This is a genomic window from Streptomyces sp. 3330 (assembly GCF_031456635.1).
GTDB lineage: Bacteria > Actinomycetota > Actinomycetes > Streptomycetales > Streptomycetaceae > Streptomyces.
Genome location: NZ_JAVDVA010000010.1, coordinates 57551 through 283946 on the forward strand (window position 1 = coordinate 57551; position 226396 = coordinate 283946).

General features: G+C 71.9%; 189 protein-coding genes, 15 tRNA genes, 1 other RNA gene, 2 pseudogenes and 2 riboswitches (1 of these 209 only partly in view). Of the genes and pseudogenes, 105 read left to right on the forward strand and 102 right to left on the reverse strand.

All coding sequences use genetic code 11. The features are described 5' to 3' along the window. Positions 1-426: the start of a murein biosynthesis integral membrane protein MurJ gene (murJ, locus tag J2X68_RS18415; RefSeq protein ID WP_310433631.1), read on the reverse strand. Its footprint begins 1848 nt before the window's first position; the window shows 426 of its 2274 coding nt (coding positions 1-426); its start codon is at positions 424-426; its stop codon lies beyond the left edge, outside the window. Positions 427-470: 44 nt separating this feature from the next. Then, positions 471-2903 (reverse strand): DUF6049 family protein, encoded by a 2433-nt coding sequence (locus J2X68_RS18420; RefSeq protein WP_310433632.1) that lies wholly within the window; start codon positions 2901-2903, stop codon positions 471-473. 257 nt (positions 2904-3160) lie between these two features. Between J2X68_RS18420 and J2X68_RS18425 the strand changes: the two genes are divergently transcribed. After that, the gene (locus J2X68_RS18425) at positions 3161-4627 is read left to right on the forward strand and encodes a CCA tRNA nucleotidyltransferase (protein WP_310433633.1); all 1467 of its coding nucleotides are present in this window, start codon (positions 3161-3163) and stop codon (positions 4625-4627) included. A 110-nt stretch (positions 4628-4737) separates the two neighbouring features. Here J2X68_RS18425 and J2X68_RS18430 read toward each other — a convergent pair whose 3' ends face one another. The 4 genes from J2X68_RS18430 to J2X68_RS18445 all read right to left on the reverse strand — a co-directional run bounded on the left by J2X68_RS18430 (position 4738) and on the right by J2X68_RS18445 (position 8557). Continuing rightward, a complete protein-coding gene (locus J2X68_RS18430) occupies positions 4738-5247 on the reverse strand; it encodes a hypothetical protein (protein WP_310433634.1) in 510 nt (169 codons plus the stop codon). A gap of 115 nt (positions 5248-5362) precedes the next feature. Then, positions 5363-6640 carry an MFS transporter gene (locus J2X68_RS18435; RefSeq protein WP_310433635.1) on the reverse strand — a complete coding sequence of 426 codons (1278 nt, stop codon included), beginning with the start codon at positions 6638-6640 and terminating at the stop codon, positions 5363-5365. Positions 6641-6746: 106 nt separating this feature from the next. Next, the gene (locus J2X68_RS18440; RefSeq protein ID WP_310433636.1) at positions 6747-7829 is read right to left on the reverse strand and encodes an inositol-3-phosphate synthase; all 1083 of its coding nucleotides are present in this window, start codon (positions 7827-7829) and stop codon (positions 6747-6749) included. Between the two features lie 44 nt (positions 7830-7873). Then, complete coding sequence (locus J2X68_RS18445) at positions 7874-8557, reverse strand: helix-turn-helix transcriptional regulator (RefSeq protein WP_310433637.1); 684 nt, start codon at positions 8555-8557, stop codon at positions 7874-7876. A gap of 352 nt (positions 8558-8909) precedes the next feature. Between J2X68_RS18445 and J2X68_RS18450 the strand changes: the two genes are divergently transcribed. Both J2X68_RS18450 and J2X68_RS18455 read left to right on the forward strand, forming a co-directional pair. After that, positions 8910-11588 carry a transglycosylase domain-containing protein gene (locus J2X68_RS18450; protein ID WP_310433638.1) on the forward strand — a complete coding sequence of 893 codons (2679 nt, stop codon included), beginning with the start codon at positions 8910-8912 and terminating at the stop codon, positions 11586-11588. Between the two features lie 131 nt (positions 11589-11719). After that, positions 11720-13219 carry a glycosyltransferase 87 family protein gene (locus J2X68_RS18455; protein ID WP_310433639.1) on the forward strand — a complete coding sequence of 500 codons (1500 nt, stop codon included), beginning with the start codon at positions 11720-11722 and terminating at the stop codon, positions 13217-13219. 123 nt (positions 13220-13342) lie between these two features. Here J2X68_RS18455 and J2X68_RS18460 read toward each other — a convergent pair whose 3' ends face one another. From J2X68_RS18460 to J2X68_RS18470, 3 genes are all read right to left on the reverse strand, one after another. Further along, positions 13343-14374: an alanine racemase gene (locus J2X68_RS18460; protein WP_057606322.1), complete on the reverse strand. Its 1032-nt coding sequence runs from the start codon at positions 14372-14374 to the stop codon at positions 13343-13345. Between the two features lie 93 nt (positions 14375-14467). Further along, positions 14468-15589, reverse strand: coding sequence for a peptidoglycan bridge formation glycyltransferase FemX (femX, locus tag J2X68_RS18465; protein ID WP_310433640.1), 1122 nt, complete (start codon positions 15587-15589; stop codon positions 14468-14470). A gap of 213 nt (positions 15590-15802) precedes the next feature. After that, positions 15803-16114, reverse strand: a complete 312-nt coding sequence (locus J2X68_RS18470; RefSeq protein ID WP_310433641.1) for a hypothetical protein — start codon at positions 16112-16114, stop codon at positions 15803-15805. Between the two features lie 287 nt (positions 16115-16401). On the opposite strand from J2X68_RS18470, the gene rpsF reads away from it, so the two are divergent. From rpsF to rplI, 4 genes are all read left to right on the forward strand, one after another. Beyond that, complete coding sequence (gene rpsF, locus J2X68_RS18475; protein WP_006604399.1) at positions 16402-16692, forward strand: 30S ribosomal protein S6; 291 nt, start codon at positions 16402-16404, stop codon at positions 16690-16692. 78 nt (positions 16693-16770) lie between these two features. Then, the gene (locus tag J2X68_RS18480) at positions 16771-17379 is read left to right on the forward strand and encodes a single-stranded DNA-binding protein (RefSeq protein ID WP_310433642.1); all 609 of its coding nucleotides are present in this window, start codon (positions 16771-16773) and stop codon (positions 17377-17379) included. A gap of 82 nt (positions 17380-17461) precedes the next feature. Next, a complete protein-coding gene (gene rpsR, locus J2X68_RS18485; RefSeq protein WP_020130672.1) occupies positions 17462-17698 on the forward strand; it encodes a 30S ribosomal protein S18 in 237 nt (78 codons plus the stop codon). Positions 17699-17716: 18 nt separating this feature from the next. Beyond that, on the forward strand, positions 17717-18163 hold the full coding sequence (gene rplI, locus J2X68_RS18490) for a 50S ribosomal protein L9 (RefSeq protein ID WP_020130673.1): 447 nt from the start codon (positions 17717-17719) through the stop codon (positions 18161-18163). A 181-nt stretch (positions 18164-18344) separates the two neighbouring features. Here rplI and J2X68_RS18495 read toward each other — a convergent pair whose 3' ends face one another. Continuing rightward, on the reverse strand, positions 18345-19682 hold the full coding sequence (locus J2X68_RS18495) for an MATE family efflux transporter (protein WP_310433643.1): 1338 nt from the start codon (positions 19680-19682) through the stop codon (positions 18345-18347). 458 nt (positions 19683-20140) lie between these two features. On the opposite strand from J2X68_RS18495, the gene dnaB reads away from it, so the two are divergent. Next, on the forward strand, positions 20141-21619 hold the full coding sequence (gene dnaB, locus J2X68_RS18500) for a replicative DNA helicase (protein WP_310433644.1): 1479 nt from the start codon (positions 20141-20143) through the stop codon (positions 21617-21619). Positions 21620-21677: 58 nt separating this feature from the next. Then, complete coding sequence (locus J2X68_RS18505) at positions 21678-23063, forward strand: serine hydrolase domain-containing protein (RefSeq protein WP_310433645.1); 1386 nt, start codon at positions 21678-21680, stop codon at positions 23061-23063. A 63-nt stretch (positions 23064-23126) separates the two neighbouring features. Here the strand turns inward: J2X68_RS18505 and J2X68_RS18510 are convergent, their stop codons facing one another. Both J2X68_RS18510 and J2X68_RS18515 read right to left on the reverse strand, forming a co-directional pair. After that, a complete protein-coding gene (locus J2X68_RS18510; protein ID WP_310433646.1) occupies positions 23127-23579 on the reverse strand; it encodes a GNAT family N-acetyltransferase in 453 nt (150 codons plus the stop codon). A gap of 9 nt (positions 23580-23588) precedes the next feature. After that, complete coding sequence (locus J2X68_RS18515) at positions 23589-24080, reverse strand: MarR family transcriptional regulator (protein WP_310433647.1); 492 nt, start codon at positions 24078-24080, stop codon at positions 23589-23591. Between the two features lie 143 nt (positions 24081-24223). On the opposite strand from J2X68_RS18515, the gene J2X68_RS18520 reads away from it, so the two are divergent. Further along, positions 24224-25438: an MFS transporter gene (locus J2X68_RS18520; RefSeq protein WP_310433648.1), complete on the forward strand. Its 1215-nt coding sequence runs from the start codon at positions 24224-24226 to the stop codon at positions 25436-25438. Between the two features lie 188 nt (positions 25439-25626). Beyond that, a complete protein-coding gene (locus tag J2X68_RS18525) occupies positions 25627-26046 on the forward strand; it encodes a heme-binding protein (RefSeq protein ID WP_310433649.1) in 420 nt (139 codons plus the stop codon). Positions 26047-26116: 70 nt separating this feature from the next. On the opposite strand, the gene J2X68_RS18530 is transcribed toward J2X68_RS18525, so the two are convergent. Then, entirely contained in the window at positions 26117-26983 is an 867-nt protein-coding gene (locus J2X68_RS18530; protein ID WP_310433650.1) for a GNAT family N-acetyltransferase, read from the reverse strand. Between the two features lie 233 nt (positions 26984-27216). Between J2X68_RS18530 and J2X68_RS18535 the strand changes: the two genes are divergently transcribed. Beyond that, the gene (locus J2X68_RS18535; protein WP_310433651.1) at positions 27217-27849 is read left to right on the forward strand and encodes an HAD-IB family phosphatase; all 633 of its coding nucleotides are present in this window, start codon (positions 27217-27219) and stop codon (positions 27847-27849) included. Positions 27850-28254: 405 nt separating this feature from the next. Beyond that, positions 28255-30009, forward strand: coding sequence for a globin domain-containing protein (locus J2X68_RS18540; RefSeq protein WP_310433652.1), 1755 nt, complete (start codon positions 28255-28257; stop codon positions 30007-30009). Between the two features lie 42 nt (positions 30010-30051). On the opposite strand, the gene J2X68_RS18545 is transcribed toward J2X68_RS18540, so the two are convergent. The 5 genes from J2X68_RS18545 to J2X68_RS18565 all read right to left on the reverse strand — a co-directional run bounded on the left by J2X68_RS18545 (position 30052) and on the right by J2X68_RS18565 (position 33786). Then, positions 30052-30534: an NUDIX domain-containing protein gene (locus J2X68_RS18545; protein WP_057606335.1), complete on the reverse strand. Its 483-nt coding sequence runs from the start codon at positions 30532-30534 to the stop codon at positions 30052-30054. 87 nt (positions 30535-30621) lie between these two features. Beyond that, a complete protein-coding gene (locus J2X68_RS18550) occupies positions 30622-31527 on the reverse strand; it encodes a LysR family transcriptional regulator (protein ID WP_310433653.1) in 906 nt (301 codons plus the stop codon). Between the two features lie 228 nt (positions 31528-31755). Then, a complete protein-coding gene (locus tag J2X68_RS18555; RefSeq protein ID WP_310433654.1) occupies positions 31756-32913 on the reverse strand; it encodes a cystathionine gamma-lyase in 1158 nt (385 codons plus the stop codon). Beyond that, entirely contained in the window at positions 32910-33401 is a 492-nt protein-coding gene (locus tag J2X68_RS18560) for a low molecular weight protein-tyrosine-phosphatase (protein ID WP_310433655.1), read from the reverse strand. The genes J2X68_RS18555 and J2X68_RS18560 overlap by 4 nt, the downstream gene beginning before the upstream one ends. Positions 33402-33408: 7 nt before the next feature. Further along, positions 33409-33786, reverse strand: coding sequence for a phage holin family protein (locus J2X68_RS18565; RefSeq protein WP_310433656.1), 378 nt, complete (start codon positions 33784-33786; stop codon positions 33409-33411). 57 nt (positions 33787-33843) lie between these two features. Here J2X68_RS18565 and J2X68_RS18570 point away from each other — a divergent pair, with 57 nt between their 5' ends. The 4 genes from J2X68_RS18570 (at position 33844) to J2X68_RS18585 (ending at position 36296) form a co-directional block, all read left to right on the forward strand. Next, complete coding sequence (locus J2X68_RS18570; RefSeq protein WP_310433657.1) at positions 33844-34161, forward strand: cupin domain-containing protein; 318 nt, start codon at positions 33844-33846, stop codon at positions 34159-34161. 310 nt (positions 34162-34471) lie between these two features. Next, the gene (locus J2X68_RS18575; protein ID WP_020130691.1) at positions 34472-34684 is read left to right on the forward strand and encodes a DUF5326 family protein; all 213 of its coding nucleotides are present in this window, start codon (positions 34472-34474) and stop codon (positions 34682-34684) included. 201 nt (positions 34685-34885) lie between these two features. After that, positions 34886-35749, forward strand: coding sequence for an IclR family transcriptional regulator C-terminal domain-containing protein (locus J2X68_RS18580; RefSeq protein ID WP_310433658.1), 864 nt, complete (start codon positions 34886-34888; stop codon positions 35747-35749). A gap of 100 nt (positions 35750-35849) precedes the next feature. Continuing rightward, a complete protein-coding gene (locus tag J2X68_RS18585) occupies positions 35850-36296 on the forward strand; it encodes an SsgA family sporulation/cell division regulator (protein WP_310433659.1) in 447 nt (148 codons plus the stop codon). 174 nt (positions 36297-36470) lie between these two features. On the opposite strand, the gene J2X68_RS18590 is transcribed toward J2X68_RS18585, so the two are convergent. Then, complete coding sequence (locus tag J2X68_RS18590) at positions 36471-37772, reverse strand: YibE/F family protein (RefSeq protein WP_399040263.1); 1302 nt, start codon at positions 37770-37772, stop codon at positions 36471-36473. Between the two features lie 870 nt (positions 37773-38642). Beyond that, positions 38643-38832: riboswitch (TPP riboswitch) on the forward strand. On the opposite strand from J2X68_RS18590, the gene thiC reads away from it, so the two are divergent. Both thiC and J2X68_RS18600 read left to right on the forward strand, forming a co-directional pair. Beyond that, positions 38825-40651, forward strand: coding sequence for a phosphomethylpyrimidine synthase ThiC (thiC, locus tag J2X68_RS18595; RefSeq protein ID WP_310433661.1), 1827 nt, complete (start codon positions 38825-38827; stop codon positions 40649-40651). It overlaps the preceding riboswitch by 8 nt. Before the next feature lie 265 nt (positions 40652-40916). Then, positions 40917-42452, forward strand: a complete 1536-nt coding sequence (locus J2X68_RS18600) for a VWA domain-containing protein (protein ID WP_310433662.1) — start codon at positions 40917-40919, stop codon at positions 42450-42452. Between the two features lie 288 nt (positions 42453-42740). Here the strand turns inward: J2X68_RS18600 and J2X68_RS18605 are convergent, their stop codons facing one another. The 3 genes from J2X68_RS18605 to J2X68_RS18615 all read right to left on the reverse strand — a co-directional run bounded on the left by J2X68_RS18605 (position 42741) and on the right by J2X68_RS18615 (position 46738). Further along, positions 42741-43616 (reverse strand): hypothetical protein, encoded by an 876-nt coding sequence (locus J2X68_RS18605; protein WP_310433663.1) that lies wholly within the window; start codon positions 43614-43616, stop codon positions 42741-42743. A gap of 215 nt (positions 43617-43831) precedes the next feature. Further along, entirely contained in the window at positions 43832-44917 is a 1086-nt protein-coding gene (locus J2X68_RS18610; RefSeq protein WP_310433664.1) for a metallophosphoesterase, read from the reverse strand. Between the two features lie 708 nt (positions 44918-45625). Then, positions 45626-46738 carry a LacI family DNA-binding transcriptional regulator gene (locus tag J2X68_RS18615; RefSeq protein ID WP_267019436.1) on the reverse strand — a complete coding sequence of 371 codons (1113 nt, stop codon included), beginning with the start codon at positions 46736-46738 and terminating at the stop codon, positions 45626-45628. Positions 46739-47151: 413 nt separating this feature from the next. Between J2X68_RS18615 and hisC the strand changes: the two genes are divergently transcribed. From hisC to J2X68_RS18650, 7 genes are all read left to right on the forward strand, one after another. Continuing rightward, a complete protein-coding gene (hisC, locus tag J2X68_RS18620) occupies positions 47152-48231 on the forward strand; it encodes a histidinol-phosphate transaminase (RefSeq protein ID WP_310433665.1) in 1080 nt (359 codons plus the stop codon). 236 nt (positions 48232-48467) lie between these two features. Continuing rightward, positions 48468-49976 (forward strand): cytochrome ubiquinol oxidase subunit I, encoded by a 1509-nt coding sequence (locus J2X68_RS18625; RefSeq protein WP_310433666.1) that lies wholly within the window; start codon positions 48468-48470, stop codon positions 49974-49976. Between the two features lie 20 nt (positions 49977-49996). Then, a complete protein-coding gene (gene cydB / locus J2X68_RS18630) occupies positions 49997-51001 on the forward strand; it encodes a cytochrome d ubiquinol oxidase subunit II (RefSeq protein WP_310433667.1) in 1005 nt (334 codons plus the stop codon). Positions 51002-51094: 93 nt separating this feature from the next. Continuing rightward, complete coding sequence (gene cydD, locus J2X68_RS18635) at positions 51095-54583, forward strand: thiol reductant ABC exporter subunit CydD (RefSeq protein ID WP_310433668.1); 3489 nt, start codon at positions 51095-51097, stop codon at positions 54581-54583. A 54-nt stretch (positions 54584-54637) separates the two neighbouring features. Further along, positions 54638-56170 (forward strand): GAF domain-containing protein, encoded by a 1533-nt coding sequence (locus tag J2X68_RS18640; protein WP_310433669.1) that lies wholly within the window; start codon positions 54638-54640, stop codon positions 56168-56170. A gap of 78 nt (positions 56171-56248) precedes the next feature. After that, positions 56249-57304 carry a M23 family metallopeptidase gene (locus J2X68_RS18645; RefSeq protein ID WP_310433670.1) on the forward strand — a complete coding sequence of 352 codons (1056 nt, stop codon included), beginning with the start codon at positions 56249-56251 and terminating at the stop codon, positions 57302-57304. Between the two features lie 97 nt (positions 57305-57401). Next, positions 57402-58268, forward strand: a complete 867-nt coding sequence (locus J2X68_RS18650; protein ID WP_310433671.1) for a helix-turn-helix domain-containing protein — start codon at positions 57402-57404, stop codon at positions 58266-58268. A 16-nt stretch (positions 58269-58284) separates the two neighbouring features. Here the strand turns inward: J2X68_RS18650 and J2X68_RS18655 are convergent, their stop codons facing one another. From J2X68_RS18655 to J2X68_RS18685, 7 genes are all read right to left on the reverse strand, one after another. Further along, positions 58285-59172 (reverse strand): HAD hydrolase family protein, encoded by an 888-nt coding sequence (locus J2X68_RS18655; RefSeq protein WP_310433672.1) that lies wholly within the window; start codon positions 59170-59172, stop codon positions 58285-58287. A gap of 72 nt (positions 59173-59244) precedes the next feature. Continuing rightward, the gene (locus J2X68_RS18660; RefSeq protein ID WP_310433673.1) at positions 59245-60147 is read right to left on the reverse strand and encodes an LLM class flavin-dependent oxidoreductase; all 903 of its coding nucleotides are present in this window, start codon (positions 60145-60147) and stop codon (positions 59245-59247) included. Positions 60148-60189: 42 nt separating this feature from the next. Further along, entirely contained in the window at positions 60190-60645 is a 456-nt protein-coding gene (locus J2X68_RS18665; protein WP_310433674.1) for a hypothetical protein, read from the reverse strand. 50 nt (positions 60646-60695) lie between these two features. Further along, complete coding sequence (locus J2X68_RS18670) at positions 60696-61259, reverse strand: RNA 2'-phosphotransferase (RefSeq protein WP_310433675.1); 564 nt, start codon at positions 61257-61259, stop codon at positions 60696-60698. 122 nt (positions 61260-61381) lie between these two features. Continuing rightward, on the reverse strand, positions 61382-62332 hold the full coding sequence (locus tag J2X68_RS18675) for a MerR family transcriptional regulator (protein ID WP_310433676.1): 951 nt from the start codon (positions 62330-62332) through the stop codon (positions 61382-61384). Between the two features lie 76 nt (positions 62333-62408). Further along, positions 62409-64220 carry an SDR family oxidoreductase gene (locus J2X68_RS18680; RefSeq protein ID WP_310433677.1) on the reverse strand — a complete coding sequence of 604 codons (1812 nt, stop codon included), beginning with the start codon at positions 64218-64220 and terminating at the stop codon, positions 62409-62411. After that, a complete protein-coding gene (locus tag J2X68_RS18685) occupies positions 64217-65104 on the reverse strand; it encodes a M24 family metallopeptidase (RefSeq protein ID WP_310433678.1) in 888 nt (295 codons plus the stop codon). Before J2X68_RS18685 ends, J2X68_RS18680 begins: the two co-directional genes overlap by 4 nt. 248 nt (positions 65105-65352) lie before the next feature. Between J2X68_RS18685 and J2X68_RS18690 the strand changes: the two genes are divergently transcribed. From J2X68_RS18690 to J2X68_RS18715, 6 genes are all read left to right on the forward strand, one after another. Next, complete coding sequence (locus tag J2X68_RS18690) at positions 65353-66330, forward strand: ABC transporter ATP-binding protein (protein ID WP_310433801.1); 978 nt, start codon at positions 65353-65355, stop codon at positions 66328-66330. Next, positions 66320-67228: an ABC transporter permease subunit gene (locus tag J2X68_RS18695; protein ID WP_310433679.1), complete on the forward strand. Its 909-nt coding sequence runs from the start codon at positions 66320-66322 to the stop codon at positions 67226-67228. The genes J2X68_RS18690 and J2X68_RS18695 overlap by 11 nt, the downstream gene beginning before the upstream one ends. Further along, a complete protein-coding gene (locus tag J2X68_RS18700) occupies positions 67225-68136 on the forward strand; it encodes an ABC transporter ATP-binding protein (protein ID WP_310433680.1) in 912 nt (303 codons plus the stop codon). Before J2X68_RS18695 ends, J2X68_RS18700 begins: the two co-directional genes overlap by 4 nt. 9 nt (positions 68137-68145) lie before the next feature. Continuing rightward, complete coding sequence (locus J2X68_RS18705; protein WP_307164253.1) at positions 68146-68865, forward strand: ABC transporter permease; 720 nt, start codon at positions 68146-68148, stop codon at positions 68863-68865. Between the two features lie 90 nt (positions 68866-68955). Beyond that, positions 68956-69198 (forward strand): hypothetical protein, encoded by a 243-nt coding sequence (locus tag J2X68_RS18710; protein ID WP_310433681.1) that lies wholly within the window; start codon positions 68956-68958, stop codon positions 69196-69198. Positions 69199-69481: 283 nt separating this feature from the next. Then, positions 69482-69566, forward strand: a tRNA-Ser gene (locus J2X68_RS18715). A 783-nt stretch (positions 69567-70349) separates the two neighbouring features. Here J2X68_RS18715 and J2X68_RS18720 read toward each other — a convergent pair. The 9 genes from J2X68_RS18720 to J2X68_RS18760 form a co-directional block, all read right to left on the reverse strand. Continuing rightward, positions 70350-71156, reverse strand: a complete 807-nt coding sequence (locus J2X68_RS18720) for an HAD family hydrolase (RefSeq protein WP_310433682.1) — start codon at positions 71154-71156, stop codon at positions 70350-70352. Continuing rightward, on the reverse strand, positions 71153-72430 hold the full coding sequence (gene serS / locus J2X68_RS18725) for a serine--tRNA ligase (protein WP_310433683.1): 1278 nt from the start codon (positions 72428-72430) through the stop codon (positions 71153-71155). Before serS ends, J2X68_RS18720 begins: the two co-directional genes overlap by 4 nt. A 681-nt stretch (positions 72431-73111) precedes the next feature. After that, entirely contained in the window at positions 73112-74044 is a 933-nt protein-coding gene (pheA, locus tag J2X68_RS18730; protein ID WP_310433684.1) for a prephenate dehydratase, read from the reverse strand. A gap of 254 nt (positions 74045-74298) precedes the next feature. Further along, positions 74299-75618 carry an iron uptake transporter deferrochelatase/peroxidase subunit gene (gene efeB, locus J2X68_RS18735; protein WP_310433685.1) on the reverse strand — a complete coding sequence of 440 codons (1320 nt, stop codon included), beginning with the start codon at positions 75616-75618 and terminating at the stop codon, positions 74299-74301. 8 nt (positions 75619-75626) lie between these two features. Then, entirely contained in the window at positions 75627-77588 is a 1962-nt protein-coding gene (locus tag J2X68_RS18740; RefSeq protein ID WP_310433686.1) for a copper resistance protein CopC, read from the reverse strand. A 13-nt stretch (positions 77589-77601) separates the two neighbouring features. Beyond that, positions 77602-78069, reverse strand: coding sequence for a copper chaperone PCu(A)C (locus J2X68_RS18745; protein ID WP_310433802.1), 468 nt, complete (start codon positions 78067-78069; stop codon positions 77602-77604). Between the two features lie 8 nt (positions 78070-78077). After that, positions 78078-78728, reverse strand: coding sequence for an SCO family protein (locus tag J2X68_RS18750; RefSeq protein ID WP_310433687.1), 651 nt, complete (start codon positions 78726-78728; stop codon positions 78078-78080). 139 nt (positions 78729-78867) lie between these two features. Next, positions 78868-79632: a YcnI family protein gene (locus J2X68_RS18755; protein ID WP_310433688.1), complete on the reverse strand. Its 765-nt coding sequence runs from the start codon at positions 79630-79632 to the stop codon at positions 78868-78870. A 133-nt stretch (positions 79633-79765) separates the two neighbouring features. Further along, positions 79766-80662, reverse strand: coding sequence for a hypothetical protein (locus J2X68_RS18760; protein WP_310433689.1), 897 nt, complete (start codon positions 80660-80662; stop codon positions 79766-79768). A gap of 242 nt (positions 80663-80904) precedes the next feature. On the opposite strand from J2X68_RS18760, the gene J2X68_RS18765 reads away from it, so the two are divergent. From J2X68_RS18765 to J2X68_RS18775, 3 genes are all read left to right on the forward strand, one after another. Then, complete coding sequence (locus tag J2X68_RS18765) at positions 80905-81366, forward strand: ATP-binding protein (protein ID WP_310433690.1); 462 nt, start codon at positions 80905-80907, stop codon at positions 81364-81366. Positions 81367-81514: 148 nt separating this feature from the next. Continuing rightward, positions 81515-82459 (forward strand): intradiol ring-cleavage dioxygenase, encoded by a 945-nt coding sequence (locus tag J2X68_RS18770; protein WP_310433691.1) that lies wholly within the window; start codon positions 81515-81517, stop codon positions 82457-82459. Between the two features lie 9 nt (positions 82460-82468). Beyond that, the gene (locus tag J2X68_RS18775) at positions 82469-83302 is read left to right on the forward strand and encodes a triphosphoribosyl-dephospho-CoA synthase (protein WP_310433692.1); all 834 of its coding nucleotides are present in this window, start codon (positions 82469-82471) and stop codon (positions 83300-83302) included. A gap of 415 nt (positions 83303-83717) precedes the next feature. Here J2X68_RS18775 and J2X68_RS18780 read toward each other — a convergent pair whose 3' ends face one another. The 4 genes from J2X68_RS18780 to J2X68_RS18795 form a co-directional block, all read right to left on the reverse strand. Further along, positions 83718-84935 (reverse strand): MFS transporter, encoded by a 1218-nt coding sequence (locus J2X68_RS18780; protein ID WP_310433693.1) that lies wholly within the window; start codon positions 84933-84935, stop codon positions 83718-83720. A gap of 187 nt (positions 84936-85122) precedes the next feature. After that, positions 85123-86490 (reverse strand): PLP-dependent aminotransferase family protein, encoded by a 1368-nt coding sequence (locus J2X68_RS18785; protein WP_310433694.1) that lies wholly within the window; start codon positions 86488-86490, stop codon positions 85123-85125. Positions 86491-86586: 96 nt separating this feature from the next. After that, positions 86587-88080 (reverse strand): aminopeptidase P family protein, encoded by a 1494-nt coding sequence (locus J2X68_RS18790; RefSeq protein WP_310433695.1) that lies wholly within the window; start codon positions 88078-88080, stop codon positions 86587-86589. A gap of 92 nt (positions 88081-88172) precedes the next feature. Continuing rightward, complete coding sequence (locus J2X68_RS18795) at positions 88173-89708, reverse strand: PP2C family protein-serine/threonine phosphatase (protein WP_310433803.1); 1536 nt, start codon at positions 89706-89708, stop codon at positions 88173-88175. A 524-nt stretch (positions 89709-90232) separates the two neighbouring features. On the opposite strand from J2X68_RS18795, the gene J2X68_RS18800 reads away from it, so the two are divergent. Next, complete coding sequence (locus J2X68_RS18800) at positions 90233-90898, forward strand: bifunctional DNA primase/polymerase (RefSeq protein WP_310433696.1); 666 nt, start codon at positions 90233-90235, stop codon at positions 90896-90898. 56 nt (positions 90899-90954) lie between these two features. Beyond that, the gene (locus J2X68_RS18805) at positions 90955-91509 is read left to right on the forward strand and encodes a hypothetical protein (RefSeq protein WP_310433697.1); all 555 of its coding nucleotides are present in this window, start codon (positions 90955-90957) and stop codon (positions 91507-91509) included. Positions 91510-91786: 277 nt separating this feature from the next. On the opposite strand, the gene J2X68_RS18810 is transcribed toward J2X68_RS18805, so the two are convergent. The 3 genes from J2X68_RS18810 to J2X68_RS18820 form a co-directional block, all read right to left on the reverse strand. Beyond that, entirely contained in the window at positions 91787-92752 is a 966-nt protein-coding gene (locus tag J2X68_RS18810) for a DUF5926 family protein (protein WP_310433698.1), read from the reverse strand. A 125-nt stretch (positions 92753-92877) separates the two neighbouring features. Beyond that, positions 92878-93516 (reverse strand): ATP-binding protein, encoded by a 639-nt coding sequence (locus tag J2X68_RS18815; RefSeq protein ID WP_310433699.1) that lies wholly within the window; start codon positions 93514-93516, stop codon positions 92878-92880. A 184-nt stretch (positions 93517-93700) separates the two neighbouring features. Continuing rightward, a complete protein-coding gene (locus J2X68_RS18820; RefSeq protein ID WP_310433700.1) occupies positions 93701-94537 on the reverse strand; it encodes a glycerophosphodiester phosphodiesterase in 837 nt (278 codons plus the stop codon). 281 nt (positions 94538-94818) lie between these two features. Here J2X68_RS18820 and J2X68_RS18825 point away from each other — a divergent pair, with 281 nt between their 5' ends. Next, positions 94819-96426, forward strand: a complete 1608-nt coding sequence (locus J2X68_RS18825) for a trypsin-like peptidase domain-containing protein (RefSeq protein ID WP_310433701.1) — start codon at positions 94819-94821, stop codon at positions 96424-96426. 203 nt (positions 96427-96629) lie between these two features. Continuing rightward, the gene (locus tag J2X68_RS18830; RefSeq protein ID WP_310433702.1) at positions 96630-97148 is read left to right on the forward strand and encodes a hypothetical protein; all 519 of its coding nucleotides are present in this window, start codon (positions 96630-96632) and stop codon (positions 97146-97148) included. Between the two features lie 309 nt (positions 97149-97457). On the opposite strand, the gene J2X68_RS18835 is transcribed toward J2X68_RS18830, so the two are convergent. Continuing rightward, a complete protein-coding gene (locus J2X68_RS18835) occupies positions 97458-98054 on the reverse strand; it encodes a hypothetical protein (RefSeq protein ID WP_310433703.1) in 597 nt (198 codons plus the stop codon). Positions 98055-98273: 219 nt separating this feature from the next. Between J2X68_RS18835 and J2X68_RS18840 the strand changes: the two genes are divergently transcribed. Together J2X68_RS18840 and J2X68_RS18845 are read left to right on the forward strand one after the other, a co-directional pair. After that, on the forward strand, positions 98274-98474 hold the full coding sequence (locus J2X68_RS18840; protein WP_310433704.1) for a hypothetical protein: 201 nt from the start codon (positions 98274-98276) through the stop codon (positions 98472-98474). Positions 98475-98721: 247 nt separating this feature from the next. After that, positions 98722-98808 (forward strand) — tRNA-Ser (locus J2X68_RS18845). Positions 98809-98906: 98 nt separating this feature from the next. Here the strand turns inward: J2X68_RS18845 and J2X68_RS18850 are convergent. Then, positions 98907-99809 carry a bifunctional DNA primase/polymerase gene (locus J2X68_RS18850; protein WP_310433705.1) on the reverse strand — a complete coding sequence of 301 codons (903 nt, stop codon included), beginning with the start codon at positions 99807-99809 and terminating at the stop codon, positions 98907-98909. 362 nt (positions 99810-100171) lie between these two features. Here J2X68_RS18850 and J2X68_RS18855 point away from each other — a divergent pair, with 362 nt between their 5' ends. The 6 genes from J2X68_RS18855 (at position 100172) to J2X68_RS18880 (ending at position 105880) form a co-directional block, all read left to right on the forward strand. Then, complete coding sequence (locus J2X68_RS18855) at positions 100172-100486, forward strand: hypothetical protein (protein WP_310433706.1); 315 nt, start codon at positions 100172-100174, stop codon at positions 100484-100486. A gap of 391 nt (positions 100487-100877) precedes the next feature. Beyond that, complete coding sequence (locus J2X68_RS18860) at positions 100878-101801, forward strand: bifunctional MaoC family dehydratase N-terminal/OB-fold nucleic acid binding domain-containing protein (RefSeq protein ID WP_310433707.1); 924 nt, start codon at positions 100878-100880, stop codon at positions 101799-101801. Continuing rightward, positions 101798-102211, forward strand: coding sequence for a MaoC family dehydratase (locus J2X68_RS18865; protein WP_310433708.1), 414 nt, complete (start codon positions 101798-101800; stop codon positions 102209-102211). The genes J2X68_RS18860 and J2X68_RS18865 overlap by 4 nt, the downstream gene beginning before the upstream one ends. Next, a complete protein-coding gene (locus J2X68_RS18870; protein WP_310433709.1) occupies positions 102208-103377 on the forward strand; it encodes a lipid-transfer protein in 1170 nt (389 codons plus the stop codon). The genes J2X68_RS18865 and J2X68_RS18870 overlap by 4 nt, the downstream gene beginning before the upstream one ends. Before the next feature lie 147 nt (positions 103378-103524). Further along, positions 103525-104073, forward strand: coding sequence for a SigE family RNA polymerase sigma factor (locus tag J2X68_RS18875; protein ID WP_310433710.1), 549 nt, complete (start codon positions 103525-103527; stop codon positions 104071-104073). A 127-nt stretch (positions 104074-104200) separates the two neighbouring features. Next, positions 104201-105880, forward strand: coding sequence for a long-chain fatty acid--CoA ligase (locus tag J2X68_RS18880; RefSeq protein ID WP_310433711.1), 1680 nt, complete (start codon positions 104201-104203; stop codon positions 105878-105880). Positions 105881-106024: 144 nt separating this feature from the next. Here the strand turns inward: J2X68_RS18880 and J2X68_RS18885 are convergent, their stop codons facing one another. After that, a complete protein-coding gene (locus J2X68_RS18885) occupies positions 106025-107179 on the reverse strand; it encodes an MFS transporter (protein ID WP_310433712.1) in 1155 nt (384 codons plus the stop codon). Positions 107180-107555: 376 nt separating this feature from the next. On the opposite strand from J2X68_RS18885, the gene J2X68_RS18890 reads away from it, so the two are divergent. After that, positions 107556-108140, forward strand: coding sequence for a TetR family transcriptional regulator (locus J2X68_RS18890; protein WP_310433713.1), 585 nt, complete (start codon positions 107556-107558; stop codon positions 108138-108140). Between the two features lie 51 nt (positions 108141-108191). On the opposite strand, the gene J2X68_RS18895 is transcribed toward J2X68_RS18890, so the two are convergent. Next, complete coding sequence (locus J2X68_RS18895; protein ID WP_310433714.1) at positions 108192-112685, reverse strand: PAS domain-containing protein; 4494 nt, start codon at positions 112683-112685, stop codon at positions 108192-108194. A gap of 332 nt (positions 112686-113017) precedes the next feature. Beyond that, complete coding sequence (locus J2X68_RS18900) at positions 113018-113566, reverse strand: SSI family serine proteinase inhibitor (RefSeq protein ID WP_310433715.1); 549 nt, start codon at positions 113564-113566, stop codon at positions 113018-113020. 156 nt (positions 113567-113722) lie between these two features. On the opposite strand from J2X68_RS18900, the gene J2X68_RS18905 reads away from it, so the two are divergent. From J2X68_RS18905 to J2X68_RS18915, 3 genes are all read left to right on the forward strand, one after another. After that, positions 113723-113813, forward strand: a tRNA-Ser gene (locus J2X68_RS18905). A gap of 194 nt (positions 113814-114007) precedes the next feature. Next, positions 114008-114080: transfer RNA gene (locus J2X68_RS18910), tRNA-Arg, on the forward strand. Between the two features lie 203 nt (positions 114081-114283). Next, positions 114284-114655 carry a VOC family protein gene (locus J2X68_RS18915; RefSeq protein ID WP_310433716.1) on the forward strand — a complete coding sequence of 124 codons (372 nt, stop codon included), beginning with the start codon at positions 114284-114286 and terminating at the stop codon, positions 114653-114655. A gap of 77 nt (positions 114656-114732) precedes the next feature. Here the strand turns inward: J2X68_RS18915 and J2X68_RS18920 are convergent, their stop codons facing one another. Then, positions 114733-115230 (reverse strand): MarR family transcriptional regulator, encoded by a 498-nt coding sequence (locus tag J2X68_RS18920; protein WP_310433717.1) that lies wholly within the window; start codon positions 115228-115230, stop codon positions 114733-114735. Between the two features lie 237 nt (positions 115231-115467). On the opposite strand from J2X68_RS18920, the gene J2X68_RS18925 reads away from it, so the two are divergent. From J2X68_RS18925 to J2X68_RS18965, 9 genes are all read left to right on the forward strand, one after another. Then, positions 115468-115893, forward strand: a complete 426-nt coding sequence (locus J2X68_RS18925) for an HGxxPAAW family protein (protein ID WP_310433718.1) — start codon at positions 115468-115470, stop codon at positions 115891-115893. Beyond that, positions 115814-116689 carry a DUF2797 domain-containing protein gene (locus tag J2X68_RS18930; protein ID WP_310433719.1) on the forward strand — a complete coding sequence of 292 codons (876 nt, stop codon included), beginning with the start codon at positions 115814-115816 and terminating at the stop codon, positions 116687-116689. Before J2X68_RS18925 ends, J2X68_RS18930 begins: the two co-directional genes overlap by 80 nt. 181 nt (positions 116690-116870) lie before the next feature. After that, on the forward strand, positions 116871-117245 hold the full coding sequence (locus J2X68_RS18935) for an antibiotic biosynthesis monooxygenase (RefSeq protein WP_310433720.1): 375 nt from the start codon (positions 116871-116873) through the stop codon (positions 117243-117245). Positions 117246-117401: 156 nt separating this feature from the next. Then, complete coding sequence (locus J2X68_RS18940) at positions 117402-118142, forward strand: response regulator transcription factor (RefSeq protein ID WP_020131327.1); 741 nt, start codon at positions 117402-117404, stop codon at positions 118140-118142. Continuing rightward, entirely contained in the window at positions 118139-119767 is a 1629-nt protein-coding gene (locus tag J2X68_RS18945) for a HAMP domain-containing sensor histidine kinase (RefSeq protein WP_310433721.1), read from the forward strand. The genes J2X68_RS18940 and J2X68_RS18945 overlap by 4 nt, the downstream gene beginning before the upstream one ends. A gap of 14 nt (positions 119768-119781) precedes the next feature. After that, positions 119782-121350 (forward strand): bifunctional glycosyltransferase family 2/GtrA family protein, encoded by a 1569-nt coding sequence (locus tag J2X68_RS18950; RefSeq protein ID WP_310433722.1) that lies wholly within the window; start codon positions 119782-119784, stop codon positions 121348-121350. Further along, on the forward strand, positions 121347-123593 hold the full coding sequence (locus J2X68_RS18955) for a glycosyltransferase family 39 protein (RefSeq protein ID WP_310433723.1): 2247 nt from the start codon (positions 121347-121349) through the stop codon (positions 123591-123593). The genes J2X68_RS18950 and J2X68_RS18955 overlap by 4 nt, the downstream gene beginning before the upstream one ends. Positions 123594-123713: 120 nt before the next feature. After that, entirely contained in the window at positions 123714-125267 is a 1554-nt protein-coding gene (locus J2X68_RS18960) for an MFS transporter (protein ID WP_310433724.1), read from the forward strand. A gap of 163 nt (positions 125268-125430) precedes the next feature. Then, positions 125431-126195: a TetR/AcrR family transcriptional regulator gene (locus J2X68_RS18965; RefSeq protein ID WP_310433725.1), complete on the forward strand. Its 765-nt coding sequence runs from the start codon at positions 125431-125433 to the stop codon at positions 126193-126195. A 161-nt stretch (positions 126196-126356) separates the two neighbouring features. On the opposite strand, the gene J2X68_RS18970 is transcribed toward J2X68_RS18965, so the two are convergent. The 4 genes from J2X68_RS18970 to J2X68_RS18985 form a co-directional block, all read right to left on the reverse strand. Further along, a complete protein-coding gene (locus J2X68_RS18970) occupies positions 126357-126827 on the reverse strand; it encodes a PPOX class F420-dependent oxidoreductase (protein ID WP_310433726.1) in 471 nt (156 codons plus the stop codon). 49 nt (positions 126828-126876) lie between these two features. Continuing rightward, positions 126877-127698: a YceI family protein gene (locus J2X68_RS18975; RefSeq protein ID WP_310433727.1), complete on the reverse strand. Its 822-nt coding sequence runs from the start codon at positions 127696-127698 to the stop codon at positions 126877-126879. Between the two features lie 80 nt (positions 127699-127778). Beyond that, positions 127779-130334: an MFS transporter gene (locus J2X68_RS18980; RefSeq protein WP_310433728.1), complete on the reverse strand. Its 2556-nt coding sequence runs from the start codon at positions 130332-130334 to the stop codon at positions 127779-127781. 13 nt (positions 130335-130347) lie between these two features. Further along, the gene (locus tag J2X68_RS18985) at positions 130348-130875 is read right to left on the reverse strand and encodes a MarR family transcriptional regulator (RefSeq protein ID WP_310433729.1); all 528 of its coding nucleotides are present in this window, start codon (positions 130873-130875) and stop codon (positions 130348-130350) included. 376 nt (positions 130876-131251) lie between these two features. Here J2X68_RS18985 and J2X68_RS18990 point away from each other — a divergent pair, with 376 nt between their 5' ends. Beyond that, entirely contained in the window at positions 131252-131449 is a 198-nt protein-coding gene (locus tag J2X68_RS18990; protein WP_054242212.1) for a hypothetical protein, read from the forward strand. A 135-nt stretch (positions 131450-131584) separates the two neighbouring features. On the opposite strand, the gene J2X68_RS18995 is transcribed toward J2X68_RS18990, so the two are convergent. The 5 genes from J2X68_RS18995 to J2X68_RS19015 all read right to left on the reverse strand — a co-directional run bounded on the left by J2X68_RS18995 (position 131585) and on the right by J2X68_RS19015 (position 135284). After that, complete coding sequence (locus J2X68_RS18995; protein ID WP_310433730.1) at positions 131585-132418, reverse strand: hypothetical protein; 834 nt, start codon at positions 132416-132418, stop codon at positions 131585-131587. 54 nt (positions 132419-132472) lie between these two features. Continuing rightward, positions 132473-133384, reverse strand: a complete 912-nt coding sequence (locus J2X68_RS19000) for an RNA polymerase sigma factor SigF (protein ID WP_310433731.1) — start codon at positions 133382-133384, stop codon at positions 132473-132475. A gap of 304 nt (positions 133385-133688) precedes the next feature. Beyond that, complete coding sequence (locus tag J2X68_RS19005) at positions 133689-134579, reverse strand: RNA polymerase sigma factor SigF (RefSeq protein WP_310433732.1); 891 nt, start codon at positions 134577-134579, stop codon at positions 133689-133691. Between the two features lie 216 nt (positions 134580-134795). After that, positions 134796-135089 (reverse strand): Dabb family protein, encoded by a 294-nt coding sequence (locus J2X68_RS19010; RefSeq protein WP_310433733.1) that lies wholly within the window; start codon positions 135087-135089, stop codon positions 134796-134798. Positions 135090-135107: 18 nt separating this feature from the next. After that, positions 135108-135284, reverse strand: coding sequence for a hypothetical protein (locus J2X68_RS19015; protein WP_199876160.1), 177 nt, complete (start codon positions 135282-135284; stop codon positions 135108-135110). A 185-nt stretch (positions 135285-135469) separates the two neighbouring features. Here J2X68_RS19015 and J2X68_RS19020 point away from each other — a divergent pair, with 185 nt between their 5' ends. Continuing rightward, complete coding sequence (locus tag J2X68_RS19020) at positions 135470-135766, forward strand: PLD nuclease N-terminal domain-containing protein (RefSeq protein ID WP_310433734.1); 297 nt, start codon at positions 135470-135472, stop codon at positions 135764-135766. Here J2X68_RS19020 and J2X68_RS19025 read toward each other — a convergent pair. The 4 genes from J2X68_RS19025 to J2X68_RS19040 all read right to left on the reverse strand — a co-directional run bounded on the left by J2X68_RS19025 (position 135748) and on the right by J2X68_RS19040 (position 137468). Continuing rightward, positions 135748-135832, reverse strand: a tRNA-Ser gene (locus J2X68_RS19025). The genes J2X68_RS19020 and J2X68_RS19025 overlap by 19 nt on opposite strands. Before the next feature lie 56 nt (positions 135833-135888). Then, positions 135889-136320 carry a tRNA adenosine(34) deaminase TadA gene (gene tadA / locus J2X68_RS19030; protein ID WP_310433735.1) on the reverse strand — a complete coding sequence of 144 codons (432 nt, stop codon included), beginning with the start codon at positions 136318-136320 and terminating at the stop codon, positions 135889-135891. 50 nt (positions 136321-136370) lie between these two features. Continuing rightward, positions 136371-136919 carry a hypothetical protein gene (locus tag J2X68_RS19035; RefSeq protein WP_310433736.1) on the reverse strand — a complete coding sequence of 183 codons (549 nt, stop codon included), beginning with the start codon at positions 136917-136919 and terminating at the stop codon, positions 136371-136373. Positions 136920-137264: 345 nt separating this feature from the next. Continuing rightward, positions 137265-137468 carry a hypothetical protein gene (locus J2X68_RS19040; RefSeq protein WP_310433737.1) on the reverse strand — a complete coding sequence of 68 codons (204 nt, stop codon included), beginning with the start codon at positions 137466-137468 and terminating at the stop codon, positions 137265-137267. A gap of 168 nt (positions 137469-137636) precedes the next feature. Between J2X68_RS19040 and upp the strand changes: the two genes are divergently transcribed. Beyond that, positions 137637-138272, forward strand: coding sequence for a uracil phosphoribosyltransferase (upp, locus tag J2X68_RS19045; RefSeq protein WP_310433738.1), 636 nt, complete (start codon positions 137637-137639; stop codon positions 138270-138272). A 211-nt stretch (positions 138273-138483) separates the two neighbouring features. Here upp and J2X68_RS19050 read toward each other — a convergent pair whose 3' ends face one another. Next, complete coding sequence (locus J2X68_RS19050) at positions 138484-139119, reverse strand: LytR C-terminal domain-containing protein (protein WP_310433804.1); 636 nt, start codon at positions 139117-139119, stop codon at positions 138484-138486. Positions 139120-139287: 168 nt separating this feature from the next. Further along, the gene (locus J2X68_RS19055) at positions 139288-139584 is read right to left on the reverse strand and encodes a type II toxin-antitoxin system VapB family antitoxin (protein ID WP_004943146.1); all 297 of its coding nucleotides are present in this window, start codon (positions 139582-139584) and stop codon (positions 139288-139290) included. A 105-nt stretch (positions 139585-139689) separates the two neighbouring features. Here J2X68_RS19055 and J2X68_RS19060 point away from each other — a divergent pair. Then, positions 139690-139996, forward strand: a pseudogene (locus tag J2X68_RS19060) (helicase HerA-like domain-containing protein); the annotation flags it as partial. Between the two features lie 604 nt (positions 139997-140600). Here the strand turns inward: J2X68_RS19060 and J2X68_RS19065 are convergent. The 5 genes from J2X68_RS19065 to J2X68_RS19085 form a co-directional block, all read right to left on the reverse strand. Continuing rightward, positions 140601-140723 carry a hypothetical protein gene (locus tag J2X68_RS19065; protein WP_310433740.1) on the reverse strand — a complete coding sequence of 41 codons (123 nt, stop codon included), beginning with the start codon at positions 140721-140723 and terminating at the stop codon, positions 140601-140603. Between the two features lie 69 nt (positions 140724-140792). Continuing rightward, the gene (locus J2X68_RS19070; protein ID WP_310433741.1) at positions 140793-141104 is read right to left on the reverse strand and encodes a hypothetical protein; all 312 of its coding nucleotides are present in this window, start codon (positions 141102-141104) and stop codon (positions 140793-140795) included. Positions 141105-141181: 77 nt separating this feature from the next. Further along, positions 141182-141856 carry an HdeD family acid-resistance protein gene (locus J2X68_RS19075; RefSeq protein ID WP_310433742.1) on the reverse strand — a complete coding sequence of 225 codons (675 nt, stop codon included), beginning with the start codon at positions 141854-141856 and terminating at the stop codon, positions 141182-141184. A gap of 93 nt (positions 141857-141949) precedes the next feature. Then, positions 141950-142570, reverse strand: coding sequence for an HhH-GPD-type base excision DNA repair protein (locus tag J2X68_RS19080; RefSeq protein WP_310433743.1), 621 nt, complete (start codon positions 142568-142570; stop codon positions 141950-141952). A 24-nt stretch (positions 142571-142594) separates the two neighbouring features. Further along, the gene (locus J2X68_RS19085; RefSeq protein ID WP_310433744.1) at positions 142595-143338 is read right to left on the reverse strand and encodes a siderophore-interacting protein; all 744 of its coding nucleotides are present in this window, start codon (positions 143336-143338) and stop codon (positions 142595-142597) included. A gap of 78 nt (positions 143339-143416) precedes the next feature. Between J2X68_RS19085 and J2X68_RS19090 the strand changes: the two genes are divergently transcribed. The 5 genes from J2X68_RS19090 (at position 143417) to J2X68_RS19110 (ending at position 149408) form a co-directional block, all read left to right on the forward strand. After that, positions 143417-145483 (forward strand): penicillin acylase family protein, encoded by a 2067-nt coding sequence (locus tag J2X68_RS19090; RefSeq protein ID WP_310433745.1) that lies wholly within the window; start codon positions 143417-143419, stop codon positions 145481-145483. Next, positions 145476-146096 carry a GNAT family N-acetyltransferase gene (locus tag J2X68_RS19095; RefSeq protein WP_310433746.1) on the forward strand — a complete coding sequence of 207 codons (621 nt, stop codon included), beginning with the start codon at positions 145476-145478 and terminating at the stop codon, positions 146094-146096. The genes J2X68_RS19090 and J2X68_RS19095 overlap by 8 nt, the downstream gene beginning before the upstream one ends. Further along, positions 146093-146578, forward strand: a complete 486-nt coding sequence (locus J2X68_RS19100; protein ID WP_310433747.1) for a cupin domain-containing protein — start codon at positions 146093-146095, stop codon at positions 146576-146578. The genes J2X68_RS19095 and J2X68_RS19100 overlap by 4 nt, the downstream gene beginning before the upstream one ends. Further along, positions 146575-147339, forward strand: a complete 765-nt coding sequence (locus J2X68_RS19105) for an SDR family oxidoreductase (RefSeq protein WP_310433748.1) — start codon at positions 146575-146577, stop codon at positions 147337-147339. Before J2X68_RS19100 ends, J2X68_RS19105 begins: the two co-directional genes overlap by 4 nt. Positions 147340-147503: 164 nt before the next feature. Then, positions 147504-149408: a copper resistance protein CopC gene (locus tag J2X68_RS19110; RefSeq protein ID WP_310433749.1), complete on the forward strand. Its 1905-nt coding sequence runs from the start codon at positions 147504-147506 to the stop codon at positions 149406-149408. Positions 149409-149448: 40 nt separating this feature from the next. Here the strand turns inward: J2X68_RS19110 and J2X68_RS19115 are convergent, their stop codons facing one another. Both J2X68_RS19115 and J2X68_RS19120 read right to left on the reverse strand, forming a co-directional pair. Beyond that, positions 149449-149940 carry a thioesterase family protein gene (locus tag J2X68_RS19115; RefSeq protein ID WP_310433750.1) on the reverse strand — a complete coding sequence of 164 codons (492 nt, stop codon included), beginning with the start codon at positions 149938-149940 and terminating at the stop codon, positions 149449-149451. Positions 149941-150031: 91 nt separating this feature from the next. Further along, positions 150032-151192 carry a macrolide family glycosyltransferase gene (locus tag J2X68_RS19120; protein ID WP_310433751.1) on the reverse strand — a complete coding sequence of 387 codons (1161 nt, stop codon included), beginning with the start codon at positions 151190-151192 and terminating at the stop codon, positions 150032-150034. Between the two features lie 326 nt (positions 151193-151518). Between J2X68_RS19120 and J2X68_RS19125 the strand changes: the two genes are divergently transcribed. Next, positions 151519-152838, forward strand: coding sequence for a wax ester/triacylglycerol synthase domain-containing protein (locus J2X68_RS19125; protein WP_310433752.1), 1320 nt, complete (start codon positions 151519-151521; stop codon positions 152836-152838). 364 nt (positions 152839-153202) lie between these two features. Here the strand turns inward: J2X68_RS19125 and J2X68_RS19130 are convergent, their stop codons facing one another. Together J2X68_RS19130 and J2X68_RS19135 are read right to left on the reverse strand one after the other, a co-directional pair. After that, positions 153203-153424 (reverse strand): hypothetical protein, encoded by a 222-nt coding sequence (locus J2X68_RS19130; protein ID WP_028807083.1) that lies wholly within the window; start codon positions 153422-153424, stop codon positions 153203-153205. A 336-nt stretch (positions 153425-153760) separates the two neighbouring features. Continuing rightward, positions 153761-153848 (reverse strand) — tRNA-Ser (locus J2X68_RS19135). A 71-nt stretch (positions 153849-153919) separates the two neighbouring features. Between J2X68_RS19135 and ffs the strand changes: the two genes are divergently transcribed. The 6 genes from ffs (at position 153920) to J2X68_RS19165 (ending at position 163223) form a co-directional block, all read left to right on the forward strand. Next, an RNA gene (gene ffs / locus J2X68_RS19140) (signal recognition particle sRNA small type) lies at positions 153920-154018 on the forward strand. A 70-nt stretch (positions 154019-154088) separates the two neighbouring features. Continuing rightward, positions 154089-156437 carry a DNA polymerase III subunit gamma and tau gene (locus J2X68_RS19145; RefSeq protein ID WP_310433753.1) on the forward strand — a complete coding sequence of 783 codons (2349 nt, stop codon included), beginning with the start codon at positions 154089-154091 and terminating at the stop codon, positions 156435-156437. Positions 156438-156578: 141 nt separating this feature from the next. Continuing rightward, positions 156579-157841: a phosphoribosylamine--glycine ligase gene (gene purD, locus J2X68_RS19150; RefSeq protein WP_310433754.1), complete on the forward strand. Its 1263-nt coding sequence runs from the start codon at positions 156579-156581 to the stop codon at positions 157839-157841. A gap of 364 nt (positions 157842-158205) precedes the next feature. Then, entirely contained in the window at positions 158206-160347 is a 2142-nt protein-coding gene (locus J2X68_RS19155) for a hypothetical protein (RefSeq protein WP_399040311.1), read from the forward strand. Between the two features lie 358 nt (positions 160348-160705). Next, positions 160706-162217, forward strand: a complete 1512-nt coding sequence (locus J2X68_RS19160) for a N,N-dimethylformamidase beta subunit family domain-containing protein (RefSeq protein ID WP_310433756.1) — start codon at positions 160706-160708, stop codon at positions 162215-162217. 106 nt (positions 162218-162323) lie between these two features. Next, positions 162324-163223 carry a phosphoribosylaminoimidazolesuccinocarboxamide synthase gene (locus J2X68_RS19165; RefSeq protein WP_310433757.1) on the forward strand — a complete coding sequence of 300 codons (900 nt, stop codon included), beginning with the start codon at positions 162324-162326 and terminating at the stop codon, positions 163221-163223. A 37-nt stretch (positions 163224-163260) separates the two neighbouring features. Here J2X68_RS19165 and J2X68_RS19170 read toward each other — a convergent pair. From J2X68_RS19170 to J2X68_RS19205, 8 genes and pseudogenes are all read right to left on the reverse strand, one after another. Continuing rightward, a tRNA-Gly gene (locus J2X68_RS19170) sits at positions 163261-163336 on the reverse strand. A gap of 23 nt (positions 163337-163359) precedes the next feature. Next, positions 163360-163968: a response regulator transcription factor gene (locus J2X68_RS19175; protein ID WP_310433758.1), complete on the reverse strand. Its 609-nt coding sequence runs from the start codon at positions 163966-163968 to the stop codon at positions 163360-163362. Beyond that, entirely contained in the window at positions 163965-165218 is a 1254-nt protein-coding gene (locus J2X68_RS19180) for a histidine kinase (protein WP_310433759.1), read from the reverse strand. The genes J2X68_RS19175 and J2X68_RS19180 overlap by 4 nt, the downstream gene beginning before the upstream one ends. Positions 165219-165283: 65 nt before the next feature. Further along, complete coding sequence (locus tag J2X68_RS19185; protein WP_310433760.1) at positions 165284-166099, reverse strand: ABC transporter permease; 816 nt, start codon at positions 166097-166099, stop codon at positions 165284-165286. Then, positions 166096-166927: pseudogene (locus J2X68_RS19190) on the reverse strand (ABC transporter ATP-binding protein). The gene J2X68_RS19185 and the pseudogene J2X68_RS19190 overlap by 4 nt, the downstream one beginning before the upstream one ends. Positions 166928-167084: 157 nt before the next feature. After that, positions 167085-167157: transfer RNA gene (locus J2X68_RS19195), tRNA-Gly, on the reverse strand. An 80-nt stretch (positions 167158-167237) separates the two neighbouring features. Continuing rightward, positions 167238-167309 (reverse strand) — tRNA-Gly (locus J2X68_RS19200). Between the two features lie 151 nt (positions 167310-167460). Further along, positions 167461-167778: an Lsr2 family protein gene (locus J2X68_RS19205; protein ID WP_310433761.1), complete on the reverse strand. Its 318-nt coding sequence runs from the start codon at positions 167776-167778 to the stop codon at positions 167461-167463. A gap of 363 nt (positions 167779-168141) precedes the next feature. Between J2X68_RS19205 and purS the strand changes: the two genes are divergently transcribed. The 7 genes from purS (at position 168142) to purM (ending at position 175779) form a co-directional block, all read left to right on the forward strand. Then, positions 168142-168414: a phosphoribosylformylglycinamidine synthase subunit PurS gene (gene purS / locus J2X68_RS19210; protein WP_020131278.1), complete on the forward strand. Its 273-nt coding sequence runs from the start codon at positions 168142-168144 to the stop codon at positions 168412-168414. Further along, entirely contained in the window at positions 168411-169091 is a 681-nt protein-coding gene (gene purQ / locus J2X68_RS19215) for a phosphoribosylformylglycinamidine synthase subunit PurQ (protein WP_310433762.1), read from the forward strand. Before purS ends, purQ begins: the two co-directional genes overlap by 4 nt. Next, the gene (gene purL / locus J2X68_RS19220) at positions 169088-171346 is read left to right on the forward strand and encodes a phosphoribosylformylglycinamidine synthase subunit PurL (RefSeq protein ID WP_310433763.1); all 2259 of its coding nucleotides are present in this window, start codon (positions 169088-169090) and stop codon (positions 171344-171346) included. The genes purQ and purL overlap by 4 nt, the downstream gene beginning before the upstream one ends. Before the next feature lie 167 nt (positions 171347-171513). Then, entirely contained in the window at positions 171514-172311 is a 798-nt protein-coding gene (locus tag J2X68_RS19225) for a sterol carrier family protein (protein ID WP_310433764.1), read from the forward strand. 49 nt (positions 172312-172360) lie between these two features. Further along, a complete protein-coding gene (locus J2X68_RS19230; RefSeq protein ID WP_310433765.1) occupies positions 172361-172855 on the forward strand; it encodes an META domain-containing protein in 495 nt (164 codons plus the stop codon). A 254-nt stretch (positions 172856-173109) separates the two neighbouring features. Further along, entirely contained in the window at positions 173110-174636 is a 1527-nt protein-coding gene (gene purF, locus J2X68_RS19235; protein ID WP_310433766.1) for an amidophosphoribosyltransferase, read from the forward strand. Positions 174637-174687: 51 nt separating this feature from the next. Then, positions 174688-175779, forward strand: coding sequence for a phosphoribosylformylglycinamidine cyclo-ligase (gene purM / locus J2X68_RS19240; protein ID WP_399040300.1), 1092 nt, complete (start codon positions 174688-174690; stop codon positions 175777-175779). A gap of 102 nt (positions 175780-175881) precedes the next feature. On the opposite strand, the gene J2X68_RS19245 is transcribed toward purM, so the two are convergent. Beyond that, positions 175882-176142 carry a DUF3073 domain-containing protein gene (locus J2X68_RS19245; protein WP_020131270.1) on the reverse strand — a complete coding sequence of 87 codons (261 nt, stop codon included), beginning with the start codon at positions 176140-176142 and terminating at the stop codon, positions 175882-175884. A gap of 310 nt (positions 176143-176452) precedes the next feature. After that, positions 176453-177553 carry a Glu/Leu/Phe/Val dehydrogenase dimerization domain-containing protein gene (locus J2X68_RS19250; protein WP_310433768.1) on the reverse strand — a complete coding sequence of 367 codons (1101 nt, stop codon included), beginning with the start codon at positions 177551-177553 and terminating at the stop codon, positions 176453-176455. 189 nt (positions 177554-177742) lie between these two features. On the opposite strand from J2X68_RS19250, the gene J2X68_RS19255 reads away from it, so the two are divergent. Together J2X68_RS19255 and bldC are read left to right on the forward strand one after the other, a co-directional pair. Beyond that, positions 177743-178585, forward strand: coding sequence for a hypothetical protein (locus J2X68_RS19255; protein WP_310433769.1), 843 nt, complete (start codon positions 177743-177745; stop codon positions 178583-178585). Positions 178586-179188: 603 nt separating this feature from the next. After that, a complete protein-coding gene (bldC, locus tag J2X68_RS19260) occupies positions 179189-179395 on the forward strand; it encodes a developmental transcriptional regulator BldC (RefSeq protein WP_003949541.1) in 207 nt (68 codons plus the stop codon). 489 nt (positions 179396-179884) lie between these two features. Here the strand turns inward: bldC and J2X68_RS19265 are convergent, their stop codons facing one another. The 7 genes from J2X68_RS19265 to J2X68_RS19295 all read right to left on the reverse strand — a co-directional run bounded on the left by J2X68_RS19265 (position 179885) and on the right by J2X68_RS19295 (position 186571). Further along, complete coding sequence (locus J2X68_RS19265; protein ID WP_310433770.1) at positions 179885-180076, reverse strand: DUF6274 family protein; 192 nt, start codon at positions 180074-180076, stop codon at positions 179885-179887. A 279-nt stretch (positions 180077-180355) separates the two neighbouring features. Beyond that, positions 180356-180430, reverse strand: a tRNA-Asp gene (locus J2X68_RS19270). Between the two features lie 94 nt (positions 180431-180524). Then, on the reverse strand, positions 180525-184493 hold the full coding sequence (gene hrpA, locus J2X68_RS19275; RefSeq protein WP_310433771.1) for an ATP-dependent RNA helicase HrpA: 3969 nt from the start codon (positions 184491-184493) through the stop codon (positions 180525-180527). A gap of 115 nt (positions 184494-184608) precedes the next feature. Beyond that, positions 184609-184682, reverse strand: a tRNA-Phe gene (locus J2X68_RS19280). Between the two features lie 24 nt (positions 184683-184706). Beyond that, positions 184707-184781 (reverse strand) — tRNA-Asp (locus tag J2X68_RS19285). Positions 184782-184819: 38 nt separating this feature from the next. Continuing rightward, positions 184820-184892 (reverse strand) — tRNA-Glu (locus tag J2X68_RS19290). Positions 184893-184972: 80 nt separating this feature from the next. Next, positions 184973-186571, reverse strand: a complete 1599-nt coding sequence (locus J2X68_RS19295) for a metallophosphoesterase (protein ID WP_310433772.1) — start codon at positions 186569-186571, stop codon at positions 184973-184975. Positions 186572-186655: 84 nt separating this feature from the next. On the opposite strand from J2X68_RS19295, the gene J2X68_RS19300 reads away from it, so the two are divergent. The 7 genes from J2X68_RS19300 (at position 186656) to J2X68_RS19330 (ending at position 195700) form a co-directional block, all read left to right on the forward strand. Then, positions 186656-187006: a metallopeptidase family protein gene (locus tag J2X68_RS19300; RefSeq protein ID WP_310433773.1), complete on the forward strand. Its 351-nt coding sequence runs from the start codon at positions 186656-186658 to the stop codon at positions 187004-187006. 97 nt (positions 187007-187103) lie between these two features. After that, on the forward strand, positions 187104-187640 hold the full coding sequence (locus J2X68_RS19305) for a hypothetical protein (RefSeq protein ID WP_310433774.1): 537 nt from the start codon (positions 187104-187106) through the stop codon (positions 187638-187640). A 77-nt stretch (positions 187641-187717) separates the two neighbouring features. Next, complete coding sequence (locus tag J2X68_RS19310) at positions 187718-188113, forward strand: hypothetical protein (RefSeq protein WP_310433775.1); 396 nt, start codon at positions 187718-187720, stop codon at positions 188111-188113. A 204-nt stretch (positions 188114-188317) separates the two neighbouring features. Then, positions 188318-190624, forward strand: coding sequence for a DEAD/DEAH box helicase (locus J2X68_RS19315; protein ID WP_310433776.1), 2307 nt, complete (start codon positions 188318-188320; stop codon positions 190622-190624). 214 nt (positions 190625-190838) lie between these two features. Then, complete coding sequence (locus J2X68_RS19320; protein WP_310433777.1) at positions 190839-193925, forward strand: VCBS repeat-containing protein; 3087 nt, start codon at positions 190839-190841, stop codon at positions 193923-193925. 48 nt (positions 193926-193973) lie between these two features. Beyond that, a complete protein-coding gene (locus J2X68_RS19325) occupies positions 193974-195527 on the forward strand; it encodes an amino acid permease (RefSeq protein ID WP_310433778.1) in 1554 nt (517 codons plus the stop codon). Between the two features lie 100 nt (positions 195528-195627). Continuing rightward, positions 195628-195700, forward strand: a tRNA-Lys gene (locus tag J2X68_RS19330). Between the two features lie 149 nt (positions 195701-195849). Here J2X68_RS19330 and J2X68_RS19335 read toward each other — a convergent pair. Next, entirely contained in the window at positions 195850-196209 is a 360-nt protein-coding gene (locus J2X68_RS19335; protein WP_310433779.1) for a hypothetical protein, read from the reverse strand. 267 nt (positions 196210-196476) lie between these two features. On the opposite strand from J2X68_RS19335, the gene J2X68_RS19340 reads away from it, so the two are divergent. Genes J2X68_RS19340 through J2X68_RS19355 form a run of 4 tightly spaced genes read left to right on the forward strand, consistent with a single transcriptional unit; the run spans position 196477 to position 199660 of the window. Further along, positions 196477-197649, forward strand: a complete 1173-nt coding sequence (locus tag J2X68_RS19340; RefSeq protein WP_310433780.1) for a N(5)-(carboxyethyl)ornithine synthase — start codon at positions 196477-196479, stop codon at positions 197647-197649. A 49-nt stretch (positions 197650-197698) separates the two neighbouring features. Then, entirely contained in the window at positions 197699-198508 is an 810-nt protein-coding gene (locus J2X68_RS19345; protein WP_310433781.1) for a DeoR/GlpR family DNA-binding transcription regulator, read from the forward strand. Between the two features lie 31 nt (positions 198509-198539). Next, entirely contained in the window at positions 198540-198917 is a 378-nt protein-coding gene (locus J2X68_RS19350) for a DUF4406 domain-containing protein (protein ID WP_310433805.1), read from the forward strand. After that, on the forward strand, positions 198914-199660 hold the full coding sequence (locus J2X68_RS19355; RefSeq protein WP_310433782.1) for an NUDIX domain-containing protein: 747 nt from the start codon (positions 198914-198916) through the stop codon (positions 199658-199660). Before J2X68_RS19350 ends, J2X68_RS19355 begins: the two co-directional genes overlap by 4 nt. Here the strand turns inward: J2X68_RS19355 and ribA are convergent. Both ribA and J2X68_RS19365 read right to left on the reverse strand, forming a co-directional pair. Continuing rightward, positions 199647-200288: a GTP cyclohydrolase II gene (gene ribA, locus J2X68_RS19360; RefSeq protein ID WP_310433783.1), complete on the reverse strand. Its 642-nt coding sequence runs from the start codon at positions 200286-200288 to the stop codon at positions 199647-199649. The two genes, J2X68_RS19355 and ribA, sit on opposite strands and share 14 nt — an antisense overlap. A gap of 265 nt (positions 200289-200553) precedes the next feature. Next, positions 200554-201078, reverse strand: coding sequence for a MarR family transcriptional regulator (locus tag J2X68_RS19365; RefSeq protein WP_310433784.1), 525 nt, complete (start codon positions 201076-201078; stop codon positions 200554-200556). Between the two features lie 114 nt (positions 201079-201192). Between J2X68_RS19365 and J2X68_RS19370 the strand changes: the two genes are divergently transcribed. The 4 genes from J2X68_RS19370 (at position 201193) to J2X68_RS19385 (ending at position 205194) form a co-directional block, all read left to right on the forward strand. Continuing rightward, on the forward strand, positions 201193-202320 hold the full coding sequence (locus J2X68_RS19370) for a dihydrofolate reductase family protein (RefSeq protein WP_310433785.1): 1128 nt from the start codon (positions 201193-201195) through the stop codon (positions 202318-202320). 71 nt (positions 202321-202391) lie between these two features. Beyond that, positions 202392-202465 (forward strand) — tRNA-Met (locus J2X68_RS19375). 326 nt (positions 202466-202791) lie between these two features. Beyond that, positions 202792-202960, forward strand: a riboswitch (cyclic di-AMP (ydaO/yuaA leader). Between the two features lie 7 nt (positions 202961-202967). Beyond that, positions 202968-203990 (forward strand): M23 family metallopeptidase, encoded by a 1023-nt coding sequence (locus tag J2X68_RS19380; RefSeq protein ID WP_310433786.1) that lies wholly within the window; start codon positions 202968-202970, stop codon positions 203988-203990. Between the two features lie 265 nt (positions 203991-204255). Further along, complete coding sequence (locus J2X68_RS19385) at positions 204256-205194, forward strand: aldo/keto reductase (protein ID WP_310433787.1); 939 nt, start codon at positions 204256-204258, stop codon at positions 205192-205194. 242 nt (positions 205195-205436) lie between these two features. On the opposite strand, the gene J2X68_RS19390 is transcribed toward J2X68_RS19385, so the two are convergent. The 4 genes from J2X68_RS19390 to J2X68_RS19405 form a co-directional block, all read right to left on the reverse strand. Beyond that, positions 205437-206972, reverse strand: coding sequence for a PrsW family intramembrane metalloprotease (locus tag J2X68_RS19390; RefSeq protein ID WP_310433788.1), 1536 nt, complete (start codon positions 206970-206972; stop codon positions 205437-205439). A 198-nt stretch (positions 206973-207170) separates the two neighbouring features. Next, positions 207171-208013: a tRNA (guanosine(46)-N7)-methyltransferase TrmB gene (gene trmB / locus J2X68_RS19395; RefSeq protein ID WP_310433789.1), complete on the reverse strand. Its 843-nt coding sequence runs from the start codon at positions 208011-208013 to the stop codon at positions 207171-207173. Between the two features lie 94 nt (positions 208014-208107). Further along, positions 208108-209325 (reverse strand): L-2-hydroxyglutarate oxidase, encoded by a 1218-nt coding sequence (lhgO, locus tag J2X68_RS19400; RefSeq protein ID WP_310433806.1) that lies wholly within the window; start codon positions 209323-209325, stop codon positions 208108-208110. Between the two features lie 70 nt (positions 209326-209395). Further along, positions 209396-210820 (reverse strand): MFS transporter, encoded by a 1425-nt coding sequence (locus J2X68_RS19405; protein ID WP_310433790.1) that lies wholly within the window; start codon positions 210818-210820, stop codon positions 209396-209398. Between the two features lie 706 nt (positions 210821-211526). Here J2X68_RS19405 and J2X68_RS19410 point away from each other — a divergent pair. Then, on the forward strand, positions 211527-213644 hold the full coding sequence (locus J2X68_RS19410; RefSeq protein WP_310433791.1) for an asparagine synthase-related protein: 2118 nt from the start codon (positions 211527-211529) through the stop codon (positions 213642-213644). Positions 213645-213702: 58 nt separating this feature from the next. Further along, complete coding sequence (locus J2X68_RS19415) at positions 213703-217092, forward strand: BTAD domain-containing putative transcriptional regulator (RefSeq protein WP_310433792.1); 3390 nt, start codon at positions 213703-213705, stop codon at positions 217090-217092. Here J2X68_RS19415 and J2X68_RS19420 read toward each other — a convergent pair. Together J2X68_RS19420 and J2X68_RS19425 are read right to left on the reverse strand one after the other, a co-directional pair. Then, positions 217079-219070, reverse strand: a complete 1992-nt coding sequence (locus tag J2X68_RS19420) for a sigma-70 family RNA polymerase sigma factor (protein ID WP_310433793.1) — start codon at positions 219068-219070, stop codon at positions 217079-217081. The genes J2X68_RS19415 and J2X68_RS19420 overlap by 14 nt on opposite strands. 310 nt (positions 219071-219380) lie before the next feature. Beyond that, positions 219381-220148, reverse strand: a complete 768-nt coding sequence (locus J2X68_RS19425; RefSeq protein ID WP_310433794.1) for a helix-turn-helix domain-containing protein — start codon at positions 220146-220148, stop codon at positions 219381-219383. A gap of 381 nt (positions 220149-220529) precedes the next feature. Between J2X68_RS19425 and J2X68_RS19430 the strand changes: the two genes are divergently transcribed. Both J2X68_RS19430 and J2X68_RS19435 read left to right on the forward strand, forming a co-directional pair. Continuing rightward, on the forward strand, positions 220530-221909 hold the full coding sequence (locus tag J2X68_RS19430; protein WP_310433795.1) for an NAD(P)/FAD-dependent oxidoreductase: 1380 nt from the start codon (positions 220530-220532) through the stop codon (positions 221907-221909). 260 nt (positions 221910-222169) lie between these two features. Then, the gene (locus J2X68_RS19435) at positions 222170-223834 is read left to right on the forward strand and encodes a SpoIIE family protein phosphatase (protein WP_310433796.1); all 1665 of its coding nucleotides are present in this window, start codon (positions 222170-222172) and stop codon (positions 223832-223834) included. A gap of 93 nt (positions 223835-223927) precedes the next feature. On the opposite strand, the gene J2X68_RS19440 is transcribed toward J2X68_RS19435, so the two are convergent. Continuing rightward, the gene (locus J2X68_RS19440) at positions 223928-225199 is read right to left on the reverse strand and encodes an MFS transporter (RefSeq protein WP_310433807.1); all 1272 of its coding nucleotides are present in this window, start codon (positions 225197-225199) and stop codon (positions 223928-223930) included. 178 nt (positions 225200-225377) lie between these two features. Between J2X68_RS19440 and J2X68_RS19445 the strand changes: the two genes are divergently transcribed. Further along, positions 225378-225944, forward strand: a complete 567-nt coding sequence (locus J2X68_RS19445) for a MarR family winged helix-turn-helix transcriptional regulator (RefSeq protein ID WP_020665696.1) — start codon at positions 225378-225380, stop codon at positions 225942-225944. Positions 225945-226396 lie beyond the last annotated feature (452 nt).

Below are 226396 nucleotides of genomic sequence, written 5' to 3' on the forward strand. Positions count from 1 at the left end.
GGGCTGGTGCTGCTCCTCGCTGGAGTGCGTCACCAGGTCGTCCACGCCCACGAACTGCGTCGTGCGCGGGTCGTCGCCGTACGGCAGGTACTGGGTGGGACCCTCCGGCTCGGGCGCCGGGGTCTGGGCCCACACGCGCGGGTCGGGGGCGTACGGGGACTGCTGGGGCCGGCCGTACAGCGGCTGCTGCGGCTGCTGCATGCCCGGCGGCGGCGGGGGGTGCGCGGCACGGTCGTAGAGCGCCTCGGCGACCGGGTCCTGCGCGGTGAGGTCCTGGGACCGGTAGGGGTCCTGGTCGTAGGCGTCCTGGAGGTACATGTCCGCCGGGTGCTGCGGCGGCACCTGGCCGTGCTCGGGCGGCGGGCCCTCGGGGTGGCCCGAGCCGCCCGCGGCCTGGCCGCGGTCACCGTCGTACGGCGCGTTCATGGTTACCCCACCTCATCGTCCCGGGCCCACCGGCCACGACATCCTCAACGGTCCACTCTCTCACCCGTGCCGGACGGGTCGGCGCTTTCCACTGCGGTGTCCGGGGTCTCGTCACTCGGCTGCTCCGGGTCGGCTGTCCCTGCTCGGCCGCCGGACTCCTTCTCGGGACGATTCTCGCTGTCCCCGGCGTTCTCCGGGCCGTCGGCGGGCCCGCCCGCCTCCTCGGCATCGTTCTCGCCGTCGGAACCGTCGTCGCCGGTCTCCTCGGTCGCGTCGGTCTCATCCGCTTCGCGGGCCGCGGCGCGCTTGCGCTGCGTGTACATGCGGAAGCCGGCCAGCACGAGGAGCAGGACGCCGCCACCGATGACCAGCATCACCGTGGCGGTGATCTCGGTGACCCGCACGTCGAAGGCGACCTCTTCGCCGTACTTCTGGCCGTCCTCGGTGTACAGCTGGGCGACCACCGTCGTCTGGCCGTTGACCTTGGCCGACGTGGTGAACTTCACCGTCGTGGTGTGCCCGCCGGAGACCGTCACCCGCTGCTCGGCGTAAGCCTCGTCGGAGATCTCGAGGCGCGTCGGGTTCTTCGAGGTGAGGCGCAGGACCAGGTGGTCGACGCCCTGCACCAGGTTGTTCTGCACGGTCACCGGGATCGTGGCGCTTCGCCCGGAGAGCTTGGTCTCCGATTTGTCGATCAGCTTGACCTGGCCGGTCAGGGTGTCGAGATAGGCCTGCACACCCTGGCGGAACGAGCTCGCGGCGGTGCTGCGGCCCCGCCAGGACGTGGACATCTCACGGTTCATGGCCCGGCCGAAGGGAGTCACCACCCGGGCCTCGTTGGCGAGGATCACCTTGAAGTTGTCGAGCTTGTCCTGCGTGTACGCGATCTGCTCGAAGGCCGACCGGGGCAGCTCCTGCTTGCGCAGCGAGGAGGGGTACGACGACCTCGACGGCACCTTCGTCGTGGCGCCCGGGTCGGGCTTGGCCTTGGCGGCCGCCGCGAGTTGCTGGGACTGCGACCAGGTGCCGCCCTGGAGTGTGCCGACGGCCTTCGCCAGCGACCGGGCCTGGCTCGCGGTCGGCATGCGCTGCGGGGCGACGACGACGCTGCGCTGCTTGCCGGTCTGCAGGGTCAGGGCCAGGCTCTGCGCGAGGAACTCCTGCACCGCGGACGTGGACGTCGAGGCCTTGGCCAGATCGCCCTTGAACGCCGTCGACAGCCGTGCGTCCGCGACCACCGCCGTGGTGCCGCCGCCGATGGGCCGGGCCGCCGAGGGCGTGTAGGTGAGATCGCCGTCCTCCGCGAGGCTGTCGCTGCGCGCGATCACCTTGTCTGCGCCTGCCGAGGTGGCGACCTTCACGATCGACGGGTCGACGGCGCCGTCGACCGGCCAGGCGAAGTCGGTGTTCGGGGTCACGTGGAGGACGGTCTCCACGGTGGTGGCCGCCACGTCGCTCGCCGCCTTGAGCTGGCTCAGCGAGCCGGCGACGCCGGTGCCGTTGTGGGCGAGCGAGGCCAGGTCGGGGTCGGCGAAGGGCAGCGCCACGACCTCCTTGCCGAGCACCGCGTCCTGGAGTTGGGCGAGCCACTGCTTGGCGACCGCCTGGTGGGTGCCGGCCGTGGTGGTGTCGCCTTCGCCCCGGACCCGGTAGCTGCCGGTCATGGCGTCGACGGAGGCCAGCAGATCCGGGTCGATCACCCAGGTGACGTCGAGTTCCTTGCCCAGGCTCAGGAGCTGCTCCAGGCGGCCGCCGGGCGCGAGTTCCTTGGCCAGGTCGTCGTTGAGGAAGACCGGCGTCTGCTGCGCGTTCGAACCGGTCTCCGCCGACATGTGGACGGTGGAGACCAGCGGCCACAGCACCGTCGTCCCGGTCGGGGTGTCCGCCTCCTCGGGCTGCCACGGCAGGAAGGTCCGCTGGATGCCCAGGACCTGCTCCCAGGGCTGCGCGGACGTCTCGCCCTCGAGGGAGACGCCGAGCGGGTAGACGCCGTCGGCGTCCAGGTCGAGCTTGCCGACCGGTACGGAGATGCTGAAGTGCTCGGCCACACCCGGTGTGAGCTTCGCGAACTCGGCGACGTACTTGCCGCCCACCTCGGAGCCGTCGGCGCCGGAGAGGTCGTCCGCGCGCTTGGCGACACTGTCGATCGCCGAGCGGGTGGTGAGCGCGGAACCCACCTGCAGGCCCACGTGGGCGTCGGTGACGGCCTGCTTGCCCTTGTTGGTGACCGTGCCGGAGATCGTCAGGGTGTCCCCGTCGGTGGGAGCGGCGGGGCTGAGCGAGTCGACGGTGACAGCGACCGAGCCGGAGTCGGAGGCCTCCTTGGCGGAGGTCTGTCCGGCGGCCTGCGCGGGGGCGGCGGGCAGCTGGAGGAGACCGGCCAGCAGGGGCGCCCCGGCGAGCAGTGCGCCGGTGCGCCGCAGCCACCGGCGGGCAGGTGAGGGAGTCATCCCCGGAAAGTCTGCCGCCTCGGCCACGCGTTCGCCGTCCCTCGTCGTCGTCAGTGGTCGTCGGAATGTGCGTCCACGCATGGTAACGATGCGCGCTGAGGGGAAGTGCCGCGGACTGCTCCACAAGATCGTGGACGCCGGTCGGATCGTCCCCTATCTCTGCGTATGGGAGACAGTGGACCTGTAGAGGCCAAGAGACCGTCTTGCCCTGCTATCGCGGGTCATGTCCGCTCACCCCTGATCGGGGCGCCCCCGGGCGGCCGGGCCACGTACCCTCTTCTGTTGTGCCGAACGCCAACGAAGACAATCTCAGCGTCCTGAGCCAGGTGCAGCACCGAGCGGTCACCGAACTGCTGCGGGTCGCCCCTGTCGCCGACGACCTCGCCCGCCGCTTCCAGGAGGCCGGGTTCTCTCTCGCCCTGGTCGGCGGATCGGTCCGGGACGCGCTGCTCGGCCGCCTCGGAAATGATCTGGACTTCACGACGGACGCCCGCCCCGAGGACGTACTGAAGATCGTCCGGCCATGGGCGGACGCCGTGTGGGAGGTCGGGATCGCGTTCGGCACCGTCGGGGTACAGAAGGACGCCCGCGTCGAAGGCGTCGATCGCTGCTTCCAGATCGAGGTCACCACCTACCGCTCGGAGGCCTACGACCGCACCTCGCGCAAGCCCGAGGTGTCGTACGGCGACTCCATCGAGCAGGACCTCGTCCGGCGCGACTTCACCGTGAACGCCATGGCCGTGGCGCTCCCCGAGAAGGAGTTCATCGACCCGCACGGTGGCCTCGAGGACCTCGCGGCACGCGTCCTGCGCACCCCGGGCACGCCGGAGGAGTCGTTCTCCGACGACCCGCTGCGCATGATGCGCGCCGCCCGCTTCGCCGCCCAGCTCGACTTCGAGGTCGACCCCGAGGTCGTCACGGCGATGAAGGAGATGGCCGGCCGCATCGAGATCGTCTCGGCCGAGCGGGTACGGGACGAGCTGAACAAGCTGATCCTGTCCGCGCACCCGCGCAAGGGGCTGTCGCTGCTGGTCGACACGGGCATCGCCGACCATGTGCTGCCCGAGCTGCCGGCCCTGCGGCTGGAGAGCGACGAGCACCACCGGCACAAGGACGTCTACGAGCACACCCTGATCGTCCTCGAGCAGGCGATCGCGCTGGAGGAGAACGGCCCCGACATCACTCTGCGGCTGGCGGCGCTGCTGCACGACATCGGCAAGCCGCGCACCCGCCGCTTCGAGAACGACGGCCGCGTCTCGTTCCACCACCACGAGGTGGTCGGAATGAAGATGACGAAGAAGCGCATGACGGCTCTGAAGTACTCCAACGAGCTGGTGAAGGACGTCTCCCGGCTGGTGGAGCTCCACCTGCGCTTCCACGGCTACGGCACCGGCGAGTGGACGGACTCCGCGGTGCGTCGCTATGTGCGGGACGCGGGACCGCTTCTCGACCGCCTGCACAAGCTGACCCGCTCGGACTGCACGACGCGGAACAAGCGCAGGGCGGGCGCGCTCTCGCGGGCCTACGACGGGCTGGAGGAGCGCATCTCCCAGCTGAAGGAGCGGGAGGAGCTGGACGCGATCCGCCCCGACCTCGACGGCAACCAGATCATGGAGATCCTGGGCGTCGGCCCCGGCCCCGCCATCGGCAAGGCCTACAAGCACCTGCTGGAACTGCGCCTGGAGAACGGCCCGATGGAGCACGACGCAGCGGTGACGGCCCTCAAGGAGTGGTGGGCCGAGCAGGACTGAGGCGTGAAACGGGGTCATGTTTCACGTGAAACATGACCCCGGTGGGGCGACGGGCGGACATGCAGAGGGGCGGTGTTTCACGTGAAACACCGCCCCTCACCGCAACTGCCTTACTTCGTGTAGTCCTTCAGGCAGAGCAGGAAGTTACTGCCGTCGCCGGTCTCGGTGTACGAGTACTGGAAGTCCTTGGCCTTCTCCTCGCACTTGCTGTCGGCCGTGAGCGCGGTGTACGTGCCCTCGACCTTCGCCAGCACGATGTACTGCGCCTGCGAGGAGTCGCACTTGACGACCTCGAGGTCGGGGTTGTCGTCGCTGCTGCTGCCTCGGTGCATGCAGTCGCCGACCGCCGCCGTGTTGGCGTCGTCCCGGCTCGATATGTAGGCGCCGATGCCCACACCGATGACAGCGAGAACGATGACCACGTTCTTGATCAGCTTGAAGCTGACCTTGCGGCGGGGCTGCTCCGGCGGGACCGCGCCGTAGGGAGCGGCACCCGGCTGCGGGTAACCGGGCTGCGGCGGGTACGGCGCCTGGCCCTGGGGGGCCTGGGGCGGCTGGCCGTAGGGCTGCTGGCCCTGCTGCGCGAACGGGTTCTGGCCGTGGGGCGGCGGAGTCGACACTTGGAGGTCCCCCTAGAAAACTTCTGGACGTGTGGCGCGAAATCACTCGCGACGTAAGACTCACGTAAGTTACCGGCCCCCACTGACAACCCTGTAGCCGGAGCCGGAGTCTGTGTCATTGATGTGACACTTGGCGGCGCTCAAAGCGGGCCATAGTGGCAGCAACTGTTCCGTAGATAACGGCGACCGTGACCACCAGTGCGCGGGATCGTCCGTCCGGAGGCAGCATCAGCGCGGCGACGGCCGCAGCGCCGACGAAAGCGACGTTGAACAGGACGTCGTAGAGGGAGAAGATCCGGCCGCGGAAGCCGTCCTCGACGGACGACTGGACGATGGTGTCGGTGGCGATCTTCGCGCCCTGGGTGACCAGCCCCAGCACGAAGGCCGCGACGAACGTGGTGACCTGTGTGAACGGCAGCATGAGGGCGAGCACCAGGACCGCGGCGGCCGCGGCGCAGACGGCGATCCAGCGGGCCGGGCCCAGTCGTCCCGCGGCCGACGGGGTGACCACCGCGGCGACGAAGAAGCCGACGCCGGAGACCCCCACCGCCAGCCCCAGCAGGGCCAGTCCGTCGTCCGGGTCGGTTGACCAGGCGTACCGGCACAGCATCAGCACCATGACGGTCAGGGCGCCGTAGGAGAACCGCATCAGGGAGATCGCGCCGAGCGCCCAGGCGGCCCCTCGGCGCTTCGGGTCGGCCAGGTGGCGTAGGCCTGCTGCAAGGCCGCGGGCGGTGCCCTTGAGCGCGCTCATCATCCGGGGCTGGACCAGATCGCGGTCGGGTCCGAGCAGATCCGCGGCCATGGCCAGCGAGGCGAGCGCGGCGGACAGGTACAGCACACAGCCCAGCAGCACCACCGCGGCGTCGGAGTCGGCCCCCACCAGCCGGACGACGAAGGCGAGACCGCCGCCCGCGACCGCGGCCAGCGTTCCGGCGGTCGGGGAGAGGGAGTTGGCCATCACCAGGCGCTCGCCGTCGACGACGCGCGGCAGGGCCGCCGAGAGACCGGCGAGGACGAAGCGGTTGACGGCGGTGACGCACAGCGCGGAGGCGTAGAAGAGCCAGTCGGGTACATGGCTGACCATCAGGACGGCCGTCACCGAGGCCAGCAGGGCGCGCAGCAGGTTGCCGTAGAGGAAGACCTGTCGGCGGCGCCAGCGGTCCAGCAGGACACCGGCGAAGGGGCCGACGAGGGAGTAGGGCAGCAGCAGGACCGCCATGGCGGAGGCGATCGCGCCGGCGGAGGTCTGTTTCTCCGGCGAGAAGACGACATAGGTGGCGAGCGCGACCTGGTAGACGCCGTCCGCGCACTGGGAGAGCAGCCGCACCGCGAGCAGCCGCCGGAAGTTCCCGAAGCGCAGGAGGACGCGCAGATCACGGACGACGGCCATGGGGCCCAGCCTCACATACGGGGAGGGTCCCCGGGTCATGCGACCCGGGGACCCTTCTCAGCCCTGGCAGGAGCGATTTTCCGTGCGTGCCGAGTGAGCGACCGGTTTAGCGCTCGACCTCGCCGCGGATGAACTTCTCGACGTTGGCGTAGGCCTCGTCGTCGAAGTACTGGACCGGCGGGGACTTCATGAAGTACGACGATGCCGACAGGATCGGGCCGCCGATGCCGCGGTCCTTGGCGATCTTCGCGGCGCGCAGGGCGTCGATGATGACACCCGCGGAGTTCGGGGAGTCCCAGACCTCGAGCTTGTACTCCAGGTTCAGCGGGACGTCGCCGAAGGCGCGGCCCTCGAGGCGGACGTACGCCCACTTGCGGTCGTCGAGCCAGGCCACGTAGTCCGAGGGACCGATGTGGACGTTCTTCTCGCCCAGGTCGCGGTCGGGGATCTGCGAGGTGACGGCCTGCGTCTTCGAGATCTTCTTGGACTCGAGGCGGTCGCGCTCCAGCATGTTCTTGAAGTCCATGTTGCCGCCGACGTTGAGCTGCATGGTGCGCTCGAGACGGACACCGCGGTCCTCGAACAGCTTCGCCATCACACGGTGCGTGATGGTCGCGCCGACCTGCGACTTGATGTCGTCACCGACGATCGGGACGCCGGCCTCGGTGAACTTGTCCGCCCACTCCTTGGTGCCGGCGATGAAGACCGGGAGGGCGTTGACGAAGGCGACCTTGGCGTCGATGGCGCACTGCGCGTAGAACTTCGCCGCGTCCTCGGAACCGACGGGCAGGTAGCAGACGAGGACGTCGACCTGGCGGTCCTTGAGGATCTGGACGACGTCGACCGGGGCCTCGGCGGACTCCTCGATGGTCTCGCGGTAGTACTTGCCGAGCCCGTCCAGGGTGTGGCCGCGCTGGACCGTGACGCCCTTGTTCGGGACGTCGCAGATCTTGATGGTGTTGTTCTCGCTCGCACCGATGGCGTCCGAGAGGTCGAGGCCGACCTTCTTCGCGTCGACGTCGAAGGCGGCGACGAACTCGACGTCACCGACGTGGTAGTCGCCGAACTGCACGTGCATCAGACCCGGGACCTTGGACGCCGGGTCGGCGTCCTTGTAGTACTCGACGCCCTGCACCAGCGAGGCGGCGCAGTTGCCCACGCCGACGATGGCTACGCGAACCGAACCCATTCCGGTTGCTCCCTGTGTGTACGAGTGAGGCCCTGAATGAGCTCTCACGTGGCGGTGTCGTCGGGCAGATCCGCCCCGGGGGTGTCCCCGGGGCGGGGCAGGCCGCCCGTCGATCCAGATGTGGTGTTCTGCTGAGCGGACCCCCCGGAAGCGGGACCTGTCAGGTCCCGTCCGGCCCGCTCGCTCTCGATGAGCTCGTTCAGCCAGCGCACTTCGCGCTCCACGGACTCCATACCGTGGCGCTGGAGCTCAAGCGTGTAGTCGTCGAGGCGCTCCCGGGTGCGCGCCAGTGAGGCGCGCATCTTCTCGAGACGCTCCTCCAGCCGGCTGCGACGGCCCTCGAGCACGCGCATGCGCACGTCGCGCGACGTCTGCCCGAAGAAGGCGAAGCGAGCGGCGAAGTGTTCGTCCTCGTACGCGTCGGGACCCGTCTGCGAGAGCAGTTCCTCGAAGTGTTCCTTACCCTCCGCCGTCAACCGGTAGACGATCTTGGCGCGGCGCCCCGCGAGGGGGGCGGCGAGGGCGTCTTCGTGGGTGTTCCCCGGTTCCTCGATCAACCAGCCGTTGGTGACCAGCGTCTTGAGGCAGGGGTAGAGCGTGCCGTAGCTGAACGCACGGAACACACCCAGTGACGTATTGAGTCGTTTGCGCAGCTCATAGCCGTGCATCGGAGACTCGCGGAGAAGGCCGAGGACGGCGAACTCGAGGATCCCGGCACGCCGGCTCATCGTCGCCTCCTTTCGGCCTTAGTCGCTCTGATGTATCGACTCGATACATCATGACGATAGAACGGCCTTCCGGATGCGACAAGAGGGGAGAAGGTGAACGGGATCACATCACCGATTCATTGAGGGCAAGTTGCCTGGTTTGGTATGAACTTCGGGGCTAGGCAGCTTTTGACGGTGCGTAGTCTGTGCGCCATGCACACCACCGGGACCCATGAGACGCCGGGGGGCGTCGAGGTCCTCGGTGCAGTACGGGTGAATGCGCGACCGACCGCATCCGTACTTCGGGGGGACAGGAAACCAGCCGCCTTTTCCAGGCGCGCACGGATGCGCCTGCCCGAGGAGTAATCGTTCGATGAGCGAGCACCGTCGCAAACCGCCGCAGCCGCAGGGAGGCGGACGTGCCGCGGCCCGACGCGGCCAGTCCGGTCCGTCCTCCGGCCGCCGCGCGGCACCGCGAGGCGCCACCGGATCTCCTTCCGACTACGGGTTGGGTCACGGGGCCGGAGGCGAAGAGCAGTCGCACGGCAGCCGCGCCGACGCCCGGCGCGCGTCCCAGAGAGACTCGGGAGGGCGGCGTAGAGCAGCCGACCCCGCAGGGGGCCGTCGCGGCGCCCCGGCCGGCCCCGGCCGGGGCCGTGGACGACCGGCGCCCGACAGCAAGCGTCTGATCGACTACCCGCGCGCCGGCAAGGACGGCTGGCAGCGCTGGATGCCGTCCTGGAAGCTCGTCGCGGGCCTGTTCGTCGGCTTCGTGGGCAGCTTGGTGGCCGTGGCGGGCATCGGGTACGCCATGGTGGGCATCCCGGACGTCGCCAAGACGGCCACGGCCCAGAACAACGTCTACTACTGGAAGGACGGCAGCCAGATGGTTGCCACCGGTGGTGAGACGAACCGTCAGAACATCGACCTCTCGCAGATCCCGGAGGAGATGCGCTGGGCGGTGATCTCGCAGGAGAACAAGACCTTCTACGACGACAGCGGCATCGACCCCAAGGGCATCGCCCGGGCCGTCTTCAACATGGCCCGCGGCGGCCAGACGCAGGGTGGGTCGACGATCACCCAGCAGTACGTCAAGAACGCCATGCTGAACGACCAGTCGCAGACGATCTCCCGGAAGTTCAAGGAGATCTTCGTGTCCATCAAGGTGGGCGCGGAGGTCGACAAGGACCAGATCATGGCCGGCTACCTGAACTCCGCGTACTACGGCCGCAACGCCTACGGGATCCAGGCCGCCTCCCGCGCCTACTTCAACAAGGACGCGATCAAGCTCAACCCCGGCGAGTGCGCGTTCCTGGCCGCCATGCTGAAGGGCGCCACGTACTACGACCCCGCCGGCACGACCTCGGTCGACCCGGTCGGCGCCAGCCCCGCCGCCAACAAGAAGCGGGCCCGGCTCCAGATGCAGGACACCCTCGACAAGATGGTCGAGTACGGCCACCTGAAGGCGTCGGTGCGGGCCCAGTACACCGACCTGCCCAACTGGCAGAACCCCCGCTCCAACACCGACCTCAAGGGTCAGATCGGCTACCTCGTCGACCTCGCCAACGGTTACCTGGTCACCAACAGCAAGACGACCGGGATCACCCAGGACCTGCTGCAGCAGGGCGGCTACTCGATCTACACGACCTTCGACAAGAAGAAGGTCAACGAGCTCGAGGCAGCGGTCAAGAAGGTCCAGAAGGCCAACATCAAGCCGAAGCAGCGCCCGGAGACGGACACGCACGTCCAGTTCGGCGGGGCGTCCGTGGAGCCGGGCACCGGCGCCATCCGGGCCATCTACGGCGGCGAGGACGCCACCAAGCACTTCACCGACAACGCCGACCAGACCGGCGCCCAGGTCGGCTCGACGTTCAAGCCGTTCGTGCTGGCCGCGGCGATGACGTGGGGCGTGCGCGATCCGGACCTGGGCTCGTCGCAGGCGCAGGACGAACGCACCATCGTGTCGCCCAAGAGCCTGTTCAGCGGCAAGAACAAGCTCAAGATCGAGAACTACGACGGTTCGGTCTGGAAGAACGAGAAGGGCGAGGAGTGGCTCCAGACCAATGACGGCAACGTGTCCCTGGGCACTCCGCCCAAGTACAAGATCGACCTCCGGGAGGCGATGCGCGAGTCGGTGAACTCCGCCTTCGTACAGCTCGGCATGGACGTCGGCCTGGACAAGGTGAAGGAGTCCGCCGTCAGCGCGGGCCTGAAGGAGTCGAGCCTCACCAACAGCGGCTTCCCTTCGTTCTCGATCGGCATCTCCGACCCGAGCGCCATCCGGATGGCGGGGGCGTACGGCACCTTCGCCGCCAGCGGCAAGCAGCGTGACCCCTACTCCGTGGAGAAGGTCACGAGCGAGAAGGGCCAGATCTTCACGCACGAGACCAAGACGAAGCAGGCGTTCACCGCGAAGGTCGCCGACAACGTCACGGACGTGCTGAAGACCGTGGTCGAGAAGGGCACCGGCACCAACGCCCAGCTGCCCGGCCGCGAGGTGGCCGGCAAGACCGGTACCACCGACGGCAACAAGTCGGCCTGGTTCGTGGGCTACACCCCGCAGCTGTCGACGGCCGTCACCATGTTCCGCTACGACGACGACGAGTCGAACAAGAACCGCACGTTCCTGGAGATGTTCGGGACAGGCGGCCAGGAGAAGATCCACGGCGCCTCCTTCCCGGCGCAGATCTGGCACGACTACATGGCCGAGGCACTCAAGGGCACGAAGGCGAAGGACTTCCCGGAGCCCGAGCCGATCGGCGAGGTCGTGAACGCGGAACCGTCCCCGACTCCCACGCCTTCGGTCACCGAGACCGAGGAGGAGTCGCCGTCGCCGTCCGCGACTCCCAGCGAGACGGAGATCGAGCCCTCGCCGTCGCCGTCCGAGACGTGTTCCAACTTCTTCGACTGCCAGGACACCAGCGCCGGCACGACCGACGGGAACCAGAACGGCGGAACAGGGGAAACCACGCCGACGCCCACGGCCACCGAGTCGGACAGCAACAGCAGAGGCAACGGAAACGGTGGCTTCTTCGGAGGCCCGGGCGGCTAGCCGCACGGTCGCCCGTCTTGGGTGTTTCACGTGAAACATGGGCATGTTTCACGTGAAACGAGGGCCGCTCCACCGAACGAGGTGGGGCGGCCCTCGGCGTTTTCCTAGGTCCGTACGGCAGGATGTCGCTCATGCCCAGTGCAGAATCGACGCCGACGCGCGTGCACGAGCCGGATCCGGTGAAGCCGACCATCGACGACCCGGTGGCCACGGCCGGCAGTGAGCTGATCGGCGGCCCCCTCGGCCGCCGGGCCCTGCTCGGGACGTCCTGGTGGACGCCCGTGCGGATCATCGCGCTCGTGGCGATCGGGATGTTCGCCCTAGGACTGATCCAGAAGGCGCCCTGCTACAACGGCGGCTGGTTCTTCGGCGCCACCACCCAGTACACGCACGCCTGCTACTCGGACATCCCGCACCTCTACCAGGGACGCGGTTTCGCCGACGGACTCGTGCCGTACTTCGACAAGCTCCCCGGCGACATGGACTACCTCGAGTACCCGGTGCTGACCGGTGTGTTCATGGAGGTGGCCAACTGGCTGACGCCGGGCAGCGGCAGCATCCAGGATCAGGAACAGTGGTACTGGATGGTCAACGCCGGGATGCTGATGGCGTGCGCGGCCGTCATCGCCGTCTGCGTGGCCCGGACGCACGCCCGGCGCCCCTGGGACGGCCTGCTGGTCGCCCTGGCGCCCGCCTTCGCTTTGACCGCGACCATCAACTGGGACCTCCTGGCGGTCGCTCTGACGGCCGCGGCGATGCTGATGTGGTCGCGGGGCCGGTCCCTGGCCTTCGGCGTCCTCCTGGGGCTCGCCACGGCCGCCAAGCTGTATCCCGTTTTCCTGCTCGGTCCCCTGTTCGTCCTGTGCTGGCGTGCGGGGAAGTGGCGGGACTTCGGAAAGGCCTTCGGCGGTGCGGTCGTCGCCTGGCTCGTGGTGAACCTGCCCGTCATGCTCTTCGCCTTCGACGGGTGGTCGAAGTTCTACCGGTTCAGCCAGGAACGGGGCGTGGACTTCGGCTCCTTCTGGCTGATCATGGCGCAGAACTCCAGCGACCCTCTCACCACCGACAGCGTCAACACCCTCGCCACGCTTCTCGTCGTGCTGTGCGCCGCGGGTATCGCCGTGCTGGCGCTGACCGCGCCCCGCAGGCCCCGCTTCGCCCAGCTGGCCTTCCTGATCGTGGCGGCCTTCATCCTGACCAACAAGGTCTACTCGCCGCAGTACGTCCTGTGGCTGGTGCCGCTGGCGGTGCTGGCCCGGCCGAAGTGGCGGGACTTCCTGATCTGGCAGGCGTGCGAGGTCGCGTACTTCCTGGGCATCTGGATGTACCTCGCGTACACGACGAGCGGAGACGCCCACAAGGGCCTGCCGACCGACGGCTACCACTGGGCCATCGGCGTGCACCTGCTGGGAACGCTCTACCTGTGCGGCGTGGTCGTGCGCGACATCCTGATGCCCGAACGGGACGTGGTGCGCCAGGCGGGCGACGACGATCCCTCGGGCGGTGTGCTCGACGGCGCGGAGGACGTCTTCGTACTCGGCGCCGCGGCGCATCCGCCCCGGCACGCCTCCCACTTCGACGGGCCCCAGGTGGACTGGGGCAAGCAGGACGCCCCCGGCAGTTCGCTCTGAGCGAACAGGAGGCAGCCCGGGGCGTCGGCGCCCGGCAACGGGCCAACGGGCCAACGGGAAGGGCCGTACACGGAGACTCCGTGTACGGCCCTTCCCGTCGCTGCGTGCTGCGGCGCTCGCGCCTCAGCGGTCCACGATCCGGTCGAACTGGGTGGTGGTGTGCCGCAGATGGGCCACGAGTTCGTCGCCGACATGCGGCTCCGGGGCGTCCGAGGGCACGAACAGGATGGAGACCTGCATGTGCGGCGGCTCCGCGAACCAGCGCTGCTTGCCGCCCCAGACGAACGGGGAGAGGTTCCGGTTCACCGTGGCGAGGCCGGCCCGGGCGACGCCCTTGGCGCGCGGCATGACGCCGTGCAGGGCCTTGGGGGCCTCCAGACCCACCCCGTGCGACGTACCGCCCGCCACGACCACCAGGAAGCCGTCGGAGGCCGCCTTCTGCTGGCGGTAGCCGAAGCGGTCGCCCTTGGAGACCCGCGTGACGTCGAGGACGGCGCCGCGGTACTCGGTGGCCTCGTGGTCCCCCAGCCACAGCCGCGTGCCGATACGGGCGCGGAAGCGGGTCTGCGGGAACTGCTGCCGCAGCCGGGCGAGTTCGTCGGCCTTGAGGTGGCTGACGAACATCGTGTGCAGCGGGAGCCGGGCCGCGCGCAGCCGGTCCATCCAGCCGATGACCTCCTCGACGGCGTCGGAGCCGTCGGTGCGGTCCAGCGGGAGGTGGATGGCGAAACCCTCGAGCCTGACGTTCTCGATGGCGGCGTGCAGCTGCGGCAGGTCCTGCTCGCTGATGCCGTGCCGCTTCATCGACGACATCACCTCGATGACCACCCGAGCGCCCACGAGGCCGTACACGCCGTCGATCGACGACACCGACCGCACGACACGGTCGGGCAGCGGGACGGGCTCCTCACCGCGCCGGTAGGGCGTCAGCACCAGCAGGTCGCCGCCGAAGAAGTCCTTGATGCGCGCGGCCTCGTACGTCGTGCCCACGGCGAGGACGTCCGAGCCCAGCCGGGTGGCCTCCTCGGCCAGCCGGTCGTGCCCGAAGCCGTAGCCGTTGCCCTTGCAGACCGGGACGAGTCCCGGGAACTGCTCCTGCACGTGCTTGTGGTGCGCCCGCCAGCGCGCGGTGTCGACGTAGAGGGTGAGCGCCATGGCCGGACCTGGGACCTTTCTCGTGGCTGCGGTGTGGGGAAACGCGTCAGAGGTGTCGGAGGTGTCAGAGATATCGAATCACTGAACGTGACGTCAGCGGCGCGACATGTAGATGTCGAGAGCCTTGTGGAGCAGCTTGTTCAGCGGGAAGTCCCACTCGCCGAGGTACTCCGCGGCCTGTCCGCCCGTGCCGACCTTGAACTGGATCAGACCGAAGAGGTGGTCGGTCTCGTCCAGCGAGTCGGAGATGCCCCGCAGGTCGTAGACGGTCGCGCCGAGCGCGTAGGCGTCGCGCAGCATCCGCCACTGCATCGCGTTCGAGGGCCGGAACTCACGGCCGATGTTGTCGGAGGCGCCGTAGGAGTACCAGACGTGGCCGCCGACGATCAGCATCGTCGCCGCTGCCAGGTTCACGCCGTTGTGGCGGGCGAAGTACAGCCGCATGCGGTTGGGGTCCTCGGTGTTGAGGGCCGACCACATGCGCTGGAAGTAGGAGAGCGGGCGCGGCCGGAAGTGGTCCCGCACGGCTGTGATCTCGTACAGCCGCTGCCACTCCTCCAGGTCGTGGTAACCGCCCTGGACGACCTCGACCCCGGCCTTCTCGGCCTTCTTGATGTTGCGGCGCCACAGCTGGTTGAAGTTCTTGTGGACCTCTTCAAGGGAACGGTTCGCCAGCGGCACCTGGTAGACGTAGCGCGGCTGTACGTCACCGAAGCCGGCGCCGCCGTCCTCACCCTGCTGCCAGCCCATGCGGCGCAGCTTGTCGGCCACCTCGAAGGCGCGCGGCTCGATGAAGTCGGCCTCGATGTCGCGCAGTCTCTTCACGTCGGGGCTCTGGATGCCGGCCTTGATGGAGGTGGCCTCCCAGCGACGGATGATCACCGGCGGGCCCATCTTCACCGAGAAGGCGCCCTGCTGCTTGAGGTGCGCGAGCATCGGTTCCAGCCAGTCGGTCAGATTCGGCGCGTACCAGTTGATGACCGGGCCCTCGGGGAGGTAGGCCAGGTAGCGCTTGATCTTCGGCAGCTGTCGGTAGAGGACGAGGCCCACGCCGACCAGTTCACCGGTGCGCTCGTCGAACCAGCCGAGGTTCTCCGAACGCCACTCGGCCTTCACATCGGCCCAGGCCGGAACCTGCATGTGGCTCGCCGACGGCAGGCTCTGGATGTATGCCAGATGCTGCTCGCGGCTGATCGTCCTCAGGGTCAGGCTCATTCGGGGCGCTCCTCGGGCTGGTGTGTCCCCATGGGTACAGGGGCTCCGGCTCTCGCGCCGAAGCCTACTGCGCCTTGCGAGCTGCCCGACTGGGCGTACGGAACCTGCGCCCCGGCCCGCGCGCGGCCGGGGCGTTCCGTCCTGATTCGTAGGTGTCCTACGCGTCTTCCGGCGCCGACGGTGCTCCTGGGGCGGGCGCCGGCGCCGGTCGGATCACCAGACTCCGCCGAAGAGGCCGCCGTTGGCCATTCCGATGAAGAAGCCGACCCCCGCGGCACCGAGACCCAGGATCAGGCCGAAGCGCTCACGGGTGGTCTCGGAGATCCACTGTCCGTACGCGCCGGTCAGGATTCCCACCAGGCCCGCCCAGGAGCTGAGCAGATGAAGGCTGTGGAAGAACGACGTGATGAAGGCCGTCACGCCGAGCACCAGGGTCACTGCGAGCAGGGTGTCCTGGATGGGATGGGCTTTGCCGTCGGTGGCGAAGAGAGAACCGGCGGTATTGGGTCGCAATGCCTGTGCCATGGGGCACCTCCTGCGGAAGGCGGCGCATCGTAGCGCCATACACACCCGACGTGTACAGACTGACGGTCATCCACGCCGGATTTCAACCGGAAGCGTGTGTGCAGGTAGTCTGTACCGTCTGCACCGGTGTCTGCCCAGGCCTAGCCAGGGTGTCCGTCCACCTGAGAGCGGGGAAGTCGCTTGCCGGCCCCCGATTGTCAGTGGCGGCCGATACCGTTGCGTACGCATCACAACCCTCCTGCCACGGATCGACCGTGGCCGCTGAGTCCAAAGGAGGTGGGTTCCACATGCGTCACTACGAAGTGATGGTCATCCTCGACCCCGATCTCGAGGAGCGCGCTGTCTCCCCGCTGATCGAGAACTTCCTCTCCGTCGTCCGTGAGGGCAACGGAAAGGTGGAGAAGGTCGACACCTGGGGCCGCCGTCGTCTCTCGTACGAGATCAAGAAGAAGCCCGAGGGCATCTACTCGGTCATCGACCTGCAGGCCGAGCCTGCGGTCGTCAAGGAGCTCGACCGCCAGATGAACCTGAACGAGTCGGTCCTCCGGACCAAGGTCCTCCGTCCCGAGACCCACTGAGCTCTCCCGCTCAGCTGATCTCGGGATTCTGAGTAGCAGCACCAGCAGCCAGCAGCAAACCCGCCGAGAGGTTCCCCCATGGCAGGCGAGACCGTCATCACGGTCGTCGGCAATCTTGTCGACGACCCCGAGCTGCGCTTCACCCCCTCAGGTGCGGCGGTCGCGAAGTTCCGTGTCGCGTCCACTCCCCGCACCTTCGACCGCCAGACGAACGAGTGGAAGGACGGCGAGAGCCTGTTCCTGACCTGCTCGGTCTGGCGTCAGGCGGCGGAGAACGTCGCGGAGTCGCTCCAGCGAGGCATGCGCGTCATCGTGCAGGGCCGGCTGAAGCAGCGGTCCTACGAGGACCGTGAGGGCGTCAAGCGCACGGTCTACGAACTGGACGTCGAGGAAGTCGGCGCCAGCCTGCGCAGTGCCACGGCCAAGGTCACCAAGGCCTCCGGCCGCGGTGGCCAGGGCGGCCAGGGTGGTTACGGCGGCGGTGGCGGTGGCGGCCAGCAGGGCGGTGGCTGGGGTGGAAACTCCGGCGGCGGCCAGCAGGGCGGCAGCGCTCCGGCCGAAGACCCGTGGGCGACCGGCGCTCCCGCCGGTGGCAGCCAGGGTGCCGGCGGTGGCGGCGGCTGGGGTGGAAACTCCGGCGGCGGCAGCGGCTCCGGCGGCGGCTACTCGGACGAACCCCCCTTCTAGGCCGTTCGTGCCCGGGTCACCGGGCGCGTCGGGGCCGAGGGCGGGTTGTATCCCAACTTCTTGATCACACAGGAGAAACACCATGGCGAAGCCGCCTGTGCGCAAGCCTAAGAAGAAGGTCTGCGCTTTCTGCAAGGACAAGGTCACGTACGTGGACTACAAGGACACGAACATGCTGCGGAAGTTCATTTCCGACCGCGGCAAGATCCGTGCCCGCCGCGTGACCGGCAACTGCACGCAGCACCAGCGTGACGTCGCCACGGCCGTGAAGAACAGCCGTGAGATGGCGCTGCTGCCGTACACCGCCCAGGCGCGATAAGGGAAGGGTGACCGAAAAATGAAGATCATCCTCACCCACGAGGTCTCTGGCCTCGGTGCCGCCGGCGACGTCGTCGACGTCAAGGACGGTTACGCTCGCAACTACCTGATCCCGCGGAATTTCGCTATCCGCTGGACCAAGGGTGGCGAGAAGGACGTCGAGCAGATCCGTCGCGCTCGCAAGATCCACGAGATCCAGACCATCGAGCAGGCCAACTCCGTGAAGGCCCAGCTCGAGGGCGTGAAGGTCCGTCTGGCCGTTCGCTCCGGCGACGCCGGTCGTCTCTTCGGTTCCGTCACCCCGGCCGACATCGCTTCCGCGATCAAGGCTGCCGGTGGCCCCGAGGTCGACAAGCGCCGCATCGAGCTCGGCTCGGCGATCAAGACCCTGGGCGCCCACGAGACGTCCGTGCGTCTGCACCCCGAGGTTGCCGCCAAGGTCAACATCGAGGTCGTCGCGGCCTGATCGCCGCACTTGGCTCGAAGAGCTGAGAAGGGGCCGCACCCCATGGGGTGCGGCCCCTTCTGCTTGCTCGTTTCACGTGAAACGTCGGCCCTGTGCCTCCCTGCCGGAAACGGCGTTTCACGTGGAACACCGGCCTTGCCGGAACGGCCACCTCAGCGGCCGCAGGTTTCACGTGAAACGGTCAGCGGGTGGCTCCGGTGATGATCCAGCGGCCGGAGCGGGCACGGAGCCAGAGGGTCAGCATCCGGACCGCCATCATCAGCGTCATCGCCGCCCACACCGCTGTGAGGCCGCCACCGAGGACCGGCACCAGCAGGGCCACCGGAGCGAAGACGGCCAGGGTGAGCACCATCGCCCAGGCGAGATACGGGCCGTCTCCCGCACCCATCAGCACGCCGTCCAGCACGAAGACGATGCCGCAGATGGGCTGGGAGAGTGCCACCACCAGCAGTGCGGGCAGCGCGGCCTCCTTCACCGCCGGGTCGCTGGTGAAGAGCGGCAGGAACAGAGGGCGGGCGATCACGACCAGCAGGCCGAGCAGCGCACCCACGGCGATGCCCCACTGCACCATGCGGCGGCACACGTCACGGGCGCCCTGGGCATCGTCGGCACCGAGATACCGCCCGATGATGGCCTGCCCGGCTATGGCGATGGCGTCGAGGGCGAAGGCCAGCAGGCTCCACAAGCCCAGAGCGATCTGGTGGGCCGCGATGTCGTCGTCCCCGAGTCGGGCGGCCACGGCGGTGGCGATCATGAGAATGGCCCGCAACGACAGTGTGCGGACCAGCAGGGGAACGCCGGCCTGGGCCGAGGCCCTGATGCCCGCGGCGTCAGGGCGCAGCGACGCGCCATGGCGCCGTGCTCCGCGGACCACCACGGCGAGGTAGACCACGGCCATGCCCCACTGGGCGATCACGGTGCCCCAGGCAGAACCGGCGATTCCGAGACCGACGCCGTAGACGAGGCCGACGTTCAGCGCGGCGTTGGCGACGAAGCCCGCGACGGCGACGTACAGCGGGGTCCTTGTGTCCTGGAGCCCTCGCAGGACACCGGTCGCGGCCAGGACGACGAGCATGGCCGGAATGCCGAGCGCAGAGATGCGCAGATAGGTGGTCGCGTAGGGAGCCGCGGTGTTCGAGGCGCCGAAGAGCTCCACGAGCGCCGGGGCGGTGGGCAGGGTGGCCGCGATCACGGCGGCGCCGAGCAGCAGCGCCAGCCAGATGCCGTCCATGCCCTGGCGGATGGCCGCCGGAAGGTCACCCGCGCCTACGCGGCGCGCCACGGCGGCGGTGGTGGCGTAGGCGAGGAAGACGAAGACGCTGACGGCGGTCGTGAGGAGGGCGGAGGCGATGCCGAGTCCTGCCAGCTGGGCGGTGCCCAGATGGCCGACGATCGCGCTGTCGGCCATGACGAAGAGCGGCTCGGCGACGAGCGCTCCGAAAGCCGGGACGGCCAGTGCGACGATCTCTCGATCGTGCCGCCGCCGGACGGCCTCGGCGGGCGCGGGAGCCTGTGTCATGAGCACCAATCTAATCGTCCACAGGTAAGAGATCCAGTCGGTAAGTGACCCTTACCTCTCCTCACGCCGTGTAGCGTCCTGCGCGCCGTTCGAAGAGATCTTGGTCCGACCGGGCAACTTTTTCTTCTGCACAGCCGGTGGATGGGGAAAGGCCAGGTCAGGAAGGCTTCGCAAGAAAAGTCGAGGTCTTGTTCACAGGGCTGTCCACCGGGTCGTGCACAGGTTTTACGGAGTTCTCCACAGCATCGGGGCCGTCGTCCACATGGCCTGTGGATAACCAGATTGGCTGACGGTGCAGACGGGCCTACCGTGGTCCGGCGCCCGCTCCGTCCGTCGGCCGAGGAAACCCTCATAAAACCGACGCGCCACAAACGGAGTTGGCGCTCTCGATTGTCAGTGCCGTGCCGTAGAAAGAAGGCATGGCGAGGTCCGCTCGGCGGACGGGAGGAGGCTGCTCGGTGAGCATTTCCGAGCCCTTGGACGACCCGTGGGCCGACAGTGGACCCAGTGATCGTCTGCCTCCGGCCCGGCGGCGCGGCGAAGGGGGGCGCGGTCGGGACGAACAGCACGACCGCGGCCGGGACAGCGGCGAGTGGGAGGGCGGTGGCACCGCCTTCGAGCGGGTGCCACCGCAGGACCTCGACGCCGAGCAGTCCGTCCTCGGCGGCATGCTGCTCTCCAAGGACGCCATCGCCGACGTGGTCGAGGTCCTCAAGGGCCACGACTTCTACAAGCCGGCGCACGAGACGATCTTCCAGGCGATCCTGGACATCTACGCCAAGGGCGAGCCGGCCGACCCCATCACCATCGCCGCCGAGCTGACCAAGCGCGGCGAGATCAACAAGGTCGGCGGCGCGTCCTATCTGCACACCCTCGTACAGACGGTGCCGACAGCCGCCAACGCCGAGTACTACGCGGAGATCGTCCACGAACGGGCCGTGCTGCGCCGCCTGGTCGAGGCCGGCACCCGCATCACCCAGATGGGATACGCGGGCGACGACGACGTCGACGAGATCGTCAACCGTGCCCAGGCCGAGATCTACGCGGTCACCGAGCAGCGCACCAGCGAGGACTACCTCCCGCTCGGCGACATCATGGAAGGCGCCCTCGACGAGATCGAGGCGATCGGTTCACGCAGCGGCGAGATGACGGGTGTGCCCACCGGGTTCACGGATCTCGACTCGCTCACCAACGGTCTGCACCCCGGCCAGATGATCGTCATCGCGGCGCGTCCCGCCATGGGCAAGTCGACGCTCGCGCTGGACTTCGCGCGCGCGGCGTCGATCAAACACAATCTGCCCAGCGTCATCTTCTCCCTGGAAATGGGCCGCAACGAGATCGCGATGCGTCTGCTCTCCGCCGAGGCCCGCGTCGCTCTGCACCACATGCGTTCCGGCACCATGACGGACGAGGACTGGACCCGGCTGGCGCGCCGGATGCCGGAGGTGTCCTCCGCACCGCTGTACATCGACGATTCCCCGAACCTGTCGATGATGGAGATCCGGGCCAAGTGCCGCCGTCTGAAGCAGCGCAACGACATCAAGCTCGTGATCATCGACTATCTCCAGCTGATGCAGGCCGGTGGCTCCAAGCGCTCCGAAAGCCGCCAGCAGGAGGTCTCGGACATGTCCCGTAACCTCAAGCTGCTGGCCAAGGAGCTGGAGGTCCCGGTGATCGCGCTCTCGCAGCTCAACCGTGGTCCCGAACAGCGCACGGACAAGAAGCCGATGGTGTCCGACCTGCGTGAGTCCGGCTCCATCGAGCAGGACGCCGACATGGTGATCCTGCTGCACCGCGAGGACGCCTACGAGAAGGAGTCCCCGCGCGCGGGCGAAGCCGACATCATCGTGGGCAAGCACCGTAACGGCCCGACGGCCACGATCACCGTCGCCTTCCAGGGCCACTACTCCCGCTTCGTGGACATGGCGCAGACCTGATCCGCTGCCCCGGCGGAATGAACTCGACGCCGGGCACCCGGAAGGGTGGACTGGACCCATGACAACACCTCAGGAAGAGCTGCTGCCCGGTACCCGGCGGGCGTTGCTGCACCGGATCGCCGTGGCCCAGACCGAGGGGCGGGCCCCGTCGCTGGTCGCCGCGGTCGTACGGGACGGACGAGCCGTGTGGCACGGGGCGCGGACGTCGGTCGACGGGCACGCGCCGGACGAGAACGTGCAGTACCGGATCGGCTCGATCACCAAGACCTTCACCGCCGTGCTCGTGCTGCGCCTGCGTGACGAGGGAGTGCTCGACCTCGAGGACCCGCTGGAGAAGCATCTGCCCGGATCCGGCGCGGGGGAGGCCACGGTGGCCGAACTGCTGGCCCACACCGGCGGGTTGGCGGCGGAGTCGCCCGGCCCCTGGTGGGAGCGGACCCCCGGTTCGCTGCGGCCCGGGCTCGCCGACGTTCTCGGCGACCAGGCGGCCCCGTCTCCGGCCGGCCGGCGGTACCACTACTCCAACCCCGGTTACGCACTCCTCGGTGCCCTCGTGGAAGAACTCCGTGGGGCGCCCTGGTACGAGGTGCTACGAGGGGAAGTCCTCGAACCTCTGGGGCTCGACCGTACGAGTGTCCAGCCGCAGACCCCGGCCGCGGGGGGCTGGGCGGTCCACCCCTGGGCCGACGTGCTGCTGCCCGAGCCCACCGAGGACTTCGGGCGGATGGCCCCGGCGGGCCAGCTCTGGTCCACAACCGCTGACCTGGCGCGATTCGCCGCCTTCCTGGCCCGGGGCGACGACCGTGTCCTGAGCGCGGAGACCTTGCGCGAGATGGGGACACCCGCGGCGCCGGCCGGGCCGGCGGAAGTGGCGGACGGCGCCACCTATGGACTCGGTCTGCAGATCCAGCACCGGGACGGCCGGTTGCTCGTGGGCCACTCCGGCTCGGTGCCGGGCTTCCTGGCCACGCTCACCGTCGGTGTGGCGGACGACGTGGCCGCGGTGGTGCTCGCCAACTGCACGTCCGGCCTCATGACGTCCCAGGTCGCCGCCGACCTCGTACGGATCGTCGCCGAGGCCGAGCCGCGGATTCCCGAGCCGTGGCGTCCGCTGCGGGAGGCGGACCCGGCCGTCCTGGAGCTGGCGGGCCCGTGGCACTGGGGGACCAGCCCCGTCGCCCTGCGGGTGACGGCCGACGGGCTGGTCTCCCTGGGGCCGGTGTCCGGCGCCGGCCGGAGCTCCCGGTTCAGGCCGAACGGGGACGGCACCTGGACCGGCTTGGAGGGCTATTACGCCGGAGAGCTCCTGCGGCCCGTACGGCGGCCTGACGGGAGCGTGGACCACCTGGACCTCGGGTCCTTCGTGTTCACGCGTCAGCCGTACGAGGAGGGGGCCGCTGTGCCCGGTGGCGTCGATCCGGAGGGCTGGCGCGGCATCGGCTAGCCGGCCGGGAGAAGGAAGCGCCCTGTTTCACGTGAAACAAGGCGCTTCCGTCCGGTGAGGTCTTCAGAGCTGGAGCTTGAAGCCCACGTGCGAGGCGGTGAAGCCCAGCCGCTCGTAGAAGCGGTGGGCGTCGGTGCGTGTGCTGTCGGAGGTGAGCTGCACCAACTGACAGTTCTCACGCCGTGATTCCTCGATCGCCCACTCGATGAACCGCGTGCCCAGACCGCTGCCCCGCTCGTCGGCGTGCACCCGCACACCTTCGATGATCGACCTGGTCGAGCCGCGCCGGGACAGGCCCGGGACGATCGTCAGTTGGAGCGTCCCGACGACGCGGCCCTCACGGACGGCGACGACCAGCCGCTGGTTCGGGTCGGCGGTCAGCCGCTCCAGGGCGGTCAGATAGGGGCTGAGGTCGTCCGGCGACTCGCGCTGTGCGCCCAGAGGGTCGTCCGCGAGCATGCCGACGATCGCGGGGACGTCCTCGGCGACGGCGGCCCGTATTTCAAGATCTCCCATGCCCGCACCCTATGCGCCCAGGGCCGGGGTGGGCGTGTTCGCGGCGACGGGTGCGTTCAGCGACTCCACGACCCGTACCAGCGGAGCCAGTTCCGCGTTCCTGGCGGCTTCGTCGAGTGCCTCGCGCAGGGCGGAGTCGTTGGTCGGGCGGGCCTCGGCGAGCAGCTTCAGACCGGCTTCGGTGACGTTGGTGTAGATGCCGCGGCGGTCGGTGGGGCACAGATAGCGCTCGAGCAGGCCGCGGTCCTCGAGCCGGGTCACCAGCCGGGTGGTCGCGCTCTGGCTGAGGACGACCGCGTCGGCCACTTGCTTCATCTGCAGATGTCCCCCTTCGCCGTCGTGCTGCCGACTGAGCACGTCGAGCAGGGAGTACTCGCGCACGCTCAGGTCGTGCCGGGTCTGAAGCGCGCGCTCGATGTGGGCCTCGATCCTGCCGTGCAGCAGGGAGAGGGCGCACCAGCCCTGGGCGAGAGCGGTGAGCGCGGGGTCCGTCGCAGTCATGGGGGTTCTCCTCCGTCCCGGAGCGGCTGAGACCAGGATAGAGCAATCCTGCAATATACGGCGTTTGCATATAGCCCGCGTGTGCAACTATTGTGGGAGCACGTAAAGCGCATCTGCAATCTTCTCGGAAGGTGTTACCTCCTATGCCTCTCGCGCTTCTGGCCCTCGCGATCGGGGCCTTCGGAATCGGCACGACCGAGTTCGTGATCATGGGTCTGCTGCCCGAGGTCGCGGGCGATTTCGGGGTGTCCATCCCCACGGCGGGCTTCCTCGTGACCGGCTACGCGCTCGGAGTCATGTTCGGCGCCCCGCTCATGACGGTTCTCGGCACCAAGATCTCCCGCAAGCGGATGCTGATGCTGCTGATGGGCCTGTTCATCGCCGGCAACCTGTTGTCGGCGGTGGCTCCCTCGTTCGCTGTGATGCTGATCGGCCGGGTGGTCGCCTCGCTCGCCCATGGCGCGTTCTTCGGCATCGGCTCGGTCGTCGCCGCGGACCTGGTCGCCCCGGACAAGAAGGCCGGCGCCATCGCGATGATGTTCACCGGCCTCACCGTCGCCAACGTCGTGGGCGTTCCGCTGGGCACGCTCGTCGGGCAGAGCCTCGGCTGGCGCTTCACCTTCGCCATCGTCGCCCTGCTCGGCGTCGTGGGCCTGGCCGGTATCGCCAAGCTCGTGCCCGAGATGCCGCGAGCCGAGGGAGTGCACCTGCGGCACGAACTGGCCGCCTTCAAGAACGCCCAGGTGCTGCTCGCCATGGCGATGACCGTTCTCGGCTTCGGCGGCGTCTTCGCGGCCATCACCTACATCGCGCCGATGATGACGCACGTGGCCGGCTTCGCCGACGGATCCGTCACCTGGCTGCTGGTCCTCTTCGGGCTCGGCATGGTCGGCGGCAACCTCGTCGGCGGCAAGTACGCCGACCGCGCGCTGATGCCGATGCTCTACGTCTCTCTGGGCGCCCTGGCGGTCGTCCTGGCGCTCTTCACGCTCACCGCCCACAACAAGATCCTGGCGGCCGTCACGATCGCCCTGATCGGCGCCCTGGGTTTCGCCACCGTGCCGCCGCTCCAGAAGCGGGTCCTGGACCAGGCCCACGGCGCGCCGACGCTGGCGTCCGCGGTGAACATCGGCGCCTTCAACCTCGGCAACGCGCTCTCCGCCTGGCTCGGCGGCCTCGTCATCGCCGCAGGCCTGGGCTACACCGCCCCGAACTGGGTCGGTGCCGTCCTCGCCGCGGGCGCCCTGCTCCTCGCCGTCGTCTCGGCCGCTCTGGAGCGCCGTGACAAGGCCCCCGGCGGCGGCGCCGTCGTCGCGGACGGCACGCCCGTCGAGCGGCAGCCGGCCGGCCGGCGCTGAACCCGCCGTCACATCGGTGGCCGAGAACGCCCCGGCTCCCCGACCATCCGTGCACCTCGACCGCGCGCCCTGGGAGTCCCCGACACCCCGGTCAGGTCGAGCCACGAGAACCCGACCCGCCACGAGAACCCGACAAGCTCCGAGAACCCCGACAAGCTCCGAGAACATCGCAAGGAGAAGTTCCCCCCATGAGCACCACCACCCTCGCGCCCCTGACCATCCACGACGCCGAAGCCCTCGTCGCGGCCGCACGCGATGCCGCCGAGGCCGCCGGGGTCACGGTCAGCGTCACCGTCCTGGACGCCGGAGGCCAGCTGCTGGCCTTCCGCCGCGACGACCGGGCCGTGCTGATCTCCGGGGAGACGAGCACGCGCAAGGCGTACACGGCGCTTCAGCTGAACGCCCCCACCGCCGACCTCGTCGACGCCGTGCAGCCGGGCGGCCCCTTCCACACCCTGCCCACCGCGCTCGACCGGCCGCTGCTGTTCATCGCGGGTGGGGTGCCGGTGCACCGCGACGGCCGTCTGATCGGCGCGATCGGGGTCGGGGGCGGCGCTCCGGAGCAGGACCACGGCTTCGCCACGGCTGCCGTGGAGACGCTCTCCTGAGCTGACGCGTCGACGCTGAACGCCGGTTTCCGACCATCACGGGAACCGGCGTTCCGTCGTCCCGCCCGGCTCAGCCGGCCGCCACCGTCAGCGGGGCGAACCGGCGGCGCCAGTCGCCCGGCAGCTCCGTGATCCCGTGGGTCATCACGGAGTTGAAGGCGACGGACTCCAGGCCGTGTGCCTTCACCCACTCCAGCAGTTCCTCGTGCCGTACGTCGATGTCGGTGCGCAGCGGCCGGTCCGTGCGGGCGGCGAGGGAGGACAGCAGGGCCTTCGCGGTCCTCGTGTCCCGGGCGATCAGCGGACCCACGACCTGGGTGTCCATGTTGGGCCACGCGGCCGCGTAACCGATGATCCGGCCGCCCTCCTCGGCGACCCGCAACTGGTCGGCGAAGGCGGGCAGGCGGGCGATCACATGCGTCCGCTCGGTGCCGAAGACCACCTCGTCGAGCCGGAGGATCGCGGTGAGGTCCTCGGCGGTGGCCGCGCGGGTGACGACGTCCGACGCCGTCTCGTCCGGCGTGAGAAGCCCGCGCACCATTTCCGCCCGGCCGGTGGTCTTGAAGCCCAGCTCCTCGTAGAGCGGCCGCCCGTTCGGCGTGGCGTGCAGCGTCAGTGGGGTGGCGCCCATCAGCGAGATGACGTGTCGCATCAGCCGTCGGCCGACGCCCTGTCGGGCATGACGCTCGGCGACCAGCACCATGCCGATCGCGCCGAGGGCGGGGCGGCCGTGCGGGCCGTACTCGCTGACGACGCAGGCGCAGACGAGACCGCCGTCGGGGTCGTCGATGCCGTAGCCCGTTCCGGCCGAGAGGAGCAGGCCCCACTTGTGCTCCTCGCGTGGCCACCCCCGGTCTTCGGACAAGTCGGCGCAGGCGGTGAGGTCGCGGTGCGTCAGACGGCGGATGGGCAGAGCGGTGAGGGAAGGAGTCGGCACGCAGGTCAGGCTGTCCGACCCGGACCGCTGGCGTCCACCTGTTTCCCCTGGGACGCATGTGCTTTTGGCCATGCCGTCGCCCACCGCCCGTTGTTCGCGGCCCCTTGCCCACCACTCATGGCCCACTGCCCAGCGTGCGGAGGCGCGCGAGTGTTTCACGTGAAACAGGGGCGAAGGGCGACCCGGGAGAAGTCCACTCAGGAGGTGTCGGGGCTGCCCGTTAGCCTCGGATCATGGCGAGACTTCACCTCTTCGACCTCGACGGCACGCTGCTGCACGGAACGTCCGCTCCCATGGAGATCTCGCGTCAACTCGGTCTGGAGGCCGAGACACTCGTGCTGGAGCAGTCGATCTCGGCGGGCCTGATCGGGCCACCGGAGTACGCGGCGCAGGTGTACGACCTCTGGACGCAGCTCACCGAGGAGCATGTGGCGGCGGCGTTCGAGGGGGCGCCGTGGCTGGCACGCATACATGACGTCTGGGCGGAGATAAGGCGCAGGGGAGAGTACTGCGCGGTCGTGTCTCTCTCGCCTTCCTTCTTCGTGGAAAGGCTCCTTGGCTGGGGCGCCCACGCGACCTATGGGTCCCGTTTCCAGGCGGTGCCTTTCACCGAGCCCATGGACCCGGAGGGAGTACTGAACGCGGCGGCGAAGGTGCTGATCGCCGACCGGCTCTGCGCGGAGTTCGGGGTGACGCGGGACGACTGTGTCGCTTACGGCGATTCGCTCTCCGACAAGGATTTGTTCGGAGTCGTGCCGGTCTCCGTGGCGGTCAACGCGGACCGTCATCTGGCGGGCCTCGCGACCCACTCCTATGGGGGAAGGGATCTGTGGGAGGCCTATGAATTGGTATGCCACGTACGCTGATTGAGGAAAATCCGCGGTTCGCGCGGCCGACGGGTCACAGGGACGGAAGGGCGGGACTTGTGCGGCGGACGGCGGCCGGTATGGTCGACTCCGGTTCGCTTCCGGAACGACGTGCGCGTCATGCGGTGCATGCATTCCGGGCGAGCCGAGAACAGGGCAATGCAGCCTAACGGGACGGAGAGATCGAAGACCCGCATTTCCGGTGATGCGACCGAGCGTCCGGACAGGATGGGATGCTGCGGTGGGAGTGCCGCCCCACCTCGCACACGCGCCTTACGTGCGGGTGCGGAGGGGAAATACGGGTGGACCGTGCCGGTTCCGGTCGTGGAACCGAACGGAAAAGCAAGCCGTCTGCGGGGGAAGCAGGCACCTTCCGATCCAGGAAGTGCGCAGACCGACCGAAAGATGTTCGAGGCGAGGCACACCATGGACGCTCCGACCAGCAGGTCGGCCGACAACGGCACTTCCGGCGGCGGGGACGGATGGTTCACACCGCGCAAGCAGCCGGAGCCGGCTCCGCGGGGCGAGCAGGGGGCTTCTGAGGGCCGTCGCCTGGCCGCACTGCGCCCCGTGGGCCGGAACGCGGCGGACTCCCACGGCGAGGCGCCCGAGGGCGGCACGACGGATGCCGAGAGCCGAATACCCCCGGAACGACCCGCCCCCGACGACGCGATGCCCGCCCCCGCGAGCGCACAGCCACAGTCGCCGCCCCGGCAGGAGTCCCCCGTCGAGGACCGCCACCCCGCCGAAGCGCCGTCCCCCGCGCGGCCTCGGACAGAGGCCCCGCCCGAGACGCCGGCCCGACCGGCCCCGCCCGGAACGCCCGACGCCACCCGAGGCGGCACGGCCCCTTGGGCACCCGCTCAACCACAGGCATCCGTGCGGTCGCAGTCGCAGCCCCGACCGCAGCAGACCGTGTCCGCGGAAGGGTCCGGCTCCTCGCAGCGGACGGCGCTCGCCGAGCCCCCTCCGGCCGTGCGGCAGGTCACCACCCCGCCCGCCGATTCCGTGACGTCCGCACAAGGGCCGACGCCCGTCGGCAACGCCTCCCCGGACGCCGTCCTCGTCCGGCGCACGATGGCCGAGGTGGCCCCGGTCGCCGACAAGGTCACGTCGTACTTCTACGCGCTGCTGTTCGTCCGCCACCCGGACCTGCGCTCGCTGTTCCCGCCCGCGATGGACGCCCAACGGGACCGGCTCCTCAAGGCCCTGCTCACCGCCGCCGAGCACATCGACAACAAGGCGGTCCTCGTCGAATACCTCCAGAACCTCGGCCGCGGTCACCGCAAGTACGGCACCAGGCCCGAGCACTACCCGGCCGTCGGCGAGTGCCTCATCGGCGCGCTGAGCAAGTACGCGGGCGCCGTGTGGAACGCCGAGACGGAGGCGGCCTGGGTCCGGACCTACACCACGATCTCGCAGGTCATGATCGACGCGGCGGCCGTGGACGAACTGCGCGCCCCGCCCTGGTGGTACGCGGAGGTCGTCACGCACGATCTGAGAACGCCCGATGTGGCGATCCTCACCGTCCGCCCCAACCAGCCCTACCCCTTCCTCGCCGGGCAGTACGCGAGCCTGGAGACGCCCTGGTGGCCGCGGATCTGGCGGCACTACTCCTTCGCCTCGGCGCCGCGCTCCGACGGCCTGCTGGCGTTCCATGTGAAGGCCGTCCCCGCGGGCTGGGTCTCCAGCGCCCTGGTGCACCGCGCCCGGCCCGGCGACGTCATCCGGCTCGGCCCCCCGGCCGGTTCCATGACCGTCGACCACACCAGGAACAGCGGCCTGCTCTGCCTGGGCGGCGGCACCGGCATCGCCCCCATCAAGGCGTTGGTCGAGGACGTCGCCGAGCACGGCACCCGGCGCCAGGTCGAGGTGTTCTACGGCGCGCGCAGCGATCACGACCTGTACGACATCGACACGATGCTCCGGCTCAAGCAGTCCCACCCCTGGCTGGAGGTCCGCCCGGTGGTCGACCGGCACGGCCTGCTCCAGTTGCCCGACGCGATACGTACCTTCGGGCCCTGGTCCGAGTACGACGCCTACGTCGCCGGCCCGCCCGGCATGATCCGCAGCGGGGTGGACGCGCTGCGGGGCGTCGGCATCCCCTCCGAGCGCATACGTCACGACTCGGTCGAGGAACTGGTCGCGACCGGAAGCTGACCCGGCGCCCCGCAGGACGCTCCCGGGCCCGGGATCAGCCCCTCAGCCGAGGTCGGGCGCGTGCATGGCGCGCACGCCCTCGATGTTGCCGTCGAGGTAGTGCCGCAGCGACAGCGGCACGAGGTGGACCGAGGCGATCCCCACCCGGGTGAAGGGCACACGGACGATCTCGTACTCGCCGGCGGGTTCCTCGATCTCCGGGCCGTGCCGCAGCGCGGGGTCCATGGACTCCAGACGGCAGACGAAGAAGTGCTGCACCTTCACGCCGGTCGCGCCCCCGTCGTCACCGATGTGCTCCACGGTGTCGACGAAACAGGGCACCACGTCGGTGATCTTGGCGCCGAGTTCCTCGTGCACCTCGCGATGCAAGGCGTCCACCACGGTCGCGTCGTCCGGTTCGACCCCGCCACCGGGCGTCACCCAGTAGGGATCCACACCGGGCTTGGTGCGCTTGATCAGGATCAGGTTGTCGCCGTCCAGCAGGACAGCTCGTGCGGTGCGCTTGACCACGGGTCGGACGGTCATGGGAGAAATGTGGCCCGGCTGGTTCCACGTGAAACATCGTGGGAGGTCACCGGACGAGCTCTTTCCTCGCCGTCGCGTGGAATCCGGTCAGGACCAGGCGGTGGCCGCGCCCAGCAGCCACTCGTGGGCCCGGCCGATGTGGGGCGTCGCCAGCGTCCCCGCGCGCGCCACGAGAACGTACGTCCGTAGCGGCGGCACCGCCGGCTCGTGCAGCGCGACGACGTCACCGCGCTCGAGCGCGGCCGCGCACAGATAGCGGGGCAGGACCGCCAGACCGGCGCCGGCGACCGCGCACGCGAGGACCGCGCGCAGGTCGGGCACGATGACGGTGCCCGAGGCGGCGGGGCGTGAGTCGAAGACGGAGGCCCAGTAGCGGGAGACGAGGGGCAGGGACTCGTGGACCTCGACGACCGGGAGGTTCTCCAGCGCCGTCGCGTCCTTGCGGCACAGCTTTCCCGCGGCGATCCGCTCGTCCCACTGCGGGGCGGCGACCAGGACGTGCTCCTCGTCGCACAGCGGAGTGGCCGTGAGCAGTGCCCCGCGCGGTCGCGCCGTGCTGATGGCCAGGTCGTGGTGGCCGGCGGCCAGTCCCTCCAGGACCTCCTCGGCGGTCCCGAAGGAGGCGCGCAGGGCGAACCCCTGACCGTCGTCGCCGGACAGCTCGGCGAGCGCGGGAAGGGCCCGCTCGGCGGTGAATTCGGGGGGACCCGCGAGGTGCAGCGTCCGCCCGGCGGGCTCGTCCTCGGGGCCGGTGCCGGCGATCTCCACCAGGGCGTCGAGATGTGGAGCGGCCTTGTGGGCGAGCTCGTCGCCGATGCTCGTCGGGGTCACACCACGGGCCTGCCGCAGGAACAGGGGGCGGCCGAGCTGCCGCTCCAGCGTGCGGATCTGTGAGGTGACGGCCGGCTGGGACAGCCCCAGCAGAGCGGCGGCGCGGGTGAAGGAGCCGGCCCGGTGCACGGTCACGAAGGTGCGCAGCAAGGCCAGATCCATGGAGCGTCCTCCCTTTGCCCGCCTTTCCTCCGGCTCTGAGGCAGGGCTCAACTATAAATAAGTCGATAGGTCTCTGTCGCTACTGTGATTGGACACTGACACAGAGTCAACTAGCCTTGTTCGCGCGGTTCTTCGCGCGCAGAACCGAGGGCGGTCCGAGCCACGAGGGGGGAGGCTCGGACCGTCCGTCGTGCGTTGCGGTGCCCCGACGGGGGGTCCGTAAGGCGGTCACCGGGCCGACTCCTCCAGCGCCCGCAGCACATCCGCCACCAGGTCCTCGGGATCCTCGGCGCCGACGGACAGCCGGATGAAGCCCTCCGGCACCGCGTCCCCGCCCCAGCGCCCGCGCCGCTCGGCGGTGGACCGCACCCCGCCGAAGCTCGTCGCGTCGTCCACGAGCCGCAGGGCGTCGAGGAAACGCTCGGCACGCGCGCGCGTGGACAGCGTGAACGAGATCACGCACCCGTAGCGGCGCATCTGCTGCGAGGCGACCTTGTGGGACGGGTCGTCCGGCAGCCCCGGGTAGCGCAGTCCGCTCACCTCGGGCCTCCCCCGCAGCGCCTCGGCGACGGCCATGGCGGTGGTGTTCTGCCGCTCGACGCGCAGCTGGAGGGTGGCGATCGACCGGTGCGCGAGCCAGGCCTCCATGGGCCCGGGGATCGCCCCGACGATCTTGCGCCAGCGTCGTACGGCCGTCATCGGCGTACCGGCCCGTCCGGTGACATAGCCGAGGAGGACGTCGCCGTGTCCCGTGAGCTGCTTCGTGCCGCTGGCCACCGAGAAGTCGGCGCCGAGTTCCAGCGGGCGCTGCCCGAGCGGGGTGGCGAGCGTGTTGTCCACGGCCACCAGAGCGCCACGCGCGTGTGCCGCCTCGACGAGCCGCCGGATGTCGCACACGTCGAGCCCGGGGTTCGAGGGAGACTCGATCCACAGCAGCTTCGCGCCGTCCAGGACGTCCAGCTGCGCGTCGCCGCCGGTCGGCGCGGTGCGCACCTCGATGCCGTACGCCTCCAGCTGCGCACGCACCAGGGGCAGCACCTGGTAGCCGTCGTCGGGCAGCACGACGGTGTCACCGGCACGCAGCTGGGAGAACAGCACCGATGAGATGGCGGCCATGCCGGAGGCGAAGGCGAGCGTCTCGACGTCGTCCCGGCCCGGCGCCTCGAGCTCGCCGATGGCGTGCTCCAGGTGGGTCCAGGTCGGGTTCTCGTCGCGGCCGTAGGTGTACGGGCCGGTGGGCTCTCCCGGCAGGTGGAAGTGCGCTGCGAACACCGGCCCGGGAAGGGTGGGCTCGTACTTCACCGGCTCGGGCAGCCCCGCCCTCACCGCGCGCGTGCCTTCTCCGGGGCCCTGGGAACGCTCTCCGTCGGTAGCGGATCCGCTCATGCCATTCGTCCTTCCACGTCGTCTCGTGCGGCGGCGAGCAGACCGGCGCTCGCCTCCTCCACCATCTCAAGGCATTCCTCGAAGCCGCTCAGGCCCCCGTAATAGGGGTCGGGGACGTCGAGGTCGTCGGCCGCCGCGGGATCGTAGGACCGGAGCAGCCGAACCTTCGCCGCGTCCTCCTCCGTGGGTGCGAGGAGGCGCAGGGCTTCGAGATGGCCGGAGTCGAGGGCGATGACGAGGTCGAGGCGGGCGAACCAGGACGGCTCGAAGCGCCGGGCCGTGTGGTCGAGGACGTAGCCGTGCTCCTCCAGGACGGAGAGGGCACGGGGGTCGGCGTCCTCGCCCTCGTGCCAGCCGCCCGTGCCGGCGCTCTCGACCTCGATCAGTTCCTCGAGACCGGCGTCGTCCACCCGCGCGCGGAAGACCGATTCGGCCATCGGCGAGCGGCAGATGTTGCCGGTGCAGACGAAGCAGACGCGGTAGGTCATCGCGGCATCAGTCGTTGTCGGGCATGACGACGTTGAGAGCCCAGGAGACGACGGAGATGATCAGGCCGCCCAGGACCGCGGTCCAGAAGCCCTCCACGTGGAAGCTCAGGTCGAGCTTGTCGGCCAGCCACGAGGTCAGCAGCAGCATCAGGGCGTTGACCACGAGGGTTATGAGGCCGAGCGTGAGGATGAACAGGGGGAAGGTCAGCACTTTGACGATCGGCTTGACCAGGAAGTTCACCAGGCCGAAAAGCAGTGCGACGACGACAAGGGTGCCGATCTTCTTGCCCGTGCTGTCACCGGTCAGGGTGATCTTGTCGAGCAGCCAGACGGCGACCGCCAAGGCGCCTGCGTTGGCGATCGTCTTGACTACGAAATTCTTCATGTGTCTGATCGTGGCAGAGAGATCGAGAACGAGCACCGACAAGGGCGGACAAGGTCGATGAAGGCATTCCGGTTGGACGAACTGGAGGCGGAGCGAGCCGCCAACGACGGTGCGTACCTGCAGTTTCTGCGTGAACGGAACATGTCGGTCGGGCTGTACGCGCTCGACGCCGGCGCGCACGATCCACAGAATCCGCACCAGCAGGACGAGGTGTACTTCGTCGTGAGCGGGCGGGCCTCGATCACGGTCGGTCTGGAGACCACGCAGGTGGCGCGGGGCAGCGTGGTGTACGTCCCGGCGGGCGTCGCCCACAAGTTCCATCACATCAGCGAGGACCTTCGCGTCCTGGTCGTGTTCTCGCCGGCGGAGGGCTGAGCTCCAGCGCCCGGGGCCCGCATCAGGACCCCGCCCAGACCTTGTCCAGACCCCGCCCAGACCCCGTCCAGAGCCCCCCGGAGCGGTCCTGAGCTCGGCTGCGCGGTGCCCGTCCGGCGCGCAGTCCGAGCGGGTCCGCCTGCCGGTCGACCGGGGTCTCGGGGTTCCCTAGGGGTTCGGTCAGGGGAGGACAAGGGGTGTGAGGCCCCCGTCGGCACCCTCTTCGGACCTAGCATCGGCGGCAGGACATCGAAACGCTCCGGCCCGACAGGGGAGCCGGACATCGAACGAAGAGGATGAGGACAGGGCGATGCGAGAGATCTTCGCGGGAATGCCGTGGTGGGTGAAGTGGGTCGCGGTGCCGGTCATCGCCCTGGTCGTGTTCGGCGGTCTCATAGCCAGCGTCGTCGGGTTCGTGATCGGACTGCTCTTCAAGCTGCTGGTCTTCGTCGCGCTGGTCGGCGGACTGATCTACGTCGTCCGGAAGTTCACGTCGAGTTCCTCGTCGCGCAGCGACTGGTGAGCGGTGCGGGAGGCCGGTGAGCGGTAACAGGAATCGCCTGTTCCCTCGGCCGGGGGAAGTTTCCCTGACAGCTCGTCTGTACGCGGTGGCAGACGATTAAAGTCCGGAACTCGTCGCGGGGACGAACCCCCGCGAGTGGCGCACACACCCCCTCCCGTGTTCCCCGCACGGACCTCCCCCCTCGCGCTTCGGAAGTGACCCATGGTCATGGTTGACACCGCATCCGCAGAACCGTACGCACCCCCCGCACGGCCGCGGTCCGCCGCACCCCCGCTGCAACGCCCGCCGAACCCGACCACCCCCGAGGATCCGCACCCCGCCGTCACCCTGATCGGCTCCGTCCAACGCGCCATGCGGCTGCTGGAGTCCGTCGCGGAGCACGAGTACGGGGCGCCGGCCAAACAGCTCGCCCGGGAGACCGGGCTCGCGCTGCCCACCGCCTACCACCTGCTGCGCACCCTCGTGCACGAGGGCTATCTGCGCCGGGACAGGGGGCTGTTCTTCCTCGGTGAGGCGGCGGAGCGGCTCGGCAGGAGCGGAGCCGCGCAGAAACGTCGCAGCACGGTCGCCGACACCCTCGCCCAGTGGCGCGATTCGATCGGTGTCCCCGTGTACTACGCCAGGTACCGCGACGGCGAGATCGAGATCATGTGCGTGTCCGACACCCCGGGCAATCCGGCGGTCGAGGAGTGGGCCGACTTCGGCGAGACCGGACACGCGCACGCCATCGGCCAGTGTCTGCTCTCCCAGCTCGACGAGGACGCCCGCCGCGATCATCTGGAGCGCTATCCCGCCGAATCGATCACGCCGTACACCGTGCGTGACAATCACGCTCTGTTGCGACGCCTGGAGCGGATGCGGCGGATGGAACCGGTCGTCGAGCGGCAGGAGTACGCGCTGGGCACGGTGTGCGCCGCCGTCCCGATCACCGTGGGCACCACGGCGTCCACGATGGCGATCTCCCTGCCCGCCCATCACGCCGACCGTCTGCTGCCGGCGGCTCGGCAACTACAGAGCGAGATCGGCCGGCTGCTGGGATCGCTGGCGATCTCTATCAGTATCTGAAAACTCACTCCTTGTGATCTGTTGTGCACGTTCAGCAAGATGCGTGCAGTGTCAGAAGGTCCATTCCCGGCCAGTCGGCGGCAAATGACGGGGTAAGGCGATGCGCGAGTCCGTACAGGCAGTACAGGCAGAGGTCATGATGAGCTTCCTCGTGTCCGAGGAGCTCTCGTTCCGCATTCCGGTGGAGCTGGGTTACGAGTCGTGCGATCCCTACGCCGTGCGCCTCACCTTCCATCTGCCCGGTGATGCCCCGGTGACCTGGGCTTTCGGGCGCGAGCTGCTCATCGACGGGGTGGGCAGACCGTGCGGCGAAGGGGACGTCCGTGTCTCGCCGGTGGATCCCGATGTGCTGGGGGAGGTTCTGATCCGGCTTCAGGTCGGCGGCGACCAGGCGCTGTTCCGCTCCTCGACAGCCCCGCTCGTGGCGTTCCTCGACCGCACCGACAAGCTGGTCCCCTTGGGCCAGGAGGGTGCTCTCGCCGATTTCGACGCGCATCTGGACGAGGCGTTGGACCGGATCCTGGCGGAGGAACAGAGCGCCGGCTGACATGCACGGGAAGCGAGCGGTGGCGAAACGCGCGGCGGTGGATGCTTCGGCGCGGTCACTGGTGTGCAGTAACGCTTCTTCATGGGGTGGGGCGGGCGCGCCACGGCCTTGCCGGGAGAGGTGAGGCGTGCGCCCGAGTCGGCCCGCGCGGGCGCCACCCGGGCGTCCTCCCCTTCAGCGCTTGCGCCGCCTGCCCCGTCCGCCCCGGGCCGGTGCGCTGCCCGCGACCGCGGCCCCCGCCGAGGCCGCTGGGACGGCTTCCTGAGCCGTCACGGGTGCCTTTCCTGACCCCGGCCGGTCGGCGGAGACCACCAGGGCCGCCAGGGCCGTCGTGACGGGCACGGAGGCGACCAGACCGATCGAGCCCACCAGGGTGCGGACGATCTCCTCGGCGACCAGTTCGCTGTTGGCGACCGCGCCCACACTGCTCTGCGCGATCGAGAAGAGCAGCAGCAGCGGCAGCGCGGCACCGGCGTAGGCGAGGACGAGCGTGTTGACCACGGACGCGATGTGGTCGCGGCCGATGCGGATGCCGGCCCGGTACAGACCCCGCCAGCCCATCGCGGGGTTGGCCTCGTGCAGCTCCCAGACCGCCGAGGTCTGCGTGACCGTCACGTCGTCGAGCACGCCGAGAGAGCCGATGATGATGCCGGCCAGCAGCAGACCGCTCATGTCGATCGACGGGTACAGGCCGTGGATCAGACCGGTGTTGTCGTCCGTGTTCCCGGTGAGCGCGGCCCAGTCGATGAACAGCGAGCCGAGGACGCCGATCAGCAGCAGCGAGATCAGCGTGCCGAGCACCGCGACGGAGGTGCGGGCCGAGAGCCCGTGACAGAGGTACAGCGCGATCAGCATGATGGCGCTCGACCCCACCACCGCCACGACCAGCGGGTTCGACCCCTGGAGGATCGCGGGCAGGACGAAGAAGTTCAGCACCATGAAGCTGATGGCCAGCGCGACCAGCGCCATGACGCCCCTCAGCCGCCCGACGACCACGACGGCGACCGCGAAGATGATGGCCAGGACCGCCATGGGAATGCGACGGTTCACGTCGGTGACCGAGTACTGGAGGTCCTTCGGCGCGGAGGGTTCGTAGGCCACCACGACCTTCTCGCCCTGCTCCAACTGCCGTGTCTGGTCGGGCTGGACGATCTCGGTGAACGTACGGCCCTTGTCGTCGCCCGTGTCCACCCGGATCGTGGCGCGCTTGCAGGTACCGCTCGCCTGCTGCTGCGCGGAGGAGCCCTCGGCGGTGGAGGTGTCGCCGGTGGGGGTGTCGCCCGAGGCGTTGACCGACGCGCAGCTCACGCTCACGACCTTGGTGACCGTGGCCTGCTGGGTCTGCCGGTCGAAGCCGACTCCGGTGCGCTCGTGCGCCGGGGCTCCCCCGGGCCACAGCACCACGAGTCCCACCAGTACCGCGGCCCCGAACGGGATGAGGATGGCCGCGATGACCTTGCGCAGGTGCTGGGACACCGGGGCGGCAGGGCCGTGGCTGTGACTGTGCCCGTGGGAGTGCCCGTGCCCGCCGTCAGAGCCGGATCCGGAGTCCGAACCGGGTGCGGGCCCGTCGCCCGGACCATGACCAGGTCCGTCACCCGGACCGTGGCCGTGACCGCCGCCGTGGCCCCCGCCGGTGCCGCTCCCGGCGCCACCGTCGTGACCGTGCCCATGACGGTGTTCGTGGGCAGCGTCGTATCCGTCACCAAAGCCTGGACCAGGGACGGGAGCAGAGCCGGAGCCGGGTCCACGTTCAGGGTGAGGGAACGAGTCAGGACGCGGGCCAGGGCCAGGACGAGGGCCGGAACCGCGGTCAGGGCCGTACTCCTGGCGAAGGGCGGGTCCGTCCGAGTAGCCCCGGCCGTCTCCGTATCCCTGGCTGTTCCCGTAACCCGGGTCGGTCCCGGCCCCCTGCCCCTGCCCCTGCCCGCTGCTTCCGTATCCCTGCCCCTGCCCGTCCTGATGTCCGCTACCGGGCACGGGCCCTGCCCCGGGGCGCGGGCGTTCGCTCGAGCCGGGTGCCTGACCGCTGGGGGTGCCGACGGTGCCGGCGGTGCCGACGCGTCGCAGTCCGCCGAGCCCACCGGCGTAGCCCGGCCCACGGTCGGGGTTACGGGGCTGGTCGTGACCGCTGTTGAAGTCACGGTCGCCTCTGGGGCCGCTTTCGGAACCGCTTCCAGAACCGATTCCGGAGCCATTGCCGGGACCACCGGCGGCGCCCGGTCGGCGGGGCGGCTCGGGCGGCGGATACGGGGGCTGGTGTGTCGTGGTCACCGACCGATCATCGCAAGAACGACAGGGGCCCTCTGTTCACCGCGCCAGAAAGGACGCTAGCGTGGAGCCAACCTTTGCACACGCGGGAGCTCGGAGCACCGGGCTGAGAGGGCGCTGACCTCCGTCTTCGCGATGTTTCACGTGGAACGTCTCTCGAATCGAGTGATGTTTCACATGAAACGTCGGCAGGCGGTAGCCGCTGCGTCGACCGCCGAACCTGTTACCGGGTAATGCCGGCGTAGGGAGTAGGTCTCATGACCAACAAGGACGCACGCACGCCTGCCTTCACGCAGAACGCGACCAGCGACAGCACGGTCGACGGGAACGACACGGAGGCCGGGAAGTCCATCGGCTGGCACAAGGGGTACGTCGAGGGCGCTCGCCCCGATCTACGTGTGCCGGTTCGTCAGGTGCATCTCACCAACGGGCAGTCGGTCACCCTGTACGACACCTCCGGCCCGTACACCGATCCGCTCGTCGAGACCGACGTCCGCAGGGGCCTGTCGCCCCTGCGCGAGAACTGGATCATCGCCCGCGGCGACACCGAGGAGTACGCCGGCCGGCCGGTGCGCCCCGAGGACGACGGCATCAAGCACACCTCACCGCGCGGCGGTCTGCGTAACCTCGACGCCGTCTTCCCGGGGCGGCCGCGCCTGCCGCGCCGCGGGCGGGACGGCGAGGCGGTCACCCAGCTCGCGTATGCGCGCCGGGGGGAGATCACACCCGAGATGGAGTTCGTGGCCATCCGGGAGAACGTTTCTCCCGAGGTCGTCCGCGAGGAGATCGCGGCGGGCCGCGCCGTCCTGCCGGCCAACGTCAACCACCCGGAGATCGAGCCGATGATCATCGGCAAGCGGTTCCTGGTGAAGGTCAACGCCAACATCGGCAACTCGGCGGTGACGTCCTCCATCGAGGAGGAGGTCGACAAGATGACCTGGGCGACCCGTTGGGGTGCCGACACGGTCATGGACCTCTCGACCGGCCGCAACATCCACACGACCCGTGAGTGGGTGCTGCGCAACTCCCCCGTCCCCATCGGCACGGTGCCGCTGTACCAGGCGCTGGAGAAGGTCGACGGCCGGGCCGAGGAACTGACCTGGGAGATCTACAAGGACACCGTCATCGAGCAGGCCGAGCAGGGCGTGGACTACATGACGGTCCACGCCGGCGTCCGCCTGCCGTACGTCCCGCTCACGGCCCATCGCAAGACCGGCATCGTGTCGCGGGGCGGCTCGATCATGGCGGCCTGGTGCCTCGCCCACCACAAGGAGTCGTTCCTCTACGAGAACTTCGAGGAACTCTGCGAGATCCTCGCCGCCTACGACGTCACGTACTCGCTGGGCGACGGGTTGCGTCCGGGCTCCATCGCGGACGCCAACGACGCGGCGCAGTTCGCGGAGTTGAGGACCCTCGGGGAACTCAACCGGATCGCGAAGCGTTTCCATGTTCAGACGATGATCGAGGGCCCGGGACACGTCCCGATGCACAAGATCAAGGAGAACATCGACCTTCAGCAGGAGATCTGTGATGAAGCTCCGTTCTATACGCTCGGCCCACTGACGACGGACGTCGCGCCGGCGTACGACCACATCACCTCCGGCATCGGCGCCGCGATGATCGCCTGGTGGGGCACGGCCATGCTCTGCTACGTCACGCCCAAGGAACACCTGGGCCTGCCCAACCGCGACGACGTCAAGACCGGCGTGATCACCTACAAGATCGCCGCCCACGCGGCCGACCTCGCCAAGGGGCACCCCGGCGCTCAGGAATGGGACGACGCGCTGTCGGACGCCCGCTTCGAGTTCCGCTGGGAGGACCAGTTCAACCTCGCCCTCGATCCGGACACGGCACGGGAGTTCCACGACGAGACGCTCCCGGCGGAGCCGGCGAAGACGGCCCACTTCTGCTCGATGTGCGGGCCGAAGTTCTGCTCGATGAAGATCAGCCAGAGCATCAACGAGCGGTTCGGCGCCGGGGCGGCCGAGGGGGCTTCGGCGGAGGAGATCGCCGAGGGCATGCTGGAGAAGTCGAGGGAGTTCGCGGCGAGCGGGAACCGGGTGTACCTGCCGCTGGCTGACTGACGTACGCGGACCGGCGCTGTCCTCGAGGTCCGACCCCTGGGGACGGCGCCGCCACCGTGTCGGCATGGCCGCTCCCGGGGGAGGCGCTTCGGAGGGGCCCGAGCGAGGTGCAGGCCGAGCGCCGGGGTGATGCCCGCGGAGGCCGCCTCACGCCGGCACCGGTCGCTGCGCCGCGGCCCGACGGCACGCTCTTCGCGGTCGTCCAGGAGGAAAGTGTCGTGCTCGTTCGGTTGCCTCAGGGCGTCCGCTCGGCAGACTGGCCTGCATGACAGCGCGATCCCTGAGCAAGGGTGCCAATCTGCCGGTCGACGTACCGGACGTACGGATCGAACTCAGCTGGGCCGAGGGGGCCGGTGGGCCGGACATCGACGCCTCGGCGCTGCTGCTGGCGCAGGACGGACGGGTGCGCGACGACGGGGACTTCGTCTTCTACAACCAGCCGCAGCACACGTCCGGCGCCGTTCGCCACCTCGGCAAGCGGAGCGAAGGCGGTATCTCGACCGACACCGTCCAGGTGGAGCTGGGCTCGCTGGAGAGCGCCATCACGCGGGTGGTGCTGTGCGCGTCGGCGGACGGCGGCACCTTCGGACAGGTGACCGGCCTGACGTTGAGACTGCTGGGCGGGGACGGGGGCTCCGAAGTGGCCCGCTTCGAGATGCAGGCCGACACCGAGACGGCGTTCATCGCCGGTGAGCTGTACCTGCGCGAGGGGCGCTGGAAGTTCCGGGCGGTCGGGCAGGGGTACGCCTCCGGGCTCGCGGGGGTGGCGACGGACTTCGGGATCACGGTGGACGACGAGCCGGAGCAGACCCTCGTCCCACCGAACCGCCCGGCGGCCGTCCCACCGAACCGCCCGGCGGCCGTCCCACCGAACCGCCCGGCGGGCACCTCGTGGCCCGTCCCTCCGGCTGCGGTCACCCCGCCGCCGACCGCTCCGCCGACCGCTCCGCCGACCGCTCCACCGACCGTCACCCCGCCGCCGCCCGCCCCGCCGACGATCACCCCACCGGCCACCGGCCCGTCGTCCGGTCCCCGGCTGACCAAGGGGGAGGAGCGGCTTCCCGTCGACATGCGCAAGCGGTTGTCGCTGCGCAAGGAGCAGGTCGCCGTCAGCCTGAGCAAGCGGGGGGCGGTGGGGATCAGCGCGCGGGTCGTGCTCGTCCTCGACGCCTCGGGGTCCATGGCGTTCCTGTACTCACGGGGTGTGGTGGCGGACGTCGTGGAGCGCATGGCGGCGGTGGCCGCAGAACTCGACGACGACGGCGAGATGCAGGCCTGGACCTTCGCCAGTGATGCCGCCCGCCTTCCCGACCTGCGGTTGGGCGAGCTCCCCGAGTGGCTGCGGCTGCATGTGCGGGTGGGCGAGATCAGCCTGTTCCGGCGGAGCAAGAAGCCCCGCAAGGGGATGGAGCCGGGCCAGGTCGACATGCGCTCGGTCGGCATCCAGAACGAGGAACAGAAGGCGATTGCCCAGGTCAGAGCGTTTGTCCGGGAGAATCCGGCGGCAGCCCCGACCTTGGTGCTGTTCTTCTCCGACGGCGGGGTCTACCGCGACGCGGCGATCGAGCGGGAACTGCGGGCGGCGGTCGAGGAGCCGATCTTCTGGCAGTTCGTGGGACTCGGCCGGTCCAACTACGGGGTCCTGGAACGGTTCGACACGCTGCCCGGACGCCGCGTCGACAACGTCGGGTTCTTCTCCGTGGACGACATCAGCACGCTTCCGGACCAGGAGTTGTACGACCGGCTGCTGTCCGAGTTCCCCAGCTGGGTCACCGCGGCCGGCCGGGCGGGCATCCTCTGACCGGAGGACGGGGCAGTCGAGGACAGGGCCACCGGGCCACCGGAAGACGGGACGAACAATTCCAGGTCGCTGACCGGCAGTTCCGGTCTCTGACCGGATGGCCGGATGGCCGGACGGACGCTTCGGACCACGGGTCGGCCCCCGGCGACCTCGGTCCGCGCTGGGCGGCACGCCGAGCACCGCGGGGCAGCACGGAACCGTGGGGCGGCTCTCCGCGAGAGCCGTCCGGCGCCCGGCGTACGGCTTGCGCTCCCCTCGGCGGGGTCGGCGGGGGCGCAAGCCGAGCGCCTAGTCCGGCTGGTGGTCCGGGCCGCCGAAGTCCGGGCTGGTGTAGTCCGGACTGCTGAAGCTCGGGCGCGGGCCGGTCGAGCGGCCGTCGTCCGGGCTGCTGAAGCCCGGGCGGTCGTAGCCGATCTTCGGAAGGCGGCCGGTGGGGGCCGGTGGCGCCGGGTCGGCGTGCAGGGCGGCCGCCGTGCCGGGGTCGGCGAGGGCCTCCTGGAGAAACGGCAGAATGCCGCGTTCCAGCAGGGCGTCTCGCCAGGCTTCCCTGGCCTGGTCGACCTCCTCGCTCAGTTCGCCGTACGGTCCGGCCTCCAGGGAGGGCCGGTTGCGCAGGGCGGTGAGCAGCAGCGCGACGGTGGCGACGAGCATCGCGGCCACGGCCACCGCCCCGAACGTCCAGCCGGCGGTGACCATGGTCCGGGCGAACCCCTGCTCGGGGTCGAGCACCCTGAGGAGGTAGCCGACGAGCAGGAAGATCACCGCGGCGGTTCCGGCCAGGACGGGGGTGAGGACGGCGGCGACGGCGCCCGCCCCGGCGGCTTCGGCGGCCTGGGCCGCCTCCCCCATGGTGGTGGCGAGCCCCATCGCGGCCGCGCCCGGCTCCGCGGAGCCGGTCTCGGACGCGGACGACGGGGTGGACGGCGCCGGGTGGCGCAGTTCTTCACGGACCTTCACGTAGTGCTGGTACTCGGCCGCCGCGGCCACCGTGATGAGTGCGGAGGCGTTGAGCGCCATCGTGCGCAGTTGTTCGGGGTTGAGCCGCTGTCCGACCGCGGCCAGTTCCGGGTGGTGTGGGGCGGAGCGCAGCGCCTCGTCGAGGATCCGCTCGTACTCCTGGCGGTCCTCGCTGTTCAGGTGCTGCGGAACGCTGTTCATCTGCATCCCCCGATGCTCCGTAGGGCTTGGGGCTCGCATGCCAACGAGCCGTCGGGCAGAAACGGAGGGGAGCCTGCTACGGATAACCCGATGGTAGAGCGGCGACGGCCCGGGGTGACAGGGGGTTTGCCGAAATTGGCCCCTGGCCTGCGCCGCCGCCGAAGGGTCCTCGGTGGGGTACTTCCGCCCCCGGAGCTGCCCGGGAAGTGCCCGGGGAATACTCAGCTCTCCAGGGGCAGTTGCTGGACCAGCAGTTTTCCGGCCATCGTCACGCCGCCGTCCATCGCGATGGCCAGCCCGTCGGCGTAGACGTGCGGTCCCTCGACGTGCGGACCGCCGTTGTCCTCGCCGTCCTCGGAGCCGACTTCGCCCAGCAGGTAGGGAATCGGGCTGTGGCCGTGAACGATGCGGGTGCCGCCATACGTATCGAGCAGGGAGCGTACGGCGTCGGCGCCGCCCTCGTCGCGGAAGGAGAAGCGCTTGGTGAACTTGCGGAACAGGTCCCAGACCTCATCCGCGTCGTTGCGCGTGATCGTCTCGCGGACGGTGTCGTTGACCGCCTCGATCGAGTCGCCGTAGTCGAGGTAGGCCGTGGTGTCGGAGTGCACGAGCAGGTGACCGTCGACCTCCTCGACCGCGTCGAGGCGGGACATCCACTGGAGGTGGTGGTCCTGGAGACGGTCCATGTCGTACTTCTGGCCGCCGTTGAGCAGCCAGGCCGCCTGGAAGGTGGCGGTGCCGGCGCCGGAGTTGACGGGCGTGTCGCCGAAGCGCTTGGCGCCGAGCAGGAGCAGTTCGTGGTTGCCCATCAGGGCCTTGCAGTACCCGCCGGCCGCGGCGGCCTCGGCGGACAGCCGCATGACGAGGTCGATGACGCCGATGCCGTCCGGGCCGCGGTCGGTGAAGTCACCGAGGAACCACAGCCGGGCGGTTCCCGCGCACCAGCTCCCCGCGGAGTCGACCAGGCCCTTCTCCTGCAGCGCGGCCACCAGTTCGTCGAGGTAGCCGTGCACGTCGCCGACGACGAACAGCGGTCCCGGGCCGGTCGTGGGCGCCGGGGCCTGGACGGCCGCCGGGTCCACGGTCACCTGGAGGGTGTCGCCGCGCCGGCTGATGACGGGCAGGTCGCGCTGGGTGGGCGTGTAGCCGTCCGGGTGCTCCAGCGGCTCTTCGAGAGGCGGCGCGGCGTTGCCCGGTTCTGTTCCGGGGTCGTACGGACCGGTCTCGTGGACGTACGCGGGCACCCGGAAGTCGCGCAACGTCGCCGTCCGCTCCACCTCGGGTCCCTGACCGGCCCCCTGAGTCATCAGACCCCTCCACCATCGCGCCGCATCTGCACCCTTCGAGCTGCCTGGTCGCAGCAGCCCGCGGTGCCGTGCGTCCATCATAGGAATGCGGATCGTGCCGTGTGATGACCCAGGGGTGGTGAATCGGAGCAAGGCTCCAGTTCATCGCGGCTTTCGCCCCGATTGGGCCGGGCTTCGGCAGCCCGCGCTCACGCTGCGCGCACCTTGCCCGCACCCGCACCTCACCCCCGCGGGCTGCTCTGTCGGTCGAACCGGGGGAGGGCGTCCGCCCGGCAGGGATGATTTCGGCGGCCGGAGCAAGGTTCCTGATGCGGCTGTTATGGAAGCGACGCCCGATGTCTCCGGCACCGCCGAAAACCGCCCGTACGTGCCTTCCGCGAACGTTCGTTGACGCGGCTAACGGACGGACGGACGGACGGTCGGACGGCCGGACGGCCGGACCGCCGAGGGGTTACCGGCCGGCTCCGGAGCGTCCGGACCGCCAGGCCGCTCCAGATCGCCCGGCCCCTCGGACCGCTCCGACCGCTCGGAACCCGGCACCGGACATCCCCCCCCGACACCCCGCACCACCCCCCAGGTGGTCTGGCCCCCCGGGTCTACCGGCCCCCCCCCGTGAACGGGCCTCCCCTCCCGGCCCGCCCCTCGGGCGCGTCGCCGCTCCCCACGATCCGTGCCGTGGCGACGGCCGGGGGCAGCGGCGACGCCGTGCTACTTCTCCTCCGGCGCCCGGGGCGGGCTGACCGTGGTCCGCGGAGGGCGTCGCTGCGAGGACGTGCGGACGAAAAGCTCGGTCGGTATCACCTGCTCGACCGGGCGGTCCGCCTCCTCGCCCTCGATCGCGTCGATGAGGAGCTGCACCACGGCCGTGCCGATGCGGCGCGGTTTCAACGAGAGGGTCGTGACGGGCGGCTCGGTGTTGGCATACACCGTGGACTCGCTGCAGCACACGATCAGCAGGTCCTCGGGGACCCGCAGTCCGTAGCGGCGGGCGGCGGCCAGCAGGTCGGTGCCGTTGGGGTCGAACAGGCCGTAGACGGCGTCGGGCCGGTCGGGGCGGGCCAGCAGCCGGTCGGCGGCCACGGCGCCCGCGCACGGGTCGTGCGCGGGATAGGCCTCGTAGACCGGGTCCTGGCCGACCCGCTCGCACCACCGCAGGTACGCGCTGGTCGACAGGTGGGTGTACGTGTCCGTCGTGGTGCCGGTGAGGAGGCCGATGCGGCGGGCGCCGGCGTCGGCCAGGTGGTCGAGGATGTCGAGGACGGCGGCCTCGTGGTCGTTGTCGACCCACGCGGTGACGGGGAGCGAGCCGGCCGGGCGGCCGTCGGAGACGACCGGTAAGCCCTGCCGGACCAGCTCGCTGACCACCGGATCCTGGTCGGACGGGTCGATGACGACCGTCCCGTCCAGAGCCACGTTGGACCAGACGTCGTGACGCGAGGTCGCGGGGAGGATGACGAGCGCGTAGCCGCGGGCGAGCGCGGCGGAGGTGGCGGCTCGCGCCATCTCCGCGAAGTACGCGAACTCGGTGAAGGTGAAAGGTTCATCCCCGTACGTCGTCACGGTCAGGCCGATGAGGCCCGACTTGCCGGTACGGAGGGTTCGGGCCGCCGCCGATGGGCGGTAGCCGAGTCGGTCGGCGACCTCGCGGACATGGCGTCGGGTGGCGTCCGGGAGCCTGCCCTTGCCGTTGAGGGCGTCGGAGACGGTCGTGATGGAGACTCCGGCGGCGGCGGCCACGTCCCTGATGCCCGCCCGGCCCGGCCGGCTGCCTCGGCGTGAGGTTTCCGCGCGGCTCACCTGGTGCTTCCCTGCTGCTGTCATGGCGAGCCGATAGTAGGGCTCATTCGGTGGGGTAGGGCGGACGCATATGCACGCGTTGACAGGCACGTTTCTGCAAGGGCAAAGAGGGTTAAGTACCTTGGAAACAAAGGTAGTTGGCGCACCCAATGCCAGGACGTGACGCATCGGTACGGATGAGCCTGCCAACGCACCGATGTTTCGAAGAGGTCTCAACTCACCTGCACGAGGGATGCGCGCCACGGAGTGCACTACCGGCGCGTAGATATATGTGCAGCGCGCCCCCTGCCGCGTACGCCTTCGTGCGGCTTCGTCCGCAGAAGTCGCGGAGGTCCCTCCGATTCGGGCGGCGGCGGCCGCCCAGCTGTACGCACCCGAGCGGAATCCTCATAAGGTGAGCAGTATTGAAGCCGGTGGTGGTCACGAGGAGGACTGCGGTGAGCGAGACGAGCCCCAAGCTGCGCGCCGAGCTGGAGGGGATCCCCACCTACAAGCCGGGCAAGCCGGCCGCGGGCGGCGGCCCTGTGGCCTACAAGCTGTCCTCCAACGAGAACCCCTATCCGCCGCTGCCGGGCGTGATGGAGACGGTGACGGCGGCGGCCGCCTCCTTCAACCGCTACCCGGACCTGGCCTGCACGGTTCTGGTCAACGAGCTGTCCGAGCGGTTCGGTGTGCCCGCCTCCCACGTGGCCACCGGGACCGGTTCGGTCGGTGTCGCCCAGCAGCTCGTCCAGGCCACCTCGGGTCCCGGCGACGAGGTGATCTACGCCTGGCGGTCCTTCGAGGCCTACCCGATCATCACGCAGATCAGCGGCGCGACGGCGGTGCAGGTGCCGCTGACGCCGGGGGACGTGCACGACCTGGACGCGATGGCCGACGCGATCACCGAGCGGACCCGGCTGATCTTCGTCTGCAACCCCAACAACCCCACGGGCACCGTCGTGAAGCGGGCCGAGCTGGAACGGTTCCTCGACCGGGTGCCGCGTGACGTGCTGGTCGTGCTCGACGAGGCGTACCGGGAGTTCATCCGCGACCCCGAGGTGCCGGACGGCGTGGAGCTGTACCGGCAGCGGCCCAATGTCTGCGTCCTGCGGACCTTCTCCAAGGCCTACGGCCTCGCCGGGCTGCGGGTCGGCTTCGCCATCGCCCATGAGCCGGTGGCGCAGGCCCTGCGCAAGACCGCCGTGCCGTTCGGTGTGAGCCAGCTCGCCCAGGAGGCCGCGATCGCCTCGCTGCGGGCCGAGGACGCGCTGCTCGGCCGGGTCGGTTCCCTGGTGTGCGAGCGCCTCCGGGTGGTCGAGGGGCTGCGCGCGCAGGGCTGGACGGTGCCCGAGACCCAGGCCAACTTCGTGTGGCTGCGGCTCGGCGAGCACACGGTCCCGTTCGCTGCCGCGTGTGAGCACGCAGGTGTCGTGGTGCGGCCGTTCCCGGGCGAGGGCGTGCGGGTGACGATCGGGGAGAACGAGGCGAACGACATCTTCCTGAAGGTGGCGGAAGGGTTCCGCAAGGAGCTCTAGCGCGTCGGTGGTGCTGGTGCTGGTGCTGGTGCTGGTGCTGGTGCTGGTGCCGACGCCGGTTGGGCCGGCCGTCGGCGGCTGTGCCGGTTCCGGCTGGTCGGCGAGGGTCACAGGGGGGTTTCCGCGAGTAGGCGGGGACCCCCCTTCTGCTGTCGAAAATCGGTACGGCATACTAGCTTGTGAATGTGAACGCTTTCACAAGCGTGATCCACGAGCGTGAGGTAAGGAGTGACGACGTGGACCTGGCTTTGGCGCCGGAGACACTGGCGCGCTGGCAGTTCGGCATCACCACCGTCTACCACTTCCTCTTCGTCCCCCTGACGATCTCCCTCGCGGCCCTCACCGCCGGGCTCGAGACCGCCTGGGTGCGCACGGAGAACGAGAAGTACCTCAGGGCGACGAAGTTCTGGGGCAAGCTCTTCCTGATCAACATCGCGATGGGTGTCGTCACCGGCATCGTGCAGGAGTTCCAGTTCGGCATGAACTGGTCCGACTACTCGCGCTTCGTCGGAGACGTCTTCGGCGCCCCGCTCGCCTTCGAGGCCCTGATCGCTTTCTTCTTCGAGTCCACCTTCATCGGTCTGTGGATCTTCGGCTGGGACAAGCTGCCGAAGAAGATCCACCTGGCCTGCATCTGGATGGTCTCGATCGGCACGATCCTGTCGGCGTACTTCATCCTCGCGGCCAACTCGTGGATGCAGCACCCCGTCGGCTACCGGATCAACAAGGAGAAGGGCCGGGCCGAGCTCACCGACTTCTGGGCCGTGCTGACCCAGAACACCGCGCTCAGCCAGGTCTTCCACACCATGTCCGCGGCCTTCCTCACCGGTGGCGCCTTCATGGTCGGCATCGCCGCCTTCCACCTGTACCGCAAGAAGCACGTTCCGGTGATGAAGACCTCGCTGCGGCTCGGCCTGGTCACCGTGGTCATCGCCGGTCTGCTCACCGCCGTCAGCGGTGACGTGCTCGGCAAGGTGATGTTCAAGCAGCAGCCGATGAAGATGGCCGCCGCCGAGGCCCTGTGGGACGGCGAGGCGCCCGCTCCGTTCTCGGTCTTCGCCTACGGCGACGTCGAGAAGGGGCACAACAGCGTCGCCATAGAGATCCCGGGCCTGCTCTCCTTCCTCGCGAACGACGACTTCAGCTCGTACGTCCCCGGCATCAACGACGTGAACAAGGCCGAGCAGGAGAAGTACGGTCCCGGCGACTACCGGCCCAACATCCCCGTCGCCTACTGGGGCTTCCGCTGGATGATCGGCTTCGGCATGTCGTCCTTCGCGATCGGCCTGGCGGGACTCTGGCTCACCCGCAAGAAGTTCATGCTGCCGCAGCACCTGAGGGTCGGTGAGGACGAGGTCCCGCACGTGGTGCTGTTCAAGAACAAGGCGCTCAGCCCCAAGCTCACCAGGCTCTACTGGCTGGCGGCGATCTGGACCCTGGGCTTCCCGCTGATCGCCAACTCCTGGGGCTGGATCTTCACCGAGATGGGCCGCCAGCCCTGGGTCGTCTACGGCGTCCTCCAGACCCGTGACGCGGTCTCCCCCGGGGTCTCCCAGGGCGAGGTCCTCACGTCGATGATCGTCTTCACGGCGCTCTACGCGATCCTCGCCGTCATCGAGGTCAAGCTGCTGGTGAAGTACGTGAAGGCCGGCCCGCCCGAGCTCACCGAGGCCGACCTCAACCCGCCCACGAAGATCGGCGGCGACTCCCGTGACGCCGACAAGCCGATGGCCTTCTCCTACTAGGCCGAGGGAGCTGCACAGTCATGGAACTGCACGACGTCTGGTTCGTCCTGATCGCCGTCCTGTGGACCGGCTACTTCTTCCTGGAGGGCTTCGACTTCGGGGTCGGCATCCTCACCAAGCTGCTCGCCCGCGACCGGCCCGAGCGACGGGTGCTGATCAACACCATCGGTCCCGTCTGGGACGGCAACGAGGTATGGCTGCTCACGGCGGGCGGCGCGACCTTCGCCGCCTTCCCCGAGTGGTACGCCACGCTCTTCTCCGGCTTCTACCTGCCACTGCTGCTCATCCTGGTCTGTCTGATCGTGCGGGGCGTCGCCTTCGAGTACCGGGCGAAGCGGCCCGAGGAGAACTGGCAGCGCAACTGGGAGACGGCGATCTTCTGGACCTCGCTCCTTCCCGCGTTCCTGTGGGGCGTCGCCTTCGGCAACATCGTGGGGGGCGTCAAGATCGACCAGGACTTCGAGTACGTGGGCAATCTCTGGGACCTGCTCAACCCGTACGCGCTGCTCGGCGGTCTGGTGACCCTGACGCTGTTCACCTTCCACGGTGCGGTGTTCACGGCCCTCAAGACCATCGGCGAGATCCGGGAACGGGCGCGGAAGCTGGCGCTCAAGGTGGGACTCGCCACCGCCGCGTTCGCTTCGATCTTCCTGCTGTGGACGCAGATCGACAGTGGTGACGCCAAGAGCCTGGTCGCCCTGGTCGTGGCGGTCGGCGCCCTGGTGGCGGCGCTGGTGGCGAACCAGGCGGGACGCGAGGGCTGGTCGTTCGCGCTCTCCGGGGTCACGATCGTGGCGGCCGTGGCGATGCTCTTCCTGACGCTCTTCCCGAACGTGATGCCCTCGACGCTCAACGAGGACTGGAGCCTCACGGTGACCAACGCCTCGTCGAGCCCGTACACCCTGAAGATCATGACGTGGTGTGCGGGGATCGCCACGCCGGTCGTGCTGCTCTACCAGGGCTGGACGTACTGGGTGTTCCGTAAGCGGATCGGTACGCAGCACATCGCCGAGGTCACGCACTGAGTCTGGTGTGGGGTGTGTTTCACGTGAAACACACCCCATGAGGAGAAGGCGTGTTTCACGTGAAACACGCCTTTCGAGAAGAGGGTGTTTCACGTGAAACCGATCGACCCGCGTCTCCTCCGGTACGCCCGCGCCACCCGCCTCTTCCTGGTGGCGGTCGTCGGCCTGGGTGCTGTCGGAGCGGCCCTGGTCATCGCGCAGGCGATGCTCATCGCCGAGGCCGTGGTGGGGGCCTTCCAGAACGGGCTGTCGGTCGCCGACCTGCGCACTCCGCTGCTGCTGTTGGTCGCCGTGGCGGTCGGCCGGGCCCTGGTGGCCTGGCTCACCGAGCTCGCGGCGCACCGCGCGAGTGCCGCCGTGAAGTCGGAGCTGCGCGGGCGGCTGCTGGAGCGGGCCACCGCGTTGGGGCCGAACTGGCTCGGCGACCGGCGCACCGGTTCACTGGTCGCCCTCGCCACGCGGGGCGTGGACGCCCTCGACGACTACTTCTCCCGCTATCTCCCGCAGTTGGGGCTGGCGGTGGTCGTACCGGTCGCGGTGCTCGCGCGGATCGTGACCGAGGACTGGGTCTCCGCCGCGATCATCGTGTGCACCCTGCCCCTGATCCCGGTCTTCATGGTGCTGATCGGCTGGGCCACACAGTCGCGGATGGACCGTCAGTGGCGGCTGCTGTCCCGGCTGTCCGGCCACTTCCTGGACGTGGTCGCCGGGCTGCCCACGCTCAAGGTGTTCGGGCGGGCCAAGGCGCAGGCCGAGTCCATCCGGCGCATCACCGGCGAGTACCGGCAGGCGACCATGCGGACGCTGCGGATCGCCTTCATCTCGTCGTTCGCGCTGGAGTTGCTGTCGACGCTCTCGGTGGCCCTGGTCGCCGTGACGATCGGCATGCGGCTCGTGCACGGGGAGATGGACCTGTACATCGGCCTCGTGATCCTCGTGCTGGCGCCCGAGGCGTATCTCCCGCTGCGCCAGGTCGGAGCGCAGTACCACGCTGCCGCCGAAGGCCTTGCCGCCGCCGAGGAGATCTTCGAGGTGCTGGAGACGCCGGCACCGGCGCCGGGCACGGCCGCGGTGGCCGAGGGAGGGGTGGCCTTCGAAGGGGTGACCGTCCGCTACCCCGGACGCTCCGCCGACGCCGTCACGGACGTGTCGTTCACCGTCGAACCCGGAGAGACGGTCGCGCTGGTCGGACCCAGCGGCGCCGGCAAGTCGACCCTGCTGAACGCGCTGCTGGGGTTCGTGCGGCCGGCCGAGGGCCGGGTGCTGGCCGGGGGAGTCGACCTCGCGGCGGCCGACCTGGAGCAGTGGCGCTCCCGGGTCGCCTGGGTGCCGCAGCGCCCGCACCTCTACGCCGGGACCATCGACGAGAACGTACGGCTGGCGCGTCCTGACGCCGACGACGCGGCCGTGCGCCGGGCGCTGGCGGACGCGGGGGCGCTGGAGTTCGTCGAGGCACTGCCCGCCGGGGCCGGCACGGTGCTCGGTGAGGACGGGGCCGGGCTGTCGGCCGGACAGCGGCAGCGGCTGGCGCTGGCCAGGGCGTTCCTCGCGGACCGGCCCGTGCTGCTGCTGGACGAGCCGACGGCCGCGCTCGACGGGGAGACCGAGGCGGAGGTGGTGGCAGCCGTACGGCGCCTCGCGGCCGGTCGGACGGTCCTGCTGGTCGTGCACCGGCCGGCGCTGCTCGCGGTGGCGGACCGTGTGGTGCGGCTGGCCGAGGCCGAGGCGCCCGTGCCCGTGGAGGCCGCAGCCAAGGGCGCTCCCGCGCCGCTGGAGGAGGCGGCTGCCCCGCCCGTCGGCGACGAGTCCGCGACGGGGGCCGCCGTGACCGGCGGTGGCGTTCTCGCCCGGGTCCGCGCCATGGCCGGCGCCCGACGCGGCCGACTCGCCCTCGCGCTGCTGCTCGGCAGCCTGGCCCTCGGCAGTGCCGTGGGCCTCATGGCGACCTCCGGGTGGCTCATCTCGCGGGCCTCGCAGCAGCCACCGGTGCTGTATCTGATGGTCGCCGTGACGGCGACCCGCACCTTCGGCATCGGGCGGGCGGTGTTCCGGTACGCGGAGCGGCTCGTGTCGCACGACGCCGTGCTGCGGATGCTGGCCGACACCCGGGTCGCCGTCTGGCGCAGGCTGGAACGGCTGGCGCCCGCGGGGCTGCGCTCGACCCGGCGGGGCGACCTGCTGACGCGGCTGGTCGCCGACGTGGACGCCCTCCAGGACTACTGGCTGCGCTGGCTGCTGCCCGCCGCCTCCGCCGTCGTCGTGTCGGCCGGGTCCGTCGCCTTCACCGCGTGGCTGCTGCCCGGGGCCGGTGCGGTGCTCGCCGCCGGGCTGCTGACGGCCGGGGTCGGCGTGCCCCTGGTCACCGGCGCCGTGGCGCGCCGGGCCGAACGCCGTCTCGCCCCCGCCCGGGGGGTGCTCGCCACCCGCACGGCCGACCTCCTCACCGGCACCGCCGAGCTGACCGTCGCGGGCGCGCTGCCGATGCGTACCGCCGGGGTGCGCGCGGCGGACTCCGTGCTCACCCGGATCGCCTCGCGGGCGGCGACCGCCACCGCCCTCGGCGACGGCCTGACCGCCCTGGTCTCCGGGCTGACCGTCGCAACCGCGGCCCTCGTGGGCGCCCAGGCGGTGGCCGACGGCCGGCTGAGCGGTGTGACCATGGCCGTCGTCGTCCTCACCCCGCTGGCCGCCTTCGAAGCCGTCCTGGGGTTGCCGCTGGCCGTGCAGTACCGCCAGCGGGTGCGCAGGAGCGCCGAGCGGGTGTACGAGGTCCTGGACTCCCCCGAGCCCGTGCGGGAGCCGGAGCTGCCCCGCAAGGCGCCCGCCTCGCCCTTCCCGCTGGTGCTCCGCGGGCTGGCCGCCCGGCACGCAGGGCAGGACCGGGACGCCCTCGCCGGGATCGACCTCACTCTGACGCGGGGACGCCGGATCGCCGTCGTCGGGCCCTCCGGCTCCGGCAAGACCACACTCGCGCAGGTGCTGCTGCGGTTCCTGGACGCCGACGCGGGCTCGTACACGCTCGACGGGGTGGACGCGCAGACCCTGGACGGCGACGACGTACGCCGGCTCGTCGGGCTGTGCGCGCAGGACGCGCACCTCTTCGACAGCTCGGTCCGCGAGAACCTCCTGCTGGCGAAGAGGGAGGCGGGCGAGGAGGAGTTGCGGGACGCGCTGGCGCGGGCCCGGCTGCTGGAGTGGGCCGACGGCCTGCCCGCCGGACTCGACACGTTGGTGGGTGAGCACGGCGCCCGGCTGTCCGGCGGGCAGCGGCAGCGGCTCGCGCTGGCCCGGGCACTGCTCGCCGACTTCCCCGTCCTGGTCCTCGACGAGCCGGCCGAACATCTGGACCTGCCGACTGCAGACGCTCTCACCCAGGATCTGCTGGCCGCCACCGAGGGCCGTACGACCCTGCTCATCACCCACCGGCTGGCCGGTCTCGAAGCGGTCGACGAGGTGATCGTGCTGGACCAAGGACGGGTGGTGCAGCGGGGTTCCCACGCGGCGCTGACGGCCGTCGAGGGGCCGTTGCGGACGATGGCCGAACGGGAGGAGGCCACGGAGCTGCTGGTGGCGGCGCGATGACCGTCGGGCCAGTCCCGACTTTCCGTGACAAACGGGGCTCATTAGGCTCAGGACATGTCCACGGATCCGCTGTCCGCTCCCCCGCCGGGCCCGTCCGCCGAACCCGCGGGCGGGGGGCCGGAGCTGCGCTCCACGCTGGAGCGGATCTGTGCGACCGCGGTCGAGCTGACCCGGGCCCGGTACGCGCTGATCGAGTTCGTCGGCGAAGGCCGCGACGGTCCGACCGACGTCGTCCTCCACGGCGTCGACGGGACGACCGCCCGCCGTCCGGGCCGACTGCCCGACGGGCGCGGCGAGCGCGGCGGGTTGCGGCTGCCGATCCCGGTCCGCGGGGAGAGCGTCGGCGAGCTCTGTCTGGCGGGGCGGCGGGACGGACGGCCGTTCGACGAGCAGGACGTGGACACGGCCCGGATGCTGGCCACCGAGGCGGGCATCGCCCTCGGCAACGCCCGCTTGTACGAGGCCGCTCAGCAGCGCGAACGGTGGATCGACGGTTCGGTCGCCGTCACCACCGCGCTGCTGTCCGGCGGGGACGCCCATGACGCCCTCCAGGTCGTCGCCGAGCAGGCCCGCGGGCTGTCCGGTTCGGCCGCCGGGGTGGTGCTGCTGCCCGCCGACGAGGGCGGCCTGGAGATCGTGGCCGCGGACCGGCCGTCGACGATGCTGGGGGAGGTCGTCCCGCCGGACAGTGAGATCGTCGCGGAACTCCTCGACGGGCAGGCGGTGTTCGTGACCGACGCCGCCGACGACCCCCGTACGCTCACGGCGTCCACCCGAGGCTACGGGCCGATCATGCTGCTCCCCCTGCGGAACGACGGACGCGTCCTGGGCGCCCTGGTGATGCTCCGCGCCCGCGGGGAGCGGCCGTTCGGCGAGGACGAGCGTGCCCTGGCCGTCCAGTTCGCCTCGCAGGCGGCGCTGGCGCTGATGATGGCCGAGGCGCAGCGCGATCGGGAGCGGCTCGCGGTGTTCGAGGACCGTGACCGCATCGCCCGCGACCTGCACGATCTCGTCGTCCAGCGGCTGTTCGCGACCGGGGTGATGCTGGAGAGCGCCCGGCGCGGATCCGTCGTGCCCGAGGTGCGGGCCGGTGTCGGCAAGGCCGTGGACGAACTGGACGTCACCGTCCAGGAGATCCGTACGGCGGTCTTCGCGCTCCAGCAGGACCCCGCCGAGGCCCCGGCCGGGTTGCGCACGCGGGTGCTGCGCGAGATCAACACGGTGGCCGTGCCGCTCGGCTTCAGGCCGTCGCACCGGTTCGTCGGGCCGGTCGACACCCTGGTCGGCGAACTCACCGGCAAGAACCTCGTCGCGGCTCTTCGGGAGGCCCTCTCGAACGCCTTCCGGCACGCGGGCGCCTCCCGGGTCGACGTCGTCGTCGACGCGACGGCGACCCTGCCCGACGGCCGGCCGGGTGTGCGGCTGACCGTCGCCGACGATGGTGTGGGCATCCCCGACGGCGGCAGACGCAGCGGTCTGCGGAACCTGCGACGGCGGGCCGAGGCGCTCGGCGGCGACAGCGCGCACGGCCCGGGCATCGGGGCGGACGGCGCCGGCACGACCGTGGTGTGGCAGGCGCCGTACTGAGCCATCAGGGGCGGGGCGTCCCCCGGGCGTACGACTTGAACAGGACCGGGGGCCGGAAGCCGGGGCAGGATCGCTGACATGCGCTCACCTCGCCGCCGGGTCCTGCTCGTTCCGGTCCTCCTGTGTGTGTCCGGGATGCTCGCCACCGGGCCCACGGCCGCCGAGGGGGAGCCGGGCGACGGCTCGGATTCTCGGCTCAGCGCGCAGGTGGCACGGTTGTACGACGACGCCGCGGTGGCGACGCAGCGCTACGAGGCGGGGCGGCGCGAGGCGGAGAAGGAGCAGGGGAAGGCCCGGCGGGTGGAGGAGCTCCTCACCCGTGAGCGGCGGGAGATCGCCGTGCTGCGGGGGGACCTGGGCCGTATCGCCCGTGCTCAGTACCGCGGCGGGGGTGGTCTGCCGGTCGTCGCGCAGCTGGTCCTGGCGGGCAGCCCCGACCGGCTGATGCGTGGCCAGCACGTCTTGTCGCAGGCGAACCTCGCCGTCGACAACGCGATCGGCAAGAACCGGCGGGCGGAGGCACGGCTGGCCGCCGACGAGGCGAAGGCCGTCGAGGCGTGGCAGGCCGTGGAGGGGCGGGCCCTGGAGCTCGCGCGGCTGAAGAAGGACATCGACGGCAAGCTGGAGCAGGCACGACAGCAGCTGCAGGGCCGGGCGGACGCGGCGGTGGCGGCGGGCTCCTGCCGTGGCGCCGTGCGCCTGGACCAGCCGCCGGCGCACTTCGCGAACGCCTGGGTCACGCCGGTCGAGACGTACGCCCTGTCCGCGGCGTACGGCAGCGGTGGCACGCGCTGGGCGCACCGGCACACCGGGCAGGACTTCGCGGTGCCGATCGGCACGCCGGTGCGGGCGACCGGGGCGGGCCGTGTGGTGCGGGTGGCGTGCGGGGGCCCGTTCGGGATCGAGGTCGTGGTGCGGCATTCCGACGGCTACTACACGCAGTACGCCCATCTCGCCGCCGTCACGGTCGACCAGGGCGACCGAGTGACCACCGGGCAGTGGGTCGGGCAGTCGGGCACCTCGGGCAACTCGACCGGTCCGCACCTGCACTTCGAGGTGCGGGTCACGCCCGACGCGGGCTCGGCGCTCGATCCGGTGCCCTGGCTCGCGGCTCGCGGAGCGCCCGTCGGCTGAGGCTTCCTCGCACCCGACCTGATCGGGCACAGGATGTCGGGTCCGGCCGGATGTCCGCCGCCTAGCGTGGTGAGCGCGTCAGCGGAAGGAGACCGGAGTGCTGGAGCGGCTCAACCAGGCCATGGAGTACGTCGAGGGCCATCTCGACGAGGCGATCGACGTGTCGGCGCTCGCGCACGGCGCGGCCACGTCGGAGTACCACCTGCGCCGGATGTTCTCCGCGCTCGCCGGCATGCCCTTGTCGGAGTACATCCGGCGCAGGCGGCTGACCGTCGCGGGCGCGGAGGTGCTCGCCGGGGAGGAGTCGCTGCTGGAGATCGCGGTGCGCTACGGCTACGGATCGGGTGAGGCGTTCGCCCGGGCGTTCCGCGGCGTGCACGGTGTCGGGCCGAGCGAGGCCCGCAGGACCGGCGCCGCGCTCGTCTCCCAGCCCCGGCTGGCCTTCCGCCTCACCGTCGAAGGGAGCAGCAGTATGCGCTATCGCGTAGTGGACCGGCCGGCCTTCACCGTCGCCGGCCCCAAGGCCCGGGTGCCCTTGGTGCACTCGGGGCCCAACCAGGCGATCATCGACTTCGTCCGCGGGATCGACCCGCAGGTCCTGGAACGCCTGGAGAAGCTGTCGGACCAGGAACCGCGGGGCGTCGTCGCGGTCTGCGACGACCTGGACCCGAGCCGGGCCGAGGGCACCGAACTCGACTACTACCAAGGGGTGATCACCTCCGCGGCGGCCCCCGAGGACACGGCCGCCCTGGCCGTGGGGCCCGGCACCTGGGCCGTCTTCACCACCTCCGGGCCGGCCCCGCAGGCCATTCAGGAGCTGTGGCGGGACGTGTTCACGCAGTGGTTTCCGTCCAACCCGTACCGCAGCCGTCCCGGCCCGGAGATCCTGCGCACCCGGCTGTCACCGGACGGGGCGGAGGCCGACGCCGAGCTGTGGCTGCCGGTGGAGCGGGAGCAGGGCTGACGTCCCGCTCGGAGAGCTACCCGCGTTCGGCGATCAGCCGCTCGATGACGACGGCGACCCCGTCCTCGTTGTTGGCGACGGTCCGTCCGGAGGCCGCCGCGAGCACGTCCGGGTGAGCGTTGCCCATCGCGTACGACCGGCCGGCCCAGGTGAGCATCTCGACGTCGTTCGGCATGTCGCCGAACGCGACGACCTCCTCGTGTGAGATGCCGCGTTCCGCGCAGCACAGGGCGAGCGTGCTGGCCTTGGAGACCTCGGGGCCGCTGATCTCCAGCAGGGCGCTGGGGCTGGAGCGGGTGACGTTGGCGCGGTCGCCGATGGCCAGCCGGGCCAGGGTGAGGAAGGCGTCGGGGTCGAGCGCGGCGTGGAACGCGAGGATCTTCAGCACCGGCTCGTCGGCCCCGGGCGCGTCCGGCGCCAGCAGTCGCTCGGCAGGCGCGAGGGTGTCGGGTATCTCCATGTGCATCTTGGGATACTCCGGCTCCTGGTAGAAGCCGTACGTCTGCTCGATGGCGTACATGGTGCCGGGCGCCGCCTCCCGCAGCAGCCGTACGGCGTCCAGCGCGTTCTCCCGGGCCAGCTCGCGCACCTTCACGAACCGGTGGGCGCCGGGGCCGCCGTGGAGGTCGACCACGGCGGCGCCATTGCCGCAGATCGCCAGGCCGTGCCCGTGGACGTGCTCGCTGACGACGTCCATCCAGCGGGCCGGGCGGCCGGTGACGAAGAAGACCTCGATGCCCGCCTCCTCGGCGGCGGCGAGGGCGGCGACCGTGCGGGGAGACACCGACTTGTCGTCGCGCAGCAGGGTGCCGTCGAGATCGGTGGCGATCAGCCGGGGCGGGAGGGTGGCGGTCGGGGTCTCGGGCTGTCTGGTCGCTGAGGTCACCGGGCCATTCTCGCGCATATGCCCGCACGGTCGGGCGCGAGGCCGCACACATGAGTCCTCGCCGGGGGCGCGGATGACCTGATGCCGAGGTCAGCGCAGTTGTGCCGGGGCCTCCATGGCGATCTGCTCGAAGACCTTCTCGTCCGCGGCGAAGACGGAGTCGGCGATGGGCCAGTGGACCACGATCTCCGTGAAGCCGAGCTCCCGGTGGCGGCCCGCGAAGTCGACGAAGGCGTCCAGGGACTCCAGCGGACGCCCGCGGTCCGGGGTGAAGCCGGTGAGCAGGACCTTGTCCAGTTCCTGCACGTCCCGTCCGATCTCGGCGCAGGCGTCGGTGAGCTTCTCGACCTGGCCGCGAATGGCCTGAACCGACTGCTCGGGGGTCCCGCTCTCGTACAGCTTGGGGTCGCCCGTGGTCACCCAGGCCTGCCCGTACTTCGCGGCGAGCCGCAGCCCTCGGGGGCCGGTCGCGGCGACCGCGAAGGGCAGCCGGGGGCGCTGGACGCAGCCCGGGATGTTGCGGGCCTCGTGCGCCGAGTAGTGGTCGCCCTCGTACGACACGGAGTCCTCGGTGAGCAGCCGGTCCAGCAGCGGTACGAACTCGGCGAGGCGGTCGGCCCGCTCGCGCGGGGTCCACGGTTCCTGGCCGAGGGCGGTGGCGTCGAAGCCGGTGCCGCCCGCGCCGATCCCCAGGGTCGCCCGGCCGGCGGAGACGTCGTCCAGGGAGATCAGCTCCTTGGCGAGGGTCACCGGGTGCCGGAAGTTCGGCGAGGTCACCAGCGTGCCGAGCCGCAGGCGGTCGGTGACGGCCGCGGCGGCGGTCAGCGTCGGGATGGCGCCGAACCACGGGCCGTCGCGGAAGGTGCGCCAGGACAGGTGGTCGTACGTGTACGCGGTGTGGAAGCCGAGCTGCTCGGCCCGTGTCCAGGTGGAACGGCCTCCCTCGTGCCAACGCAGGTACGGGAGGATCACGGTGCTCAGACGCAGACTCATGTCATCGAGCGTATGCGGACCGGCGTGTTTCACGTGAAACGGTCACCGTGCGCGCCCGCCCAGCCACGGGCTGAGGCCGACCAGGATGAACTCCTTGTGCACGCGGTCGTGCGGCAGCGGCACCATCAGGAAGTGCGCGGGCGGGAAGCGGCGGATCTTCACCCAGGCGTGGCCGTCGTAGAGGGCGCGGAGAAACGCGGGGACGTCGTCGCGGTCGACGTCGGGGCACTCCACTCCGTCGACGGTGATCAGGGCGTCGTCGTCGGGATAGAGCCGCACGCTCACGCTCGGGCGGCCGCCGAGTTCGACGTAGGCCTCGTGGGGCAGCGAGCCGTCCGGGTCGGTGGTGACGCCGACCCCCGCGGTGGTGCGGCGGGAGGTCTGGTCGGCGCCGATGTCATGGGTGACCTCGATCTCGAGCCCGTAGTGGGCGGCGATCGACCGGAGGGCGGCGACGGCGGCCTCGGTGCTGGGGAGGTGGTCGGGAGAGTGGTCCATACCTGTGATCATGCCGAAGGGAGACCCGGCGCGGCAGCCGAGGACACGCCTCAGTGCCGCTCCGGGAAGCGCAGGTATCGCGGGGGCACGGCCTGCGTCAGCCACACCCCGTTCGCGCTGACGTGGAAGACATGGCCGTCACGGTGCATCGCTTCCGCGTCGACGGCGAGGACCACGGGACGGCCCCGGCGCGCTCCGACCCGGGTGGCGGTCTCCCGGTCCGCGGAGAGGTGCACGTCGTGCCGGTTCATGGGCCGCAGTCCCTCGGCGCGGATCGCGTCCAGGGAGCGGGCCACGGTTCCGTGGTAGAGGTACGGCGGCGGGGTCGCCGGGGGCAGTCCGAGGTCGACGTCGACGCTGTGGCCCTGACTTGCGCGGATCCGGGTCCCGTCGACCGCGAAGCGCTTCTTGTCGTTGGCGGCGACGACATGGTCCAGCTCGTCCCGGGTGAAGCGGAAGCCGTGCGCGGCGCAGGCCGCGATCAGCTCGTCGATCTCCACCCAGCCGGCCTCGTCGAGCGTGAGGCCGATCCGCTCGGGCTGGTGCCGCAGGTGCTTCGAGAGGTACTTCGACACCTTCACGGTGCGTCTCTCGTCCCTGTCCCTTTCGTTCATCCGCCCAGCATGCCGTGAGTAACGCAGATCACGCACTTTATTTCGGAGCGCAGGTTTGGTCCACAACCAACTGTAGTTATCCACAGGCAAGTTGGCGTTTCTGTGGACAACTGGCCGTCAGCTCAGTCCCCTTCGGCAACATCGTCTGACGGTAAGTGACTTGAGACAAGGTCGTCCAAGGCCCGGGCGCGCAGCTCGCGTTCGGCCGCCAGGGCGACGAAACGTGCGGCGTGCGCCGGGCCAACGAGGGCCTCCACGGCCCGCATCGTCTCCACCGGCACCGGGACCGTCCGCGTCCCGGACAGGGGCGGCGGGGCATCGGCCGCGCCGAGGTGCCGACGCAGGTGATGACCGGCGAACAGCCGCATGGCGCGCGCGAGTTCGGCGTCCACGGTCTGCCGGGCGAGCGGGCGCAGCCGTCGGACGAGCGAGGCCGCCTCGGCCGCGTCGGCGTCGGTCGGAGGGTGCGCCCCGTCGAGGTAGCGCGCGAAGACGTGCTCGGTGGTGAACTCCAGGAACCGGGCGGCGATCTGCTCGACCTGACTCCTCAACTCCCGCAGCTGGGACGTGATCGCGGCCAGCGGGACTCCCGCCCCGTGCAACTCCACGGCCACCGCCAGCTCTTGAGGGCTGGGCACCAGGAAGACGTCCTCGTCGCCGGGGACGGGTTCCAGCACGCCGAGCGCCACGGCGTCGGCGATCGCCCCGTCGTCGGCGGTGCCGCCGAAGCGGGCGGTCAGATCGGCGCGGGATACCCGGGAGGGCTCCTCGTCGGTCCACGGACCGTCCACCTCGGCGACCAGCCCCAGGACGCCGCCCAGGCCACGGCCGGTGTCGTGGGCGTGCAGGAGCTCCTTGATCGAGGCGAGGGTATAGCCGCGGTCCAGGAGGTCGGCGATCTGCTGGAGGCGGGTGCGGTGGGTGTCGGAGTAGTGGTTGGCCCGCCCCTGACGCTCGGGGCGGGGGAGCAGACCGCGGTCCTGGTAGGCGCGGATGGTGCGCACGGTGGCGCCGGTGAGATGCGCGAGCGTCTCTATGCGGTACGGCGGCCCGGCGGGCGGGTCGGCGGTCAAGACGCCGTCCCCCGAAGGGCCTTCGCCGCCACGGGTGCCGGGTCCACCGGCGGACGCCGCGGGGCCGGGCCGCGGCTCACAGCGGCGGTCCCACCCGCGCCAGCGCCCGCAACGCCCGGGGCAGGAAACGCGACAGCGCGTACGAGCCCCGCGCCTCCGGAGTGACCGGAACCATCGCCTTGTTCAGCGCGACCGCCCGCAGAATGGCGTCCGCGACCTTCTCCGGCGGGTAGTTCCGCAGCCCGTACACGCGCGTGGAGCGCTTCTGGCGGCGTCGCTCCTCCTGTGCGTCCACGCCCACGAAGGTCGCCGTGGCGGTGATGTTGGTGTTCACCAGGCCGGGGCATATCGCGGTCACGCCGATGTCCTGGTCGGCCAGTTCGGCGCGCAGGCACTCGCTCAGCATCAGGACCGCCGCCTTGGAGGTGCTGTAGGCGGGCAGCGCCTTCGACGGCTGGTAGGCGGCCGCCGAGGCGGTGTTGACGATGTGGCCGCCCTGTCCGCGCTCGGCCATCTGCCGGCCGAAGAGACGGCAACCGTGGATGACACCCCACAGGTTGACGTCCAGAACCCTGCGCCAGTCCTCGGGCGTCGTGTCGAAGAACGAACCCGACAGCCCGATACCCGCGTTGTTCACCAGCACGTCCACGACGCCGTGTTCGGCGTGGACCTTCGCCGCGAGTGTCTCCATCGCCCGCTCGTCGGAGACGTCCACCGCCTCCGCCCAGGCCTCGGACGCGCCGACCAGAAGCGACATCTCGGCGGTGCGGGCCGCCGCCTCGGCGTCCCGGTCGACGGCGATCACCCGGGCGCCCGCCTCGGCGAACGCGAACGCCGTGGCCCGCCCGATGCCGCTGCCCGCGCCGGTGACCAGCACCAGCTGACCGCCGAAGCGCTCGGCGTACCGACCGGTGGCGGCCTCGCGGGCCGGTCCGGCCGCGCCGTCCGGCCGGGCCTCACCCGCGGCCGCGTTCTCGCGCTCCTGCTCGACCGACAGGACGAAGTCGTCGATCCAGGAGGCGAGCCGGTCGGGCCGGGTGCGCGGGATCCAGTGCCCGGCCGGGATCGTGCGCCGGACCAACCGCGGCACCCAGAGCTCCAGTTCGTCGTAGAGCCGCTCCGACAGGAACCGGTCCCCCGAAGGCGTGATGAGCTGCACGGGCGCGTGGGCGTGCGCGTCCGCACGCGGGCGGCGCAGGCGGGGCCGTACGTTGTCCCGGTACAGCCAGGCCCCGTGCGCCGCGTCCGACGCCAGCGACGGCGTCGGGTAGTCACCGGCCGGGACCTTCTCGATCCGCCGCAGGATGCCCGGCCAGCGCTTGCCGAGCGGCCCGCGCCAGGCCAGTTCGGGCAGGACGGGAGTGTGCAGCAGGTACACGTACCAGGACTTGGCTCCCTGGCCGAGGAGTTGGCCGACCCGGCGCGGAGTCGGCCTGGCCAGCCGCTTGCTGATCCAGTGGCCGAAGTGGTCGAGGGACGGCCCGGACATCGAGGTGAACGAGGCGATGCGGCCCCTGGTGCGCTCGACGGTCACGAACTCCCAGGACTGCACCGAGCCCCAGTCGTGCCCCACCAGGTGCACCGGCCGGTCCGGGCTGACCGCGTCCACGACCGCCAGGAAGTCGTCCGTCAGCTTCTCCAGGGTGAACCCGCCCCGCAGCGGCTTCGGTGCGCCGGAACGGCCGTGCCCCCGGACGTCGTACAGCACCACATGGAAGCCGTGCCGGTCCACCAGTCGTGTCGCGACCTCGGACCACACCTCCTTGCTGTCCGGATAGCCGTGGACCAGGACGACCGTCGGCCGCCCGGGGTCCCCCAGCTCGGCCACACACAGCTCGATCCCGCCGGTCCGCACCCACCGCTCACGCGCGCCCTCTGGCAACGTCACTTCTCCTCCACCCTTCCCCTCGTGTCCGTGCCCGCCTCCGTGCCCGCCCAGCGCCGGACGTGCGGCAGGTCGTCGTCCAGCCAGAAGGCGCTCTCACCGGGATCCGCCGAGTTGGTGACGACGAGGATCTCCTCGAACTTCGCGCCCGTGCCCCGGAACCCGAGATGGGGTTCGACCGCCCACAGGCCCGGTTTCGGCGGATGGTCGGAGAAGCGGTACGGCGACCACAGCGGCGACCACCCCTCCCGGTGGCCGTGCAGCGCGTCGGACGCCAGCCCCTTGAGGGACCGGGCGCCGAACCCGAACAGCCGGGGCGAGAAGCGGCGCTCCCTCACCCGGTCCACCTTGTGCGCGATCACGCCGAACGGATACGCGCGGTGCCGGTTGGCGTAGCCCTGGCGGACCATGAGGCGGTCCACGTCGGCGTAGATCTCGCGCAGCGACCGCCGCTCGCGCACCTCGCGCAGAATCAGCTCCCGGTGCGCCGCGAGGTCGGCCATCAGCCGCTCCTGCACGGGGTGGGCGCCGAGCGCGCCCGAGTAACCGATGTCCGCCGTGTACCCCTCGTAGACCGGTGCCAGGTCGGGGATGAACGGCATCCCCGGCTCCAGCCGGCGGCCGGTGGGGAAGAACTGCAACGGGACGCGGAAGCCGGTGAACGCCGTGCGGTCCCCGAACCAGGCGAAGGGCAGATGGAACCAGTCGCGCACGCCCCGTTCGCGCAGCCACTCCCGCAGCATCCGCGCCGCGTCGCGCTCCGTGACGCCCGGTCGCAGTTCGGCGGCCACCGCCTGCGCGCATTCGTACGCCAGTCGCTGCACCCGCCTGAATCCCCGCAGCTCGGCGGAGAGTCCGCGTGTCCCAGCCGTCGGTGCCGTCGTCATGCCACCCCGTCCCCGCCAGTCCCCGTCGACTGCGCTACGCGCCCGCAACTTGACATCGCCGAATGTGACAGTTGTTAGAGGTCGCGTCAATAGGGGGTCCCGGGCCTGTGGAAAACCCGACGTCGCCGCCCCCGTAGCTCTCAGGCATGGCATCCCCTACGGACCCGTACATCTGAGGTCTGAGGCGAAGACGGCTCTGAGGTCTGACGATTTTCGTGGCGTGCGTCACTAATTTCGATGACGTGACTGTGATCGTGACCGAAAGCCTGAGCAAGCGGTTCCCCCGGGTGACCGCTCTTGACCGGCTCTCTGTGGACGTCGGGCCCGGTGTGACCGGCCTCGTCGGAGCCAACGGGGCCGGCAAGTCCACATTGATCAAGATCCTGCTGGGTCTGTCGCCCGCCACGGAGGGCCGAGCCGAGGTGCTCGGCCTCGACGTCGCGAGCAAGGGCGCCGACATCCGCGAGCGGGTCGGCTACATGCCGGAACACGACTGCCTGCCGCCCGACGTCTCGGCCACCGAGTTCGTCGTGCACATGGCCCGCATGTCCGGTCTGCCGCCCACCGCCGCGCGCGAGCGCACCGCGGACACCCTGCGCCATGTCGGCCTGTACGAGGAGCGCTACCGTCCCATCGGCGGCTACTCCACCGGCATGAAGCAGCGCGTCAAGCTCGCCCAGGCCCTCGTCCACGACCCGCAGCTGGTCTTCCTCGACGAGCCGACCAACGGCCTCGACCCGGTCGGCCGTGACGAGATGCTCGGCCTGATCCGCCGTATCCACACCGACTTCGGCATCTCGGTCCTGGTCACCTCCCACCTGCTGGGAGAACTGGAGCGCACCTGCGACCACGTCGTGATCGTCGACGGCGGCAAGCTCCTGCGCTCCAGCTCCACCACCGACTTCACCCAGACCACGACCACCCTCGCGATCGAGGTCACCGACACCGACGACCACCCGGACGGCACCCGCGCGGTCCGCGAGGCGCTCCACGCGCGCGGGGTGGCCGTCCTGGACGGCGACAGCGGCCTGCCGGGCGCCGGCCACGTCCTGCTGCTGACGGCGCAGGGCGAGGACACCTACGACGTCGTCCGGGACGTGGTCGCCGATCTCGGCCTCGGCCTGGTGCGCATGGAACAGCGCAGACACCACATCTCCGAGGTCTTCACGGACGGCGACACCGCCGACGACCAGCAGCGGAAGGAGGCCGTCGGCCATGGCGGTTGAGCACCCGGTCACCGCCCCCTCGGGCGACCAGACCCGCATCCACAACATCGGCTACCGCAGCTACGACGGCCCCCGGCTGGGCCGCGCCTACGCCCGCCGCTCCCTCTACTCGCAGTCCCTGCGCGGCGCCTACGGCCTCGGCCGCTCGGTGAAGTCCAAGGTGCTGCCGATGCTGCTCTTCGTGGTGATGTGCGTACCCGCGGCCATCATGGTCGCCGTCGCGGTCGCCACCAAGGCCGACGCACTCCCGGTGGACTACACGCGGTACGCGATCATCATGCAGGCCGTCATCAGCCTGTACGTCGCCTCGCAGGCGCCCCAGTCCGTCTCGCGCGACCTCCGCTTCAAGACCGTGCCGCTGTACTTCTCGCGGCCCATCGAGACGGCGGACTACGTACGCGCGAAGTTCGCGGCGCTGGCCTCGGCGCTCTTCGTCCTCACCGCCGCCCCGCTGCTGGTGCTGTACGTCGGCGCGCTGCTGGCCAAGCTGGACTTCGCCGACCAGACCAAGGGTTTCGGTCAAGGACTCGTCTCCGTGGCACTGCTCTCGCTGCTCTTCGCCGGTCTCGGCCTGGTCATCGCCTCGGTCACCCCGCGGCGCGGCTTCGGCATCGCCGCCGTCATCGCCGTGCTGACCATCTCCTACGGCGCGGTGTCCACGCTGCAGGCCATCGCCGACGCGCAGAACAGCACCGGCTCCATCCCCTGGATCGGCCTCTTCTCGCCGGTCACCCTCATCGACGGCGTGCAGTCCGCGTTCCTGGGCGCCACCTCCGCCTTCCCGGGCGGGATCGGCCCGTCCAACGGGGAGGGCGTCGTCTACGTCCTCGTCGTCCTCGGCGTCATCGCCGCGAGCTACGGCCTCCTGATGCGCCGCTACCGAAGGGTCGGACTGTGACCACGCTCAGCATCGACCACGTCTCCCGCTGGTTCGGCAACGTGGTCGCCGTCAACGACATCACCATGACCATCGGCCCCGGCGTCACCGGCCTGCTCGGCCCCAACGGCGCCGGAAAGTCCACCCTCATCAACATGATGGGCGGCTTCCTGGCCCCCTCCACCGGCACGGTCACCCTCGACGGCCGCCCGGTCTGGCGCAACGAGGCGATCTACCAGCACATCGGCATCGTGCCCGAGCGCGAGGCGATGTACGACTTCCTCACCGGCCGCGAATTCGTCGTCGCCAACGCCGAGTTGCACGGCCTGAGCGCCAAGGCCGCGCAGAAGGCGCTGGCCACGGTCGAGATGGAGTACGCGCAGGACCGCAAGATCGCCACGTACTCCAAGGGCATGCGCCAGCGCGTGAAGATGGCGTCCGCCCTGGTCCACGACCCGTCGCTGCTGCTGCTCGACGAGCCGTTCAACGGCATGGACCCGCGCCAGCGCATGCAGCTCATGGACCTGCTGCGGCGCATGGGCGACGAGGGCCGCACCGTGCTGTTCTCCTCGCACATCCTCGAAGAGGTCGAGCAGCTCGCCTGGCACATCGAGGTCGTCGTCGCCGGCCGGCACGCGGCCAGCGGCGACTTCCGCAGGATCCGCCGTCTGATGACCGACCGCCCGCACCGCTACCTGGTGCGGTCCAGCGACGACCGCGCACTCGCGGCCGCGCTGATCGCCGACCCGTCGACGTCCGGCATCGAAGTCGACCTCGCCGAAGGCGCGTTGCGGATCCAGGCCGTCGACTTCGGCCGCTTCACCGCGCTGCTGCCGAGGGTCGCCAAGGACCACGGCATCCGGCTGCTGACGGTCTCGCCGTCCGACGAGTCCCTCGAGTCCGTGTTCTCGTACCTGGTCACGGCGTAGGAGGCCCTGATGTACGACCCCACAGTCGCCCGGCTCACGTACCGGGCCCTGCTCGGCCGACGCCGGGCCCTCATCCTGGGTGCCCTGCCCCTGCTGCTGATCGCCATCTCCGTCGTGGTGCGCGGCCTCGCCGGCGCCGACGACCAGACGGCGTCCGACCTGCTCGGCGGGCTCGCGCTCGCCACGATGGTGCCGATCATCGGCGTCATCGCGGGCACCGGCGCGATCGGACCGGAGATCGACGACGGCTCCGTGGTGTACCTGCTGTCCAAGCCGCTGAAGCGGCCGACGATCATCTTCACCAAGCTGATCGTGGCGATCGCGGTGACGATGGTGTTCTCGGCGCTGCCCACCCTCATCGCCGGCTTCATCCTCAACGGCAACGGCCAGCAGATCGCCGTCGCCTACACGGTGGCCGCACTGGTCTCCTCCATCGCCTACGCGGCGGTCTTCCTGCTGCTGGGCACGGTGTCCCGGCACGCGGTCGTCTTCGGCCTGGTCTACGCCCTCGTCTGGGAGGCCCTGTTCGGCTCCCTGGTCCCGGGGGCGCGCACGCTCAGCGTCCAGCAGTGGTCGCTGGCCGTCGCCCACAAGGTGGCGGGCGGCGACCTCGTCACCTCCGACGTCGGCCTGACCACGGCGACCGTGCTGCTGGTCGTGGTGACCGTGCTGGCCACCTGGTACGCCGGGCAGAAGCTGCGGTCGCTGACGCTCGCCGGCGAGGAGTGACCGGCCGCCGGGGGCGGGCGGTCGTCTTGACGGCGGCTTCACCCGCGCCCCGGCACACTGGGCGGAACGGACTCGGCTGGGAGGACGGGGATGGCGCACGACGATCCGGTGAGCGGCGGTCGCGAGCGGTCCGAGGACGAGGTCTGGAACGACCTCGTGCTGGACGAGGACTTCGTACGGTCCGCCGAGACGTCCGAACCGTCCGCCCGGGCCCGGATGCTGGCCGCGCGATGGCGGGCCGAGGAACCCGAGCCGCAGCCCTGGCGCTCCGACGAACCGCCCGCGGGCTGGTTCTTCAGCAAGGCGCGTCGCCGCAGGTGGCGCCGCCGGTAGTGAGCGCCCGACTCCGGCCCCTCGCACGGGCGTTTTATTCGGTGGCGCCCAACTCGTCCCCGAGGCACAGTGGTTGTACCCGCGAGGCCGGAAGGGGTCCGGTGTCACAGACTGGGAGGAGCTCGACGATGCCCATGCACGGCAGTCCGTCGAGTTCCCTTCAGGGCAGCCGACGGCGGGTTCCGGGGTAGTCACACCTCCGTCGAACCCGTTCCGTACAGGGGAGCTGCCCGGGGCGGCCGCTTCGAGCACGCGATGTCGCTCTCGCGTGGGCCGCCCACCCGGAGGATTGGCCGAGAGGCAAGGCACCGGCTTGCTAAGCCGTGGTCGGGGGCGACCTCGCGCACGTTCGATCCGTGCATCCTCCGCGAGACGTTGTCACTGGGACTGGGCGGGAGTTGTGCGGGTGCGCGCTGCCTGATGCCGTCGCCTGACGTCTTCTGTGGCCGCAGCCCCGGTTTCGGGCCCGGCCCCGAGCCTGGTTTCGGGCTCGGGCCCCGGTTTCGGGCTTCGACCCGGTTTCAGTGCAGGACCCGGTTTCGGGCTGAGGTTCGGGTTCAGTGCCGGACCCGGTTTCGGGCTGAGGTTCGGGTTCAGTGCCGGACCCGGTTTCGGGCTGAGGTTCGGTTTCGGCGCCGGACCCGGCTCGGGTCCTGCGATGGCCTGATGCGGGTGCAGATGCTGCGTGGGCGTGGGCGTGGGCGCAGGCGTGCGGGTGCGTCGTGGCTGGGCGCGCAGTTCCCCGCGCCCCTGGACGCCTGCGGCGATCGGGGCGGCCCGGGGGATTGTGCGTCTGATCGGCCGCGGCGGGAGGGTGTGTCCGGGCGGCTTCTGGCTCTGATGGCCTGCGGCGGGAGGGTGTGTCCGGGCGGCTTCTGGCTCTGATCGCCTGCGCCGAGAGGGTCGTCCCGGCGGATGTCGGCTTGTGATCGCCTTCGGCGGGTAGTGCGTCTCGACGGCCGAACGGCTTCTGTTGTCGATCACCTGCGGCGGGCTGTGCCGGCGCCTCGGCGGCCGCACGCTTCGGTGGCTGATTGGCTGCGGCGGGCGATGGGGCGCGGCCGCCCCCCTGCTTGCTCTTGCCTGTGGCCCTTCGGGCCGCCGGGGAGCGGGCTGTCGCTTCCCGGCGGCCCGTGTGGTCGCTCTGGTGCCTAGGCGGGCAGCAGGGATTCCAAGGTCACCGCGATGCCGTCGGCGTCGTTGGAGGCGGTCACCTCGTCGGCCACGGCCTTCAGTTCCTCGTGGGCGTTGGCCATGGCGACGCTGCGGGACGCCCAGGCGAACATCGGGATGTCGTTGGGCATGTCGCCGAAGGCGATCGTGTCGGCGGCCTTCAGGCCCAGTCGGCGGGCGGCCAGGGAGAGGCCCGTGGCCTTGGAGAGGCCCAGGGGGAGCAGTTCCACGATGCCCGCGCCGGCCATCGCGACCGTGACGAAGCCGCCCGCGGCCCGCCGGGCCGCCGCGGCCAGCGCGTCGTCCGACAGCTCGGGATGCTGTATGTAGATCTTGCTCAGCGGGGCGGACCAGAGGTCGGACGCGTCCGTGAACGGCGTCGACGGCAGGGCGCCGGTGACCGCGTATCCGGGGCCGACCAGCACGTCCCCGTCCAGGCCGTCACGGCTGGCCGCCAGGTACAGCGGGCCGACCTCCGCCTCGATCTTCGCCAGCGCCACACCGGCCAGCTGCCGGTCCAGGGTCACCGAGGTCAGCAGGCGGTGCGCGCCGGCGTCGTAGACCTGGGCGCCCTGGCCGCAGACCGCGAGGCCGTCGTAGCCGAGGTCGTCGAGGATGTGCCGGGTCCACGGGACCCCGCGGCCCGTCACCACGATGTGCGCGGCGCCCGCCGCGGTGGCTGCGGCGAGCGCGTCACGGGTGCGCTGTGAGATCGAGTCGTCGGAGCGCAGCAGCGTCCCGTCGAGGTCGGTCGCGATCAGGCGGTAGGGGAACGCGGCGGTCACTTCGCCACCGGCTCCAGGATCTCCCGGCCGCCGAGGTACGGGCGCAGCACCTCGGGCACGTACACGGAACCGTCGGCCTGCTGGTGGTTCTCCAGGAGCGCGACGATCGTCCGCGGGACGGCGCACAGCGTGCCGTTGAGGGTGGCCAGCGGACGGACCTGCTTGCCCTCGCGGACGCGGATCGACAGCCGGCGGGACTGGAACTCGGTGCAGTCCGAGGTCGAGGTCAGCTCGCGGTACTTGCCCTGTGTCGGGATCCACGCCTCGCAGTCGAACTTGCGGGCGGCCGAGGAGCCGAGGTCACCGGAGGCGACGTCGATCACGCGGAACGGCAGCTCCAGCGAGGACAGCCACTGCTTCTCCCACGCCAGCAGACGCTGGTGCTCGGCCTGCGAGTCCTCGGGCGTGACGTACGAGAACATCTCGACCTTGTCGAACTGGTGGACGCGGAAGATGCCCTTGGTGTCCTTGCCGTGCGAACCGGCCTCGCGGCGGAAGCAGGGCGAGAAGCCGGCGTAGCGCAGCGGCAGGCGGTCCGCCTCGATGATCTCGTCCATGTGGTACGCGGCGAGGGCGACCTCGGAGGTGCCGACCAGGTAGAGGTCGTCCTTGTCGAGGTGGTAGACGTCCTGGGCCGCCTGCCCGAGGAAGCCGGTGCCCGCCATGGACTGGGGGCGGACCAGCGCCGGGGTGAGCATCGGCGTGAAGCCGGCGGCCGTGGCCTGCGCGATTGCCGCGTTGACCAGGGCCAGCTCGAGCAGGGCGCCGATGCCGGTGAGGAAGTAGAAGCGGGAACCGGAGACCTTCGCACCGCGCTCGACGTCGATCGCGCCGAGGATCTGGCCGAGCTCCAGGTGGTCCTTGGGCTCGAAGCCCTCGGCGCCGAAGTCGCGGATCGCGCCGTGCGTCTCGAGGGTGACGAAGTCCTCCTCGCCGCCCACGGGCACGTCCGGGTGCACGAGGTTGCTGAGCTGCTGGAGCAGCTCCTGCGTCTCGGTGTCGGCGGCGGCGCGCTCGGCGTCGGCGGCCTTCACGTCGGCGGCGAGCTGGCTCGCCTTCTTCAGCAGCTCGGCCTTCTCGTCCGCGGAGGCCTTGGGGATGAGCTTGCCGAGCGACTTCTGCTCGGCGCGCAGCTCGTCGAAGCGCACGCCGGACGACCTGCGTCGCTCGTCGGCGGACAGGAGGGAGTCGACGAGCGCGACGTCCTCTCCACGGGCACGCTGGGAAGCGCGCACACGGTCGGGGTCCTCACGGAGCAGGCGAAGGTCAATCACGCGGCCAAGGCTACCCGGGTGGGGTTGCGGCTCACGACACCATTCCGCGCGATGCGCCGCCTGTTCCGAATCAGGGCTTACGTTCCGTTATGAGCGAATTGCCCAACGTGTCAATATAAAGTGTCTCACTCCCTGGGACGGAGCACGCGGCGGGCGTCTCGTTGACCCGATTCCCTTGCGGGAGAGGGGACTTGGGAGCGGTGTTGTCCACAGGTGTCCACGCGCCCGAAACGGTTATCCACAGGCTGTGCGAAAGATCTGTGGACATCGGAATTGATCATTCCGATACGGCCTTGTGGGGTGTGCAATTCCTTGCCCAAACCCGGCTCCGACCCTCTTTCGGGTGGAAATGGGTCGCCCCGAGGGATTGATCGAAGGAAACAGGTGGACGAAGGGTGACCCGGCACAAGGAGGGCGAGGTGGGGTGCTGTAGGGCGATTTGTCGACTGCATGATGGTTCGTTGTCGACTTGTCCCCAGGTCGAGAAGCGCGCCTGTGGATAACTTCTGTGGATAACGAAGATGTGCAGATAGGACCAGCCGGAACGCCGCTCATGACCGGGCGGCACGGCACCCGGGAATTGCCGGGCCGGCACCCGCCGACACGGCAGGCGGAGCTCGCCGGGCCCGCTCCCGGAGCGGCGCCCGCGACCGGCCGGAACGCCGCTGGACCCGAACGGCCCTAGAACCGGCCGTCCTGGCAGCGCGCCACCCAGTCCGCCGCCGCCACGAACTCCCCGTCCGAGGTCCCGGGCAGCGGAGCGGCCACATCCGCCACGTTCACTTCCGCCCGCGGGTACGAGCCCAGGAAGCGCACCTCACGGCAGATCCGCTTCAGCCCCATGAGGGCCTCGGCCATCCGGCGGTCGGAGATGTGCCCCTCGGCGTCGATGCAGAAGCAGTAGTTGCCGATGCCGGCGCCAGTCGGGCGGGACTGGAGCAGCATGAGGTTGACGCCCCGGGTGGCGAACTCGCCCAGCAGGTCGCGCAGGCCACCGGGGTGGTCGTCGCGCTGCCACAGGACGACGGACGTCTTGTCCGCGCCGGTCGGCGCCGCGGGCCTGGCGGGCCTGCCCACGAGCACGAACCGGGTCTGGGCGTTCTCGGCGTCGTGGATCCCGGTCTCCAGGGCGGTCAGCCCGTACCGGGCGGCCGCGAACTCGCCCGCGAAGGCGGCGTCGTAACGGCCCTCCTGGACCAGGCGGGCCGCGTCCGCGTTCGAGGCGGCCGACTCCCAGACGGCTTCCGGCAGGTTCGCCTTCAGCCAGTTGCGCACCTGCGGCTGCGCGGCCGGATGCGCGGAGACCGTCTTGATGTCGGTGAGCTGCGTGCCGGGCCGGACCAGCAGCGCGAAGGTGATCGACAGCAGCACCTCGCGGTAGATCATCAGCGGCGTGCCCGCGACCAGCTCGTCCAGGGTCGTGGTGATCCCGCCCTCGACGGAGTTCTCGATGGGCACGAAGGCGGCCTCGGCCTCGCCGGTGCGCACCGCGTCCAGCGCGGACTGCACCGACACGTACGGGATCAGCTGCCGGGTGGCCGCCTCCGGAAGCGTGCGCAGGGCGACCTCCGTGAAGGTGCCCTCGGGGCCGAGATACGCATAGCTCGCTGGCATGACCTCACCCTAATGGCCCTTGCCGAAGCAGGGGCACGTGTCTCAGGACGGCTCCACGCATGAATGAATCCGCCCGTTAAGGCGTAACTTCCCGGTCTTGGAGTTCGCGGTTCTGGACTACGCGGTGATGGACTTCCCGGTCCTGGAGTTCCGGGGGTCCCGGGCTTCCCCGGTCGTAGGCCTACCGGTCGCGGACTTCCCGTTCCCCTGGCCTGCCGTTCCCTGGCCTCCCGCTCCCTGCCCCCTCTCCCTGCTCACGCCTCCAGGAGGCGCTGTCCCACGTATTCGCCCTCCGCCGCCCCGCCCGGCACCGCGAACAGGCCGCTCGCCTCGTGGCGGATGTACTTCGACAGGGCGTCGCCGCGGTCCAGCTTGCGCTGCACGGTGACGAAGCCGCGCAGCGGGTCCGCCTGCCAGCAGACGAACAGCAGCCCCGCGTCCGGGGCGCCGTCCGGGTCGATGCCGTCGTGGTACGAGAAGGGCCGCCTCAGCATGGCCGCGCCGCCGTTCTGGTCGGGGCGGGTGATGCGGGCGTGCGCGTTGAGGGGGACGACCAGATCGCCGTTCGCGTCGGTCTTCTCCAGGTCCATCGCGGTCGTCTCGGTGCCGCCGGACAGCGCGGCCCCGTCGGACTTACGGCGCCCGATGACCTGCTCCTGGGCCGTGACCGACAGCTTCTCCCAGTCGTCGAGGAGCATCCGGATCCGGCGTACGACGGCGTAGGAGCCGTCGGCCATCCAGGCAGGGTCCTTCGGGCTGTCCGCCGGGACGAAGATGCGCTGGTCGAAGTCCGCGTCGGCCGGCTTGGGATTGCGGGTGCCGTCCAGCTGGCCCATCAGGTTGCGGGCCGTCATGGGGTGGGCGGTGGCGCCCGGCGTCCGGTTGAAGCCGTTCATCTGCCAGCGGACCTTGGCCGCCCGGCCCGCGTCCTTCTGGATCGCGCGCAGGGCGTGGAAGGCGACCAGGGCGTCGTTCGCGCCGATCTGCACCCACAGGTCGCCGTTGCTGCGCGTCTTGTCGAGGTGGTCGGAGGAGAAGTCGGGGAGCGGGTCCAGGGCGACCGGGCGCTGCTTCTCCAGGCCGGTGCGGATGAAGAAGCTGTTGCCGAAACCGAAGGTGACCGTCAGGGAGGAGGGGCCCGCGTCCCGCGCGATGTCCGTGTCGTCGGTGGCGGCGGCCTCGCCCGCCATCAGCCGTCGGGCCGTCTCCGACCAGCGGCGCAGCAGCGCGGCGGCTTCCTTCCGGCCCGCGCCGGCCGCGAGGTCGAAGGCGACGAGGTGGCCGCGGGCCTGGAGGCCCTGGGTGATCCCCGGCTGATGTTTCACGTGGAACATCGCCTCGTCGGCGCCGATCGAGGACAGCGGTGTCGCCTGCGAGGGCGCGGCCGCGTAGCCGACGGCCCCGCCGGCCGCGCCGAGTGCGAGCCCGGTGGCGCCGGCCGTGCCGAGCAGCCTGCGCCGGGTCAGTCCCTCGGAGCCCTTCGCGGGGGAGGGGGCGGCCGGGGAGGCGCCCTCCGCCCCGTCCACGGGCGTGCGGGACTCGGGGAGGGACTGCGGAATGGACTGGTCGGGCATGGTGCGGTTCAGCCGATCTGCGCGTTCTTGGAGACGGTCACCTGGTCGATGTCGGAGGTCCGCACGGTCACGGAGATCTCCCACTCGCCGGCCATGGGGATCTGCACCCCGTCGGCGGACCAGTGACCGGTGGTGATGTGGTCGGGGACGACGGGGAGCGGTCCGATGTCCTTGGCCTCGAGGGTGAAGGCGACCTTGACCTCGGGCACGTCGAAGGCGCGGCCGTTGGGCCGGGTGACATAGACGTGCATCTCGTTGGCGCCGGTGCGCGCGGGGTCGAGGTCGACGCTGACCACGCCCTTGCCGTCCGTGCCGCCGGTGTCGAACGACATGTCCAGGGTCAGAGCACTCGACGTGGAGTCCTCCGCGGCGGACGAGGAGGAGGACGGGGCCCGGCCGGCCGCGGCGGCGTCCTGCTCCGTACGGCCGGGTTCGGTCGACGTCAGGACGGTGGTGACGGCGAGCACCACGACGGCGACACCCGCCTCGGCGAGCACCGAGCGGCGCAGGCCGAACCGGTGGGCGTCGGAGTCCCGCAGCCGCTTCTGCCGGGTGGCGTCGACGGCGGCCTGCTGCCGGGCGAGCTGTGCGGCCCGCTCGGCGCTCGCGGTACCGGGCTTGGCGCTACCGGTGCCGGACGTGTCGTCGCCGGACGCCTGTCCGGCCGTGTCGCCGGTGCCGGCCGACGCCGTGACGCGCTCCTTCTCGGGTGCGGACTTCCGTTCCGCCTCCCGGGTCGCCGGGTCCGCCAGCCGTGCCGTCCACCGCCGCGAGATCCAGGCGACGCCGACGAGGAGCGCCACGAGCCCGATCTTGACGAGCAGCAGCCGGCCGTAACGGGTGTCGGTGAGGGCCGACCAGGAGCCGAGCTGACGCCAGGACTGGTAGGTGCCGGTGGCGACCACGACGGAGACGCTGCCGAGCGCCAGCCGGGAGAAACGGCGCGCGGCGGGAGCCTCGACGGGCCGGTCGGCGGGCGCCCGGTACAGGGCGACGAGGAGGGCGGTGAGTCCGCCGAGCCAGGTCGCGACCGCCAGCAGGTGCAGCACGTCGACCGGCATCGCGATGCCCGGCTGCAGTCCGGTCGAGGCGTGCTCGGCCATGGCCCAGCTGGCCGCGAGCCCGGCGGCCACGACGGTTCCGCCGACGGCGAGTCCGAAGGTCAGGTCCCGCTTCTCCTCGCCCTCGCGCTTGTCGTACGCGCCGAAGAGCACGGCGATGAACAGCGCGGCCGCAGCGAGCAGCAGCAGCCGGGACACCAGGGCCGCGCCCGTCTTGGTCTGGAGGACCTCCCCGAGGAGGTCGAGGTCGAAGACGTCGCCGAGCTTGCCTGAGCTGGTGTAGGAGCCGCGCAGGAGAAGCAGGAACAGGGTGGCCGCGGTCATCGCGACCCAGCCGGAGACGACGAGCCGCTGCACGGCCCGCACCCCGGTGCCACGCTGCCAGCAGGCGAGCACGAAGGCGGCGCCGCCGGTCATCACGATGAACCCGGCGTAGGACGCGTACCGGCCGAAGCCGTACAGCCACCCGACGACTCCTCCGCCGGCCGTCCGGTCGGACACCGAGACGCTGGTCTCGGAGGGGGCGCCGATGGAGAAGGTGTAGGCGCCCGCGACGGGATGGCTGTCGGCGGACACCACCTGGTAGGTGACCGTGTAGGTGCCGTCGGGCAGCCCCGAGTGCAGTGGCACGGCGTAGGTCGTGCCGCTGACCCCGGACGGCTTGCCGGTGTCGACCCGGGTCCCCTTGGGATCCAGGACGCGCAGCGAGTCGTCGTTCATCGAGACGGTCTCGGAGAAGGTCAGCGACACCTGCGTGGGCGCCTTGTCGACCACCACCCCCTGCGCGGGGTCGCTGCCAGTCAGCGCGGCGTGCGCGGATGCGGGCCCGGCGCCGGCCAGGAGGGCGCCGGTGACCGCCAGGAACAGCAGTACGAGCATCCGGACGCGGGGGGCGATGGTCTGCGTCAAGGTGGTCCCTCCCTCAGTGGCCGGTGTTCGGGGTGTACGTGGCGGACTTCACCGGGATCGCGACCTCGACGGGGTCGGACGCGGCGAAGTGCAGCTCGACGGTCACCGTCCCGCCCTGCACCGGCTTGCTCTTCAGCTTCTCGAACATCAGGTGGTTTCCGCCGCTCTTGAACACGAGTTGACCGTGCGCGGGCACGTCCAGGGACGCGACCTCCTCCATCGAGGACCCGACGGTCTCGTGGAGGGTGACGCTGTCCGCCGCGGTGCTCGTGACGGAGGTCAGCTCGTCCTTCGCACCGCCCTCGTTGACGATGGTCAGGAAGCCGGCGGCCATGGTGTCGGAGACGGGCTGCGGGATGTAGGCGGCCCGGACGGACAGTTCGGCCCGTTCGTCGGAGCCCGATCCGCACCCCGCGAGCAGCAGCGTCCCGGTGATCGCGGCGATGGGCACGGCGAGCAGCCGCGTGGTCCCGGCGGCCATCGGACGCGTCACGGGTTCGCACCCTTGACGATCTTGGGGAGGTCCTTGGTGTAGTCGTCGACGGTGGCGTCCTCGCCGTAGAGGAGGTATCCCCCGTCGGTCTTCGGGGAGAAGGCGACGACCTGGGTGCCGTGGGTGGAGACGGTCTTGCCGTTCTTGTCCTTGTGCGGCGCCTCGACGGAGATGCCGAGGGTGCGGGCGGCGGCCTGGATGGTCGCGAACTTCCCGGTCAGGCCGACGACCTGCGGGTCGATGCCCTTGAGCCACTTGCCGAGCGCGGCCGGGGTGTCGCGGTCCGGGTCGGTGGTGACGAACACGACGCGCAGCTCGTCCTGCTCGGCCTTCGACAGCTGCTTCTTGGCGACGGCGATGTTGTTCATCGTCAGCGGGCAGACGTCCGGGCAGTTGGTGTAGCCGAAGTAGATCAGCGTCGGGTGGCCCGCGGTCTGCTTGCGGAGGTCGTAGCTCTTGCCCTGGGTGTCGGTGAGGACCAGCTCGGGCTTGGTGAAGGGCTGGTCGAGCACGGTCGCGGCCTGCTGCTTGCTGTCCTCGGACACGGCGGCGACGGGGCTTCCACCGCTGTCGCCGCTGCCGCAGGCGGAGAGGGTGAGGGTGGCGGCGGCGAGCAGCGCGGCCGCGGCGAACGTCTTCTTGCGCATAGAGAAATGTCCCAGATGTGTGAACTCGGGTGCGCACCGGGTGTACGGGGCGGGATGAACGACAGGGCGTACGGCCCCGGTGCGCACCGTCGAGGAGCAGGCGCCGGGCGGCGGTGGCCGCCCGACGCGGGGGTGGGGCTCAGGCCTCGGTCGTGCCCCGACGGCGGCCGGCGAGCACGCCGTACGCCACACCGGCGGCGCCGACGACGATGCCGACCACGCCGAGGACGCGGGCGGTGGTGTCGGTGCTGTCGGAGTCGGAGGCCGCCTCGGTCGTGGAGGCGGCCGCCTTGGCGTCGTCGCCGGACTCGTCGGAGGCGTCCCCGGCGGCCGCGCCGTGGGAGTGCTCGTCCTCGGAGGCGGCGGTCAGGGCGAGCACGGGGGCCGGGTTCTCCGGCTCCTCGGCGCCGTCCTCCTGGACCTCGATCCAGCGCACGACCTCCTTGTTGGAGTACGTCTGGATCGCCTTGAAGACGAGCTCGTCGGCGTCCTCGGGGAGGGCGCCCACGGACACGGGGAACTTCTGGAAGTAGCCGGCTTCGATGCCCTTGCCGGTGGCCGTCCAGGTGATCTTGGAGACGGCCTCGGAGATCTGCTTGCCGTGCAGCTCGATGGGCTTGGCGAGCTTCGACTTGGTGACCTGGATCGTCCAGCCGCTGATCGGCTCCGGCATCGCGGAGGCCAGCGGGTGGTCGGTCGGGAAGGTGACCTCGAGCTTGGTGGTCGAGGCGTTGTCCCGCTCGTTGGGAACCTTGAAGTCGACGACCGCGTAGCCGCCCTTGGCGGCGGTGCCCTCGGCGGCGACGCTGACGTGCGCGAAGGCGGGCGAGGACAGGACGAGAACGGCGGAGCCGGCGGCGGCAGCGGCGGCGGCGACGCGGGAGGCGATACGAGAGGCCTTCATGACAGCGAGCACTCCACTCTGAGTGAATCTGCGGGTGGGAGAGGCGTGGGCACGCAGGTGCGCACGCGCGCGTGCCGCACGACGGCGGCCGTCCCCCCCCCAGGTGGTGCGGTGGAGTGCTGGTCGTGTCGTGTCAGGCAGCGAGGACGAGAAGGGACACGGCCGGCGGGCCGCGCCTGATCACCGAGTGCTGGAGTGCGGTGGTGCGGGGTGCGGGCACCACGGCGAGCAGCCCGGTGCGCGGGACGCGCGGTCCCGCCCCGGGTGCGGCGGGCAGCCCGGCGAGGAGGGCGCGCACCAGTGCGAGCGCCCCGCGCAGGGATCGTACGAGCGCGCCCTCGGCGACGCCGTGGGCCGACAGGGCGAGCAGCCGCAGCAGGGCCGTGTCGCCGCGTCGCAGCAGCCATCCGGCGGCCACGGCCGCGAGGACGTGGCCGAGCAGCATGGGCAGGGACGGCAGCAGGGACATCGACGGGCCGGCGGTCGTCAGGGCGTCCGCGGCGTGATGCGCGGCGGACCCCGTCCCGCTCATGCCGCTCATGCCGCTCATGTCCGCACCGCCCCCGGCGGTGGTGCCGTCGCCGGGGGTGTAGAGCCGTGCGTCGACGAGGATCCGCTGGGCCTGGGCGGGGCTGATCGCCGCCGCCGTGGCCCCGCACACCAGCCGGGCCGCCCGTTCGACGAGCGTGGCGTCGGACAGGCCCGACGCCGTGGCCGTGGCCGTGGCCGAGGCGGAGGCGGTGACGGAGGCGGAGGCGGTGTGCTGGCCGAGTCCGAACAGCGTGTGCAGCACGGTCTGTCCGACCGCGAGCAGCACGGCTATGCCCGGCAGCGACCGCTCCCGTCCGGCGAGCGGCAGCACGACCGCGAGGGCGCCCAGGAATCCCGCGCCCAGCGTCCACAGCGGAACCGTGGCGCAGGAGGCCATGGTGTGCCCGGCCGCGGCCAGCACGACGCAGACCGCGGCGAACACCGCGGCCCGCAGCAGCCGTAGATCGCGACTTGAGCGCTTGCTGTGGGGGGCAGACATGGCGGGCTCATCATCGCACTGGCGTCACCGCGGCCGTACGGCAGGTCCACAAGATTCCGTAGGATGCGGAAGATCACCTTCTGTGGTGACCGGTACGACTGATGGCCCTGAGTCCTGCATACACCGATTTCAGGGCCGCGGGGATCCCCCATATGGGCGGCATCACGTTGAATTCGCGCTTACACAGGGCCTCGAGGGGCAATACGTATCGGTATGTCGAGCCGCGGCCTGGAGGCTGGAGCATGAGCATCTGGTGGTCACTCCATCTGCGGCGCGATGCCGCGAGCGTGCCGCTCGCCCGCCGTCTGCTGCTCGGCACCATGGAGACGGCGGGCGTCGATCCCGACATCAGTTACGACCTCTCCGTCGCCCTGAGCGAGGCCTGTGCCAACGCCGTCGAGCACGGCGGGGGCGCCGCGCGCGGCGGCTGTTCGGAGGCGTACCGCGTCACCGCGTACCTCGACGGTGAGAAGTGCCGCATCGAAGTCGCCGACTCGGGGCCGGGTTTCACCGGCGGGCGCACGCCCCGCGGCGACCGCTCCGTCCACGGCGACGCCTACGCCGAGCACGGCCGCGGCCTCTACCTCATCCAGCAACTCGCCGATCACGTCCACATCGGCAACAAGCCGGGGCGCAGCGGCGCGGTGGTGAGCTTCGACAAGATCCTGAAGTGGCGCAAGGACGCTCCCCTCATGGCCGTCTGACCGCTCGTCGGGCGGCATCCGCCGATCTTGGCCGGTCAGGGCGGGCAGGAGTGCTCCGGAGCGCGGAAGTTCAGCATTCTCAGCACTCACAGGTTCCTCTCAGCATTCCCCCACGTCGCTGACTGGTGGCGTTCCTACGTTCATGTTCATGACGGGAAACCACAAAGACTCCTCCATCACGCGGCGCCGCGCCCTCGCGGTGACCGGCGGTACGGTCGCGGCCGGCGGGCTCGCCGTCGCCGGGTACCAGGCCGCCTTCGCCGACACGTCCGCGGACGCCGAGGCGAGCGCGTCGGCATCCGCCACCTCGACCTCCACGAGCGGCAGCTGCATGACGCTGATGACGAGCGTCACGGAGGGGCCCTACTACCTCGACGGTGCCTTGGTGCGCAAGGACATCACCGAGGGCAAGAGCGGTGTACCGCTGACCCTGCGCCTCACCGTCGTCGACGCCACCGACGGCTGCACGCCGGTCGCCGGAGCCGCTGTCGAGATCTGGCACTGCGACGCCTGGGGTTACTACTCCGGTTACACGACCGCCAACCCCGGTGGCTCGGCCCCGGCGGAGAGCGAGGACGGCTCCACCGCCGACGACGACACCTACCTGCGCGGCTACCAGATCGCCAACGCGAACGGGGTCGTCAAGTTCGAGACGATCTTCCCGGGCTGGTACACCCCGCGCACCTGCCACATCCACCTCAAGGTGCACACGGGCGGCCAGAAGGAGGACGGCACCTACGAGGGCGGCAAGGTCAACTACACCGGCCAGCTCTTCTTCCCCGACGACATCGCCGAGGAGATCTTCACCCTGGAGCCCTACTCCAAGCACTCCGGCAGCTACACCACCCTCGCCGACGACATGGTCTACGACGACGGCGGCACCTCCAGCGGCCTGCTGACCCTGAAGGCCGTGCACAAGGCGGACCCGTCCAAGGGCTACAAGGGGTCCATCACCCTCGGTGTCGACCCCGACGCCGAGAACACCGGCGCGGGCGGCGGCGGAGGCGGCGGTACGCCCCCGAGCGGTGCCCCGAGCGATGCTCCGACGGGCACCCCGCCGAGCGACGCCCCGTCGGCCTCGGCCTCCTCATAGGGTCCGGACATGACAAGCCGTGAGGACGAGGCGCTCGCGCAGGCCGCCGTGGCCGCGCTGACGGGGCAACTGGCCCTGGCTCCCAAGCCGGGCCTGCCCGACCCACGTGACCTCGCCGCCCGCGTCACCCGCAAGGACCACTGCGGGCTGCGCTGGTCGGCCAAGGCGCTCGCACCCGGCCTCGCCGCGATGGCCGCGGCCGCCCGCCGCACCGGCGAACCCACGCCCCGGCTCCGCGCCGAGCTGGGCGCGATCGGCAGGTGCACCGAGCACTCGGTGGGCCTGGCCGGCGGCGGGCACCGGGGTGCGCTGTGGACGCTCGGCCTGCTGGTCGCGGCGGCCGCCCTCGACACCCGCGCGCGGGGCGTCGAGGTCGCCGCGACCGCCAAGCGGATCGCCGCCCACCCCGACCGGGCCGCCCCACGGCGGCCCTCGCGGGGCGCGACCGTCTCGGCGAAGTACGGCGCGGCCGGCGCCCGCGGCGAGGCGCGCGCCGGATTCCCGCACGTACGGCGGGCCCTGGACGCGCTCGCCGCGGCCCGCTCGGCCGGCGCGGACGAGCCCGAGGCGCGGCTCGACGCCCTGCTCACCGTCATGTCCACCCTCCAGGACACCGAACTCCTGCACACCGCGGGCCCCCTGGGCCTGCGTCATGTGCAGGCCGGCGCCCGCGGCGTCCTGGAGGCGGGCGGCACCGCGACCCCGGCGGGCCGCGCCGCCCTCATCGACCTCGACGCCGACCTGCACGCGCGCGCGTGGAGCCCACGCGGCAGCGCGGGCCTCCTGGCGGGCGCGCTCTTCGTGGACTCGCTGCCGGTCACCGCGCTGACCCGGGCGGCCTGAACAGCACGACGGCGACGGACGGCGGCCAGTGGCGGGCGGCGGGCGGCGGCGCGTGCTGCGGCGTGACGGCGTCCGCCTGCCCGAGCCTGCCCGCAGTTGCCCGCGCCTGCCCGCGACGGCCTGCGCCTGCCCGGGACGGCCTGCGCCTGCCCGGGACGGCCCGCGACGGCCCGGGACGGCCCGCGCCTGCCCGCGACGGCCTGTGCTTGCCCGCGACGGCCCGGGACGGCCCGCGCTTGCCCGCGACGGCCTGCGCCTGCCCGGGACGGCCCGCGACGGCCCGGGACGGCCCGCGACGGCGGCGGTCTCCGGGTGCCGCCGCCTCGCAGCGTGCTCGGGGCCCCGCTGACCGCCTGCGGAGTGCGTGCGGAGGGCGTCGCCGAGGGCGAGGGCGGGCTCGGCGCGTGCGCCGCCGTCAGTTCGCCGGGACCAGCGCGGCCGAGGGCGCGGTCGTCCGGCCGGCCGCGGCCCTGCGGGCCGCCGGGCCCATCGCGTAGGACGCCGCGACCATCGCCGCGCCCAGCAGCAGCCAGCCCGGCGTGCCCCATTCGACCAGCAGCCAGGTCAGCACCAGCGGACCGAGGGTCCGGGCGACCGTGACACCGGTGCCGAAGAGCCCCTGGTACTCGCCGACGCGGTCGGCCGGCGCCAGGTCGAAGGAGAGCTGCCAGGAGCCCGCGGACTGCCCCATCTCCGCGACCACCTGGAGCACCGACCCCAGCACCAGCACGCCCGCCGCCACCCACGGCGAGGCGCCGGCGGACAGGGCGAACACCGCGCACGCGGCGCACATCACCCAGCCCGCCCGGCGCACCGCGCGCGTGGCGCTCGCCGGTCCCGTCACGCCCCGCGCGGCCCGCACCTGGAACACCGTCACCACGGCGGTGTTGAGCACGAACAGCGCGGAGACCAGCCAGGCGGGCGCCCCCGTCCGCTCGGTGATCCACAGCGGCAGCACCAGACTGAGCAACGGCATCCGCAGCAGCAGCACGGTGTTCAGGAGCGCCACCAGGGCGTACGGCCGGTCCCGCAGCACCCCGAGGCCGCTCCCGTGCGGACGGACCGCGCCGGGAGCCGGCCGGGGCAGCCGGGCGAGCAGCGACGCGCACACCAGGAAGCTCGCCGCGTCCACCACGAACACGCCGAGGTACGCCTCCCGCGTCCCGGCGTGCAGCGCCAGCCCGCCGAGCCCGGCGCCCACCGCCAGACCCGCGTTCAGCGTCGCCTGGAGCCGCGCGAGCAGCCCCGTCCGCTCCCCGGCGGGCACCAGCCCGGCCAGCAGGGACTGCCGGGCCGCCGCGAGTCCCGACTGCGCGGCCGCGTAGCCGCATGCCACGAGCACGAACGGCACGAACCCGCGCACCAGGGTGAAGGACGCCACCGCCAGCCCGGTCGCGAGGGCCAGCAGCACCGCCGTGCCGCGCGCCCCGCGCCGGTCGGCCAGTCGCCCCAGCGGCACCCCGGCCAGCGCGCCGACCGCCCACCCGAGGGTGAGCCCGAGGCCCACGCGCGCGGGGGCGAGACCGATCACCTGGGTGAAGTACAGGGCCGACGTCGTGTAGTAGGCGCCGTCCCCGACCGAGTTGCTCAACTGGGCCAGCGCGAGCAGCCGCCTTGGGCGAATCTTCGACATGCCGATGACGCTAGAGGCGCGGTGGGCCGCTCGACAGCACCAATCACGGGCCGTGGAACTGGCCCAATCACGGTCCGGCCGAGGTCCGTTCGTGGTTCGTTCGTGGTCCCCGCCGTCGTACGGTCGTCGTCTGCGGATGGCGGTCCTGGTCCGGTCGTGCGCGGACCCGGTCCGATCGTGCGGACGGTCAGTCCCGGCCCAGGACCTTCGCCAGCGCGTCCAGCGCCTCCGGATACAGCCGCTCCCGGGGCGTCCCGTACCCGACGACCAACCCCTGCGGCCGCCCCGGGCCGGGCGTGTGCCAGTGCTCGCCCAGACGGCCCACCGCGAGCCCCTCCGCGTCCGCGCGCGCCAATGCCTCCGCCTCGTCGCCGACCTCCACCAGCGCGTGCAGCCCGGCCGCGATCCCGCGCACGCCCCGGCCCGCGCCGACCCGCTCCAGGAGCAGGTCCCTGCGGCGGCGGTAGCGCAGCCTGCACGCGCGCACGTGCCGGTCGTAGGCGTGGCTCCGGATCAGCTCGGCGAGCGCGAGCTGCCCGATGGACTCGGTGTGGTGGTCGCTGTGCAGCTTGACGTCGGCGACCGCGTCCACCAGCTGCGGCGGCAGGACCATCCAGCCGAGCCGCAGCGCGGGCCCGAGCGTCTTGGAGGCGGTGCCCAGATAGACCACCTGGGCCGGTGCCATCCCCTGGAGCGCGCCGACCGGCTGCCGGTCGTAACGGAACTCCCCGTCGTAGTCGTCCTCGACGATCAGCCCGTCACGCGCGCGTGCCCACTCCGTCAGCGCCCGCCGCCGTCCGGGGTGGAGCGTCACCCCGGTCGGGTACTGGTGCGCGGGCGTGACGACCACGGCTCCGGTGCCGCCCAGTTCCCCGACGCGCACCCCGCGCTCGTCCACCGGCACCGGTGTCACGGTCCCGCCGTTGCGCCGGACGACCTCGCGGTGGAAGGGCAGCCCCGGGTCCTCCATCGCGATCCCGGTGCCGCCCAGCACGCGCGTGAGGAGGGCGAGGCCCTGCACGTACCCGGAGGTGATCACGATCCGCTCGGGCGGCGCGATGACGCCCCGCGCCCGCCCCAGATACCCCGAGAGCGCGGTGCGCAGTTCGATGCGGCCGCGCGGGTCGCCGTAGTCGTACGCGAGCGAGGGCGCCGTCGCGATGGCCCGGCGCAGCGCGCGCAGCCAGGCCGCGGCCGGGAACGCCCCGACGTCCGGGCTGCCGGGCCGCAGGTCGAAACGCGGCGCACGCGCGTGTGCGGCGGCGCCCGGCGGTTCGGCGGCCTCGGACGGCAGAGCCGCGACCCGGGTCCCCGAGCCCTGCCGCGCCGTCAGATAGCCCTCGGCGACCAGCTGGTCGTAGGCGGCCTTCACCGTGTTGCGCGAGATCCCGGTCTCGGCCGCGAGCCGCCGGGTGGCCGGCAACCGGCTGCCGGGCGCCAGCCGGCCCTCCCGCACGGCGTCCCGCAGGGCCCGTTCCAGCCCGGCCCGCCGCCCCTCGGCGGCATCCGGTTCCAGGTGCAGGTCGACGCCGACACCGGACCAGAAGTCGTTCACGCAGTCCCCCCGGACAGAAGTGCCCCGGCCAGAAGTCCCCCTGGACAGGTGGACGGCCGGGCACCCACCGGTACCCGGCCATCGATCGGCGATGCGTCAGCCCTTCAGCGAAGCCATCCATGCCTCGACCTCGTCGGAGCGGCGCGGCAGGCCGTCCGAGAGGTTCCGGTTGCCGTCCCGCGTGACGAGGATGTCGTCCTCGATCCGGACGCCGATGCCCCGGTACTCCTCCGGCACCGTCAGGTCGTCGGCCTGGAAGTACAGGCCGGGCTCGACCGTCAGCACCATGCCGGGCTCCAGCGTCCCGTCGACGTACGACTCCACGCGCGCGGCCGCGCAGTCGTGGACGTCCATGCCGAGCATGTGACCGGTGCCGTGCAGCGTCCAGCGGCGCTGGAGGCCGAGTTCGAGGACCCGCTCGACCGGGCCCTCGACCAGGCCCCACTCGACGAGCCGCTCGGTCAGCACGCGCTGCGCGGCGTCGTGGAAGTCGCGGTACTTGCCGCCGGGCTTGACCGCCTCGATACCGGCCTCCTGGGCCTCGTACACGGCGTCGTAGATCTTCTTCTGGATCTCGCTGTAGCGGCCGTTGACCGGCAGCGTGCGCGTGACGTCGGCGGTGTAGTACGTGTGGGTCTCGACGCCCGCGTCGAGCAGCAGCAGGTCGCCGGAGCGGACCGGGCCGTCGTTGCGCACCCAGTGCAGCGTGCAGGCGTGCGGACCGGCGGCGGCGATGGTGCCGTAGCCGATGTCGTTGCCCTCCACCCGCGCGCGGAGGAAGAACGTGCCCTCGATGTAGCGCTCGCTCGTCGCCTCGGCCTTGTCGAGGACCTTCACGACGTCCTCGAAGCCGCGAACGGTCGAGTCGACGGCCTTCTGGAGCTCGCCGATCTCGAAGTCGTCCTTGACGAGGCGGGCCTCGGAGAGGAAGACGCGCAGCTCCTCGTCGCGCTCGGCGGTGACCTTGTCGGTCAGGGCCGCCTCGATGCCCGCGTCGTGGCCGCGCACGACCCGCACCGGGCCGGTGGCCTCGCGCAGCCGGTCCGCCAGTTCACGCACGTCGGAGGCCGGGATGCCGTAGAGCTGCTCCGCCTCGGTCAGCGAGTGCCTGCGGCCGACCCACAGCTCGCCCTGGCCCGACAGCCAGAACTCGCCGTTCTCGCGGTCGGAGCGCGGCAGCAGGTAGATCGTGGCCCGGTGGCCGTCGGCCACAGGCTCCAGCACGAGGACGCCGTCCTCGGTCTGGTTGCCGGTGAGATAGGCGTACTCGACGGAGGCGCGGAAGGCGTACTCGGTGTCGTTGGAGCGGGTCTTCAGGTTGCCCGCGGGGATCACCAGACGCTCGCCCGGGAAGCGCGCCGAGAGCGCGGCGCGCCGGGCGGCGGTCTCCGCGGCCTGGGCGATCGGCTTCAGGTCACGCAGTTCCGTGTCGGCCCAGCCCGACTTCATGCTCTCGGCCAGCTCGTCGGACACGCCTGGGTACAGGCCGTTCTTCCGCTGCTTGATGGGCTCCTCGGACTCAGTCTCCGGGCCCGCTGCGGTGGCAGCGTCGTCCGGCACAGCCGGGGTGGGCTCGTCGGCCACGGTCATCCTCCTTGATATGGCACTGGACCCCCTCCATCGTACGGTCGTACGTAAGGGGGTCCAGGGCCGAAGGACCTGTCACGGCCTGTTACGGCGGCTCACTCGAAGCGGGCCGCGAGCAGCACCACGTCCTCGTCGCTGTCCCGCTCGGCCGCGCCCTCCGGCAGAAGGGTGCGCAGCACGTGGTCGGCGATCGCGCCCGGGTCCTGCCGCAGCGGCTTCGGGACCCCGGCGGCGGCGGCGTGCAGCCGGGCGAAGGCGCGGTCCACGGGGTCGCCGGTGCGGTGCAGCAGGCCGTCCGTGTAGAGCAGAACCGTCTCGCCGGGCTCGGCCTCCATCTCGACGCTCGGTGCCTCCCAGCAGGCCAGCATGCCCAGCGGGGCGGAGACGGAGGTCTCGACGAACTCCGTGCGCCGCTCGCCGACGAGCAGCGGCGGACAGTGCCCGGCGCCGGCCAGGGTGATCTTGCGCAGGGCCGGTTCGCAGTAGGCGAACAGGGCGGTGGCGGACCGGGCGGGCTCGGTCAGGCGCAGCAGCAGCTCCAGGTCGGACAGGACGGCGACGGGGTCCTCGCCCTCCATCACCGCGTACGCCCGCAGGGAGGCGCGCAGCCGGCCCATCGCGGCGACCGCGCTCGGCCCGGACCCGGTGACGGACCCGACGGCGAGACCCAGGGCCGCGTCCGGCAGCGGCAGCGCGTCGTACCAGTCGCCGCCCGCGCGCGGGCCGGTGTGGTGCCGGGCGGCGAGCTGGACGCCCGGGACTCGCGGCAGCCGGGAGGGGAGCAGTTCCTCGGCCATCGTCTTCATCGCCGTGCGCGTGCGTTCCAGCTCCAGGAGCCGCGCCAGGTGTTCGGCGGCGTACCGGACGTAGAGGCCGATCAGGTGGCGCTGCCGCTCGTCCGGCTCGGCGGGCTCGTCGTAGAGCCATACGGCCGCGCCCAGGCGGCCGGGGGCGCCGTCCGTCTCCAGAGGCAGCGCGTAGCTGGCGGCGTAGCCGAGGCGGGCGGCGACCTCCCGGTGGCGGGGATCCATGCCGTCCTCGGCGAACAGGTCGGGCTCGGCGATCTCCCCCTCGCCGCCGGGCAGCCCCTCGAGGATGCGGCCGTAGGACAGGGCACTGCGCGGCACGGTCTCGATGTGGCCGAGATCGGCGCGTCCGAGGCCCAGTCCGATCATGGTGTCGGGCCCGAGCCGGTCGGCGGGCTCCAGGACGACGAGACCGCGCCGGGCGCCCACGAGGGCGGCTCCGGCGTGCAGCATCTCCTGGAGGGTCTCCGGCAGCGCGTCCGTGCGGGCCAGGCGTTCGGTGAGTTCGTGCAGGGTGGTCAGATCGGAGACCCAGCCGGCGAGCCGGTCGGTCAGCAGGGCGCCGGGGCCGGTGGAACCGGCTGCGCCGGTGGGGGCGGCAGGGACCGTCGGGGCGCCCGGGGTGGCGGGCGCGGGCGCGACAGTGTGTGCGGGCGAGGGAACCGTGGAATCGATTCCGGCCACTTTCGGAGGGTGAGGGGCGTTCATGGCGTCCGGCTCTCGGACCGGAGCGTATTGCTCAAAAGCATCGCAAACCCCCATGTCATTCTGCGCCGCTAGCGGTGTCTCCACATGTACACGCACTCGTGAGGGGATGTCCAGCATTGTCCTGCTGGGATTGCTGGTGTCCATGGGGTCTTTGGGAGAATCGGGCACAGTTCTTCCGGCTCCCTTGCGGAATTGTAAAGTTGGCTTAAAAATGCCTCGGGTAACGGGTGATTGCGGTCGACTGGGCTTGCTCCACGGAGCGTCACAGCGGTCGTGATGGGTACGTACTCGGTAAGGGCCAGGCGTCGTCGGGAGCTCGTGGGGAGCCTTCCGGAACCTGGTGACCGGCCCGGGCGTCATAGTCATCGACGACCGTGCCCCATCCTCCCGTGGCGGAGGCGGAGAGAAATACGCGCGACGGCAAACGCCAGACTTCGCCACCCCACGCCACGCCCAGGCATGAGATGGATGCACGTCGGACGGAGTGGCCGCGGAAGCAGCCACCGCTCGACCCTGAGGGGTTCCCCTTGTCCTGTACAGGGGTGTGATGCGCCAACAGGTACGCACAGTGAAGTGATCGACACATTATGTGATGTGGCCCACGGTGTTGCCAGCGGTGCAACGGAAAGGAACGAGCGCTCATGCGCGAGATCCTCGGAAAGCGACGCAGGCTCCTGTCCCAGTCCAGCGACAGAGGACCTGAGTTGATCGACTCGGCCCTGACTTTCGCGACGGAATGGCAGTGGCCCGTCCTCCCGGGTGTGACGGCGGACCCGCAGGGGCGTTCCCGCTGCGGCTGCCCCGACCCGGAGTGCACGGTCCCCGGTGCTCACCCCTTCGACCCCGGCCTGCTCGCGGCCACCACCGAAGCGCGCATGGTGCGCTGGTGGTGGACCAACCGGCCGGCCGCACCGATCATCCTGGCCACCGGGGGCGCGGCCCCCTGCGCGGTCAGCCTCCCCGCCCTCGCGGCCTCGCGCGCGCTCGTGGCGCTCGACCGGCAGGGCATCCGGCTCGGCCCGGTCGTCGCCTCGCCCACCCGCTGGTCGGTCCTCGTCCGGCCGTACACGATGGAGCAGCTGGGCGAGCTGCTCTACGCCAAGGACTTCGTGCCCGGTTCGCTGCGCTTCCACGGCGAGGGCGGCTACATCGCCCTGCCCCCGTCCGAGACGGGCCAAGGCGACATCCGCTGGGAGCGCGCGCCGCTGCCCGGTTCGGCCTCGCCCTGGGTGCCCGACGTCGAGGCCGTGGTGGACGCCGTCGTCGACGCCCTCACTCGTACGGGTGTGAGCGCACCCGAGTTGTAGGGGTGTCGGGCGCGCGCCGGACGGCACACCGGCGTTCGCCCTCTATCTTCCGCTACATGAACCTTCGTCTCCTCGCCCTCGTGGGCGCCGTGGCAGGCGCGATCGCGCTTCCTCTGGCCATGGCGTCCGCGGGGCCGGTCGGCGACGAAGGGCGTACGGTCGGCGCGGTCGAGGCGGCCGACGCGCATGCCACCGGCGCCACGGACCCGAAGGCGCCGCCCGCCGAACCCTCCCGGTCCCCGCTGCTGCTCGGCCTCGGGCTGGCCACCGCCGCCCGCTGCGGTCCCGAACTGACCTCGCCCGACGGCGTGGAGGCGCAGACCTGTGTGCTGTCCCAGGGCGAGGACAGCTGGGCGCGCACCTACTACCGCAACGCCACCGGACGCGCCCTGGACGCCTTCCTGAGCCTCATGGGGCCCGAGGGGCGCACGGTGCGGACGCGCTGCGAGGTGGGCGCCGAGGACGAGCCGGAATCCTGCGAGACGCCCCGTGAGCGGACCCGCGGCGAACTGGCGGCGTACACGGCGGTCGCGGAGTTCGCGCGAGCGACCGGCGACGGGCCGCTGCTGCTGCGGTCGGGAAGCAACTCCCCATCGGATACGGGCAGTTGACGCGCGGCTTCACTCTGTACACGACGCCGGACATGAAAAGACCCGGTTGCTGACGACGGGGGATGCATCAGCAACCGGGCACCTCGAACGGTAACAAGAGATCTGCTCCACGCAAATTCGATCTCTTGTTTTCATCGGTATTCCGGACACCGGCGAAACGGCGTTTCTCACGCCGACTCGCCCTGCGCGGGCGGCAGTTGTGAGTGGAGTCACGCCGGCCGCCGCCGCGAGGGGTGCTGACCGGTCGGTCAGTTCGACCGGGGGCGGCGGCTGCGGGTCAGCTGAGCGTCACCTGTCGGTTGGTCAGGCCGCCCCGGGCGCGGCGCTCGTCGGCCGTGAGCGGCTCGTCCGAGGCCAGGGCGACGGCGAGCCGCTCGGCGAACTCGGCCGCCGGCTTCTCGACGTCGTCCGCCGTGACCGCGCTCGGCAGGTCCCAGACGGGCACCGTCAGACCGTGCGCCCGGAAGGAGCCGACGAGGCGCGTGCCCTCGCCGAGGCTCGAACGGCCCGCCGCGTGCAGCCGCGCGAGGGCGTCCAAAAGCCGCTCCTCCGGATGCGGCATGACCCAGCGCAGGTGGTTCTTGTCCGGCGTCTCGCACCAGTACGCGGCGTCCACGCCGGTCAGCTTCACGGTCGGGATCGCCGCGGCGTTGGCCCGCTCCAGGGAGGCGGCCACCTCCGGCGCCGCGTTCTCCGGGTCCGGGACCCAGAACTCGAAGCCGCTGTGCACAACTGGCTCGAACGCGCCTTCGGGGTCGAGCAGATCCTGCATCCGCGGACCGTCGGCCGGGGCGCGGCGCGCCTGCACCGGGGTGCCGGGGTCGGCCTCCAGGGCCCGCTGCAGGGTGTCGGCCAGGTCACGGCTGATGTCGCCGGACGGCGTGTCGTTCTGCAGGCCGAGCAGCACCGAGCCGTCGTCGCGGCGCAGCGCGGGCCAGGCCATCGGCAGCACCGTGGCGAGCGTGACGGACGGGACGCCCTCGGGCAGGCCGTCCTTGAGCGTCAGCCCGACCGTGGCGGCCGGCACCAACTCCCGCAGCGCCACCCAGTCGCCCTCGCCCGGCAGGCCCTCGAAGGGGCGCTGTACCAGCTCGGTCACGGCATGCGCGGCGGCCCGGCCGTGACAGGCCTTGTAGCGGCGGCCGCTGCCGCACGGGCAGGGCTCCCGCGCGCCGACGACCGGGATGTCCGCGTCGGTGTGCTGCGGCCGCTTGGCCTTCGTCTGGGGTCGCTTCTTGGCCATCTGGGTGTCTCCCGGGTACGGCTCGTCTGGTACGGCGGGAGCCTAGCCGTTCGTACGCTCCGTCACGGGAACCTGTGGACGACGCGGGGCCTGTGGACGACGGTCACCGCCCCTGCCCCGCGCGTCTAGTCCAGGTCGTCGAAGGCGTCCGCGAAGTCCAGGCCGGGCATCGCCGCCACCGACGGCGCGGCGACCCGGGACGCGAAGTCGTCGCGTCGGCGGCCCGCGTCGGGGTCGTGGACGTCCGCGTGGACGACGACCCACACCGTGACCTCGCCGCGGGCGTCGTCCCGGACGCCCCAGTCGTCGGCCAGCGCCGTGATGATGTTGAGCCCGCGGCCGCCGTGCGCGGTGACGGAGGGGGTGGCCGGGGCCGGACGGGTCGGGCCGCCGCCGTCGGTCACCTCGACCACCAGCCGGCCACCCGGATCGACGCGCCACGCGGCCCGGACGTCGCCGTCCCCGGCCAGGGCGTCGCCCAGCGGCCTGCCGTGCTTGCACGCATTGCTCAAGAGTTCGGAAAGGATCAGTACGGCGTCGTCGATGACCGATTCCGACACCCCGCCCGTGCGCAACTGATCGCGCATACGGTGTCTCGCGTTCCCCACGCCCGCAGGACCATGGGGTACGGCCATGCTCGACGACGCGGGCACCTCCTGTGCCACCACCAACGCCACCCCCGAGACCTCCTTCGCCCCACGCCACGGTGTGGATGCCCCATTGGCCTGTACCGGAAACCGGCCAATGCGGCCCCGGAGACGCATTCGTCAGGGACGAACACGGACCGAACGCGCCGGAGCACTCCCTGTGAGGGGCCTGTCAGTGAGTGGCTGAATATGGACGGTATGGCTGAGAACGGAGGATGCTGTAAGGGTGCTGTGGGGTCAAGAGGTAGGGACGGGGCTTCTGCGACTTCTGTTACTTCTGTGACTTCCCCGAGATACGGGCTCAGCGTCCCAGCCGGCGCAGTACCTCGCGCGGACGGTTCGTGATGATGCCGTCGACGCCCAGCTCGACGCAGAGGTCGACGTCGTCCGGCTCGTTCACGGTCCACACGTGCACCCGGTGGCCGGCCGCCTTCAGGCGCTCGATGTACGCCGGATGGTTGCGCACGATCCGGATCGAGGGGCCGGCGATCCCGACCCCCGCGGGAAGCCGCCCGTCGCGCAGCCGGGGCGAGACGAACTGCATCAGGTAGACCGTCGGCACGGTGGGCGCCGCGGCCCGCACGCGATGCAGCGAGCGGGCCGAGAAGCTCATGATCCGCACCGGGGACTCGGCCGCCGAGGCCGGCGCGTCCAGACCGAACCGCTTCAGCAGCACCAGCAGCCGCTCCTCCACCTGTCCGGCCCAGCGCGTCGGATGCTTGGTCTCGATGGCCAGTTCCACCCGGCGCCCCGCGTCGGAGACCAGCTCCAGCAGGCGCTCCAGGGTCAGGACGGAGGTCTCCTCGCGGTCCTCGGGCCGGACCTCCCAGTCGGGGTCCTCCTCGCGCGCCTGCCAGGCCTCGCGGGCCTCCCGTGTCTTCCAGGAGCCGAAGTCCAGCGCCGCGAGGTCGGCCAGTTCCAGGGCGGAGACCGCCCCGCGGCCGTTGGACGTACGGTTGACGCGGCGGTCGTGTACACAGACGAGATGGCCGTCCGCGGTCAGTCGTACATCGCACTCGAGGGCGTCCGCACCGTCCTCGATGGCCTTCTTGTAGGCGGCCAGGGTGTGCTCGGGGGCCTCCTCGGAAGCCCCGCGGTGGGCGACGACTTGAATGTGGTGCTGCCGTGCGTGGGTCACCGCGTCATGGTGCCATCGGCGCCCGGTCGTCTGAGAACCCTCTGAGATGTTTCGATGATGCGCACTTATTGTTCGTAATGACCCATATAAGGAATCGCCATGGACCCACAGCCACCGCTTATGGTGCTCTGACGGCCCGTGGGAAAAGCTGAGACGTACAAAAGCACATGCACAGCTTCAGCGCGCCGGGTCGACGACAAAGCGTGCGAAAGCGCGACAGACGCCGACGAGCGTGACCCAGTGCGACCGACGACAACAGCCGTGGATCGAGGAGAAGAGCTGTGAGCACCGAGAACGAGGGCAAGAGCGAGGGCACTCAGGTACCCGCGGCCCCGTCCGCACCCCCCGTGCCGGTGGAATCTCCCTCGGCGTCCCCGCAGGCGCCCGCGCCCGACGCCGGCGCGCCCACGACTCCGCTCCCGGCCGCGCCCGCGCAGGCGCCGGAAGCCGGTCACGCTCCGGCGGGCGCGCCCGAGGGCCACTGGCCGCCGCCCACCGCGCCGCAGGGAGCGCCGGCGCCGGTCGACGGCGACTGGCCGCCGCCGGCGGCCCCGGCCCCGCCGACCGCCCCGGCCCCGCAGGGGGCGCCGGCCGCCGCCGACGACTGGCCGAACCCGGCCCCGGCGACGCCCGTCTACGCCGACGCCGGCGCGAGCACGCACGCGTACGGCAGCACTCCCGGCCCCGGCGGCGTCGGGGGCCCGGGCGGCCCCGGTGGGCACGACGGGACCGTCTGGGGCGCTTCCTACCAGCAGCCCGCGCCGAAGTCGGGCCGCGGCCGCGGCGGGCTCGTCGCCGCGATCCTGGTCGCCGCGCTGGTCGCGGGCGGCCTGGGCGGCGGACTCGGCTACACCCTGGCCAAGAACGACGACGACACCGGCTCGACGACGGTCTCCGCCTCCACCGAAGGCGGCGAGGTCAAGCGTGACCCGGGCACGGTCGCCGGGGTCGCCGCCAAGGCGCTGCCCAGCACGGTCACCATCGAGGCCGAGTCCAGCAGCGGCGAGGGCGGCACCGGCACCGGCTTCGTCTTCGACACCCAGGGCCACATCGTCACCAACAACCACGTCGTCGCGGACGCGGTCGACGGCGGCAAGGTGACGGCCACCTTCCCGAACGGCAAGAAGTACAGCGCCGAGGTCGTCGGGCACGCCCAGGGGTACGACGTCGCCGTCATCAAGCTCAAGAACGCCCCCTCGGACCTGAAGCCGCTCACCCTCGGCGACTCGGACAAGGTGGCGGTCGGCGACTCGACGATCGCGATCGGCGCCCCCTTCGGTCTGTCCAACACGGTCACGACGGGCATCATCAGCGCGAAGAACCGCCCGGTGGCCTCCAGCGACGGCACGAGCAACGCCGCTTCCTACATGAGCGCCCTCCAGACGGACGCCTCGATCAACCCGGGCAACTCCGGCGGCCCGCTGCTGGACGCGTCGGGCAACGTCATCGGCATCAACTCCGCGATCCAGTCCACCGGCAGCGGCGGCCTGGGCGGCACCACCCAGTCCGGCTCGATCGGCCTCGGCTTCGCCATCCCGATCAACCAGGCCCGGTACGTCGCCCAGCAGCTGATCAAGACCGGCGAGCCGGTGTACGCCAAGATCGGCGCGTCCGTCTCCCTGGCGGAGTCCACGGAGGGCGCGAAGATCACCGACACGGCCGAGGGCGGCAGCTCCGCGGTCGAGTCGGGCGGCCCGGCGGACCAGGCCGGTCTCAAGCCCGGCGACGTCATCGTGAAGCTCGACGACATGGTGATCGACAGCGGCCCGACCCTCATCGGTGAGATCTGGACCCACCAGCCCGGCGACAAGGTCACGATCACCTACGAGCGCGACGGCAAGTCCCACACCGTCGACCTCACCCTCGGCTCGCGCAAGGGCGACAGCTGACGCCCACGCTCACACCGCGGACCTGACCACGCAGTTCGAAGGGGTGCCTCTCACCGAGGGGGCACCCCTTCCGCGTGGACCTGTCCCACCTCTGTGCGGCACTGTCGCGGTGGGGTCCTTGTGGCGTGGACATGACTGAAACGACATGGCGGGTTCACGTCCGATTCACGCGGACACCCCCTCGGTCGCCGATCCTCGTGATCATGGAATCTCTCAAGGCTCTGAGACTGACCGTGCCCGCGGGGCTCGCCGCCCTCCTGCTCGCCGTGGCGGGCTCGTCGTCCACGGCGTCGGCGACGACGTACTGGTCGTACAGCAACGACTACGAAGGCCAGTGCCTGGTGTCGTCGACCGTGAGCGACAAGGTCTGGTCCGACACCTGCAATGACGCGCTCTCCACCCGCAACTGGTACTGGGGTGCGGATTCCTACACCCGCAACTACGACGGCACGGTCTTCCGCCGGCTGGTGAGCAAGGCCAACGGCATGTGTCTCACCACGGACAGCAAGACCGCGACCAACGCCGTCTGGATGAGCGCCTGCGGGAACGCCCCCGGGCAGTGGTGGAGCGGCGACGGCAACTACCTCGAATGCGACTTCATCTCCGGGACCGGGGTGTTCCTCCGCACCTCGGCCAACGGCGCCGCCGTCTACACCACCAACTACATCGGCGAAGGCGGCATCGACACGTCCCGCTGGGTCTGGTGGGGCGCCCACAGCTGACGCCGCCCCTCGACCGGTCGCCGCCTCGGGTGGCCCACGAGCCGCACGGCCCGGATGAGCCCGGTACGCGTGTGGTTCAGTGCGTGTCAACCAGGTGCGGACCGGGCGTCCGGCAGAAGCGAACCGCTTACCCGCTGGTCAGAACCCCTTGCGGTCCGGAGCGTGGACCGTTGCCCGGGACCGCGCGAAGGCGATTTGGCGGCCTCGGCATGTGAGGCCGCCGGAAGTGCCGAGATGCGGCGACGAGTGAGGCGGTCTGCCGGAAGACACGATTCCGGCAGACCGCCTCACGCATGGCGAGCTATCGGATCAGAGAAGCGCGCCGTCGGTGATCTGAGTGGCTATGCCGTTCTTGATCACTACCTCGGCCTCCACGCCCTTCTTGGAGGCCTTCTCCAGGTCGGCCTCCTCGCACGGGGCGTCCACCTTCGAGCCGGCGGTGCCGCAGATCTGGCCACCGCCCAGGATCACCGTGTCCTCGGCGAGGAAGAAGGCTTGCTGCTCACCGCCGGAGCCCTGGGCCGCAGGACCGTCGACCAGGTACTTGCCGGGTGCCACGTACCGAACGACGCCGTACCAGGTGCCGCTGACGCCCTTGCCCTTGTCGAGGCCCTCCACGACGGTTTCGCCGGTGTCGGATGTGCTTCCGGACCCGGACGTGCTGCTGCCGCCGGATGTGCTTCCGGACCCGGACGTGCTGCCGCCGCCGGACGTGTTCCCGGAACCGGAGGGAGACGCGGAGGTGCCGCTGACGCCCGTGGCGCCCGACTCGCTCGCCGCAGATGTGGCGGCCTTGCTGGAGGAACTGTCGGCGGCGTCGTCACCCTGGTTGCACGCCGTCATCAGCAGGGTGCAGCCCAGGAGCGCGGCGGAGACGAGAAAGGCCTTGCGACGGTTGCGGAGCATGGGTCAAGTCCCCTGAATGGTCGACTGATCGAGGCTGAGGTGTTCAGTTCCTCAGTGCGTGTTCGATCATTAGGAGGTGGCCGGGACCGGAACGGATGCCTCGAACTTTGAGTCAGGACGTCATCGTCACCGTCCCGTTACAAGGTCAACTCGGGTTCGCGGGAGCGGGGTTGCGAGCCGGGCAGCCTTCCACGCTTCCCCGTACTCCTGGGACAGGAGGTGGCCGCCCTGGGTCGCGCGCGTAGGGGCGGCAGCGAGCGCGCCCGGTCGTCGGACAGAGCCCCTGCCCGCAAGACGACGGTGACCCGCCTCGCCCCCCAGTCGCTACGGCTGCTCGTCCTCGCCGCCGAAGTCAACCTCGATCTCGAACTCGCCCGCCTGCTGCCTGACACACTCCCGGCCGCCCTGCTCGACGACTGACAGTCACCGCCGTGATACATGCCCGCCGCACCCCTGACGCGCCCCGCTGTGTGCCGACGCGGCCAGTACGGTGCTTGCCATGTGCTGCCGTGAGGCCCGGACCGGGTGCTGACGCGGGGTGCTGATCGCGGGTGGCGGCACTGGATGCCGGAAGCGGGGCCAGTGGACCCCGTGTGGACCACGCCCCCCGAGCGGCCCCCGCGCCCGGTAGTCTGTACCCGCTCCGCCCCAGGCGGGCCGGGGCGCGGGTGGGTTGCCCGAGCGGCCTAAGGGAACGGTCTTGAAAACCGTCGTGGCAGCGATGTCACCGTGGGTTCAAATCCCACACCCACCGCAGATGAACGGCCCCTGACCACGGAGTGTGGTCGGGGGCCGTCGTCTTGCACCTTGCCTGTGGGGGGCGCGTCCGTACGGGCGAGAGAGCGGCGGGTGTCAGGGTTCCGGGTGGTGGGTGGTCATGCGGGCCGCCGAGGTGATCGTGCCGCGTGCCTCCCGGGCCGTCAGGCCGGTGCGTACGGCGGCGTCGACCAGGTCCTCGGTCAACTCCGGGCCGATGCCGTCCTCGTAGGCCCGGCAGGCCGCCCAGAAGAGCCGGGTGTTCCGTTGGCCTTCGTGCGCGGCGAGGACGAACTGGACCAGGCCCCGGCCGTGAGCGCCGCCCGCCGTCGAGCCGGGGCCGCCCGGACGGGAGGAGCGCGGCGGGGGCAGCAGCAGGCGCAGCAGGGAGCGCGGGCAGGGCGCGGGGTCGAGGTGGGCGGTGCCGGGGGCGGTGGCGTAGACGCCGTGGGCGCTGCGGGAGCCGGGGCCGACCAGGTAGCCGCCGGCGCCCCGGATGTCGATGCCGGGGGCGAGACGGCCGGCGGAGTTGGGGACGACGACGTCCGGTGGGCCGGTGAGCCACAGGTGCCGTCCGCCGGACGGGGTGAGGACCACGATCGTCGGCGGGATGGTGAAGAGGTGGCGCAGGGCCAGTTCGCGCAGGGCGGCCGTGGAGTCCGTGTCCGACTTGGTGTCGAGGTCGACGCCGATGAGGTGGTGCGGGGGCAGGCCGCAGGCGATGCCGTAGCCGGTGGCCCAGGGCGCGGCGGCGAACAGTTCGCGGATGCGGGCCGGGTCGGTGGAGGCGTCGTACACGCCGTGGCCGAAGCGGCCGCACTCGCCGTGGCAGGGCGGCCCCGGCTGCTCCGGGGCGTCGCGGTGCGGGGAGCGCAGGGCGGGGAGCTTGGTGCGGGACAGGGGGATGACGGCCAGGCCGCGTTCGGCGGCCGACAGGGCGTGGGCGAGGGCCAGCGTGGTGGCCTGCCGGGGGTACCGGTACCGGTCGGTGGTGGCCATGGATCCAGTGTCGTACGCATGTTCGATAAAGGGAAGGGGGGCGGCCCGCGACGCGCCCGGGGCGGGCCGGCCGGGACGGAAAAGTGCCGGAACGCTTCGCCTCTTGCGGGGTCCGGGGGGCGAGTGTCCGAGTTGCCGGGGATTGTAGTGACAGGGGAAGGAAAAGTAGCTCCAGGGGTTTATCGACTTGTCATCACGCTTGAGTGCTAATCGCGGCTTGCGGGGTGGTTCGCCGGGGATCCGGTGGGCAACTCTGGTCTCGCGACGTCGTCACCAGCGCCGGGGCGGTCGGCCAACCGCCCAGGTCGAAGCCGTAGTTCACGCACCTCGGTACTCACGCACTTCCGTTCTGGAGGAACCACATGGCAAGCATCCGTACCGCTCGCGTCATCGCCGCCGTCTCCGCCCTGCCGCTGGCAGCCGCCCTCTTCACCGGCGTCGCGGTGGCGGACAACGGCGGCTTCGCGGACGACGGATCGAACGCGGGTGTCGCGAGCATCACCGGCAGCGGCGTCGGGCGCGACAACAGCGGCAACTCGGGCACCACACAGCAGAACGCCGTCGGTTCAGGAGCCTCGAACCAGAGCAATACCGCGCAGGTCAACGGGTCCGCGTTCACCGCGGTCAACCAGGGCAACAGCAATGTGGCCGTCGCCTTCACCCCGCTGTGGTGGTGACCTGAGGGGCCGGTGTCCGGCGTCGGCTCCGGGGGGAGCCTCGCGCCGGGTGGGGTGGGGTGGGGGGGGGAGAGGGGGCTGTGGGGAGAGGGGGTTGTGGGGAGAGGGGGTTGTGGGGTGGGGGGCGACGCGTCTGCGCGGCGGTACTTCGGTACCGCCGCGCAGACGTCTTCGTACGCGGACGTCACCTTGACAGAAGTAGACATCTGACGGACAGTCAGAAACCGTTCCGGGCAGGCCGGGCAGGCCGGGCAGGCCGGGCAGGCCGGGCAGGCCGGTAGGTGCCGGGTCGGCCGGGTGGGTCCGGCGCACCCTCGTAGGCCGGGCGCGTCCGGCAAGCCCGGCAGGTCCAGCAAGTCCGGTGAGCCTTTCCCGCGGAAGGAGTACGGCCGTGGACGACGAGCTCCATGCGCGCCTCAAGGCCTTCGAGGGCCGGCCCGCGGCGGTCGGGGGCATCGGACGGGACCCGGTCAACGCGCCCATGATCCGGCACTGGTGCGAGGTGACGGGCGACCGGAACCCCGCCTACACCGGCCCCGACGCGATCGCCCCGCCGACCATGCTCCAGGCGTGGATCATGGGCGGTCTGAGCGGCCACCCGAGGCGCGCGCAGGCCTACGAGGAACTGCTCGCCCTCCTGGACGAGGCGGGCTGCACCTCGGTCGTGGCCACCGACTGCGAGCAGGAGTACCTGCGCCCGTTACGGCCGGGGGACGAGGTCGCCTTCGACACGGTGATCGAGTCGGTCTCGCGGCGGAAGACCACCAAGCTGGGCACCGGGTACTTCGTCACGACCCGGACGGACGTGCGTGTGGGCGAGGCGCTCGTCGGCACCCACCGCTTCCGCGTCCTCAAGTACGCGCCGGCCGGACGGGAGCAGCAGGCCCGGGACCGGCCGGAACCGCCGCGGCGGCCGCGTCCCGTCGTCAACCGGGACAATGCCGGTTTCTGGGAGGGCGTCCGGCGCCACCGCCTCCTCGTCCAGCGCTGCGCCGCCTGCGCCACGCTCCGCTTCCCCTGGCTCCCCGGCTGCAACGCCTGCGGCTCGGCGGAGTGGGACGCCGTCGAGGCGTGCGGCGAGGGCACGGTCTTCTCGTACGTCGTGATGCACCACCCGCCCTTCCCGGCCTTCTCCCCGCCGTACGCGATCGGTCTGATCGAGCTCGCCGAGGGCGTCCGCATCGTCAGCGACGTGGTCGACGTGCCCTACGACAAGGTGCGGATCGGGCTGCCGGTGGAGCTGGAGTTCCGGACCTACGACGACGATCTGGTGCTGCCCGTGTTCCGCCCGCGCGCGGGGGAGGCGGTCGCGTGAAGGCCGGTGACGAGCTGCCGCCGCTGGAGATCGGGATCACCCGCACCCTGATCGTCGCCGGGGCCCTCGCCTCGCGGGACTACCAGGACGTCCACCACGACCCCGAACTGGCCCGGCGCAAGGGGTCCCCCGACATCTTCATGAACATCCTGACCACCAACGGCCTGGTCGGCCGCTATCTCACCGACCACTTCGGCCCGGCGGCCGTGCTCCGCAAGGTCGCCATCCGGCTCGGGGCGCCCAACTATCCCGGAGACACCATGGTGCTGAGGGGAACGGTCGAGGAGTTCGACGGGGAGCGCGCCGTGGTGCGGGTCACCGGGGACAACGGGATCGGCCGGCATGTCACCGGCACGGTGACGCTCACCGTCGCCGCCGGCACCGTCCCGACGGGAGGAGGCGCGGGGTGAGCGTGCGGACACGGGACTCCCTCGGCGGCCGGGCCGCGATCGTCGGCATCGGGGCCACGGAGTTCTCCAAGGACTCGGGGCGCAGCGAACTGCGGCTGGCCGTGGAGTCGGTGCGGGCGGCGCTCGCCGACGCGGGGCTCACGCCCGCCGACGTGGACGGGCTCGTGACGTTCACGATGGACACCAGCCCGGAGATCACCGTGGCGCAGGCCTGCGGCATGGGCGAGCTGTCCTTCTTCTCGCGGGTCCATTACGGCGGCGGGGCGGCCTGCGCGACCGTGCAGCAGGCGGCGCTCGCCGTCGCGGCCGGGGTGGCCGAGGTCGTGGTCTGCTACCGCGCGTTCAACGAGCGGTCGGGTCGCCGTTTCGGCTCGGGGGTGGGCCACCGCGAGCCGTCGGCGGAGGGGACCGCGCTCGGCTGGACGCTGCCGTTCGGGCTGCTCACGCCCGCCTCCTGGGTGGCGATGGCGGCGCAGCGCTACCTGTACGCCCACGGGCTGACCCCGGAGGACGCGTTCGGGCCGGTCGCCGTCACGGCCCGCCGGCACGCGGCGGCCAACCCGGCCGCGTACTTCCACGACCGCCCGATCACCCGCGCCGACCACGCGGCCTCGCGCTGGATCGCCGAGCCGCTCAGGCTGCTCGACTGCTGCCAGGAGACGGACGGCGGCCAGGCGCTCGTCGTCACCTCCGTCGAACGGGCCCGTGACCTGCCGAGGCCGCCCGCCGTGATCGCCGCCGCCGCCCAGGGCGCCGGCCGGGCCCAGGAGCAGATGACCAGCTTCTACCGCGACGACCTCACGGGCCTGCCGGAGATGTCCGTGGTGGCCCGCCAGCTGTGGCGCAGCTCCGGACTGGCGCCGGCCGACATCGACGTGGGGATCCTGTACGACCACTTCACGCCGTTCGTGCTGATGCAGCTGGAGGAGTTCGGCTTCTGCGCCCCGGGCGGGGCCCCGGCCTTCGTCGCGGAGGACCGGCTGCCGCTGAACACTCACGGCGGCCAGCTCGGGGAGGCCTACCTCCACGGGATGAACGGTGTGGCCGAGGCCGTACGGCAGCTGCGCGGCACGTCCGTGAACCAGGTGCCGGGGGCCGCCAGGACCCTGGTGACGGCGGGGACCGGGGTGCCGACGTCGGGCCTGATCCTGACCTCGGACGGATGAGCACCCAGGGGTCATCCCGGAGTAGGCGCGGCCGTCATGTCCACCTTCAGGAGGTGGGGCGGGCACCACCCCTACAACCTGAGAGGGATCCGGCTTCGGGACCTGCGGCCGATCCGCCCGAGCGGGCCGCGAACCTAGCGTGGAGCCATGACCACACCCGTCTGCACCAGCGCTTCGAACGGCATGACGCGGCCTTCCCCGTACCCGTCCTTCGCGTCGTACGTCAGGGCCCGTCAGCCGGTGCTGCTGCGCACCGCACGGTCGCTGACCGCGAACCCGAGCGACGCGGAGGACCTGCTGCAGACCGCGCTCACCAAGACGTATGTCGCGTGGGAGCGGATCGAGGACCACCGGGCGCTCGACGGCTACGTCCGCCGGGCCCTGCTGAACACCCGCACGTCGCAGTGGCGCAGGCGCAAGGTCGACGAGTTCATGTGCGACGAGCTGCCGGAGCCGGACCCGGTGGCCTCCGCGGACGACCCGGCGGAGCGGCAGGCGCTGCGCGACGCCATGTGGCGGGCGATCCTGAAGCTGCCCGCACGGCAGCGGGCGATGGTCGTCCTCAGGTATTACGAGGACCTCAGCGAGGTCCAGACGGCCGAAGTGCTCGGGGTCTCGGTGGGCACGGTGAAATCGGCGGTGTCGCGGGCGCTCGGCAAGCTGCGCGAGGATCCTGAGCTGGTGCTCGTCCGCTGACGGGGGCCGTTCCTCCGGCCCGCGAGGTGATCCGGTCCCTCTCGTGACCTGATCGATCACCGCTCCCTAGTGACATACCGCGCGGTATGTGCGCAGAATCAGCACAACCGTTACCACCGCGTAGGCAATGTCGCCGCCCTGGGAGGACGCCGTGCTGAGCACCATGCAGGACGTACCGCTGACCGTCACCCGCATTCTCGAGCACGGTGTGCTGGTGCACGGCCGGTCCCAGATCATCACCTGGACAGGTGAGAGCGAACCGCAGCGACGCAGTTTCGCCGAGGCGGGCACCCGGGCGGTGCAGCTGGCGAACGCCCTGCGCGACGACCTCGGCGTCCGCGGCGACGACCGCGTGGCCACCCTGATGTGGAACAACGCCGAGCACGTCGAGGCGTACTTCGCGATCCCCTCGATGGGCGCGGTGCTGCACACCCTCAACCTGCGCCTCCCGGCCGAGCAGCTGGTGTGGATCGTCAACCACGCCGCCGACAAGGTCGTCATAGTCAACGGTTCGCTGCTCCCGCTGCTCGCGCCCCTGCTGGCGAAGCTGCCCACGGTCGAGCACGTCGTCGTCTCGGGCCCGGGCGACCGCTCGCTCCTCGACGGCGCCCACGCGCGCGTGCACGAGTACGAGGAGCTGATCGCGGACAAGCCGAAGACCTTCGACTGGCCCGAGCTGGACGAACGCCAGGCCGCCGCCATGTGTTACACCTCCGGGACCACGGGCGACCCCAAGGGCGTGGTCTACAGCCACCGTTCGATCTACCTGCACTCCATGCAGGTGAACATGGCCGAGTCGATGGGCCTGACCGACCAGGACACCTCGCTCGTCGTGGTCCCGCAGTTCCACGTCAACGCCTGGGGACTGCCGCACGCCACCTTCATGACCGGCATCAACATGCTGATGCCGGACCGCTTCCTGCAGCCCGCGCCCCTCGCCGAGATGATCGAGAGCGAGCGGCCGACCCACGCGGCCGCCGTCCCCACCATCTGGCAGGGCCTGCTGGCCGAGCTGACCGCCAAGCCGCGGGACGTCTCCTCCCTCACCCAGGTCACCATCGGCGGGTCGGCCTGTCCGCCCTCCCTCATGACCGCGTTCGACGAGCTGGGCATGCGGGTCTGCCACGCCTGGGGCATGACGGAGACCTCCCCGCTCGGGACCATCGCCCGTCCGCCGGCCCACGCCGTCGGCACCGACGAGGAATTCGGCTACCGCCTCACCCAGGGCCGCTTCCCGGCCGGGGTCGAGGGCCGGCTCACCGGCCCCGGCGGCGAACGCCTCCCCTGGGACGGCGAGTCCGCGGGCGAGCTCGAGGTGCGCGGCGCGTGGATCGCGGGCGCCTACTACAACGGCCCCGACGGCGAGCCCCTGCGCCCGGCCGACAAGTTCAGCGCGGACGGCTGGCTGAAGACGGGCGACGTCGGCACCATCTCCCCCGACGGCTTCCTCACCCTCACCGACCGCGCCAAGGACGTCATCAAGTCCGGCGGCGAGTGGATCTCGTCGGTGGACCTGGAGAACGCGCTGATGTCCCACCCGGACGTCGCCGAGGCCGCCGTCGTGGCCGTCCCGGACGACAAGTGGGGCGAGCGCCCGCTGGCCACCGTCGTCCTCAGGGAGGGCGCCACCACGGACTTCGAGGCCCTGCGCGCCTTCCTCGCCGCCGAGGGGCGGATCGCCAAGTGGCAGCTCCCGGAGCGCTGGACGGTCATCGCGTCGGTCCCGAAGACGAGCGTGGGCAAGTTCGACAAGAAGGTGCTGCGCAGGCAGTACGCCGAAGGCGAGCTGGACGTCACCCGGCTCTGAAATCGCCGTCCGCACCGCGGCCGCGGCGACCGGCGCGCCGGCCGCCGCGGCCGTGTACGCAGGTCGTGTACGCCGGGCAGGGCACCTCGCGGCCCCTGCCCGGCGTACGCCCTTCCCGGCGCCGGCCTCCGCGCCGCGGGCCCGTCAGCGGCGCACGCCCGTGGTCGTCCAGCCCAGGAGCAGCCACACGCCCGCCACCGCGACGACGCCGCCCCAGCCGAAGTGGCTGAAGGCGAGGCCGGCCAGGGCCGAGGCGGTCGCCCCGCCGGCGAACCCCGCGACGACATAGGCGCTGTTCGCGGTGGCCGGCGCCGAGGTGGTCGTCAGGGCGAGGGTCTGGTTGGCGACGTGCGAGGCGACGAGCGCCGCGTGGATCACGATCGCGGCCACGAAGAGCGCCACGAGCACCTGCCCGCCCAGCCAGAACAGCGGCACGGAGACGGCGGCGAGGAGATACGCGTCGCGGACGACCCGCGCGGCGCCGAAGCGGTCGACCAGACCGCCCGCCAGCGGCGCCACGACACTGGCGGCCAGTCCGAAGAGGCCGAAGAGCCCGGCGGTGGCGGTCGTCAGACCGTAGGACCCCTCGCCCGTCAGGAGCAGGGCCAGCGAGGTCCACAGGGCGCTCCAGGCGCCGTACATCCCGGCCTGCCGCACGCAGGCCCGCCACAGGTCGGGCGAGCGCCGCACCAGACCCGGCATCGCGGTGAGACCGGCGAACAGGTGGCCCTCGCGGGGGCGGTGCCGTTCGGAGGGGAGGGCGGCCGCGGTCAGCAGGCCCAGGACCGTGGTGAGGACGGCCGCGCCCACGAACACCGCCCGCCAGCCGAAGGCCTGCCCGGCGAGTCCGCCGAGGACACGGGCCGCGACGATGCCGGTGAACAGCCCGGCGATGACGGCGGCCACGTGCCGGGCGCGCCGGTCGGCCGGGGCGCGCGCGGCGACCAGCGGCACGAGGAGCTGCGGGACGACGGTCGCGGCCGAGGCGACGAGCACGGCGGCGGCGAGCGCGCCGGTCCCGGCGGCAGCGGCCGCGGCGATCAGGGCCACCGCGGTGACCAGGGACAGGACGGCGACCAGCCGGCGCCGGTTCACCCGGTCGCCGAGCGGGGCGAAGACGAGCAGGCCGGCCGCGTAGCCGAACTGGGCGACCGAGGCGATCCAGGCCACGGCCGAGGGCGCCGAGCCGAAGTCGTGGGCGATGAGGGGGAGCAGCGGGGCGGCGAGATAGATGTTGCCGGCCGTGACGGCGGTGCAGAGGGCGATGAGGACGAGCAGAAGCTCATTGCGGCGACCCACGCCCGCCGGGCCCGCGCCTCCCTTGACTCCTCCGGCGCCCCGGGTTCGCCCGGTGACGCGGGCTCCCGCCGGGCCTTCGGCTCTCTCGGCGACTTCGGCTCCTGCGGCTGCCCCGGTTCGTGCGGCTGCCCCGGCTTCTCCGGTGACCCCGCCGGCTCCGGTTCCTCCGGCTGTCCCGGCCTCCCGGGTGACTCGGAACTCTGTGGCTTCGGGCGACATGGTGCGGTGCTCCCACTCCGACATCTGGCATCTGGCATCTGGCATCTGACGCAACCGGCAACCAACCGGTTGGTTGGAACGGAGGGGGAACAGTCTGCGGCGGGCGGGAATTCCCTGTCAACCAACTAGTTGGTTAGCCCTCGCTACGATGGCTGCCATGGCAACCACCAGGGATCCCGAGGCCACCCGAGCCCGGATCTTCGACGCCGCCGTCGCGGAGTTCGCCCGCTACGGCATCGCGGGCGCCCGCATCGACCGCATCGCCGCCGAAGCCAAGGCGAACAAGCAACTCATCTACGCCTACTTCGGCAACAAGGCCGAGCTGTTCTCCCAGGTCCTCGGCCGCTCCATGGTGGACCTCGCCGCCGCCGTCCCGGTCGACCCGGACGACATCGAGGGCTGGCTCGACCGGCTGATGGACTACCACGCCGCCCACCCCGAGCTGCTGCGCCTGCTGTACTGGGAGGGCATCGAGTACGGCAGCACCGAGTTGCTGCCCGACGAGGCGCAACGCCAGAAGCACTACGCGGTCAAGGTCGACGCCGTGCGGGACGCGCAGGAGCGGGGCGTGATCTCCGACGCGATCCCGGCCCGTGACCTCTTCTTCCTGCTGATCGCGATGGCCAACTGGGCCGCCTTCGTCCCCCAGATGAGCCGCATCCTGGCGGGCTCCGAGGACGCCGACCGCGACCGTCTGCGCGCCTCCATCAAGGAGGCGGCGCGGCGGATGGTCGCCCGCTAGGACGAGCCGGGCCGCGAGGTTCCGGGCCGACCGGGTTCCGGCCGCCGGGTCCTAGTTGGTGCCGATCCGGGCCAGCAGGTCCACGATCCTGCTCTGCACCTCCGCGCTCGTCGAGCGCTCGGCCAGGAAGAGGACCGTCTCCCCCGACGCCAGCCGCGGCAGGTCCGCCGGGTCGACGGCGGCCGTGTAGACGACCAGCGGAGTGCGGTTGAGCTGGCCGTTCGCCCGCAGCCAGTCCAGGATCCCGGACTGGCGCCGGTGTACCTGCATCAGGTCCATCACGACCAGGTTCGGCCGCAGCTGCCCGGCGAGCGTGACGGCGTCCGCGTCGCTCGCCGCCCGCGCCACCTGCATCCCGCGCCGCTCCAGCGTCGACGTCAGGGCGAGGGCGATCTCGGCGTGCTCCTCGATGAGCAGCACCCGCGGCGGATGCTGTTCGCTGTCGCGCGGCGCGAGCGCCTTCAGCAGGACGGCGGGATCGGCGCCGTACGCCGCCTCGCGCGTCGCCTGTCCGAGCCCGGCCGTGACCAGCACCGGAACCTCGGCGGCCACCGCGGCCGTGCGCAGCGACTGCAACGCGGTCCGGGTGATCGGCCCGGTCAGCGGGTCCACGAACAGCGCGGCCGGGAAGGCGGCGATCTGCGCGTCGACCTCCTCGCGCGAGTGCACGATCACCGGCCGGTACCCGCGGTCGCTGAGCGCCTGCTGGGTACTGACGTCCGGCGCCGGCCACACCAGCAGCCGACGCGGGTTGTCCAGCGGCTCCGGCGGCAGCTCGTCGTCCAGCGGCTGCGGCCGCGGCGGATCCGCCACCTCGACGGCCCCGCCGGGCCCGTCCAGCGGCTCGGGCCCCTCGGCGGCGTTCTCGTCCGGAGCCCCTATGGCGTACGACCGTCCGGCGCCCTCGGTCCCCGGTCCACCGGGCGCCGGCCGCGACTGACCCGCGAGAGAGGGATGCGGTACGGGGTTGTTCGGCCCGGGGGCAGCCGCCGGGGCGGTCACGGCCTGCGCCTGCGCCGGGGGCTGCGGCACGGCGGGCTGCTCGGCCGAGGGGTGCGGACGCGCCGTCTGCTCCGGGCGCGTCGTCGGGTCGGGCGGAGTACCCAGCTTGCGCCGCCGCCCGGAACCACCGGGGGCGTGCGGCGCGGGAGTGGCCGTGGACTGCGCCGACGGCAGCCCCGGCTGCGAGGGACGCATCGCCTGCTGTGCCTGCTGCAGCTGCTGGGCCTGCTGCACCTGCGCGGCCTGCCGGGTGAAGGGCACGCCCTGACCCAGGGTCCGCACGCTGATCGCCCGGCCCTGCGTCGAGTTGGGGTCCACGGGCCGGCCCGCGGCCTCGGCGGGCAACGGCTGCGCCGCGCGCGGCTGCCCCACGGCGGCCTCGGGCGGCAGCGGGGTGCCACCGCTCGGCGTCGTCGCGGGCGGCGCGGGCTGCGCGGCCGCCGGCGCGGGGGCCGCTTCGGCCGGGAGCGGCTGACCCTGCCCGGGCACGTTCGGCACGGGGGCGGGGGCGGGGGCGGCCTGGCCGGGCACCGCCTGCGCGGGGAGCGGCTGCCCTGCGGCGGGTTGCGCCGGGAGCGGCTGACCTGCGGCGGGCTGCGCGGCGGCGACGGCCTGTCCCACGGGCTGCGGCTGGGACGGGGACTGCGGCTGGGGCTGCTGGGCCTGCCCCGGGGCGGCGGCCTCCGGGGCCTGAGCGGCGGCCCGTCGACGGCGGCCCGTGGGCGCGTTCGTGGGGTGCGGCTGGGGCGGGGTGTGGTCGTCGGACTGGTCGTGCGGGACGGCGTCGTGCCGCCCGTGGTCGACCGCGGAGTCCAGGGAACCCGGAACCGGCGCCTGGCCCGGAACCGGCATGTGGGCCGGAAGCGGCATGTGGGCCGGAACGGGCGTCTGCCCCTGCGGGGGCACCGGTGCCTGGGCGGGCACCTGGACGGCCCCCGGAGCCTGGGCCACTCCCGGAGCCGCAGCAGCCGCAGCGGGAGCCTGACCCGGAACCGGACCTGGCACCGGGATCGGGCCCACTGCCTGCGCGGCCTGGGCGGCCTGCGCGGCTTGGACAGGCTGGACGGCCTGGGCGGCCGCATCGGCGCCGACGGAACCGTCCGGCGCCCGGTCGGCCTCCGCGGGCGGCAGGGCGAACACCGCGCGAGGTCCGGCCTCCTGCGCCGCCGCGCGCTCGTTCGCGGCGGCCAGGGCACGCCGCCGCCGGCCGGTCGGCTGCCCTTCCTCCGTCTCCGCCTGCGTCATGGCTCCCGGACCCGCCCCCGGGCCCTCGGCCGGTGCGCTCGCGAGCGCCGGCAGCGCCGCCGGCAGCGCGTTCTGCTGCGGCCGGCCGTCCGGTGCGTGGTGCGGGGCCCGCTGTCCGGCCGGTACGGGTACGCCCTGCGGCGGAACGGTGCCGCCGAGTCCCGTACCCGAGGCCGCGGTTCCGGCCGCGTGTTCGGCGGCGGTGACGACGGCGCCCTCGCTCACCCCGCCGTCGATCGCCGCGGCCGTCCCGGCGTCCGACCCCATGACGGCGACCTCGGCCGACCGGCCACGCCGCCGCCCGGTGCCGCCGGGGCCCTCGGGGCCCTCGGCCTCGTCCACCGCGGGCGCCACCTCGGCCGGCATCTCCTCCGCGGCCGCCGCCCCGGCCCGCCTGCGTCGCCGTCCGGTCGGAACGGCCGCCTCCGCGTCGGCACCGCCCTCCGCGCCCGGGACGTCGCCCTCCAGGAAGGCGTCGACGGAGGACCGCCGCGCCCGTCGGCGTCCACCGGCGCCGTACTCACCCGGGACGTCCTCCTCCGCGGGCAGGGCGGCGGAGGCCCCCGAGGCGGCGTCGCCACCGGCCGCGAGAGCGGGCAGGGCCATGGCCGCCGGAGCCGCCATGGCCCCCGCGCCACCGCCCAACGGCACCTCCAGCACGTACGCGCTGCCGCTCATGCCCGGCACCTCGTGCGTCTGGAGCACGCCACCGTGCGCCCGCACGATCCCCCGCACGATCGGTTCGTGCACGGGGTCGCCGCCGGCGTACGGCCCACGCACCTCGATGCGCACGACCTCACCGCGCTGGGCGGCCGCCACCACGACCGTGTTGTCCATGTAACCGCCCGCCGAGACGGGCGCGTTGCCGGTGGCGTCGACGCCCGCGACGTCGGCCACGAGGTGCGCGAGCGCGGTCGCGAGGAGCCGCGCGTCGACCTCGGCCTCGATGGGCGGCGCGTGCACGGCGAACTGCACCCGTCCCGGCCCGATGAGATCCACCGCGCCGTCGACACCGGCGGCGACCACGGCGTCCAGCATCACCTTCGACCGGGCGATGACCTCCGACCCGGTGTCGAGACGCTGGTAGCCGAGCACGTTGTCGATGAGCGTGGTGATCCGCGAGTAACCGGCGGACAGGTGATGGAGCACCTGGTTGGCCTCGGGCCAGAGCTGTCCGGCGTCGTCCGCGGCGAGCGCCGCCAGCTCGCGGCGCAGTTCGTCCAGGGGGCCGCGCAGGGAATCCCCGAGCAGGGTGAGCAGCTGCTCGTGCCGCCCGGCGAGCGCCTCGTACCGGTCCTTCTCGCGCTCGCCGAGCGAGGCGTAGCGCTCCTCGCCCGCCGCGAGCTCCTCCTCGTGCCGCTCGCGCAGCTCCTCGAGCTCGGCGACGTGCTGCTGGCGCAGCGCGGTGAGGTCGGAGGCGTGCTCCTCGGAGAGCTTCTCCAACTCGTCCGCGTGCCGCTTCTCGACGCCGTCCTTCTCCTCGGCGAGCGCGTCGTAGGGCCGTCGGTCGGTGAAGGTCATGACGGCGCCGACGAGCTGATCGCCGTCCCGCACGGGCGCGGTCGTCAGGTCGACCGCCACCCGGTCCCCGCTCTTGGACCACAGCACCTGTCCGCGCACCCGGTGCTTGCGCCCGGACCGCAGGGTGTCGGCGAGCGGCGACTCGTCGTACGGGAACGGCGAGCCGTCGGCGCGCGAGTGCAGCACGAGAGTGTGCAGCTCCTTGGCGCCGAGGTCGCTGGCCCGGTATCCCAGTATCTGGGCGGCGGCGGGGTTGACGAGGACGATGCGCCCGTCGGTGTCGGTGCCCACGACGCCCTCGGAGGCGGCTCGCAGGATCATTTCGGTCTGCCGCTGCGAACGCGCCAGCTCGGCCTCGGTGTCGACGGTCCCGGACAGGTCGCGCACGACGAGCATCAGCAGCTCGTCGGAGGCGGAGGAGTAGCCGTAGCCGTCGTAGGCCTGCTGGCCGTTCTCGAGGTTGGCGCTGGTGACCTCGACCGGGAACTCGCTGCCGTCGGTGCGGCGCGCGACCATCCGGGTCGGCTTGGTCCGCCCGCGCGGGTCCATGTGGTCGGGCCGCCGCATGGACCCCGGGATGAGCTTGGAGTCGAACTGCGGCAGCAGATCGAGGAGGCCCCGCCCCACCAGCGCGGTACCCGGCGTCTCGAACGCCTCCAGCGCGATGGTGTTCGCGTTGACGACGGTCCCGTTGGCGTTGACCAGCACCAGGGCATCGGGGAGCGCGTCGAGTATGGCTGCGAGGCGAGCAGCGCCTCGGGATGGCCTGCTGCTCACGAGTCGCTTCCTCCCTGTTACCGCACCTTGCCGACCGTTCGGGCCATCTTGCCAACCGGCCCGCACCGTGTCACGCGAGGGAGTCTAAGGGCTGGGGTCCCGTCGGCGGCGCCGGATGAGAGCGAGCTCGCACGACGAAGTGACTCAGAACGTGTGTCCTCACCCGTCGTGGCCTGTCCTTGCGCGGGACGGACGGCTCCCGTGCGCGCCCCGCATTCCGCCCGGACTGCGCGGGACCTTCGCGCGACCTTTACGGAACCGGTGCTTCCGCCACGCGTCGCCTGTCCGCGCACGGCCGTGGCGGCGGGACGGCACTCCTCGGACACCGGGCGTCAGCGGACGGCCGGGCGCAGGTCGGGCAGCAGCGGCACGAGCCGGTCCCACCGCTCGATCCGGCAGCCGTTGCTCCGGTCGTACGTCGCGTCGACCGGACGTCCGGCCCAGCGGCCCGTGACGTGGGCGGTGGCCGGCCCGCCGTACCGCATGGTGCAGACGCCGCCCTCCGGGGCGGGCGCGAAGGCGTCCCTGCCCCACCGGGTGTTGCGGTCCACCGCGAGACAGGCGCTCTCCACGTCCGGGTGGCTGCCCCCGCCCGGATGGCAGTACAGCTCGAACGTCCCGTCCGCCCGTCCGCCGGCGTGCCGGACGGTGACCGTGAGGTGATCGCCGGAGACCCGGTCCTCCTCCCGGACGGGCGGCGGCGCGAGAGAAGTGACGCCGGAGGCAGCGGAGACGGTGGTGACAGTGGTGACGGCGGTGACGGCGCCCGCCGACCCGGCGGCGTACGCGGCGGCCGGCCCGGTACCGGACGCGGCGACCACGGCGGCACAGGCGGCGGACGCGGCGACGGCGAGCCGTCGCAGTGGGGTGACCTGGAACATGACAGGACTAACGCGAGCCCCGCGACGGCGTTGCGCCCCGCAACCGCTTTGCCCTGCGACCCACCTGCCTAGTACCGTGGACGCCGATTGGTGACACGCCCTGCGGCTGTGTCATCATCTGCACGCACCACTCGCACACACGCGAGCGGTTGTGCTGGAGGCGTCGCCTAGTCCGGTCTATGGCGCCGCACTGCTAATGCGGTTTGGGACTTCAATCCCATCGAGGGTTCAAATCCCTCCGCCTCCGCGCGATCACCGAAGCCCCGGTCCACAGGACCGGGGCTTCGTCGTTCCTCAGAGGCCATCAGACAAGCGTTTCCGCAGCTCACAAGCGGTATGGCAAACGGATTTCACATGTCGGCGGCAGTCATGTAATGTTCTTCCTGTCGCCGCGAGCGGGCCGCAAGGGCCGAGAGCGAAGACAGAAAAACCGAATAACAAGCACTCGTAGCTTAACGGATAGAGCATCTGACTACGGATCAGAAGGTTGCAGGTTCGAATCCTGCCGAGTGCACATCGATCAAAGGCCCCGCCGGTTCGCCCGGCGGGGTCTTTGGTGTCCGCGGGTGACCTCAACGTCCCCGCGAGAGGCTCCGAAAGAGGCTTCCTGGGGAGCCCGGAAGGGGTGATCCGGTGACTGGGCGGCGTGGCCCGGGTCGCTCCGGGAGTCATCGGGCCCGCTGGTCCGTCCGTGCCGTCGGGGGAACACTGGCCGGCATGCCTCTCTCGTTGCATCACATCGTCATCGACGCCCATGACCTGCCCGGTCTGGCCCGGTTCTGGGCGGAGGTGCTGGGGTGGCGGATTCTGTCCGAGCGGGAGCGCGAGGTGGTGATCGGGGTGGACGAGGCGGCCCCCGTGGGGATCTGCTTCATGCCGGTGTCGGATCGCAAGGTCGTCAAGAACCGGCTGCATCTGGATCTGACGTCCGCGGCGGAGGACCGGGAGGCGGAGATCGAGCGCATCCTCGCGCTCGGCGCGCGCAGGGCGGACGTCGGGCAGGGCGGCGACGAGTCGTGGACCGTGCTGGCCGATCCCGAGGGCAACGAGTTCTGCGTGGTCCGTCCGAAGAGCAACCTCGTCCGGTAGTCGTCCGGTAGCCGATGACCCGCCGGCCTTCGATCCGTGACGGCCAGGCGCTGCCGGTGCCTCGGCGCGCATTCCCCTCAGTCGTCGTGGACGCGGAGTTCCTCCCGGTAGGTGTGGGCCAGGGTCGTGGCGCGGGTGAACCAGTCCGTCAGGACGGCTGTCTCCTCGGGGGAGTAGTCCGCGAACAGGGCGTTGAGGCGGGCGTAGTAGGGCTCGTAGAGGGCGTGGACGCGGGCGACCGCGGAGGGGATCGCGGCGACGCGGACCCGGCGTCGGTCCTCCGGGTCGGGGCGGCGGGTGACATAGCCGGCGCGTTCCAGGCGGTTGAGGATGCCGGTCACGGCGCCCGTCGTGACGTGGACGCGGTTCGCGAGGTCGCCCGCGGTGAGGAGGGACTCCCCGGCCTGGATGACGTAGGCGAAGCAGGTCAGGTCGGTGACGTTCAGGCCAAGGCGCTGGGCCATCTCCTGCTGGCCGACCATGCTGGCCGCGATGAGGTCGTCCATCGCCGCGAGTGCTTGCGCGGGAGTGGCGGCGGGGCGGCCGGTGTGCGGCGGTGTCGGCTCGGCTGGCATCTCGGGCTCTCTTGTTCCTTGTTCGTCGCTCAGCGGTCAGCGGTCAGCGGGCTCGGCGGCCTGCGGGTCCGAAGGCCCAGGGGCCTGACGGGTCTGCGGGTCTACGGACTGCGGGCCCGCGGGGACGGCGGTCTGCGGGGTGTGGCGTTGTTCGTGCTGGGTCCTTGTTATCCGCTTTCGGTTTCTCTTACCCTCTAAGAGGTTCTAGATGGAAACTTCTTAGAAGGTGAGGGAAACGTGGCGGGTCATCTGTACGACGAGGGTCATACGGTCGCCGGCTGGACCGGCGTCGGCATCGTGACCGTGGGGACCGCCGTGGTGGGCGTGGGGGTGTGTGCCGTGTCCGGGGTCCTCCTGGCCGTCGGGCTGGTGATCGTGGCGCTGGGCGCCCTGGTCACCTGGGGGCTGCACCTCGCCGGGTGGGGCAAGCCGCCGGGAGTGCGGCCGCGGGCGGAGTGGGGGATGGGGGTCCGGGACCCGTGGGCCAGGGACGGGCATCAGGCGTGCCTCGGATGCCGGCTGGCGGGGCGCGCGCCCGAGGCCCGGCCGGCGGTGTCAGTGCCTGGGCCTACCGTGGTGGGTGATGGCACAGGCATGGAAGTGCGCGGGGCTGCGGTGGTCGGCGGAGGGGCCGGAGCTGATGTGGGACGGGGGGCGTCGTAGCCCGCTGTCCTGGGGGAAGCGGGTCTCCTTCGCGGTGGTGGAGGGAGGTGTGCGGGAGTGCGCGGGGGCGCGGGGGCACGCGTGTCCCCGGCGGGTGGTCGTGCCGGGGCGCAGCGCGGGCGGGCGCTGTGAGGAGTGCGCGCGGCTGGACCGGGCGCACTCGGTCGCCGCGGACCGCGTCGCCGACGACCCGCGGCTGTACCGGGTGTACCTCGCGTGGTTCGGGCCGGGTCTGGTCAAGGTCGGGATCACGGCGGTCGAGCGGGGTTCGGTGCGGTTGCTGGAGCAGGGCGCCGTCTGCTTCAGCTGGCTCGGCAGCGGGCCGCTGATGGCAACCCGGCGTACCGAGGAGCTGCTGCGGGCCGCTCTGCGGGTGCCGGACCGGATTCCGTACGCCGAGAAGCGTGCGGTGCGGGCCGCGCTGCCCGAGGCGCGGGAGGAACGGGCCGCGGAGATACGCGACGTGTACGCGCGCGCCGTGGAACTGGACGGCTGGCCGGAGTCGTTGGAGCGTGCGCCCTTCCTGCCGGTCGATCACGTGCGGGCGTTCGGGCTGGCCGGAGCGCCCGCCGCGCTCGCAGAGGTGGGCGAACTCGTCCCCGGCGCGGCGGTGAGCGGGGAGCTCGTGGCGGCCGCCGGACCCGATCTGCACCTCGCAACCCCCGACGGGGTCGTCGTGCTCGACACCCGGTTGATGCGGGGGTGGCGGCTGGTGCCGGCGACCGGGGGTGAACCGGCCTTTCCCGTACGGCATTTCGAGGTCGAGGCGGACCATCGTCAGGACGGGCTGTTCTGAGCGGGGGCGCGTGCCGGGCCGCGCGGGCGTGCCTGAGCGGACGTGATGGCGCGGACGTGACCGGGCGGGCGGAGGCGCGGGCGGGCAACGGGTCCGGCCGGGTAAAGAGTTGGATCCCGGGGGGATCCCTTTCGGTAAGGAGGCTGGACCGGAGAGGGGCGCCCGGCCGATCGTGGGTGACATGAGCGAACAGCGTGTAGTACCTGTTTCCGCACTTCAACCCCCTTACTACGCCGTGGTCTTCACCTCCGTGCGCACCGTGGAGGACGACGGGTACGGCGAGACCGCCGACCGGCTGGGCGAACTGGTCCGGGACGTCCCGGGGTTCCTGGGGGAGGACTCGGCCCGCACCCCCGGCGGACTCGCCATCACCGTCGCGTACTTCCGCGATCTCGACGGCATCGAGCAGTGGCGGACGCACGCCGAGCACCGGGCGGCCAAGGAGTACGGGCGGGCCCACTGGTACGAGCGGTACAGCCTGCACATCGCCAAGGTGGAACACAGCCACGGATTCGAGCGGAAGCCCCAGGCGATTCTCACGGAGCAGGTGTCCTGAGGGGCACACGGTATGCCGTACCGGGCATAACGCCCGCCGAAGCCGATGCGGAGCAAAGGGTTCCCAGGTGTTCCCTGAGAGGCGCCTGTGCGTTTCTCAGGGAAATCACAGATTAGTGAAAGAGTGCTCTCAGGGGACCCGGCCAAGGTGTTCGCCATGACCACGACCTCGCCCCAGGGGCGCACCGAACTGCTGAGGCCGGACGGGAGCCCCGTCCGAGTGCTTGTGGTGGACGACGAGCTGTCGATCACCGAACTGCTGTCCATGGCCCTGCGCTATGAGGGATGGCAGATCCGGAGTGCCGGAGACGGCACGGGCGCCATCCAGACCGCCCGGGAGTTCCGCCCCGACGCCGTCGTGCTCGACATGATGCTGCCCGACATGGACGGGCTGACCGTCCTGGGACGGCTGCGCCGTGAGCTGCCGGAGGTGCCGGTGCTCTTCCTGACGGCCAAGGACGCCGTCGAGGACCGGATCGCCGGTCTCACCGCGGGCGGCGACGACTACGTCACCAAGCCGTTCAGCCTCGAAGAGGTCGTGGCGCGGCTGCGTGGACTCATCCGGCGCTCCGGCGCCGCCGACCGCCGCTCCGACTCGGTGCTCGTCGTCGGGGACCTCACCCTCGACGAGGACAGCCACGAGGTCTCGCGGGCAGGGGACAACATCCACCTGACCGCCACCGAGTTCGAGCTGCTGCGCTTCCTGATGCGCAACCCGCGGCGCGTGCTCAGCAAGGCCCAGATACTCGACCGCGTCTGGTCCTACGACTTCGGCGGCCAGGCCAACGTCGTCGAGCTGTACATCTCCTACCTGCGACGCAAGATCGACGCGGGACGCGAACCGATGATCCACACCCGGCGCGGCGCCGGGTACCTGATCAAGCCCGCTGTGTCATGAGCGGGCGACGACGGCCGAGTCCGCAGAAGCGACGAGCGGGCAAGCCGCGCACCCTGCGGACGCGGCTCGTCGTCGTGTCCGTGACCCTGATCGCCGTGATCTGCGCGGTGATCGGCACCGTGACCACCCTCGTGCTGCGGGACCACCTGTACGGGCAGCTGGACGGCTCCCTGAAGGAGTCCGCCATGCGCCTCTCCGGCGGACCCGCCGGAGGGCCCGGGGGCAAGGACGGCGCCAAGAACGCCGACGGCGCCGACGCGCCCCGGCAGCAGATGACCCTCGACGACTTCGTCGCCCGGGGACCCGGACCGCAGAAGGCTCTCGCGGCCGAGGTCGAGAACGGCTCGATCACCAGCGGCAAGGTCGGCGACAAGAAGAACGACGACAACAACATCCCGCAGATGAGCTCCGAGGACCTCACCGAGGCCCAGATGAAGGTGCTCGGCTCGGTCGCGCAGGACGAGAAGCGGCACACCGTCGACATCCCCGGTCTCGGCACCTACCGGGTCCAGTACATCCACGGCAACAACGGCGACTACTACGTCGGCATCCCGACCTCCGACGTCGACGGGACCATCAGCACCCTGATCCTCGTGGAGATCAGCCTCACCGTCGCCGGTCTCATCGCGGCCACCCTCGCGGGCACCGTCATGGTCAGCGTCGCCACCCGCCCCCTGCGCAGGGTCGCCGCCACCGCCACCCGCGTCTCCGAACTCCCCCTGCACACCGGCGAGGTCAACCTCAGCGAGCGGGTCGCGGAGGCCGAGACCGATCCGCACACCGAGGTCGGGCAGGTCGGGGCCGCGCTCAACCGGATGCTGAACCACGTCCACGGCGCCCTGCACGCCCGCCAGGAGAGCGAGATGCGGGTCCGCCAGTTCGTCGCGGACGCCAGTCACGAGCTCCGTACGCCGCTCGCCTCCATCAGGGGATACGCCGAGCTGACCCGGCGCGGCCGCGAAGAGGTCGGGCCCGACACCCGGCACGCCCTCGGGCGCATCGAGTCCGAGGCCGGCCGGATGACCTTCCTCGTCGAGGACCTGCTCCTGCTCGCCCGGCTCGACGCGGGCCGTCCGCTGCAGTTCGAGCAGACCGACCTGGTCCCCCTGGTCATCGACACCATCAGCGACGCCCGCGCCGCCGGACGCGACCACGTCTGGCGCCTCGAACTTCCCGACGAACCCGCGCTGGTCTCCGCCGACGCGGCACGTCTTCAGCAGGTTCTCGTCAACCTCCTCGCCAACGCCCGGACGCACACCGCTCCCGGCACGACCGTCACCGCACGCGTGCAGCGCCGCGGACCGTGGCTGTGCGTGGACGTCCAGGACAACGGTCAGGGCATCCCGGCCGATCTGCTCCCGCATGTGTTCGAACGGTTCGCCCGCGGCGACTCGGCGCGCTCGCGCACCACCGGTTCGACCGGTCTCGGCCTCGCCATCGTGCAGGCCGTGGCGACCGCGCACGGCGGCGCCGTGACGGTGGACAGCGTGCCCGGGCAGACCGTGTTTACCGTGCATTTGCCCGCTCTTGCCCCGGCCGTTCCCCAGCCCTCCCCCGAAACGAACTGGCAACTCGACTCACAGGTCGAGCACAGTGCCACCACATGGGTGCAACAGGGCGCCTGACGAAAGTCGATGTCATGCGAACCGACTCTTCTCCCGGCACCCTGCCGGCGCGGGAGCACCTCCCGGCCGCCACAGCCGGTACGCCTGTCCTGGACGTAGTGATCCCCGTCTACAACGAGGAGAAGGACCTCCAGCCGTGCGTCCGCAGACTGCACGACCATCTGACGCGTACCTTCCCGTACCCGTTCCGCATCACGATCGCGGACAACGCGTCGACGGACACCACGCCCCTGGTGGCGCGGCGGCTGGCGGAGCGCGTCCCGGAGGTCCGGAACTTCCGGCTCGAGCAGAAGGGCCGCGGCCGTGCGCTGCGGACCGTCTGGTCGGCCTCGGACGCGCCGATCCTCGCGTACATGGACGTGGACCTGTCCACCGACCTCAACGCCCTGCTGCCGCTGGTGGCGCCCCTGATCTCCGGCCACTCGGACCTGGCGATCGGCTCCCGGCTGGCCCGCAGCTCCCGCGTGGTGCGCGGGCCCAAGCGGGAGTTCATCAGCCGCGCCTACAACCTGATCCTGCGCGGCTCGCTCCAGGCCCGCTTCTCGGACGCGCAGTGCGGCTTCAAGGCGATCCGGCGTGACGTCGCACAGATTCTGCTCCCCCTGGTGGAAGACACCGGCTGGTTCTTCGACACTGAGATGCTGGTACTCGCCGAACGTGCCGGCCTCCGTATCCACGAGGTGCCGGTCGACTGGGTCGACGACCCGAACTCCACGGTGCACATCGTGAAGACGGCGACGGACGACCTGAAGGGGGTATGGCGCGTGGGCCGGGCGCTGGCCACCGGTTCGCTCTCCCTGGACCGGCTGACCAGGCCCTTCGGCGACGACCCCCGCGACCGCGACATCATGGACGTACCCAAGGGCCTGGCCCGCCAGCTCGTCGGCTTCTGCGTCGTGGGCGGCCTCTCCACTCTCTTCTACCTGCTGCTCTACACCGTGTTCCGCCAGTTCGGCGGATCCCAGGTCGCCAACGCGCTGGCGCTGCTGGTGTCGGCCGTCGCCAACACCGCCGCCAACCGCCGGCTCACCTTCGGGGTGCGCGGCCGCGGCGGAGCCGTCAGGCACCAGGTCCAGGGCCTGGTCGTCTTCGGTATCGGCCTCGCGCTGACCAGCGGCTCGCTCTTCGCCCTGAACACGGCGACGTCCAGCCCCGCGCACTCCACCGAGCTGGCGGTGCTCGTCGCCGCCAACCTCGCGGCGACCGTGCTGCGCTTCCTGCTCTTCCGCGTCTGGGTCTTCTCCGACCGGCGCGAGGGCGACGAACCGGCGAACGGCGTGACGGCCGCCCCGCGTGCCTCCGCCCCCGGCGCCCCCTTCCCCCACGCCTCCTCACCGACGTACCCGACCGGTGCTCCGCAGTCCGGCGGCCCGCAGTCCGGCGCCCCCCGGTCCGGCGGCGCGGCCGTGCCGCACCCCCAGACGCAGCCGCTGCCGCAGCGGCACGTCGTGCACCCGCACGACCACCACACGACGAATCAGTTCCGCGCCGGCGAAGCCGCGGACGGCACCTGGAGGGACGCGACCATGCAGATGCTGCCGGTCCGCCGCCCCCATGACACCGACCCGGGGGACGCCCGATGACCACCGATCTCGACCGGACGACGACCTGGGACACGCCGCCGACCGCGGCGCCGGTCGGCACGGATCCCGACGCCCCGGAGACGGCCGTCCCGGCCCCCGGGTCGGGTGAGCCGAAGCAGCCCTGGCACCGCAGACTGTGGCGCGGCCGCCCCGAGGACCCCCGCTGGGCCCGCCCGGCCTTCCTCGGCCTGCTGGCCGCCACCCTTGTGCTCTACCTGTACAACCTGAGCGCCTCCGGCTACGCCAACTCCTTCTACTCCGCGGCCGTCCAGGCCGGCAGCCAGAGCTGGAAGGCCCTGTTCTTCGGCTCGCTGGACGCGGGCAACGCCATCACCGTCGACAAGCCCCCGGCCTCGCTGTGGCCGATGGCGCTGTCGGTCAGGCTCTTCGGCCTGAACTCGTGGGCGATCCTCGTCCCCGAGGTGCTGATGGGCGTCGGCACGGTCGCCGTCGTGTACGCCTCGGTGCGCCGCCGGTTCAGCGCCGCGGCGGGTCTGATCGCGGGCGCCGTGCTGGCGCTGACGCCGGTAGCCGCCCTGATGTTCCGGTTCAACAACCCGGACGCGATGCTGGCCCTGCTGATGGCCGTGGCCTGCTACATGGTGGCCCGCGCGCTGGAGGACGGCCGGACGAAGTGGCTGGTGTGGGCCGGGGTCGCGATCGGATTCGCGTTCCTCGCCAAGACCCTCCAGGCCTTCCTGATCCTGCCGCCGCTGGCCATCGTGTACGCGGTGTGCGCCCCGGTGAGCCTGAAGAAGCGGTTCGGCCAGCTGGCCGTCGCCACCGGCGCGCTGATCGTGGCGGGCGGCTGGTGGGTGGCGATCGTCGAGCTGTGGCCGGCCTCCTCCCGCCCGTACATCGGCGGTTCGCAGAACAACTCCTTCCTGGAGCTGACCTTCGGCTACAACGGTCTCGGCCGCCTGAACGGCGAGGAGACCGGCAGCGTCGGCGGTGGCGGTGGCGGTGGAGGCACCGGCCAGTGGGGTGAGACCGGCTGGGACCGGATGTTCAACTCCGAGATCGGCGGCCAGATCTCCTGGCTGCTGCCGGCCGCGCTGGTCCTGCTGGCCGGCGGTCTCGTGGCCACACGGAAGCTGCGGCGGACGTCGACGACCCGCGGTCTGTTCCTGGTGTGGGGCGGCTCGCTGCTGATCACCACGGTCGTCTTCAGCTACATGGCGGGCATCTTCCACCAGTACTACACGGTGGCCCTCGCTCCCTACCTGGCGGCCGTGATCGGCATGGGCGCGGGTCTGCTGTGGGAGAAGCGGGCCGAGCTGTGGGCCTCGATCACCCTCGCGGCCTCGGTCGTCGCGGCGGCGTCCTGGTCGTACGTCCTGCTCAACCGCACCTCCGACTACCTGCCCTGGCTGAAGTGGCTGGTGCTGATCGGCGGCCTGACCGCCGCGCTCGGTCTGACCTTCGCGGGCCGGATCGACCGTCAGCTCGCCCTCGCGGCGGCCTCGGTGGGGCTGGTGGCCGCACTGGCCGGGCCGACGGCGTACACGATCAGCACGCTCCAGGAGGGTCACACCGGTTCCATCGTGACCGCCGGTCCGTCCGGCGCGAGCATGATGGGCGGCGGCGGCCCGGGTGGCGGTGGCCGAGGCGGCTTCGGCGGCGGCCCCGGCGGCCAGACGCAGAACGGCAACGGCAACACGCAGAACCAGGGCCAGGGCCAGGGCCAGAACCAGCAGGGCGGCGGCGCCGGCGGCTTCCCCGGCGGGGGCATGCCCGGTCAGAACCAGCAGAACGGCAACGGCGGCACCCAGAACGGCAACGGCGGCACGCAGGGCCAGGGCCAGAACCAGCAGGGCGGGCCCGGCGGCCAGACCGGCGACGGCGGCATGGGCGGCGGTGGCGGCGTCGGCGGTCTGCTCAACGGCGCCTCGGTCACCGACGAGGCCAAGAAGCTGCTGCAGGCCGACTCCGGCGAGTACACCTGGGCGGCGGCCGCGATCGGCGCCCAGAACGCGGCGAGCTACCAGCTCGCCACGGGTGACGCGGTGATGGCGATCGGCGGCTTCAACGGCACCGACCCGTCCCCGACGCTGGCGCAGTTCAAGCAGTACGTGACCGACGGCAAGATCCACTACTTCATCAGCAGTGGCTCCGGCGGCGGCATGAGCGGCGGCAGCAGCGGCACGTCCTCACAGATCACCTCCTGGGTCGAGGCCACTTTCAAGAAGGTGACGGTCGGTTCGGCCACCTTCTACGACCTGACGCAGAAGGCGAGCAGCTGACGCAAGGTGTGAAGCGGAGGGCGGTGACCACGGTCACCGCCCTTCTTCGTGTCCGGCCCGCCCGGCTGCACCCGACAACTCTGTTGTACGCCGTATGGGAGAAGTTCTACGGTGTAGAACATGCCTGAGTCCCCCTCTCCCTCCCCGTCCTCCTCGTCGCTCTCCTCCTCGCCGTCTTCCTCCTCATCCGCGCACCCGATCTCGTCGCCCCCGGGCAGCTCCCCGGGGCACCCCCGGCGCTGGCTGATCCTCGGTGTCATCTGCCTCGCGCAGCTCACCGTGCTGCTCGACAACACCGTGCTGAACGTCGCGATCCCCTCGCTCACCCGGGAGTTGGACGCGGCCACCGCCGACATCCAGTGGATGATCAACGCCTACTCGCTGGTGCAGTCCGGTCTGCTGCTCACCGCGGGCAGCGCCGCCGACCGCTACGGCCGTAAGAGGATGCTGGTCGCGGGCCTGGCGCTGTTCGGCATCGGGTCGCTCGCGGCCGGCCTCTCGGACACCACCGGCCAGCTGATCGCGGCGCGGGCCGGTATGGGGGTGGGCGGGGCGCTGCTGTTCACCACCACCCTCGCCGTGGTGATGCAGGTCTTCGTGTCCGAGGAACAGCCGAAGGCGATCGGCATCTGGGCCGCGGTGAACTCGCTGGGCTTCGCGGCCGGCCCCCTCATCGGCGGCTTCGTGCTCGACCACTTCTGGTGGGGCGCGATCTTCCTGATCAACCTGCCGGTGGCGGCGCTGGGCCTGGTGGCCGTCGTCGCGCTGGTCCCCGAGACGAAGAATCCGCAGGGGGACCGCCCCGACCTGCTCGGCGCGTTCCTGTCGACCGTCGGCATGACCTCGCTGGTCTTCTCGATCATCTCCGGCCCCTCGCACGGCTGGACGTCGTCCCGGGTCCTGGTGAGCGCGGGGCTGGCGGTCGTCGTCCTCATGCTGTTCGCCTACTGGGAGACGAGGATCCCGTATCCCATGCTCGACCTGGCGTTCTTCCGTGACCGGCGGTTCACGGGGGCGGTAGCGGGCGCGGTGCTGGTCACCTTCGGGATGGGCGGCGCGCTGTTCCTGCTCACCCAGCAGCTGCAGTTCGTCCTCGGCTACGGCCCGTTGGAGGCGGGCCTGCGGACCGCGCCGCTGGCGCTGACCGTGGTGGCCCTCAACTTCACCGGACTGTCGGCGAAATTGATGACCAGGCTCGGCGGGCCGGTGTCGGTGCTGACGGGGATGGCGCTGGTGGCAGGGGGCCTGACGGCCGTCGCCACCCTCTCCTCGGGCGGCTACTCCGGGATGCTGGCCGGGCTGCTGCTCATCGGCGCGGGGACGTCGGTCGCCAGCCCGGCGATGGCGTACGCGATCATGAGTTCGATCCCGCCGGCGAAGGCGGGCGTGGGCGCGGGCGTCAACGGGACGCTGGCGGAGTTCGGCACCGGGCTGGGGGTCGCGGTGCTCGGCGCGGTGCTGAACGCGCGGTTCGCGGCGGTGTCCCTGCCGGTGGCGCTGGCGGCGGCGAACTCGGTGGCGCAGAAGGCGCGGGTGATCGACTCGTTCTCCTCCGGGCTGGAGGTCAGCCTGCTGATCGGGGCGGCCGCCGTGCTGCTGGGCGGGGTGGTGGCCGCGGCCCTGCTGACCCGGGCGGAGCGCGCGGAGAAGGCGTCGGAGCCCGCGGCCGGGTGAGGGGCCGGGGTCCGACGAGGGCTCCGGCGCGCCCTGCCCAGCGGCTCGCCGCGCGACGGAGCCGCATGTCAGGGCGGTCCCCCGCGCCGCGACGGCAGGCCGCGGCCTAGCATCTTCCCCAGTTACCGGAAGGCTCCGCTCACCGGAAGGAAGGTGTCCTGCCATGGCCGAGACCGCCAAGCGCGCCGCGCATCGCAGTGTGTGGCTGGAGGGCAAGGCGCGCAGGCGTGGCCGTGGCGGAGGGCAGCCCTCCGGACTGGACCGGGACCGGATCACCGAGGCCACCGTGCGGCTCCTGGACGCGGAGGGACTCGCCAAGTTCTCCATGCGGCGGCTCGCGGCCGAGCTGAACGTGACGGCGATGTCCGTGTACTGGTACGTCGACACCAAGGACGACCTGCTCGAACTCGCCCTGGACTCCGCCTTCGGCGAGCTGACGGGGCTGCCCGACCCGACGGACGAGGACGCGGACTGGCGCGAGCAGCTGCGGGTGCTGGCGACGGAGTACCGCCGGCTGCTGGTCCGCCACCCCTGGCTGTCCCCGCTGGCCGGCAACTACCTCAACATCGGCCCGAACTCGGTCGTCTTCTCCCGCACGGTCCAGCAGGTCGTCCGCCGCACCGGCCTGCCCGCGCACGGCATCACCGGCGCCATCTCGGCCGTCTTCCAGTTCGTGTACGGCTACGGCACGATCGAGGGCCACTTCTTCGCGCGGGTCGCGGACACCGGTCTGACCCCGGACGAGTACTTCCGGCAGGCCATGACCGCGACGGCCGGCGCCCCGCAGACCGCCGACATCATCGAGGAGTCGAAGTCCCTCATGGCGGCCCGCGGCGGCGACACCGTCGAGGAGATGATGAGCCGCGACTTCACCTTCGCCCTGGACCTGCTGATCGCGGGCATCGAGGCGATGGTGAAACGCGGCTGATCCCGCAACTGACGGTCGTCGCCCGCGCCCGCGCCTGACGCCTGCCGGCTGTGGCCCGTGGGACGTGGCCCGTGCCTGTGGCCCGGGGCCGGGCGGGTCGTGGTCCGGGCTCCGGCCCGACGGCTTCCACCGGGCCGGAGCCCGCACCGGGGCGCGGGCGCCTACTGGTCGGTGACCAGGCGGGCCGGGAAACCGCCGGTGGCGATCGGGCCCCAGCGGTTCGGGGTGACCCTGATGATCGACTTGCCCTGCTTCACCATGGCCCGGCGGTACTCGTCCCAGTCCGGGTGCTCACCGGCGATGTTGCGGTAGTACTCCACGAGCGGCTCGACGGAGTCGGGCGTGTCGATGACCTCGGCGGTGCCGTCGATCTGGACCCACGGCCCGTTCCAGTCGTCGCTGAGCACGAGCACGCCGACCCGCTCGTCCCGCTTGGCGTTGCGGGTCTTGGCCCGCTCGGGGTAGGTGGAGACGACGATCCGACCCGAGTCGTCGACCCCGCAGGTCAGCGGCGAGGCCTGCGGACTCCCGTCGGCGCGCCGGGTCAGCAGGATCGCGCGGTGCCGGGGCCGTACGAAGTCCAGCAACTCGTCCAGGGAGACCTTGGTGTTCGTCGCGATGTTCGGTGCCATGGAGCCAGCCTAGGCGCAGCGGCGCCCCTTCCGGCTGACCCTGCCGTGCCTACGCCTGGGGTAGCGCGTCGCCCTGCACCGCCTGGACGTCCAGCTCCACCTTCAGGGTCGTGCCGATGGCCGCGATGCCCGCCTGGACGACCTGGTTGTAGTTCATCGCGAAGTCCTCGCGGCGCAGTTCCGCCGTGGCCCGGAAGGCGGCCCGGGTGCCGCCCCACGGGTCGGAGCCGGTGCCCAGATAGGCGAGGTCCAGGTCGACGGCGCGGGCGACGCCGTGCAGGGACAGTTCACCGTGCACGGTCCAGCGGTCCGGGCCCGCCGCGGTCAGGCCGTCGGAACGGTAGGTGATCTCCGGGTAGGTCTCGACGTCCAGGAAGTCCGCCGAGCGCAGGTGGGTGTCGCGCATGGCGTTGCCCGTGTCGATGGAGGCCGCCCGGATCACCGCCTCCACACGGGACTTGGCGATGTCGTCCGGGGCCACCTCGATCGCCGCGGAGAACTCCGTGAACCGCCCGCGCACGCTGGAGATGCCCAGGTGCTGGGCGACCGCGCCGACGGCGGAGTGCGCCGGATCGACGGTCCAGGGCCCGGGCGGGGGCAGTTCGGTGCCGCCCTGCCGGGCCAGCGTCACCGTGCCCACCTCGGCGCGCCCGCTCGCCGTCACGATCGCGCTGGAGGCGGCGGGCGCGTACCCCACGGCCGTGACGATGACGGTGTAGGCCCCCGGCGCGAGCGCGGTCGTGTCCCGTACGGCTCCCTCTCCGTCGGCCTCGGCGCGCAGCACCTGGCCGCCCGCCATGTCGGTCACCGTGACGACCGCGTGCGACACGGCCCACCCGTCCCGCGTACGGATCTTCGCGGTCAGTCCCATCTCATGCACTCCTCGAACTGGAACCGGCCCGGTGCGGGGCAGAAACCCCCGCACCGGGCCGGAGCCGATATTGGTCGGAACTACTCGCCGGGGTGGGCGAGTTCGATGTCGTGGCCGTCGACGCCCGCGCCCGCGACGGTCAGCGCGGTGGCCACCGGCGGGTAGCCGGTCGCGATGACCGTGTACTCGCCACCGTCGAGGTCGGCGAAGGCGTACGCCCCGTCCGCGCCGGTGGTGGCGGTGCCGACCACGTTGCCCGCCGCGTCGACGAGCGTCACACGCGCGTCGGCCAGCGGACCGTGCGGCGCCCGGACGACGCCCTGGAGCCGGGCACCCGCGTCGAGGACGACCTCCGCGCGGGTCACGCCCGTCGCGCCGATCTCGACGGGCAGGGCGCGCGGCCGGAACCCGACGGCGTTGACCGCGACGGTCACCGCGCCCGGCACCAGCTCGGCGAAGGTGAACTCGCCCTGCTCACCGGTGGCCGCGGTGGCCAGCAGATCGCCGCGCACATCGGTGACGATCACCATGGCGTCCTTGACGACCTCACCCGACTCGGCGGCGCGCACGACACCGCTGAGGCCGCTGGTCCCGCTGAGCAGGATGTCGTACGCGACCGGCTCGCCGTTCACGACGATCGTGGAGGCCTGCGGCTGGAAGCCGTCGGCGGAGGCGATCAGCACGTACGAGCCCGGGCCCGGCGCGTCCAGCCCGTAGGAGCCGTCGGTCTGCGCGACCGACCGGCCGAGCTGGCGTCCGGCGAGCGAGATCAGCGTGACGGCGGCCTGCGGGACGGGCGCGCTCTCCGCGCCGCGCACGAAGCCGTGCACCGGGATGCCGCCCGAGGGGGCCTGGAGGGGCTCGGCGGTGGCGACGGCGGCGAGCCGCTGGGTGCCCTGGAGGTCGGCCTCCCGGCCCGGCTCGGCGACTGCCCGGCCGGGCACGTGCTCCTCGGCCGGAGCCGTGACCGCGGCCGGAGCCGCAGCGGCAGTGGAGGCGGTGGCTGCGGCGGTGTCCGGGGTCTCCGCCTCCGCCGAGGCCGCCTGCGCCAGCGCGCCCTTGGTCCGCAGCGGGACCTCCTTGATGAACAGGGTGATCAGGAAGGCGAGCAGCGCCAGGACGGACGCGATCATGAAGACGTCCGCGATGCCGTGGCCGTACGCGCTCTCCATGACCGTGCGCAGCGGCGCGGGCAGCTTGTCCATGTCCGGGATCGAGCTGGACGAGCTGGAACCGGAGGCGAGGGAGGCGTACTTCGGGCCGAGGTCGGTGATGCCGTCCTTGGCGTAGTCGGTGATCCGGTTGGCCATGACCGCGCCCAGCGCCGAGACGCCCATCGCACCGCCGAGGGACCGGAAGAAGGTGACCGTGGAGCTGGCGGCGCCGAGGTCCTTCGGCTCGACCTGGTTCTGCGTCGAGAGCACCAGGTTCTGCATCATCATGCCGACGCCGAGGCCCAGCAGGGCCATGAAGACCGCGGTCTTCCAGTAGTCCGTGTCGTAGCGGATGGTGCCCAGCAGACCGAGGCCGGCCGTGATGAGCACGCCACCGCTGACCAGCCAGGCCTTCCACTTGCCGGTCTTGGTGATGAACTGCCCGGAGACGGTGGAGGAGACGAACAGGCCGCCGATCATCGGGATCGTCATGACGCCCGACATCGTCGGGGACTTGTCCCGGGCCAGCTGGAAGTACTGGGCGAAGAACACCGTGCCGGAGAACATCGCGACGCCGACGAACATCGAGGCGATGGAGGACAGGGTGATGGTGCGGTTGCGGAAGAGGCGCAGCGGGATGATCGGTTCGGTGGCCTTCGTCTCGACGAGCACGAAGATCAGGCCCAGCACGATCGAGCCCGCGACCATCGCGTACGTCTGCCACGACAGCCAGTCGTACTTGTCACCGGCGAAGGTGACCCAGACCAGCAGCAGCGACACCGCGGCGGAGATGAAGAACGCGCCGGCCCAGTCGACCTTGACGTCCCGCTTCACGACGGGCAGGTGCAGGGTCTTCTGGAGGACGATCAGCGCGATGACGGCGAAGGGGACGCCGACGTAGAAGCACCAGCGCCAGCCGAGCCAGCTGGTGTCGGTGATGACACCGCCGAGCAGCGGACCGCCGACGGTGGCGACGGCGAAGGTCGCGCCCAGGTAGCCGGAGTAACGGCCGCGCTCACGCGGGGAGATCATCGCCGCCATGACGATCTGCGCGAGGGCGGACAGACCGCCGACGCCGACGCCCTGCACGACACGGCAGGCGATCAGCATGCCGGGGTTCTGCGAGAGACCGGCGGCTGCGGACCCGAGCACGTAGATGACCAGCGCTATCTGGACGAGCGCCTTCTTCGGGTACAGGTCGGCGAGCTTGCCCCAGAGCGGGGTGGTCGCCGTCATGGACAGCAGGGTGGCGGTCACGACCCAGGTGTAGGCGGACTGGCCGCCGCCGAGGTCGCCGATGATCTCCGGCAGGGCGTTCGAGACGATCGTGGACGAGAGGATCGCCACGAACATCCCGAGCAGCAGTCCGGAGAGGGCCTCCATGATCTGCCGGTGGGTCATCGGAGCGGCCTCGGCGGAGCCGTGGGACCCTCCGCCGTGCTTCGCGTGAGCCCGCACACCGGCTGGTGTGGTCGTTGCCATGGGCTTCCTTTTCCTATGTTGCTTGTGCGGGTGTACGGGTGGTCTGTGTCTGTTCGCTTACGGGAACGGGAGGCGGCGGCGCGGGCGGGGCCGGTGGCCGGTGCGCGACCGTCCGGCAGTCGCCGAAGCTGGCGCGCAGCCGGGTCAGCAAGGCGATCAGGCGGCCGACCTCGGCGTCGGTCCAGTCGCCGAGCCGTTCGGCCAGCAGCTCGGTGCTCCGGCGGGACAGCTCGACGAGCATCGCGTGGCCCTCGGGCGTGAGGTGCAGGATGCGGGAGCGCTTGTCCGCCGGGTCGGGGGAGCGTTCGATCCAGCCCCGGTCGGCGAGATGCGCGGCATGTCGGCTGGTCACGGACATGTCGACGGCGAGCAGCTCGGAGAGAGCGCTCATGCGCATGTCGCCATGGCTGCCGAGGAGCGCCAGCACCCCGGCCGAGCCGGCGGAGCAGTCGGGCGGCAGGATCCGCCCGAGGTCACGCTTCACGGCCCCGACGGCAGTGAGCTGACGCGCCAGCTCCTCGTACTGCGCCTGCCCGGCCATCACACCTCCCGTTTTGTTGCTTAGGGCAACCATAGAAGCGGTTGGTTGCTGCAGGCAAATAAAACCGTCGTGAGGCCCGCAAAAAGTTGGCAAAGGCAAGTATTGCGACGGTAAATGTCCAGGTGGGGGCGTTGCGGGCCCTGGACCGGCGCGCGTGATCGGCTCCGGTCGGGTCGGGGCGGGGCGGGTCGGCGCTGACGGCGGTGCTTGTCGCCGTCGTCGCCGTGGGCACCCGCGGGAGCCGGGTGGGGTGGTCGGGCGGGAGGGGCGGACGGGTTGAGGCGGCCAAGTGGCCGGTCGCTCCGGTGGGTTCCGGCCGTGCGGAGTCCCACCCCCACTTGGGCCGCCCCGCGCGTTTTCGCTAGTGTCTCGGCCCATGGCTAACACGCAGGGCCCCCAGGGCAACCACGACCCCGCCGGCAGCACCCAGATGTTCCGCGCGTTCGTCGACGACGGCGCCCCCCGGGCCGCCCAGCCGGCCCCCACCCAGTCCGGCCCCCGCATCGGCCTGATCGTCGGCATCGTCGCCGCGGTCGTGATCGTCGCGGCGGTCGCCTGGCTGGCGCTGAAGTAACCGCGGACCGCACCGGACGGGGCGACCGGCGAGCGGGCGGCCGGGTGACGGCGTGACCGGACGCCTCGACCGCCGTGCGTCACCGCGACGTCGGCGCGCCCTCCCCCGTCGCTCCGCCCGTCCGGCGCCGCCCGCTCACTCCCACCGGACCGACACGTCCCGCGTCTCGATGTGCATGCCCAGCGGCACGCGCCACGCGTCGACGCAGACCGTCCAGGTCTTCTCCTTGCGCGCCCCCGCGGCGATCGGCGTGGGGAGCGCGGCCGTCGACTCGCGCGTCGCCCAGTCGATGCCGAGCGAGTCGATGACATGGGTGCCGAAGGTGACCGTGCCGGAACGCACCGCGGTGCCACCGGAGTTGCGGAGGACGAGAGTCACGTCCTCGCACCAGCGCTGATCCGTGCCCGCTCGGACGGGATCGCTCACGGCCAGCGAGGCCGGTTCCGGCGGGGTGCTCGGCGGAGCCGTGGGCGCCGGCGAGGGCGAGCCCGGCGACGTACCGCCTGCGGAGCCCGCGGAGCTCCCCGCGGTGCCGCCTTCTGCACCCGAGGAGCCCGACGAGCCCGACGAGCCGGGGACACCCGAGGTGGCGGTCTGCGGGGCGTCGGATCCGGCACCACCGGCCCTACTGCCACCACCACCGCCACCGGCCGTGGCGTCTCCCGTGGCGCCCTGGGAGTCCTGTCCGGCCGTTTCTCCGGCCGGGGATCCCGGGCCGCCGGGCCGCCCCGCGGGAGGGCCGCTCGCGTCGTCCAGCGGGACGAGCCGTACCCCGTCCGTCGGATCGGCCGAGCCGCCCGTCCGCGGGTCCGGGAACGCCGTGTCGCCCGCTCCGCCGATGGCGACGTAACCGCCCGTGGGCCCGTCTCCCCCGCAGGCGGCCGACAGACCCGCCGCCAGCACGACGGCGGCCGCCGACGCGCCCCATACGGCGCCCCGGCGGCCACGTGCCCGTGTCGGACTTCGCATCGCGTCAGTGTCGCTGACGCTCCGTCAGGAGGGAAGCCCCCCGTTCCGGGTCCGTCAGTCGGAGATCAGTCCCTCGCGCAGCTGCGCCAGGGTCCGGGTCAGCAGGCGGGAGACGTGCATCTGGGAGATGCCGACCTCCTCGCCGATCTGGGACTGGGTCATGTTGGCGAAGAAGCGCAGCATGATGATCCGGCGCTCGCGGGGCGGGAGCTTGGCCAGCAGCGGCTTCAGCGACTCGCGGTACTCCACGCCCTCCAGGGCCGTGTCCTCGTAGCCGAGGCGGTCGGCCAGGGAACCCTCGCCGCCGTCGTCCTCCGGGGCCGGGGAGTCCAGCGAGGAGGCCGTGTAGGCGTTGCCGACCGCGAGGCCGTCGACGACGTCCTCCTCGGACACGCCCAGGACCGCGGCGAGTTCGGAGACGGTCGGCGAGCGGTCCAGCTTCTGGGAGAGCTCGTCGCTGGCCTTGGTGAGGGCCAGGCGCAGCTCCTGCAGGCGGCGCGGGACGCGCACCGACCACGAGGTGTCGCGGAAGAAGCGCTTGATCTCGCCCACGACCGTCGGCATGGCGAACGTCGGGAACTCCACGCCCCGTTCGCAGTCGAAGCGGTCGATCGCCTTGATCAGGCCGATGGTGCCGACCTGGACGATGTCCTCCATCGGTTCGTTGCGCGAGCGGAAGCGGGCCGCCGCGTAACGCACGAGGGGGAGGTTGAGCTCGATGAGGGTGTCCCGGACGTACATGCGCTCGGGGCTGTCCTCGGCGAGGGTGGCCAGTCGCAGGAACAGGGAGCGGGACAGGGTGCGGGTGTCGATGGCCCCTGTGGTCGTGAGTGCCGGGGCCGGAGCGGCCTCGGGGGCCGTGACGTCGTCGAGCACGTCGAGCACGGCGGGCTCGACGGGCGCGCTTGGCGCGGACTCGCTCTTTGTGAGCGTGAGCACCTCGGAGCTGCCCTGATCTGCGGACATGCCACCCCCTTTGGGTCGCGGGACGGTCGCGGCGAACATTCCCGCCTGAGGAACGTCAGCCTTCACCTGAATACCGGAGCCGAAGCCCCGGCAAACGCGCTTCCGGCAGAATGTCACATGTCGGCAACACGCTGTAGTGACATGTCGACATGTGAGTGACGAAACAGCCCTGGAAAGAGGGGGTCTGACGGCATTTCAGCGCAGATCTGTCGGGAAGGGGTCAGGTGAGCGATTCGCTCTCAGCGGTGACGTCTCGCTCACGCTTCCGAGCCCTGATCGAGTGACGTGCCCTGCGGCTCCCGGTTCATGCCTCGATGCGGTTCGCCGAGCGGAGCCGCTGGAAGCTGCGCGCGAGCAGCCGGGACACGTGCATCTGGGAGACGCCGAGTTCCGCGCTGATCTGGGACTGCGTGAGGTTGCTGTAGTAGCGCAGCAGGAGGATGCGCTGCTCGCGCTCGGGGAGTTGGACCAGGAGGTGGCGCACGAGGTCGCGGTGCTCCACGCCGTCCAGTGCCGGATCCTCGTAGCCGAGGCGGTCCAGCAGGCCCGGCAGGCCGTCGCCCTCCTGGGCCGCCTCCAGGGAGGTGGCGTGGTACGAGCGGCCCGCCTCGATGCAGGAGAGCACCTCGTCCTCGCCGATGCGCAGCCGTTCGGCGATCTCGGCCGTCGTCGGGGTGCGGCCGAAGGCGGTGGTCAGGTCCTCGGTCGCGCTGTTGACCTGCACCCACAACTCGTGCAGCCGGCGCGGCACGTGGACCGTGCGGACGTTGTCGCGGAAGTACCGCTTGATCTCCCCGATGACCGTCGGCATGGCGAACGTCGGGAACTGCACGCCCCGCTCCGGGTCGAAGCGGTCGATGGCGTTGATCAGGCCGATGGTGCCGACCTGGACGACGTCCTCCATCGGCTCGTTGCGGGAACGGAAGCGGGCCGCCGCGTAGCGTACGAGCGGGAGGTTGGCCTCGATGAGCGCCCCGCGCACCCGGTTGTGCTCCGGCGTGCCCGGCTGGAGCTCCTTGAGCTCGCCGAAGAGCAGCTGGGTCAGCGCCCGGGTGTCGGCGCCCCGGCGCCGCTCGGGCGGCTGGGCGGCTTCCCCGGGGGCTTCCGTGGGGGCTTCCGGGACGGCTTCCAGGGCAGGCGCGGGGGCGGGTGCCGGGGGTGCCTCTTCCTGAGGCGGCGCAGTACTGGCCGACACGGTCAACGCCACCTCTTCGTCAGGTCAACATCGGTCAACTCATCCGTCAAAAGCGGTCATAGCATCACAAGACATGTGCACTGTGTGCAAGCACCCCATAACGCCGTGTTGAGGGAGAAGTTGAGCCACGCACCCTGATCCCGGGCATGCGAAAGGCCCCCCGCTGTGCCGGCGGAGGGTTCCTGACTGCCGGGAGAGGCTGCCGTGAACGGCGGCTCAGAACGCGTAGTCGGCGACCACCCAGGTGGCGAACTCGCGCCACAGGGCGACGCCCGCCTGGTGGGCCGGGTGCTCGATGTACCGCTTCAGGGCGTCCGCGTCCTCGACCGCCGAGTTGATCGCGAAGTCGTAGGCGATGGGCCGGTCGCTGATGTTCCAGCCCAGCTCCCAGAAGCGCAGCTCCTCGATCCGGTCGCCGAGGGCCCGGAAGGCCGCCTCGCCCTGTACGACCCGGGGGTCGTCGCGCTCGACGCCCTCGTTGAGCTTGAAGAGGACCAGGTGGCGGATCATGTGCACTCCCCGTGCGAGCTATTCGGCCCCGTCGGCGAGCCAGGTGAAGAAGTCGCCGATGGCCTTGGCGGCGTCCGATATGCCCTGGAAGCCTATCTGGACGTAGTCGGCCGCCTTCGCCGGGTCTGTGATGATCACGTAGAGCACGAAGACCACGAGTACGTAGACGGCGATCTTCTTGGCGTTCACCGCCACCTGGCCTCCCCTGTACGGCCCACCCGGGCCCTGTTGACGGCGGCGAGTGTAACCGTAAGTGCGATTTTCACACCGCTTTTGAACGTCCCCGGCGCGTTCGTGAACCGTTCGCGGGTCCTCGTCCGATGAGGGGGTGAACGCCGGGCGCGTCGCCGGGCGGAGTGGAAAAGGGGAAGGGGAGGGGAATGCTGGGACTGCTCGATCCGCTGGCCGTCGTCCCGATGGTCCTGGTGACGGTGCTGTGCGCGGCGGCGTTGCTCGACTGCGTCCGTACCGCCGGGGAGCGCGTCCGGTACGTGCCGAAGCCGCTCTGGCTGCTCTTCATGCTCAGCGCCCCGGTCGTCGGCGGCCTCGCCTGGGTGTACGTGGGCAAGCGGCCCGAGCCGCGCGAGAGCCCGGAGACACGACGACCGGAGACGCGACGAAGGGCCCGACTCGCCGAGCCGGACCCTTCGCACAGAAGCGGTAGCGGAGGGATTTGAACCCTCGGTGACTTGCGCCACACTCGCTTTCGAGGCGAGCTCCTTCGGCCGCTCGGACACGCTACCGAGGGAGACCTTACAGCAAGGCGGGCCCCGGTTTGAAATCGGTATCCGGGGGGAGCTCAGCGGTCGCGGAAGAACTCGGTGAGGAGCCCCGCGCATTCCTCGGCGAGGACGCCTTCGACGACCTCGGGGCGGTGGTTGAGCCGTCGGTCGCGGACGACGTCCCAGAGGGAGCCGGCCGCGCCCCCCTTGTCGTCACGGGCGCCGTAGACGACGCGGTCCACCCGGGACTGCACGAGCGCGCCCGCGCACATCGTGCACGGTTCGAGGGTCACGACGAGCGTGCAGCCGGTCAGCCGCCACTCGCCCAGCGCTGCGGCCGCCCGCCGGACGGCGAGCACCTCCGCGTGGGCCGTCGGATCGCCGCCCGCCTCCCGTTCGTTGTGGCCCCTGGCGAGCACCGTCGTGCCGTCCGGGGCCAGCACGACGGCGCCGACCGGGACGTCTCCGTCCCGGGCGGCCAGCCGTGCCTCGTCCAGGGCGAGCCGCATCGGGGCCCGCCAGCGGTCGCGTACGGGATCCGGCGCCGCTCCCGGTGCGGTCAGCGGACGGTCTCCAGGACCTCCGAGGCGCCCAGGGCGTCGGCGATCTCGGTGACGGCGTCCGTGGACAGCGACCTCAGCTCCTTCTCGCCGACGCCGAGGTCGTCGAGAATGCCGGCGTCGCCGACCGGTCCGTGCGGCACGGCCTCGGCCGAGCTGCCGTTCACGGTGGCGACGGCACCCTCGTCCTCGTCGTCCTCGTCCTCGTTCTCACCGTCCTCGGTGCCGTCGAGGTCGAGGGCGTCCAGGTCGTCGTCGTCACCCGGGTCCCTTCCGAGCAGCTCGTCGGTGAGGAGGATCTCGCCGTACGAACTGCGGGCGGCTGCGGCGGCGTCGGAGACGAAGATGCGAGGGTCCTCCTCGCCGTCGATGCGGACGACCCCGAACCAGGAGTCCTCCTGCTCGATCAGCACGAGCACCGTGTCGTCGTCGGGCGAGGCCTCCCGGGCCAGGTCGGCGAGATCCGACAGGGTCTCCACATCGTCGAGCTCTGTGTCGCTCGCTTCCCACCCGTCTTCGGTGCGCGCGAGCAGTGCGGCGAAGTACACCGTGACTCTCCCACTGGTCTTAGGCGTGCCGGTTGGGGGTCCCCCCGGCGGAGGTTGCGGGCGGAGAGAGCTCAGCTCCGAGCCCCACCCACTCGGAATCGTGGCAGAAACAAGGCGTCCAGGGGACGTCTTCGGCTCCCTGTGTCCGGTGGTTTTGATCGCACGCCCATGAGTACGTCCATGAGCACGTACACGAGACGTCCGTCGAGTGGCTCACCGGCGCTCTCGTTGCCGCCACCAGCGGATCGTACGCGGCTTTCCCGTGCCGCCACGCACGCCCACCCCACGCGCCACCCGTGACGGTGGCGATCTTCCCCGTATGCCCCAAGTCCCGTACGGCCGCGGCTACCAGCGGAAGGTGCGCATGCGCATCGCGTGGCGCAGGCGGGCGGTCTTGGCGCGTCGCGGCTGGACCCGGTCGCGCAGTTCGCGGGCCTCGGCCAGCTCGCGCAGAAACCGGGCGCGGCGCCTGCGGCGTTCCGCGTCGGTCTCGTCCGGCCGCGCCTTCTCCGGCGAGTCGTTGTCGGGCAGGTTGGGCAGCTCAGGCATCAGCACACCACTTCGGGTACCCCGGTCCTTCTCCTTACCTGTCACCCACTTTCCCTCCGACGGGCGGTTTGACGCCAGCCAACGGCCCAATCCGAGGCCAAGCCGAGGGGGAGAGCTTCACCGTGAGTGGGGACGCCGGGCGGGTTCGGCCCGGTTACTGTTGTGGACATGCGTCTCCACGTCGTCGACCACCCCCTGGTCGCCCACAAGCTCACCACGCTGCGCGACCAGCGCACGGACTCCGCGACCTTCCGCCGGCTGGCCGACGAACTGGTCACCCTGCTCGCCTACGAGGCCACGCGTGACGTGCGCACCGAGCAGGTCGACATCAAGACGCCGGTCTCCCCGACCACCGGCGTGAAGCTCTCCCACCCGCGCCCGCTGGTCGTGCCGATCCTGCGTGCGGGCCTCGGCATGCTGGACGGCATGATGCGGCTGCTGCCGACCGCCGAGGTCGGCTTCATGGGCATGATCCGCAACGAGGAGACGCTCGAGGCGTCCACGTACGCCACGCGCATGCCGGAGAACCTCCTCGGCCGCCAGGTGTACGTCCTGGACCCGATGCTGGCCACCGGCGGCACCCTGGTCGCCGCGATCCGCGAGCTGATCCGGCGCGGCGCCGACGACGTGACGGCCGTGGTGCTGCTCGCTGCCCCCGAGGGCGTGGAGCTCATGGAGCGCGAGCTCGCGGGCACCCCGGTCACCGTCGTCACGGCGGCGGTCGACGACCACCTCAACGAGCTGGGTTACATCGTCCCGGGCCTGGGCGACGCGGGCGACCGGCTGTACGGCGCGGCCGAATAGCCCGTCGGGCCGCACCGGCGCAACCGCCCCGGACGGCCCGACGCCGAGCCGGATACCGGCCTCGGCGGGGCGGAACCGGCCTCGGCGGGGCGGAACCGGCCTCGGCGGGGCGGAACCGGCCTCGGCGGGGCGGAACCGGCCTCGGCGGGGCGAGGCGCCTGTCGCGTCAGAAGCGGCGACCGGTGGGCGGCAGGGCGGCGGAGGGCCGCTGCTAGCAGCCCTTCTTCGTGGACGCCGTCGGCTGCGGCTCGGCCAGGGCCGTCAGTGCCTTGACCGAGGCCGTCGGGCTGGTCAGCGCCTTGAACTGGTTGCCGATGATCAGGTCGACGGCCGTGCCCTTGCGGGCGGCGTCGGTACGGCGTTCGGCGGTGGTGAGCTGGGTGGCGAGCACCGGCAGCGAGGTGTTCAGCGAGGCCGCGGGGCCGAGCAGTATCCCGGTGCCGGTGACCTTCTTGTCGTACAGCTTGTCGGCGTTGCCCACCTCGCCGATCTTGAAGCCACGTTTCCTCAGCTCGTCCGCGGTGGTCTTCGCGAGACCGCTGCGGGTCGTGGCGTTGAAGACGTTCACGGTGATCTGCGCGGGCTTGGGCGCCGTGCCGGACGCGAGGGCGGCGGCGGACGCGGAGGCCGCGGGGCTCGCCTTGGTCGCCTTCGTCGAGCAGCCGGTCCCGGCGGCCGTGGCCGTCCCTCCGCCGCCCGTGAAGACGTCGATGAGCTGGAGGGTGCCCCAGCCGGCCACGCCGAGCACGGCGCCGCAGGCGACGACCACCACGACCATCCTGCCGCGGCGTCGGTGGGGGCGCATGCGGGGGTATTTGTCCCCCGTGATCCGGTACTTGCCGCCCATGCCGGGGGGAGTCAGCATGCTCATGAGCGCAGCGTAGTGCGCCCGGGCGGCCGTGACGAATAAACGATCATCTGACACTGCTCGGGGCGCGGGAAAGCACCCGAAAGGGTCAACCGGAGGGTCGGCCCGAGTCGGGGCGGGGGCGCCGGCCGGGGGCTCGGCGGGGGGTCAGTCCAGCTCGAGCACGCGCGCGTGGAGGACCTGCCGCTGCTGGAGTGCCGCCCGCACCGCGCGGTGCAGTCCGTCCTCCAGGTACAGGTCGCCCTGCCACTTCACGACGTGCGCGAAGAGGTCGCCGTAGAACGTGGAGTCCTCCGCGAGCAGGGTTTCCAGGTCGAGCTGCTGCTTGGTGGTCACCAGCTGATCGAGGCGGACCGGGCGCGGCGCGACGTCCGCCCACTGCCGGGTGCTTTCCCGGCCGTGGTCGGGGTACGGCCGGCCGTTTCCGATGCGCTTGAAGATCACACGGAAAGCCTACCGGTCCAGACGTTCCGGGCGCAGCCATGGAGACGGAGTGCGGCGTTGGAAAAGACGTGATGAACAGGGGTAAAACGGAACGAGGGCCGGTCGATGAGTGGGTCGACGAGCGCCGCTGACATCGGCGCCGGGTACGCCTTCGCGGGGCTCGCGCTCCCCCTGGGTGCGCTGCTGTGGGACGGGGCGTGTCCGCCCGAGGTGCCCGTCCGTACCCCTTGTCCCCCCAGCCCGCGCTGAACAGGCGCCGACGGGTCACGGGCGCGACCGGCACCGGGAGGACCAGGACGCTTCAGCTGATCGCCGAGCGGCTCTCGGCGCAGGGCGGGCCGGTGTCCTCGCCGACGCCAAGGGCGATCTGTCCGGGGTCTCGGCGCCCGGGGAGGCGAGCGACCGGGTGCGGGCGGGCGGCGGAAGAGGGGGGCCGGCAGCCGCATCTCGGCTGATTCGCTCGAAAGGGGTCGGCGTGTTCTTCGTCACGCAGGCGCGAGGGGCGTACCCGGTGACGTCCTCGCCCGGCTCGGCGACCGGAAGGGGCTGCGCCCCGTTGCCGGTGGCCGCGACCTGGCCGCGGGCCCCGCGTCGCTGACGGGGCCGGTCGGCGGCGCCGCTCTCCACCGGGCGGGGCGGGAGTCCCCGCAGCACGAGCGGTATGCACAGGCTGTGGACAGAGGATCCGTGTGCGAGAAGCCGGCGGCCCGTCCCGCCGAGCGGCCGGACCGAGCGGCCGGAGCCGCCCCGGGAGGTCCGGGAGGCCGGGGAGGCGCGAAGCAGGGGGGCGACGCGGGGGATGGAGGCCGGCGAGGCGGGCACGGCGACACGGACGAGCGGGGCGCCGGGGACGGGGACCGGCGGCCGGCTGGGAGCGCTCGGCCGGGGGCAGGTCGTCGGCAGTGCCGTCTTCAGGTCGCCGGCCCGGTCCGGCGGCACGCGGATCGGCCGCGGGATCACCCGCTCGCTCTTCGGTACGGCCCGGCGGAGGCGGCAGTCCCGCCTCCGCCGACCGGTCAGCGGTCCCGATGCTCCGCGGACTGCTGCGGTTTCGCTTCCTTCACCTGCGGTTTCGCTGTGCTGCGCGCGGCCTCGGCGCGCAGCAGGGCGCGCAGGATCGCATACGGGTCTGTGGGCATGACTCTTTCCCTCGCATGTTCCTTGCGTGAGCGTGATCGCCGTACGGGCGGGCCTGGGAACGGCGTCCGTCAGCAGCGCAGGACCACGGTGCGCAGAGCGTGCAGGGCGTACGACGGCCGGTGCGGCGCGGGGCGCGGCCGGTCCGCGGGGACGCCGGGCGCCGGGGCCGGGAGGACCGCGGGGCGCAGCGGGGCGGCGGGGCGGTGGGCGCAGGGGGCGGGCCGCAGCGCCGTGTCGAGGACGTCGTACTCGGCGAGTTCGGCGGCGGCGACGGGCGGCGCCGCGACGTCGGCGGCCGCGCCCGGCACCAGCAGGGCGAGCAGCAGCACGAGCGTCCGCAGCCAGGTGCGGCTGCGGGGGAGGCGTGCTGCGGGGCTCATGAGAGGTCATCTCCCCGCGACACGCCCCGGGTTCAGCATGCCGGGGGTCGGATCCGCCCGTTCGGCCGACAACCGGCTCACACGGTGTGCGGCACCTGGCGGGCCCGGCTCCGGATGCGCAGCGCGGTGACGATCTCGACGGCGCCGACGGCCACCAGCCAGACACCGGCGACGAGGGTGAGGACGCCGACCGACTCGAAGGGGGCGTCGATCAGGACGATCCCGGCGACGAAGGTGACGATCCCGAGGAAGATCTGCCAGCCCCGGGCGGGCATGGTGCTGTCGTGGGCGGCGGCCAGGATCTGGGTGACGCCCCGGATCAGCCACCCGATGCCGATCCACAGCGCGAGCAGCAGGGTCGACTGCATCGGGCCGCGGAAGCAGAACAGGCCCAGCACGAGCGACAGGGCGCCGCTGAGGAAGGCGAGGACGCGCAGCGAGGTGGCCCTGTGGGTGCCGAAGGCGGACGCCAGCTGGAAGATCCCGCTGATCACCAGGTAGAGGCCGAAGAGGATGCCGGCGGCGAAGAGCGAGGCGCCCGGCCAGACCAGCACCAGGACGCCGAGGATCAGGGAGGCGACGCCGGTGAGCAGCACGATCTGCCAGGCGGCGCGGGAGAGGGCGTGCAGGGGGCCCTCGAAGGGCGGCTCGGGCTCGTGGTCGTACCGCTGCTCGCGCGCGGGGCGCCGGCTGTGGACCTTGCGGTCGTCGTACTCCGGGCCCCAGGAGGAGCCGGTCGGTGGCTCGGTCATGTCCCCAGCTGAGACCGGGCGGCGGTGGCCCGCCACCCGGGCGGGCCACCCGACTTACCCGCTGCCGCCCGGTGGTCCCGTCCGCCTTCCTCGCTACCGCCCGGCGGTCCCGTCCGCCTTCCTCGCCTTCTCGGCTTTCTCCGCCTTGGCCGCGGCCTTCATCTCCTGCTTGTGCGCCCGGACCTTCGTCAGCGACTCCGGGCCGGTGATGTCGGCGACGGACCGGAAGGACTTCGGCTCGCCGTAGGCGCCGGCCGCCTCCCGCCAGCCGGTGGGCCGCACACCGAGCTGCTTGCCCAGCAGCGCGAGGAAGATCTGGGCCTTCTGCCTGCCGAAGCCGGGCAGTTCCTGGAGCCGCCGGAGGAGTTCCTTGCCGCTGTCCACGTTTTTCCAGACGGCGCCGGCGTCCCCGTCGTAGTGCTCGACGAGGTACTGGCAGAGCTGCTGGACGCGCTTGGCCATGGAGCCGGGGTAGCGGTGCACGGCCGGCTTCTCGGAGAGCAGTGCGGCGAAGGCCTCCGGGTCCTGGGCGGCGATGTCGTGCGCGTCCAGGTCGTCGGCGCCGAGCCGGTCGGCGATCGTGCGGGGTCCCTTGAACGCCCACTCCATCGGAACCTGCTGGTCCAGCAGCATCCCGACCAGCGCGGCGAGCGGCGACCGCCCGAGGAGCTCGTCGGCCTCGGGGTCCTGGGAGAGGTGAAGGGTGACGTCCATGCGTCGATGATCCCGCCTGGCTCGTCAGCTCGCGCGCCAGTACCCCAGCGCGTGCAGCCGCTCCTTGGGGACGCCCAGCTCCTTGCGCAGGTGGGTCGCCAGCGTCCTGGTGGTGCGGGTGTCGCAGGCGATCCAGACGTACGGGTCGGGGCCGGCCGTCAGCAGGGCGGGCAGTTCGGCCTTCACCCGCTCGACGAGGTGGGCGCCCGAGTCCACCCGGGGCACGTGCCGTATCTCGTGGCGTGCGGGGTCGGTCCGGAAGGGGAGGCCGTCAGGGCCGTCGGGCGAGCCCTCGAACCAGACGGTCGCCGGGGCGGAGCCGAGCGCCCCCTCGCCGTCGCCGAGCAGGGAGTTGATGGCGGGCAGGGAGGCCGGGTCGCCGATCACGAGGACGTGCGAGGGGGCCGGGGCGGGCGGTGCGAAGCCGGTGCCCTGGACGGTCGCCTCGACGGTGTCGCCGGGCCGTGCCGCCCGCGCCCAGTCGCCGGCCGCGCCCTCGTGCAGCGCGAACTCCAGGGCGAAGACGCCGGCCGCCGGGTCGGGGTCGACCAGGGTGTAGGCCCGCTGGTGCGGCCGGCCCGCGTTCTCGAACCACAGCCGGATCCACATCGTCGGGTGGACGCCGGTGGCGGCCAGCAGCCCGCCGTCCGTCAGGCGCAGCCGCCGGTAGTCGGCGGTGACCTCCTCCGCCCCCGTGACCGTGAGCGTGAAGTCCTTCGCGCGCATCAGTCTGAGGACCGTGCCCTCCCAGCCCCGCCCCTGCGCCATGGCTTCTCCACCCCTCGCGTACGATTTCCGCACAATCTACTTAGGCAAGGCTAACCTAAAGCACAAAGGGGCCCGAGGGTGACCACCGAGATCTACCGCGACGCCTGGGGCGTTCCGCATCTGCGCGCCGACAGCGCCCGCGCCCTCGCCCGCCTCCAGGGATCGGTCACCGCCCGCGACCGCGCCTGGCAACTGGAGGTCGAACGGCACCGGGCGCGCGGCACTTCGGCGTCCTTCCTCGGCTCCGAGGCCCTCCCCTGGGACCGCTTCGTGCGCCGCGCCCGCCTCGACGACACGGCGAGACGCTGCTTCGACGAGCTCGCGGCACGGGACCCGGAGACGGCCGACTGGGTCCGGGCCTACGTCGACGGCGTCAACGAGGGCCTGGCCGCCTGCGCAGCCCCCGAGTTCACCCGGGTCGGCCTCGCGCCCGGCCGCTGGGAACCCTGGACCCCGCTCGCCGTCTGGCTGGCCACGCACATCCTGTTCGCCGGGTTCCCCGCCAAGCTGTGGCGCGAGGAGGCCGCCCGGCACCTCGGCCCGGAGGCGGTCGCCCTGTTCGCGACCGACGGACCCGGCACCTCCGGCAGCAACGGCTGGCTGGTGGACGGGGCGCGGACGGTCACCGGACAGGCGGTCATCGCCGGCGACCCGCACCGCTTCATCGAGGACCCCGGCGTCTACCAGCAGATCCGCCTGGCCTGCGACGAGTTCGACGTCGTCGGGCTCGCCGTCCCCGGCGTCCCCGGCATCGCCCACTTCGGCCACACCGGCACGGTCGCCTGGGCCATCACCAACGCCATGGCCGACTACCAGGACCTCTATCGCGAACGGCTGCGCCGCACCGGCGCGGGCGTCGAGGCGCTCGGCCCGGACGGCGCCTGGCGGCGGGTCGCCCGGCACACCGAACTCGTACGGGTGGCGGGCGAGGAGACCGTCGAGGTGGAGGTGCTGGAGACCGAGCGGGGCCCGGTGATCGCGGGCGGCCCGGAAGGCCTCGACGACGGCACCCCGCTCGCCCTGAGCCTGCGCCACCCGCCCCGCGTCACCGCCGACCTGGGCTTCGGGGCGCTCCTCCCGCTGCTGCGGGCCCGCCGGGTCGCCGACGTGGACCGTGCCGTCGACCTCTGGGTCGAGCCCGTCAACGTCGTCCAGGCAGCCGACACCGAGGGCGGCCTGCTGCACCGGGTCGCGGGCCGGGTGCCGCTGCGCGCCGAGGTGAACGGCACCCGGCTGGTGCCCGCCTGGGAACCCGGCCACGAGTGGACCGGCTGGCGGGAGATGCCCCGCGCGGGACTGACCGACGGCGTCGCGGTGATGGCCAACCAGCGGGGCCCCGCCGCGCCGCTGGGCGTCGAGTTCGCCCCGCGGCACCGCGCCGACCGCATCCGGGCGCTGCTCGGGGAACGCCGGCGCTGGTCGGCCTCCGACATGCCGGCCATCCACACGGACACCCACCTGGGCTCCGCCGCGCCGCTGCTGGACCGGCTGGCCGCCCTCGACGGCCTGAGCGGCCCGGCCGCCGCGCTGCGCGACCGGCTGCTGCGCTGGGACCGCCGGATGGACGCCGACAGCCAGGACGCGGCACGGTTCGCGGCCGTCCGCGGCGCCCTGGTCCGGCGACTCTCCGCCCACCCGGCCTTCGCGGCCCTCACGACGCCGCCCGCCTACCCGGAGGTCTTCCTCCCCTGGCTGGCCCTCCTCCCGCGCATCGGCTTCGCCCTCGAACACCTCCTGCGCGCCGAGGAGCTGTACGGCGTCGACCGGGCGGCGCTCGTGCGGGAGGCCGTCGAAGAGGTCGCCGGCCTGCCCGCCGCCCGCTGGGGCGACACCCACCGCCTGGCGCCCTGGCAGGCGCTGCCCGACCCCGGGCGGCAGGCCCCGGCCCTCGCCGGCGACCACGACTGCGTGCTGTGCACCTCGGCCGTGCCCGGCTGGACCGACCTCGCCGCGCGGGGCCCGGCCGCCCGTTACGTGTGGGACCTGGCCCGCCGCGAGGACAGTCTGTGGGTCGTCCCGTTCGGCGCGTCCGGCCTGCCCGACCATCCCCACCACCACGACCAGCTCCCCCTGTGGCTCCGGGGCGAACTGGCCCCGGTCGTCACCGACTGGGCACTGCTGACGAAGGAGAGCGACGATGAGTGACCGCCAGGACGCCCGGCACGTCCGGAACGCCTATGTGCACGAGCAGGTGGCCGACGGGTTCGGGACCCTCGGCATCCGGCCGCTCGACGCCGAGGGCGACGCGGACGTCGTCCACGGCTGGGTGAACGAGGAGCGGGCCGCGTTCTGGGGCATGAACGGCCTGACACGGGACCAGGTCGCCGAGATCTACGCCCATCTGGCCGGCCTCGACACCCATCACGCCTTCCTGACCGAGCTGGACGGAGAACCGGTCGCCCTCCTCCAGACCTACGAGCCGACCGAGGACCGGGTCGGCGCGTGCTACCCGGTCGAGCCCGGGGACATCGGCGTCCATGTGCTCATCGCACCGCCCGGCGGGCGCGGGGCGCGGCCGGGCTGGTCGGCGGCGCTGATGGGGGCGTTCGCCTCGTACGTCCTGGTCGGCCTGGGGCGGTCGCGGGTCGTGGTGGACCCCGACGTGCGCAACGAGAAGGCGGTCGCCCGCTTCCTCCGGCAGGGCTTCGAACCGGGTCCGGTCGTCACCCTGCCGGAGATCGACCTGCCGGACGTGTACCTGCCGGAGAAGAAGGCGCAACTGGCTTTCCTGCGCCGGGAGGTAGCGTTCCCCGGGTGACCTCACCGCTCACCCCCGAAGACCTCGTCGCGCACTACGGCCTGGAGCCCATCCCCCGCGAGGGAGGCCTGTTCCGCCGTACCTGGGCGGGACCGGAGGGGCTGGACGGCCGCCCCGCCGGATCCGCGATCGTCGCGCTGCTCACCGCCGACGACTTCTCGGCCCTGCACCGCCTGCCCACCGACGAGGTCTGGCACTTCTACCTCGGCGACCCGCTCACGCTGCTGCTGCTCGCCCCCGACGGCGCCTCCCGTACGGAGGTGCTCGGCCCGGACGTCCTCGGCGGGCAGCAGCCGCAGCTCACCGTGCCCGCGGGCACCTGGATGGGCGCGCGGGTGGCCGCCGGGGGCGCCTGGACCTTCTTCGGCTGCACGATGGCCCCCGGCTTCACCTACGGGGACTACGAACACGGCGACGCGGCCGACCTCACGGCGCGGCATCCGGACCGGGCCGCCCTCATCGCGGACCTGTGCCGTCCATGACGTTGCTGGCGGGCCGGGTGGCCCTGATCACGGGTGCGGGCGGCGGCATCGGGCGCGGCATCGCGCTGCGGTTCGCCCAGGAGGGCGCGGCGGTGGCGCTGCACTGCCGCACGGGGACCGGGGCGGCCCACGCCCTCGCCGGGAGGATCGCCGACGAGGCCGGCGCGCGGGCCGTCGTCCTGGCCGGGGCCGACCTGACGGTCGAGGACGAGTGCCGCGCGGTGGTGGCGCAGGCCGCCGAGTGGGGCGGCGGGCGCCTCGACGCGCTGGTGAACAACGCGGGCGTACAGCCGGTGCGGGACCTGCCCACGATGTCGGCGGCCGACTGGCGCGCGGTCGTGGACACCAACCTGACCAGCGTGTTCGCCTGCACGCGGGCGGCGGCCGAGGTGATGCGGGAGCGAGGGGGCAGCGTCACCCACATCGCCTCCGTGGAAGCGGCGAGACCCGCTCCGGGGCACGCGCACTACGCCGCCTCCAAGGCGGCCGTCGTGGTGCACGCGCGGGCGGCGGCCCAGGAGTACGGGCCGTACGGCATCCGCGTGAACACCGTCTCGCCCGGGCTGATCGACCGGGAGGGGCTGGCCGAGGCATGGCCCGAGGGAGTGCGGCGGTGGCGGTCGGCGGTCGCGGTCGGCCGCCTGGGCCGCCCCGAGGACGTCGGCGACGCCTGCGTCTTCCTGGCCTCGCCGCTCGCGTCCTGGATCACCGGCCACGACCTGGTGGTGGACGGCGGGGCGTCGGCGCGGCCGTCGTGGTGAACCGGACGTCCCGTGCATGCGTACGTATCCCCGAGCACACGAGTCTCGAGTCCCAGGCAAGGCGGAGCGGTGACGTGAGCGAAGGGCGAGATGGCGGACGACACGGTGGTGGGCGATCCCGCGGCGGGGGACACGGCGGCGGCCGGCGGAGGCTTCAAGGGCTGGTGCTGCTGGGCGCCGTGCTGGTCCTGCTCGTCCTCGGCGGCGGCCCGGCCTCCGCGCACGCGGCCCTCCGCGGGGCCGACCCCGCTGACGGAAGCGTCGTCAAGACGGCTCCCCGCTCCATCACCCTCACCTTCACCGAGTCCGTAGGACTGCTCGACGACTCCTTCCGCGTCTTCGACCCCGACAACCGGCGGGTCGACACGGGCGAGGCGCGGCACGCGGACGGGCGCGCCGACACCGCGCGGATCAAGCTCCCCTCGGGGCTCGGAACCGGCACGTTCACGGTGGCCTGGCGCGTGGTCTCGGCGGACAGCCATCCGATCGCCGGCGCCTTCACCTTCTCCGTGGGCACACCGTCCGCGACCCCGCCGGCCCTGCCCGGCACCTCCGTGGAGAACCCGGCCACCGGCGGCCTCTTCAACATAGGCCGCTACGCCGCCTATCTGGCCGCGGCGCTCCTCATCGGCACGGCCGCCCTCGTCGCCGTCTGCCGTCCGCCGGACGTCCGGCCGCTGCGCGGGCTGCTGCTGGCCGGCTGGTGGGGGCTCGTGGGGTCGACGGTGTTCCTGCTGCTGCTCCGCGGCCCCTACGAGACCGGCGCGGGGCCCGCGCAGGCCCTGGATCCGTCGGGGCTGGCCCGCACGCTGGGCACCCGGCCGGGCCTGGCCCTGGTGGCACGCCTCGGGCTGCTCGCGGCGGCCGCGGCCTTTCTGCTGTGGCAGCGCAAGGCCCTGCGGGAGGGGAGGCAGCCGTCCCGCGCGGCCCTGTCGACCGGCGCCGCGCTGGCCGTCGGCCTGGCCCTGACCTGGGCGGCCGCCGAACACGCGTCGGCCGGTATCCAGGTCCCGGCGGCGATGACGTCCACGGTGCTGCACCTGCTGGCGATGGCGGTCTGGCTGGGCGGTCTGGCGGCCCTGCTCACCCTGTTCCACCGCGCGTCCGTCCCGTCGCGCGTGGTCGGCCGCTTCTCGCAGCTGGTGGGTCTCGCGGTGACCGTCCTCGTCGTGACGGGCGTCTACCAGTCCTGGCGGGGCCTCGGCTCGGTCTCCGCGCTGACGGACACCACCTATGGGCGGGTCCTGCTGGCCAAGCTGGCCGCGGTGACGCTGCTGCTGCTGGCGGGGGCCCGCTCACGGCGGACGGTGACAAGGGAAAGGACGGCGAGGAACGTGACGGTGGAGGCACCCGCGGAGACGGGGGAGAGGGAGGCGCGGGAGACGCGGGTTCCGGAGCCGGTGGGCGGCCGGGCGGACGGCACGGCGGAGAGCCGGGTGGAAGGCCGGGCGGAGAGCCGGGTGGAAGGCCGGGCGGACGGCACGGGCGACGCTCCGGTGGACGGCCGGGCGGCCCCCGGGAAGCCCCGGCCCCCGGCCGGCGCGGCCCTCACCCCGGCCGAGGACGCCCAGCGCCGGGCGCTGCGCCGCTCGGTGCTGGCCGAGGTCGTCGTCTCCGTCGTCGTCCTCGTCTTCACGACCGTCCTGACGGGCACCCTGCCGGGCCGGGCGGCGGCCGAGGCGGCGACGGCGGAACAGTCCGCCGGGCTGCCCGTGGCGTCGGTGACCGACATCCCCTTCACCATCGGCTCCGGGGACCCCGGTGTCCGCGGCGTCAGCGGCAAGGTCCAGGTCACCCTCGATCCGGGCCGGGTCGGCGACAACGGCCTCCAGGCGGTGGTCTACGGCCCCGACGGCGGCTTCGTCAGCATTCCCGAGCTGCGGGTCTCCTTCAGCCTGCCCGGCCAGGACATCGGCCCGCTCGACGCCAAGGTCACCGACCGGGGCGGCTACTGGGCCGCCGACGCGGTCAACCTGCCGCTGCCCGGCGCCTGGGAGATGAAGGTGACGGTACGGGTGTCGGAGACCGACCAGGTGAGCGAGTCGAAGCCGGTGGAGATCGTGCGCTGAGCCGGCCGGGCCGCGGGCCGTCCCCGGCGGGGACGGCCGGTCAGCGCGCCGGGTCGGGAGTGGCGTGCCGGGCCGCGAGGGCACGTTCCTCCTCCTCCAGCCGGCGGGAGCACCGGGCGTCCGGATCGTAGGCGACGGCCGTGCTCACACAGGTGCAGAACACCTGGGCGTCGCGGGTGACGCGGCTGGTCACGCGGAAGGTCGAGCGGCGCAGGTCGCCGATGGTCGTGGTGATGGTGACCGGCTCCGGCTGCAGGACGAGGGGTTGCGTGTAGTCGAGCTCGTGGCGTGCGTAGACGAACCTCGGGCGGATCTCCTGCCCGGGCAGTCCGGGACGCAGGTAGAACATGTCGATGTGGGCGTCCTGGATCATCTCCAGCAGCCGGACGTTGTTCACGTGGTTCATGGAGTCCAGGTCGCTCATGCGTACCTGGCGGAGATAGAGGTGCGGTCGGCAGTCCGGCGCCTCGGGGGGCGTGCGCGCGGTGTCGGTCAGGCGGATGTCGGACGCCAGGGCGTGGGTCAGGGTCAAGGTGTCACTCCTCGGAACAGCGGAACAGGGGCCCGGCCTCCCGCCGGTACGCGGTACCGGTGCCGGTGCCGGGGCTGCGGGGCCTGCGGGTCTACAGGGCCCGCTCGATCAGGTCGGCCGCGGCTCCCGCCCCGCCGGCCGCCGCGATCTCCCGGCGCATGGCGGACACGCCCGCGCGGATGTCCCGGTCGGACGAGACCCTCAGGACGGCCTCGCGCAGCGCTTCGGGGGTGACGCTCTCGCGCGGCAGGTGGACGCCCAGCCGGAGGCGTTCGATCCGGTCGGCGTTGACCCGCTGCTCGGCCATCTGCGGGACGGCCACCAACGGGACGCCGTAGTGCAGGGCCTCCATCGTGCCGCCCATCCCGGCGTGGGTGACGAAGGCGTCCGCGTGCGCGAGCACGGCCAGCTGGGGCACGTGGGGATGGACCTCGACGTTGTCCGGCAGCGGCCCCAGCCCGTCCGGCGGGACGGCGCCGACGGACATGACCACGTGCCAGGGCAGCTCGGCGAACGCCTGCACGCAGGACCGGTAGAACTCCGGCCGCCGGGTGAACTGGGAGCCCAGCGAGACCAGCAGGACGGGCACGTCCGGCCGCGGCGGCTGCCAGGACCCCTGGTAGGAGCGGTCCCCGAGCGCCGGCCCGACGTAGGCGACGGTCCGGGCCGCGACCGTGTCCGCCCTGCGCTGGAAGGACCGGGGGAAGAACGCGACGGCGTGCTCGGGCCGTACGAGGTCCAGGATCCGCGCGGTGTCGATCCCCTGGTCGGCGAAGGCGGCCGCCAGCCGCCCGAAGCCCGGCAGCTGCGGGAGGCCGGGAACGCCGAAGAACTCGGGGACGATGCCGTCGTAGGCGAGATGGGTGGGCGACGCCACGACGGTCGGCACCTGCCACCGCGCCCCCAGCAGCAGGCCCGCGAAGGCGTAGATGTCGCACAGCACCAGGTCCGGGCGGTCCTTGCCGAACGCCCGGGTCAGAGCGGGCAGGGCCGCCAGCGCCACCTCGACGACCCGGGCGAACCCCTCGCCCATGTCCTCCGGCGCGTCCGAGCCGTCCCCCGCGTCGGGGTAGAGCACGGGCTCGGCCCCGGCCGCCTTCACCTGGTGCATGAAGTCCTCGGTGACGGCGTAACTGACCCGGTGCCCCCGTCGGACGAGCTCCTCGACGACCCCCAGGGTCGGGTTCACGTGCCCGTGCATCGGGACGTTGAACACGGCGATGTGCGCGGGATTCGGATGAGTACCAGGCACGACACACAACTCCTGTCCGGCACGGAGCCGGGGCGGGGGATTCGGGAACGGGGCGCCCGAACGGCGGACGCGGAGTCCCGATTAAAGGCGCACGGACACCGCTCCCGACCGCAAACCTGCGGCAGTGTCACCCCATCAGGGAGCCTCCACGGCAGCGCGTTGACACCTGCGGAACCCCGGAGAGGTACCCGGCGCGGCGGCAGGTGACGCGGCGGACGTGACCGCCGGTCCGATCGGCCGTTGGGGGTACAGGACGTCGTCCGCCAGCAGCCGGCCCACGACAGGACCGGCCCACGACACGGACGGCCCACGACAGGAGCAGTCTCATGCCCGGATCGCATCTGCCCTTGATGGAAGAGGGGATGGCCCGCTGGCCGTTCGGCCCGCCCAACGCCGGGATCGCCCTGGATCTCGCGGGCGCCCCACCGGCCCTGGACGAGCTGCGGGCGCTGGTGGAGGAACGCTGGAAGGCGCTGCCCCGGCTCACCCAGACGCTGGTCGCCCCCGGCGGCGCACGGCCGGGCCTGGCCTGGTGGACCGGCCGGCACCGCTGGGCGCGGCGGGACGGCCACGACCTGGCCCAGCAGGTCGACAGCGCGGACCTCACCCTCCGGGACGCGGTCCGGCAGTGGTTCCACACCCCGTTCCCCGCCGACCGGCCGCCATGGAGCCTGCATCTGCTGCGCGGGGCGACGGAGGGGGAGTTCTCGCTGCTGTTCCGGATGCACCACAGCCTTCTCGACGGCCGTTCCCTGACGACCCTGCTGCGCGCCCTGCTCGACGACGGCCGGCCGCTGGACGGCGCCGCGTCCCTCGCGGTGCCCGGCCCCCGGCGCCGCACGGTCCGTCCCGGCCCGACGGGGGGCGGCCCGCCTGGCCTGCTGACCACGGGCCGCGCGGTGCCGCTGCCGCACCGGGGCGCGCGGGAGCCCGCGTACACCGTCGTGCGGCTGCGCGCCGACGTCCTGCGGGCCGCGCGGGGGGCCGGTTCCCCGGCCGGAGACGGCTCCGCCCGCCCGGCGACCACCAACGAGGTGTTCCTGGCGACGGTCTCCGGGGTCCTGCGCGCCCGCCTGGCGGCCTCGGACGCCGGTTCCGCCGCGGCCCCCGCCGCCGGCGGCGGGGACCGGGACCCGGCTGCCCGGCAGGTGTGGCTGTCGGTCCCGGTCGACGAACGGCCGGACGACTGCGGTGAATTCCTCGGCAACGCGTTCGCCAACGTCCGCGTCCCCGCGCCGGTGGACCTCGGTGACCCGGCGGCCCGCCTGACCGCCTGCGCCGGCCTGCTGACCACCGTGACCCGGCCCCGCCGCACCGCCGAGAAACTGGTCGAGGGCACGCTCGCCGCGGTCCCCGGGGCGACCCTGGCACTGGCCGGCGGGAAGATCTTCGCGCCCGCCTACGCACCGGCCGCCTGCTCCTACGTCCACCTGCGCGAGCAGGGCCGGACGCTCGCCGGACGACCGCTGCGGCACCTCACGATCGTCCCCATGGTGCCCCCGGCCGACACGGCCACCTTCGCGCTGGGCGGCTGCGCCGAGGGCCACACGCTGAGCGTCGCCACCAACTCGGGCAGTCAGGACGCCGGACTGCTGGCGAAGGCGTTCCTCGACGAGCTGACGCTGCTCGCCGAAGGGGCCCGCTGACCGCCGGCTCCGCACATGTCGAAGGGCCCCACAGCGAACGGTGGGGCCCTTCGGCATGCGCGGTACCGGGTCGGTGCGTGGCCGCCGGCTGCGGGGCGACCGGCACCGGCCGGGGCTAGCTCGCCTGGCGTCGAGCCCCGCCCGTGCCCGAGAGGGGTGCCTGCGCATCCTCGATCAGGAAGATCTCGTCCTCCCCGAAGTCCGGGGCCTGGAAGGGGTTGGTCGCCGGAGGCGGCGATGCCGCGGTGGCATAGCGAGTCGCCCCTTCCGGAGCGGAGAACAGCGAGGTCGGTTCGATGAGAGGTCTCCCATTCGTTACAGGGCCGCGAACGGACCTGGCGTGCCGTGACCGGGCACAGCGGTCCTACAGCTTGCTCATCTTCGTGTACGGGCTCAGGATCCGCATTTGCGCAGAACCGAAATCCACGAGTGCCGCGATTCCGTCCTCGATGCCGATCACACGGCCGAGGCCGTACATGTCGTGCGTGACCTGGTCGCCCACCTCGAAGTGCTTGGGAGACGGCGCGGCCGGGGCCTTGAAGGGACTGGTGGGCAAGTAACGCTTCGGTGCCGATGGCTTTGTCATTGCCTCCAGTATGGGCCTGCACGGGCCACTCGTAGCGGCCCTCTTTCTCCGCCGTTCGTCACAGACCCGGACGGCGATGATCCCCTCGGCCGGACCGTGGGCTGCCGCGCGCCCCTGACCTGGGGATTAGCCGGTGCCCCGGAGGAAGCGCCCGGCGGACCCCACCACAGACCGTTACCTTCGGAAGCGGCTTCGCCCCAGTTGGTCGCGAGGCCCGGAAGGCTTCACGACGGCAGGCGGGTCCGTGACGGCGCCGGAGCGGAGGGCGGGGTGGTCAACGTCGAAGGGCCCCACCGCGAACGGTGGGGCCCTTCGACTTCGTGCCCGGTGAGGCACTGGCGGAGGATACGAGATTCGAACTCGTGAGGGGTTGCCCCCAACACGCTTTCCAAGCGTGCGCCCTAGGCCACTAGGCGAATCCTCCGCGGCAAACAATACAAGACGTTGAGGAGTGCTCGCGAACTCGTTCCCCCCGCTCGGATCCTGTAGCCTGTGCGCAGCCCCTCACGCGGCGCTATCTGACTGAACTCCCCCAGGGCCGGAAGGCAGCAAGGGTAGGTCGGCTCTGGCGGGTGCGTGGGGGGCGCTTGCGTTCGCGGCGGGGGCCGGAGCCCGGATCCGCGCGCGGGACCCGATGTCAGCGGTCGCCTATAACCTCGTATGCGTGTCGTCTCTCGCGCTGTACCGCCGCTATCGCCCGGAGTCGTTCGCCGAGGTCATCGGGCAGGAGCATGTCACCAGCCCGTTGCAGCAGGCGCTGCGGAACAACCGGGTCAATCACGCGTACCTGTTCAGCGGGCCGCGTGGGTGCGGGAAGACCACCAGCGCGCGGATCCTGGCCAGGTGCCTGAACTGCGAGCAGGGGCCCACGCCGACCCCGTGCGGGGAGTGCGAGTCGTGCAAGGACCTCGCCAGGAACGGCCCGGGGTCCATCGACGTCATCGAGATCGACGCGGCTTCGCACGGCGGTGTGGACGACGCCCGTGACCTGCGCGAGAAGGCCTTCTTCGGGCCCGCCCGCAGTCGCTACAAGATCTACATCATCGACGAGGCCCACATGGTCACGCCGGCCGGCTTCAACGCCCTGCTCAAGGTCGTCGAGGAGCCGCCGGAGCATCTGAAGTTCATCTTCGCGACCACCGAGCCCGAGAAGGTCATCGGGACCATCCGGTCGCGGACCCACCACTACCCGTTCCGGCTCGTGCCGCCGGGCACCCTGCGGGACTACCTCGGCGAGGTCTGCGGGCAGGAGGGCATCCCCGTCGAGGAGGGTGTGCTGCCGCTCGTCGTGCGCTCCGGCGCGGGTTCCGTGCGTGACTCCATGTCCGTCATGGACCAGCTGCTCGCAGGCGCGAGCGACGCGGGTGTGACGTACGCCATGGCCACCTCCCTGCTCGGCTACACGGACAGCTCGCTGCTCGACTCCGTCGTCGAGGCCTTCGCGACCGGTGACGGCGCCGCCGCCTTCGAGGTGGTCGACCGGATCATCGAGGGGGGCAACGACCCCCGCCGCTTCGTCGCCGACCTGCTGGAGCGGCTCCGGGACCTCGTCATCCTCGCCGCCGTGCCGGACGCGGCGGACAAGGGGCTCATCGACGCCCCCGCCGACGTGATCGAGCGGATGCAGGCCCAGGCCGGGGTCTTCGGCGCCGCGGAGCTGAGCCGCGCCGCCGACCTCGTCAACGAGGGGCTGACCGAGATGCGGGGCGCCACCTCGCCCCGTCTCCAGCTCGAGCTGATCTGCGCGCGCGTGATGCTGCCCGCCGCCTACGGCGACGAACGCTCCGTGATGGCCCGCCTCGACCGCATCGAGCGTGGCGTGAACTTCTCGCCGGGCGGCGCGGTGCAGGGCGCGCCCGCGATGCCGGCGATGCCGGCGATGGGGTACGTGCCGGGGCCCGAGGCGCACGGCGGCGCCCCCATGGCCGGGGGAGCGCCGATCCCGCCCGGCGGCGGGGCGGCGGCGGCCCGCGCAGCGGTGCGGGGTCCGGGGCCGGGTCAGGGACCCGTCCCGGGGCAGGCGCCGGACCGGCCGGCCGCGCCCGCCGCGCCCGCCGCGCCCGCGGCCGTCGCCCAGCCACAGGCCGCCCCGCCCGCGGCCGCCCCGGTCCACCACGCCCCGGCTCCCGCTCCCGCGGCGGCCTCCGCCCCGCCGGTGGAGGAGCCGCCGGCCGCGGGCCCGCCGGCGCCTGCCCAGCCCGCCCCCGGCGCCTGGCCCACGGCCACCGCGGCGGGCAGCGGACGCCGCCCCGGCGGCTGGCCCACGGCCGCGCCCGCGGGCGGCGGCGGCAGGCCTCCGGCGGCCCCGGCCCCCGCTCCCGCCGCCTCGGCCGGTCCCCCGGCCCCCACTCCGGCAGCGGCCCCCGCTCCCGGGCCCGGCGCGTACGCGCCCCCTTCCGGCGGCCTCGACCCGCGCGCGCTCTGGCCGAACATCCTCGAGGCGGTCAAGAACCGCCGTCGCTTCACCTGGATCCTGCTCAGCCAGAACGCCCACGTGGCGGGCTTCGACGGCACGACCCTCCAGTTGGGCTTCGTGAACTCCGGCGCCCGCGACAACTTCACGAGCAGCGGCAGCGAGGACGTGCTGCGGCAGGCGCTGGCCGAGCAGTTCAGCGTGCAGTGGAAGATCGACGCGGTCGTCGACCCGTCCGGCGGCTCGGGGCCCCCGCCGGCCGGCGGCTTCGGTGGCGGCGGAGGCGGTGCGCCCGGCGGCTACGGCAGCCCCGGGGGACACCACAGCCCCGGCGGTGGCTACGGCGGGGGCGGCGGTCCGGCGGCCCCGTCGGGCGGTGCCCCCGCCCAGCACGGGCCGCCGTCGACATCGGCGTCGGCCCACGCCCACGCGGCGCCCGCCCCGGCACCGCCCGGACCGCCCGCCCCCGAACCGGTGGCCCCCGAGGACGACACCCCGGAGGACGACGACCCCGACCTCAACGAGTCGGCCCTCTCCGGGTACGAACTGATCGTGCGCGAGCTCGGGGCGACGGTGGTGGAGGAGTTCACCAACGAGTAGGGGCGCAGCCGACGCTCGACGGTGCCCCTCCCCGGCGGCGGCCCCGCGCCCGCCGCTTGGAGGAACGCACGACATCCCCGTCCCCGTGCTTTCGGAAGCCCGCACAAGGCGTCCACGCCCCCGCCCGTTAGGCTGACCCCCGTGAACGTCCTCGTCATCGGCAGCGGCGCCCGCGAACACGCCCTGTGCCGCTCACTGTCCCTCGACCCCGCCGTCACCGCGCTGCACTGCGCGCCCGGCAACGCCGGCATCGCCGAGGCCGCCGAGCTGCACCAGGTCGACGCCCTGGACGGCGAGGCCGTGGCGGCGCTGGCCGTCGAGCTCGGCGCCGAACTGGTCATCGTCGGCCCGGAGGCGCCGCTGGTCGCCGGGGTCGCCGACGCCGTGCGCGACGCGGGCATCCCGGTGTTCGGCCCCTCGAAGGAGGCCGCACAGCTCGAGGGCTCCAAGGCGTTCGCCAAGGACGTCATGGCGGCGGCCGGCGTGCCGACCGCGCGCTCCTACGTCTGCACGACCCCCGAGGAGGTCGCCGCGGCCCTCGACGCCTTCGGCGCGCCCTATGTCGTCAAGGACGACGGGCTGGCCGCCGGCAAGGGCGTCGTCGTCACCGACGACCTGGAGGCCGCCGCGGCGCACGCGGCCGGCTGCGAACGCGTCGTCATCGAGGAGTTCCTCGACGGCCCGGAGGTCTCCCTCTTCGCGATCACCGACGGCGTGAGCGTCGTCCCGCTCCAGCCCGCCCAGGACTTCAAGCGCGCGCTCGACGGCGACGAGGGCCCCAACACGGGCGGCATGGGCGCGTACTCGCCGCTGCCCTGGGCCGACCCGAAGCTGGTGGCGGAGGTCCTGGAGACCGTCCTGCAGCCGACCGTCGACGAGATGCGCCACCGCGGCACCCCCTTCTCCGGGCTGCTCTACGCGGGCCTCGCGATCACCGGCCGCGGTGTCCGGGTCATCGAGTTCAACGCCCGCTTCGGCGACCCCGAGACGCAGGTCGTCCTGGCCCGGCTGAAGACCCCGCTGGCCGGCGTCCTCAAGGCGGCCGCCACCGGCGACCTGGCCGATCTGCCGGCCCTGCGCTGGAGCGACGACGCGGCCGTCACCGTCGTCATCGCCTCGCACAACTACCCCGGCACCCCGCGCACCGGCGACCCGATCACCGGGCTCGCCGAGGTGGCCGCCGAGGACGCCCCGCACGCCTACGTCCTGCACGCCGGGACGACGTACGACGGCGACGACCGCGACACGGTCGTCAGCGCCGGTGGGCGCGTCCTGTCCGTCACCGCGACCGGCACGGACCTCACCGAGGCCCGCGAACGGGCGTACAAGGCGGTCGGGCGCATCGGGCTCGACGGCTCGCAGCACCGGACGGACATCGCCGCGAAGGCGGCGGCGGGCGCGTAGCCGCGCGGCACGGCAGGCGGAGCGCGGACAGGCGTTCCGGCCGACCGCCCCAGCAGGCATCTTCCAGGCCCCGGGCCACCAGGAACTCCTTACGGAGGACCGGTGGAACCCGGGGCCTGATCGTTGCCCACCGTCATACACCTTTCCCCAAAGCCATTCCATCGTGTGAGCGCTGAGCTATCCGGCTGACGTGGGCCGGGGCGCCAACTAGGGTGCGGCGCAAGTGTTCCGGTCCTCGTTCCGGCACTTGGCCCACCGGCATTGCGATGTCGGTGGTCGGTGCCACAGTGGGGGAGTGACCACTGCGAAGACAGCCGGGGGAAACAGGACCGTAGGGAGGGGGTGAGGTCCGGTCGTGACCGGTATGGGAGTGGAGATGGGCGCGCAGGCCGCGCGGGCCCGGGCACTGGCGGTGCTGCGCGTCCGCAGCCGGGCGCTCGCCGTCGCGCTGCTGCCCGCGGCCGCGGCGGTGATCCTGCTGGCGGGCGGTTCCACCGGGCAGTTCGTGGGCCCGGGATGGGACGCCGCCCGCTGGGCCGTGTCCGGCGTGGCGCTCGTCGTGCTGCTGGCCGCCGGTGTCATCGGCCTGGTCGTCGCCCGCGCACGCCCCGCCGTCAGCCCCACGGTCGCCGTCGCCGAGGAGGCCGCCCCCGATCTGTACCGGCTGGTCCGCGACCTCGCCGACCGCCTCGACGTGCCCGCGCCCTCCGCGATAGCGCTCACGCCGGACTGCGACAGCTGGCTGGAGGACCGCACCCACCCGGCCCACGGACCGTCCCCGTCGCACGGCGGGGACGAGATAGCCGGCCCGGGCGGCCCCCATGGCCCCCTCCACCGCCGTGCGGCGGCATCACCGGTCCTCGTCATCGGCTCCCCGTTCCTGTGGTGGATGCGCGTGGGCGAGCTGCGCGCGGTGCTGGCCCCGGTCGTCGCAGGAACGGGCCCTTCGGCGCATCCCGACATAGCCGCGGCCCGGCGCTTCGTGCGCGGGCTGGACGCCGCCGTGGCGGTCTGCGCCTTCCGCGGCGACCGCCATCCGGTGCTGCGGCCGGCCTGCTCGGGCATCGGCTGGGTCGCGCGCCTGATGCTGCGCGGCTGTCAGATCCACGCCGGCGAGATGGAGCGGTGCGTCGCCGCCGCGGCCTCCGAGCGTGCACAGGCTGTGGACTACGGGCTGCGCATCGTCGCCCAGGAGCAGGTGGGCCTGGCCTACGCGGGCTGGGACCGTCTTCTGACGCGTGTCGCGCTGCCGGCCTGGCGGATGGGCCGCTGGCCCTCCCGGCTGGACGCGGGCGTCGTCGCCGCCCTCACCGAGCTCTCCCGGCGCGACCGGCTGGCCGAGGGGTTCGCCTCCCGGCTCGGCGAGCGCCCCGCCTGCGACCTGCTCGAAGAGCCCGGCACGGTGGACGAGGCCGCCTCCCTGCTCGCCGCCCGCCTCTTCCACGGCGGCCCCGCGGACCCGGGCCCGGACTGGTCGCCGGTGGCCTGGGAGGACTACCCGGACGAGGTCGTCGACCGCAAGTGGCGCACCGACGCGGCCCGGCTCCACCGGGTCCTCGACGCCCTCGGCGTCCGCCGCACCTGCGACCCGGCCGGCCCGGCCCACCCCGGCGTCCACAGCGGCCCCACACTGGCCCGGGTCCTGGACCACCTGACGGACAGCCCGTCCGCCCCGGCCGACGACCTGACCGACGCCCCGGCGGCCGCCCGGGCCGACGACCGGGCGGCCGGCCCCACAGGCCCGTCGGGCCTCACCGACCTCTCAGGCCCCACCGATCCTTCGGACCGCACCGGCCCCACCGATCCTTCGGACCGCACCGGCCCCACCGATCCTTCGGACCGCACCGGCCCCACCGATCCTTCGGACCGCACCGGCCCCACCGACCCTTCGGGCGACACCGGCCCCACCGGCGTCTCCGGGACCCCTGGTCTTCCGGCCGGGTCGGCCCCCGACCCCGCCGCGTGTCCCGAGGCCGCCGCCGTCCCGACGTCGGCCGATCAGGGCCTCACCCCGGCCTCCGGTCAGGACCCGGCCTCCGTCCCGCCCCCCGATCCCGTCCACCTCGACGACGAGGACCTCGCGCCTCCGAACCCCCGCAGCGCGGCCCTCGCCGCCGGGCTCGGGGCCGAGGTGGGACGGGAGGAGGCCGCTGCCTCGGCGGCGGCGCTTCCCGCGGGCGGTCTTCCGGCGGCCGGGCAGGGCCCCGACATGGCCCTCTGGGACGAGGACGCGCTCCCCCTGTTCCCCCTCCAGCCCCCGCGCACCGACCGCGAGCTCCTGGCCGATCACGTGACGGCGATGGTCTGCTGCGCCGCGATGGACACCGTCGGCGCCGTCCCGGGTCTCGACTGGCTCGACGGCCCGACCCTCCTGGTCGACGGTGAGCGCGTGGCCGACCTGGCGCCCCGGGTGCTCAGCCTCGTCGAGGACGGCGACGCGGTCCCCCTGCGCACCTGGCTCGTGGAACTGGGCATACGCCCGGAGAAGCCGGTACGGCTCGGCTGAGCGGGCCGAAGCGCCGCCCCGGCCCGCCGCCCGCGCCGCCGGGCCGCCCCTCACCGGTCGGCCCGGGCAGGCCTCCCGGCCGGCCCCTCGGTCGCGGCCCCCGGAAGGCCCGCCCACCCAGGAATCCGGATCAGTCGGCCGGCCCGCCACCCCGGCGTCCCGTCCACCCAGCCTCACCGGAGCTACCCATTCCACTTTCGGCCAATTCGCAACGAATAGTGACTGCATGCGCGCGTTATGTGATGTGCTGGGATCGATCGGGCCCATGGCAAGGGCTCGCGACATAGGACAAACGCGCGGGGCGGTCACGTACGGCGTACGCACGAGCCAGCACGGGGGCACAAGGGAGGGGAGCACCATGGGACCCGGACCAGGACCGGAACACATCCGCCGATGGGAGTCGGGAGCACTGGCCCACGCCGTGACGGATCCCTTCGGACAGGGCCCCGTCCCCTGGCTGCGCGGCAGCGAGACGTACTTCGACGACACCGGCCAGGTCGTCCCCTGGTACGTGGACGCGGCCCCCGCGCCGTCCCGGAGCGGCCTGCGGGTCCCGGGCCCGCGCACCGAGCCCGCGGCCGGCGGCCCCCGCTCGGCCGACGACGTGCGCCGCCAGATCAAGGGCTTCGTCTCCACCGGCGCGGTCGCCCCCGGTGACGCCGTCGACTTCCACATCACGGTCGACCCGCCCCAGGAATTCAGCGTCGACGTCTACCGCATCGGCCACTACGACGGCGACGGCGCCGCCAAGATCACCACCAGCCCGCGCCTCTCCGGCATAGTCCAGCCCCCGCCGCTGACCGCCGACCGCACGGTCTCCTGCCACCACTGGTGGCTCTCCTGGCGCTTACAGGTCCCGTCGTACTGGAATGTCGGCGCGTACGTGGCCGTCCTCACCACCGCCGACGGCTACCGCTCCCACGTCCCGTTCACGGTGCGCGACCACCACCCCGCCGATCTGCTCCTCCTGCTCCCCGACGTCACCTGGCAGGCCTACAACCTCTACCCCGAGGACGGCCGCACCGGCGCCAGCCTCTACCACGCGTGGGACGAGGACGGCCGTCTCCTCGGCGAGGCCGACGCCGCCATCACGGTCTCCTTCGACCGCCCGTACGCAGGCGCGGGCCTGCCCCTCCACGTCGGCCACGCCTACGACTTCATCCGCTGGGCCGAGCGCTACGGCTACGACCTCGCCTACGCCGACGCCCGCGACCTGCACGCCGGAAACATAGACCCGACCCGCTACCGCGGACTGGTCTTCCCCGGCCACGACGAGTACTGGTCGGCGAGCATGCGCCGCACCGTCGAACTCGCCCGCGACAGCGGCACCTCGCTGGTCTTCCTGTCCGCCAACTCCCTCTACTGGCAGGTGGAGTTGGGACCCTCCCCGTCCGGCGTCCCCAGCCGCCTGCTGACCTGCCGCAAGCGCAAGGGCCCCGGCAAGCCCGTCCTCTGGCGGGAGATCGACCGCGCCGAGCAGCAGCTGGTCGGCATCCAGTACGCGGGCCGGGTGCCCGAGCCGCATCCGCTGATCGTCCGCAACGCCGACCACTGGCTCTGGGAGTCGACCGGCGCCTGTGACGGCGACGGCATCGAGGACCTGGTCGCGGGCGAGGCCGACCGCTACTTCCCGCGCACCGCGCTCCCGCCCCACGAGGACCGCATACTCCTCGCCCACTCCCCGTACGCCGACAGCGAGGGCGTCCTGCGCCATCAGGAGACCTCCCTCTACCGGGCCCCCTCCGGCGCCCTGGTCTTCGCCTCCGGCACCTTCGCCTGGTCCCCGGCCCTGGACCGCCCCGGCCATGTGGACGCCCGCGTCCAACGCGCCACGGCCAACCTCCTGGACCGCATCTGCAAACGCGACTGAGACCCTCCCGCGCCGGGCGGCGGTCCGCTCGCGCCACCCGCTGTCCTTGCGCGATCCCGATGTACGGGACAATCGACCCACCAGGACAGAACCACGGGGAGGAACCGTGTCCGGATTCGTAGAAAAGCCCGAGCCCCTTCAGGTGCCGGGCCTGGTGCATCTGCACACCGGCAAGGTGCGCGAGCTGTACCAGAACGAGGCGGGCGACCTCGTGATGGTCGCCAGCGACCGCACCTCCGCCTTCGACTGGGTGCTGCCGACCGAGATCCCCGACAAGGGCCGGGTCCTCACCCAGCTCTCCCTGTGGTGGTTCGACCAGCTCCGCGACCTGGTCCCCCACCACGTCCTGAGCACGGAACTGCCCGCGGGCGCCCCCGCCGACTGGGCCGGCCGCACCCTGGTCTGCAAGTCGCTCCGGATGGTCCCGGTCGAGTGCGTGGCCCGCGGCTACCTCACCGGTTCCGGCCTCGTCGAGTACAAGGAGTCCCGCACGGTCTGCGGCCTCGCCCTTCCCGAGGGCCTGGTCGACGGCAGCGAACTCCCCGCGCCGATCTTCACCCCGGCCACCAAGGCCGCCGTCGGCGAGCACGACGAGAACGTCTCCTACGAGGAGGTCGCCCGTCAGGTCGGCGCCGACACCGCCGCCCAGCTCCGCCAGGCGACCCTCGCCGTCTACGGCCGCGCCCGCGACATCGCCCGCGAGCGGGGCATCATCCTCGCCGACACCAAGTTCGAGTTCGGCTTCGAGGGCGAGGACCTGGTCATCGCCGACGAGGTCCTCACGCCGGACTCCTCCCGCTTCTGGCCGGGCGACCAGTGGCAGCCCGGCCGCTCCCAGCCCTCGTACGACAAGCAGTTCGTGCGCGACTGGCTGACCTCGGCCGAGTCCGGCTGGGACCGGGCGAGCGAGCAGCCCCCGCCGCCCCTGCCGCAGCACATCGTGGACGCGACCCGCGCGAAGTACGTCGAGGCCTACGAGCGCCTGACGGGCACCAGCTGGACCTGACGCGAAAGGCCCCGGTCGATGACCGGGGCCTTTGCGATGGAGCGGACGACGAGGCTCGAACTCGCGACCTCAACCTTGGCAAGGTTGCGCTCTACCAACTGAGCTACGTCCGCACTGCGCCGTGGCGCGAGGCCAACTATACCCAACCCCGCTCCCGGGCGAGCCGCACCGCCGCGTGCCGGTTCTCCGCCCCCAGTTTGGACACGGCCGACGACAGATAGTTCCGTACCGTCCCCTGGGAGAGCGTGGCCCGCTCGGCGATCTCCGCGACGGGCGCCCCGTCGGCGGCGAGTTCGAGGACCTCCGTCTCCCGCGAGGTCAGCGGCGAGTCACCGGCGGCGATCGCGTCGGCGGCCAACTCCGGGTCGACGTAACGGTTCCCGGCGTGCACGGTACGGATGATCTCCGCAAGTCGCCGGGCGCTCACCGTCTTCGGGACGAACCCCCGCACTCCGGCCGCGAGCGCCCGCTTGAGATGCCCGGGCCGGCCGTGGCTGGTGACGATCAGTGCCCGGCAGTCCGGAAGTTCGGCGCGCAGGGATGTGGCGACGTTCACACCGTCGGTGCCCGGCATCTGCAGGTCCAGGACCGCGACGTCGGGCCGGTGCGCCCTCGCCATCGCCAGCGCCTCCGGTCCGGTGGCCGCCTCGGCGACGATCACCAGGTCGTCCTCCAGGGAGAGCAGCGCGGCCAGCGCACCCCGGATGAGATGTTCGTCGTCGGCGAGCAGCACCCGCACGGTCATGAAGCGACCTCTCTCACAGCAGCCTTTCCGCTCAACGGAACCTCGGCGACGACCCGGAAGACGCCGGCCTGGACGAACCCGGCCTCCAGCGTCCCGTCGACGCCCCGCAACCGCTCCCGCAGCCCGGTCAGTCCCGAGCCGTCACCGCTCTCGGGGGTGGGCGATCCGGCGCCGTCGTTCTCCACCGTCAGCACCACGTGTCCCTCCGTCATCCGCAACGCCACCGAGCAGCGCCCCGCGTCCCCGTGCCGCAGCACATTGGTGGTGCTCTCCCGGACCACCCAGCCGAGCGCCGACTGCACCTCGGCGGGCAACCCGCCGGCCTCCCCGCTCACCTCGCAGGCGATCCCCGCCGCCCTCAGCACCCCCTGGGCTCCGGCGAGTTCGACGCCGAGGTCCGCCTCCCGGTAGCCCCGCACGACCGCGCGTACCTCCCGCTGCGAATCCTGCGCTATCCGCTGGACCTCGATCATCTGTTCCACGGCCTCGGGCCGCCCGCGCCGGGCCAGCTGCACGGCCAGCTCGCTCTTCAGGGCGATCACCGCCAGGTTCCGCCCCATCACGTCGTGCAGATCCCGTCCGAACCGCAGCCGCTCCTCGGCGACGGCGAGCCGGGCCTCGACCTCCCCGGCCCGGTCCGCCTCCCACAGCACCGCCAGGTTCCAGGCGCTGCAACGGCAGGCGAACAGCGAGAAGCAGGTGGCGAAGGCGGTCAGGAGCCCGACCATGAGGATCCCCGCCGCATCCGGTTCCGCCCAGCCGAACACGGCCATGAGGACCACGGCGAGCAGGGCGGAGTGCCGCAGGAACCGCCGGATGGGCACCACGAGGCCGTACAGCATCTCGAAGGGCAGCAGCGAGGCTCCTATGCACAGCCGGGTCGTCACCGGGTCGGCGCCGCCCACCACGGCGAGGGCCAGCGCCAGCCCCAGGCCGAGGGCCAGCAGCCCGGCGGCCGGGTACAGGGCGCGGGGCGGGAGCTCGGAGCGGCGCAGGTAGTGGTCGAGGACGGGCCGTGTGAGCCGGTTCGCCTCGGCGCACTGCAGGGCCGCCGCCAGCAGGAGCAGCCCGCCGACGAGCAGTGCCGCGGGGCGCCGCTCGAGCCCGCCCACCAGGGGCAGCGCGAGCCACGCGAAGGAGAAGAACCAGGTGGTGAAGTACCAGGTGCCGACGGTCTGCAACTCGACCCGCTCGGCCTTGCTGCGGTCCCGCCAGTGACGCCGCAGCCACCCCCGAATGCGGCCCAACATCCGCGCCCTCCCCTGTCCTTCGGCCCGCCAGGATCCCGGGCCGCCCCCGTCCGGTCCCGGCGGGGTCAGCGCCGGGGCTCCCATCGGAACCACCGCCGTACAGCAAACACTGCCAGCAGGGTCCAGGCCAGTGCGGTCGCCAGAGCGGCCAGGGCCTCGTACGCCGACAGACTTCCGGTCCAGCCGCCGCGTATCAGGGTGATCACCGGGGACAGCGGCAGGAGTTCGCAGACGGAGGCGAGCCGGTCGGGCAGCATCTCCAGCGGGACGGTCACGCCGCAGACGGTCATCGACACGAGCACCATGGGCATCGTGGTGACCTGAGCGCTCTCCACGTTCCGGGTCACCGCCGCCGTGACCGCCGCGAGCGCCGCGCACATCGCCAGGCCCAACAGCAGCCCCAGGACGGCGAGATGCGGCGCCTCGGGAGCCGGCAGGTCGAGCAGGACCGTGGAGCCGGCCACCAGCACCAGGGACTGCACCAGCCCCGTGGCGACGATGGGCAGCGCCGCGCCGCCGAGGATCTCCGCGTCCCCCGGCTCACCGGTGCGCAGCCGCTTCAGCACCAGCTCCTCGCGCCGGGCGGTGTAGATGGCCGTGAGGGCCGAGTACACGCCGAACAGCAGCGAGAAGCCGATCGCGGCGGGCAGCAGCACCAGGCCGACGCTGAGCCCGACGTCCTCCACGTCCATGTCGTCGACGACCGCGGCCAGGCTCACCGGCAGCACCAGCGGCAGGAACACGGCCGCGATGAGCGTGCTCTTGCTCCGCCCGAGCAGCGTCAGCTCGGCGCGGGCGAGGGCGGCCATCCGGCTCGCGGGAGTCGTGAGCGTACGGCCGACCGCGGGGGCGGCCGGGCCCTTGACCGGTGCCCCGTTCATGCCGCGACCCCCTCGGTCGCGTCGTTCCTCGACGCCTCGCGGGCGATTCCCAGGAACGCCTCCTCCAGCGAGGCCGACCGCACGTCCAGCCTGCGCAGCGCGACCTGGGCCCGCTCGGCCCACACCAGCAGCCCGGTCGCCGTCCGCTGCAGTTCCCGGGTGCGCAGCCGTACGAGACGCCCGTCCACCTCGTGACCGCACACACCCAGTTCGCCCAGCGCGGGCAGGTCGCCGAGGAAGTACCCCTCGGGCAGTTCGAAGGTGATCCGGGAGGGCTGGGCGCCGGTCACCTCGGCGGGTGTCCCGGCGGCCGCGATCCGGCCCTCGTGCAGGATGGCCAGCCGGTCGGCGAGGTTCTCCGCCTCCTCCAGGTAATGCGTGGTCAGCAGCACCGTCGTACCGGCGTCGCGCAGCGCGCGCACCAGGTCCCAGGTGTCCCGGCGGCCCTCGGCGTCCAGGCCGGTGGTCGGCTCGTCCAGGAAGAGCACCTCGGGGGCTCCGAGGACCGCGAGCGCCAGGTCGAGGCGCCGCCGCTCGCCGCCGGACAGCTGCTTGACCCGGACGTCGGCCCGCCCGGCGAGCCCGACCAGGGCCAGCGCCTCCCCGGGCGTACGGGTCATGGCCCAGCACCCTGATCCGCCCGCCGTCGGGGCGCGCGAGCCCTTCCAGCAACTCGACCGTCGATGTCTTTCCGGCGCCGTTGGTGCCGAGCAGCGCGAAGATCTCACCGCGGCCGACGTGGAAGGAGATCCCACGGACCGCTTCGAACCCGCCCCCGTACACACGCCGGAGGTCGGTGACCTCGATCACGTGTTCATTCGTGTCCATGGCTCAAGCCTCCCCGCGGGCGGAGGCCGGCAGCAGTGCGAGGTGTCACCACTCCGCATGACAAATGTCAGACGGCCGCTCCGGGCACGCTTCCGGGCACACCCGCTCACGGGCACACGAAAAGACCCCGGTCCAATGGACCGGGGTCTGATTCCCGAGCGGACGACGAGGCTCGAACTCGCGACCTCAACCTTGGCAAGGTTGCGCTCTACCAACTGAGCTACGTCCGCATTGCCTCCGACCGGCTTTCACCGATCGGCGCGAGCACCACCCTACCTGATCCACAGCAGTGGTCAGACAGGTCATGCAGAGCGGGTGACAGGGATCGCACACTGCGCCTTCCCCCTGGAAGGGGGATGTTCTACTACTGAACTACACCCGCGTGACTCCGTGAGCTGGGCTTTTCGGCCTCGCCCCTCGGCGTGCTCCAGACTCTAGCTGACCAGGAGGGGTGCAGCGCAAGTCGGTGTGTTCGAGGGGCCGGTGACCGGCCGTCGGCCCCGGCTCACGGGGGCCCGGTCAGGGGGTGCGGCTCACTGCGCCTCGGCGAACGCCTCGTAGACCTTCTTGGGGATGCGGCCGCGCGCCGGCACCTCCAGCTTGTTCGCCTGCGCCCAGGCCCGGACGGCCGCGGGGTCGGGGGCGACCTCCGTCTGCTTGTACGCCTTGCCGGACCTCGACCGCTTGCGGCCGGCGTCGACGTAAGGCGCGAGAGCCTTACGCAGTTTCTTGGCATTGGCTTCATTCAGGTCGATCTCGTACGACTTGCCGTCGAGCCCGAAGGCGATCGTTTCCGCCGCTTCCGAGCCGTCGATGTCGTCAAAGAGAGTGACCACGACCTTCTGCGCCACGAATATCGGTCCCTTCGTGCGACAGCTCTGCGATGACGTGCCAAGACGTCACGGAGATGTCGACTGTCCGCCTGTTATTGGGCAAAGTATCGGCTATTGCCAATTCATTTGTACAGTGCCCGGCATTGCAATGTGAAGCCCGGCTAAATCTGCCCGCGTGTCCCAGGGCAATAGGGAACGTCGGTGCACCCCGGATCTTTCCCTGAAATTTTCGCGAAGACACTGGTCCGATACCTGATCGTGATGGCGCTCACGTAGATTCCTACAACTCTACCCGCGTAGAAATTTTGTACGGGTAGTCTGAAGACACCTGTTGGAGACACCCGCAGGCACCTGCTCAGCACCACACCACCGGGAGTGCCAGTGGCACGCGTCGTAGTCGACGTCATGCTCAAGCCGGAGATCCTCGACCCCCAGGGCCAGGCGGTGCAGCGCGCACTGCCGCGGCTGGGTTTCGAAGGCATCTCCGACGTACGTCAGGGAAAGCGATTCGAACTGGAAGTTGACGGGCCGGTCGACGAGGCCGCCCTCGCCCGCATCCACGATCTTGCGGAATCCTTCCTCGCGAACACCGTGATCGAGGACTTCACCGTCAAGGTCGAGTCGGAAGAAGCAGTCGCGGGAGCCGCGAAGTGACCGCTCGTATTGGCGTCGTCACTTTCCCGGGCAGCCTCGACGACCGGGACACTCAGCGGGCCATCCGGCTCGCGGGCGCCGAACCCGTCGCTCTCTGGCACAAGGACAAGAACCTCCATCAGGTGGACGCCGTGGTGCTGCCCGGCGGTTTCTCCTACGGCGACTATCTGCGGGCCGGAGCCATCTCCCGCTTCTCGCCCGTGATGGAGACCGTCATCGAGCAGGCCAAGGCCGGTCTTCCGGTCCTGGGCATCTGCAACGGCTTCCAGATCCTCACGGAGGCCCACCTGCTTCCCGGCGGGATGCTCGGCAACGACCACCTCCACTTCATCTGCCGCGACCAGAAGCTGCGGGTGGAGAACGCGGAGACCGCCTGGACGGCCGACTACGAGGCGGGACAGGAGATCCACATCCCGCTGAAGAACATGGACGGCCGGTACGTCGCCGACGAGTACACCCTCGACCAGCTCGAGGCCGAGGGCCGGGTCGCCTTCCGCTACCTGGACGTCAACCCCAACGGCAGCCTCCGTGACATCGCCGGCATCACCAACGAGGCCGGCAACGTCGTGGGCCTCATGCCGCACCCGGAGCACGCCGTCGAGCCCCTCGTCGGGTCCGGCCGCACCGACGGTCTCCCGTTCTTCACCTCGATCCTCAAGAAGCTGGTCAACGCATGAGCCGGACGCCTCTGGACACGGTCGAGCACGCGGCCGAGACCCCCGACGTCGAGCTGCCCTGGGCCGAACTCGGTCTGAAGAAGGACGAGTACGAGCGCGTCGTGGAGATCCTCGGCCGCCGGCCCACAGGCGCCGAGCTCGCCATGTACTCCGTCATGTGGTCCGAGCACTGCTCGTACAAGTCCTCCAAGGTCCACCTCCGCCAGTTCGGTGAGAAGGCCCCCCAGTCGGACGCGCTGCTCGTCGGCATCGGCGAGAACGCGGGCGTCGTGGACGTCGGCCAGGGCTACGCGGTCACCTTCAAGGTCGAGTCGCACAACCACCCCTCGTACGTCGAGCCCTACCAGGGCGCGGCCACGGGCGTGGGCGGCATCGTCCGCGACATCATCGCGATGGGCGCGCGTCCCGTCGCGGTCGTGGACCCGCTGCGCTTCGGCGCGGCCGACCACCCCGACACCAAGCGCGTCCTGCCGGGCGTCGTGGCCGGCATCGGCGGCTACGGCAACTGCCTGGGCCTGCCGAACATCGGCGGCGAGGTCGTCTTCGACGCCTGCTACCAGGGCAACCCGCTGGTCAACGCCGGCGCCATCGGCGTGATGCGGCACGAGGACATCCACCTCGCGAAGGCCTCGGGCGCCGGCAACAAGGTCATCCTCTACGGGGCCAGGACCGGCGGCGACGGCATCGGCGGCGCGTCCATCCTCGCCTCCGAGACCTTCGACGACGCCAAGCCGTCGAAGCGCCCGGCCGTCCAGGTCGGCGACCCGTTCCAGGAGAAGCTCCTCATCGAGTGCACCCTGGAGGCCTTCCGGGAGAAGCTCGTCGTCGGCATCCAGGACCTCGGCGCGGCCGGTCTGTCCTGCGCCACGTCCGAGCTGGCCTCCAACGGCTCCGGCGGCATGCGCGTGACGCTGGACGACGTACCGCTGCGCGACTCCACGCTCTCGCCCGAGGAGATCCTCATGAGCGAGTCGCAGGAGCGCATGTGCGCGGTCGTCGAGCCGGCGAAGGTCGACCGCTTCCTGGAGATCTGCGACAAGTGGGACGTCATCGCCACCGTCATCGGTGAGGTGACCGACGGCGACCGGCTGGAGATCTTCTGGCACGGCGGCAAGATCGTCGACGTCGACCCGCGGACCGTGGCCCACGACGGCCCCGTCTACGAGCGCCCCTACGCCCGCCCGGAGTGGCAGGACGCCCTCCAGGCCGACGACGCGAACCGGCTGCCCCGGCCCACGACCGGCGCCGAGCTCAAGGACCAGGTGCTCAAGCTGGTCGCCTCGCCCAACCAGGCGTCCAAGAAGTGGATCACCTCGCAGTACGACCACTTCGTGCAGGGCAACACCGTCCTCGCGCAGCCCGAGGACTCCGGCATGATCCGGATCGACGAGGAGACCGGCCTCGGCGTCGCCATCGCGACCGACGGCAACGGCCGGTACGCCAAGCTCGACCCGTACGCGGGCGCGCAGCTGGCCCTCTCCGAGGCCTACCGGAACGTGGCGACGACCGGCGCCAAGCCGCTCGCCGTCTCCGACTGCCTGAACTTCGGCTCGCCCGAGGACCCGGCGGTGATGTGGCAGTTCGCGGAGGCCATCCGCGGCCTGGCCGACGCCTGCCAGCAGCTGGGCACCCCGGTGACCGGCGGCAACGTCTCGCTCTACAACCAGACGGGCGAGGTGGCCATCCACCCGACCCCGGTGGTGGCCGTGCTCGGCGTGATCGACGACGTCGCGCGCCGCACGCCCGTCGCCTTCCAGGAGGAGGGCCAGCTGCTCTACCTCCTCGGCGACACGCGTGAGGAGTTCGGCGGCTCGGCCTGGTCCCAGGTCGTCCACGACCACCTCGGCGGTCTGCCCCCGAAGGTCGACCTGGAGCGGGAGCGGCTGCTGGGCGAGATCCTGATCTCCGCCTCCCGCGACGGCATGATCGACGCCGCCCACGACCTGTCCGACGGCGGTCTGATCCAGGCGGTCGTCGAGTCGGCGCTGCTCGGCGGCAAGGGCGCGCGGCTGGTCGTGCCGGACGGGCTGGACGCCTTCACCCTGCTGTTCTCCGAGTCGGCGGGCCGTGCCGTGGTGGCCGTCCCGCGCTCCGAGGAGCTCCGTTTCAACGACATGTGCGGGGCGCGCGGTCTGCCCGTCACCCGTATCGGCGTCGTCGACGGCGACACGGTCGAGCTCCAGGGCGAGTTCGAGCTGTCCCTGGAGGAGCTGCGCACGGCTCACGAGGACACCATCCCGGCGCTGCTCGCGTAGGCGCCGGCGGCATCCGCACCACGCCGAAGGCCCCGCCCGTTCCCCCGGGCGGGGCCTTCGGCGTGCCGTCGCGCCGCCGAGCCCACCGGCTCCGGCACCGGTTCCGGCGTCCCCCCGCGCGGGCCGTGCAGACCCCGGTGTCACAGGCGGCCATTAGGCTCACCGCCATGCCTCCGGCCAGGAAACGCGCCCGCGCGTACGACCCCGTCAAGATCCGCGCCGCGGTCACCGCGCAGTTCGGGAACGTGCGGCGGGCCGTGGCCACGCTCGGCCCCGAGCAGCTCGCGCTGCCCACGCGGCTGCCGGGCTGGACCGTACGGGACCTGGCCGCGCACGTGACCATGGCGGTGGCGACCGTCGGCCGCAACCTCGAACGGGACGAGCCCCCGAAGGCGGAGCTCACGCTCCTGGAGTGGCCGTTCGCCACCGCTCCCCGCGCCGCCGACATCGCCGACGGCACCCGGGAGCTCGCGGCCGCCCACCCGGACCTGGACGCCCTGTTCGCGCGGACCGGGGAGCGCATCGCCGAGGCCCTCGCCGACGTCCCCGGCGACCGCCTCCTCGCCGCCCGCACGGGCGCGATGACCCTCGCCGACTACCTGGTCACCCGGACCGTCGAACTCGTCGTCCACACCGACGACCTGAACGCGGCCGTACCCGGCCTGGACATCCCGTACGACCGCCAGGCCCTCGCCGCGGCCACCCGGCTCCTCGCCGACGCGCTCGCCGCCAGGGCGCCCGGCGGCGCGACGGAGGTGCGGATCCCGCCGTACGCCGTCGTGCAGTGCGTCGAGGGACCCCGGCACACCCGGGGCACGCCGCCCCATGTCGTCGAGACCGATCCGCTGACCTGGATCCGGCTGGCGACCGGCCGGGTGACCTGGGCGGACGCCGTCGGACAGGCGAAGGTGGCGGCGAGCGGCGAGCGGGCCGACCTCACGGCGCTGCTGCCCCTCATGGCCTGAATCCGACCCCGGAGGGAACCGCCCGCCCCACCTGTCCCGTCGAAGCGGCATGTACAGGCAGAGGCACAGCCCCACGCACGCGTCCAAGCAGCGCAGGACGCTGACCGCGACCGCGGCCGCGGCGGTCCTGCTCGTCCCGCTCGCCGCGGCCTGCGGCAGCGAGAAGGCGGGCGGTGAGCGGCCCGGCAGCGGGGCGGTGAGCGCCGAGCAGCCCGTCACCGGCGTCCGGTGGAACGTCGACAGCGTCACGGTGGACGGGACCACCCATCGCGCCCCGGCCGGCGCGCACGTCGAGATCCGCGACGGCAAGGCGGCGGGCAGTTACGGCTGCAACAACTTCACCGCGAAGGCCGCCGTCGAGGGCGACCGCGTCCGGTTCAGCGACGCCAGGTCGACCAGGATGGCCTGCGCGGACCAGCCCATGGACTTCGAGCGCACGCTGGCCGGCACCCTCGCCGAGGGAGCCCTCAGCACCGAGGTCGACGGCAGCACGCTGACGCTCGCCACGGCCGACGGCGATCAGGTCCTGCTGACGAGGAAATGACCTCCGGGCGGCTCGCCGGGTCCGGTGAGCCGCGCCGCCCGCCCCCGATGATGTGCGACACCTCACTCGCACCCGCGGAACGGACGCCCGGGCGAGCGCCCCAGGGGCACGCCCAGGCGTCCAATGGATCACCATATCCGGCCATTGACCTGCGGAAATGAGTCGATCACGGGGGTGTCGACCGGCGCGTGATCGAGTTACCGGCGAGTATCCCCAATTCGGACCAGTGGTCGATCTCGCCTACACTCGGTGGCGTGCCACGTGGTGACGGTCGACTCAGTCATGATCTGCTCCCCGGCGAGAAAGGCCCCCAGGACGCTTGCGGCGTCTTCGGAGTCTGGGCTCCCGGTGAAGAGGTCGCCAAGCTCACTTACTTCGGGCTCTACGCCCTCCAGCATCGAGGTCAGGAATCCGCGGGGATCGCGGTCAGCAACGGTTCCCAGATCCTCGTCTTCAAGGACATGGGCCTCGTGTCCCAGGTCTTCGACGAGACCTCGCTCGGTTCGCTCCAGGGTCATATCGCGGTCGGACACGCCCGCTACTCGACCACCGGAGCCTCCGTGTGGGAGAACGCCCAGCCGACGTTCCGTGCCACCGCGCACGGCTCGATCGCGCTCGGTCACAACGGCAACCTCGTCAACACCGCCCAGCTCGCCGAGATGGTCGCCGACCTGCCCAAGCAGGAAGGCCGCAGCCCGCGCGTCGCGGCGACCAACGACACCGACCTGCTCACCGCGCTGCTCGCGGCCCAGGTCGACGAGGACGGCAAGCCGCTGACCATCGAAGAGGCGGCCCACCAGGTCCTGCCCCAGGTCAAGGGTGCCTTCTCGCTCGTCTTCATGGACGAGCACACCCTCTACGCCGGCCGTGACCCGCAGGGCATCCGTCCGCTGGTCCTCGGCCGTCTGGAGCGCGGCTGGGTGGTCGCCTCCGAGTCCGCCGCCCTCGACATCTGCGGCGCCGCCTACGTCCGTGAGATCGAGCCCGGCGAGTTCATCGCCATCGACGAGAACGGACTGCGGACCTCCCGGTTCGCGGAAGCGAAGCCCAAGGGCTGCGTCTTCGAGTACGTGTACCTGGCCCGCCCGGACACCGACATCGCCGGCCGGAACGTGTACCTCTCCCGCGTGGAGATGGGCCGCAAGCTGGCCAAGGAAGCGCCGGTCGAAGCCGACCTGGTGATAGCGACCCCGGAATCCGGCACCCCGGCCGCCATCGGCTACGCCGAGGCCTCCGGCATCCCCTTCGGCGCGGGTCTCGTGAAGAACGCGTACGTCGGCCGGACGTTCATCCAGCCCTCGCAGACCATCCGCCAGCTCGGTATCCGGCTCAAGCTGAACCCGCTGAAGGAAGTCATCAAGGGCAAGCGCCTGGTCGTCGTCGACGACTCGATCGTGCGCGGCAACACCCAGCGGGCCCTGGTCCGCATGCTCCGCGAGGCCGGCGCGGCCGAGGTCCACATCCGGATCTCCTCGCCGCCCGTGAAGTGGCCCTGCTTCTTCGGCATCGACTTCGCCACGCGCGCGGAGCTGATCGCCAACGGCATGACCATCGACGAGATCGGCACCTCCCTCGGCGCCGACTCCCTCTCCTACATCTCCATCGACGGCATGATCGAGGCGACCACCATCGCCAAGCCGAATCTCTGCCGCGCCTGCTTCGACGGCGAGTACCCGATGGAGCTCCCGGACCCCGAGCTGCTCGGCAAGCAGCTCCTGGAGACCGAGCTGGCCGCGGGTCCCGCAGCCACGGCCGCGGCTGACGCCATCCGTCGCCCGTAGCGCCGCAGAGCCCCGTTTCACCAACCCGAAAGATCCCAGGCAATGTCTTCTGTGTCTGATCAGTCCCCTCCGGCCGCGGGCAGTGCCTCCGGCGCGTCCTACGCGGCCGCCGGAGTCGACATCGACGCGGGCGACCGCGCCGTGGAGCTGATGAAGGAGTGGGTGAAGAAGACGCAGCGCCCCGAGGTCCTCGGTGGCCTCGGCGGCTTCGCCGGCCTCTTCGACGCCTCCGCCCTCAAGCGCTTCGAGCGTCCGCTGCTCGCCTCCGCGACCGACGGCGTCGGGACGAAGGTGGACATCGCCCGCCGGCTGGGCGTGTACGACACCATCGGCCACGACCTGGTCGCGATGGTCATGGACGACATCGTGGTGTGCGGCGCCGAGCCGCTGTTCATGACCGACTACATCTGCGTCGGCAAGGTCCACCCCGAGCGGGTCGCCGCCATCGTCAAGGGCATCGCCGAGGGCTGTGTGCTCGCCGGCTGCGCCCTGGTCGGCGGCGAGACGGCCGAACACCCGGGTCTGCTGGGCGAGGACGACTTCGACGTGGCCGGCGCCGGTACGGGCGTCGTGGAGGCCGACCGGCTGCTCGGCCCGGATCGCATCCGCACGGGTGACACGGTGATCGCCATGGCGGCCTCCGGTCTCCACTCGAACGGGTACTCCCTGGTCCGGCACGTCCTGCTGAAGCAGGCCGGGCTGTCCCTGGAGGCGCGCGTCGACGAGCTCGGCCGCACTCTCGGCGAGGAACTCCTGGAGCCCACCAAGATCTACTCGCTGGACTGCCTGGCGCTCACCCGCACGACGGACGTCCACGCCTTCTCGCACATCACCGGCGGCGGCCTCGCGGCCAACCTGGCCCGGGTGATCCCGGACGGGCTGCACGCCGTCGTGGACCGCTCCACCTGGACCCCGGCCCCGATCTTCGACCTGGTCGGCAGGACCGGCTCCGTCGAGCGCCTGGAGCTGGAGAAGACCCTGAACATGGGCGTCGGCATGATGGCGATCGTGCCCGAGGAGTCCACGGACGTCGCCCTGGCGACGCTGGCCGACCGCGGCCTGGAGGCCTGGGTCGCCGGCGAGATCACCGAACGCGGCGAGCACACCACGGGCGCGGAGCTGGTCGGCGACTACGCCGGCTGAGCACCGGGCGGGCCCGCGACCGGGCAGGGCCGCAACCGTGCAGGCAGCACAAGACCCGGTCGGTGACCGAAGTCACCGACCGGGCGGATGCTCAGTACAAGGTCAAGCGCCGCGACGGTGTTGCGAGGAATCCTCGCCGTCATCCTCGTCGTCGTCCCCGTACAGCTCGGCGTACCGTGCGTACGGGTCGTCGTCTTGCTCATCGTCATCGTCATCGTCCTCGAATGGCTCACCATTCGGCGGAATATTCGATGGCGATGCGCCCAGCTCTTCGGCCAGGCGTGAGAGATCTGTCCCGCCGCTGTTGTACTTCAGCTGGCGGGCGACCTTCGCTTGCTTGGCCTTGGCCCGGCCGCGCCCCATGGCTCGACCCCCTCAACGACGGGGCTCGACGGCCCCAGGTTGACACGCGTTCATGATCCAGGACGGTCTCTCCGTGGAGAGCCCGTCGTAGGGCTCCCACGGTACCTGAGCCCACGCCCGTACGGTACGTCGCCCGTAGCACGCGCGTGTGCGCAGCACCTTTCGGTCGCCCCGTCCTCGCTGGTCAGTGGCGATTTTAACCACTTATCGGCGGCCGACCCGCCGGGAAGAGTGAGAGTTCTCTCCAACTTTCCTCCCGGCGGTACCGGCGAAACCTCCGGACAGGGCGCCGCGGAGCCCTACGGGAGGGTCACCAGCCGCGCGCCTGGGCGGCCTCGTGCATGCGCTGCTCGGCGATCCGGTCGGCCGCCGCGGCCGGCGGAATCCCGTCCGCCTTCGCACGTGCGAAGATGGCGAGCGTGGTGTCGAAGATCTTCGCGGCCTTCGCCTTGCACCGGTCGAAGTCGAAGCCGTGCAGCTCGTCGGCGACCTGGATGACCCCGCCGGCGTTCACCACGTAGTCCGGCGCGTAGAGAATCCCGCGGTCGGCGAGGTCCTTCTCCACACCCGGGTGGGCGAGCTGGTTGTTGGCCGCGCCGCAGACGATCTTCGCGGTCAGCACCGGCACGGAGTCGTCGCTCAGCGCACCGCCGAGCGCGCAGGGCGCGTAGATGTCGAGCCCGTCGAGCTCGATCAGGCGCTCGGTGTCGGCGACCACACCCACCGAGGGGTGCTTGGCGGCGATGCGCTCCACGGCCTCGCGGCGGACGTCCGTGATCACGACCCGGGCGCCCTCCGCCAGCAGGTGCTCCACCAGGTGGTGGCCGACCTTGCCGACGCCCGCGATGCCGACCGTGCGGCCCCGCAGCGACGGGTCGCCCCACAGGTGCTGCGCGGAGGCCCGCATGCCCTGGTAGACGCCGAAGGCGGTCAGCACGGACGAGTCGCCCGCCCCGCCGTTCTCCGGCGAGCGGCCGGTCGTCCAGCGGCACTCGCGCGCCACGACGTCCATGTCGGCGACATAGGTGCCGACGTCGCAGGCGGTCACGTACCGGCCGCCGAGCGAGGCCACGAAACGGCCGTACGCGAGCAGCAGCGCCTCGGTCTTGATCGTGTCGGGATCGCCGATGATCACGGCCTTGCCGCCGCCGTGGTCCAGACCGGCCATGGCGTTCTTGTACGACATCCCGCGCGCGAGGTTCAGCGCGTCGGCGACGGCCTCCGCCTCGGTCGCGTACGGGTAGAAGCGGGTACCGCCGAGGGCGGGGCCCAGCGCGGTGGAGTGGAGCGCGATGACGGCCTTGAGGCCGCTGGCGCGGTCCTGGCAGAGCACGACTTGCTCATGACCGCCCTGATCCGAGTGGAACAGGGTGTGCAGTACATCAGCAGGTGCGCCGGAAACGTCGGTCACTGTGGTGACTCCCGGGTATCTAGCGGCGGGTCGGGACGGAGGCACCGTAAGGGTGGCGGGGCCTGTGGACTGAGAGTAGAGCCTGCGTGGCCCGCCGCTCCCGCAGTGTCGGGGATCACCTTCTCCCGGAGTACCCCCGTGGGACGATTCGCAGGGTTTCCCGATCGGCCGAAGGGGGAGGGAGCAGGCGTGCCCAAGGTGTCCTCGGTGATCGTCCCGTACGCGGTCTATCTGCGTGTGTACGAACCGCTGGCCGCCTTCTCCGAGCCCGAGCGCACCCACTGGGCGCGCTACGCCGCCCGCCCCGAGCTCCCCTCCTACCAGGACGAGCTGCGCCGCTCGCTGGCCGACCTGCTGCCCACCCCGCCGGTCGCGGTGCCCGTGCACGAGAGCGGCGACGCGTTCCTTGCCCAGGTGGACGGAATCCTCTGCGTCTGCCCCTGGCGCACCCGGCTGCGCGGCTGGCTGGCCCTGGAGGAAACGGCCGAGGAACTGCCCCGGCCGGTCCTGGAGGCGGCGCTGCCCGAGGTCGTGCGGCTGGAGGCCGCCAAGGACCACGAGCGGTGGCGGGAACACCACCCCGACGCCCGCCCCTGGATCCGTACGGCGGTCTGGCAGGTGCCCCTGAACTGGTTCGTGCTCGTCTCCGACGAGGAGCGGGAGTACGAGAAGGGGACGGCGGAGACGGCGCCCGTGCTGCGCTACCGCACACCGATGGTGCAGGCGCGGCGCAGGGTGGCCCGGTCGCTGCGGACGCTGAAGGACACCATGGACGGCGGACCGCTCGCCGAGGGCCTGCTGGACGTGGGTCGCTGGCTGGAGGAGTTCCATCCGCGTTCGCTGGTGGAACTGGATTACGGCGGTCTGGTGCACGTGCTGCCGGCCGGTGATCTGGAGGACGATCACTCGGCGAGGGACGTGGCCGAGGGCATCGAGGCGCTGCGGACCGGTGACGGCGCGGCGGCGGGCGAGGCGTACGCGCGCCTCGTGGAGCGGTGGCGTTCGGTGCGGGAGCGGCGCTCGGCGAACTGAGGCCGCCGTGGGCGCTCCCGGCCGCCGACTGCACGCGATCGCTGTGATCTGACGATGTGACAGATGCGACAGCGCTTTCATTAGTGACCTACGTCACGGCCGTGAAGCAGTGGAACAGCGTACGGTCAACCGCACTTCACGGAACTGACGGGACGTAGGTCCCGATCCGGGCTTATGTCGCAAGGGTGACGGAACGCACGTACACGGCCCTTGCGTCGCTTGCCCCTCCTCGTGCCAAAATAGGACAAGGAGTCCGGGGAGGGCTCCGTCCGCCTGCTTATGCTCCACCGTGGGGGGAAATCTCAGCATTGCAGCGCTTTGGGGGGTCTGATGCCTCCTGATCGCCCTGTGACTGATCGTCACAGTGGCGTGACTGTCCGCTATGGCATGGTCCATCGGCTTCCGTCGCCGATGAACACCTGGGGGGCAATTCCATCGGTTTGGCCGACGCGGCTGGACAGATGGTGTAGTTGTAGTGCCGAGGACAAGCCGTTCGTCCTATAACCGACTCGACTCGCGTCCGCCATTTCGGGCAACGCGGGTCAAGGTGCAGAATTTAGAGGAAAGAACCGAGAAGGTTCGGTTCTCCCGAGGAGGCCGCTCATGACCGCTCGCACCCCTGATGCTGAGCCGCTGCTGACCCCGGCTGAGGTCGCCACCATGTTCCGTGTCGACCCCAAGACGGTCACACGGTGGGCGAAGGCCGGCAAGCTCACGTCGATCCGTACGCTCGGCGGACACCGCCGTTATCGCGAGGCCGAGGTACGCGCACTGCTTGCGGGCATTCCGCAGCAGCGCAGCGAGGCCTGAACAAGTGAATAACCGGGCAACACGTCAGGTCCCCCAACCTGTTCGGACGCCCGAAACCTAGCTCCAAGCGACGTGGGTCCTGCCCCAACAGGCCCCTCGCCCACCGGGAACGTCGTCGATCGCGCTGGACTCCGCCGGGTCCAGCGCGATCTTTTTTGTGCGCTTGAGGCGGCTCGAGAGCGCTCGACGGGTCGTATCAGGTGGCTCTGTGAGCGGCCTTGTCGGAGTCTGAGGAGGCTCTGGGAGGGTTCCGGGGGGCATCCTCCGGAGTGGTGCAATTGCACATATAAAATTGACCAGTTGTAGGAGCCGGGTAAGAACCCGGGTTGCCAAAACTCATGCCGTGACTCCCGTCACATGCCAGGAGCCTTGTTGCCTCTGTCCCGTGTGCGCTAGAGGAGGCTCAGGTTCCAGTACCCCACGTGGACAAGGCCGTTGACGGACGCGCGTGCGCGCGAGGACGTGGCCGAAGGCCGCGAGGGCGCGGATTCACGCGGCCGGGGGGCTCTCGCCCTCCACGGCCCCTTCCGGGGCCTCCGTGGGCTGTGGAGGGCCGTCCATCGCCAGTCGCAGCAACCGGTGGCAGATCGGACAGTGGCGGGTCAGGTGCCGGTAGGGGGTCGCGGCCGACAGGTGCGCGCGAAGCAGTGCCCGCGTCTCGTGCCTGACCGATGCCGCCATGCCCCACCTCCGTCGGGGCCACGCGGGAACGGGCCCTGGCTTCTGGGGTACCGGCGGAAGGTGGCGGCGTCAAGAGAGCGGCGGACAACGTGCGGAGCCCGGATCCGAAGATCCGGGCTCCGCTTCGTCGTCGTCCTGGCGGGATCCGCCCCGCCCCCGCCGCGGCCGTGCCGCCGGCGCGACCACCGCCCGGATCGGCCGGCCGGCGGGTCGACGCAGGTCACGACACGAGCGAGGCCCGCTTCCCTCGACGGGAAGCGGGCCTCGCTTCGTTCACTGCGGTCCTGACGGGATTTGAACCCGCGGCCTCCACCTTGACAGGGTGGCGAGCACTCCAAACTGCTCCACAGGACCAGGTTTTGCGGCACTTGATGTTGCGTTGCGCTGCGAGAAGGACTGTACAGGAGGGTGAGCCCGCCGGTCGAACTCACCCTCCGTGCGGGCGTCGTCACGGAGCCAGCGCGTCGATCGCCTTCACGATCCGCTTGTCGGAGACCGGGTACGCCGTGCCCAGCGCGTGGGCGAAATAGCTGACCCGCAGCTCCTCGATCATCCAGCGGATGTCCAGCACCTGCTGGGGAACCGGCCGGCCCTGCGGCAGCTGCTCCAGCAGCCACGCGTACTCGTCCTGCATCTCGTGGACCTTCTCCATACGGCTGGTGTCCCGCTGGACGCCGGTCGGCATCTGCTGCAGACGCCGGTCCGCGGCCACCAGGTAGCGCATGAGGTCGGGCAGGCGGCGCAGCCCCGCCCAGGTCACGAAGCCGGGTTTGACGAGGGCGTCCAGCTGCTTGCGCACGTCCGCCAGGTTCGCGAGCAGCACGGGGCTGCGTACGCCCTTCAGGCGGCGCTCACAGGCCTGCCAGGCCGCCAGGACCTGCTGCACCTGCCCGACCGTCCGCACCGTCGTGTCGACGATCTCCGCGCGCACCTTGTCGTAGAGCTTCCGGTACGACTCCTCGTCCCAGACCGGACCGCCGAAGTCGGCGATCAGCCGGTCCGCCGCCGCCATCGCGCAGTCGTCGAACAGGGCCTGGATCGAGCCGTGCGGATTCGCGGACAGCGCGAGCTTCTGGGCGTTCGTCAGCTTCTCGGATGCGAACTTTGCCGGGTTGACCGGGATGGTGCGCAGGATCAGCCGTCGCGTGCCCTTCCACATCGCCTCCGCCTGCTCCGCCTCCGTGTCGAACAGCCGCACGGACACGGTGTCCCCGTCGTCGACGAGCGCCGGGTACGCCTTCACCGGCTGGCCCGCGCGGCGGGTCTCGAAGACGCGGACGAGCGAGCCGATCGTCCAGTCCGTCAGGCCCGAGCGCTCCAGGGACTCGCCGCCCTGCCGTTCGGCGGTGGCCGCGGCCGCCTGCGAGATGGCCTGCCTCGCCTTCGGCCGCAGCCGGAGCTTCAGGGCCTCGAGGTCCTTGTCCTCGGCCAGCTTGCGGCGCCGCTCGTCGACGATCCGGAAGGTGATCCTCAGATGGTCGGGCAGCCGCGACCAGTCGAAGTCGTCGGCCTCGAACGGGACGCCGACCATGCGCTTCAGCTCCCGCGCCATGGTCGTCGTGAGCGGCTCCTGCAGGGGCACCGCCCGGTCCAGGAAGCGCTGCGCGAAGTTCGGCGCCGGCACGTAGTGGCGGCGGATCGGCTTGGGGAGGGAACGGATCAGCTCCGTGACGACCTGCTCCCGCAGACCCGGGATCTGCCAGTCGAAGCCCTCGTCCGTGACCTGGTTGAGGACGTGCAGCGGGATGTGGACGGTCACGCCGTCCGCGTCCGCGCCCGGCTCGAACTGGTACGTGACCCGGAACTTCAGCTGACCCTGCCGCCAGGAGTCCGGATAGTCCGCCTTGGTGACGGCCTCCGCCGACTCCCGGATGAGCATCTCCCGCTCGAAGTCCAGGTAGTCGGGCGTCTCGTGCCGTTTGCGCTTCCACCATGAGTCGAAGTGCGCGCCGGACACGACGTGTTCGGGCACCCGCTGGTCGTAGAAGTCGAACAGCGTCTCGTCGTCCACCACGATGTCCCGGCGCCGGGCGCGGTGTTCCAGCTCCTCGACCTCGCTGAGGAGCCGGCGGTTGTCGGCGAAGAACTTGTGGTGCGTGCGCCAGTCGCCTTCGACCAGCGCGTTGCGGATGAAGAGGTCGCGGGAGGTCTCCGGGTCGATCCGGCCGTAGTTGACCTTCCGCTGGGCGATGATCGGGACGCCGTACAGCGTGACCTTCTCGTCGGCCATCACGGCCGCTTGGTCCTTCTCCCAGCGTGGCTCGCTGTACGTCCGCTTCAGCAGGTGCCCGGCGAGCGGCTCGACCCACTCCGGCTCGATCCGCGCGTTGACGCGGGCCCACAGGCGGCTGGTCTCCACCAGCTCGGCGGACATCACGAAGCGGGGCTGCTTCTTGAAGAGGGCCGAGCCCGGGAAGATCGCGAACTTGGCGCTCCGCGCGCCCAGGTACTCGTTCTTGTTGCCGTCCTTCACGTCCTTCATGCCGATGTGCGACAGCAGCCCGGCGAGGAGCGAGACGTGGACACTCTGCTCGGGCGCGTCCTCCTCGTTCAGATGGATGCCCATCTGCTTGGCGACCGTGCGGAGCTGCGTGTAGATGTCCTGCCACTCGCGGATGCGCAGGAAGTTCAGGTACTCCTGCTTGCACATACGCCGGAAGGAGGAGGAGCCGCGTTCCTTCTGCTGCTCGCGGACGTACCGCCACAGGTTGAGATAGGCGAGGAAGTCGCTGGTCTCGTCCTTGAAGCGGGCGTGCTGCTGGTCGGCCTGGGTCTGCTTGTCGGCCGGACGCTCACGCGGGTCCTGGATGGACAGCGCGGCGGCTATCACCATGACCTCGCGCACACAGCCGTTCTTGTCGGCCTCCAGGACCATGCGGGCGAGGCGCGGGTCGACGGGCAGCTGGGCCAGCTTGCGGCCGGTCTGGGTGAGCCGTCGGCGGGGGTCCTTCTCGGCCGGGTCCAGCGCGTTCAGCTCCTGGAGCAGCTGCACGCCGTCGCGGATGTTGCGGTGGTCCGGCGGGTCGATGAAGGGGAACTTCTCGATGTCGCCGAGGCCCGCCGCGGTCATCTGGAGGATGACGCTGGCCAGGTTCGTCCGGAGGATCTCCGCGTCCGTGAACTCCGGGCGGGCGAGGAAGTCGTCCTCGTCGTACAGCCGGATGCAGATGCCGTCGCTGGTCCGGCCGCAGCGGCCCTTGCGCTGGTTGGCGCTGGCCTGCGAGATCGGCTCGATCGGCAGCCGCTGGACCTTGGTGCGGTGGCTGTAGCGGCTGATACGGGCGAAGCCGGGGTCGATGACGTACTTGATGCCGGGGACGGTCAGGGACGTCTCGGCCACGTTCGTCGCCAGAACGATCCTGCGGCCCGTGTGCTGCTGGAAGACCCGGTGCTGCTCGGCGTGCGACAGCCGGGCGTAGAGGGGCAGCACCTCCGTGAAGCGGTACTTCTTCTTCTCCAGCGCGTCGGCTGTGTCCCGGATCTCCCGTTCACCGGAGAGGAAGACGAGGATGTCGCCCTTCCCCTCGCCCATGAGTTCTTCCACGGCGTCGGTGATGGCGGTGATCTGGTCGCGGTCGGCGTCCTCGGAGTCCTCTTCGAGGAGCGGCCGGTAACGGACCTCCACCGGGTACGTGCGGCCGCTGACCTCGACGATGGGGGCCTCGCCGAAGTGCCGCGAGAAACGCTCCGGGTCGATGGTCGCCGAGGTGATGACGACCTTGAGGTCCGGGCGGCGGGGGAGCAGCTGGGCGAGATAGCCCAGCAGGAAGTCGATGTTGAGGGACCGCTCGTGGGCCTCGTCGATGATGATCGTGTCGTACGCGCGCAGCTCGCGGTCGGTCTGGATCTCCGCGAGCAGGATGCCGTCCGTCATCAGCTTGACGAAGGTGGCCTCCGGGTTCACCTGGTCGGTGAACCGCACCTTCCAGCCGACGGCCTCGCCGAGGGGCGTGGCGAGCTCCTCCGCGACCCGCTCCGCGACCGTGCGGGCGGCGATCCGGCGGGGCTGCGTGTGCCCGATCATGCCGCGCACGCCGCGCCCCAGCTCCAGACAGATCTTCGGGATCTGGGTGGTCTTGCCGGACCCGGTCTCACCGGCCACGATGACGACCTGGTGATCGCGGATGGCGGCCGCGATCTCGTCCTTCTTCTGGCTGACCGGAAGCTGCTCGGGGTAAGAGACGGCGGGCACCCGGCCGCGCCGCAGGGCCATCCGCTCCTCGACCTGCGCGACCTCCGCCTCGATCTCGGCGAGGACGGCGGCCCGGGCCTCCGGCTTGCGGATCTTGCGTGCGCCTTCGAGCCTGCGCCCGAGCCGGTGCGCGTCGCGCAGGGACAGCTCGGTCAGGCGGGGGGCGAGGTCGCCGAGGGCGGGAGTGCCCGGAGCGGAGGCGCCGGGAGTGGGGTGCGTAGACATACGCGATCCAGGATCTCATCTCGGCGAAAGAAGGGGCGAGTGCTTTTGGGCCGCCCCGTCCGACGCGCAGCGACGAAAACCCCCTCCGGTCGCCCGGAGGGGGTTTTCGTTCTTGTGGCTGGGGCCGGGGTCGAACCGGCGACCTATCGCTTTTCAGGCGATCGCTCGTACCAACTGAGCTACCCAGCCACGAGGTTTCACGTGAAACCTCAGCGGTCCTGACGGGATTTGAACCCGCGGCCTCCACCTTGACAGGGTGGCGAGCACTCCAAACTGCTCCACAGGACCCAGCTGTTGTGTACGACAGTGTCGCACACGGTGTTGCGTGCCCCCAACGGGATTCGAACCCGTGCTACCGCCTTGAAAGGGCGGCGTCCTAGGCCGCTAGACGATGAGGGCTATCGGCCCGCCTGGGCGCTTCTCAGCGCGTCGGGGACGTCATGAGCATATGGGATGGCGGGGGGTATCGCCAAAACGGTTTACGGGGCGGCCCTGGAGGCGGTTCCGGAGGGGCTGACGGGCAGGCCGGCGGAGGGGCTGAGCGGCGGGCTCGGGGAGGGAGTCGGAGAGGGGCTCGGGGACGGTGCGGCTCCGGGCAGGTTCTCCTTCGGGAGGTGGCGGCTGACCTCGGCCGTCGTCAGACCCAGGCCGCCGAGTCTGATCTCGTCCCAGGCCTGGAGGCGACGGGTGTCGCGGTCGAAGTAGAGGATCGACGCCTCGATGGGGTCCGGGTACTTGCCCTCGACGGCGCGCAGCCCGCTGCCGCCGGTCGAGCCCTCGACGCGCAACCGCGTGCCCTTCCGCATGACCTCCGTGTCCTCGTGGTGGAGGTGGCCCGCCAGGACGAGGGGCACCTCGCCGTCCGTGCCCCGGGCTGCGGAGGGCTCGTGGGCGATGGCCACGTCCGCCGGGGTTCCGGCGTCCCGCTGGGCGCGCAGGGCCTGGGCCAGCCGGGCGCCCGCCTCCTCCTGGGACTCCTCGGCGCCGGGCGCGGAGGAGCGGTCGGGGGTGAACTGGGGGTCGCCGACGCCGGCGAAGCGCAGCCCGGCGAGGGTGACCGCGCGGCCGTCGTCCAGGACGTGCACGTTCTTCATGCCCTCCAGGTAGCGCTGGGTGACGAGCGAGTCGTGGTTGCCCCTGACCCAGACGTACGGAGCGCCCAGCGTGGCGATGGGGTCCAGGAAGCCGTTCTCCGCCGCCGAGCCGTGGTCCATCGTGTCGCCGGAGTCGACGATCACGTCGACCTTGTACTGCTCCACGAGCGAGGCGATGATCTTCCAGCTCGCGGGGTTCAGATGGATGTCGGACACGTGCAGGACGCGGACCGTGGTCGGGTCGGGCTGGAAGGCGGGGAGCGTGGAGGTGACGTCGTAGAGCTTGGTCACGTTGGTGACCAGGCGGGCCAGCTCCTGCTGGTAGACGTCGAACTCGGTGACGATGCTGCGCGCGTTGCCGACGAGCGAGGGGGCGGAGGACAGCAGGCCCGAGAACCGCGGCTCCAGCACCGAGTCGGGGTTCCAGGTGGCCCACGCGGTCGCGCCCGAGGCGCCCAGCAGGGCCAGGGCGAGGCCGCCGGCGGCCAGGGCGCGGCGGGGGCGGCGGTAGACGGCGAGTCCGAGCGCGGTGGCGCCGGAGACCACGGCGACGCAGGAGCGGAGCGCGAGGTCGAGGGTGCCGTGCTCGATGTCACGGGCGACCTCGTCCTGGAGGCCGGACAGGCGTTCGGGGTGGTCGACGAGGGCCTGGGAGCGCTCGGGGTCGAGCTGGTCCACGTTCACGTCGAGGCGCACCGGGGCGATGTGGCTGTCCAGGCTCAACGCGCCGAGCGGGGAGATGTTGATCTTCGTGCCGCCGGTGACCGACGGGCGCAGGGTCATCGTCGTGTTCATGGGGCCGACGGACACGCGGACGTCCCCCACGATCAGCAGGCCGAGCCAGGCGCCGACGAGGACGACACCGGTCAGGCCGAGAGCGCGGCCCCAGGGGCGGGGACGGGCGGCGAGTTCGGGGACCGGGTTCCGGCTCCTGGCGGGCTTGCGGCGCTTGAGGACTGCGGTGGGGAGACGGGCACGGACCATTGGTGCCCTATGCCCCGGTCCGGGCGTCTGTATGCGGACGGTTCGTGACCTCCCCCCGGCCGCGTCGTACCGGACAATGGGCGTGTGCTGGAGATGACGCGCGAGGAGTTCGAGGAACTGGTCGCCGAGGCCCTGGACCGGATCCCGCCGGAGTTGACGCGACTGATGGACAACGTCGCGGTGTTCGTCGAGGACGAACCGACGGCGGACGATCCCGAGCTGCTCGGGCTGTACGAGGGGACTCCGCTGACCGACCGCGGGGAGTGGTACGCCGGTGTGCTGCCGGACCGGATCACGATCTACCGGGGGCCGACGCTGCGGATGTGCAAGACGCGGGAGGAGGTCGTCGCGGAGACGGAGGTCACGGTGGTGCACGAGATCGCCCACCACTTCGGCATCGACGACGCGCGGCTGCACGCCCTCGGCTACGGCTGAGCCGTACGGCAGAGGGGGCGCGCGTCGGCGCGTGTCCTCTTGCGGGCGCCGGGAGTTGGACACTCCGACTCCTTACGCCTGCCCCGGAGGTGGCCCCGTGCGCCCCTTGTACGTACCCGTTCGTCTGGCCGCGACGGTCCTGGCCGTCGCCGCCGCCGCCGGCTGCATGAGCGTGGGGCACGAGGAGGGCGGCCGGGCCAAGCCGTCGCACTCGGCGGGGCATCCGGGCGATGAGGCCCGCGGCGGGATCTCGGCGGGCTCCGGCGGCGGCTTCGGCGGCGGCGCCGGCGGCGACGGCAAGCACGGGCACGGGAAGGGCGCCAAGGGTGGGGCGGGCGCCTCGGCGGCGGCCTCGGCCCCGCCGTCCGCGGGCCGGAGCGCCCCGGCCCCGACGGGGGCGGCGCGGCCGGGGCAGAGCGAGCAGCCGGGGGCGCCGACGCCCACCGGGGCGCAGCCGCCCGCACCCACCCGCTCGCCGGACCCGGAGCCGCCCGCACCCACGCCGGAGCCGCCGTCGCCCACGCCGGAGCCGACGGTGGCCGAGCCCTCGTCCTCGGCGCACGAGGGCGACGGCGGCGCGGCGGCGCAGCTGCTGGACCGGGAACCGGCGCCGGAGGCGGGGTCACCCGCCTAGAGCCGCGCGCGGCCACCGGCGGGCTTGCTGTTCCCGACGGCTGCGCTGTCTTCTGGCGGATCCTGTTCTCGCGGCGCGTGCGCTGTCCTCGGCGCGCGCTGCTCCTGGTCGACTCACCGTCCCCGGTCGGTGTGCTGCTCCTGGTCGACTCGCCGCTCCTGGCGGGTGCGCTGTCCCTGGTCGACTCACCGTTTCCGGTCGGTGTGCTGCCCCTGGTCGACTCACCGTCCCCGGTCGGTGTGCTGCTCCTGGTCGGCTCGCTGTTCCCGGCGCGTGCGCCGTCCTTGGTCGGTCTGGTGCCCAGGGGCGTGCGCTGTCTCCGGTCGGTGTGCTGTCTCACGCCGGTGTGGGTCTCGGCACATCTGCGGGAGGGTCCCGGCGCATCGTGCGGCGGGGTGCCGGCGCGGGCCGTCGCCGTGGGTTCTCGATGCGGACCTTCGCGCCGCGTCGAAGTGGTCGCTGAGCTGCGGTGATGTGGCTCGGTTTGCCTTCGGTGGCCAGGGTGCTTATAGTGGTAGATCGTTTGATCCCATTTGCCCGGCGCCACCGCAGAGCGCGCCGTGTGGCGCGTACTCTCCCTTGCCGTGGCTGACCGCATAGAGGCGGTCGTAGTGCAATGCGAACACGGAGTTGACGGGCGCGTGCCGACTTGAGACTCCGGAAGGTTTCGCATTCGCATGTCCATTTCCAGTACTGATCACTCCGTCGTGCCCGAGAACAACGACGAGCCGATCACCCTCGAGGCGATCGAGGTCGCGGAGACCGTCGACACCGCCGAGGTCGTCGCCGAGATCGTCGAGGCCGTCGAGGCCGCCGAGGCCGTCGTCGAGACGCCCGAGGCCCCCGAGACCCCCGAACTGACCTTCGCCGACCTCGGGCTCCCCGAGGGCGTCGTGCGCAAGCTCGCGCAGAACGGCGTGACCAGCCCCTTCCCGATCCAGGCCGCGACCATCCCGGACGCCCTGGCCCGCAAGGACATCCTCGGCCGTGGCCGCACCGGCTCCGGCAAGACCCTCTCCTTCGGTCTGCCCACCCTGGCCACGCTGGCCGGCGGACACACCGAGAAGCGCAAGCCGCGCGCCGTCATCCTCACGCCCACGCGTGAGCTGGCGATGCAGGTCGCGGACGCGCTCCAGCCCTACGGCGACGTCCTCGGCCTGAAGATGAAGGTCGTCTGCGGCGGTACGTCGATGAGCAACCAGATCTACGCCCTGGAGCGCGGCGTCGACGTCCTCGTCGCCACCCCGGGCCGCCTGCGCGACATCATCAACCGCGGCGCCTGCTCCCTCGAGAACGTGCAGATCGCCGTCCTCGACGAGGCCGACCAGATGTCCGACCTGGGCTTCCTGCCCGAGGTGACCGAGCTGCTCGACCAGATCCCGGCCGGCGGCCAGCGCATGCTGTTCTCCGCCACGATGGAGAACGAGATCTCCACGCTGGTCAAGCGCTACCTGACCAACCCGGTCACGCACGAGGTCGACAGCGCCCAGGGCAACGTCACGACCATGTCGCACCACATCCTGATCGTGAAGCCCAAGGACAAGGCGCCGGTCACCGCCGCGATCGCCTCCCGCAAGGGCCGCACCATCATCTTCGTCCGCACCCAGCTCGGCGCCGACCGTATCGCCGAGCAGCTGCGCGACTCCGGTGTGAAGGCGGACGCGCTGCACGGCGGCATGACCCAGGGCGCGCGGACCCGCACGCTGGCGGACTTCAAGGACGGTTACGTCAACGCGCTCGTCGCGACCGACGTCGCCGCCCGCGGTATCCACGTCGACGGCATCGACCTGGTGCTCAACGTGGACCCGGCCGGCGACCACAAGGACTACCTGCACCGCGCGGGCCGCACCGCGCGGGCCGGCCGCACCGGCACGGTCGTCTCGCTCTCGCTGCCGCACCAGCGCCGTCAGATCTTCCGTCTGATGGAGGACGCGGGCGTCGACGCCGGGCGTCACATCATCCAGGGCGGCGCGGCCTTCGACCCGGAGGTCGCCGAGATCACCGGCGCCCGTTCGATGACCGAGGTCCAGGCCGAGTCCGCGGGCAACGCGGCGCAGCAGGCCGAGCGCGAGGTCGCCCAGCTCACCAAGGAGCTGGAGCGCGCGCAGCGGCGGGCGACCGAGCTGCGCGAGGAGGCCGACCGTCTGGTGGCCCGCGTGGCGCGCGAGCGTGGCGAGGACCCGGAGGCGGCCGTCGTCGCGGCCGCCGAGGCGCTCGTCGAGCAGAACACCGTGACGGAGGCGCCGGCCGAGGCCGCGGTCGCCGAGCAGCCCGCCGAGCGACCCGCGTACGAGCAGCCGCGTCAGCGTCGTGACGAGCGGGGCAACTACGAGCGCCGTGACGACCGCCGTGACGACCGCGGTGGCCGTTCCTTCGAGCGTCGTGACGACCGCGGCGGCTTCAACCGTGACGACCGCGGCGGCTTCAACCGTGACCGCCGTGACGGCGACCGTGGCGGCTTCCGCCGTGACGACCGCCGTGACGACCGCGGTGGCCGTTCCTTCGAGCGTCGTGACGACCGCGGCGGCTTCAACCGCGACCGCCGTGACGACCGTGGCGGCGCCGGCCGTGACGACCGTGGCGGCCGTTCCTTCGAGCGTCGTGACGAGCGTCCCGCGGGCGGCTTCAACCGCGACCGCCGCGACGACCGCCGTGACGAGCGTCCTTCCGGAGGCTTCCGCCGCGACGACCGTCCCGCGGGCGGCTTCAGCCGTGACCGCCGTGACGAGCGTCCCTCCGGTGGCTTCCGCCGCGACGACCGTCAGTCGGGCGGCTTCAACCGCGACCGCCGTGACGACCGTCCGTCGACCCACCGTGGCAGCGACCGTCCGTTCAACCGTGACCGTCGCGACGACCGCCCGGGCTTCCGCTCCGGCGGCCACGACCGCCCGTTCGGCCGCCGTGACGACCACCGCGGCACCGGCACCGGCTCCGGCACGGCCGGCCGCCGTGACGACAAGCCGCGCTGGAAGCGCAACGGCTGACGCCGGCCCAGGTGACTGAACGCCGTGGCCCCCACCGGATTCCGGTGGGGGCCACGGCGTTCTCGGCGTTCGGGGTAACCCCTTTCCCCCGTGCTGCGGGCCGACTGTAGGATCAGCCGACTTGTGAGACGGATGTGAAGGCCGGGGGGCCGGGGACCGTGGACGCCCAGAGGCGCCGGGTCCCGTCCGTCTCCGTTCCCGGGGAGGGACCCTCTTGGCTCGTCATGGCTCCGCACGTCTGCGTCTCGTCGCCGCCTCCGCCGTCCTGGCGGCCGGACTGACCCCGCTGCTGCCGTCGACGGCGGTCGCGGACACTCCACAGGAGACGGTGGTTCCGGCCGCGTTGCGCAGCACGTACACGGAGGGCGCGCTGTTCGGAGGATGGCGGCCCTACGGGGAGGTCGAGGCCGGCGGCCAGGGCGTGTTCCACACCCTGGAGAACTCCGGGCTGGTCTGGACGCGCTACTCGGACGGCACGTCCACCGAGGTCGTCAAGCCGACCGGGTACCGCACGTGGGGGGTGGCCGGCGGTGACACGCTCGCCTTCTACTACGGCGGCGACGGCACCCCCGACCGGGTCCGGCTGTGGAACGCGGCCGACGGCACCACCCGTACCGTCCAGGCGCCGTCCGAGGACACCGTGGTGATCGCCGCCTACGCCGACCTGGTGGTCGCGAAGACGCAGGCGGCCGACGGCACCACGGAGGAGTGGCAGAAGCACCTGCTGCTCCCGGACACCGACGGCACCACGCGCGACATACCGGTCACCGGACTCCCCGAGGGCACGCGGCTGGGCAACCCGCTCGGCGGGAACGCGGACGCGGTGTTCTTCGGTGCCGTGAAGGACGGGGGGTCCCTGATCGTCCAGGTCGACCGCGCGACCGGACAGGTCACCGGGTGGACCCCGCCGGTCCCCGCGGGCTACGCCAGGGCGAAGGCGACCGACGAGCACCTGCTCGTGTACAGCCACGACACCCCGACCGTCCTGGTGTACGACACGGCCGACCTGTCCGCCGCACCGGTCGAGGTCGCACCGGGCGGCCCCGGTGCCGTGAATTCGGGGCAGGACCTCGCCGTCGTGGGCGACTGGATCGTGCAACAGCCCGGTGTCAACGGGCCGGTGACCGCCACGCCTCTCGCGGGCGGTCCCACCGTCACGTTGCTTGCCTCGTCCTTCGCGGGCATGGCCAACGTCGCCGACGGCACCGCCGTCGTCGTGGGCCGTACCCCGGCCGCCACCGACGACTGGGGTGTCCAGCGCATCCAGCCCGGCCCCGACGGCACCCCGGTCGTCACCCAGGTCAAAGCCCTGCCCAAACCGGCGTTGAAGATCCAGGGCCTCTCCCTGAGCGGCGGGAACCTGATCGCCGCGGACTACCGGTACACCGACTCCCGGGCCGTCACCGCCCGGACCGTCGACGCGACCGGAACCCCGGCCTTCGGCGCGGGCGACCGGTGGAACTTCGCCCTCGCGGGCTGCGCGGACGGCGACCCCGACTGCGCCGCGTTCCGGCCGACCGGCGACGGGCGGATCGCCTGGGTCGAACACGGCGCGGACAACGACCGGATCAGAGTCGACGGGCCGGGCGACGCGTCCGACTCCTGGACGCGCTCCGATCTGCCGAAGGGCGGCCGCCTCACGGACGTCTCCGGCCGGTTCGTGATCTACACGGGCGCCACCCGGCAGTACGTCTTCCGCGTCGGCGGCACCGGTGTCGCGACCGTCACCCGCACCCCCGGCGCCGCCGCCCTGTCCGGCGACACCCTGTGGACCCCGGGTACGGCCCCGGGAACCCTCACGGCGTACGACCTCACGGCCGGGAGGACCACGGAGACGGTCACCACCGACGCCGGCTGCACCCCGACCGACCTCGAGGCGCTGGGACGCTGGATCTACTGGACCTGCGACGAGCGGGCGGGCGTCTACGACCGTACGGCGAAGAAGTCCGTGCCGGTGCCGGCCGACGAGGCCGCCCTCGGCGACGGGTACGTCGTCACGCACGACAGGCGCGACGGGAAGCTGGTCCTCACCACGGTGACCGACGGCGCCCCCGCGAGCCGGGTCATCGGCGATCTGCCCGACACGGGCGTCTCGCAGCGCGGCCTGCGCTGGACCGTCGACAGGGCCGGGGCGAACGCGGCCTACGTCGACGACCGGGAGCGGGTGCACCTGGTGCCCTCGGGCGTGCCGCAGCAGCCGCTGCGGCAGCTGGAGCCCGCCCAGAGCGTGTCCCAGACCTCTCGCGGCAGCAGCACCCTCACGACGGTGCTGCTGTCGAAACCGGCCGCGAGCTGGGACCTGGACGTGCGCAGCAAGGCGACGGGCAAACTCGTCGGCGGCACGGACGGCGGGGCGGTGCGCGGTGCGCTGAAGGTCGACTGGAACGCCACCGATTCCTCCGGGGTGAGGCCTCTTCCCAACGGCTTCTACGACTGGACCCTGACCGTCGGCCCCGTCGACGGCGTCGGCGCGCCCCTCCAGGTGCGGGGCACCCTGCGCCAGGTGAACGGCAGTGCCGTGTTCCACGACTGGGTGGGGCCGGGAGCGAAGCCGGACGGTGCGGGCGACCTCCTGACCATGCCCTCCTCGGGTGTGCTGACCTACCAGCAGGGCACGGGCCAGGGCACGTTCGCCGGCCAGGTCAGCGGCAGCGGCTGGCCGGCCGGCATCAGGGCGGTGCCCATCGGCGACCTGAGCGGGGACAACTGCAACGACGTTCTGGTGCGGCTGAGCAGCGGGGCGCTGCGGCTGTACCGGACGGGCTGCGGTGCCGCGTTGTCGCCGAAGGCGCCGTACACGACCGTCGGGACGAGCGGCTGGACCCAGTTCGACGTCCTGACCTCGCCGGGTGACGTCACGAAGGACGGCCGCCCGGACCTGATCGCCCGCAACCCGTCGACCGGCCGGGTCTACCTCTACAAGGGGACGGCCGCCGGGACGCTGGCGGCGCCCGTGAAGCTCTACGACGACTGGAAGACGTACAAGAAGATCGTCGGGGTCGGGGACCTCAACGGTGACGGCGTCGGCGATCTGATCGCCCAGGACAAGTCGAACAACCTGTACCGCTACATCGGGACCGGCAAGGGGACCTTCACGGCGCGGGTGAAGCTGTTCGCGAACTGGGGCGCGTCCTACAACGCGGTCGCCGGGGCCGGGGACATCACGGGGGACGGGAAGGCCGACCTCGTGGTGCGGGACACCGCGGGCGGGCTGTACCGGCTGCCCGGCACCGGGACGGGCACATTCGGGGCCCGGGTCAAGATCGGCGCGGGCTGGCAGAACTACAAGGGCATTTTCTAGCCAAGTTGTGACGTGTGTCACGCCCCCGGCGAGGGAATTGCTGGGGGCATGACAGATGACGGCACAGCGGGTCGGCAGTCTCCCGGGAAACTCTCGGACGAAGAGCTGCTGGCCGAACTCGGTTACACCCAGGTCCTCGCCCGCCGCATGTCGGCGTTCTCCAACTACGCGGTCTCCTTCACGATCATCTCGGTCCTGTCGGGCTGTCTGACGCTGTATCTGTTCGGCATGAACACGGGCGGCCCGGCGGTGATCACCTGGGGTTGGGTCGCCGTGGGGCTGATGACCCTGTTCGTCGGCCTGTCCATGGCCGAGATCTGCTCGGCATACCCGACGTCGGCGGGCCTCTACTTCTGGGCGCACCGGCTGGCGCCCCCGCGGTCGGCGGCGGCCTGGGCCTGGTTCACGGGCTGGTTCAACGTGCTGGGCCAGGTGGCGGTGACGGCGGGCATCGACTTCGGCGCCGCCTCCTTCCTCGGCGCCTATCTGAACCTCCAGTTCGACTTCGAGGTGACACCCGGCCGGACGGTCCTGCTCTTCGCCGGGATCCTGGTGCTGCACGGACTGCTGAACACCTTCGGGGTGCGGATCGTCGCCCTCCTCAATAGCGTGAGCGTGTGGTGGCACGTGCTGGGCGTGGGCGTCATCGTCGGGGCGCTGGCCTTCGTCCCCGACACGCATCAGTCGACGTCCTTCGTGTTCGGCGAGTTCGTCAACAACACCGGCTGGGGCAGCGGGGTGTACGTCGTCCTGCTCGGTCTGCTGATGGCCCAGTACACCTTCACCGGCTACGACGCCTCCGCCCACATGACCGAGGAGACGCACGACGCCTCGACGGCAGGCCCCCGGGGGATCGTGCGGTCCATCTGGACCTCGTGGATCGCGGGCTTCGTGCTGCTGCTCGGCTTCACGTACGCCATCCAGTCCTACGACGCCGCGCTCGGTTCCCCGACCGGCGCGCCGCCCGCCCAGATCCTGCTCGACGCGCTCGGCGCGACCGCGGGCAAGCTGTTGCTCCTGGTGGTGATCGGCGCCCAGCTGTTCTGCGGGATGGCCTCGGTGACCGCCAACAGCCGCATGATCTACGCCTTCTCGCGGGACGGCGCCCTGCCGTTCTCGCACATCTGGCACACGGTCAGCCCGCGCACCCGCACCCCTGTCGCGGCGGTCTGGCTGGCGGCTGGCGGCGCGCTGGTGCTGGGGCTGCCGTACCTGATCAACGTGACCGCGTACGCGGCCGTCACCTCGATCGCCGTCATCGGCCTCTACATCGCGTACGTCATCCCGACCCTGCTGCGCGTCCGCAAGGGCGAGGCCTTCGTGCGGGGACCGTGGCACCTGGGCCGGTGGTCGAAGGCGATCGGCGTGGTGTCGGTGGCGTGGGTGGCCGTCATCACCGTCCTGTTCATGCTGCCCCAGGTCTCCCCGGTCACCTGGGAGACCTTCAACTACGCCCCGGTCGCCGTCCTCGTCGTGCTGGGGTTCGCGGGCGGGTGGTGGCAGGTCTCCGCCCGCACCTGGTTCCTCGATCCCACGCATGAACGGACCATCGCCCGCGAGGCGGCACGGGCCGGGGCTTCCGCCGAACTGCCCGACCGGTGACCGATCTCGACCGCTTCGCGTCGTCCGGCGCGCCCGTGTCTCCGATACCCGATCGGAGACACGGCCACGTCCGGCTATGCTCGGGGAGGCAACATCGCCTGGGCCCTTAGCTCAATTGGCAGAGCAGTGGACTTTTAATCCATTGGTTGTGGGTTCGAGTCCCACAGGGCCTACCGGCGGCGAGGCGGGGGGCATCCCCTTCCGGCCCGAGACGCGGCGCCCGGTCGACTTCGGTCGACCGGGCGCCGCTTCCGTTCTCCGGGCGGGCCGGCGCGTGCGCGCGGGTGCGGGCCCGCCCCCGGCGCGGCGGCGGGCCGTCGGGTCAGTGGTCGGAGTAGCTGAAGTCGCCGATCGTCCAGGCGCTGACGTCCTCGATCGCCACGCGGTACATCCCGCCCGTCTCGGGGATGCCCACCGTGCCCTGGAGGATCCGGGCGACGTGGAAGTGCAGATGCGTCGGTGGTCCGTCCTTCTTCGCTGGGGTGTCGAAGACGGCGGAGAACTCGCCCAGGCGGGCGGAGTCCGTCAGCACCTCGGACACCCTCTGCCGCCAGGTGGCTTCGGGAGCCAGTCGACCGGTGATGACGGCCCCACCGGTGACCACGGTCAGGGGCATCTGGTTGCTCTGCTCGGATTCCACAAGGGCGGCGATGTCAACGATCAGCTCGTCAGGCTTCGGCATGAGATCGGATTCTATGCACCGACCCGTCCGGGACGGACCCGCGGGGACTTCGATCATGCCGTGCGCCCGCCGGGCCGCAGGGCCGCAGGGCGCCTGCCGGGGGCGCCGACCGGTCGGGCCGGGGCGGACGGCGGGCGCTGCGGGGCCGGGGCCGGGAGTACGGTGGCGTTACCGAGCGCACTTCGCACGCCGTCATCCGTTTCGGCGTCGCCCTCGGGGAACGGCAATGCCGGAGCACCGCGTGCCCGGCCGGAAATGAGCCTCCCCATGAGCCTGATGAGTCTCGGAGTACTCGCCTCCTCGCGCAAGGAGAACGAGTTCCGCCTCCCGCTGCACCCCCGTCACCTCGACCGGATCGCCCCGGACGTCCGCGAGCGGATCTTCCTCGAACAGGGCTACGGCCTGCGGTTCGGCGTGGCCGACGACGCCCTGCGACCACTCGTGGCCGGGCTGCGCTCCCGCGAGCGGATCCTCGCCGAGAGCGACATCGTGCTGCTGCCCAAACCCCTGCACGAGGACATCGCCGAACTGCGCGCGGGCCAGGTGCTGTGGGGATGGCCGCACTGTGTGCAGGACGAGAAAATGACCCAGGCCGCCATCGACCGCCGGCTGACCCTGGTCGCCTGGGAGGCCATGAACCACTGGACCTCCACGGGCGCCTTCAGCGTCCACGTGTTCCACAAGAACAACGAGCTCGCCGGCTACTGCTCGGTGCTGCACGCCCTCCAGCTCGGCGGGCTGACCGGCAGCTACGGGCGCCGCCTGCGCGCGGTGGTCATCAGCTTCGGCGCCACGGCGCGCGGAGCGGTCACGGGGCTGGGCGCCATGGGGGTTTCCGACGTCACGGTGCTCACCCAGCGCGCCGCCGCGGCGGTGGCCTCGCCGATGCCGTCGGTCGTGATGGGCCACTTCGAGGAGCAGGAGGACGACCCGACGCGGCTGCGGGCGTTCACCGCGGCGGGTTCCGTGCCGCTGGCGGAGTACCTGGCCGGGTTCGACATCATCGTCAACTGCGTTCTCCAGGACACCGACGCGCCGCTCACGTTCGTCACCGAGGAGGAACTGGCGCTGTTCCGGCCGGGGACCTTCTTCGTCGACGTCGCCTGCGACGAGGGCATGGGCTTCGCCTGGGCCCGCCCGACCACCTTCGGCGATCCCATGCCCACCGTGGGGGCGGGGTGCCACTACTACGCGGTGGATCACAGCCCGTCCCATCTGTGGAACTCCGCCACCTGGGAGATCAGCGAGGCGCTCCTGCCCTACCTGCGCACGGTCATGAGCGGGCCCGCGGCCTGGGACGCCGACCCCACGGTCCGCAAGGCCATCGAGATCCGCGACGGGGTCGTCCAGAACCCGAAGATCCTCTCCTTCCAGCACCGGGCGGCCGCCTATCCGCACCTCCCCGAGGCCCAGGCCGCTCCACCGACCGCACAGGCATGAATGAACATGCCGATGTTCATTCGAACACCCGCATGATAGAAATGCCGTCATGGATGTCGCGGACCGTCTCGACCTGACCCTTCGCCTCGTGCAGGGGCACGGCCAGGACCAAGGACAGGGGCAGGCGCGGGTCTCGGTCGCCGAGCTCGCCCAGCGGCTCGGGGTCTCGGAGATGACCGTGCGCCGCGACCTCGACGTGCTGGAGCGGCAGGGGCTGGTGCGCCGCGTGCACGGCGGGGCGGTCGCCGGGCGCCCGCGCGAGGAGGGCGGTGGCTTCGAGGCCCGGCAGGCGTGGCAGGCGGCGACGAAGGACCGGCTCGGCGCGGCCGTCGCCGGCCTCGTCGAGCCGGGGTCACGGGTGCTGCTGGACGCCGGGACCACGACCGTCCACGTGGCGGAACACCTCGCCGCGCGGGGCCCGCTGACCGTCGCCGTGCTCAGTCTCCAGGCCGCGGTGCGGCTCGCCGACCGGCCCGGCATCGACCTGCTGGTCGTCGGCGGCCGGTCCCGCCCGGGCGAGCGGTCCCTCGTCGGGCCGCTGGCCCTGCGCACCCTCGAATCCCTGGCCTTCGACGTGTTCGTGATGTCGATCGGCGGGGTGCACGCCGTGCACGGCTGGTCGGAGTTCTCCCTCGACGACGCGGCCGTCAAGCAGGCGGGACTCGGCCAGGCGGCCCGCACGGTCGCCGTCGCCGACGCCACCAAGCTGGGTGTGCGCGCGTTCAGCCAGGTCGCCCCGCTCGACGCCGTGCACTCCTTCGTCACCGACGCCGCCGCGGCGGACTCCGCCACCCATCCCGGCGGCCCGCAGACCCTGGACGCCCTGCGTGAGGCCGGCGTCGAGACCCGGCTGGCCTGAACCCACCCGAGGAGACCCCGTGAAACCGCTGATGATCCTGGTCGCCGGCCCGTACCGTGCGGGCACCGGCGACGACCCCGCGAAGCTCGCGGCCCATGTGCGCGCCATGAACGAGGTCGCCCTCGTCCTGTTCCGCGCCGGGCATCTGCCCGTCACCGGCGAGGCGCTCGCGCTGCCGCTGCTGGAGGCGGCGGGCGGCGCGGCCCCTGGCGACCCGCTCTTCGACGAGCTCTTCCACCCCGTCGCCGAACGCCTGCTGGAGCGCTGCGACGCGGTGCTGCGCATCGGCGGTCCCTCGCAGGGCGCCGACCGGATGACCGCGCTGGCCCGCGCTCAGGGCAAGCCGGTCTACGCCGACCTCGCCGCCGTTCCCGACGCCACCGCAACTCCTGTCGAAGGCCGCCGATGACCGAGTACGTCGACACCCCGCCCGCCCCCGCGTCCGGCTCCCACCACGCCCCGTCCCGCCCCGCCCCCGGCACCCCCGGCATCGACGTCCCCGACCCCCGCGGCCGGACCGGGCTCGACCGCCACGGACGCGACCTCACCGGCAACGACCGGGTCCGCGTCGTCGACGTCGAGGTCCTCGCCTGCGACTGGTCCGTCCTGCGCCGCACCACCTTCGACTACCGGCACAGCGACGGTCACTGGAGCCGCGAACAGCGCGAGACGTACGACAGGGGCGACGGCGCCACGATCCTGCTCTACGACCCCGACCGCCGTACCGTCCTGCTCACCCGGCAGTTCCGGCTGCCCGCGTACGTCAACGGACATCCGGACGGCATGCTGCTGGAGGCCGCCGCCGGACTCCTGGACGGCGACGACCCGCGCGAGGCGATCCGCCGCGAGGCGGCCGAGGAGACCGGCCGGGCGGTGCACGACGTCGAGCACGTCTTCGACGCGTTCATGAGCCCCGGCTCGGTCACCGAGCGCCTCAGCTTCTTCGCCGCCCCCTACGACGCCTCCGCCCCCGGCGCCGACACGGCGGGCGTGGCGGCCGAGGGAGAGGACATCGCGGTCGTCGAACTCCCCTTCACCGAGGCTCTCGGCCTCGTCCGCACCGGCGCGATCGCGGACGCGAAGACCATCATGCTGCTCCAATGGGCCGCGCTGGACGGACCGTTCGGACCGCCGGCGGTCAGCCCACGCTGAGCCCGGTGAGGTCCGCCAGCGGCAGTGTGTGCTGGGTCTGGAGGACCTTGGCGCGCAGGTAGCGGACGTTGTGCGGGGTCGTGAAGACACCGGTCGGGACACGGTCGCGGACGTCGATGCCCAGGTCGCGCAACTGACCCGCCTTGTCGGGGTTGTTGGACAGCAGGTCCAGGCTCGTGATGTCCAGGGCGCGCAGCATCTGGGCGGCGGCCGTGTAGTCGCGGTCGTCCTCGGGCAGGCCGAGGGCGGCGTTCGCCTCGTAGGTGTCCAGGCCCTGGTCCTGGAGGGCGTACGCGTCCAGCTTGTTGTAGAGGCCGATGCCGCGGCCCTCCTGGCGGAGGTAGAGCAGGACGCCGCCCGTCCCGGCTATGCGCTCGACCGCCTCGCGCAGCTGCGGCCCGCAGTCGCACCGGGCGGAGCCGAAGACGTCGCCGGTCAGGCACTCGGAGTGCAGCCGGACCAGGGGAGTGACGCCGGGCGCGGGGGCGCCGAGGACGACGGCGACGTGCTCCTGGCCGTCGGCGAGTCCGTGGAAGGTGACCAGTTCGGCGTCGACGGAGTAGCCGTCGGGGAAGCGCAGCGGTACCCGGACGCGGGCGCGCGGGGTGGCGGCGGGGGTGTCGGGCATGCGGTCTCCCGGGTCCGGAGGACGGTGGCAAGGCGGCACTGTCCCGCCTTGTGCTTCAGATTTGAAGCAGATCCAACGAGTCGCGACCCTACCTCATGCTTTAAATTTGAAGCAACTGATGTGTGACGCCTCTCACGGGGCCGCGATCGGGCGGTTGCGGGCAGGTGGCCGTGGTCAGGCGGTCGCGGTCGCGCGGTTGCGGGCAGGCGGTCGCTCGCACCGGGGCACGCGAGGCCGCGCTCCCGGTGCGGCGCCCCGGCCGCGGTCACGGGGTTCCGGAGCAGGGGGACGAGCGGCGGCGCCAGGGGAGGTCCTCCGGTGCCGTCTCGTTCCCGTCCTTCTCCTGGAAACCGCGCGCGACCTGCGTGAAGATCTCCTCCAGCTGTCCCACCTGCTCGGGGGTGAGCCGGTCGAAGAGGGCCGTGCGGACCGTCTCGACATGGCCGGGCGCCACGTTCTCCAGCACCGTCATGCCCTCGTCCGTCAGCACCGCGACGCTGCCGCGCTTGTCCCACTGGCAGTCCTCGCGCCGCACCAGCCCGTCCTTCTCCAGCCGGGACACCGCGTAGGTCAGCCGGCTGCGGGTGATCTTCAGCCGCTCCGCGAGGTCGGTCATCCGCAGCCGCCGCTCCGGGATGTCGGAGAGGTTGGCGAGGATGGAGTAGTACAGGTGGGGCATGCCGGCCTCCTGCTGGAGCTGCCGGTCGATCGCGTCGTCGAGGAGGAGGTGGCCGGCCACGAACGCGCGCCAGGCGCGTTGCTCCTCGGGGGTGAGCCAGCGAGTCGTCATGCACCCAGTGTAAGTTTGTTTCAAACTTGAACCAAGACCACCGTCGGACCGCCGTCGCATCGCCGTCAGGCTGCCGCCGAACCGCCGTCGGACCGAGCCCGGGGAGCCGTGTCGATGCCGTACCCGTACGTCCTGCTGTCAGCCGCCGTCTCCCTCGACGGCTACCTGGACGACACCACGCCCGAGCGCCTGCTCCTCTCCAGCCGCGCCGACTTCGACCGCGTCGACGAGGTGCGGGCCTCCGTGGACGCCGTCCTCATCGGCGCCGGCACGATCCGCGCCGACAATCCCCGGCTCCTCGTGAACTCCCCCGCGCGCCGCGCCGCCCGCGAGGCCGCCGGACTGCCGCCGTACCCCCTCAAGGTCACCGTCAGCGGCTCCGGCGACCTCGATCCGGCGGCGAACTTCTGGCACACGGGCGGCGAGAAGGTCGTCTACACGACGGAGAAGGGCGCCGAGCGGGTCCGCGCGCTCGGCATCGCCGCGGACGCCGTCCCGCTCGGCCCCGAACTCGACTGGCGCCGCCTCCTGGAACACCTCCATGACGTGCGCGGCGTACGGCGTCTCATGGTCGAGGGCGGCGGGACGGTGCACACGCAGCTGCTCCGGCAGGGCCTGGCCGACGAACTCCAGCTCGTCCTCGCCCCGCTCTTCGTCGGCGACCCGGCCGCGCCCCGCCTCTTCGGGCCGGGCGGCTACCAGGGCGGACGCCTGCGCCTGGTGGAGACCCGGCGCATCGAGGACGTCGTCCTGAACCGCTACGAGCCCACCGCCCCCGGCACCGGACGGCTGCCCGCCGCGGCCGACCGGCACTGGCTGGCCCTCGCCTGCGCCCTCGCGGCCGACTGTCCGCCGTCGGAGACCGCCTTCAGCGTCGGCGCGGTGATCGTGGCCGCCGACGGCACGGAACTGGCGCGCGGCCACTCCCGCGAGGCGGGCGACCCGGTCGTGCACGCCGAGGAGGCCGCCCTCGCGAAGCTCGACCCCGCCGACCCCCGGCTGCCCGCGGCCACCGTCTACAGCAGCCTCGAACCGTGCGCGCGCCGCTCCTCCCGCCCGGCCCCCTGTGCCCGTCTCATCCTCGACGCGGGAGTGCGCAGGGTGGTCACGGCCTGGCGGGAGCCGGACACCTTCGTCACGGACGCCGACGGCACCGGTCTGCTGACGGACCGGGGCGTCGACGTCCTGGTGCTCCCGGAGTACGAGGAGCGGGCGAAGGAGCCGAATCGCCACCTCCTGTGAGGCGGCCGGGGCCCCGTGGATCAACCGATGTGCTTTCTGTCCCGCTGATGGCGTACAGTTGGGTTCATCGCCGCGGGGTGGAGCAGCTCGGTAGCTCGCTGGGCTCATAACCCAGAGGTCGCAGGTTCAAATCCTGTCCCCGCTACTGATGAACCGAAGGCCGGAATCCGAAAGGGTTTCGGCCTTCGGCGTTTTCGCCGATGCCTTTTCCCGGCCCTTTCCTCACTCCTGGTGACCGGTCGAGCGCCCTGCGCATAACAACTGAGTCACCATCAAAAGCCGGATGACTGATGAAGCGTTTCCGGGGCAGGGCGGGGCGGGGTCAACTCGCCCGTTTTTCACCGCTGGTAGCCCAAAAGTCCAGGCCAGAAATGTTGTTGATCAAGAGGAACAGCTTGGAAACCCACCCCCGGGTCTATTAACGTTCGATAACGCAGCGCGGTCGTCCCAGCCGGCACCAGAGTCGGCTCCGTGCGGCACGTGCCGAATCCCGCAAGGGAACCGGGGAACCACCACCATGGGGTGAATCACGCGGAAGCCGTCGTGAACTCGCAGAGTCCACGACCGGTATACGCGCGTAGGAGACCTTCCCGCTCCGAACCCGTCAGCTAACCCGGTAGGCGACGGAAGGAAAGGAGTGCGCCCGCGTGGCGTCCAACCCGCCTGCCCCCGAGGCCCCGTACGCGCCCAGCCAGCGGTCCACCGAGACCTTCGGCTACGGCGGCTACCGCACCGACGAGGGACCTTGGGAGGAGTGGAACCCCACCGCGGAGTCCACTCGCCCGGTACGCGGCAAGCACCGCGTCGCCAAGCAGCGCGGCGGCGGATTCGCCCGCAGCTCCACCGTTCTCGGGGTCGGCGTCATAGCCGCCGTCAGCGCGGGCGGCATGGCCAGCGCCAACACCGGCAAGGCCCCGGTCTCCATCTCGATGCCGGACCTGCCCAACGTGGGCTCGCTCATCTCCGACGAAGAGCCCACCCCGGAAGCCGCTCCGGCCCTCGCCAGCTTCGGCTCCGAAGCCGCCGTGGACACCGAGGACAGCGCCGCCGACGCCGGCGAGGCGCTGCGCAGCCGGATCATGGCGCAGGCCGAGTCCCAGCAGTCCCAGGTCGAGGTCAAGGCCCTCGCCGCGGCGGCCAAGGCCGAGGCCGACGCCGCCGCCAAGGCCGAGAAGGAGGCGGAGGCCAAGGCCGCCGCCGCGAAGAAGAAGGCCGCGGAGGAAGCCGCCGCGAAGGCCGAGGCCGCGCGCCTGGCCGAGCTGGCCAAGCAGTACACGCTGCCGACCTCCTCGTACACCATCACCTCGACCTTCGGCCAGGCCGGTTCCCTCTGGTCCTCCGGCTACCACACGGGTCTGGACTTCGCCGCGCCGACGGGCACGCTCATCAAGGCCGTCCACAGCGGCACCATCACCGAGGCCGGCTGGGCCGGTTCCTACGGCTACCGCACCATCCTGACCCTGGACGACGGCACCGAGCTGTGGTTCTGCCACCAGTCGTCGATCAGCGTCAGTGTCGGCCAGAAGGTCGCCACCGGTGACGTCATCGGCCGGGTGGGCGCGACCGGGAACGTCACCGGAGCCCACCTCCACCTCGAGGTCCACCCCGGCGGCAGCGCCGACGGCATCGACCCGGCGGCCTGGCTCCGCGACAAGGGCCTCAACCCCTGAGCCGTCCCTCGGGCAAGCCCCTGAGCTGAGCTGTACGGACCCCCGAGCCGCTCCTTCGACCACCCTGAGCCGCTCATCCGGTCGCCCCGAGCCCGCTCGTCCGGTACCCCTGATCCACCCCGGCAGCCCCGACGCCCTCCGCGTCGGGGCTGCCGGGCTGTGCCGTGCGCACGCGCGCTCGGGCGGGCCGTTCCCGGGGGCTGTTCACATGTTCTTCGTGTCACGTCCGGAATGGGCGGGCCGTCGGCGCCTGTTGAGACGAGGCATGACTTCTCTTCGCACGCTCGGCTCCTCGGACCTCGAGGTCTTCCCGCTCGCCCTCGGCGGCAACGTGTTCGGCTGGACCGCCGACGAGACGGCCTCCTTCGCCGTGCTCGACGCCTACACGGCCGCGGGCGGCAACCTGATCGACACCGCCGACTCCTACTCGGCGTGGGTCGATGGCAACAGCGGTGGTGAGTCCGAGACGATCATCGGCAGGTGGCTGAAGGCCCGGGGCAACCGCGACGACGTCGTGATCGCCACCAAGGTGAGCCAGCACCCCGACTTCCCCGGTCTGTCCGCCGACAACATCAAGGCCGCCGCCGACGCCTCGCTCCGCCGTCTGGGCACCGACCACATCGACCTCTACTACACGCACTTCGACAAGCCCGAGGTGCCGGTCGAGGAGATCATCGGCGCGCTCGACGAACTGGTGAGGGCGGGGAAGGTGCGGCACATCGCCGCCTCCAACATCTCGCCCGAGCGTCTCCAGGAGTCGCTGGAGTTCTCCGACCGCGAGGGCCTGGCCCGGTACGTCGCCCTCCAGCCCCACTACAACCTGGTCTCCCGCGACACCTACGAGGGCGGCCTCCAGGATCTCGCCGCCCGCTTCGGCCTCGCCGCCGTCCCCTACTACGCCCTGGCCGCAGGCTTCCTCACCGGCAAGTACCGGCCCGGTACGACCGTGCAGAGCGCCCGCGCCGCCGGCGCCGCCAAGCACCTCGACACGGAGCGGGGCCGGAACGTCCTCACCGCCCTGGACGAGATCGCCCAGGCCCACGGGACCCGGATCCCCACGGTCGCCCTGGCCTGGCTCGCCGCGCAGCCGACGGTGGCCGCGCCGATCGCCTCCGCGCGCACGGTCGAGCAGCTGCCGGCGCTGCTGGGGGTGGCGGAGCTGGAACTGACGGCGGAGGAGATCACCCGCCTGACCCGAGCCTGACCTGACCTGGCCTGGCCTGGCCTGACCTGACCTGACCTGACCTGACCTGGCCTGGTCTGATCTAGCTTGGCCAGAGCCTTTGGCCTGACCGCTCCGACCGACCCTGCCTGGGCTGACCGACCCGACCCTGCCTGGGCTGACCGACCCTGCTTGTTCTGATCGACCTGCCTGGCCTGGCCTTGGGTGACGTCATCCGCCCCGGCCCTGGCCTGCTCGGTCCGATCGGCCCCGGCCGGCCCTGCTCACTGGTGCGGGTGGGGGGCCGGGTAGGGGCTCGCCGGGTACCCCGGTCCGGGTCCCTGTGCGGGGCCGGGCCCCTGGGCAGGGCCGGGTCCGGGGCCGTGCGGTGCGGGATACCCGTAGCCGCCCCCGTGGCCGTACCCGTACGACGGTCCGGCAGGGCTCCCGTACGAGGGCCCTGCCGGGCTTCCGTACACCGGCGCGGCCGGGTGCCCGAAACCGGCGTTGTGGACCTGGCCGAGGGCCGGCCCCCGGCCGTACCCGTACACCCCGTGGACCGGCCAGGGCGGCGGCGCCACCCGTACCGGCGGGGCCGTCATCCGGGCCGCGTGGTCCAGCGCGGGCCGGGCGATCTCGCCCCGCCTCCACAGTTCGTTGAGCAACTCGCGCTCGCGTACGACGAAGTCGGCCCCGGCCCGCCCCCGTCGGCCTCGGTGCCGCAGGAACGCGAGGGAGGTCGCGTACGCCTCGTACCGTGCCACCTCCCGCGCCGCGGGCTTGCCCAGGTGACGGCCCGCGTACTCGCGGGCCAGCCGCCGGGCCCGCATCGAGCCGAGCGCGAACGGCTCCGCCGGGGTGAGCCACCCGGCGGCCGCGTAGGCGGGCAGTTCCTCGCGCACGGTGCGCAGCTCGCGTTGCCGCGTCCACACCACCAGCCAGGTCAGCAGCCCGAACGCGGGCACCATGATCGCCGCGTACACCGCGAAGAACCCGAACTCGCCGAACGACGAGGAGCCGTTCCACAGGGCGTGCATGCCCATCGCGAGGAGCAGCCCGCCCAGCGGGAGCAGCACGCGCCGCAGGTGCTGGCGGTCCCCGGAGAGCGCGGCGACGCCGAAGCCGATGCCGGTCAGGACGGTGAACAGGGGGTGCGCGAACGGCGACATGACGACGCGGACGAAGAAGGTCGCGACGGTGACCGAGGCGATGCCGGTGTCGCCCGTGAGCTGGTCGGTGCCGAAGGCGGTGCCGAGGTAGAGGATGTTCTCGGTGAACGCGAAGCCGGTGGCGGTGACCCCGGCTATGACCACGCCGTCGACGATCCCGGTGAAGTCCCGCCTGCGGAAGAGGAACAGCAGCAGGACGGCGGCGGCCTTCGCGGACTCCTCGACGATCGGCGCTATGACGGTCGCCCCGAGGGTGTCCGCGCTGGACGGGTCGGCGGTTGCGGTGGCTATCCATCTGGTCGCGAAGCTGTTGGCGATGATGGCTATCAGCGCCGCCGCGCACGCGCCCCAGGCGAAGGCGAAGACCAGGTTCCGCCAGGGCCCCGGCTCGACCCGGTCCAGCCAGCGGAAGGCGGCGATCAGCAGCGGCACCGGCAGGACGGCGAGCCCGAGCCCGACCAGGAAGCCCTCCGTGCCGGTCTGTTCGCGCACCAGCGCGAGGATGACCAGCCCGGACAGAGTGAGCAGGGTGATCAGCGCCCCGTACCGGACCCCTCTGCGCTGCCACCAGTGAGCGTGCCGGAGCACACCGTCCTCGGGTGTGCCGCCGGGATGCGGCGGATAGGGCGGGAACGGAGGACTGATGGCCACGGCATCGACCCTAACGAGGGAGGGGACTGTGGTGGAGGGGGCGGTCGGTCGCTGATCCCTGGGTTGCTCCCGGTCCGGTCCCTGAGCCGGCCTTCGGGCCGAGCACCGGACCGAGCCCTGGACCGAGCACCGGACCGGTCCCTGAGCCGGCCTTTGGACCGAGCCCTGGGCCGCGCCCGGAAACGGTTGCCGGTCCGGTCAGCGGTCTCCGGGCCGGACGCGATGCTGTACGCGACGGAAGAGCAGATCGTTCACGACGTGACCCTTGTCCAGCCCCTGGCCCTCGAAACGGGTCAGCGGCCGGAACTCGGGGCGGGGCGCGAACCCGCCGTCGGTCCGGGTGTTCTCGAAGGCGGGGTGCGCGGTCAGCACTTCGAGCATCTGTGCGGCGTACGGTTCCCAGTCCGTGGCGCAGTGCACGATCGCACCCGGTTTCAGGCGCGTCGCGGCCAGGTCGAGGAACTCGGGCTGGATGAGGCGCCGCTTGTGGTGGCGCTTCTTCGGCCAGGGGTCCGGGAAGTAGACGCGCAGCCCGTCGAGCGAGTCCGGCGGCAGCATCTCGCGCAGCAGGATGATCGCGTCGCCGTTGGCCACCCGGACGTTGGTCAGCCCGGTGCGGTCCGCGAGATTGAGCAGATTGCCCTGGCCTGGCGTGTGCACGTCCACCGCGAGGATGCCGGTGTCCGGGTCGGCGGCCGCCATCTGCGCGGTCGCCTCCCCCATGCCGAAGCCGATCTCCAGTACGACGGGACGGTCGTCGCCGAACAGCCCGGCGAGGTCGACGGGGTGCCCGTCGATGTCCAGCCCCCACTTGGCCCACAGCCGCTGCAGCGCGTCCGCCTGCCCTGCCGTCACCCGGCTGCGCCGGGGCTGGAAACTCCGGATCCGCCGCTCGAAGTGCGACCCCGCGGGATCGGCCTTCGGTCCGTCGGGGAACCGGGGCTCCCCCTTGGCGCGGGTGTGCCGAACGGACTCGCCCGGGTGGTGCTCGCCACCGGGAAAGGACTGGGGGACGTCGGAGGTGCTCACGGAATCAGACACAGTGGGGTCGATTTTACGGGTCGGCTCCAGGTGCCGGCCGCGCCCGGGAGCCCGGCCGCCGACCGTCGCCCGGGTGAGCGGGGCACCCCGTCGCTCATGCGTCGGTCAGCGCTTCCAGGGCCCGGCGGGCCACCTCCCGCCCGATCGGCAGTGCGGCGGTGGCCGCCGGTGAGGGCGCGTTCAGCACATGGACCGCCCGCGGCCCCTCCCGGATCAGGAAGTCGTCCACCAGACCGCCGTCCCGCAGCACCGCCTGCGCCCGCACCCCCGCGGCCGCCCGCACCAGGTCCCCCTCCTCCACCGCCGGCAGCAGCCGGCGCACCGCGTCCACGAACGCCCTCTTCGACACCGACCGCCGCAGCTCCCCGGCCCCGTACCGCCAGTGCCGCCGGCCCATCCGCCACACCCCGGGCCAGGCCGCCGTCGCCATCGCCTCGCGCGGCCGTACGACGCCCCAGCCGTACCCCTCCCGGGCCAGCGCCGGCACGGCGTTCGGGCCGACGTGCACGCTCCCGTCGATCCCCCTGGTCAGATGGACGCCGAGGAAGGGGAACGCCGGATCGGGCACCGGATACACCAGCCCGCGCACCAGCTCCGGCCGCGCGAGCTCGTAGTACTCGCCCCGGAACGGCACGATCCGCACCTCGGGCTCGTCCCCCGTCAGCCGGGCCACCTCGTCGGAGTACAGCCCGGCGCAGTTCACCAGCACCCGGCCGCGGACGATCTCCCCACGCGCGGTGAGCACCGCCACCCCGCGCTCCGGCCGCCGGTCGATCCGCACGGCCCGCGCGCCGTACCGGATCTCCGCGCCGGAGGCCCGGCCCAGCTGCCGTGCGACGGCCGTGTAGTCGCAGATCCCCGTCGTCCGCACGCATATGGCGGCGAGCCCGCGGACCTCGGGCTCGTACTCCGCGATCTGGGCGGCGCCCAGTTCCCGGACCGGGATCCCGTTCTCCCGGCCGCGCTGCACGAGCGCGTGCAGCCGCGGCAGCTCGGCCCGGTCCGTGGCGACGATCAGCTTGCCGGTGACGGAGTGCTCGATGCCGTACTCCGCGCAGAACTTCGTCAGCTCCGCCGCGCCCCGCACCGCGTAGCGCGCCTTCAGCGATCCCGGCCGGTAGTAGATCCCGCTGTGGATGACGCCGCTGTTGCGCCCCGTCTGGTGCCGGGCCACCCCGGGCTCCTTCTCCAGCACGGTCACCCGCGTGCCCGGCGCGGCACGCGTGATCGCGTACGCCGTGGACAGCCCGACGATGCCCCCGCCGACCACGAGCACATCACCGTCGTAAGCGATCTTCGACACGTGCACCACCTCCCGGCTTCGATAGTGCACTGCGCCACTGACAGTGCCTTCAAACCCGGGGGGCGGGCCGCACGCCGGCCTACGCCGGAGTCATCAGCAGGGGCCGGGCCCGCTCACGCAGTTCCACCACCCGGGGTTCGTCGCCGTAGGGCTCCAGCCGGTGCAGCAGGTCCTTGACGTACTCGGTGGTGCGGGCGGAGGAGATGCGCCCGGCCACCTCCACGGCCCGCACTCCCTGCGCGCAGGCGGCGTCGAGGTTGCCCGACTCCAGTTCGGCGACCGCCGAGACGACGAGCCGCAGCCCGTGCGACCGCACGAACTCCTCCGTCGGCTGCGACAGCGCCTGCTCGGTGAACCTGCGCACCTGACGCGGCGCCTTCAGGTCGCGGTAGCACTCGGCGGCGTCGGCGGCGAAACGGTCGTAGGAGTAGAAGCCGAGCCAGGTCGGATCGTGATCGCCCTCCCGGGACCGCTCCAGCCAGCCCTCGGCGGCCTTCAGCGCCGCGCCGGCGGCATGCGCGTCCCCGGCGCGCGCGTGCGCGCGGGCCTCGACGAGCCGGAAGAAGCTCATCGTGCGGGCCGTGGCCAGTCCCCGGTTGCGCTCCAGGGCCGCCTGCGCGAGATCGACGCCCTCGTCGCCGAAGCCGCGGTACGTGGCCTGGAGGGACATGGAGGCCAGGACATACCCCCCGAGGGGCACGTCGGCCGCCGCGCGGGCGAGCCGCAGCGCCTGGATGTAGTAGCGCTGCGCGGCCTCCTGCTGACCGGTGTCGAAGGCCATCCACCCCGCCAGCCGGGTCAGTTCGGCGCTCGCCCCGAACAGCGCCCGGCCGACCTCGTCGGAGTACGAGCCGAGCAGCAGCGGAGCCGCCTCCACCCGCAGGCACTCCGGCACCATGGACGAACGCCAGTCGCCGCCCCCGTACTTGGAGTCCCAGCGTCTGGCGTCCTCGGCGGCCTCCCGCAGTTTCTGCACATCGCTGTGGCCGACTTTGAGCGGTGCGCCGGACTCCTCCACGAGGTGGACGTCCCGTGCCACCGAACTGTCGGCCGGGGTTATCAGCCACCGTGAGGCGGGTGTCGCGTACGCGCTTACTGCGAACGATCCGGCCAGCGACTGCCAGATGCCTCCGGAACCGGCCCGGCGGCCGGCGAGGTCGAGGCGGTACAGCTCCGTGGCGGAGCGCACGGCCTGGTTGACGTCCCTGGGGAAGGCGAGGCCCACTTCGGGCGCGGGATCCGCGTCCGCCAGGCCGATCTCGTGGAGCGGCACCGGACGGCCGAGCTTCTGACCGATGGCGGCCGCGATGAGGTGGGGCGCGGCGCCCTGCGGCACCATGCCCTTCGACACCCAGCGCGCCACGGACGTCTTGTCGTAGCGAAGAGTCAACCCGCGTTGAGCGCCAAGATCGTTGACGCGTCGCGCGAGTCCTGCGTTGCTGATTCCCGCGAGGGCGAGAACGGCGCCGAGTTTTTCGTTCGGCCCGCGTTGCTCCCTGGACATTGCGCCACCCCTCGACACAGACGGCTGCCGCGCTGGCATAACCATGCGGCATTCGTAAACCCAGCGTAGTTCGCCGCATCCCAAGCGTTAAGGGGCATTCTTCCGGTTGGCGGGATTGTGGTCCGTACGCATCCCGGGGCGTCGGTACGGACGGTCGCGGCGTGCCCCCGTCGTGTGGCCGTGCGCCCGGCCGTGCGCTCTTCTCCGGCCGGGACGGGAGCGGTTCCATGGGCTGTGCGTGGGTCGGCCCGCTGTACTGGATCCAGTGGGCTGGGGGACACCGCCGCCTTCATCCCCGCGGGCGGCGGAGCGGTCCGGGAGACGGCGTCCGTCTCCCGGGCCGGCGCGAGCCTTACAGGGCACGCGTGTGTGTACGGAGCGTGTGCGAAGCCTGCGCGGGACGCTCTCGACGCCCGTCGCACACCGGGGATTTGGCCGAAAAGCGACCCTCTGTTCTGCGGGGGGCACCGCCTCCCACCATGGAAATCGAGGGCGCGCGGGGCGTCTTGGGGGAGCGTACCGGGGGCGCATTCACGTCGCAGACGCCGGGGTGCACGGGGACTCCCCCACCGGCGCCGACGTGTTGACGCGGGCGCACTCCCCGGATCGCGAGCGGCGCCGCCTCCTTCTGCGGCGCGTTCTTCGTGGCAGCATGGTGAACCGTTCGTGCGGTGCACTCGGTTGTCCACAGCCTGTGGAGGCGTCCATGCGGTGGTTGGTGGGATGGAGCAGCACCGCCGCGGGCGCGCTGGTCGGATCCGTCGCTCACGACGGACGCCACGACGAGGCGGCGTACGGAGGCCGGGTCGGCCACGACGGCGAGACCCTGCACCCGGTCGGCTCCCAACTCCTGTGGGGCGACCCCGATCCGCTGTGGGCCGTCGGCGACTGGCGCCCCGACGAGGTGCGGATCGTGCAGGCCGACGCCCAGACCCGGGTCGCGGTCCTCGGCACCTGCGGCGCGACCGACGAACAGCTGCGCGTCGGCCTGTTCGCCGCGCGCGGAGGGGCACTTCGGCATCTGACGGCCTGGCCGGGCAGCTACACGGCGATCGTCCAGGTCGGCCGGCGCATCACCGTCTGCGGCGATCTGGCGGGCGCGCGCCCGGTGTTCCACACTCCCTGGGCCGGCGGCACGGCGTACGCGACGGCCGCGCTGCCGCTGGCCGACCTCATCGAGGCCAACCTCGACTTCGGTCACCTCGCGGCGCTCCTCGCCGCCCCCGACGTCCCGGCCGCCCTGCACGACTCCACCCCGTACGACGGCGTGCACCGCATTCCGCCGGGGCACGCGCTGATCCTGCGCGCCGGGTCCCGTGAGGTCGCCGGGTACGAGCCGGTCGCCTCGCTCGCCGTGGCGGCGCCCCCCGCCGACCCGGACAGCGCCGTCGGCGCCGTCCGCGACGCGCTCATCGAGGCGGTGCGCACGCGTCTGGCGGCGCCCCGGCACGTCCCCGACATCGACCCGGGCCCCGTGCCCGGCATGGGGCCCGCGGAACGGCGGGCCGCGCGCGGGATGCCCGTTCCCGGCATCGGCGCCGACCTCTCCGGCGGTCCGGCCTCCGGCACGCTGGCGCTCCTCGCGGCCGGCCTGCCCGGCATGCCCGGCACACTGCTGGGCCACGGCACGGGCGCGGGGGAGCGGCTGCTGGCCGTCACCTTCAACGACCTGGCCGTCGGCGGACGCGAGGCCGAGCTGGAGCGGGCCGGCACCCTCGCGGCCAACCCGCGCCTGCACCACGTCGTGGTGACCGGCGCCGAGGAGGCCCTGCCGTACGCCGACCTGGACGGCCCGCTGACCGACGAACCCGGCCCCAGCCTGGTCACGGCCGCCCGCCACCGGGCGCGCCTCTCGGCGGGCAGCGCGGACCACTTCACGGGCTACGGCGCCCGCCAGGTGCTGGACGCTCACCCGGCCCGCCTCGCGGACCTGCTGATGGACCGCAAACGCCGTCATCTGGTGCGCCCGGTGGCGGCGCTGACGAAGGCCGACGGCTCGGTGCTCGTCCCCGCGCGCGTGTACGGCGCGGCCCGCCGCCTGGCCCGTACGCCGTACCGCGCGGGCGTGGAGGGCCTGGCCGAGCGCCTGCTGCACCGCAGTTTCGGCGTCGACGACGACGCGGGCGCCGTGGGGGCGTCCCTGGCGGCCCTCACCTGGGGCGGCGCGGGACCGGCCGCGCGCTGGCTCACGGGGGAGGCGCTGGCTGAAGTATCGGTTCGCCTCCAGGGGGCCGCGCACCGTACCGGCGTGGGTCCGGGACAGCGTCCGGGCGACTACCGGGCCCGTGCGGCCCTCGCCCGGCACGCCATGGACCTGCGCGTCCTGGAACAGGCCGCCGAGATCCGCTCCCAGCGCCTGCACGCGCCGTTCCTCGACAACCAGGTCGTCCGCGCGTGCCGCGCGCTCCCCGAGACCCTGCGGGTGCAACCGGGGGCGCGGGCCGCGATCCTGCGCACCGTCCTGAAGGGCGCGGGGGTCACCGACCTCCCGCCCGGCTGGGGCGCCCCCTCCCAGGCCTCCGCCACCGCGGCGGCCCGGGCGGGCCTGCGCATGGCCATCGACTCCCTCCTCACCCTCTTCGAGGCGCCCCTCCTCGCGGAGGCGGGCCTGATCGAGGCGCGCGTGGTCCGCAAGGCCCTCAGGGCCGCCGCGGCGGGCGAGCCCCTCCCCCTGGACGGCCTGGCCGACCTGGTCTCCCTGGAACTCTGGCTCCGCCGCCTGCTGTCCCGCAGGGGCACCTGCTGGACGGGCACCCCGGCACGCGCGCGTGCCGTACCGGCGGGCATCGCCCCCCAGCGGCGGGCCGTCTCCTCCGGCGGCTGAGACACCCGCCGCCCGCAAAGCCCGTGCCCCACGCCTCACCCCCGGTGACAATGAACGGGTGCGGTACAGAATTCTGGGCGTCACCCAGACGACGGACGACCAGGGCACCGCCGTATCCGTCCCCGGTGCCAGGCTCCGGGCCCTCCTCACGGCCCTGGCCCTGCGCCCGGGCCGTCTCACCGCGCCCGAGACCCTCATCGACGAGGTGTGGGCCGAGAACCCGCCCCAGGACGCCCCGGCCGCGCTCCAGGCCCTCATCGGCCGTCTCCGGCGCGCCGTCGGCAAGGACAGCGTCGCCTCCGAACCGGGCGGGTACCGCCTCGCCGCGACCGAGGACGACGTCGACCTCTTCGTCTTCGAACGGCTCGTGCGCCAGGGCGGCGAAGCGCTGCGACGAGGCGACGCCCCCGCCGCCGCCCGCACCCTGGACGACGCCCTGGCCCTGTGGCGCGGCCCCGCCCTCGCCGACCTCCCCGACCGCACCGCGGCGACCCGCTCCGACGCCCTCCTGCTGGAGGCCACCCGCGCCCGCGCCGAGGCGGACCTGCTTCTCGGCCGCGCCCGGGAAGCCGTACCGCGTCTGACCGAGCTGACCTCGGCGCACCCGTACGACGAGCCGCTGCACGCCCTCCTCATCCGCGCCCTGCGCGACACCGGCCGTGAAGCCGACGCCCTCGTCGCGTACGAGACCGCCCGCCGCGCCCTCGCCGACGGGCTCGGCGCCGACCCGGGCCCGCGACTGCGCGCCCTGCACACCGAACTCCTCGACCGCCCGGCGCCGGCCCACGGCGCCCCGGCGGCCCGCACTCCCGGACCGGCAGCGCCGCCGGGGCCCCGCACTCCGCTCCGGCTCCCCGAGCGCACCGGCAACATCCGTCCGCGCCTTACCTCTTTCGTGGGCCGGGAACCCGAACTCGACGCCATCCGTTCCGAAGTGCACAGGGCCCGTCTCGTCACGCTCACCGGACCGGGCGGCTCCGGGAAGACCCGCCTCGCCGAGGAGGCCGCCGCCGGGCTTCCGCAGGCGTGGCTGGCCGAGCTGGCGCCGCTCGACCGGCCGGAGGCGGTGCCGGGCGCGGTGGTCAGTGCCCTCGGTCTGCGCGAGACCGTCCTGATGACCAGCGAACTGGCGTCCCCGCAGGACGACCCGGTCGCCCTGCTCGTCGAGTACTGCGCCCCGCGCAGCCAACTCCTGATCCTTGACAACTGCGAACACGTCATCGGCGCGGCCGCCGCCCTCGCCGAGACCCTCCTCACCCGCTGCCCCGGGCTCACGATCCTCGCCACCAGCCGTGAACCCCTGGGCGTCCCCGGTGAGTCGGTCCGTCCGGTCGAGCCCCTCCTCCCCGACCAGGCGCACCGCCTCTTCACCGAGCGCGCGACCGCCGTCCGCCCCGACGCGGCTGACGTCCTGCGGGACGACGCGGAGGCGATCGCGGAGATCTGCCGGCGGCTGGACGGGCTGCCGCTCGCCATCGAACTGGCCGCCGCCCGGCTCCGGCTGCTCACCCCGCGCCAGATCGCCGACCGCCTCGACGACCGCTTCCGCCTCCTCACCTCGGGCAGCCGCACGGTCCTGCCCCGCCAGCAGACCCTGCGTGCCGTGGTCGACTGGTCGTGGGACCTGCTCGACGAACCGGAGCGCACCCTGCTGCGCGAGCTGTCCGTGTTCGCCGGCGGCTGGGACCTGGAGGCGGCGGAAGCCGTGTGCACCGGCCCGGTCGCGGACCTGGTCGGCGCGCTCGTCGACAAGTCCCTGGTGGTGGCGGCGCCGTGCGGGAGCGGCGACGGCATGCGCTACCGCATGCTGGAGACGATCCACGAGTACGCCACCGAACGTGCCGCCGAGCTGCCGCACTGCCGGTCGGCGGCCCGACGGCGCCACGGCGCCTGGGCGCGCGCGCTCGTCGAGCGGGCCGACCCGCTGCTGCGCTCCGCCGGACAACTCCCCTGGATCTCCCGCCTGGAGACCGAACTGGACAACATCCGCGTGGCACTCGAGCGCGCGCTCACGACGGGCGACGAGGACGAGGCCACCGCCCTCTGCCTCGCCACGGGCTGGTTCTGGTGGCTGCGCAACTACCGCCACGAGGGCGCCGAGTGGAGCGACCGGACCCTGCGCCTCGGCGCCGTCCTGGACACCCTCGGGGAACCCGGGCCCGGAGCGCCGCCCACCGTCCCCGCCGACCTCGCCGCCCGCATGGCCGCCCTCCACCCCCTCGACGCCCTCCTCGGCACGTCCGCCGCCACGGAGAAGGCCCACCCCCGGCACGCGCAGCGCATGAACCTGCGGATGCTGAACCTGTTCCTGCTGTCGGAGTCCGAGCCGAAGGACCTCGTGGCGGACCCGCGCTACCAGGAGTACCTGGTCCGCATGCGCGCCGACTACGAACCGGGCGGCCCCCGGGCGGCACGCATGCCCGGCCTGCTCTGGCCGCTGACGGCCTTCCAGATGCGGGACGTGGTCGACGTCCGGGGCGTCCTGGACCGCGCCGTCGCCAACTGCCGCGTCCACGGCGGCGACTGGGAGCTCGGCTGCACCCTGATGTTCCGCACCCACATGGTCGTCGACTCACCCGGCGGACTGCACGGCGTGGACGACGACCTCGCGGAGCTGCGGGTGCTCAGCCTGCGCGTCGGCGACCGCTGGATGCGGGCCCAGGTGTGCGGCGCGGCCGGCGAGGCGGAGATGGCGCGCGGCCGGTTCGCGGAGGCGGAGCGGGAGTACCGCGAGGCGCTGCGCCTCGCCTACGAGGTCGGGGCGTACGCCGAGTCGCCGTTCCTCATGGCCCGGCTCGCGGAGATCTCCTACCGCTCGGGCGACGTCGAGGGCGCCCTGACCGCGCTGGACGAGGCGAACACCGCCGCCGACCGCTACGGCGTGCCCGACGTCCGGGCCTTCGTCCTCCTGCTGCGCTCCCACATCGCGCTGCACCAGGGGGAGGTGGCACACGCGCGCGTGCTCTGCGACGAGGTCCGGGTGGCGGCCGGAGCGGGCACCCCGCCGCCCCAGTTCGTGGCGGCGCTGAACATGCTCGACGCGGAGCTCACCGCCGCCGAGTCGGGTCCCGGGCACGGCCTGCCGATGCTCGCCGACACCCTGCGCCGGGCGCTGACCGACCAGTGCGCCGAGGCGGTCACGTCGTCGATCCTGGACGCCGCGGCGGACCTGCTGACCCGGCTCGGGGACCATCCGCGGGCCACCCGCCTCCTGGCGGCCGCCGACACCCTGCGCGGCCCCCACCCGCGTCCCGCCCCGCAGCACGCCCGGGCCGAGCTGACCGAGGCCGCCGCCCGCGCCGCCCTGGGCGCCGAGCGGTACGCGGCCGAGCGCGTCCGGGGCACGCCTCTGACGGTGACCGACGCCCTCCGGGAGCTCACGGACGGCGTGCGCGACCACCCGGCCGGACCGACGGCCAGAGCCGCGCAGGCGCCTACGAACAGGTGAACGCGGAGTCCGCCCAGTCCGCGAGCGCCACCGAGTCGAGGCCGTTGTGCGGCTCGACCACCAGGCGCACGGTGGTGCGGCCGGCGAGATCCACATGCACGGGCACGGCCGGGTCGCCGCCCTTGATCACCCCGGACGCCCAGACCCGGCGCCCGTCGGCGTAGACGGCGAAGGAGACCTTGCCGAGCTTCATCGTCAGGTCGTCGACGCCGACGAACGCGTCGTAGGAGGTGCACTCCCGGTTGAGGTCGACGGTGACGGAGGAGTCGCCGTGCACGGTCACCCCGCGTTCGAAGTGCCGGTCCGCGATGGACAGCCCGTACCGCTGCCACACCCAGCTGCTGCCGCCGAGCCGGATCTCGGGCCCGCTTCCGTCACCGTTGACGTCGAAGGACAGTCCGCTCAGCGGATAGACGGACGGGGCGGGCGGCGGCGTGGGCGCCGGAGTCGGCGTGGGGGTCGGAGTGGGGGGCGGCGTCGGGTCGGGGACGGGTGTCGGGCTGGGCGTCGGCGTCGGGGTCGGGGTCGGCGTCGACGCCGGGCCGCGGCTCGGCGTCGACGCGGCCGCCGGGACGATCGCCGCGGGTTCCGGCGCGCGCTCCTTCGACGGGGTCGGCGTGGGGGTCGGCTCCTCGGGCCGGGCCACCGGCGCCGGCGCGGACGCCGGGGGTCTGGCCTCGGGCCGCGCCGCGGGATCGCTGTGACCGACGAGCGCCAGGGCCACCGCGGCGGCGGCCACCGCGACCACACCGGCCGCGATCCCGGCCTTCACCGGGGCGCCGAGCCCTTCCGAGGCCACGGCCCCGCCGCCCGCGCCCGCTCCGCTCGAGGACCCGCTCGCCGCGGCGGCCGCGCCCGCGGCGCCCGCCGCCCCCGCTCCGGCGCCCCCGGCGACGAGGGCCAGCGCCTTGGCGTACCCGGCGGCGCCGAACCAGCCGATGACCGCGACCGGCACGACGGCGGGGATGCTGCCCGCGACCTCTTCGATCTGGAGGGCGGCCAGCCGGCACTTGGCGCACTCCTCCAGGTGCTTGCGCAGCCCCCGTTCGGCGCGGGTGCGCAGCCTGCGGCGGGCATAGGTGCCGAGCTGGTCGGCGTAACCCGCGCACTCCTCGTCGCTGGTGAGCGTGGCGCTGACATGGGCCTGGAGATAGGCCTGCTTGAGGCCTTCACGGGCACGGCTGGCGAGTACGCGCGTGCCGTTGGCGTCGAGGCCGAAGAGCATGGCGACCTCGCTCGGCGACTCGTCCTCGACCTCGGTGTGCCACAGCACCGCCTGCCACCGCTCGGGCAGCGAGCGGAAGGCCTGCATGGCCATGGACTGCTCGGCCTCGTGCATCGCGCGCACGTCGGCGCCCAGTTCCAGGCCCGCTCCGAAGGAACCGGCGGGCACGGTGTCGTCGGTCGCCTCGGAGGAGCGGGCGGACTGCGCGGCGAACACCGCGAAGTCGTCCACGAGTTGCTCCCGCTTCGCCGACCGGGTCCAGTCGGCGGCCACCCGCCGGACGCAGGTGAGGAGGTAGGCGCGGACGGCGTACTCGGGTCCCGAACCGCCGCGCACCGCCTGGAGCATGCGGGCGAAGACCTCGGCGGTGAGGTCGTCGGCGGTGTGCGCGTCCCGGCAGCAGGTGCGCGCGTAGCGGCGCACGGCGTCGGCGTGCCGCCGGTACAGCTCCTCGTACGCCGTGTCGTCGCCCGAGCGCATCCGGCCGATGAGATCGGCGTCGGCCCGCGGCTGGTCCCGCTGCGGCGGCAGGGCGACACCGGCGCGCCGCTCGCGCTGCGCCGGAACGCTGCCCTCGGACGCGTCGTCGAGCGGACGCAGCGGAGGACGGGCCACCGGATCGCCCGGGCGGCCGCCCGGCGGCCCGCTCGCGCGCCCGCCCTGGCTCGGCACCTGCGGTGAGGTCAGGCCGTCGGCCTCCGTGTCACCGTCACCGGACGGTCCGAGCGACTCGTCCCCACCGTCACCACTCATCGCGGAAAGCCCCCGCCGCCGGCCCAACCAGTCCTGACCACCGGGTCAGAGTGCCATATTGGCTTTTGGTCAGGACCCCGTGGAACGGGCCGTCCACTCGTCCGTGGGGACCTGACGCAATCCAGTACTAGGTTTCACCCGCACGGGGAAGGTTCAACTGTCCTGCTGAGGGCAGCAGTTGAGGTCCTTGCCGGGAATGTCGGGAATAACCGGCGGCGTGGGCGAGGGTGACGGTCGCGCGGGGCCACCGCCCGCCGTCACCCTTTCGAGCCACCCGCCCGCAGCCTGCCGGCGCCGGTGGCACCCGCCCTCACGCGGAGGGACGCGACCGCAGACCCTCCAGCAGGATGTCCAGCAGCCGCGCCGACGCCGCCGCCTGCTGAGCCGGATCCGGCAGCGAGGGCGCCGCCGTCGCGATCACCAGCAGCACGTCCGACACCGACACGTCGGTGCGCAGCTCGCCCGCCTCCCGCGCGCGGTCCACGAGCAGGCCCACGACCTCGAGCAGCGCCGCCGCTCCGGCGTCGTCGACAGCGGCCGTCGTGCCGTCGCCCGCGACGAGCCGCAGCTCACCGCCGCCCGGCTGGGTCCGCTGCTGCGGCACCCGCGCCTCGTCGGCCGGCCCGGCCTCCTCGCCGTCCTCCGCGACGCCGACCCGCAGCACCTGCGGCGGCAGCAGCCGCCCGGCGCCGGAGGCCACGGACGTCCGCAGGAAACGCGACAGCGCCGACCACGGCTCGTCCTCCTGGCCGAGCGCCGCCCGCGCCTGATCGGTCAGCCGGGAGGTCTCCTCCTCGGCTATCCGCCGCACCAGGACGTCCTTGCTCGGGAAGCGCCGGTACACCGTGCCGACCCCGACCCGCGCGCGCCGCGCCACGTCCTCCATCGGCGCGCCGTAGCCCAGCTCGCCGAAGACCTCGCGGGCCGCCCGCAGTACGTGCTCCAGATTGCGCTGTGCGTCCACCCGCAGGGGCGCCGTCCGCGCGCTCTCCCCGCGTCCGTTGCCCACCGCCGTACCGACCGCGCCGCCCGGTGAAAGAGCGGACGTGGACGACCAATGCGAATTGTGAGTGTGCATGAATGTTCCCCCGGTAATGACGTCTCCCCCCGGAGACTCTCCCCGCCATCGAAAAGTCGGGGCGTGGAACACAGGGGACGGCCTCCCCGGACCCGCCCGTCGCAGACCCGCAGAGCACTTCCCCCTGACACCCCGTCGACACACGAACATAGTTGAGAGGGAGTCAATTCAGAAGGGGCAGGTTCCGCACGGAGCGCCCCCCGATCGGAGTACGGGCCGCATACGTCCCGATTGCGCCCCTTCACGCACCCCGGCGCACAGCCGCTGACCTGCGCTCCTGCCTCGCACTCCGGTGTTTCGGCCAACCCTGCGCCCGCCCGACTCGCGGTCACACAAATTGTCGGGGCTGTGGACAAAGTCCGGCGTCCGGTGCGTCATGGGATGGTGAAGGAACGTGCGCGCATTCTCGTTGTCGGCGGCGGCTACGTCGGGATGTACACGGCCCTGCGGCTCCAGCAGAAGCTGAAACAGGAACTGGGCCGTGGCGAGGCCGAGATCACGGTCGTCACACCCGACCCGTACATGACCTATCAGCCCTTCCTGCCCGAGGCGGCCGCAGGCTCCATCTCCCCCCGGCACGTCGTCGTGCCCCTGCGCCGCGTCCTGCCGCACTGCCGGGTCCTGGTCGGCGAGGTCACCGCCGTCGACCACGCCAAGCGCAGCGCCACCCTCACCACCCTCGCCACCGACGAGGAGGGCACCGGCCCCCGGCAGCTGGCGTACGACGAACTCGTCCTCGCGCCCGGTTCCGTCTCCCGCACGCTGCCCATCCCCGGCCTGGCCGACCACGCCATCGGCTTCAAGACCGTCGAGGAGGCCATCGGACTGCGCAACCACGTCATCGAGCAGATGGACATCGCCTCCTCCACCCGCGACCCCGCGATCCGCGACGCAGCCCTCACCTTCGTCTTCGTCGGCGGCGGCTACGCGGGCGTGGAGGCGCTCGGCGAGCTCGAGGACATGGCCCGCTACACCACGCGCTACTACCACAACGTGAAGCCCGAGGACATGAAGTGGATCCTGGTCGAGGCCTCCGACCGGATCCTGCCGGAGGTCGGCGCCGACATGGGCCGCTACACGGTCAGCGAACTGCGCCGCCGCAACATCGACGTACGCCTCGGCACCCGCCTGGAGTCCTGCGCCGACCGCGTCGCCGTCCTCAGCGACGGCGCCCGCTTCCCGACCCGTACGGTCGTGTGGACCGCCGGCGTGAAACCCCACCCGCTCCTCGCCGCCACCGACCTGCCGCTGAACGGCCGGGGCCGGCTGAAATGCACCCCCGAGCTGGCCATCGACGGCGTCACGCACGCGTGGGCGGCCGGAGACGCCGCCGCCGTGCCCGACGTGACGGCCGACGAGCCCGGCAAGGAGACCGCCCCGAACGCCCAGCACGCCGTCCGCCAGGCCAAGGTCCTCGCCGACAACATCGTGCGTTCCCTGCGCGGCGAACCCGGCCGGCCCTACTCCCACAAGTACGTCGGCTCGGTCGCCTCGCTCGGCCTCCACCAGGGCGTCGCCTACATCTACGGGCGCAAGCTCAAGGGCTACCCGGCCTGGTTCATGCACCGTGCCTACCACCTCAGCCGCGTGCCCACCTTCAACCGCAAAGCACGGGTGCTCGCCGAATGGACCCTCTCCGGGCTCTTCAAACGGGAGATCGTTTCCCTGGGATCCCTCGAACATCCCCGCGCGGAGTTCGAACTCGCTGCCGGTGGAAAGCCTTCTGACGAGTCTTCCGGCGACCCGAAGGGGTCGTCCTGACCGGACCCAGGAACTCCACCGACCGCCCCCACGTCTGACGAATGTCGGCCCGGACGGCGGCCACACTGCCAGACTGCTCCCTGCTCCAGTCCCTCCCGAGCCCTTCCCCGCGGGCCACCACCCGCCCCCCGACCCACGAGGCCGTTCCACGTGCTCCACACCCCGGGTGCTGTAACAATGTGCGGCCACCGCCGCGCGGCCCCGCAGCCCAGGCCGGGCCCGGAGCCGGGCCGCCGACGACTAACACGAGGCAAGGATTCGTGAACTTCACGCGCTGGAGCGCCCGGCTCCCCGGAACGCAGCGCCGCGCCGCCGCGCGAGCCGACCACCCGGTCACCCCCACGGACCGACGGAGCGAGGGCTCCGTACCCGCGGCCCGCGCCGAACGACTCACCGACGAGCCGCCCCCGGTTCCCGCCGTCGACGAACTCCCGGTCCGCGAGGTCCTCGACCGCGTCCCCGCCCTGGTAGCCCTCGTCCACGGCCCCGACCACCGCCTCGCCTACGTCAACGACGCCTACGCGGCGGCCTTCGGCGTACGCCCCTGCGGCGAACCCGCCGCCGAGGCCCTCCCCGAACTCCGCGACCTCGGCCTCATGCCCCTCCTCGACCAGGCCCTGCGCAGCGGCAAGCCCCGCACCCTGAAGTCCCGCAAGGCCCCCGACGGCCGCTCGTACACCTTCACCTGCACCCCGGCCGCCGAGGACAACGGCAAGGGCGCCGTCCTGATCTTCGCCACCGACGTCACCGACCACGCCGAGGCCGCCGAACGCCTCAGAACCAGCGAACGCCGCCAGCGCGAGACCGCCGTCACCCTCCAGCGCTCCCTCCTCCCCCAGGAGCTCGAAGAACCCGACGACCTGCGCATCGCCGCCACCTACCAGCCCGGCGGCACCGAGGCCGCGGTCGGTGGCGACTGGTACGACGTCATCACCCTCGGCGGCGGCCGTACCGCCCTCGTGATCGGCGACGTCATGGGCCGGGGCGTCCGCGCGGCAGCCGTCATGGGCCAGCTCCGCACGGCGGTCCGCGCGTACGCCCGCCTCGACCTGCCCCCGCACGAGATCCTCCAGCTCCTCGACGGCCTCGCCGCGGAGATCGACGCCAACCAGATCGCCACCTGCGTGTACGCCATCCACGACCCCAACGAGGGCCGGCTGGTGTACGCCTCCGCGGGCCACCTGCCCATCCTGGTCCGCGACGACAACGGCACCGTCCTGCGCGCCGACGAGCCCACCGGGCCGCCCCTGGGCACCGGCGGCTGGATGCACGCCTCCGGCTCGATCCCCCTCGGCCCCGGCTCGACGGCCGTCCTCTACACCGACGGCCTGGTCGAGCGCAGGGACGAAGACCTCGACGAAGGCATCGCCTCCCTGGAACGCGCCCTGTCCGGCGCGACCGGCACCCCCCAGGTCGTCTGCGACCGCCTCGTCCGCTCGGCCGGCGTCACCGCCGACCACGACGACGACGTCGCCGTCCTGGTCCTCCAGCACCCCGCCCGCACCGGCCCCGACGGCGACCTGTTCCGCAACGCGGCCCTGGAACTCCTCGGCGGCGTCGAGGCGGCCCCCCGCGCGCGTGCCTTCGCCTCCGGCGTCCTGACCAGCTGGCGCTTCCCGCCCGACCTGCACGACCTCGGCGTCCTCGCCGCCAGCGAACTCGTCGCCAACTCCCTCCAGCACGGCATCCCGCCCATGCGGCTGCGGCTGCGCCGCACCGACCGCCGCCTGATCATCGAGGTCACCGACGGCGACGACCACCTTCCGCGCCGCCGCCGCGCCGAACCGGGCGACGAGTCCGGCCGGGGCATCGCCATCGTCGCCACGATCGCCTCGCACTGGGGCAGCCGCCGCACCCCGGGCGGCGGAAAAGCGGTGTGGTGCGAGTTCGTCCTGCCGAAGCCCGCGGAGGGACAGACGCCGTGACCGGCGGCGCGCCGCGACCGCGCGTCACGGCCGCGGGCCGACACGAAAGGCGGCCGCCGTCCTCCCGGACGACGACCGCCTCCCACACCCGCCTCACGCCTCGGCGGTCACCGGCTCCGCCACCGCGCCACCCCGCGCGACCACCCGCTTCCGCGCCAGCCACGGCTGATCCTGGACGGGCGTCAGCTGCCGCCCCAGCCGCAGCGCCAGGTAGGTGATCCCCAGCGAGAACAGCAGGAACGTCACGATGTACGGCGCGTGCAGCGAGGCACCCATCGGCCCGCCCACCGCCGGCCCGACGGCCAGCGCGAGCTGCTTCACCAGGGCGAACGCCGAGTTGTACTGCCCCGCGAGACCGGTCGGCGCCAGATCGGCCACCAGCGGCGCGACGGTCGGCGACAGCATGGCCTCACCCAGTCCGAACAGCGCGTACGTCGACACGAAGGCGGCCGTCGCCATCTCCTGGCTGCCGTGGCCGAGCCCCGCGTACCCCGCGACGACCCACGCGACGGCCCAGATCAGCCCCACGGCCGCGATCACCCGGGACCGCTTCTGCCGCTCGACGAACTTCAGCACGGCGAACTGCGCGACCACGATCATCGCGGTGTTCGCGGCGAGCGCCGTCCCCAGCGCGGACGTCGAGATCCCGGCGGCCTCGACCCCGTACGCGCTCAGTCCCGACTCGAACTGTCCGTAGCAGGCGAAGAACAACACGAAGCCCAGCACACACAGCTGCACCATGGCCCGATTGCCGAGCAGCCGCTTCCAGCTGCCCCCGGCGGACTGCGGGACATCCTCGACACGCGGAGCGTGCGGCAGCCGCACCGTCGACATCACCACGGCCAGCAGCAGGAACATCGCCGCCTCGATGGCGAACAGCAGCGTGAACGACGACACGCGCGTGGTGTCGACGAGATGCCCGCCGATCAGCCCGCCCACCCCGAGCCCGAGGTTCTGCAGGAAGAACTGCGTCGCGAACGCCCGCGACCGGGTCTCCGCGGTCGAGCTGTCCACGATCATGGTGGCCAGCGCCGGCTGCATCACGGCCTGCCCGGCCCCCAGCGCGGCCGCGGCGGCCAGTACGGCGGCGGCGCTGCCGGCGAGGCCCAGGCCCATCGCCCCCAGTGCCGCGGTGACCAGGGCGGCGAGCAGGACCGGCAGTGGACCGCGCCGCACGATCGCCCGGCCGGCGAACGGCAGCACGATCAGCGCGGCCACGGCGAAGACGGCGAGGACGAGCCCCGCCGTCACGGCGCCCAGTCCCCGCACCTGCGCCACATAGACGTACAGGTAGGGGACGGTGAAGCCGAGCCCGAACGCGCTGAGTGCGTTGCCCACATGGATCCGGCGCATCGCTGCGCCCATCGCCCTGGTCACGTTCACCTCTCTCAGATGGTCGTCGTCGGTCCCTGGACCCCCGGCGGCGTCAGTACTTCCGCCGCCTCAGTACTTAGTGCCGAAGACTTCGAAGCTAAAGTTAGAAGCTAAACTGTATACCTGGAAGCACTTCAACGCGAACGAACCCCGTGCGATACTTGCGTCCATGGGCGACACCCCCGGCACGGTCGGCACCGGCAGCGGCGGCGAGCCGACCCTCGAAGAGCAGATCGCGGCCTATCAGCGCGAATTCCAGGACCTCGACCCCCAGGTCGAGAAGATCGTCTCGGCGCTCTCCCGCCTTAACCGCCGGATGAACGTCGCCTACGGCCGCCAGACCGCGGACCTCGGCATCAGCAACGCCGAGTGGGAGGTCCTCAAGGCGCTGGTCCTCTCCGGGGCTCCCTACCGTCTGGGACCCAGCGACCTGGCCAAGCGCCTCGGCCTGACACCGGCCGCGATGACCCACCGCATCGACCGCATGCTCGCCGAGGGACTGGTGACCCGCGAGAGGGACGAGTCCAACCGGGTCCGCGTGATCGTCGAGCTGACGCCCGAGGGCCGCGAGAAGTGGCTGGAGGCGATGCGCATGGCGACGGTCTTCGAGGAAGACCTCCTTCAGGACCTCTCCGCGGACGAGCGGACGGTCCTGGGCGAGGTCCTGACCAGGCTCCTGCGCCGTGTGGAGCACGCCCAGCCGGACGCCGGCGGCCGTCTCAGCGACCTCGACTGAGCCGTCCACCCGGTCGGACCAAAAGATCTTGACAGGGGTGGTTGACATCCCCACCCAGGGTCCGTAAAGTTCTTCGGGTTGCCGGGGAGCCGTAACGGTTCTCCGACAGCACCTCCGCCGCAGTAGCGGCACCACAAACCACCAGCACGATCTCCCAACGGGATCGAATTCGGCGTGCCCGAATTCAATTCGATTTGGGCCGGCAGCCCGATTAGGAACTGCCGAGCGGATCCGCTAAGGTTTGAGACGTCGGAACGGCCCAACAGCCGGGAAGGCAAGCCCCTGCTGACTGGGAATCAGGCCCGAAAGGATCTGATAGAGTCGGAACCGCCGGAAAGGGAAACGCGAAAGCGGGAACCTGGAAAGCACCGAGGAAATCGGGTCGAGAAAAGATCTGATAGAGTCGGAAACGCAAGACCGAAGGGAAGCGCCCGGAGGAAAGCCTGAGAGAG

What these genes read in the sequence shown, in the direction of transcription:
- J2X68_RS18435 (WP_310433635.1), bottom strand. Translation starts at nt 6,640, where the DNA reads ATGGCCGTCGTCCGTGATCTGCGCGTCCTCCTGCGCTTCGGGAACTTC.
- J2X68_RS18440 (WP_310433636.1), bottom strand. Translation starts at nt 7,829, where the DNA reads ATGGGTTCGGTTCGCGTAGCCATCGTCGGCGTGGGCAACTGCGCCGCC.
- J2X68_RS18445 (WP_310433637.1), bottom strand. Translation starts at nt 8,557, where the DNA reads ATGAGCCGGCGTGCCGGGATCCTCGAGTTCGCCGTCCTCGGCCTTCTC.
- J2X68_RS18450 (WP_310433638.1), top strand. Translation starts at nt 8,910, where the DNA reads ATGAGCGAGCACCGTCGCAAACCGCCGCAGCCGCAGGGAGGCGGACGT.
- J2X68_RS18455 (WP_310433639.1), top strand. Translation starts at nt 11,720, where the DNA reads ATGCCCAGTGCAGAATCGACGCCGACGCGCGTGCACGAGCCGGATCCG.
- J2X68_RS18460 (WP_057606322.1), bottom strand. Translation starts at nt 14,374, where the DNA reads ATGGCGCTCACCCTCTACGTCGACACCGCGCGCTGGCGGGCGCACCAC.
- femX (WP_310433640.1), bottom strand. Translation starts at nt 15,589, where the DNA reads ATGAGCCTGACCCTGAGGACGATCAGCCGCGAGCAGCATCTGGCATAC.
- J2X68_RS18470 (WP_310433641.1), bottom strand. Translation starts at nt 16,114, where the DNA reads ATGGCACAGGCATTGCGACCCAATACCGCCGGTTCTCTCTTCGCCACC.
- rpsF (WP_006604399.1), top strand. Translation starts at nt 16,402, where the DNA reads ATGCGTCACTACGAAGTGATGGTCATCCTCGACCCCGATCTCGAGGAG.
- J2X68_RS18480 (WP_310433642.1), top strand. Translation starts at nt 16,771, where the DNA reads ATGGCAGGCGAGACCGTCATCACGGTCGTCGGCAATCTTGTCGACGAC.
- rpsR (WP_020130672.1), top strand. Translation starts at nt 17,462, where the DNA reads ATGGCGAAGCCGCCTGTGCGCAAGCCTAAGAAGAAGGTCTGCGCTTTC.
- rplI (WP_020130673.1), top strand. Translation starts at nt 17,717, where the DNA reads ATGAAGATCATCCTCACCCACGAGGTCTCTGGCCTCGGTGCCGCCGGC.
- J2X68_RS18495 (WP_310433643.1), bottom strand. Translation starts at nt 19,682, where the DNA reads ATGACACAGGCTCCCGCGCCCGCCGAGGCCGTCCGGCGGCGGCACGAT.
- J2X68_RS18505 (WP_310433645.1), top strand. Translation starts at nt 21,678, where the DNA reads ATGACAACACCTCAGGAAGAGCTGCTGCCCGGTACCCGGCGGGCGTTG.
- J2X68_RS18510 (WP_310433646.1), bottom strand. Translation starts at nt 23,579, where the DNA reads ATGGGAGATCTTGAAATACGGGCCGCCGTCGCCGAGGACGTCCCCGCG.
- J2X68_RS18515 (WP_310433647.1), bottom strand. Translation starts at nt 24,080, where the DNA reads ATGACTGCGACGGACCCCGCGCTCACCGCTCTCGCCCAGGGCTGGTGC.
- J2X68_RS18520 (WP_310433648.1), top strand. Translation starts at nt 24,224, where the DNA reads ATGCCTCTCGCGCTTCTGGCCCTCGCGATCGGGGCCTTCGGAATCGGC.
- J2X68_RS18525 (WP_310433649.1), top strand. Translation starts at nt 25,627, where the DNA reads ATGAGCACCACCACCCTCGCGCCCCTGACCATCCACGACGCCGAAGCC.
- J2X68_RS18535 (WP_310433651.1), top strand. Translation starts at nt 27,217, where the DNA reads ATGGCGAGACTTCACCTCTTCGACCTCGACGGCACGCTGCTGCACGGA.
- J2X68_RS18540 (WP_310433652.1), top strand. Translation starts at nt 28,255, where the DNA reads ATGTTCGAGGCGAGGCACACCATGGACGCTCCGACCAGCAGGTCGGCC.
- J2X68_RS18545 (WP_057606335.1), bottom strand. Translation starts at nt 30,534, where the DNA reads ATGACCGTCCGACCCGTGGTCAAGCGCACCGCACGAGCTGTCCTGCTG.
- J2X68_RS18550 (WP_310433653.1), bottom strand. Translation starts at nt 31,527, where the DNA reads ATGGATCTGGCCTTGCTGCGCACCTTCGTGACCGTGCACCGGGCCGGC.
- J2X68_RS18555 (WP_310433654.1), bottom strand. Translation starts at nt 32,913, where the DNA reads ATGAGCGGATCCGCTACCGACGGAGAGCGTTCCCAGGGCCCCGGAGAA.
- J2X68_RS18560 (WP_310433655.1), bottom strand. Translation starts at nt 33,401, where the DNA reads ATGACCTACCGCGTCTGCTTCGTCTGCACCGGCAACATCTGCCGCTCG.
- J2X68_RS18565 (WP_310433656.1), bottom strand. Translation starts at nt 33,786, where the DNA reads ATGAAGAATTTCGTAGTCAAGACGATCGCCAACGCAGGCGCCTTGGCG.
- J2X68_RS18570 (WP_310433657.1), top strand. Translation starts at nt 33,844, where the DNA reads ATGAAGGCATTCCGGTTGGACGAACTGGAGGCGGAGCGAGCCGCCAAC.
- J2X68_RS18575 (WP_020130691.1), top strand. Translation starts at nt 34,472, where the DNA reads ATGCGAGAGATCTTCGCGGGAATGCCGTGGTGGGTGAAGTGGGTCGCG.
- J2X68_RS18580 (WP_310433658.1), top strand. Translation starts at nt 34,886, where the DNA reads ATGGTCATGGTTGACACCGCATCCGCAGAACCGTACGCACCCCCCGCA.
- J2X68_RS18585 (WP_310433659.1), top strand. Translation starts at nt 35,850, where the DNA reads ATGCGCGAGTCCGTACAGGCAGTACAGGCAGAGGTCATGATGAGCTTC.
- thiC (WP_310433661.1), top strand. Translation starts at nt 38,825, where the DNA reads ATGACCAACAAGGACGCACGCACGCCTGCCTTCACGCAGAACGCGACC.
- J2X68_RS18600 (WP_310433662.1), top strand. Translation starts at nt 40,917, where the DNA reads ATGACAGCGCGATCCCTGAGCAAGGGTGCCAATCTGCCGGTCGACGTA.
- J2X68_RS18605 (WP_310433663.1), bottom strand. Translation starts at nt 43,616, where the DNA reads ATGCAGATGAACAGCGTTCCGCAGCACCTGAACAGCGAGGACCGCCAG.
- J2X68_RS18610 (WP_310433664.1), bottom strand. Translation starts at nt 44,917, where the DNA reads ATGACTCAGGGGGCCGGTCAGGGACCCGAGGTGGAGCGGACGGCGACG.
- J2X68_RS18615 (WP_267019436.1), bottom strand. Translation starts at nt 46,738, where the DNA reads ATGACAGCAGCAGGGAAGCACCAGGTGAGCCGCGCGGAAACCTCACGC.
- cydB (WP_310433667.1), top strand. Translation starts at nt 49,997, where the DNA reads ATGGAACTGCACGACGTCTGGTTCGTCCTGATCGCCGTCCTGTGGACC.
- J2X68_RS18640 (WP_310433669.1), top strand. Translation starts at nt 54,638, where the DNA reads ATGTCCACGGATCCGCTGTCCGCTCCCCCGCCGGGCCCGTCCGCCGAA.
- J2X68_RS18645 (WP_310433670.1), top strand. Translation starts at nt 56,249, where the DNA reads ATGCGCTCACCTCGCCGCCGGGTCCTGCTCGTTCCGGTCCTCCTGTGT.
- J2X68_RS18655 (WP_310433672.1), bottom strand. Translation starts at nt 59,172, where the DNA reads ATGCGCGAGAATGGCCCGGTGACCTCAGCGACCAGACAGCCCGAGACC.
- J2X68_RS18660 (WP_310433673.1), bottom strand. Translation starts at nt 60,147, where the DNA reads ATGAGTCTGCGTCTGAGCACCGTGATCCTCCCGTACCTGCGTTGGCAC.
- J2X68_RS18665 (WP_310433674.1), bottom strand. Translation starts at nt 60,645, where the DNA reads ATGGACCACTCTCCCGACCACCTCCCCAGCACCGAGGCCGCCGTCGCC.
- J2X68_RS18670 (WP_310433675.1), bottom strand. Translation starts at nt 61,259, where the DNA reads ATGAACGAAAGGGACAGGGACGAGAGACGCACCGTGAAGGTGTCGAAG.
- J2X68_RS18685 (WP_310433678.1), bottom strand. Translation starts at nt 65,104, where the DNA reads ATGACGACGGCACCGACGGCTGGGACACGCGGACTCTCCGCCGAGCTG.
- J2X68_RS18695 (WP_310433679.1), top strand. Translation starts at nt 66,320, where the DNA reads ATGGCGGTTGAGCACCCGGTCACCGCCCCCTCGGGCGACCAGACCCGC.
- J2X68_RS18705 (WP_307164253.1), top strand. Translation starts at nt 68,146, where the DNA reads ATGTACGACCCCACAGTCGCCCGGCTCACGTACCGGGCCCTGCTCGGC.
- J2X68_RS18710 (WP_310433681.1), top strand. Translation starts at nt 68,956, where the DNA reads ATGGCGCACGACGATCCGGTGAGCGGCGGTCGCGAGCGGTCCGAGGAC.
- pheA (WP_310433684.1), bottom strand. Translation starts at nt 74,044, where the DNA reads ATGCCAGCGAGCTATGCGTATCTCGGCCCCGAGGGCACCTTCACGGAG.
- efeB (WP_310433685.1), bottom strand. Translation starts at nt 75,618, where the DNA reads ATGCCCGACCAGTCCATTCCGCAGTCCCTCCCCGAGTCCCGCACGCCC.
- J2X68_RS18745 (WP_310433802.1), bottom strand. Translation starts at nt 78,069, where the DNA reads ATGGCCGCCGGGACCACGCGGCTGCTCGCCGTGCCCATCGCCGCGATC.
- J2X68_RS18750 (WP_310433687.1), bottom strand. Translation starts at nt 78,728, where the DNA reads ATGCGCAAGAAGACGTTCGCCGCGGCCGCGCTGCTCGCCGCCGCCACC.
- J2X68_RS18755 (WP_310433688.1), bottom strand. Translation starts at nt 79,632, where the DNA reads ATGAAGGCCTCTCGTATCGCCTCCCGCGTCGCCGCCGCCGCTGCCGCC.
- J2X68_RS18760 (WP_310433689.1), bottom strand. Translation starts at nt 80,662, where the DNA reads ATGTCTGCCCCCCACAGCAAGCGCTCAAGTCGCGATCTACGGCTGCTG.
- J2X68_RS18765 (WP_310433690.1), top strand. Translation starts at nt 80,905, where the DNA reads ATGAGCATCTGGTGGTCACTCCATCTGCGGCGCGATGCCGCGAGCGTG.
- J2X68_RS18770 (WP_310433691.1), top strand. Translation starts at nt 81,515, where the DNA reads ATGACGGGAAACCACAAAGACTCCTCCATCACGCGGCGCCGCGCCCTC.
- J2X68_RS18775 (WP_310433692.1), top strand. Translation starts at nt 82,469, where the DNA reads ATGACAAGCCGTGAGGACGAGGCGCTCGCGCAGGCCGCCGTGGCCGCG.
- J2X68_RS18780 (WP_310433693.1), bottom strand. Translation starts at nt 84,935, where the DNA reads ATGTCGAAGATTCGCCCAAGGCGGCTGCTCGCGCTGGCCCAGTTGAGC.
- J2X68_RS18790 (WP_310433695.1), bottom strand. Translation starts at nt 88,080, where the DNA reads ATGACCGTGGCCGACGAGCCCACCCCGGCTGTGCCGGACGACGCTGCC.
- J2X68_RS18795 (WP_310433803.1), bottom strand. Translation starts at nt 89,708, where the DNA reads ATGCTGGACATCCCCTCACGAGTGCGTGTACATGTGGAGACACCGCTA.
- J2X68_RS18800 (WP_310433696.1), top strand. Translation starts at nt 90,233, where the DNA reads ATGCGCGAGATCCTCGGAAAGCGACGCAGGCTCCTGTCCCAGTCCAGC.
- J2X68_RS18805 (WP_310433697.1), top strand. Translation starts at nt 90,955, where the DNA reads ATGAACCTTCGTCTCCTCGCCCTCGTGGGCGCCGTGGCAGGCGCGATC.
- J2X68_RS18810 (WP_310433698.1), bottom strand. Translation starts at nt 92,752, where the DNA reads ATGGCCAAGAAGCGACCCCAGACGAAGGCCAAGCGGCCGCAGCACACC.
- J2X68_RS18815 (WP_310433699.1), bottom strand. Translation starts at nt 93,516, where the DNA reads ATGCGTCTCCGGGGCCGCATTGGCCGGTTTCCGGTACAGGCCAATGGG.
- J2X68_RS18830 (WP_310433702.1), top strand. Translation starts at nt 96,630, where the DNA reads ATGGAATCTCTCAAGGCTCTGAGACTGACCGTGCCCGCGGGGCTCGCC.
- J2X68_RS18835 (WP_310433703.1), bottom strand. Translation starts at nt 98,054, where the DNA reads ATGCTCCGCAACCGTCGCAAGGCCTTTCTCGTCTCCGCCGCGCTCCTG.
- J2X68_RS18850 (WP_310433705.1), bottom strand. Translation starts at nt 99,809, where the DNA reads ATGGCCACCACCGACCGGTACCGGTACCCCCGGCAGGCCACCACGCTG.
- J2X68_RS18855 (WP_310433706.1), top strand. Translation starts at nt 100,172, where the DNA reads ATGGCAAGCATCCGTACCGCTCGCGTCATCGCCGCCGTCTCCGCCCTG.
- J2X68_RS18875 (WP_310433710.1), top strand. Translation starts at nt 103,525, where the DNA reads ATGACCACACCCGTCTGCACCAGCGCTTCGAACGGCATGACGCGGCCT.
- J2X68_RS18880 (WP_310433711.1), top strand. Translation starts at nt 104,201, where the DNA reads ATGTCGCCGCCCTGGGAGGACGCCGTGCTGAGCACCATGCAGGACGTA.
- J2X68_RS18890 (WP_310433713.1), top strand. Translation starts at nt 107,556, where the DNA reads ATGGCAACCACCAGGGATCCCGAGGCCACCCGAGCCCGGATCTTCGAC.
- J2X68_RS18900 (WP_310433715.1), bottom strand. Translation starts at nt 113,566, where the DNA reads ATGTTCCAGGTCACCCCACTGCGACGGCTCGCCGTCGCCGCGTCCGCC.
- J2X68_RS18915 (WP_310433716.1), top strand. Translation starts at nt 114,284, where the DNA reads ATGCCTCTCTCGTTGCATCACATCGTCATCGACGCCCATGACCTGCCC.
- J2X68_RS18920 (WP_310433717.1), bottom strand. Translation starts at nt 115,230, where the DNA reads ATGCCAGCCGAGCCGACACCGCCGCACACCGGCCGCCCCGCCGCCACT.
- J2X68_RS18930 (WP_310433719.1), top strand. Translation starts at nt 115,814, where the DNA reads ATGGCACAGGCATGGAAGTGCGCGGGGCTGCGGTGGTCGGCGGAGGGG.
- J2X68_RS18935 (WP_310433720.1), top strand. Translation starts at nt 116,871, where the DNA reads ATGAGCGAACAGCGTGTAGTACCTGTTTCCGCACTTCAACCCCCTTAC.
- J2X68_RS18940 (WP_020131327.1), top strand. Translation starts at nt 117,402, where the DNA reads ATGACCACGACCTCGCCCCAGGGGCGCACCGAACTGCTGAGGCCGGAC.
- J2X68_RS18945 (WP_310433721.1), top strand. Translation starts at nt 118,139, where the DNA reads ATGAGCGGGCGACGACGGCCGAGTCCGCAGAAGCGACGAGCGGGCAAG.
- J2X68_RS18950 (WP_310433722.1), top strand. Translation starts at nt 119,782, where the DNA reads ATGCGAACCGACTCTTCTCCCGGCACCCTGCCGGCGCGGGAGCACCTC.
- J2X68_RS18955 (WP_310433723.1), top strand. Translation starts at nt 121,347, where the DNA reads ATGACCACCGATCTCGACCGGACGACGACCTGGGACACGCCGCCGACC.
- J2X68_RS18960 (WP_310433724.1), top strand. Translation starts at nt 123,714, where the DNA reads ATGCCTGAGTCCCCCTCTCCCTCCCCGTCCTCCTCGTCGCTCTCCTCC.
- J2X68_RS18965 (WP_310433725.1), top strand. Translation starts at nt 125,431, where the DNA reads ATGGCCGAGACCGCCAAGCGCGCCGCGCATCGCAGTGTGTGGCTGGAG.
- J2X68_RS18970 (WP_310433726.1), bottom strand. Translation starts at nt 126,827, where the DNA reads ATGGCACCGAACATCGCGACGAACACCAAGGTCTCCCTGGACGAGTTG.
- J2X68_RS18975 (WP_310433727.1), bottom strand. Translation starts at nt 127,698, where the DNA reads ATGGGACTGACCGCGAAGATCCGTACGCGGGACGGGTGGGCCGTGTCG.
- J2X68_RS18980 (WP_310433728.1), bottom strand. Translation starts at nt 130,334, where the DNA reads ATGGCAACGACCACACCAGCCGGTGTGCGGGCTCACGCGAAGCACGGC.
- J2X68_RS18985 (WP_310433729.1), bottom strand. Translation starts at nt 130,875, where the DNA reads ATGGCCGGGCAGGCGCAGTACGAGGAGCTGGCGCGTCAGCTCACTGCC.
- J2X68_RS18990 (WP_054242212.1), top strand. Translation starts at nt 131,252, where the DNA reads ATGGCTAACACGCAGGGCCCCCAGGGCAACCACGACCCCGCCGGCAGC.
- J2X68_RS18995 (WP_310433730.1), bottom strand. Translation starts at nt 132,418, where the DNA reads ATGCGAAGTCCGACACGGGCACGTGGCCGCCGGGGCGCCGTATGGGGC.
- J2X68_RS19000 (WP_310433731.1), bottom strand. Translation starts at nt 133,384, where the DNA reads ATGTCCGCAGATCAGGGCAGCTCCGAGGTGCTCACGCTCACAAAGAGC.
- J2X68_RS19010 (WP_310433733.1), bottom strand. Translation starts at nt 135,089, where the DNA reads ATGATCCGCCACCTGGTCCTCTTCAAGCTCAACGAGGGCGTCGAGCGC.
- J2X68_RS19020 (WP_310433734.1), top strand. Translation starts at nt 135,470, where the DNA reads ATGCTGGGACTGCTCGATCCGCTGGCCGTCGTCCCGATGGTCCTGGTG.
- tadA (WP_310433735.1), bottom strand. Translation starts at nt 136,320, where the DNA reads ATGCGGCTCGCCCTGGACGAGGCACGGCTGGCCGCCCGGGACGGAGAC.
- J2X68_RS19040 (WP_310433737.1), bottom strand. Translation starts at nt 137,468, where the DNA reads ATGCCTGAGCTGCCCAACCTGCCCGACAACGACTCGCCGGAGAAGGCG.
- upp (WP_310433738.1), top strand. Translation starts at nt 137,637, where the DNA reads ATGCGTCTCCACGTCGTCGACCACCCCCTGGTCGCCCACAAGCTCACC.
- J2X68_RS19050 (WP_310433804.1), bottom strand. Translation starts at nt 139,119, where the DNA reads ATGGGCGGCAAGTACCGGATCACGGGGGACAAATACCCCCGCATGCGC.
- J2X68_RS19065 (WP_310433740.1), bottom strand. Translation starts at nt 140,723, where the DNA reads ATGCCCACAGACCCGTATGCGATCCTGCGCGCCCTGCTGCGCGCCGAG.
- J2X68_RS19070 (WP_310433741.1), bottom strand. Translation starts at nt 141,104, where the DNA reads ATGAGCCCCGCAGCACGCCTCCCCCGCAGCCGCACCTGGCTGCGGACG.
- J2X68_RS19075 (WP_310433742.1), bottom strand. Translation starts at nt 141,856, where the DNA reads ATGACCGAGCCACCGACCGGCTCCTCCTGGGGCCCGGAGTACGACGAC.
- J2X68_RS19080 (WP_310433743.1), bottom strand. Translation starts at nt 142,570, where the DNA reads ATGGACGTCACCCTTCACCTCTCCCAGGACCCCGAGGCCGACGAGCTC.
- J2X68_RS19085 (WP_310433744.1), bottom strand. Translation starts at nt 143,338, where the DNA reads ATGGCGCAGGGGCGGGGCTGGGAGGGCACGGTCCTCAGACTGATGCGC.
- J2X68_RS19095 (WP_310433746.1), top strand. Translation starts at nt 145,476, where the DNA reads ATGAGTGACCGCCAGGACGCCCGGCACGTCCGGAACGCCTATGTGCAC.
- J2X68_RS19105 (WP_310433748.1), top strand. Translation starts at nt 146,575, where the DNA reads ATGACGTTGCTGGCGGGCCGGGTGGCCCTGATCACGGGTGCGGGCGGC.
- J2X68_RS19125 (WP_310433752.1), top strand. Translation starts at nt 151,519, where the DNA reads ATGCCCGGATCGCATCTGCCCTTGATGGAAGAGGGGATGGCCCGCTGG.
- J2X68_RS19130 (WP_028807083.1), bottom strand. Translation starts at nt 153,424, where the DNA reads ATGACAAAGCCATCGGCACCGAAGCGTTACTTGCCCACCAGTCCCTTC.
- J2X68_RS19155 (WP_399040311.1), top strand. Translation starts at nt 158,206, where the DNA reads ATGGGAGTGGAGATGGGCGCGCAGGCCGCGCGGGCCCGGGCACTGGCG.
- J2X68_RS19160 (WP_310433756.1), top strand. Translation starts at nt 160,706, where the DNA reads ATGGGACCCGGACCAGGACCGGAACACATCCGCCGATGGGAGTCGGGA.
- J2X68_RS19175 (WP_310433758.1), bottom strand. Translation starts at nt 163,968, where the DNA reads ATGACCGTGCGGGTGCTGCTCGCCGACGACGAACATCTCATCCGGGGT.
- J2X68_RS19180 (WP_310433759.1), bottom strand. Translation starts at nt 165,218, where the DNA reads ATGTTGGGCCGCATTCGGGGGTGGCTGCGGCGTCACTGGCGGGACCGC.
- J2X68_RS19185 (WP_310433760.1), bottom strand. Translation starts at nt 166,099, where the DNA reads ATGAACGGGGCACCGGTCAAGGGCCCGGCCGCCCCCGCGGTCGGCCGT.
- purL (WP_310433763.1), top strand. Translation starts at nt 169,088, where the DNA reads ATGAGCCGGACGCCTCTGGACACGGTCGAGCACGCGGCCGAGACCCCC.
- J2X68_RS19225 (WP_310433764.1), top strand. Translation starts at nt 171,514, where the DNA reads ATGCCTCCGGCCAGGAAACGCGCCCGCGCGTACGACCCCGTCAAGATC.
- J2X68_RS19230 (WP_310433765.1), top strand. Translation starts at nt 172,361, where the DNA reads ATGTACAGGCAGAGGCACAGCCCCACGCACGCGTCCAAGCAGCGCAGG.
- J2X68_RS19245 (WP_020131270.1), bottom strand. Translation starts at nt 176,142, where the DNA reads ATGGGGCGCGGCCGGGCCAAGGCCAAGCAAGCGAAGGTCGCCCGCCAG.
- bldC (WP_003949541.1), top strand. Translation starts at nt 179,189, where the DNA reads ATGACCGCTCGCACCCCTGATGCTGAGCCGCTGCTGACCCCGGCTGAG.
- J2X68_RS19265 (WP_310433770.1), bottom strand. Translation starts at nt 180,076, where the DNA reads ATGGCGGCATCGGTCAGGCACGAGACGCGGGCACTGCTTCGCGCGCAC.
- hrpA (WP_310433771.1), bottom strand. Translation starts at nt 184,493, where the DNA reads ATGTCTACGCACCCCACTCCCGGCGCCTCCGCTCCGGGCACTCCCGCC.
- J2X68_RS19295 (WP_310433772.1), bottom strand. Translation starts at nt 186,571, where the DNA reads ATGGTCCGTGCCCGTCTCCCCACCGCAGTCCTCAAGCGCCGCAAGCCC.
- J2X68_RS19315 (WP_310433776.1), top strand. Translation starts at nt 188,318, where the DNA reads ATGTCCATTTCCAGTACTGATCACTCCGTCGTGCCCGAGAACAACGAC.
- J2X68_RS19325 (WP_310433778.1), top strand. Translation starts at nt 193,974, where the DNA reads ATGACAGATGACGGCACAGCGGGTCGGCAGTCTCCCGGGAAACTCTCG.
- J2X68_RS19335 (WP_310433779.1), bottom strand. Translation starts at nt 196,209, where the DNA reads ATGCCGAAGCCTGACGAGCTGATCGTTGACATCGCCGCCCTTGTGGAA.
- J2X68_RS19340 (WP_310433780.1), top strand. Translation starts at nt 196,477, where the DNA reads ATGAGCCTGATGAGTCTCGGAGTACTCGCCTCCTCGCGCAAGGAGAAC.
- J2X68_RS19345 (WP_310433781.1), top strand. Translation starts at nt 197,699, where the DNA reads ATGGATGTCGCGGACCGTCTCGACCTGACCCTTCGCCTCGTGCAGGGG.
- J2X68_RS19350 (WP_310433805.1), top strand. Translation starts at nt 198,540, where the DNA reads ATGATCCTGGTCGCCGGCCCGTACCGTGCGGGCACCGGCGACGACCCC.
- J2X68_RS19355 (WP_310433782.1), top strand. Translation starts at nt 198,914, where the DNA reads ATGACCGAGTACGTCGACACCCCGCCCGCCCCCGCGTCCGGCTCCCAC.
- ribA (WP_310433783.1), bottom strand. Translation starts at nt 200,288, where the DNA reads ATGCCCGACACCCCCGCCGCCACCCCGCGCGCCCGCGTCCGGGTACCG.
- J2X68_RS19365 (WP_310433784.1), bottom strand. Translation starts at nt 201,078, where the DNA reads ATGACGACTCGCTGGCTCACCCCCGAGGAGCAACGCGCCTGGCGCGCG.
- J2X68_RS19370 (WP_310433785.1), top strand. Translation starts at nt 201,193, where the DNA reads ATGCCGTACCCGTACGTCCTGCTGTCAGCCGCCGTCTCCCTCGACGGC.
- J2X68_RS19385 (WP_310433787.1), top strand. Translation starts at nt 204,256, where the DNA reads ATGACTTCTCTTCGCACGCTCGGCTCCTCGGACCTCGAGGTCTTCCCG.
- J2X68_RS19405 (WP_310433790.1), bottom strand. Translation starts at nt 210,820, where the DNA reads ATGTCCAGGGAGCAACGCGGGCCGAACGAAAAACTCGGCGCCGTTCTC.
- J2X68_RS19410 (WP_310433791.1), top strand. Translation starts at nt 211,527, where the DNA reads ATGCGGTGGTTGGTGGGATGGAGCAGCACCGCCGCGGGCGCGCTGGTC.
- J2X68_RS19420 (WP_310433793.1), bottom strand. Translation starts at nt 219,070, where the DNA reads ATGAGTGGTGACGGTGGGGACGAGTCGCTCGGACCGTCCGGTGACGGT.
- J2X68_RS19425 (WP_310433794.1), bottom strand. Translation starts at nt 220,148, where the DNA reads ATGCACACTCACAATTCGCATTGGTCGTCCACGTCCGCTCTTTCACCG.
- J2X68_RS19430 (WP_310433795.1), top strand. Translation starts at nt 220,530, where the DNA reads ATGGTGAAGGAACGTGCGCGCATTCTCGTTGTCGGCGGCGGCTACGTC.
- J2X68_RS19440 (WP_310433807.1), bottom strand. Translation starts at nt 225,199, where the DNA reads ATGGGCGCAGCGATGCGCCGGATCCATGTGGGCAACGCACTCAGCGCG.
- J2X68_RS19445 (WP_020665696.1), top strand. Translation starts at nt 225,378, where the DNA reads ATGGGCGACACCCCCGGCACGGTCGGCACCGGCAGCGGCGGCGAGCCG.